Genomic DNA, 223,030 nt, shown 5'->3' with positions numbered 1-223,030 from the left:
CCCATACGCCGTGGCCGAGACGATGGCCACGCTGTTCAAATTTGGTTACCGGGCGCGATTCCGGGCGCGGTACGTAATCGTTGCTTGCCGACTGGTTACGATAGCCTTCCAGCGAGGACATGACTTCCAGCATATGCACGGCATAAGCTTCCCAGTCGGTCGCCATATGGAAGACGCCGCCGAGCTTCAGCTTGCTTTTCACCAGCTCAGCGAAAGGCGGCTGCACGATACGACGTTTATTATGACGCGCTTTATGCCACGGATCAGGGAAAAACAGTTGCACCATATTCAGCGAGTTATCCGGGATCATGGTATGTAGCACTTCCACTGCATCGTGACACATTACGCGCAGGTTTTGTACGCCTTCTTCTTCCGCAGAAGCCAGACAAGCGCCAACGCCCGGGGAGTGTACTTCAATGCCGAGGAAATTCTGTTCCGGTTTGGCTTTCGCCATCGCCACCAGCGAGGCGCCCATCCCGAAGCCAATTTCTAAGGTGACCGGCGCGTCACGGCCAAACAGGGCGGCGAAATCGAGCGGCGCATCGTTGAATTCAACGCCCATCACCGGCCAAATGTTATCCAGCGCATGCTGCTGCCCTTTCGTCAGGCGGCCCTGGCGACGGACGAAGCTACGAATACGGCGCAGCGGGCGACCGTTTTCATCGAATTCCGGAGAGATGACGTCGTTTTTCATAAAAGTTTGGTCTGCTTGTGAATGTGTTCGGAAAACGGGCATTATCCAAAGTTACCCGGCGGATGCAAGGGTTTACAGCCACTCGCCCTTATGCTGCAATCTGCCCCCCTGTAATCGCGATCCCGGAGCCGTAGCTTTGACTTTTCTCGCCACGCAATTTTCAGCCCAGGTTCTGGACTGGTACGACAAATACGGGCGTAAAACCCTGCCCTGGCAAATCGCCAAGACGCCCTACAAAGTATGGCTCTCCGAAGTGATGTTGCAACAAACCCAGGTGACCACGGTAATCCCCTATTTTGAACGCTTTATGGCGCGTTTCCCCACGGTGGTGGATCTCGCCAACGCGCCGCTGGATGAAGTGCTGCATCTGTGGACCGGTCTGGGCTACTATGCGCGGGCGCGCAACTTACATAAAGCCGCACAGCAAGTCGCCACACTGCACGGCGGGGAATTCCCCCGGACCTTTGACGAAGTGGCGGCGCTGCCCGGCGTCGGGCGCTCAACGGCGGGGGCGATTTTATCCCTTTCGCTCGGTCAGCATTATCCGATTCTCGACGGCAACGTGAAGCGCGTGCTCGCCCGCTGCTATGCTGTCAGCGGCTGGCCGGGGAAAAAAGAGGTGGAAAAACGGCTGTGGGACATCAGCGAAGAGGTCACCCCGGCAGAGGGCGTCGAGCGCTTCAACCAGGCGATGATGGATCTCGGGGCAATGGTTTGCACCCGCTCGAAGCCGAAGTGCGAGCTGTGTCCGCTGAGCAACGGCTGCGTGGCCTACGCGAACCATTCATGGGCGGAATATCCGGGCAAAAAACCGAAGCAGACCCTCCCGGAACGCACCGGCTACTTCCTGCTGATGCAGCACGGCGACGAGGTGTTTCTTTCCCAGCGTCCGCCGGTGGGTCTGTGGGGCGGGTTGTTCTGTTTTCCGCAGTTTGCAGACGAAGCGGAGCTACGCGAGTGGCTGGCGCAGCGCCAGATTAAGGCCGATAATCTGACGCAATTAACCGCTTTTCGCCACACTTTCAGCCATTTCCACCTGGATATTATTCCGATGTGGCTTACAGTGCACTCATCTGGCGCATGCATGGATGAAGGCAACGCACTCTGGTATAACTTAGCGCAGCCGCCGTCGGTCGGTCTGGCGGCCCCCGTGGAGCGCTTGTTGCAACAGCTAAAAGCCGGAGCGCCGGTATAAATTTTTCGGCTATCAAAGAGGATTAATTATGAGCAGAACCATTTTTTGTACCTTCCTGCAGCGTGAAGCGGACGGCCAGGATTTCCAGCTGTATCCGGGCGAGCTCGGAAAGCGTATTTACAACGAAATCTCCAAAGAAGCCTGGGCGCAGTGGCAGCACAAGCAGACCATGCTGATCAACGAGAAAAAGCTCAGCATGATGAACCCGGAGCACCGCAAACTGCTTGAGCAGGAGATGGTGCAGTTCCTGTTTGAAGGGAAAGACGTGCACATCGAAGGCTACACGCCGCCGGAAAAACAGTAAGGGCCCTGCGGCCTTTAAAAAAACAAACACAACACGCACGCCCGGAATGATGAAAAAATACTTAGCGCTCGCGCTGATTGCGCCGTTGCTCGTTTCGTGTTCCAGCTCCAATAAAAAAGGCGCCGAATACAACGAGGCCTGGGTCAAGGACACGAACGGATTCGATATTTTGATGGGCCAGTTCGCCCACAACATCGAGAACATTTGGGGGTACAACGAAGTCCTGCTCGCCGGGCCAAAGGACTACGTCAAGTACACCGACCAGTATCAAACCCGCAGCCACATCAACTTCGATGAAGGGACGATCACCGTCGAGACCATTGCCGGCACCGACCCTCGCGGACGACTGCGCCAGGCGATCATCAAAACCCTGTTGATGGGCGATGACCCCAACTCCATTGACCTCTATTCCGATGTCGATGACATCCAGATCTCCAAAGAGCCGTTCCTCTATGGCCAGGTGGTGGATAACACCGGGGCGTCGATTCGCTGGGAGTGGCGCGCCGCGCGCTTTGCCGACTATCTGCTGCAAACCCGTCTGAAGAGCCGCAACAACGGCCTGCGCGTGGTCTACAGCATCACCATTAACCTGGTGCCGAACCACCTCGACAAACGTGCGCATAAATACCTCGGCATGGTGCGTCAGGCCTCGCGTAAGTATGGGGTTGATGAGTCGCTGATCCTCGCGATTATGCAGACCGAATCCTCCTTTAACCCCTATGCGGTCAGCCATGCCGACGCCATGGGGCTGATGCAGGTGGTCCAGCACAGCGCCGGCAGAGACGTCTTCCGCTCCCAGGGTAAATCCGGCCTGCCAAGCCGCAGCTATCTGTTTGACCCGGCGAATAACATCGACACCGGTACCGCCTACCTGGCGATGCTGAACAATGTTTACCTCGCCGGCATCGATAACCCCACCTCGCGTCGCTACGCGGTGATCACTGCCTATAACGGCGGCGCCGGCAGCGTACTGCGGGTCTTCTCCAGCGATAAAGTGCAGGCGGCCAATATTATCAACAGCATGGCGCCAGGGGACGTCTACCAGACGCTGACCACCCGCCATCCGTCGGCGGAATCGCGCCGCTATCTGTACAAAGTTAATACGGCGCAGAAAAGCTACCGCCGTAAATAGCCCTCCTCCCGACTCCGGCCTCAGCCCCGCGCTGAGGCCGCGCTTATTCTCCGCCATACTCTGTAATATCTTTCGGTTTTCTGCGGCAGTTAACAGAAGCATTAAGCTAGTGAATGATAGAATCGCATCAAAATAACGGGATTAATGTTATTTTAAAAACATAACAAGCCCACATTCGTGAGGATAACTACATGAATCTTAAGCTGCAGCTCAAAATACTGTCGTTCCTGCAGTTCTGCCTTTGGGGGAGCTGGCTCACCACGCTTGGCTCGTACATGTTTGTCACGCTGAAGTTTGACGGCGCGGCAATCGGCGCAGTGTATAGCTCGCTCGGTATCGCCGCGGTGTTGATGCCGACGCTACTCGGCATCGTCGCCGATAAGTGGATCAGCGCCAAATGGGTATACGCCATCTGCCACCTGGTCGGCGCGTTAACGCTGTACCTCGCGGCGCAGGTCACCACGCCGGGCGAGATGTTCCTCGTGATCCTGCTTAACTCGCTGGCCTATATGCCGACGCTTGGCTTGATCAATACCATCTCCTACTACCGCCTGCAGTCGGCGGGGCTGGATATTGTCACCGATTTCCCGCCAATTCGTATCTGGGGCACCATCGGCTTTATCCTCGCCATGTGGGGCGTGAGCTTCTCCGGCTTTGAACTGAGCCATATGCAGCTGTACATTGGCGCGACGCTGTCGGTCCTGCTGACTCTGTTCACCCTGACGCTGCCGCATATTCCGGTCGCCAACGCCCAGCGCAATCAAAGCTGGACGGAGATGCTCGGCCTGAACGCTTTTGCGCTGTTTAAAAACAAGCGTATGGCTATCTTCTTTATCTTCTCGATGATGCTCGGCGCCGAGCTGCAAATCACTAACATGTTCGGTAACACCTTCCTGCACAGCTTCGATAAAGATCCGCTGTTTGCCGGCAGCTTTATCGTCGAGCACGCGTCAGTGCTGATGTCGATTTCGCAGATTTCCGAAACGCTGTTTATCCTGACCATCCCATTCTTCCTTAGCCGCTACGGCATTAAGAACGTGATGCTTATCAGTATTGTGGCGTGGATGCTGCGCTTCGGCCTGTTCGCCTTTGGCGACCCGACGCCGTTCGGCACTGTACTGCTGGTGCTGTCGATGATCGTCTACGGCTGCGCCTTCGACTTCTTTAACATCTCCGGTTCGGTGTTCGTTGAGAAAGAGGTGCGCCCGGAAATCCGCGCCAGCGCTCAGGGGATGTTCCTGATGATGACCAACGGCTTCGGCTGTATTCTCGGCGGGATGGTGAGCGGCAAAGTCGTCGAACACTTTACCGTCGAGGGGATCACTGACTGGCAGAGCGTGTGGCTGATTTTCGCCGGCTATTCGCTGGTGCTGGCCTTTGCCTTCGTGGCGCTGTTCAAATACAAACACGTCAGACAACCGACCGCCGCCCAGCAGAGCGTGTGATCGGCAAAAGTAAAACGCCCCGCCTGTTCGGCGGGGCGTTTTTTTATCCCTTCAGCACGTAGCCATACAGCCGCTTAATGCCGTCCGGATCCGTCTCGCTGTAAACCCCCTGCAGCTCCGGCGAGAAGCCAGGCAGCATATTGACTCCCTCCTCCAGCGCGAGGAAATAGCGCAGCACGGCGCCGCCCCAGACCTCGCCGGGCACCACGCACAGCACGCCCGGCGGATACGGCAGCGCCCCCTCCGCCGCGACGCGGCCTTCCGCCTCGCTCAGACGCACCAGCTCAACGTTGCCGCGAATAAACTCGTGGTTGGCATCCTGGGGATTCATCACCACCCTTGGGAAGCTCCGTTTACGGAACATCTCTTTTTGCAGGCTCTTCACGTCAAAGCTAACGTACAGATCGTGCATCTCCTGGCACAGCTCGCGCAGGGTATAGTCGCGATAACGCACCGGATATTTGTTATAGATGGTCGGCAACACATCGGCCAGCGGCGTATCCGCTTCAATATGCTGTTCAAACTGCCCGAGCATCGCTACCAGCTGCGCCATTTTTTCGGCACTTTCCGCCGGCGTCAGCAGGAACAGAATCGAGTTGAGATCGCACTTCTCCGGCACGATGCCGTTTTCACGCAGATAATGCGCCAGAATAGTCGCCGGAATGCCGAACTCACTGTACTCCCCACTCTCCGCGTCGATGCCCGGGGTGGTCAGCAGCAGCTTGCACGGGTCGACAAAATACTGGTCGTCCGCATAGCCCTCAAAACCATGCCAGCGCGCGCCCGGCTCGAAGCTGAAGAAGCGGCGCTCCCGGGCGATCGCCTCGGTCGGGTGATCCTGCCACGGGCGCCCCGCCACCATCGGCGGAATAAAGGGCTGGATCATCTTGCAGTTGGCGATGATCGCTTTGCGCGCCTCAATGCCCAGCGCCACACACTCGGCCCACAGGCGACGGCCGCTCTCACCTTCATGGATTTTAGCGTTGACGTCCAGTGCGGCGAACAGCGGATAGAACGGGCTGGTGGAAGCATGCAGCATAAAGGCGTTATTCAGCCGCTTGTGCGGACAGAAGCGCGCCTGGCCGCGCAGATGGTTATCCTTTTTATGGATCTGCGACGTCTGTGAGAAGCCGGCCTGCTGCTTGTGCACGGACTGGGTGACAAAAATACCCGGATCGTCGGGGGTCAGCTCCAGCAGCAGCGGCGAGCAGTCGGCCATCATTGGGATAAACTGCTCATAGCCCACCCACGCCGAGTCGAACAAGATGTAATCGCAGAGGTGGCCGATCTTATCCACCACCTGGCGGGCGTTATAGACCGTGCCGTCATAGGTTCCGAGCTGGATCACCGCCAGACGAAACGGGCGAGAGGCCGTGGCTTTCTCTGGCGACGCTTCGCGGATGAGATCCCGCAGGTAATGCTCATCAAAGCAGCGCTCGTCAATGCCGCCGATAAAGCCGAACGGATTGCGCGCAGCTTCCAGATAGACAGGCGTCGCTCCCGCCTGGATCAGCGCCCCGTGATGGTTTGACTTGTGGTTGTTGCGATCGAACAGCACCAGATCGCCGCGGGTCAATAGCGCGTTGGTCACGACTTTGTTGGCCGCCGAGGTGCCATTGAGGACGAAGTAGGTTTTATCCGCGTTGAACACCTTCGCAGCGAACTTCTGCGCGTGCTTGGCCGATCCTTCGTGGATCAGCAGATCGCCTAATTTCACATCGGCGTTGCACATGTCGGCGCGAAAGACATTTTCGCCAAAAAAGTCATAGAACTGACGGCCTGCAGGGTGCTTTTTGAAAAACGCCCCGTGCTGATGCCCCGGACAGGCAAAGGTGCTGTTATCCATCTCGACGTACTGGGTCAGGGTATTGAAAAACGGCGGCAGCAGACGCGCTTCATAATCACAGGCCGCCGCCTCCAGCTCCAGCCACTCCTGATCTTTACCGGCGATCACCGCCTGCCCCCCCTCCGGCTTGTCGACCGCCGTCTCACTCAGCAGGTAGACCGGCAGGTTAAATCCGCTACGCCTGAGGAGAGTAAGGATGCCGCTGCGACTGTCGGCCACGGAGATGACGACTGCCGCCACATCGGTAAAATCGGTACTGTCCAGCGCCACAACGCGACGGTGGGTGGACAAGCGGGTGACCAGCTCGCAGCTGGCGGCAATGTGCATGGATTTCATAAGCGCAAATGCCCGTATCGGGAGTGTAAAAATCTCAGACAAGGGAGACCTTGCCCAACGATGTGTCCGGGTCTGACGGATTCAGCTCCGACCGCCGGACATCAGTAAAAGCAGACGCGTCCGATCTTACTGTTGCCCTACAGTGAGCATACGTGTCCTTCACCGCATGGTGAACAGAGGGGTAAGCGTAGCAAGATGAGGCAGCCCGCGCATCTGGGCGCGGCGTCGCTGGCGAGATAATGGCTGTGTCGTCATCGGCGGCCTCATATCAGGGAGGAGAAAATTCGCGCAATCATGGCACCTTTCCCGAACAGGCGCAAGATGAAAACCGTATGCACTTATATCACGGATACACAAGCTTTCCCGGTAAGTTAACGCCATAATAATGCGGTTATCAGGGATTTTTAACAGGAGTCAGCGTGGTTACAGGACCTTTTATTAACGCCAGCGCGGTGCTGGTCGGCGGTGTGCTGGGCGCCTTACTCAGCCAACGGTTGCCGGAACGGATCCGCACCGCAATGACCTCTATTTTTGGCCTGGCGTCATTGGGCATCGGCATTTTACTGGTCATTAAGTGCGCCAATCTGCCGGTGATGGTGCTGTCGACCCTGGTGGGGACGCTGCTCGGCGAAATATGCAATATGGAAAAAGGCATCAATACGCTGGTCAGTAAACTCCAGCAGTTGATGTCAGCGAAAGGCAAGAAAAAGGCTTCGGCTCATGAGTCTTATATTCAGAGCTATGTGGCGATTATCGTCCTGTTCTGCGCCAGCGGCACCGGCGTCTTCGGCGCCATGCGCGAAGGGATGACCGGCGACGCCAGCATTCTGATTGCCAAAGCGTTTCTCGACTTTTTCACCGCCACCATCTTCGCCTGCACCCTGGGCATTGCCGTCGCCGCCATCAGCGTACCGATGCTGCTTATCCAGCTGACTCTTGCAGCCTGCGCGGCGATCATTATGCCGCTTACCACGCCGATGATGCTGGCGGATTTCAGCGCCGTCGGCGGCATGCTGCTGGTGGCCACCGGGCTGCGCATCTGCGGGATAAAAATGTTTGCCGTAGTGAATATGCTGCCTGCGCTGGTGCTGGCGATGCCAATTTCCGCGGCCTGGACGCTGTTTTTTGCCTGAAGACGCGTGCTTTTAGCGCAATGTGGTGATAGATTGTTCAGTCTGCTGTAAAACAGATAAATTTCGTTGACGAGGCGCGGCGATTACGGTTTAATGCGCCCCGTTGCCCGGATAGCTCAGTCGGTAGAGCAGGGGATTGAAAATCCCCGTGTCCTTGGTTCGATTCCGAGTCCGGGCACCACTATTTAAAGAACCCGCCCACAAGGCGGGTTTTTGCTTTTCTACGACCGGACTCTCCATCGAACTGCGTTCGATTATTCGCCGCACAGCGGCTCACCCCTTCGGGGCCAGCGCGACACGCGCGCTGTTCAACGCCTGCGGCGTTAGTCCGAGTCCGGGCACCAAATTCATAGCAACGGACCTCCACGGAGGTCCGTTTTTGCATTCCAAGCCCGCCAGAATCAACACTTTTATCTTCCCTTAACTCCACCCTACTTAATCAAATTCCACCCGCATCCAGTCCCTGGCGAGGGTACAATTTTGCTCGTTCATGCTAACGACTCGCGCTACTGGATACTCCGCTACCGGTTCCAGGAAAAGAGAGAACGCTCGATCGGGGGGGTTATCCTGAAGTCTCATTATCAGAAACAAGGGAAAAGCGCGATGCGGCGAGGAAGCTGATAGCGGAGGGAATTGATCCGTACAAACAGAAACGAATCAAAAAGTCTGTACCCGAAGCAGCTCAGATATTTGAACGCAAAGCCAGGCAGTGGCATAAGCGCAATAAAATATGGTCAGCCTTACATAGTGAGAAGATACTGAAAAATCTCGAGACTTATGTTTTCCCGTGTACCGGTTCACAGGATATTGCCACCCTCAGGCCTCCCGATTGATTTATCCCGTTAAAACAGCCGAAGCCAAAGAGATCTATGAGATTGCCGCCCGTCTTCAACAACGTATCACTGCAATTATGCGCTATGCAGCCCAGTCAGGCATTATCAGTTATAACCCTGCCGTGGATATGGCGGGCGCTTTAACGACGGTGAAATGCCAGCACCGTCCTGCCCTCGCCTTAAATCGCATTTCAGAGCTACTCGAACGACTGGATACCTACAGAGGACAACCTCTCACCCGACTGGCAACTAAGCTCACCCTGCTTATTTTCATCCGTTCAAGTGAACTTCGCTTCGCCAGGTGGTCCGAGATCGACTTCAGGAAAGCCATGTGAACCATTCCTCCCGAGCGGAAACCTATTGAAGGAGTTAAATACTCGCACCGTGGCTCAAAAATGCGGACAGAGCATCTGGTGCCACTCTCTGCTCAGGCGCTGGATATTCTGCAGCAGATCCACACCATCTGCGGAGAACATGAACTGATTTTCACCGGTGACCATAATCCCTGGAAACCCATGAGTGAAAATACGGTAAATAACGCATTACGGCTGATGGGCTACGACACAAAGGTCGATGTCTGTGGTCACGGTTTCCGGGCTTCTTCTGCTGTCACTGTGTGAGTGCTTATAGCCGATTCCCTGATGGACCGGCTACTGCACAACGGACACCGAGTTGAGCTCAGGGGCGAATCAATGCGTAAACTGGCGCAAACCGATCATATGGGTTAAAAATTAAAGTAAGAAATAACCAGCGTAGGAAGCGTGATCGAAATCGCCGGAGTCACTGACCGGAATCATCGGAATACGCATTTCTTCGATAATGTTTATAAATTAAAACTCTGGAAAATCCCATATAGCTGTTCACGGTTAACTGGCGGGGAGAACAGATATCCCTGGAAACTATTAACTCCAAGCGCTTTTAATAGATTAAATTTTTCGATGCTATCCACCCCCTCAGCAATACAGCAACTCTGCGTCAGCTGGCAATAGTAAACTAGGCTTTTGATCAGCGCCAGCACGTGCGAATCGCTATGCAATTCATTGATAATGCTCATATCCAGCTTGTAGCCACTAAAACGAGCTATTCTCACCGGGAACATTACGCTGCTATGTGAGAAGCAGTCGTCGAGAAAGATGCGACACCCTGTTGCTTAATGTTACTCATATTCTCCACCGCTTTTCCTTGTTGCTGTAAATCGATGGTTTCAGAATATTCCACTACCAAACATTCGACCCATAGTTTGTTCTGTAACTGTTGACAGGCGATACCCACCATGCGAGCAAGATTGAGTGATGCGCGATGCATGCAGGGATATTGACTGAAAAGTAAAACTCGCCCTGGTAGCGATTGATATTCTGTACCGCTTCCTGCAGGACAACGGAGGAAAGGAGTAGTCAGGCGTATTCGGAGTGGATATGCAATAGAAATTAATCCGACTTCAGTACAATATTATCTTTTCGCCAGCGCGATAATATCTCAAAACCCTGCACACGTAAGTTGTCATCAACAATTGGCTGAAAGACCGGAAATATCTGTCGGCTATGAATCGCATGGATAAACTCACGTTCACATGCAGTCAGCACGCTCATGCCCTGCCCCTCTACGAGTTTGTTTAGGCCACCATGAAATCGGCTCGCCATGTGTGGGTGATATTTCGCTATCTTGTTTAATCCTGACGATATTTGTCGGTAAAGCGTTTTCTGACTGACGTTACGGATCTGAGCCTGGCTGTTGATACTGAGACCACACAGCAGGGCGAAAATGGCATTAAGTTCAATTTTGCTTAAACCTGATGGTGGATTACCGCTTGCCAGCGCTTCAACAGAAGAAAGTTGTTGCAAGGTGGGGTAGCCGACCAGACCACCTTTCAGTAGATCCGCCAGAGCCCGGCACGGTAGATCAGAGGAGACCGCTTGTCCAGAAGCCAGCAGGCGGTGATCGCTTACCTGGTGAAGTAAAGTTTTCCACAGCCATGGAGTCGGGCTGCGGCTTAACAATACCACCGGCAAAGGACGTTTGGTATAGGCGAGGAGGCTAGCGGCTTTGCGCAGAGTGAACAGCAACCACAGTGGATCGTCAGGAATAAATATTATGATCTGCCCCACGTTGACTGTCGGTGGAATGGTTAGTGGGGTCTGATGGCAAGGATTCAGCCAGACCGGGGACTGGAGTGAGGTACCTATTAGTTGGGACAATCCTTTCGCTGCCATGGCGCATGGCGACAGAACGTAGTTTGTAATTTCTTGCATATGCGAAGATATAGGCTTTTTAATTGGTGACAAATATCCCCCTCAACGGCACGCCCATTTTTTTTACGTTCACGTTTACGTTTTTTTTTCGCGTTTTATATGGTCGGCGCTATTGCAGCTCAATAACTGGTTGTTGACGTGTTGCACTAGTACCGTGTTTATACCTTTGTGGTGATAGAATCATTCCCCTTCGGCCGGATACCTTAACGTCATTGCAGTTTGGATTAGATTTCGTACGAAAATGCGGGTTCAGGGAGAGGTCGGTCCGCAGTCATTTGGTTGCGAGATGCTACTTAGTGCCGTGTATGTGGTGGTGCCAAACCTGGGAGCAATTTAGCTTGATCCCGTTACGTACGACAGGCTGGCATGGTCGACGCGGCGTTGTTTTGCCCGACTCTAGGGGGATGTGTTGTATGAATGTAGGGAGGTGTGGGGGGCGTTCCGTTGATACCCCAGCCGGGGGGCCCCACCAACCTCAGCTGCGCGCTACCTGTCTAGCGTCTGAATGCGTGTGGCCTGACAACGGGCGGGCGGGGTACAAGGGACACTTGCCAGGGACACGGTTGCGCGGCCTAACTGGACTTCCCTCCATTCCCCCCCCGCAGACGCCATGCGAACATCAGCGGCTCAGCCCGGTTAGGGCCATGCGACGGTCAGGGTGGCAGAACCCGATCCGTTCCCTCTGTTCTTTTCTCCATTGCTACACAGCGACCACGTAATCACCTCCACGTTTGCACCAACAGCATAGTCTCCCAAAGTGACCGGTGTCCCAACAAAGTCAAGACTCCCCGACCCCGGCTGACAGCTCCCGACAGAGTAGTTACCCAGACGCGCATATACTTCAGCTACTTGTAAGTTTTCTGACGATTGGAGCGGGAGCGCTTGACTCCCCCCGGACTGGGATAGCAAAGACAGTGAGGTCGTGACACGGCCAGTGCCCGTCCCTCCGTCGTGGACGGAGCTACAGTTCGTGGTTAGTCGAGAGTGTTGCACGGATAGGGAGCTGTTACTCACGTCAGTGTCTGCCACAGTTCCGAACTTGACAGTTGGCGCGTCGAGGCCGACCGTGCAGCTGGTGGGCGGCCGGACGGTTATAGAGCCTGCGGGCACTACGACGGTTTTGGCAGGCAGAGGCCAGGTACTTGCCCCTAGCCTGGACAAGAGGAGGCCGGAATACGAATACGTGCCCGGTCGTGCCGCAGGCCCCGCGTGGATGAACCAGGACCCGGAGAACGTAGCAGTCGACGGCGATTTAATCTCATCAGCGCGCGCTTGTCGACCGCACCAAGTGTACCCGCTGTAGTTGGGATACGTGGGAGCGTAGGCGCCAGTTTCCGACCACGTGGCTAGCCGCTGTATCGACGTACTGGTGTCGTTGGGACCGGTTGCAGTGCCAGTAAGGCCTAGCACTACGTCCGGCGCGATCTGGACCCCGGTATACCCATCGGTCGTTTGTCCCATGGGAAAGGTGGTGGCAAGGGTGCAGAGCGAGTGGGCGGATGACCCGCCTGGCGAGATCACGAACCCGTAGCCGGCGGCATCCGAACCGGTTCCCGCGACCGCACCTGAGCCCATCTGGGTGTAGCTCCAGGTCCCGGACGTCCGCAGGGTTTCCCCGGGGTCGAGGGAGGCCGCGTGCGCAACCGGGGAGGCCATTAACACTGCCCAAATTTTCCACCGATTCCGGTAATCCGACACACGCCTGGCTTGTTTCGTTTTAGACCAGTGACGTGTCTGCTCATAAAGCCGACGGACCTTCTCCCGGTGGTTGGTCAGTGCGCTAGGGGCAATGCCGACCACACCCTTATCCGTGAGCCACGCGCCCAGCCAGTCAAAACCTCGGCTCACTTTGCCAATAAACGTCTTGTCCGGGTGTTTCTCAAACCCTAATGACGCAAGATATTTATTGAGTTGCTTCATCTGCTTACGTAACTGCCAGCGGCTGTAAGTTAAAATAACAAAATCGTCCATATAACGTCCATAATAGATTTTATGTTGATGAGCAAAATAATTATCCACAGCCCTGAGATGCAACGCCCCCATGAGCGGACTTAACGCGCAACCACGCGCGATACCCTTTTCGGGCGTGTAAAACTCACCGCCCTCTTCCACGCTGTAGTGAATATACTGAGTTAAAATAGTCAGATACGCCGGGCGCGTAATATGCTCTCTCAGCTGCAACAGCAAAGTCTCTTTATTGATAGCCCCGTAATACCCCTTAATGTCGGTGCGGCAAACCCAGCGGTAACCGTTTTCGGTCAGGCTCTGCGAGATCCGACGTACGGACGATCTACCACCGCCATGCCCCTTCACATGCTCACACTTCTCATGTACCGGGATGGATGGGGTGATGGACAGCGCCACCCACTTAAGGGCCAGCGCATCCTCCGCGGACCACATCACCTGACGGCGTGTCCCCACCACCAACATGGGGGACAGGTGGTGCTCTCCCGACTGCAGTTTTCTGAGAAACGCTTCCCGGCAGGCAGGCCAGCGCTGTCGCAAATGCCAGATATCCGCATTCGCTGGCGCCGTTTTGCGCGACTCACACAGCCAGGCCCAGGCATCGTCTAAACGTTGCGCATCACGCAGGTCGTCGTTATGCCACTTCGTGCGTTCATCGTGCTCCGCACTCAGCTCATTACACTGTGTGGGATTCATGTTCATCATTTCCCGCCCTGACAGGTATAGGTCACCTGACGGACCGGTTTATCCGGCGACGTCGATAAACCGGAGATGTCAAAACTGACACGGCACTGACGTGCTGCTGTCTCGCCCCACTTAACCAGTAACTCCCCCCGCTCCGGCAATCCGGTCAGATAAACCTGTCCGTCATCACCCACGATGCTGCTATTCACCTCTGCCATCCCCGCATTCAGTAACGTGGCAACTGCTCCAAACGGCACCACGCCATTGTCGAGTTTAAGCGTCATCAGCACCTGATAACCCACCCGGGTCGCAAAGTTTGCTTTGACGACAGCGCCTTTGGTCGGGTATACATTGAGGTTGGTCTGTGTGAGGTCGACATTTTCCGGTAAGGTGCTGGGGTCAACACCCACGCTGTTGCGGGTGTAATCCGTCAGGTAAGGCACTACCGCATATCCGCGCCAGTCGGTGACCGCCGTACCACCGTTGACACTCACGCCAGCCGCCCCCGGGGCACTCACCAGCGCCACCGAATCGCCCATGGCACGTGACAGCGTTATCCCGCCACTATGCACCATCACCCCGCCACTGGCGCTCATGTTGATAGCCTGCATATCGCTGCTGTAGCTGTATCCGCCGCTGATACTTCCCTTGCTTCCCTGGTAACCGGTATTTAAGTTGGTGTTACTGATCTGTCCCTGGTTACCCCAGCTTTGCGAAGCACTGTAGGACAGTTTCCCGTCCAGAGTGTTACCACTGAGCCCGGTCTGACTCAGGGTCCGCCCGGTGTTATCATGAGTGAGCGTCGTGGTGGCATACATTGATTGCAGGTTACGTGAATAGCCAAAGATGCTGAACGGCACACTGACGTTAAACGAAATCTGGCGATTTTCCGGCCAGTTACCGTTCGCATCCTTTGTCCGATCAATGTTGTAGTTGACACCGTAACTGACGCCTTTCAGGCTGTTGCTGTAACCCAGCGACATGCCGGTCAGCGTACGTTCGCCTCCCCAGTAGTCATCCCGGCTGGCCCGGAAATACATGGTTCCCCAGTCCCCGAGTTGCTGGCTGAGCTGCGTCTGGAAGCTGTTACGGCGGCGCTGCAGGGACCACGGGCTGACTCCCTCCTGCAACTGGTGTCCCTGACTGTTGAATTCACTGAAACTGTAATAATCCTCGGTTGAATACCGCAGCGCGGTTAAATCAACAGAGGTGCCCGTGGACAGCAGACTTTTGGAATAACGAACGCGATAAGACTGGCCTATCAAGGTGGATTCGTTATCAAACTTCGCCGATGAATTCGTGATATCAGCCGAGAGCGCACCGACGTATCCCAGGGATACCCCGGTACCGATGTTGAACGCTTGGTAGTCTTTTGCGGCGAGAATACCGCCGAACAGCGTGACATCACCGGGCAGTCCGTATACCACGGTCCCCAGCATAAAATCAGCCCGGCGGGAACCATCTGTCAGATTGCCGTCATACTGTCCCGCCGTCAGCTCATACTTCCAGCCACCGGGACGCAACATGACCGGCAGGGAAGAGTAGGGCACGATGAACTGGCGCTCGGTGCCGTCCGCTTCCGTGACTTTGACATCATAGTCCCCTGACAGGCCGGCCTGCTGGATATCATTGATGTAAAACGGCCCTGGCGCCACATAGGTCTCGTACACTACATTGCCGTTTTGACGCACAGTCACTCGGGCATTACTGTTCGCCACGCCGCTGATGGCCGGCGCATAGCCACGAAGCTGGCTCGGGAGCATCTGTTCATTAGAGCTGAGCTTCACCCCACGGAAAGGGATACCGTCAAAAACGTCACTACCGGTGCTACTCTCACCCATGAGTAAGTTCGAGCGCCAGCCCCGAATATCGCGGGCAAGGTAGGTATTCGAAAAGCGTGTCTGGGTGGTCGTCAGGGCATTATTACCGCCGTTATTCTCCACCCGGGTATGGGTCATGGTGCTGCGAAGACGCCACGGCCCCGTGTTTGCCCCGGCGCGCACGGTCGCAAAGAGGTTATTATTATGCGACGTCTGGTTCTGGCCGGAATTCGTGGTACGACCGGCGCTGAGGCTATAGTTCGCCATCAGGGCGGAAATCCCCTCCTCCCATTGCGACGGGTCAACCGCACCACGTACTTCAGGCTGCATTGCGGCCTGAGGTACGCTGATATCCAGACGCAGGCGCGCCAGATCCAGCATGGTGGTCGCCTGAGGGATAAGCGCGCCAATATTGTCTATCTCAGCCGTAGCAGGCAAATCTTTCAGGTCCGGCAGTTGCCTGACATTCACTCCAAACGTTTCCAGTTCAGATGGCGTGAGAACCGGCGCAATTTTGCCCTGCGTATTTTTCTGAAAATCCAGGGTGTACTGCCCTGCATTGCGCTGGTTAACAAATACCCATACCGTATATTTCCCCGGCTGAACTCCCCCGGCCTCAGAAAATGCGGAAAGGTCGACAGCCGTATTATCGCCGGAATTACCAAGAAATCCCGGATCAAAATAATCACCGGCCCAGGCTGGGTTAATACAAACCAATAAAAAACCTGCCACCGGGGAGTAACGGAAAAGCTTCCCGGAAGAAGGCTTCCCGAAATTAGAAATAAGATGCATGTCGCTTTTTTCCATTCACCAGAAAAGATTGTATTTATTAAAATACTTACCCAGACAGTACGCTGACCTGCTCTGGAGTATTCCGTCCTTCACCGTCAATAAGACTCCAGGTCACCTGCCCCCGCGCACCGGCTGATAATGGGTACCTCTGTTCCCCAAATGGCGGTATCATTTTTGAAAGCGCGTTTTTTTCGACCGGATATTTCCCGACAGACAGTGAACGAAAAGTGAGATAATATGGTGTCGGGTTTATCACTTTCAGTTCCCCACTCTGCGATATAAACCGTATTTCCCGCGCAAATTCGGACACATCATACTCAGGCATCCCCTCCGGGCGATAAAACAGCTTCAGATTATTTTGCATAGCCAGCGTCAATGACGCTGAATCCGTGTTTTTCTCCTGACCAGGTATGGTTTTCAGGCTCAGAATAAATACCGACTCACGATCCTTAGGCAGTGTATTACGCGTTAAACGGATACGGAGCGTCAGCGCATCTGATGCTTCCAGCCGCTGTAAGGGAGGCAATACAATAAATGGCCCCCCTCCACTCTGATTACCGGATACGTTATCCTGTTCATCAGCCTGCCATGGAATAACCCGCGACTGTAAAAGGAAAGGCTTTGCGGTATTATTGGTAACTGTAAATGTAATACCATTGTGGCTCTCACCCGGATATATCACGCGTGTGGATTGTAATTTAATACCGTCAGGGTTATTACCAGTCGACCCATATGATGGCGAGCTGATGATAAACATGGAAAAAAGCAATATCATTAGTCGATATTGACGCAAACAAAAAATACGCAGCATGAGGTTTATTATATTCCTTTTACGGCCGATTGATGTTCGATACTTTCACCACCGAAATCATTAATGGTTGTCCAGGAAACGGTCCTCACAGTCCCGTTGACGGGGTAATACTGTGTGGAGAATGGCGCAAGCATTGCCCCCGCCTCTGTCCCTTTCACATCCATGCTCTTACCGTCTACATTCAGTCGGGACAGGGTCACGTAATACGGCGTGGGATTGCTAATACCCAGTCCATGTTCCGTATTGCTGAAAGTCAGCTTTTTGGCCGCTTCACTCGCCGGCATTGACAGCCCGGAAGGCCGGTAAAACAGTTTAATCACCGACTGTATACCGACTGAAATACGGGCTGACACACCAGACTGTGTCCCTTCGGCGGCATCTGATGTCGAAGGAATAGCCAAAAAACTCAGATAAAAAACCGATTCACGATCCGCAGGTAATTGTGCTGCGCCATTACGGACTATCAGTACCGAATTTTGACTGTTTGGCTCCAGCCTGAATAAGGGAGGCGTCACCATAAAGGGTACAGCAGACTTCGGGTCCGTCTGAGTGTTTCTACCGTCAGGTGTCGCAAATACATCGGCTTTTATCAAATAAACCTGGCCGCTGTTATTCTTTATCGTCGCCTGTGTATCTTTTGCTCTGGCATCAAATATAACGCGTGTCTGACTGAGCTGCAGTCCCCCCTCAGCGGCACTCGCTACATTACAGACCAGCATTAAGCCTATAAACCCGGCAAACCACAGTATAAATCTGCCCGCAGCTTGTGCGAATACATTCATTTTTATCGCCAATTCATTCATAAATAAACTGAAGCGTCACGGTGGCGTTCATATTACCGCCCTTCAACGAAGGTCCGGCAGTACAGTTACCACAGGATAAACGTGCTTCAAAATTCAGTGTCTGACCATTAAGGGTATTAAGCTGCTGGTCCGCAGTACCGACAATTAGCTTATCCATATTAGCGATTGCGGCCATCTGGCCTTGCTGAACCAGTTTTACTCCATACCCCTGAGAATAATCACTGGCCGCATTATCATTGCGGAACAGCGGAATTCCGGACGTGAAGGTATTCCCTTTAATCTGGACTTTGGGTGTTAATCCCCAGCCACTACAGTCAGAAAACGTCATCGAAAATAACTGCGGGTCGATACCATCCCCCCCTGCCGCAATTACCGTGGAAGAGGACACAGGCGAAAATGTAATACTGGGCCGATCCACTGAAATCTGACAGGAGCCTCCAACCAGCGTGGCTGAAAAATTAACCGTCGTTGAGGAAGAGCCTGCATATACTGATGTGGTCAGTGCAAACAACATGCCTGACAACATAAAGCCGACCAGTTTTGTGGAACGGGTCCGTTCATTGTAATGCATCCTTTATACTCTCCAGATTCAGTCAAACGATACCGTAAACGTTAATGTCGATTTGACGGCGCCAGGGGTCACACTTTCACTTCCGGCCCTCACCAGGCCCAGCAGGAAGGGTTCGTTATGGGGCGTGCCTGCATTCCCGACGGGCGACAGAGCAAAACTGACGTTATTACTGACCGCCTGTGAGGGGTTATAAAACGATCCCAAATCTATATCTCCAGTGTCCTGGCGTACCATGAACCCTACACCTGTGGCCACCGAGCCCGGATCGCGGAAAATGGTACTGTCTGAATACGGTGTGCTGCCCGACACCGACATCTTTGGTGTTGTCGCCCCGCTGCATATCACGGTCGCCGTCAGAGGTAACATCGCCACGGTAGCGCCGGACTGAAAATCAACGGCTTTGTGGATACCAAACTGGAGTGATGACTGCGATAACTGGACATCACAGGTACCATCGCTGATTTGCGCGGTAAAATTCACCTCCGCCGTGTCAGCGGCCTGAATGCCCGATGATACCAACACGCAGGCGAGCGCCACGCCGGATAACGGCTTAGCGGACCGAACCATGAAACACCTCCGTACCGCCATAATCATTGATAGCCTTCCATTCAACCCGCCCCTGATGCGGCGCACGCGCATATAACTGAGCCCCAAAAGGCGCTATCATGGTGTTGCCTGCTACCGCACTGAGAGGAACCCTGACTCCGGCCACCTTAAGATCGGCGAGCGTAATGTAATACGGAGTTGGGTTGGTCACCCGAAGGCCCTGCCCGGTGGATGAAAACTGCAGCATACCCATAGCCTGCTGCTGCGGTAACGCCAGCCCTCCCGGGCGGTAAAACAGCTTAACTACCGTTGCCGTGGAAACCTGAAGTGACCCCCCTACCACGGATGACGGGGAAGCGCTCTGCTTTCCCCCCGCCGGCATGGCAACGCTGCGAAAATAAAAGAGGGATTCTCTGTCCTTCGCCAGCCCATCCGCACCCGGTTTTTTCACCACCAGAACCTGATTCGTACTGCCCGGCTCAAGGCGAAATAATGACGGCGTCGTAATGAACGGAGTCTGTACGTTGTTACCTTCGATATCCCGTGAGACCTGTGCCCTGACCAGATAAGGTGCGACCGATGAGACTGAACTTGTTACGCCGACGCTGCGCCCTCTGGCATCATCACTGCTCTGAAATATAATGCGCGAGCTGTCGATGGAAATTCCCGCGAAGGCGGAAGCCATTCCTGCAAATATCAGGAGTAAAACAAAAGTGACATGCTGGAAAGTTTTCATCGTTAATTAATAAAGGGAACGCGTTGCCACGTCCCCTATTCACCTTATGGTTAATTGACAATATAAGCCACAGTCACCGGTACGCTATAACTACCCGCTGCCGGCGTAGCGTCAGTGGTACCCATACCTACATTGAAAGAATAACTATTCGTGTCAGCAGAGGTCACATCCAAAGCCACATTCTGTGACTCAGCCACCTGCACATCGTTAGCATCCTTAATCATAAAGCCAACGGTATCACCCGTCGCGGCGGTAAACAGCTGCTTGCTCGGGTCGGAGCTTGCGCTCTGCCCCTGAATAATCAGCGCGCCAGTCTCATCAGCGCAGTTGGTTAATTCAACCGGCAGCGCAACAGAGCCCTGCTGAGTGTTAGGGGTAAAAGAACTTGCTTTGTAGACCCCCACATTCAGGGTCGCCAGGCCATTGTTAACGGAAACATCACAGGTAGTGTTGGTGATAATACCTTCCAGCGTCACATCAGCAGACGGTGCTGCATTAGCCATCATGCTGACACCAGAAAGGCTTGCAAAAACTGCAGCAGCGATAACACTTTTCTTAATAGACATTTTTCACTCTCACTTATTTATAAAAGACACGTACAGAACATTTCGCCGAAATATAATACTGCCCCTCCCCCTGGGCAAACAATGAGACAGGCAGAGTCCTTGTGAGCGATTAAGATTACATATGTAATCCACTCCACTCTCCTGTAACCGGAATGAAAACACTGTATACACCGGACTGACACGCAAAATGAATAACGGATGATGATGACCCGGTCTTCAAACAGACTGGTATCACGCAGATATAACGATGAGCGCTAATAAAAGCGATATTTTGACCAGCATTCAATTTACCTGCCAGACCAGGCGTTGTTGAAACCAGCATATTCACAGAGAGTATAATATATCCGAATACTATTATCCGGCGTATTTAGAATGCGCCTGTATTTCAGGTTCTTCGCTCTGGATTATTCACATGGAAAAGAAGACAAGGGATGGCGACTATCGACAGACAACAATGCAGAGTCAATCGTCGGACTACATTTTTACCGTCTGATAATCTGAAAAATGCCATCAATCAATTAAGAACTTTCGTGGGCACGGATAAAAATGGAGAATACACTGAGTTTATTACGTAGATGCCCCGTGCTTTTTTTTGAGTTATATCGCTTATATCTGCGATGAACAAACCTGGTATTAGCCAGCCTATAGAGGCGCGAACTCATTACGTAGTACAAGCTCCCCCGCAGGGGTCACCGGGGCGAGTATATCTACTCATTCTGGAATATGGAATAACCATGATACCTACGGAACATAAACAACTGCCATTGTCGATAACAGCAGGAGAAATATACCCACTCTCCCCCTAAGAACACCACCTGAGCCTTTGCATTATTATAGTTACGATTGTAATGAGATACACCAGAGAGGGGCGTCTGTTTCTCCGGAAGAGAGATACTTCGCACTCAGTCGCATTAAAAAATCCCAGAAAAACCAGCAGTGCCGGGAAACAGAAGTAGTCAAAATTGGCTTGCATTTGAACATGATTATGACATAGACACCATCACCTGGGATGACAGGGCGGAATAAACATACCGGTTTTATAACCTGGAAATCTTCCGCCGAAAGATATGACTTATGCATGTTGTAAGTCGTGACATTTAGTCAACATTGATCGAAAGCAGAGTTCGCATAGAATCGAAAAGTTGTCGATCGCGTTATATCGGAAGCAACGGTCGTTTTTTGGAAATAAGCAGGGATCTGCTTCCCATTGAGTACATCGCAACCGTGCTTTTTAGCCTGCACAAAGCCATACTCCCGGATGGCGTCAGCCCGGAGTCCTTCGAAAAGGCCTCACCGTGAGGTGAGAAACTATCTACCGGAGCGTGATCGCTCCAAATGGTGGGTTTTTGCTTTTCTGCATCCGGACTCTCCATCGAACTGCGTTAACCCGTGATTTCCCTGCTGCGTTTTTCTCCTGGCCAGCCCGCTGCTAGTTAACGACAAGCGCAGGCCTATTCTCCATAGAATCTTTTCGCAAACACATTTTCAGATATCAGATAACACACTGATTAAAATCGCCATTTTCCCGCTAAAAGCGGCTAAAAACGCCCTTTTCTGGAAATCGATCCGCCCAGGTGGCTGCCCTGCTTTCCCTCCAGATGGCCAAATAGCATCTTATATTCCATTTTGCGCTAAATGACAGAGAAATATTCTTTAAATAACCGTTTTCACAGTTCTAGTATGCAAAAATCTTAAACGAGTGGGTAAATGGTTATGTCACTGTTTCATTCCGTGAGCGACCTGATCGGTCATACTCCCCTGCTCCAGTTGCACAAACTGGATACCGGGCCCTGCAGTCTGTTTTTAAAACTGGAAAATCAGAACCCCGGCGGGTCAATTAAAGATCGGGTTGCGCTGTCGATGATTAATGAAGCCGAGCGCCAGGGAAAACTGGCGCCCGGGGGAACGATTATCGAAGCCACCGCCGGCAATACCGGCCTCGGTCTGGCGCTGATTGCGGCGCAGAAAAATTACCGCCTGATCCTGGTGGTGCCGGACAAAATGAGCCGCGAGAAAATCTTTCACCTTCGGGCGCTGGGCGCGACGGTGCTGCTCACCCGCTCCGACGTCAATAAAGGCCACCCGGCCTACTACCAGGATTATGCCCGCCGCCTTGCCGATGAAACGCCGGGCGCCTTTTATATCGACCAGTTTAATAACGACGCCAATCCGCTGGCCCATGCCACCTCCACTGCGCCGGAGCTTTATCAGCAGCTGGAGGGCGACATCGACGCCATCGTCGTCGGCGTCGGCTCCGGCGGCACGCTGGGTGGGCTTCAGGCCTGGTTTGCTGAGCACTCGCCGAAAACGGAATTTATTCTCGCCGATCCGGCGGGTTCGATCCTTGCCGATCAGGTCGATACCGGACGCTACGGCGAAACGGGATCCTGGCTGGTCGAAGGGATCGGCGAAGATTTTATCCCGCCGCTGGCCAGGCTGGAGGGGGTACATACCGCGTATCGCGTCAGCGACTGCGAAGCATTCCACACCGCGCGCCAGCTGCTGCAGGTCGAAGGAGTGCTGGCCGGCTCTTCCACCGGCACCCTGCTCAGCGCCGCGCTGCGCTACTGCCGGACGCAAAGCCGTCCGAAGCGGGTGGTGACCTTCGCCTGCGACAGCGGCAATAAATACCTGTCCAAAATGTTCAACGACGACTGGATGCGCCAGCAAGGACTGATCGCCCGCCCCGAACAGGGCGATCTCAGTGATTTTATCGCCCTGCGCCATGACGAAGGCGCTACCGTCACGGCCGCGCCGGACGACACCCTGGCCGCGGTCTTTACCCGCATGCGGCTGTATGACATCTCCCAACTGCCGGTACTGGAGGATGGCCGCGTGGTCGGCATCGTCGATGAGTGGGATTTGATCCGCCACGTACAGGGCGATCGCCAACGCTTCTCCCTGCCGGTCAGCGAAGCGATGAGTCGCCATGTTGAAACCCTCGATAAGCATGCGCCCGAGAGCGAACTGCAGGCCATTCTCGATCGCGGTCTGGTGGCGGTGATCGCTGACAACGCGCGTTTTCTTGGCCTGGTCACCCGCAGCGATGTATTGACCGCCTGGCGTAACCGAGTCGCACAATAAGGAATTTTTTATGTCATCTATCCACACCCTGAGTGTACATAGCGGAACCTTCACCGACAGCCACGGCGCAGTGATGCCGCCGATTTATGCCACCTCCACTTTTGCTCAGCCAGCGCCGGGGCAGCATACCGGTTATGAATATTCCCGCAGCGGGAATCCCACCCGTCACGCGCTGGAGACGGCGATCGCCGACCTGGAAAACGGCACGCGCGGCTACGCGTTCGCCTCCGGGCTGGCCGCCATCTCCGCCGTGCTGGAGCTGCTGGATAAGGACAGTCATCTGGTGGCGGTCGATGATGTGTATGGCGGCACTTACCGCCTGCTGGAAAACGTTCGCCGCCGTAGCGCTGGTCTGCAGGTGAGCTGGGTGAAACCCGACGACCTGGCGGGAATTGAAGCGGCGATCCGCCCCGATACGCGCATGATCTGGGTGGAAACGCCCACCAACCCGCTGCTGAAGCTCGCGGATCTCAGCGCCATCGCCGCCATCGCGCGCCGCCATAACCTGATCAGCGTCGCCGATAACACCTTTGCTTCGCCGGCGATCCATCGCCCGCTGGAGCATGGGTTTGATATTGTGGTGCACTCCGCGACCAAGTACCTCAACGGCCATTCCGATGTCGTCGCCGGCCTGGCGGTGGTTGGCGATAACTCCGAGCTCGCGGAAAAGCTTGGCTATCTGCAGAATGCGGTAGGCGGCGTGCTTGACCCGTTCAGCAGCTTCCTGTCGCTGCGCGGCATCCGTACCCTGGCGCTGCGGATGGAGCGCCACAGCGCGAACGCGCTGCAGCTCGCCGAATGGCTGGAACAGCAGCCGGAAGTGGAGCGAGTCTGGTTTCCCTGGCTGGCCTCGCACCCGCATCATCAGCTGGCGCGCCAGCAAATGGCCCTGCCCGGCGGCATGATTTCGGTGGTGGTGAAGGGCGATGAAGGTTACGCCGAGCACATCATCAGCAAGCTGCGCTGGTTTACGCTTGCGGAGAGCCTGGGCGGCGTGGAGAGTCTGGTGAGCCAGCCCTTCAGCATGACCCATGCCTCGATCCCGCTGGAGAAACGCCTGGCGAACGGTATCACACCGCAGCTGATCCGCCTGTCGGTGGGGATCGAAGATCCCAACGATCTGATTGCCGACTGGCAGCAGGCGCTGCGGGCGGAGTGATTATTCCGACGCGCGGGTCGTTGTCAGCGCGTCGGCCATTCCCTGCTGAAGGTGGGCGATAAACTGCGTCAGCTTCGGCAGGGGCCGACGATCCTGGCGCCAGAGCAGATGCACAGGCCGCGGCTGCGGAGTCCACGCCTCCAGCACGCGCACCAGGCTGCCGCTGGCCAGCGCATCGGCCAGCAGCACCTCCGGCTGCATCAGCAGCCCGGCCCCGGCGATCGCCGCCTGGCGCAGCGCGTAGCCATCGTTGCAGCGCAAAACCGCATCGCGTTTCCAGCGCACTTCTCCCTCTACGCCCGGCAGCCGCCACTCGTTGCGGGCGGTCCAGACCGTATGGGACAGGCAGAGATGATCGGCGAGATCTTCCGGCCTGCCGGGCGTTCCGTAACGCGCCAGATAAGCCGGCGCGGCGCAGATCACCATCCGATACGGCGCCAGGTAGCGAGCCACCAGATCCTCCTGATGGATCTCGCCGATACGGATCGCCAGATCGAACCCCTCATCCACCAGATCGACCATCCGGTTAGTCAGATCCAGTTCCACCCGGACCGCAGGCCAGGCCTGCAGGAAGGTGGCGGTCAGGGGCGCGATCACGCTGGCGCCGAACGAGGTGGGAGCGCTCACCCGCAGGGTGCCGGCCGGCGCCAGCCGCAGCCGCTCGACCGCGCTTTCGGCGATGGAGACCTGCTCCATCACCCGTTTCGCTTCGTCAAAATAGACTCGCCCGGCGTCGGTGAGGCTCTGGCGTCGGGTGTTACGCTCCAGCAGACGCGTCGCCAGCTGGCTTTCCAACTGGGCGATATATTTCCCAACCATCACCGCCGACAGCCCCAGGCGCGACGCCGCCCCGGTAAAGCTGCCGCACTCCACCACGGCAATAAACGTCTCCATCCCTCGTAATTTGTCCATATTGCTAACCTCTGGTTAGTAATGCTCTAACTTTTAGCCAGTTTATCCGAGATTACTTTTATTAAAAAATAGCCTCTCACCTCATCAGGAGTCTGCCATGAAAATTATCGTTATCGGTGCCAGCGGCACCATCGGTCGCGCGGTCAGCGAAGAACTGAGTCAGAGACATGAGGTTATCCGCGTCGGCCGCACCCGGGGAGATTATCAGGTGGATATCACCTCGCAGGAGAGCGTCGAGGCGCTATTTGCCCAAACGGGTGAAGTAGATGCCATCGTCTCCACCACCGGCAATCTGCACTTTGGGCCGTTAAGCACCATGACCGACAGCCAGTTCAACCTCGGTCTGCAGGACAAGATGCTGGGGCAAATTCGCCTGGCGCTGGTCGGCCAGCATTTTCTGCGCGACGGGGGGTCGATTACCCTGGTCAGCGGTATTGTCGCGCAGGAACCCATTGCTCAGGGGGTCAATGCCACGACGGTCAACGCCGGTCTGGAAGGCTTTGTCCGCGCCGCCGCCTGCGAACTGCCGCGCGGGATCCGCATCAATCTCATCAGCCCCACCGTGCTCAGCGAGTCGCTGGCGGCCTACGGCGACTTTTTCCCGGGCTTCCCCAGCGTTCCCGCCGCCGCCGTGGCGCAGGCCTATCGCCGCAGCATTGAAGGCGTTCAGACCGGCCGCATCTACCCGGTCGGCTACTAGCCTGTGCCGGCCCGCCGGGGCCGGCGCTTACATCAGGCCGTCGTTGCAGGTACACTGACGGCTGATTGTCTCCGGCCGAAAAACTGATGTTGAAAAAATTATCCTTAATTATCCCGCTACTGGCGCTTATCGCGCTGCTGGTCTGGTGGTTCACCCCGCATTACACCGAGGAAGATGAAGCTTACTACCGGGCGGTATTTTGCATAATCGATCATGACGACAGCCGCCAGTTCCTCCACGATATGCAGAATATCGTCGAGGGGGGAAATTCTGACTACGCGCTGCATAAAACCCATTACCTTCCGGCGCTGGGGCAGCGGATGCTGGATACCTGGCGCCAGCTCAGCCCGCAGGAACAGCAGGCGCTGCGTCAGGACAAGCAGCGCTGCGGCGAGATATTGCGCGAAAAACAACAGGGGAAATCATCCTGACGAGTTGGCAAAATTGCAGCATATCGCCAGCGTCGAATAAGATTGTGCTGTTGATGACCGGATCGCTGTCACAAAATATCCGGTCGTCGTCGCGTCACAGTACGACGTTTTTTCTGCGGCGGAATACGATAAAAAGTAGTTGATCTGGTACGAACTAACTCTTATTTTGCTTCACAGTTTTCAAAATGAGATAAAACTGATGCCTGTCATTATTGCCAGTAGTGTTAAAGAAGCCAAAGCGTTAATTAACGGTGGAAAATACAGGGAAATTATTCTTAACTTCGATATTGATGCCGATGACTTTTTCTCTCTCGCCAGCCATTCCGCCGGAACTAAAATCTCCATCGCCGACCGCAACGATCGCTCTCCGGTAGAATCAGCAAAATAATTAACCCGCGAGGGACGTCTATGTGGTTGTTTATTGGAACCTTTGCGCTGGCTTTTCTCGCAGCGCTGATGCTGGTCTGGCTCGATGACCGGATCGCCGAAACGGATTGACCCTGCGCTGGACGTTAACGTCATACAGGGCTGCGCGCCGCCGAAAAGCGGCGCACAGCAGAGACGTTACAGGGAGGCCGCCAGCCGCTCAACGGCCGTCAGCAATCCGGCTTCTGACACCGTGGAGTAAGAAAGACGCAGGGTACGGGTATCCGGCTTATCGTGATAGAACGCTTCACCCGGGACGTACACCACGCCGTTTTCCAGCGTTTTCTTCATCCATTCCATGGTATCGAACGGATAGCGGAAACGCGCCCACAGGAACATCCCCCCCTGCGGGCGGCTGAATTCCAGGTGCTCGCCAAGGCGGCTTTCCAGCGCATCGGCCAGCGCCACGCACTTCTTGCGGTAGTCTTCGCGAATCAACGCAATCTGGTTATCCAGCCGGTTCAGACTGAGGTATTCCGCAGTGATCACCTGCGACAGCATATTGGTATGCAGATCCGCCGCCTGCTTCACAATCACCGTCTGCTGCGCCAGCCAGTCCGGCATGACGATCCAGCCGATGCGCATCCCTGGCGCGAGGATTTTCGAAAAAGTCGAGGTGTAAACCACCTGATCTTCACAGCCCAGCTCGACAGCATGCTGATAGAGCGGGCGCCGAACGGCGTCAGTAAAGCTAATTTCGCCGTAGGGATCGTCTTCCAGAATGACGAAATCATATTTTTTCGCCAGCTCAACCAACCGGCGACGACGCGCCTCGCTCAGCGTTTTGCCGCCGGGATTGCCGAACGTCGGCACCAGGTAAACAGCTTTGACGCGGGTGGTCTCCAGCAGGTCGGCCAACTGCTCCACCAGCATCCCGTCATCGTCGGTGTCAACGCTGAGAATATTGGCCTGCGCCAGCTGAAATACCTGCAGCGCCGCCAGATAAGTGGGACGCTCAACGACGATAGTATCGCCCGGATCGAGCAGCGTACGGGCAACGATATCCAGCGATTGCTGCGAGCCGGAGGTGATATAGACCTGGGCGGCTGAACAGGCGACGCCACGGGAGTGGCAAATTTCACTCACCGCCTGGCGCAGCGGCGGGTAGCCTTCCGTCAGACCGTACTGGAATGCGTCATTAAAACGCTCGCTCATCACCTTCTGCACCGCCAGCTCCAGGCCTTCGGTATCAAACAGTTCCGGGGCCGGAATGCCGCCGCCAAGCGAAATCACGCCGGGCAGTTTACTGTGCTTGAGAAGTTCGCGGACGGCGGAGGGCTTGAGTTCACCCGCGCGGGCGGCGAGACGCCGATCGTGCATACTATTTTCCTTTTCTGTCTTGTTGTTGTGTTAATTATCTTGGCTTTGTTGCAGGTGCTCCCCGGCGGCGCTTACCATGCCGGGGCTATCCTTTTCAGTACGTTGTCACCCGGACAGGGGTATGCCGCTACCCGGGTTTCGTACGTCATGCTTTGTCTTTCAAAACGATTAACGGCTCGATATCGCTCTCTTTTTTCACCACCAGCGACGAATCGCCGCGCAGGCAGGTACCGCCGTAGTTACCGCCGACGGTAAATGTGCACACCTGAATGTACTTACCGTCCACTTTCGGCAGGCACCACAGCTGCTGGTAGATATTCTTGCGATCGACAAACTGGCCGCTGGTCTTATCCAGAAGTTCATCCTGAGGGCCGATCAGGTCGATATTGTTACCGCAGCGCCCGGAAATAGGCTTCACCGCATAGCCGGTTTTCGCCAGCTCGTCGTTAACCTCAAAATCGGTATCCAGCAGATAGCGATGATGCGGGAACAGCGACCACAGCACCGGCAGAATGGCTTTGTTGCCGGGGATCACCGTCCACAGGGGTTCGAATACCAATACTTCAGGACGCAGCAGGACGTCAATCAGCCGCACCTCATTCTGCGGATGTCCGGTACGAATCGGTACCGCCGCGTACTCCTCGGCGCTGACTTCGCGCACCTGCTCAATGGCGGTTTCCCATGCCCAGGTTTTCCAGACGCAGTTGACCAGCCGCCCGTCGGCGTCGATCAGCTGACCGGCAGCGTCCCAGCGCAGCTCATCAAGGCCAAAGAGAATTTTGCTCTCAAAACCGGCCTGGGTCAGCGAACGCTGAATAAACTGCGCGTGGTAGTTCTCTTCCAGATCCTTGTCCTGCATGATGTGGACGAAGGGCCGCGCCCGGCTGTGTTTCCACGCCCCCGCCAGCTCATCGAGCAGACCTTCCGCTGGATTGTGGCCGGTGCCGTAGTAGCCCTGCTTCAGCCACTGTTCGAGGATCAGCCCGCCTTCGGTATGGCAGGAAGCGGAATCAGCATTGTACTCGTACACCTTCAGCCCGCGCTCGTCCATGCAAAAATCCATGCGCCCGGTGATCATATGATGACGGCGGCGCTGCCACGAGAGGCGCAGACGAGGCCAGAGAATTTTCGGAATATCGAACAGCGCCAGCAGGTTGTCATCCTTCATCACCTTATCGGTGGCGTGCAGATACATCAGGTGCAGCTCGTTGGTGGCTTTGATCAGCTCCTGTTCGGCACTTTCGCTGATGGTGAAATACTGATAGGGATCCTGGTTGATGAAATGACCGTTGGCTGCCACGTAGGCTTTCTGCAGCGGGTCTTTCTCGTTCAGCCATTTACCGCGAAACTGGCCGTTGTTTGGCAGCCGCGCGCCTTTGATGGCCATCGCCTCGCCCGGCAGCACCGGCTGCGGCAGGCTGTGTTCGGTATCGGCGGTCTGGATCATCCAGCCTAAAATTTCGGTATCGGCAAAGGTATCTTTGATCGTGTACCGGCCGTCGTTGACCTCGAGGGTCAGCTCGCGGGTCCACTGCTGGCCCTGCGGCAGCGGCGAGTGAATCACGTTCTGCTCGGCGATACGCACCTTATTGCCGACAAGCTGGGTGATCACCGCCACATGGCCGGTGTGCTTAAACTCGCCCCCCTTCTGCCAGATCAGCAGCGAACCAGCGATAGGCGGACGGCGGGAGCCGTTGGCGAAGGCCTGCAGCGGCAGAATATTGTCATTGACCACTTCGCGCAGGAAACGCAGGGAGAAGATTTCATAAGCCATCCCCACATCGGTGAAGACAAAGCCATAGGTCAGGAACAGAAAGCGGCGCGCAAACTCCACGCACTGCCATTTATGCCCCATATACTCATTACCGATGTAGCTGCGAAACGTCGCGTCATCCGGGTAGTCCTGCGGATTTAAGCTACTGTAATTCGATGAATAAATCGCTACGCCACCGGGTGCATAGCCTAACAATGTCCCAAACGGGGCGTCACTGCTTGTCGATCCTTTGCTCATTTAGCCTGACCTCAAATTAATGCAGCCCGGGCAGTTGGCGAAACAAAACTCCCTCTTCTTATCCTGCCGCAGGCACTTACCAGACAGAGGTGTAACGATGATACCACTCATTCGTTTCGCTAATCGTGCCGTTAAGGAAAATAACCCTGCAGCCGGAAACAAAAGTGATATCGTTATCGGTGATATAACAAAAAAACAACGCAACATCAGGAGTCGACAATGAGCACACCCTCGCATCTGAATGCCCAACCGCTGGTCTGGGGACACGGCCCGCGGACGTTTGAGGTGTTCCTTGAGCCCACCTGCCCCTACTCTGTCCGCGCGTTTAATAAACTCGACGATCTGCTCGATGAGGTCGGCGCCGATAACGTGACCATCAAGATACGCCTGCAGTCGCAGCCGTGGCATCTGTTCTCCGGGGTTATCGTCCGCTGCATCCTCGCCGCGTCCACCCTGCCGCACGGCAGAGAGCAGGCGCATAAGGTGATGCAGGCCGTGGCCGACCATCGGGAAGAGTTTGAGTTTACCGATCACTGCAGCGGGCCGAATATGAACGCCACGCCGCAGCAAATCATTGAGCGCATTGAACGCTACAGTCACGTGCTGCTGGGGGCCGCCTTTGCCCGCCCGGAGCTGCAGGACGTGATCAAGTGGCACAGTAAATACGCCCGTCAGAACGGCATCCATGTCTCGCCGACCTTTATGGTCAACGGCCTGGTGCAGCCGGATCTGGGCAGCGGCGATGATGTCAGCGTGTGGGCCGCGCGGATTATGGCCTGAGGTCACCTGCTACACTTTTTGTACATCCACGAAAAAGGCAAACCAGCATGTCAGAGCAAAACTACCAGCCACCAAAAGTGTGGGAATGGAAGCAAAACAGCGGCGGCGCGTTCGCCAACATCAACCGTCCCGTTTCCGGCGCGACTCATGAACGCGTCCTGCCGGTAGGAACCCATCCGCTCCAGCTATACTCACTCGGTACACCCAACGGCCAGAAGGTGACGATCATGCTTGAAGAGCTGCTGGCGCTGGGCGTCAGCGGCGCGGAGTACGACGCCTGGCTGATACGCATTGGCGAAGGGGATCAGTTTTCCAGCGGCTTTGTCGAGATCAACCCGAACTCGAAGATCCCGGCCCTCAGCGACCATTCCACCACGCCGCCGACCCGGGTATTTGAGTCCGGCAACATTCTTCTCTATCTGGCGGAAAAATTTGGTTTCTTCCTGCCGAAAGATCCTGCCGGTCGCACCGAAACCCTCAACTGGCTGTTCTGGCTGCAGGGCGCGGCGCCGTTCCTCGGCGGCGGCTTCGGCCACTTCTATAACTATGCGCCAGTGAAGATCGAGTACGCGATCGACCGCTTTACGATGGAAGCCAAACGCCAGCTCGACGTACTGGACAAACAGCTCGCCCGCGGTCGCTATGTGGCCGGCGAGGAGTACACCATCGCCGATATGGCTGTCTGGCCGTGGTATGGCAACGTAGTGCTGGGCAATGTCTATAACGCGGCGGAGTTCCTCGACGCCGGGAGCTATAAAAACGTGCTGCGCTGGGCGCAGGATGTCGGCAACCGCCCGGCCGTCAAGCGCGGACGCATCGTCAACCGCACCAACGGCCCGCTCAATGAGCAGCTGCATGAGCGCCATGATGCCCGAGACTTTGACACCCAAACGGAAGATAAGCGCCAGGCGTAAGGTCTTCACCCTTTCCCGTGGACGGGAAAGGGTTCCCACCACAGGACGGTTCCGCCTGCGAAGCCGTCCTGTTTAGCTTTCCAGCCGATAGCCCGCCAGAAAATAGCGCATCGCCATACCCGACCCACCTTCTTTGAAGAAATCCATCACCATATCCCTGTCCAGGCCATAGCGACGGGTGAGGATCCCCGCTTCCCAGGCGCTGAGCTGGCGGTCGCCGGTTTTTTCAAACATGCGGTGCGAGTAGCCGAGCACAAACCCGCGTTTATAGTCGGCGCAAAAATTCGCCGCATGCGCGGCGGTGTCAGCATAGGATGCCTGTAGCCCCGCCATTAAGCCTTTGCCAAAATGATTTTCCATCGCGCCCTCCCAATCGTTATATAATAAATTATATAGCGTTTTTTTGAGCGAGCGGTAGCGCTATTTATGACGGTTGCGCTAGCGTAAATACTTCTCAAACCATGCCAGCGTGCGTTGCCAGGCCAGATCAGCCGCAGTCCGATCGTAGCGCGGCGTGGAATCATTATGAAAGCCGTGATTCACGCCCTGATAGAAATAGGCCTCGTAGACTTTATGGTGTTCCTGCAACGCCTGTTCATAGGCAGGCCAGCCTTCATTAATGCCGCTATCGAGGCCGGCATAGTGCAGCAGCAGCGGTGCTTTAATTTTATCAACCTCCTTCAGCGGCGGCTGGCGACCGTAAAACGGCACCGCGCAGGCCAGCTCCGGGATCGCCACCGCCGCCGCGTTGCTGACGCCGCCGCCGTAGCAAAAACCGGTGATACCGACCTTCCCCGTCGCCTGTGGATAGTTCGCCATAAACGCGACCGCCGCAAAAAAATCATTCATCAGCTTCACGGGATCGACTTTCTGCTGTAGGGCGCGGCCTTCATCATCATTCCCCGGATAGCCGCCGACGGCGCTCAGGCCATCCGGCGCCAGCGCGATATACCCCGCTTTCGCTACCCGCCGGGCTACATCTTCAATATAGGGGTTCAGGCCGCGGTTCTCATGCACCACCACCACAGCGGGCGCTTTGTCGGCTATTTTTGTCGGCGTCACCAGGTAAGCCCGCACTTCGCCGTGACCGTCAGGAGAGGGATAATGAATATACTCCGGGCGGATATCCGGGTCGGTGAACGGTACCTGCTCTGCCAGGGCATAGTCGGGCTTCAGCAGATTAAACAGCGCCAGCGCGGTCATCCCGCCGACAGTATATTTCCCCGCCAGCTGGAGAAACTCGCGTTTACTGATTTTGCCGTGGGCATAGTAGTCATAATATTCGAGCAACTGCTGCGGGAAATCTTTGGCCGTTAATCGCGTCATCACCCTGCCTCCGTTGTTAAGCGCTCTTTAAGCAAAGCAGAAGCCCGGACATACGCCAGCCCAGAAAAGCATTAAACGGGGAGAAACAGCCCAGCGGCTAACACCGCCGGGAGAGAAGGGATCAGTGTTTCACTTTGGTCAGACGATCAAGGTAGCCCATCACAAAGGCCGAAAGCACGAAGGTCAGGTGGATAATCACGTACCACATCAGCTTATTGTCCGGGACGTTTTTCGCATCCATAAACACCCGCAGCAGGTGAATAGAGGAGATCGCCACGATGGAGGCGGCAACCTTATTTTTCAGCGAAGTCGCGTCCATTTTGCCCAGCCAGCTGAGTTTTTCTTTACCCTCGTTAATATCCAGCTGCGAGACAAAATTTTCATACCCGGAGAACATCACCATCACCAGCAAACCGCCCACCAGGGTCATATCCACCAGCGACAGCAGGGTCAGAATCATATCCGACTCGCTGACGCTAAAAATATGCGGCAGTATGTGGAAGATCTCCTGAAAAAATTTGATGGTCAGCGCAATCAGACCGAGCGAGAGGCCAAAATAAACCGGCGCCAGCAGCCAGCGCGAGGCGTACATAGCATTTTCCAGAAAGCGTTCCATAAGATCCTGTCAGTTAACAAATAGAAGCGACATTATACCTCAGAGAGATAACGTGATGGCAACGCCAGGCCAACACATCGCCGGCAGACAACAAAAAAAGGCCTGCACGCGGCCAGCCTTTGCAGAAACGCAAGCGGGTTATTTGGCTTTGACGGTCTCTTCGCCCACCAGCCCGATCTTGAGATAGCCCGCCTGATGCAGGGTATCCATCACTTTCATCATCGTCTCGTAATCGACGGTTTTATCCGCGCGGAAGAAGACGGTGGTATCTTTTTTGCCGGCGGTCAGGCTATCCAGGGCGTTAATCATATTCGCTTCGGTAACCGGGTCGTTGCCGAGGAACATGCTCTTATCCGCCTTCACCGACAGGTAGATGGGTTTTTCCGGTCGCGGTTGCGGCTGGCTGGAGGAGGCCGGCAGATTGACCTTCACGTCGACCGTCGCCAGCGGCGCGGCCACCATAAAGATAATCAGCAGAACCAGCATGACGTCGATAAACGGCGTCACGTTGATCTCATGCATTTCGCCGTTATCGTCCAGGTTTTCATTAAGACGCATCGCCATAGCCGATCAACCTACCCGTAATTTCTGCGCGCTGCGCACCGGCTTCACGCCGCTGGCGCTGAGGTCCAGATCGCGGCTTTGCAGCAGGAGTACCTGAGCGGCGACGTCGCCGAGCGAGGCCTTGTAGCTGCCGATCATGCGGGCGAAGATGTTATAGATGACCACCGCCGGGATGGCGGCGAACAGGCCGATGGCCGTCGCCAGCAGCGCTTCTGCGATGCCCGGCGCTACCACCGCAAGATTGGTGGTCTGGGTCTGGGCGATGCCGATAAAGCTGTTCATGATGCCCCAGACGGTACCAAACAGACCCACAAACGGGGAAATGGCGCCGATGGTCGCCAGGTAGCCGTTACCGCGACCCATATGGCGACCGACCGCTGCAACGCGGCGCTCAAGGCGAAAACCGGTTCGTTCCTTGATGCCTTCATTGTCTTCGGCACCGGCAGAGAGTTCGAGTTCGTTCTGCGCTTCATTGATAAGCTGGGTGGTGAGGCTTTTCGCCTCAAAGGCGCTGGCGATATCGCTGGCCTGATCGAGAGAGCGGGCTTCCGCCAGCTGCTGCTGTTCACGTTTGAGGCGACGCTTGCTGGCGAGGATTTCCGCCCCTTTACCGAAGAAGATGGCCCATGTGACGACCGACGCCAGAATCAGGCCAATCATCACCACCTTAACGACAATATCGGCATGATGATACATACCCCAAACGGAGAGATCCGCCTGCATCAAATTATTACCCACGCTCTATCTCCACGACGATAATCACAAAATCTGCCCACAATAATATCAAAACGACATCGAATTGATAGTGGTTCTCATTAGTATTTACACTGTGCAGCAAATCACGTTTATTTTCCTTGCGCTTACGCAGTAAAAAAGCGGCTAACCGCGGGCCTGGTAAAATTTTCGCCTGTATCGGCGGTGCGCTGGTATAGAAAAGCAGATTCATGTTAGTTTAGACGTCCAGACGTATAAAAACAGGTTCGTCAACATGGCTGATAAACATCTTGATACCGCGCTGGTCAACGCCGGGCGGAGCAAAAAGTACACCCAGGGCTCAGTGAACAGCGTTATCCAGCGCGCGTCATCGCTGGTTTTCGACACCGTCGAGGCCAAAAAGCACGCCACCCGCAATCGGGCCAACGGCGAGCTGTTCTACGGTCGTCGCGGCACCCTGACCCATTTCTCGCTGCAGGAAGCGATGTGCGAGCTGGAAGGCGGCGCCGGCTGCGCCCTCTTCCCCTGCGGCGCCGCGGCGGTGGCTAACACTATCCTGGCGTTTGTCGAGCAAGGCGACCATGTGCTGATGACCAATACCGCCTATGAGCCAAGCCAGGACTTTTGTACCAAAATTCTCGCCAAACTCGGCGTCACCACCAGCTGGTTCGATCCCTTAATCGGCGCCGATATCGCCCGTCTGGTTCGCCCTGAGACCCGCGTGGTGTTCCTCGAATCGCCCGGCTCGATCACCATGGAAGTGCACGATGTGCCGGCGATAGTCGCCGCCGTGCGTCAGGTCGCCCCGGAAGCGATTATCATGATCGATAACACCTGGGCGGCGGGGATCCTGTTTAAAGCCCTGGATTTTGGCATTGATATTTCCATTCAGGCAGGCACCAAATACCTGATCGGCCATTCCGACGCCATGGTGGGCACCGCGGTGGCGAACGCGCGCTGCTGGCCGCAGCTGCGTGAAAATGCCTACCTGATGGGGCAAATGCTGGACGCCGATACTGCCTATATGACCAGCCGCGGCCTGCGCACCCTGGGCGTGCGCCTGCGTCAGCATCATGAAAGCAGCCTGCGCATCGCCGAGTGGCTGGCGCAGCACCCGCAGGTGGCGCGGGTAAACCACCCCGCCCTGCCCGGCAGTAAAGGTCATGAGTTCTGGAAACGTGATTTCACCGGCAGCAGCGGGCTATTCTCGTTTGTGCTCAGCAAGCGCCTCAATGATGCCGAACTGGCGGAGTATCTCGACAATTTCAGCCTGTTCAGTATGGCCTATTCGTGGGGCGGCTTTGAGTCGCTGATTCTCGCCAACCAGCCGGAGCAAATCGCCCATATTCGACCGGATGCTGAAGTCGACTTCAGCGGCACGCTGATCCGCCTGCACATTGGTCTCGAAAATGTTGACGATCTGCAGGCGGATTTAGCAGCGGGCTTCGCGCGTATCGTGTAAAGTGACAGTCAGTGGCAACAATAGCGGACGCTTTTTAGCAAAGCGGCCGCTTTTGTTGCGCCCGGGATCAAGGTGCTCGGGCCTCTTCAGGAGTACACTAGTCAACAATACGGTACCACTTAGGAAAGTCCATGGTTGTCATTCAAGAGATTGTCGCCGCGCTGTGGCAACATGATTTTGCCGCATTGGCGAACCCTCACGTTGTGGGCGTTGTATATCTGGTTATGTTCGCGACCCTGTTTCTGGAAAACGGGCTGCTGCCCGCCTCCTTTTTACCGGGAGACAGCCTGCTGCTGCTCGCCGGCGCGCTGATTGCTAAAGGCGTCATGGACTTTGTGCCCACTATCGCCATTCTGACCGCCGCCGCCAGCCTCGGCTGCTGGCTGAGCTATGTGCAAGGGCGCTGGCTGGGCAATACGCAAACGGTGAAAGGCTGGCTGGCGCATCTGCCGCATAAGTACCATCAGCGCGCCACCTGCATGTTTGACCGCCACGGCCTGCTGGCGCTGCTCGCGGGCCGTTTTCTGGCGTTTGTCCGCACCCTGCTGCCAACCATGGCCGGGATTTCTGGCCTGCCGAACCGCCGCTTCCAGTTCTTCAACTGGCTGAGCGCCCTGCTGTGGGTCTGTGTGGTGACGGGTCTTGGCTATGCGCTGAGCATGATCCCGTTTGTGAAGCGCCATGAAGATCAGGTGATGACCTGTCTGATGATCCTGCCGATTGCCCTGCTGCTGGCTGGCCTGCTCGGCACGCTGTTCGTGGTCATTAAAAAGAAATATTGCAGCGCCTGACGCTTATCTGCCGGGGGGCCTGCGCCCGCCCGGCCGCCCTTTCCCGGTATTACATCCCCTGCATCGTGCGAATACGCGCGGCGTCTTCTCCCGGCGTCAAACCGAAGTAGCGCTTAAACTCGCGGCTGAACTGCGAAGGGCTTTCATATCCCACGCGCATCGCCGCCGCGCTGGCCTTCATGCCGTCATGGATCATCAGCATTCGTGCTTTGTGCAAACGGTAGTTTTTCAGATACTGCAAAGGAGATGTGCTGGTCACCGCTTTAAAATTATGGTGAAACGCTGACACACTCATATTCGCTTCCGCCGCCAGCCGATCGACGCTGAGGTTTTCGGTGTACTGGCTTTCGATATGCTTGAGCACGCGGCTTATCAGGCTGAAGTGGGTCTGCCGGCTGACCAGCGCCAACAGCGCGCCGCCGCAGGGCCCCGTCAGCACATAATACAGAATTTCGCGGACGATTTGCTTGCCAAGGATCCGTGCGTCCAGCGGCCGCTCCATCACGTCAAGCAGCCGTTCGGCAGCGCACAGAATATCCTCCGAGAGTACCGCGGAGTTTATCCCGCTGGAGGCGACCGCGGGCTGAAACAGCGGATCTTCGCCAATATCCATCAGCAGCTCTTGCAGTTGCAGGATATCGACGTTCAGGCGCATCCCGGCGAGGGGCACCTCCGGGGTGGCAAAGGTTTCGCACTCGAAAGGTAGCGGCACGGTCAACAGTAAATATTCGTTTGTATCGTAGCGAAAAGTCCGCTCATTGATATAACCAATTTTATGGCCCGAAAAGAGAAAAACGATCCCCGGCTGATACATCACCGGCGTCCGGGGCCCCGGTTGCGTTCCGTACAGCAAACGGACGTCAGGCAGCAACGAACTTAACATTTCGTGCTTATCTTTCAGCAGGTTAATCTTCTCCGTTAATGTCCGACATATCTCTGCGTGTTGCATTGCCACCGTCTCTCCCGATGTTTCTTCACCTGTACATTGTGCGCAGGCCGCTACAAATTCTCCAGCCATATGGAGAAATAGGCAAGACATCGGCAGGAATGTGCATTGAGGGTCAACGGCGCCAGGACCACAATAACCTTCATCGGGCAGCGGTATCGTCCCTGTCGACGGTTTTACTCTTTGGAGGACTTAAGCAATGAATAATTTCGACCTGCATACCCCAACCCGCATTCTGTTTGGCAAAGGCGCGATTGAAAAGCTGCGTGAACAGATCCCGGCGGAAGCCCGCGTACTGATCACCTACGGCGGCGGCAGCGTCAAAAAAACAGGCGTCCTGGATCAGGTCCTCACCGCTCTGAATGGCCTGGATGTCCTTGAATTTGGCGGCATCGAGCCGAATCCGTCTTACGAAACCCTGATGAATGCGGTGAAACTCGCCCGGGAAGAGAAAGTGACCTTCCTGCTGGCGGTCGGCGGCGGTTCGGTGCTGGATGGCACCAAGTTTATCGCTGCAGCAGCCCACTACGACGCGGATATCGATCCGTGGGAAATTCTGGAAACCTATGGCAGCAAAATTGCCAGCGCCATTCCAATGGGCTCGGTACTGACTCTGCCGGCGACCGGTTCTGAATCCAACAAAGGCGCGGTCATATCGCGGAAAACCACCGGCGACAAACGCGCGTTTATGTCTTCGCACGTCCAGCCGCAGTTCGCGATCCTCGATCCGGTTTATACCTATACCCTGCCGCCGCGCCAGGTCGCGAACGGCGTGGTTGACGCCTTCGTCCATACCGTCGAGCAGTACGTGACCTACCCGGTTGACGGCAAAATCCAGGACCGCTTCGCCGAAGGCATTCTCCTGACCCTGATCGAGGATGGCCCGAAAGCCCTGCAGGAACCGGAGAACTATAACGTGCGCGCCAATATTATGTGGGCGGCGACGCAGGCGCTGAACGGCCTGATCGGCGCAGGCGTGCCACAGGACTGGGCGACGCATATGCTCGGCCACGAGCTGACGGCGATGCACGGCCTGGATCACGCCCAGACGCTGGCTATCGTGCTGCCGGCGCTGTGGAATGAGAAACGCGATGCCAAGCGCGAGAAGCTGCTGCAGTATGCCGAGCGCGTGTGGAATATTACCGAAGGCTCTGACGACCAACGTATCGATGCCGCCATCGCCGCAACGCGTCAGTTCTTCGAGCAGATGGGCGTGCCGACCCGCCTTTCCGATTACGGTCTCGACGGTAGCTCCATCCCGGCGCTGCTGGCGAAACTGGAAGAGCACGGCATGACTAAACTTGGCGAACATCAGGATATCACCCTGGACGTCAGCCGCCGTATTTACGAGGCTGCACGCTAAGCGCTCCCCGCCTGATTCACCTCTCCTTACGTTAAACAAACGCCGGGGAGAGGTGTTTTTACTACCGTTTTTAGCTATTTCGTCCAGACTTAATGCTACCCCTCGGCGGATCCTGCTTCGCCGAGTTCATTAACAGGAGGAAGGCATGACACATCCAACCGTTATAAAACTGCACGACGGCAACCTGATGCCGCAGCTGGGTCTCGGCGTGTGGAAAGCTGGCAACGAGGAAGTCGTCTCCGCCATTCATAAGGCGCTGGAAGTCGGTTATCGCTCTTTTGACACCGCCGCCGCGTACCAAAATGAGACCGGCGTCGGCAATGCGCTGCACAGCGCTGGCGTCAACCGCGATGAGCTCTTCATCACCACCAAGCTGTGGAACGACGATCAAAAACGGCCGCACGAGGCGCTGAAAGAGAGCCTCAGCAAACTGAAGCTGGACTATGTGGATCTCTATTTAATCCACTGGCCGGTACCGGCTATCGGCCATTACGTCGAGGCCTGGCAGGCGTTGATCGAGCTGCAGCAGCAGGGGCTGACCAAAAGCATTGGCGTGTGTAATTTCCAGGTACCGCATCTGCAGAAGCTGATTGATGAAACCGGCGTCGCCCCGGTGATCAATCAGATAGAACTCCATCCACTTATGCAGCAGCGTCAGCTGCACGCGTGGAACGCCACCCACAAGATCCAGACCGAATCCTGGAGCCCGCTGGCCCAGGGCGGCGAAGGCGTCTTCGATCAAAAAGTCATCCACCAGCTCGCCGATAAGTACGGCAAAACGCCGGCGCAAATCGTCATCCGCTGGCATCTTGATAGCGGTCTGGTGGTGATCCCGAAATCCGTCACGCCGTCGCGTATCGCGGAAAACTTTGACGTCTGGGACTTCCGTCTCGACAAAGATGAGCTGGGAGCGATCGCGAAGCTGGACCAGGGTAAACGTCTCGGTCCTGACCCGGATCAGTTCGGCGGATAATGCTCTCTCTTGCCATCGCCTTTAGCGCCTCAGCGTTAAAGGCGATCGCAGACCAGATGAATATCCTCTGGCTCCAGCGCAAACAGCGCCGGGTCGGGCTTATCCGCTAAGCGACATCCCTGAGCCAGATAAAAATCGACGGTGTTTTTGTTGGGGATCGACGAGATATAGAGGCCGGACGCCCCCATTTCTGGCAGCTGGTGCAGGGCATACTGAAACAGTCGCTGCCCCCAGCCCTGGCCGCGCTTTCCCGCCCCTACATAAAAGAATAATAGCTGGCGCAGCTCGCCATTCATGCCGCGAGGCAGCGTATCCAGCGCCGCTGCGGCAATCATCTGCTCATCGTCAAAAAAGGCGAAAAAAATACCGCCGCGATCGTAACAGGCCTCGTGAATCGGAGTATAAACCTGACGATCGTGAGGGTCCCAGCCACGCACGTCATAATATTCCCGATAAGCCCGCAGCTGACCGTTATCGAGACGGTAGAGCGTATCGATAATTTCGCTGCGGTCTATCTCCCAGAGCTGGTCCAGTTGTTGTCGCGACAGGATGACCGGCGTCATCACCTCTCTCCTTTTTTCACAGATGTTCCCGGCGAGCGATCCCGCCGGGCCAGCCGCTTAGCGTGATACGGCCTTCGGCTTAACGCGTTTTTTCGCGCCCGCAGCGGCAGGCGTCTGGCGCTGATGGGCGATCGGCGTGTGCTTGGTCAGCGCCGGACGAGTATGGCGGTTCTGGCGACGCGCTTCACGCATTTCGTCCAGGGTTGGCGCTGGCACCAGGCAGTCGCGACGGGAGCCAATCAGGTGCTTCTTGCCCATCGCCTCCAGCGCCTGACGGATCAGCGGCCAGTTTGCCGGATCGTGGTAGCGGAGCAGCGCTTTGTGCAGACGGCGCTGTTTATCGCCCTTCGGCACCACCACCTCTTCGCTCTTATAACCAATTTTACCCAGCGGGTTCTTGCCGGTGTAATACATGGTGGTCGAGTTCGCCAGCGGCGACGGATAGAAGTTCTGCACCTGGTCGAGGCGGAAGCGATGCTTCTTCAGCCACAGCGCCAGGTTCACCATATCTTCATCACGGGTCCCCGGATGAGCGGAGATAAAGTACGGGATCAGATACTGCTCTTTACCCGCCTGCTTCGAATAGGTGTCGAACAGCTCTTTAAAGCGGTCGTAGCTGCCCATTCCCGGCTTCATCATCTTCGACAGCGGTCCCTCTTCGGTATGCTCCGGGGCGATCTTCAGATAGCCGCCGACGTGGTGGGTCGCCAGCTCTTTGATATAGCGCGGATCTTCGACCGCGATGTCATAGCGTACCCCGGAGGCGATAAGGATCTTCTTGATGCCCTTCAGCTCGCGAGCGCGGCGATAAAGATTGATCGTCGGCTCATGGTTGGTATCCATGTGCGGGCAAATATCCGGATAGACGCAGGAGAGACGGCGGCAGGTCTGCTCAGCGCGCGGCGATTTACAGCGCAGCATATACATGTTGGCCGTTGGCCCGCCGAGATCGGAGATCACCCCGGTAAAGCCGGGCACGGTGTCGCGAATGGCTTCGATCTCATTAATGATCGAATCCTCAGAACGGCTCTGGATTATGCGTCCTTCGTGCTCGGTGATCGAGCAGAACGAACAGCCGCCGAAGCAGCCGCGCATGATGTTGATTGAGAAGCGGATCATCTCATACGCCGGAATACGCGCATCGCCATAGGAAGGATGCGGCACCCGCTTGTACGGCAGCGCGAAGACGCTGTCCATCTCTTCGGTGGAGAGCGGGATTGCCGGCGGGTTGATCCAGATGTAGCGCTCGCCGTGCTTTTGCATCAGCGCCCGGGCGCAGCCGGGGTTGGTTTCGTGGTGCAAAATGCGCGAGGCGTGAGCGTACAGGACCTTATCGCCTTTCACCTTCTCGAAGGAAGGCAGCAGCACATAGGTTTTTTCCCACGGTTTGGGCCGCGGCGGTTGCACAGTAATGCTTTTCGCTTCCTGTTTTTTCGGCGCGACCGGTTTGTTATCGGCGCACGGCAGATCTTCACCGTACGGATGCGGGATGGGGTCAATTTTACCGGGCGTATCCAGACGGGTGGAGTCCACGCCGCTCCAGCCCGGCAGCGCCTCTTTCACCATGATGGCGGTATTGCGCACATCGCGGATCTGGTCGATGGTTTCGCCCATCGCCAGGCGATGAGCCACTTCCACCAGCGGACGCTCGCCGTTGCCGAACATCAGCATATCGGCCTTGGAGTCCACCAGCACCGAGCGGCGCACGGTGTCGGACCAGTAATCATAGTGGGCGGTACGACGCAGGCTGGCTTCGATGCCGCCGAGGATCACCGGCACATCTTTCCACGCCTCTTTACAGCGCTGGGTGTAGACGAGGGTAGCGCGGTCCGGTCGTTTGCCCGCCACGTTACCCGCCGTATAGGCATCGTCATGACGTAGTTTACGGTCGGCGGTGTAACGGTTGATCATTGAGTCCATGTTACCGGCGGTCACGCCGAAGAACAGGTTCGGTTTTCCCAGACGCATAAAGTCGTCTTTGCTGTTCCAGTCCGGCTGGGAGATGATCCCTACCCGGAAACCCTGCGCTTCCAGCATGCGGCCGCAGATGGCCATCCCGAAGCTCGGGTGGTCGACATAGGCGTCGCCGGTGACCAGAATAATGTCGCAGCTATCCCAGCCAAGTTGATCCATCTCTTCACGCGACATCGGTAAAAAGGGCGCAGGGCCAAAACAGGCAGCCCAGTATTGCGGCCAGGAAAAAAGGTCACGATCCGGTTGGATCAGGGATATTGCGCTCATATTGCTTCCGGGGAAAATGATAAAAAAATAACCAAAAGGGCGTGGATTATAAGCCGGAATGATAGTGGAAATGAAGGAGGATTTTCTCAAACCCTGACCGTGCGCCGGCCAGGGTCAGAGAGATTACGGCGCGGGATTCACCAGCATCTGGCCGATCGAGCCGCGATCGGCAAGCTCCAGCGTCTGACTCAAATACTGGAACGGGAAGTGCGGCCACGATGGTTGAGCGTAATAGACCAGCAGCTCAACCTGCCCGTCGACCCACACGGTGTCCTTCCAGCCGCGATCTTCCGGGAAAGGAGACGAGCCGTTGACATTACGGATCTGGAACATCACCCCTTCAATATGGAACGACTGCGGGCGGTCGGCGCGCACCGTCCAGCGCTCCCAGGTCCCCTGCTGCGCCGTGATATCGATACGCTGCGGATCCCACAGCTGGCCGTTGATGCCCGGATCGTCGCCAAGGGTGATATCCCGGCTGCGGATCGGCGTACCGGAGAGCAGCTCGGTCGGCAGCAGGCGCACCGGCAGACTGTCGGTCACCAGCGGCAGCAGCCCGGTCGGACGCAGCGTCAGCACCAGCGTGGAGACCAGGATGCTTGACGGTTCAAAAAAACCGCGGATACGGTCGACGATGCTCGCCGCTTCGCCGCAGGTAATGGACACTTCATCGCCGTTAGTCATATCGACCAGAATTTCACGCCGCTCCCCCGGGGCCAGCGATAGCTGCTTGAGCGAAACCGGCGCCGGCAGGAATCCCTGATCGCCGGAAATCACATGCAGCAGTCGGCCATCGCTCATCTGCAGCTGATAGCGCCGGGAGTTGGAAGCGTTCAGCAGGCGCAGGCGCACCCAGCCGCGCGACACTTCAACATACGGGCTCTGCACGCCGTTAACCAGCAGCGTGTCGCCCACAAAGCCGCCGCTGCCCGGTTCGCTATATTCCGGCGTGCCGAAGTTATCCAGCCGTTTATCCTGAATAATCACCGGGAAGTCATCGACGCCATAGTGGTTAGGGATCGGCAGGTTCTTGCTGACCTCGTCTTCCACCAGCCACATGCCCGCCAGACCGTTGTAAACCTGTTTCGCCATCCGGTTCGGCGTGTTGGCCTGATACCACAGCGTCGCCGCGCTCTGGCGGATAGGCAGCACCGGCGCCCAGTCGGCGTTCGGCGACATCATGCGCGCCGCGCCGCCAATCAGCGGGCCAGGCACCTGCAGACCGCGGATGGTCATCGCCACGTTCTCCGTCAGGCGGTTGCTGTAGATAAGCTTGACGTCGTCTCCGTTCCAGACGCGGATCGTCGGCCCCATATAGCGGCCATTGATCCCCCAGACGGGGGCGCGGGTGCCGGGGGTAAACGACCAGTGGGAACGCTGCAGCGTCAGAAACAGCGGCTGGCCGCGACGAGATTCCAGCAGCGGCGGAACCGGCAGCGCAGGCTGCTGGCCGGCGGCATGGGCCTTCAGCGGCGCGGCGCCAGCGCACAGCGCTACGCCGGAAGCCTTAATAAACTGACGCCGACTGAGTGACATATTAACTCCATGACATACTGACAAATGAAAAAGGGAATTCGTTTCCCGCCAGCAATACGCGCGCGTTGGCGGCGTTTCCTGTCTTATTGCTTTCCAGCCGCTTCGCGCTCGGCCACTTCGTTGTCCAGATCAGCGATTTTGGCGGCCATCAGCTCGCGGCAATGCGTCGCCAGCGCGCGCACGTTGTCTTTACCAAACTGAGTGGTATCTACCGGCGGCAGCATTTCCACAATCACCAGACCGTTGTTCCAGCGATTGAGCTTTATTTTATTCGATGTATTCGAGACACACACCGGAATAATCGGCACCCCAGCGGCAATAGCCGCGTGAAAAGCCCCGGTTTTAAACGGCAGCAGGCCGCGGCCGCGGCTACGGGTCCCTTCCGGGAACATCCAGAACGAAATTTTACGCTTTTTAAAAGCGTTGACGACTTCGGCAATAGTGCCGTGCGCTTTGGTTCGGTTATTACGGTCAATCAGCAAATTGCCCGTCAGCCAGTACAGTTGGCCAAAGAACGGGATCCACAGCAGGCTCTTTTTACCTACGGTGACCGTCGGAGCCTGCACGATATTCGACGCCGTCACCATATCATAGTTGTTCTGGTGGTTAGCGATGTAGATCGCGTTACCATAGCTTTCCGCGTCGGCGGGTTTGCGTAGCTCTACCTTGAGGCCAAATACCGGAGATAAACGGCCAAACAGATGGCCGAAAGTGGCAACGTGTTTTGGATTACGTGGGCTGAACAAGCAGTACAGACAGCCAAGTACGCACACTACGATGCAATAAATGACCACGAAAATTACTCGAAAAATGAATAGCATAGCTACCTCTAAAACCCAAACCGCTTAGAATTATTCGCTGCTGGCAGAAGGCAGGCTCACAAGTTCTGCGCAGGCCGGGACCGTTCTTCCTGGGTCCCTGATGATGGACATTGTTAATCGCAACGCCTGAATAAACAACGATTTTGCGGCATTTTTTCGTCTCCTCCCGTCAAAGACGGGAGGAGACGCGCTTACTCTTCGCTATCGCCTGCCGCGGCACGACGCGGCGAGTCAATTTCCACGCGGTCAATTTTCTGCAGGCCGCGCATCAGCGAACCGCGGCGGCCGCGCTCGCCAGTGACTTTTTGCAGCTCTTCCGGACGCAGTTTGATCTTCCGTTTGCCGACGTGAATGGTCAGCGTACTCTGCGGCGGCAGAACAAACAGATGTGCCAGACCGTCCTGGCCGGCTGCGGCTTCCGCCGCCGGAATGCTGATAATTTTGTTGCCCTTGCCTTTCGACAGCTGCGGCAGATCGCTGACCGGGAACATCAGCATCCGCCCGGCGGCGGTGATGGCCAGCAGCATATCGGACTCATCCTCAATCACCAGCGGCGGCATCACGTGCGCGTTGTCAGGCAGGGTGATTAGCGCTTTACCGGCACGGTTGCGCGCCACCAGATCGTTGAAGGTACAGACGAAACCGTAGCCCGCGTCGGAAGCCATCAGCAGTTTCTGATCGTCGCTTTCCATTAGCATATGCTCCACGGTCGCGCCCGGCGGCAGGGTCAGTTTGCCGGTAAGCGGTTCACCCTGGCCACGCGCGGAAGGCAGAGTAATCGGATCGATGGCATAGCTGCGTCCGGTGGTATCGATAAACACCACCGGCTGGTTGCTCTTGCCCTTCGCCGAGGCTTTCCAGCTGTCGCCCGCCTTATAGCTCAAGCCCTGGGCGTCAATGTCGTGTCCTTTGGCGCTGCGCACCCAGCCCATCTGCGACAGAACGATAGTCACCGGCTCAGACGGCAGCATGTCATGTTCGCTCATCGCTTTCGCTTCTTCACGCTCGTGAAGCGGCGAGCGACGGTCGTCGCCGAAGGCATCGGCATCGGCCTGCAGCTCTTTTTTCAGCAGGTTGTTCATCTTACGTTCAGACGCCAGAATCGCCTGCAGCTGGTCGCGCTCTTTTTCCAGCTCGCTCTGCTCGCCGCGGATCTTCATCTCTTCCAGTTTGGCGAGGTGGCGCAGTTTTAATTCCAGAATCGCTTCCGCCTGGGTTTCGCTGATGCCAAAGCGCGACATCAGGGCCGGCTTCGGTTCATCTTCAGTGCGGATGATCTCAATCACTTCATCGATATTAAGAAACGCCACCAGCAAACCTTCGAGGATATGCAGGCGCTTCAGCACTTTCTCTAACCGATGGTTTAGACGGCGACGCACGGTATCGCGACGGAACACCAGCCACTCGCTGAGGATCTCCAGCAGGTTTTTCACCGCCGGGCGGCCGTCAAGGCCGATCATATTGAGGTTGATGCGGTAGCTCTTCTCCAGATCGGTGGTGGCGAACAGGTGGTTCATCACCTGTTCCATATCCACCCGGTTGGAGCGCGGGACAATCACCAGACGGGTCGGGTTTTCGTGGTCCGATTCGTCGCGCAGATCGTCAACCATCGGCAGCTTTTTATTGCGCATCTGCGCCGCAATCTGCTCCAGCACTTTGGCGCCGGAGACCTGATGCGGCAGCGCACTGATCACCACCGCGCCGTCCTCTTTACTCCACACCGCACGCATGCGCACTGAGCCGCGCCCGTTCTGGTAGATTTTGCGAATTTCCGCCCGCGAGGTGATGATCTCCGCCTCGGTCGGGAAATCCGGCCCCTGTACGATATCCAGCAGTTCGTCGAGGGTGGTTTTCGGCTGCTCAATCAGCGTAATCGCCGCTTTGGCCACTTCCCGCAGGTTGTGCGGAGGAATATCGGTCGCCATGCCTACCGCGATGCCGGTGGTGCCGTTCAGCAGGATGTTCGGCAGACGCGCTGGCAGCATTTTCGGCTCCTGCAGCGTGCCGTCAAAGTTTGGCACCCAGTCGACCGTCCCCTGCCCCAGCTCGCTGAGCAGCAGCTCGGCATACTTCGACAGGCGGGATTCGGTGTAACGCATGGCGGCGAAAGATTTGGGATCGTCCGGCGCCCCCCAGTTTCCCTGACCATCCACCAGCGGATAGCGGTAAGAGAACGGCTGCGCCATCAGCACCATCGCTTCATAGCAGGCGCTGTCGCCGTGCGGGTGATATTTACCCAACACGTCGCCGACGGTGCGGGCGGACTTTTTGAATTTCGCGCTGGCGTTCAGCCCCAGCTCGGACATCGCATAGACGATGCGACGCTGGACCGGTTTTAAGCCATCGCCAATAAACGGTAATGCCCTGTCCATGATCACGTACATGGAGTAGTTCAGGTAAGCATTTTCCGTAAATTCATGCAGCGCAAGGCGCTCTGCCATATCGCTCATTAATCGTGGATCCTCAATCTGGGTACCGACCGTTCGGACGGCAAAACTACCCGCGATAATACCCGATCTCACGCCCTGAGTCACAGGCCGTGAGATCGGCTGAGGATTCCGTCACGCTTAATCAGGCCAGCGGCAGATAAATATCGGTTTGCAGTTCATGCTCAGCCACCTCATGGACAAAATTGAGGTAACGGAAGTACACCGGAAAATCCCGTAACGTCTCGCCTGAAGCGGGTAACCAGTCGCGATAGAGAAACCAAACGCTGTTCGCCAGCGTGTCCAGCGAGCCGTGATGGCGCACGACGGCGCAGCGTCCGCCGGGGATTTCGCCGTTAATCACGCCAAAGGCGTTTTCACCAACCGGCCGATCGACCGTACCGCAGATATCAAAACGAAATGCCTCCTGCGGGGTGGTCTGCGGATCGTCCCAGGCGATCCCCCAGGTATCGCTGGTGGCGACGGGCGATAGTCCGCTCGTCTTACGCCAGGCGATAAAACGCGCGGCGGTGGCGTTGACAAGGTCCGGGCTACCGCGATGTTGCAGTACGGCTATCCGGGTGGAGGGGCACGAAATAATGTTGACGTCCATCGACGTTTGCTCCTGTAGCGTATGTTTCGGTACGCGTCGATGCCACTCGGCCCAGTCCGGTTGTTGACGGAATTGGGTCGGGCTTTGGTCAAACGCGGTACGGAAGGCACGACTGAACGACTCCGCATTCTGAAATCCGGCATCAAGGGCAATATCGATGACTTTATCGCGGGGGTTGAACGCCAGGCGCCAACAGGCGCGTCGCAGACGCAACCACTGAATATACCGGTACAATGGAATGCCGGTATAAGCGCTAAATTGCCGGTGAAAATGGTAAGGCGAACTGTGCGCTATCGCGCTCAGCGTCTCCAGCGACAGCGGCTCATCAAGATGGCGCGCAATGTACCTACAGACGCGCTGGAAGCGCCCGACATACGCCGGGCTGGCCTTAATATCGTTCATCGTCTCCTCCTCGCGACATACTCTGACAGAGCGAGGATCGCGATTCCTGACCGATCTTGCGCTTATCCGACGGAGACTTATGGCGCGATTTTACGGATCTGTTTAACGTCGATTTCTACCGAGTTCCAGTCCTTATCGACTTCCCCCTGAATTTCTACTGTGTCCTGCGGGCCGACGGTCACGCCGTTCCAGCGCTTGTGGTCGATATCGACATTGATCACCCCGGAAGCATCCTGGAATTTATACAGGTCATCAGAGATGCGCTCGACGATTTTACCGCGCAGGGTCACCCAGGTGTCATCACGCAGCGACTTGGCGTTCGCCACGGTGGTCACCGCGCCGCTCGGCCCGGTGAAGCCGCCAGCCTGGGTGGTAGTGGTAGTAGACGGTCCGGTGAATCCTCCCTGCCCGGCGGCCAGTACCGGCATGGAAACTAAAGCAATAATCGCGGTCATCGCAGCAATTTTTTTCATCTTATATTCTCCCTTTTGTGTTGGTATGGCTCCTATTACGCCCGACAAAACTTAACGACTTCTTAAGCGGAAAAAAGAAATTTTAATGCTGTACATCACCCGCTTCAACGCGGTTTACTGCGCAAAGAAACGGGATCGTCGGAGGGAAACATGCGCATATTACTGGTGGAAGATGACAAGCTTATCGGCGACGGCATCAAAGCCGGGCTGAGCAAAATGGGCTTTAGCATTGACTGGTTTACCGCCGGGCTGGAGGGCAAAAATGCCTTATACAGCGCCCCCTACGACGCCGCAATCCTTGACCTCACCCTACCCGGCATCGATGGCCTCGATATTCTGCGCGAATGGCGCGATAAAGGCCGCCATGAGCCGGTGCTGATCCTCACCGCCCGCGATGCCCTCAGCCAGCGGGTGGAGGGCCTGCGCCTGGGCGCCGATGACTACCTGTGCAAACCTTTCGCCCTGATTGAGGTGGCAGCGCGCCTCGAAGCGTTGATCCGCCGCGCGCACGGCCAGAGCAGCAGCGAACTGCGCCACGGCAAGGTGATCCTCGATCCGAACCGCTTAACCGCCAGCCTCGACGGCGAAAGCCTGGCGCTGAAGCCGAAGGAGTTCGCCCTGCTGGAACTGCTTATGCGCAACGCCGGGCGCGTATTGCCGCGTAAGCTTATCGAGGAAAAGCTCTACACCTGGGACGACGAGGTCTCCAGCAACGCCGTGGAAGTTCACGTCCATCATCTGCGCCGCAAGCTCGGCAGCGACTTTATCCGTACCGTCCACGGCATCGGCTATACCCTGGGTGACGCATGAAACGACTTGCCCGCCTGAGCCTGCGCCTGCGCCTGACGCTGCTGTTTGCCGTACTGACCACCGCCGCCTGGGGGATGGCCAGCGTTATCGCCTGGCAGCAGACCAGCAAAAAGTTGGATAAGCTGTTCGATACCCAGCAGCTGCTGTTCGCTCGCCGCCTGAGCGTCATGCATTTCGATGAACTGCGCGCCCCGCCCGCCTTGCTCGGGGAAAAGAAAAAGGTACGCCACGGGCACATCGATGACGACGCGCTGGCGTTCGCCATCTTCACCCGCGACGGCAAAATGGTGCTTAATGACGGCGAGAACGGAGAGGATATTCAGTGGAATTCGCAGCGCGAGGGATTCAGCGATGGCTATCTGCGTGACGACGATGACGAGTGGCGTTTCCTGTGGTTAACCACCGCCGACGGCCGCTACCGCATCGCCGTCGGCCAGGAGTGGGATTACCGGCGCGAAATGGCGATGGATATCGTGACCTCGCAGCTCACCCCGTGGATGGTTGCCCTGCCGCTGATGTTCGTGCTGCTCATCGTGCTGTTAAGCCGCGAGCTGGCGCCATTGAAAAATCTGGCGCGCACGCTGCGCCTGCGCGCGCCGGACTCGGCGGATTCGCTCAGCGTGGAGAAGATCCCCGCCGAAGTTCGCCCGCTGGTCGAAGCGCTGAATCAGCTGTTCCGACGCACTCACGACGCCATGCTGCGCGAGCGTCGGTTTACCTCTGATGCCGCCCATGAGTTACGCAGCCCGCTGGCGGCGCTGAAGGTGCAGACCGAAGTCGCCCAACTCTCCCTGGACGATCCCGAAGGGCGTGAGAAAGCGTTGGATCAGCTCCACCAGGGGATCGATCGCGCCACCCGACTGGTGGATCAGCTGCTGACGCTGTCGCGGCTGGACTCGCTCGCCCAACTGGATGATGTGCAGCAGGTCGCTATCGCCGATCTGCTGCAGTCGGCAGTGATGGAGATGTATCACCCGGCGCAGCAGTCCGGGATTGAGCTGCGCCTGCATCTTAATGCCAGCCATATCGTCCGCACCGGCCAGCCGCTGCTGCTCAGTCTGCTGGTGCGCAATCTGCTGGATAACGCGGTGCGCTATAGCCCGCGCGGCAGTCAGGTCGATATCACGCTCAACGCCCGCGAGTTCCGGGTACGCGATAACGGCCCAGGCATTAGCCCGCAGGCGCTCTCGCGCATTGGCGAGCGTTTTTATCGTCCGCCGGGGCAGGAGGCGCCGGGCAGCGGCCTGGGCTTGTCGATCGTCCGGCGCATCGCCTCGCTGCACGGCATGCAGGTTGATTTTGCCAACGCGCGCGACGGCGGCTTCGAGGCCCGCGTGTACTGGTAGCGAGATTATTGCTCATTTGGCAAAAGACTTTGCACATTTTGCTCATTTTACTGCCCCGCTTCGCGGGGTAAGATCGTCGGCAAATTTTCATATATGAGGGTAAAAAATGAGCAACATCCTGATTATCAATGGGGCGAAAAAGTTCGCGCACTCTAATGGTCAACTGAACGACACCCTGACCGAGGTCGCGGAGAGTTATCTGCGCGACGCCGGGCACGATGTTAAAAGCGTTCGCGCCGAAAGCGAGTACGACGTAAAAGAAGAAGTACAGAATTTCCTGTGGGCCGATGTGGTGATCTGGCAGATGCCGGGCTGGTGGATGGGCGCTCCGTGGACGGTGAAAAAATATATGGATGACGTCTTTACCGAAGGCCACGGCTCGCTGTACGCCAGCGATGGCCGTACCCGCTCCGACGCCAGCAAAAAATATGGCTCCGGCGGCCTGGTGCAGGGGAAAAAATATATGCTTTCTCTGACCTGGAACGCGCCGATGGAAGCCTTCACCGACAAAGACCAGTTCTTCCACGGCGTCGGCGTTGACGGCGTTTACCTGCCGTTCCATAAAGCCAATCAGTTCCTCGGCATGGAGGCATTGCCGACCTTTATCGCCAACGACGTGATTAAAATGCCTGATGTCCCACGGTATATCGCAGAATATCGCAAGCATCTGGCGGAAATTTTTGGTTAACTAGGGGTCTATGCTCTACATATTTCGAGTTATTGGAACCTGGAGTATGACAAGATCCACACAGAAGGAGTTGAGTTAACCATGTTAACAGTGATTGCAGAAATCCGTACCCGCCCGGGCCAGCACCACCGCCAGGCGGTTCTCGATCAGTTCGCGAAAATTATTCCGACCGTTTTGCAGGAGGCCGGCTGCCACGGCTATGCCCCGCTGGTGGATCATGCCGCCGGCGTCAGCTTCCAGACCACAGCGCCCGACTCTATCGTCATGGTCGAGCAGTGGGAAAGCGTCGCGCATCTTGAAGCACACCTGCAAACCCCGCACATGAAAGCCTGGTCGGAAGCGGTCAAAGGCGATGTGCTGGAGACCAGCATCCGTATTCTGCAGGCTGGCGTCTAAGCCCGCCGACGCTGAAACGGAATAAGAAAAGGGAGCCTGAGGCTCCCTTTTACGTCTGGCGCAGCGTACGGTCTTACACTTCCAGATCCGCCATATCGCCCTTCTCCTGCAGCCAGTTGCGACGATCTTCCGAACGCTTTTTGGCCAGCAGCATATCCATTATCGCCGTGGTCTGCTGCTCGTCCTCATCGCTTATCACCAGCTGCACCAGGCGGCGGGTATTCGGGTCAAGAGTGGTTTCGCGCAGCTGCATCGGGTTCATCTCGCCGAGCCCTTTAAAGCGCTGGACGTTTGGCTTGCCTTTCTTGCGCTTCAGCTGCTCCAGCACGCCGGTTTTTTCTTCTTCCGTTAGCGCGTAGTAAACCTCTTTGCCGAGGTCGATACGGTACAGCGGCGGCAGCGCCACGTAGACGTGCCCCTCTTTCACGAGGGTACGGAAATGTCTAACGAACAGCGCGCACAGCAGGGTGGCAATGTGCAGACCATCGGAGTCCGCATCCGCCAGAATACAAATTTTACCGTAGCGCAGCTGGCTTAAATCATCGCTGTCCGGGTCAATACCAATCGCCACCGAAATGTCGTGCACTTCTTGCGAAGCTAACACTTCATCGGAAGAGACTTCCCAGGTATTAAGGATCTTGCCCTTCAGCGGCATGATCGCCTGATATTCGCGATCGCGCGCCTGCTTGGCTGAGCCGCCCGCCGAATCCCCCTCGACAAGGAACAGCTCGGTACGGTTCAGATCCTGGGCGGTACAGTCCGCCAGCTTACCCGGCAGCGCCGGACCGCTGGTCAGCTTTTTGCGCACCACTTTTTTGGCCGCGCGCAGACGGCGCTGGGCGCTGGAGATGGCCATCTCCGCCAGCAGCTCCGCGGCCTGCACGTTCTGATTCAGCCACAGGCTGAAGGCGTCCTTCACCACGCCGGAGACGAACGCCGCGCACTGGCGCGACGACAGACGCTCTTTGGTTTGCCCGGCGAACTGCGGATCCTGCATCTTCACCGACAGCACGTACGCGCAGCGATCCCAGATATCTTCCGCTGACAGCTTCACGCCGCGCGGCAGGATATTACGGTACTCGCAGAACTCACGCATCGCGTCGAGCAGCCCCTGACGCAGACCGTTAACGTGCGTTCCGCCCTGCATGGTCGGGATCAGGTTCACGTAGCTCTCGGTCAGCAGCTCGCCGCCTTCCGGCAGCCACAGCAGCGCCCAGTCCACCGCCTCCGTCTCGCCGGAGAAGGCGCCGACGAATGGTTTTTCCGGCAGCAGCGGCAGGCCGTTCACCGCTTCGCTCAGGTAATCGTTCAGGCCATCGGCATAGCACCAGCTCTGCTCGCTGTTGTTCACCTGGTCGCGGAAAACAATTTCCACGCCCGGGCACAGCACCGCTTTCGCTTTTAACAGGTGGGTCAGACGTGAAACGGAAAAGCGCGGGCTGTCGAAGAAGCTTTCGTCCGGCCAGAAATGGACGCTGGTCCCGGTATTGCGTTTGCCGCAGGTGCCGGTGACGTGCAGGTCTTCCACTTTTTCACCATTTTCAAAGGCGATGCTGTAGACCTGACCGTCGCGACGCACGTTGACCTCCACGCGTTTTGACAGGGCGTTGACTACCGAGATCCCCACCCCGTGCAGGCCGCCGGAAAACTGATAGTTTTTATTGGAAAACTTACCGCCCGCATGCAGCCGGCAGAGGATCAGCTCAACCGCTGGCACGCCCTCTTCCGGGTGGATGTCGACCGGCATCCCACGACCATCGTCAATGACCTCCAGGGACTGGTCGGCATGAAGGATAACTTCCACGCGTTTGGCGTGGCCTGCCAGCGCTTCATCCACACTGTTATCAATAACTTCCTGACCAAGATGGTTAGGACGAGTGGTGTCGGTATACATGCCCGGACGGCGGCGCACCGGCTCTAGCCCGGTGAGTACCTCAATGGCATCAGCATTATATGAAGATTGCGTCATGGTGTGTATTCGTAGGTCGTTCAGGGCCGTTTAGCGCAGGCCGAGAAATTCGATAATCTGAGTGAAATGATCGTCAAAGCCGACAAATGCGTGATTACCGCCCTCCTCTACCGTCTGCCGGCAAGAGGCGTAGTAATGCACGGCCTGGCGGTAATCAAGCACTTCATCCCCGGTCTGCTGCAGCAGCCAGAGTAAATCCGGCGCTTCGAGCGGGTCGATTTGCATGACTTTGAGATCGTAAATATGGCGAGACTCTAGCACATATTGCTGCCCGGTGTATGGATTCTCATTGTGGCCGAGAAAATTGTTTAGTAGTTCAAACGGCCGCACCGCCGGGTTAACCACCACCGCCGGCAGCATAAAGCACTGCGAAAGCCAGGTCGCGTAGTAGCCGCCCAGCGACGACCCTACGACCCCCAGCGGCTCGCCGCCGTGCTCCAGCACGATGGACTCCAACAGCTCCGCCGTTTCCGCCGGGTAAGGCGGCAACTCCGGCACCACCATGGTGATCTCAGGATAGTGCTGCGCCAGCCAGGTCTTTAACGCCGTCGCCTTCGCCGAGCGCGGAGAGCTGTTAAAGCCATGCAGATAAAGGAGCGTCGCCATCAGTAGCCTTCTGAAGCAATATCCGGATGAAACGCGGCGCCTTCCAGGCGGCACACTTCGGTGGTCAGCGTCCCGTCAGGGTGAAGCTCCAGCCAGCGCCAGCCCGGTGACACCGTATCCAGAGTGAAATTGGCACAGTGCGGTTTAAACTGGACGCAGGTCGACGGCGTCGCCATCATGCGCCGGCCATTCCAGTCGAGATCCAGTTCCTGATGAATATGGCCGCACAAAAGATGCTTCACCCGCGGCCAGGCGCTCAACGCGCTGTCCAGCGCGCCGGCATTGCGCAGACTATGCTGATCCAGCCAGCTGCAGCCGGCCGGCAGCGGATGATGGTGCAGCAGGAGTAAGGTATAGCGCTCCGGCGCCTCCGCCAGCTTATGTTCGAGCCACTCCAGCTGGAAGTCGCTCAGCTCGCCATGGGGAACGCCAAACACCTGGCTGTCGAGCAGCAGGATCTGCCAGCGATCGCCGAGAAACACGCGCTTGGCAGGGGAAATGCCCGCCTCCTGCAGGGTGCTGTACATCGCCGGCTGGAAATCATGGTTGCCCGGTAGCCAGACGCAGGGTGCAGCAAAACTCGCGATGCCCTCAGCAAAATGCTGATAGGCCGCGGAGGAGTGGTCCTGCGCCAGATCGCCTGTTGCGACAATCAGATCGCATGGACGCTGTGAGGCATGAATGGCCGACAGTACGGCCTGATAGCTATCCCAGGTATTGATGCCTAACAACGTTTCATGCTTTTCAGCAAACAGGTGAGTATCAGTAATTTGTAATATCCTGACTCTGGCCTCACCAGCCAGAGGTAGGTTTAACAGGCTTTCCAAATGGTGTCCTTAGGTTTAACGACGCTAACAAACCGGAATCGCCATCGCTCCATGTGCTAAACAGTAACGCAGCCAGTCGGCCAAAAACTGGTTAATTTGATGCTTTTCGTCGCGTTGATGCAACTTTTTATTAGGATAATCATATCGCGCTTTGAAGCGAAAGATCTGCTGACTCGAACACACTTCGGCCACCATGGCGTCATGGTAGAGGCGGACGGTCATCGATGGCAGGCTCCAGTAGCTCACTGCAGGCAGAGTCTGCTCTATTGCCACCAGAGTAGTGTAGCGGGTCGATTCAACTATCGTTAACCGATACTGCGCGCTTCCCACCTGATAGCTTACCTTCTCACCCGCTGCATCCGTTCGCGGCAACAGGCGGCGCAACTGCGCGAAGTTGGTCTCGCACAGGCGCATCATCTCAGGGAAGTCAGGTGTATAACGCTTCATTTTGTCCACTCATTTCGTAAATTGTGATAATGCAATTGCAGCCATTGCAAGGCGATGACAGAGGCTGCGTTGTCGATTTTCCCCTCTTCTACCCACTGGTAAGCCTGCTCCCGACTCACCACATGCACCCGAATATCCTCGTTTTCCTCGGCCAGGCCGTGAATGCCTTTTGCCGTCGATGCATCAACTTCTCCCACCAGGATCGATAACCGTTCGCTGGTGCCGCCGGGACTGGCCAGATAGCTTAATATTGGTTTCGTCCGCCCAACTTCAAGCCCGGCCTCCTCCAGCGCTTCCCGACGGGCAACATCTTCCACCGTTTCACCCGCTTCAATCATGCCGGCGACCATCTCCAGCAGCCACGGGCTCTCGCTGGTATCATAGGCGGCGATACGGATTTGTTCGACCAGCACCACTTCGTCGCGCACCGGGTCAAAGGGTAGCAAGACGGCGGCGTGCCCGCGCTCAAAAATTTCACGGGTGATTTCGCCACTCATGCCGCCGTTAAACAGGCGGTGGCGAAAACGGTATAAATCGAGCGAAAAAAAACCACGATATAGCGTTTCGCGTGCAATAATTTCTACATCATTTTTGGAGAAGGTAATTCCCTGCTGCGTGGGTTTGCTCATTGTCATGTCCTGCGAATCTGAAATTAGGGATTTCCAAACCGTTTGGCTACCGTTTTACGGTCCGTATGTTAGATTGGTGCAAATTACCGCCGGATGGCACGTAACGCCAACTTTTTACGGCGGCAGAATCGATACAATCAGCGGAATTTTTCTTAGAATTAGACCAGCGCTAAATGCTTCACAACAAGGAATGCAAATGAAGAAATTGCTCCCCATTCTTATCGGCCTGAGCCTGACCGGGTTCAGCGCCATGAGCCAGGCGGAAAACCTGCTTCAGGTTTACCAGCAGGCACGCATCAGCAACCCCGATCTGCGTAAATCGGCAGCCGATCGTGACGCCGCGTTCGAAAAGATCAACGAAGCGCGCAGTCCATTACTGCCTCAGCTTGGGCTGGGAGCGGATTATACCTATAACAATGGCTATCGCGACAGCAACGGCATCAATTCAAACGTCACCAGCGGCTCGCTGCAGTTAACGCAGGTTCTGTTTGATATGTCGAAATGGCGCGCCCTGACGCTGCAGGAAAAAACGGCAGGGATTCAGGATGTCACGTATCAGACCGATCAGCAAACACTGATTCTGAATACCGCGACGGCCTATTTTAAAGTGCTGGCCGCCATCGACACGCTTTCCTATACCGAAGCGCAGAAACAGGCTATTTACCGCCAGTTGGATCAAACCACGCAGCGCTTTAACGTAGGCCTGGTGGCGATCACCGACGTACAGAACGCCCGTTCACAATACGATGCCGTGCTGGCGAACGAAGTCACCGCGCGTAACGATCTCGACAACGCCGTCGAAGAACTGCGTCAGGTCACCGGTAACTACTATCCGGAGCTGGCCTCCCTGAACGTGAATGGCTTCAAAACCAACAAGCCGCAGGCGGTCAACGCCCTGCTGAAGGAAGCGGAGAACCGCAACCTGTCGCTGCTGCAGGCGCGTCTGAACCAGGACCTGGCTCGCGAGCAGATTCGCCAGGCGCAGGACGGCCATTTGCCGACGCTCAGCCTATCCGCGTCGAGTGGGATATCGAATACTAGCTACAGTGGTTCAAAAACCCATAATAATCCTCAGCAATACCAGGATAACGATGCCGGGCAGAACCAAATCGGCCTGAACTTCTCTCTGCCACTGTACCAGGGCGGCGCGGTGACCTCGCAGGTCAAGCAGGCGCAATACAACTTCGTTGGCGCCAGCGAGCAGCTGGAAAGCGCCCACCGCAGCGTCGTGCAGACTGTGCGTTCATCGTTTAACAACGTGAACGCCTCCATCAGCAGCATCAACGCCTACAAACAGGCGGTGGTCTCTGCGCAAAGCTCCCTGGATGCCATGGAAGCTGGCTACTCGGTGGGTACGCGTACTATCGTTGACGTCCTCGACGCCACCACTACGCTGTATAACGCTAAGCAGCAGCTCTCGAATGCGCGCTACAACTACCTGATCAACGAGCTGAACATTAAGTCGGCGTTAGGTACCCTGAACGAGCAGGATCTGGTCGCCCTGAACAACACGCTGGGTAAACCCATCTCCACCTCCGCAGATAGCGTCGCGCCGGAAAATCCGCAACAGGATGCCACCGCTGATGGCTACGGCAACACTACCGCGGCGGTGAAGCCGGCGTCCGCACGGACCAACCAGAGCAGCGGCAGCAATCCGTTCCGTCAGTAATTCTCATACTGTGATGCGCATCGCCTGTCCGTCGGACAGGCGATGCGTTAAACGTAAGGCAACGTAAAGATCCCCCGCTTAGCGCCCCTCTTCGCTTCATTTTCCACCACTCATCCTCTATCCTGAGCGTTAACACACGCCATACCACTGGGTCCTGGAAGACAAATATGAAACGGACAAAAAATATTAATCATTCGTCGTTCCGCAAAAGCTGGAGCGCACGCCATCTGACGCCGGTCGCGCTGGCCGTCACCGCGGTCTTTATGCTCGCCGGTTGTGAAAAAAGCGACGAAACGGTGTCGCTGTACCAGAACGCCGATGACTGCTCCGCCGCCAACCCGGGCAAAGCAGCCGAATGCACCACGGCCTACACCAACGCGGTAAAAGAGGCAGAGCGCACTGCGCCGAAGTATGCCACCCGCGAAGACTGCGTCGCCGAGTTTGGCGAAGGCCAGTGCCAGCAGACGCCAGCCCAGGCGGGCGTCGCCCCGGAAAACCAGGCGCAGGCGCAAAGCAGCGGCAGCTTCTGGATGCCGCTGATGGCCGGCTACATGATGGGCCGCCTGATGGGCGGCGGCATGGCGCAACAGCAGCCGCTGTTCAGCTCGAAAAATCCGGCCAGCCCGGCCTACGGTCAGTACACTGACGCCAGCGGCAAGAGCTATGGCGCCGCCCAGCCGGGCCGCACCATGAATGTGCCGAAAACCGCGATGGCGCCGAAGCCAGCCACCACCACCACCGTCACCCGCGGCGGCTTTGGCGAGTCGGTAGCGAAACAGTCGACCATGCAGCGTAGCGCCGCAGGCTCAACGTCCTCTTCTCGCTCAATGGGCGGCTAAGCAACATGGAAAGAGTCAGTATTACCGAGCGCCCGGACTGGCGCGAGAAAGCGACCGAGTACGGTTTCAACTTCCATACCATGTACGGCGAGCCCTACTGGAGCGAAGAGGCGTATTACAAGCTGACCCTCGCGCAGGTGGAAAAGCTGGAAGCGGTCACCGCTGAGCTACATCAGATGTGCCTCCAGGTGGTGGAAAAAGTGATCGCCAGCGATGAGCTGATGACCAAATTCCGCATCCCTAAACACACCTGGGGTTTTGTGCGCCAGTCGTGGAAAACCAACCAGCCGTCGCTCTACTCACGTCTCGACCTGGCCTGGGATGGCGTCGGCGAACCGAAGCTGTTGGAGAACAATGCCGACACCCCGACCTCGCTGTATGAAGCGGCCTTCTTCCAGTGGATCTGGCTGGAAGATCAGCTCAACGCCGGCAAGCTGCCGGCGGGCAGCGACCAGTTCAACAGTTTGCAGGAAAAGCTGATCGATCGCTTCGGCGAGCTGCGCGAGCAGTTTGGCTTTCAGCTGCTGCATATGGCCTGCTGCCGCGATACCGTTGAAGATCGCGGTACCGTGCAGTATCTGCAGGACTGCGCCGCTGAAGCGGGGCTGGCGACGGAATTCCTCTACGTTGAAGATATCGGCCTGGGCGAAAAAGGCCAGTTTACCGATCTGCAGGATCAGGTGATTGGCAATCTGTTCAAGCTCTATCCGTGGGAGTTTATGCTGCGGGAGATGTTCTCCACCAAGCTGGAAGACGCTGGCGTCCGCTGGCTGGAGCCGGCGTGGAAAAGCATTATCTCCAACAAGGCGCTGCTGCCGATGCTGTGGGAGATGTTCCCCAATCACCCTAATCTGCTGGCGGCCTACTTCAGCGAAGATGCTCACCCGGAGATGGAGAAGTACGTCATTAAGCCAATCTTCTCCCGCGAAGGCGCTAACGTGTCGATCGTTGAAAATGGCAAAGTGGTGGAGGCAGTAGAAGGCCCTTACGGGGAAGAAGGCACCATCGTGCAGGCGTTTTACCCGCTGCCGAAGTTTGGCGATAGCTATACGCTGATTGGCAGCTGGCTCATCAACGACCAGCCTGCAGGGATCGGTATTCGCGAAGACCGGGCGCTGATCACCCAGGATCTGTCGCGCTTCTATCCGCACATTTTCGTCGAATAATGCCGCGCTCCGGCGACGGTAAATGCCGCCGGAGCGCGCTATCATCAGGCGCCAACCAACACCGACAGCATGCTCAGCGAGCCCATCTCGATGCCATCGACCGGGATCGTCATCGCCTCAACGCCATCCCACGTCCCCAGGACATACAGCAGCGGCAGGAAATGCTCCGCCGTCGGGTTGGAGAGCGAGCCCCCTTCGTGTGCCAGGTAGTTAACCAGCGGGTGCTGCTCGTCCAGCCCCTGCCATTGCAGATTCGCCTTCACGTAGTTATTGAAGGACTCTGCCCAAGGGTACGGCGTGTTCTCGCCATGCCAGCGGGCGGTGCGCAGGTTATGCACCACGTTGCCGCTGGCCACCAGCATAATGCCTTCATCACGCAGCGAGGCCAGCTTCCGCCCCATTTCGAGATGCCAGGCCGGCGGTTTGGTGCTGTCGATGCTCAACTGAACCATCGGGATATCCGCCTGCGGATACATTTTAATCAGCACGCCCCACGAGCCATGGTCAAATCCCCAGGCTTCTGTATCGAGGGTGACCGGCACCGGCGAGAGCAGCTCCACCAGCCGTTGCGCCAGCGCCGGAGAGCCCGGCGCCGGATAATGCGTGTCATACAGCGCATGCGGAAAACCGCCGAAGTCATGAATGGTCTTCGGCGCCTCCATCGCCGTTACGCCCGTACCGCGCGTAAACCAGTGCGCAGAGACCACCACGATCGCTTTCGGACGCGGCAGGGTTTCGCCCAGTTGAGCCCAGGCGCGGGTATAACGGTTGTCTTCCAGCACGTTCATTGGGCTGCCATGGCCGAGAAACAACGCGGGCATTCGGGTACGGGACATGATGATATCCTTAGGGTGTCAATGTGATGTGCTCACATTACGCGCTTTTGCGCCAGGATAAACTCAGATAACCATGATGATGATCGTCAGAAAATTTGAATGTAATTCGCGGTAAAGGGACGTGTCCCGTACGCGCATCCTCAGGCAATATACTCGTATGTAATTATTTTCACAGGGAGAGAAGCGATGTCATCACCCTTAATATTGACGCTGTTAGCCGGTAGCGCAACCTTCATTGGTGCCATATTCGGCGTGATTGGCCAGAAACCCTCTAACCGCCTGCTTGGCTTCTCCCTCGGCTTTGCCGCCGGGATTATGCTATTGATTTCGTTGATGGAAATGCTGCCTGCCGCGCTGGCCGCCGAGGGCATGTCGCCGCTGCTCGGCTACGGAATGTTTGTTGTCGGCCTGCTGGGTTACTTTGGTCTTGACCGCCTGCTGCCGCACGCCCACCCGCAGGATCTGATGACTCCCGCCATGCCGCGCCCGCGCAACTTACGCCGCACCGCTATTCTTCTGACGCTGGGGATCAGCCTGCATAACTTTCCGGAAGGGATCGCCACCTATGTCACGGCCAGCAACAACCTCGAGCTTGGCATGGGCGTCGCCCTTGCCGTCGCCCTGCACAATATTCCGGAAGGACTGGCGGTTGCCGGACCGGTGTATGCCGCCACCGGCTCGCGCAGCAAAGCGGTGCTCTGGGCCGGGCTTTCCGGCATGGCGGAAATTTTGGGCGGCGTGCTGGCGTGGTTGATTCTGGGGAGCCTGGTCTCGCCGCTGGTGATGGGCGCGATCATGGCTGCCGTCGCCGGGATTATGGTGGCGCTGTCGGTCGATGAACTGATGCCGCTGGCGAAAGAGATCGATCCGCAAAGCAATCCAAGCTACGGCGTCCTGTGCGGGATGTCGGTCATGGGGCTGAGCCTGGTGGTACTCCAGACGATGGGCATCGGTTAAAGCGCAGAAACAACACAGCCCACTAACAAGTGGGCTGTGCTCGGGCATAGCGAACCGCTATTTAGCTGGCTTTACGCTCATGTTCGCGACGATAGGCCACCAGATCTTCAATCGTGACTACCGCCATATTGTGCTGCTGAGCGAACTTGATGCACTCCGGCGCGCGGGCCATGGTGCCATCGTCATTGGTCAGCTCGCACAGCACGCCTGCCGGTTTAAAGCCAGCCAGGGTCACGAGGTCGATAGTGGCTTCGGTGTGGCCGCCGCGGGTCAGTACGCCGCCCGGCTGCGCACGCAGCGGGAAGACGTGACCTGGACGGTTGAGATCGGAAGGTTTCGCGCCGTCGGCGATGGCCGCGCGGACGGTGGTCACGCGGTCGGCAGCGGAGACGCCGGTGGTCACACCTTCGGCCGCTTCGATGGTCACGGTGAAGCCAGTGCCGTAGGCGCTGGTGTTGTTCTCTACCATCATCGGCAGATCCAGCTGTTTGCGGCGTTCTTCGGTCAGGCACAGGCACACAATGCCGCTGCCGTGACGAATGGTCAGCGCCATCTGCTCAACGGTCATGGTTTCGGCGGCGAAGATCATATCGCCTTCGTTTTCACGGTCTTCATCATCAAGCACCATCACGCCGCGGCCTTCGCGCAGGGCGTCCAAAGCGTGTTCCACACGTTCAAAAGCGGTACCAAAAGAAGAAAGGAGCGTCTGATTCATGGTAAAAAAACCTCATTAAAATTATGGTTACCAGAATCAGGGCAGTCTTAGGAGCGCCGGTTTAGCGGCAAAAGTCAACGCGAGCGGGCCTGGGCCCGACTGTGCCGTTACTCTCTCCCATCCGGACTTTAACCGTCGGCCCCGGAATTACACCGGATCTGCTGACCTTCCCGTAGTCACGGGAAGCGCTCGCGGGCTTTCAACGCCATGGTTGATTTACCGCCGGTGGGGAATTTCGCCCCGCCCTGAGAATAAGCGAGATAACTATAACGCTATTGACTATCCTCGGCAATGCATAAGCTTCAAACATTTCTGGTTTATAGGCGGCCTGGTTCGCACTACAATGATCAATCATCCGACCCGAGCAGGAAACCACCATGATTGACCCGAAAAAAATTGAACAAATCGCCCGCCAGGTCCATGAGTCGATGCCAAAAGGACTTCGCGATCTGGGTGAGGATGTTGAGAAGAAAATCCGCCAGGCGCTGCAGTCGCAGCTGACCCGTCTGGATCTGGTTAGCCGCGAAGAGTTTGACGTGCAGACTCAGGTGCTGCTGCGGACCCGGGAAAAACTGGCGCTGCTGGAGCAGCGCCTGAATGACCTCGAAAACCGCCCGGCGACGACGCCGGGCAGCGAAGAGCAGCAGTAAAAAACGGGCCCCTGGGGGCCCGTTTTGCGTTTGGCTTAATGGGCGGCTTCCGCCTGACTACTCACCTGGCGACAGTACAGTTCATAGCGCTGGCAAAACCATTCACGATGTTCTTCATCCATATTGCCGACAATGGCCTGAAGATCAACTGGCTGGCCCTGGGCGTGCATTCTGGCGAAACTCCGCGCCAAAAAATCAAAATTCTTCATTGAATACATATCGTTATGGTTCATGCGCATACTCCTTCAGCGGTGGATGTTCTGATCAGTCATATGCCTTTTACTCACTTCAGTATTTACGCTTACCTTAACGCGATTTGTACGAAAAATGCGCTTAACATGATTATTTATTGCGCTAAATCATTTTCCACATGATTAAATAAAAACGGCCCGCGATACGTCTATCGCAGGCCGTGATGTTTCACCACACAGGCGGGTGAATATCGAAAAAGTTATTTTTCGCTATCTTTTTGTATTTTCTTAATAATATTGGTAGTCGAGCAGCCATCTTCAAAGTTGAGCACCAACACTTCGCCACCGTTCGCCCAGACCTCTTCGCTGCCGGCGATCTGCTCCGGTTTGTAGTCGCCGCCTTTGACCAGCAGATCCGGCAGGATGCCAGCGATCAGGCGCTGCGGAGTATCTTCTTCGAAGGAGACCACCCAGTCGACGGCTTCCAGCGCCCCCAGCACGATCATCCGCTGTTCCAGCGGGTTCACCGGGCGGGTTTCGCCTTTCAGACGTTTGGTGGAGGCATCGCTGTTGACCGCCACGATCAGACGGTCGCCCAGCTTGCGCGCATTCGCCAGATAGGAGACATGACCGGCATGCAGAATGTCGAAGACGCCGTTGGTCATCACCACTTTCTCGCCGCGCTTGCGCGCCGCCGCAACCGCCTGTTTGAGCTCCTCTTCGCTCATCACGCCAAAGCCGGTCTCAGCCCGGCCGCGGACCGCGTTTTCCAGCTCGACAGGGGAAACGGTGGATGTACCCAGCTTACCGACCACCACGCCCGCCGCGGCGTTAGCGAAATAGCAGGCCTCTTCCAGGGTGTTGCCGGACGCCAGGGTCGCCGCCAGCACGCCAATCACCGTGTCGCCGGCGCCGGTCACGTCGTACACTTCCTGGGCCTGGGTCGGCATATGCAGCGGCGGACGCCCCGGCTGCAGCAGCGTCATCCCCTGCTCAGAGCGCGTCACCAGCAGCGCCGACAGTTCGAATTCGGCGATGAGCTTCATGCCGCGCTCAACGATCTGCGCTTCATCCTGGCACTTGCCCACCACCGCTTCAAACTCAGAGAGGTTCGGGGTGAGCAACGTCGCGCCGCGATAGCGTTCGAAATCGGTGCCTTTCGGATCGATCAGCACCGGCACGCCCGCTTCGCGTGCGAGTCGGATCATGGTCTGGACGCTGGTCAGCGCCCCTTTGGCATAGTCCGAAAGGACCAGCGCGCCAATAGAGCCCAGCGCCTGCTGAATGCGCTCGTGCATCGGCTGCGGATCGACGCCGGAGAAGCCCTCTTCAAAGTCGAGGCGGATCAGCTGTTGATTGCGCGACAGCACCCGCAGCTTGGTGATAGTCGGGTGAGTCGGGACGGAGACGAAGTCGCACTTCACATTGACGTTGGCCAGCGCCTGGCTCAGCGCGCGGGCGGCGTCATCAATCCCGGTCAATCCCACCAGGCGCGAGGTTGCCCCCAGCGAGGCGATGTTCATCGCTACGTTTGCCGCGCCGCCAGGACGTTCTTCGATATTTTCCACCTTCACCACCGGCACCGGGGCTTCCGGGGAAATACGACTGGTGGGGCCGTACCAGTAGCGGTCCAGCATCACATCACCCACCACCAACACTCCTGCACGTTCAAACTCCGGCAGCGTTACTTTCATGACTCTCTCCTGCGAGACGCAAACTTTGCGCGCGATAATAGCACACCCGATTTTATAGTTAAGCCATCAGCCATTTCTGCCAGCTGGCGCTGACCTGCTCGCGCTCCCGGCTGAAGGCCTCTGGCGCCACGTGTCCCGGCAGCTCCTGCAGGGCCAGGTGATGGAGCGCGTCACGCAAGGTGGTGTACGCGTGCGTTAAGGCGCGCGCTTCCTCCTCGTCCATGATGTCGTTCTGCGCCAGCAGCTCGAGAATACGCACATTATCAGACCAGCGGGTCAGCTTCGGCTTGTCGCTGGCATAGCGTAGGACCAGATACTGGGTAATAAATTCAATATCCGTGATCCCGCCGGCATCGGCTTTGATATCAAAACGATTGGGATGCTTGTTGCCGAGGTGGGCGCGCATCTTCTCGCGCATCTCGCGAACCTCGGTCTGCAGGGTTGCGCCCTCCCGCGGGGTGGTCAGGATATCGCGACGAATGGCGTCAAAGCGCGCCTGCAACGCCGGGTCGCCATAGACCACGCGGGCGCGCACCAGCGCCTGATGCTCCCACGTCCAGGCCTCGTTCTGCTGATAGTCGGCAAACGCGTCAGCGGTGGTAACCAGCATCCCCGCCGCGCCGGAAGGGCGCAGCCGGGCGTCCACTTCGTAGAGAATACCGGACGAGGTGCGGGTGCTGAACAGATGCATGATCCGCTGGGCCAGCCGCAGGTAGAACTGACGGCCGTCAATCTCCCGCTCGCCGTCGGTCATCACCTCCGCCGGACAGTCATGGAGGAACACCAGGTCGAGATCGGAGCTGTAGCCCAGCTCCCAACCGCCGAGCTTACCGTAGCCGACGACGGCGAAGCCGCGCCCCTGGCGATCGTGCAGATGGGTCGGCAGGCCGTAGCGAGCCACCATCTGCCCCCATGCCTGCTGCACCACCGCGTCGAGGATCGCTTCGGCAAGCCAGGTTAAATGATCGCTGACCTTCATCACCGGCAGGGTGCCGGCGATATCCGCCGCCGCGATATGTAGCTGCTGCGCCTGCTTGAACTGGCGCAACGCCTCCAGCTGCTGCTCTTCATCCTCTTCCGGCACCCGCAGCAGATACTGACGCAGCTCGTCGCGATAGGCATCGGTCGCCGTCGGCTGATAGAGGGTGTTGGGATCCAGCAGCTCATCCAGCAGCAGCGGGTGGCGCGCCAGCTGGCTGGCGACCATCGGCGATGCCGCGCAGAGCGTAATCAGGTGTTTCAGCGCGCCGGGGAATTCGCTCAGCAGTTCAAGATAGGTGGTGCGGGTGACGATCCCGGTCAACAGCGGCGTGATCCGCGCCAGAGGCAGCGGCGCATCGGCGCGCGAGCAGATTTCGCTCAGCAGATGCGGCATCAGCTGATCCAGCACCTGGCGGCCGCGCGGGCCGATGGTGCGCCGATCCAGCTCTTTGCGGAAATCGGCAATCAGCGCCAGCACGCTGCGGCGGTCGGCGTCGTTTAAATGCGCCAGCGCCGGACTGGCGTCATCTTCTTCCAGCGCATCCTGCCACAGCTCGCGCCAGTACTCGGCCAGCTGCTCATCTGGCGACTGAGCCTCGTCATCGCCGATCAGTTCATTAAACACCCGCCGTACGTTGGCCATATGGTTCGCCAGCTGCGCGCTCAGCGTCTCCCAGTCATCGGTATGCATCCCCCACGCCAGTCTGGCGCGGTTCAGTTCATCCTGCGGCAGGGTCTGGGTCTGTTCATCGTTGATACTTTGCAGCAGGTTTTCCAGCCGGCGCAGGAACAGATAGGCCGCGCGCAGCAGCGTCGCGTCGCCTTCCGGCAGCAGATGCAGCTCATCAATCGCCGCCAGTGTCGGCAATAGCGCGCGCTGCTGCAGCGCAGGTTCGCGACCGCCGCGGATCAGCTGAAAGACCTGAACGATAAATTCAATTTCACGAATGCCGCCGGCGCCGAGCTTGATGTTGTCTTTCAGCCCGCGACGCCGCACTTCACGGGCGATCATGCCTTTCATGTTACGCAGCGACTGGATCACGCTGAAGTCGATATAGCGGCGGAAGACGAAGGGGCGAAGCATCGCGCGCAGTTCGCTGGCGTAGGCGCCGTCGTTATCGCCCATGATCCGCGCTTTCACCATCGCGTAGCGTTCCCAGTCCCGCCCCTGCTCCTGGTAATAATCTTCCAGCGCCGCAAAGCTGAGCACCAGCGGCCCGCTGTCGCCAAACGGCCGCAGGCGCATGTCCACCCGATAAACAAAGCCGTCCTGCGTCGGCTGGTCGAGCGCCTTGATAAGCCGCTGCCCCAGGCGGGTAAAGAACTGGGCGTTATCCAGCTCGCGGCGGCCGCCGCGGGTGGCGCCATGCTCCGGCCAGGCAAAGATCAGATCGATATCGGAAGAGAAGTTCAGCTCGCCGCCGCCCAGCTTTCCCATCCCGAGGATCAGCAGCGGCTGCGGCTGACCCTCGGCGTTGCATGGCGTTCCCCACTCTTTACAGCAGGCGGCGTACAGCCAGTCGCGGGCGGCGACAATCAGGGTCTCCGCCAGGACGCTCAGCTGCTGCAGCGTCTCTTCTTCGCGCACCAGCGACAAGGCCTGCGCCCAGGCGATGCGGACCATCATCTGGCGGCGGAAGAGACGCAGCTCTCGCATCAACCCCGCTTCGTCAGTGACGGCCTGCAGGCGCTCCTGCAGCCAGGCTTCGTAATGCCGCCACTCTTCCGCCGCCGGCGCGGAGTCCGCAAGCTCATTCAGCCAGCCCGGCTGAGCGATCACACTCTGTTCGACAAAATCGCTGAACGCCATCACCGACCTGGCCTCTGGGCTCAGTTCGGCAACGGGAAAATCCGCTGGCAGACGGTCAGCGACCGTCTGCCAGTGCTGCTGTAACTGCGGAGAAAGCGGCATCATAAGGGCTCCCTGGCCTGTAATTATCGTTTTCCACTATGCAGCCAGAACGGCTCGGCAGCCAGCGCCTGGCGACGGAAATATTCAAACACGCTGCGGTCGTCATGCTCTATCGCACGCTGAAGTTCCTGCCAGTTCTCCAGCCAGGGCGCGACGGCGTCGCCATAGGCGCCCGCCAGCAGCTGGACGCTGTCGATGTCGCGGGACAGCTTCGGCAACTGGTCAGCGGCATCTTCTACCGCCAGATGCTGCACGGCGCTGCGCAGCTCGGCCGCCACCCGCGAGAGGTGAATATCGGCAAACCGTTTGAACGAGCCGGCTATTTTTTTCTCTCCCGCCTCGTTGATGAACGGACGCCACCCGCGCTGGACCAGCCATTCGGTCAGGGCCAGTTTGGCGCCAACGACCTCGGTGCGGAATAACGCTTCGTCGGCGGTGTCCGCAGCCAGCAGAACGGCGTCGGCGTCGTTCAGCAACGCGCGGAGGTGGGTGGTCGCCTTACGCGGCACGATGCCGCCGAACAGCACGAGGGCATGGCGCACGCGGGCTATCGCCAGCAGAATTTCCGCTTTGGCTTTTGCGTTGCCGCGCAGCCAGATCTCGTCGTGATACAGCCAATGCGCCAGGGCGCTCTCCAGCGCCGCCTCCAGCCCCTGCTCCACGCTGGCCTTCGCTGCCACCGGCAGCACCGCCAGCCGGGTCACCGGACGCTCATTGTTACCTTGCGCCAGATGATACCCGCGCGCGGCTTTGCTCAGGCTCCCCTGACGCAGGACGCCGCTCTCCAGCAAACGATGCGCGAGGCGCAGCAGATCGGCGGTCTCCCCGGCGAGCAGCTCCAGCTCCAGTTCGCAGATCGGCTCCTGATGTTCGCCCGCCTTGACTTCGCCGCGATCGAGGGCAATCTCAATCTCACTCTTTCCTTCCTGGATCACCCAGCGTTCACGGGCAAAATCGGTGCTGAACAGCGGCTGGACGTGCTCCGCCAGCGCGGCCGGAAGTTCCCCTTGCGGCCAGACCTCCGCCGGCAGGCGCTCAAGCGCCAGCTCCGGTTTATCCAGTGGAATATTATATTCCGGGCGCTGGTGCAGGCCGCCGACCACCCGACCGGCGATTTTCAGCGTCATCTCATAACGCCCCTGATCGCCGCGGATGCGCAGCCCCATATCGTGACGACGCAGCCAGTTATCGGCGGTTTCGTAATAAATGTTCAGCAACTGGCCCGCGGGCGTATGTTTCGCCTCGAGCGCATTGAGCTGCTCGCGCAGCGTCTCTACCCCATCCTGAGCGACGATAAACTTGAGTTCGATTTCTTGAGCCATGACTGAATTCTTCCGCTTCTGTGCTGCGCCGACAAATTGCGGCGAACTTACGACGATATTTTTTGTCAGTAGATAGTATTTTGCGGCGAATCGCCATGCAACGCGCTTTTTGCCGGGCCACCTCCTGGATGATTCCGATTGTGGCGGAAAACTTTGCGTCGCTCTGGCGATGCCTCTACTATCGTTCCACTTTTTATGACCAAACGATGACCTGATGCCAAAATTACGCCTGATTACTTTTACTTTGCTCGCGCTTAGCGCCGCCACGGCGGTTCACGCAGAAGAAAAGCGCTACGTTTCCGATGAGCTGAACACCTGGGTTCGCAGCGGCCCGGGCGATAATTATCGTCTGGTCGGCACCATCAACGCCGGGGAAGAAGTGTCGGTACTGCAAACGAACGACAGCACCAGTTACGCGCAAATTCGCGACAGCAACGGCCGTACCGCCTGGATCCCGCTGAAAGAGCTGAGCAACGAGCCCAGCCTGCGCACCCGCGTCCCGGATCTGGAAAACCAGGTCAAAACGCTGACCGATAAGCTGAATAACATCGATGCCACCTGGAACCAGCGCACGGCGGATATGCAGAAGAAAGTCGCCGGCAGCGACAGCGTGATTAACGCGCTGAAGGACGAGAACCAAAAGTTGAAAAACGAGCTGGTTGTCGCGCAGAAGAAGGTGAATGCGGCAAATCTGCAGCTTGATGATAAACAGCGCACCATTATCATGCAGTGGTTTATGTACGGCGGCGGTGTGCTGGGCGTCGGTCTGCTGCTCGGTCTGGTGCTGCCGCATCTGGTGCCAAGCCGCAAACGTAAAGACCGGTGGATGAACTAATTCGTCTTCTCTGCCAGACTTACGTATCATCTTGCGAAAAACGGATACGGGAGAATCAGGCGTGAAGAGTTATCTGGTCGGTGGCGCGGTGCGTGACGCGCTGTTAGGGCTGCCGGTCAAAGACCGAGACTGGGTGGTGGTGGGCGCCACCCCGCAACAGATGCTAGACGCGGGCTATCAACAGGTAGGCCGCGATTTTCCCGTGTTCCTCCATCCGCAAAGCCGGGAAGAGTATGCCCTGGCCCGCACCGAGCGCAAATCCGGCGCGGGCTATACCGGTTTTACCTGCTATGCCGCCCCGGACGTCACCCTCGAAGCCGATCTGCTGCGCCGCGACCTGACGGTCAACGCCCTCGCCCAGGATGCCGACGGCGCAATTATCGACCCCTACGGCGGACAGAACGATCTCCGTCAGCGCCTGCTGCGCCATGTCTCTCCCGCGTTTAGTGAAGATCCGCTGCGCGTGCTGCGCGTCGCGCGTTTTGCCGCCCGCTACGCCCACCTCGGTTTTCGCATTGCCGAAGAGACCCAGGCCCTGATGGCCGCGATGGTTGAGGCCGGCGAGCTGGCGCATTTAACGCCGGAGCGGGTGTGGAAAGAGACGGAAAGCGCATTAACTACTCGCAACCCGCAGGTCTTTTTCCAGACGCTGCGCGACTGTCAGGCCCTCAAGGTGCTGTTCCCGGAGATTGACGCCCTGTACGGCGTGCCGGCCCCGGCGAAATGGCATCCGGAAATCGACACCGGCCTGCACACCCTGATGACCGTCACGATGGCCGCGATGCTGTCGCCGGATGTCGACGTACGTTTCGCCACCCTGTGCCATGACCTCGGCAAAGGGCTGACGCCGAAGGCGCTCTGGCCGCGTCACCACGGCCATGGTCCGGCGGGAGTCAAGCTGGTGGAGCAGCTCTGCGCGCGTCTGCGGGTGCCGAACGATATCCGCGATCTCGCGAAACTGGTGGCGGAGTACCATGACCTAATCCACACCCTGCCAATTCTGCAGCCGAAAACCCTCGTCAAACTCTTCGACAGCATTGACGCGTGGCGCAAACCGCAGCGCGTGCAGCAGATCGCGCTCACCAGCGAAGCCGACGTCCGCGGACGCACCGGTTTCGAGGCCAGCGATTACCCGCAGGGGCGCCTGCTGCTGGAGGCCTGGGAAGTGGCGCAGTCGGTCTCCACTAAAGAGGTCGTGGCGGCGGGCTTTAAAGGGGCGGAAATTCGCGAGGAGCTGACGCGGCGGAGAATTGCGGCGGTAGCGCAGTGGAAGGAACAGCGTTGCCCCCAGCCGCAAGGCTGAGGGCGCAGGCCTTAGAAGAAGACCACGTACACCGCTGCCGCGACGATAAAGCGGTAGATAGCGAACGGAATGAACGAGATCCGTTTGATCAGCTGCAGGAAGGTTTTAATCGCAATCAGCGCCACGATAAACGCCATCACGAAGCCGACGGCGAACATCGGGACATCGCCCATGTTCAGGAAGCCGATGCTCTTGTAGACGTCCAGCACGGTGGCGCCCATCATCATCGGTACCGCCAGCAGGAAAGAGAACTCCGAGGCCGCATAGCGGCTGACGCCCATCAGCATGCCGCCGGAGATAGTCGCCCCCGAGCGGGAGAAACCTGGCCACAGCGCCAGGCACTGAAAGCAGCCGATGACGAACGCCTGACGGTAGGTCATATCGTCAATCCCGACCGCGCGCGGCTGTTTCGGCTTCAGCACTTCCGCTGCAATCAGCAATACGCCGCCGACAATCAGGGCGTACATCACGTTCACCGGGTTAAACAAGGATTTAATGGTGTCATGGAAAATCAGCCCCATCACCACCGCGGGGATCATGCCGAGAAGGATATGGATAAGCGACAAACGGCCGCTGCCCTGGCCTTCATGCGCCGGCGGTTTCCCGAAATGGATGCCGATCAGACCGAACAGGCGACGCCAGAACATCACCACCACGGCGAGTATCGAACCTAACTGAATCACCACTTCAAAGGTATTTGCGGTATCACCTTCAAACCCCAGCAGGTGACCAACAATAATCATATGACCGGTACTGGAAACAGGTAAAAACTCTGTCAAACCCTCAACCACACCCAATATTGCCGCCACCAGCAGCGAGTGTATATCGCTCATCCAATTAAACCCTTTAAAAAAGTAAAATGAAAAAAACCAGAAACACGGTATCGTTCAACAGGCATAACCCGGCTGCCAGAGCGCGCGTAATCCGCAGCGTACAGGAAGTACACACGGATTCGTCCACCGTTCTGGAAGGACATCGCCAGTAAAATTGCCTGATGACCGGATGCTATGACCGGTATAAACGCAATTTGTTTAACAAGTATGACCTGAAAAGTTTTGTTTCAGATTAAGGCCACGTTCAATAATCACCCCGACGTTTGCCGCGCGAGCCACGGCGCCAGGTTTGCTGACTTTTATGCGCACCCATGGCGACTGGAATGTTTCCAGCAGCAGGTCGGCCACCTCTTCCGCCACCCGCTCCACTAACGCAAATTTCCCCCCCTCCACATGCGCGATCACGCGCTCGCTGATATCAGCATAGCTGAGGCAATCGCTGACATCATCGCTGGCGGCCGCCTTGCGGTTATCCCATGCAATTTCGATATCGAACACCAGCTTCTGCTCAATGGTTTGTTCCCAGTCATAAACACCAATGGTGGTGATTACCGAAAGTTGCTCTATAAATACAATATCCATCACGCCCTGCCTGCTTTTTAGCTAAACCGGATACCACTTCCGGCGAATTATGCGTATTATCCACAGATGCAGAGAATACAACGACATTTTCAAAACGGAACAGCGTTATGAGTGCAATCGCGCCTGGACTGGTACTCCTCGCCTACCTCTGCGGCTCCATTTCCAGCGCCATTCTGGTATGTCGCCTTGCTGGCCTGCCCGACCCACGCGACAGCGGCTCAGGCAACCCCGGGGCCACTAACGTACTACGAATTGGCGGAAAAGGGGCGGCCGTAGCGGTACTTATTTTTGATGTGCTGAAGGGCATGCTCCCGGTGTGGGGCGCCTGGGCGCTGGGCCTTACGCCGTTCTGGCTGGGGTTAGTGGCGATTGCCGCCTGCGTGGGCCATATCTGGCCAGTCTTCTTTCATTTCCGCGGCGGTAAAGGCGTCGCCACGGCCTTCGGCGCTATCGCCCCCATCGGGCTCGATCTCACCGGGGTGATGGCCGGGACCTGGCTGCTGACCATCCTGCTCAGCGGTTACTCTTCCCTGGGCGCTATCGTCAGCGCGCTGATCGCCCCGTTCTACGTCTGGTGGTTCAAACCGCAGTACACCTTTCCGGTGTCGATGCTCTCCTGCCTGATCCTCCTGCGCCATCACGACAACATTCAGCGTCTGTGGCGTCGCCAGGAGAGCAAAATCTGGACCCGCGTGAAGAAGAAAAAAACGCCAGAGCAGAAGTAATCTCCCCTCCCGGCTCCGCCAGCCGGGGAACTCCCCTGCGCTAATCGCGCCTTTCACCCGCCCTTTTACGCTTCCTCGCCATCAAAGGCGATCATCGCCACATCCTCCTTTTGTAACAATACGTTAGCAGCATGGAAAGGCAAAAGTTGCGCTGGCGGCTGGCGGCGCGGCGCAACCCGATCCGCCGCCTTTTCCGCCGCGCCCAGGCTGCGGATCAGGATATTGACGGCAAAGATTATCCGGGTAAATAATCCGGAGCGGTTATGCCGCTTTCCCCTCGCGCCCGTCGCGACGCTCCGGGTTACGGATGACATAAGCGTTTCGTATGACCGGGATAAACTCCCGCCGATCAATACTCATTGCTGCTGTTTTATCTTGATTTTGCAGGGGCGCAACATTGCACGGCACCGTGTTACCACCACTCAAAAAAGGCTGGCAGGCCACGCTGGATCTCCGCTTTCAGCAGGCCGGCGGCAAGACCGTTCTCGCCAGCGCCCAACACGTCGGCCCGCTGACCGTCCAGCGCCCGTTTTACCCGGAAGAAGAGACCTGTCACCTCTATCTGCTTCACCCGCCCGGCGGCATCGTCGGCGGTGATGAGCTGACAATTAGCGCGCACCTTGCCCCCGGCTGCCATACGCTGATAACCATGCCTGGCGCCAGCAAGTTTTACCGCAGCAGCGGCGCGCAAGCGCTAGTTCGCCAGCAGTTGACCCTTGCCCCGCAGGCGACCCTGGAGTGGCTCCCGCAGGATGCCATCTTCTTTCCCGGGGCCAATGCCCGGCTGTTCACTACCTTTCATCTTTGCGCCTCCAGCAGGCTGCTGGCCTGGGATCTGCTCTGCCTTGGCCGCCCGGTGATTGGCGAAACCTTCAGCCACGGCACCCTCAGCAACCGGCTGGAGGTATGGGTGGACGATGAGCCGCTGCTGGTCGAGCGCCTGCAGCTGCAGGAGGGAGAGCTCTCCAGCGTCGCCGAACGTCCCTGGGTCGGCACTTTGCTGTGCTATCCGGCTACCGATGCCCTGCTCGACGGGGTGCGCGACGCGCTGGCGCCGCTCGGTCTCTACGCCGGCGCCAGCCTGACCGACCGCCTGCTGACGGTGCGTTTCCTCAGTGACGATAATCTGATTTGCCAGCGGGTGATGCGCGACGTATGGCAGTTTCTGCGCCCTCATCTCACCGGTAAATCTCCCGTACTTCCCCGAATCTGGCTGACTTAAGAGAACGTTATGGAACTGACCCCCCGAGAAAAAGACAAGCTGTTGCTGTTTACCGCCGCGCTGGTGGCGGAGCGTCGCCTGGCCCGCGGCCTGAAGCTCAACTATCCGGAGTCCGTGGCCCTGATCAGCGCCTTTATTATGGAAGGCGCTCGGGACGGCAAAAGCGTGGCCTCGCTGATGGAGGAAGGCCGTCACGTCCTGACCCGCGAGCAGGTGATGGAGGGCGTCCCGGAAATGATCCCGGATATCCAGGTCGAAGCCACCTTCCCGGACGGCTCGAAGCTGGTCACCGTTCACAACCCGATTATCTGAGGTAGCGCCATGATCCCCGGTGAATATCACGTTAAGCCCGGTCAGATAGCCCTGAATACCGGCCGGGCAACCTGTCGCGTGGTCGTTGAGAACCACGGCGATCGGCCGATTCAGGTCGGTTCGCACTACCATTTCGCCGAGGTTAACCCGGCGCTGAAGTTCGACCGTCAGCAGGCCGCCGGCTATCGCCTGAATATCCCGGCGGGCACGGCGGTACGCTTTGAACCCGGCCAGAAACGCGAGGTCGAGCTGGTGGCCTTCGCCGGTCACCGCGCCGTCTTCGGCTTCCGCGGCGAGGTCATGGGCCCTCTGGAGGTAAACGATGAGTAATATTTCACGCCAGGCCTATGCCGATATGTTCGGCCCCACCGTCGGCGACAAGGTGCGCCTGGCGGATACCGAGCTGTGGATCGAGGTGGAGGACGATTTGACCACCTACGGGGAAGAGGTCAAATTCGGCGGCGGAAAAGTGATCCGCGACGGCATGGGCCAGGGGCAGATGCTGGCCGCCGACTGTGTCGACCTGGTGCTCACCAACGCGTTGATCGTCGATCACTGGGGGATCGTTAAGGCCGATATCGGCGTGAAGGACGGCCGGATCTTCGCCATCGGCAAAGCCGGTAACCCCGACATCCAGCCCAACGTCACCATCCCCATCGGTGCCGCGACGGAAGTGATTGCCGCCGAAGGAAAAATTGTCACCGCCGGCGGGATCGATACCCATATTCACTGGATCTGTCCGCAGCAGGCGGAAGAGGCGCTGGTCTCCGGCGTGACCACCATGGTCGGCGGCGGCACCGGCCCGGCCGCGGGCACCCATGCCACCACCTGCACCCCGGGCCCGTGGTATATCTCACGCATGCTGCAGGCGGCCGACAGCCTGCCGGTCAATATCGGCCTGCTGGGCAAGGGCAACGTTTCTCAGCCGGATGCCCTGCGCGAGCAGGTGGCGGCGGGCGTTATTGGCCTGAAGATCCATGAGGACTGGGGCGCCACCCCGGCGGCGATCGATTGTGCGTTAACCGTCGCCGATGAAATGGACATCCAGGTCGCCCTGCACAGCGACACCCTGAATGAATCCGGTTTTGTGGAAGACACCCTCGCCGCCATCGGCGGGCGCACCATCCACACCTTCCATACCGAAGGGGCCGGCGGCGGCCATGCGCCGGACATCATCACCGCCTGCGCCCACCCGAACATTTTGCCGTCGTCCACCAACCCAACGCTGCCCTACACCCTCAACACCATCGATGAACATCTCGATATGCTGATGGTCTGCCACCATCTGGACCCGGACATCGCCGAGGACGTGGCCTTTGCCGAGTCGCGCATTCGCCGGGAAACCATCGCTGCGGAAGACGTGCTGCACGATCTCGGCGCCTTCTCGCTCACCTCCTCCGATTCGCAGGCCATGGGCCGCGTCGGGGAAGTGATTCTCCGCACCTGGCAGGTGGCGCATCGCATGAAGGTGCAGCGCGGAGCGCTGGCGGAGGAGACCGGGAATAACGACAACTTCCGCGTGAAGCGCTACATCGCCAAATACACCATCAACCCGGCGCTGACCCACGGCATCGCACACGAAGTCGGATCCATTGAGGTGGGTAAGCTGGCTGACCTCGTGGTCTGGTCACCAGCCTTCTTCGGCGTGAAACCGGCCACCGTGATCAAAGGCGGCATGATCGCCATCGCGCCGATGGGCGATATCAATGCCTCTATTCCGACCCCGCAGCCGGTGCACTACCGCCCGATGTTTGGCGCGCTGGGCAGCGCCCGCCATCACTGCCGCCTCACCTTCCTGTCGCAGGCGGCGGCAGCCAATGGCGTTGCCGAGCGGCTGAACCTGCGCAGCGCGATCGCCGTGGTGAAAGGCTGCCGTACGGTGCAGAAAGCCGACATGGTGCACAACAGTCTGCAGCCTAACATCACCGTCGACGCCCAGACCTATGAGGTGCGGGTGGATGGCGAACTTATCACCAGCGAGCCGGCAGACGTTCTGCCGATGGCGCAACGATATTTTCTGTTTTAAGGAGAGCGGATGCTTTATTTAACTCAACGTCTGGAGATCCCCGCCGCCGTGACCGCCAGCGTTACGCTGCCGATTGATGTTCGCGTCAAAAGCCGGGTTAAGGTCACCCTCAACGATGGCCGGGAAGCCGGCCTGCTGCTGCCCCGCGGCCTGCTGCTGCGCGGCGGCGATGTGCTCAGCAACGAAGAAGGCACCGAGTTTGTGCAGGTGATTGCCGCTGATGAAGGGGTGTCGGTAGTGCGCTGCGACGATCCGTTTATGCTGGCGAAGGCCTGCTACCACCTCGGCAACCGTCACGTGCCGCTGCAGATCATGCCGGGCGAGCTGCGCTACCATCACGATCACGTGCTGGACGATATGCTGCGCCAGTTCGGCCTGACGGTGACCTTTGGCCAGCTGCCGTTCGAGCCGGAAGCCGGCGCTTACGCCAGCGAGAGCCACGGTCATCATCATGCTCATCATGACCACCACGCTCACAGCCACTAGCATGTCGACAGCGGAACAACGCCTGCGGCTGATGCAGCTGGCCAGCAGCAACCTGCCGGTAGGGGGTTACAGCTGGTCCCAGGGGCTGGAGTGGGCTGTGGAAGCCGGCTGGGTGCTGGACGTCGCGGCCTTCGAGCGCTGGCAGCGACGCCAGATGACGGAAGGCTTTTTTACCGTTGACCTGCCGCTGTTCGCCCGCCTGTACCGCGCCTGCGAACAAAGCGATATCGCTGCGGCCCAGCGCTGGACCGCCTATCTGCTGGCCTGCCGGGAAACTCGTGAACTGCGGGAGGAAGAGCGCAACCGCGGCGCGGCGTTTGCCCGTCTGCTGAGCGACTGGCAGCCGGACTGTCCGCCGCCGTGGCGCTCCCTGTGCCAGCAAAGTCAGCTCGCCGGGATGGCCTGGCTCGGCGTGCGCTGGCGTATCGCCCTGCCCGAGATGGCCCTCAGCCTGGGCTATAGCTGGATTGAGAGCGCCGTGATGGCCGGCGTCAAGCTGGTCCCCTTCGGCCAGCAGGCCGCCCAGCAGCTGATTTTACGTCTTTGTGACCACTACGCGGCCGAGATGCCCCGCGCGCTGGCCGCGCCGGACGGCGATATCGGATCGGCCACCCCGCTCGCCGCTATCGCCTCTGCCCGGCATGAAACCCAATACTCTCGATTATTCCGTTCCTAGGAGAAGCCATGAACTCTTATAAACACCCGCTGCGCGTCGGCGTCGGCGGCCCGGTCGGCTCCGGTAAAACCGCTCTGCTGGAAGCACTGTGTAAAGCGATGCGCGATACCTGGCAGCTGGCGGTGGTCACTAACGACATCTATACCAAAGAAGATCAGCGCATCCTCACCGAAGCGGGCGCGCTGGCGCCTGAACGCATCGTCGGTGTGGAAACCGGCGGCTGCCCGCATACGGCGATCCGCGAAGATGCCTCAATGAACCTCGCCGCCGTGGAAGCGCTGAGTGAAAAGTTCGGTAACCTCGACCTTATCTTCGTGGAAAGCGGCGGCGATAACCTGAGCGCCACCTTCAGCCCGGAGCTGGCGGATCTGACCATCTACGTCATCGATGTGGCCGAAGGGGAGAAGATCCCGCGCAAAGGCGGACCGGGGATCACCAAATCCGATTTCCTGGTGATCAATAAAACCGACCTTGCCCCCTATGTGGGCGCGTCGCTGGAGGTGATGGCGAGCGATACCCAGCGTATGCGCGGCGATCGCCCATGGACCTTCACCAATCTGAAGCAGGGCGACGGCCTGAGCACCATTATCGCCTTCCTCGAAGACAAAGGCATGCTTGGCAAATAGGCCTGTTGCACCAGCCGGGCGCAAGCGCGTCCGGATGGTGCAGCCTCTGCTCTCTCTTTATATCATCCTGCCTCCACCTCCGCGCCACGCCTGCCCTGCAATATGGCATAAGGTTTGCTAATTCAAGTCATGCCTAACCATTAAGGAATGACTATGTCATCACTGGATCTTAACCCTGAATTACCCGCGACAACGCGGACTTCCGGTACCCGGGAAACCTTAGAAGATTACACCTTACGTTACGCCCCGCTGAGCTTTCGCCGCTGGGGTCCGGGCGTCGTCGCGGTCACCGCGCTGGGCGGCATCGCCTATCTGGCCGACTTTTCCATCGGCGCCAGCATCGGTATGGCCTGGGGCACCAGCAACGCCATCTATTCGATCCTGGTGGCGGCGCTGGTGATCTTCCTCACCGGCATTCCGCTGGCGATCACCGCCGCGCGCTACAACATTGACCTTGACCTGATCACCCGCAGCGCCGGCTTCGGCTATTTCGGCTCGGTGATCACCAGCATTATTTTTGCCGGCTTCACCTTTATCTTCTTCGCCCTCGAAGGCTCGATCATGGCCCAGGGCCTGCTGGTGGGCCTCGGGATCCCGCTGTGGATGGGATATCTGATCGCCACCCTGATGGTGCTCCCGCTGGTGGTCTATGGCATGAAAGCCCTGACCCGCCTGCAGGTGTGGACCACGCCACTGTGGCTGGTGCTGATGGTGGTGCCGGTGGTGTGGCTGATTGTCAAAGATCCGCAGCTGGTGGACGGCTTCCTGCATTTCGCCGGTAAAAACAGCGCGTCGACGGTGGATATTACCGCCATCATGCTCGGCGCCGGGGTATGCCTGTCGCTGATCATGCAGATTGGCGAGCAAATTGATTACCTGCGCTTTATGCCGCCTAAGACCGCGGAGAATCGTAAAAGCTGGTGGCTGGCGGTCTTTTCCGCCGGCCCGGGCTGGGTGGTGTTAGGGGCGATCAAACAGATCATCGGCGCCTTCCTCGGCTTCTATCTGTTGACCCGTTTCCCGGCGGTGCACAATACCGAACCGGTGCAGCAGTTCGTCAGCGTCTTCGATAACCTGGTGCCCGGCTGGCTGGCCCTGACGCTGGCGGTGGTGCTGGTGGTGATCTCGCAGATCAAAATTAACGTCACCAATGCCTACTCCGGCTCGCTGGCGTGGACCAGCGCCTGGACCCGCACCACCAAACGCTATCCGGGACGGATTATTTTTGTGGTGGTCAACCTGGCGATTGCCCTGGCGCTGATGGAGGGCGATATGTTCAGCGCCCTGTCGTGGATCCTCGGCTTTTACTCCAACTTCGCCATCGCCTGGGTCGTGGTGGTGGCGACCGACATCACCTTTAATAAAGGCTTGCTCAAGCTGGCGCCGGCGCAGCCGGAGTATCGTCGCGGCATGATCTACAACGTTAACCCGGTGGGCGTGGTCTCCTTTGGTCTGGCCGCCGGGCTGTCGATCTGCGCCTTCTTCGGTCTGCTGGGGGCGACGCTGGCGCCGTTCTCGCCGCTGATTGCGCTGGTCGTTGCCTTTGTCATGACCCCGCTGATGGGGCTCCTTACCCGCGGGCGCTACTATATTAAGCAGGTGGATGACGGCATCGCCGAGCCGCGCTATGACGCGGCGGGGAACGCCTCCACCACCGTGTATCAATGCGTTAGCTGTGAGGAAGAGTACGAGCGCCCGGACGTGATGCACTCGCACAAGCATCAGGGAGCCATCTGCTCGCTGTGTAAAAGTATGGAGTAGTCAGGAAGGCAGGCCGACGTGACGTCGGCCTGTTTCAGGATGCGTTAGGCGGCAGGCAGCTCGGCCAGCGGCCAGCGCGGGCGAACCGTCACGCCGAGCTCGGCTTTGGCGCCGGTTTGCAGACGCACCATGCCGGCGTAGGCGATCATCGCGCCGTTGTCAGTACAGAACTCAGGGCGAGCGTAGAACACCTCGCCGCCGCGTTTTTGCATCATCTCCGCCAGCTTCGCCCGCAGGGTACGGTTGGCGCTCACGCCTCCCGCCATCACCAGACGCTTAAAGCCGGTTTGCTCCAGCGCGCGGCGACATTTAATCATCAGCGTATCGACGACCGCATCCTCAAACGCCCGGGCGATGTCGGCGCGGGTTTGCTCATCGTCGCCGTTGCTGCGAATGGTGTTGGCGGCGAAGGTCTTCAGGCCGGAGAAGCTGAAGTCCAGCCCCGGACGGTCGGTCATCGGCCGCGGGAAGACAAAGCGGCCTTCGGTGCCCTGGGACGCCATTTTCGACAGCATCGGCCCGCCGGGATAATCCAGTCCCAGCAGCTTCGCCGTCTTATCAAAGGCTTCGCCCGCCGCATCGTCAATCGACTCGCCCAGCAGTTCATACTGACCAATACCGGTGACGCTAATCAACTGGGTGTGGCCGCCGGAAACCAGCAGCGCGACGAACGGGAACGCCGGCGGATTATCTTCCAGCATCGGCGCCAGCAGATGCCCTTCCATATGGTGTACCGGGATCGCCGGCACGTTCCAGGCGAAGGCCAGCGCCCGGCCAACGGTCGCCCCGACCAGCAGCGCGCCGACCAGGCCTGGACCCGCCGTATAGGCGACGGCGTCGATATCTTTCGCCGTCAGACCGGCTTCTTTCAGCGCCGCCTGGATCAGCGGCACCGTTTTGCGCACGTGGTCGCGCGATGCCAGCTCCGGCACCACGCCGCCGTAATCCGCATGCAGTTTCACCTGACTATACAATTGGTTGGCTAACAGACCTTGCTGGTCGTCATAAATCGCGATGCCGGTTTCATCGCAGGATGTTTCAATGCCCAGTACACGCATGAGTTGTTTTACCTCGCTTCAATACCGCGCAGTGTAGGTCCAATGACCGGCGATGTAAAACTTTGCTCACCCCTGGTGCTCTCTTCGTGTATACTCCTCACCCTTATAAAAGTCCCTTTCAAAAAAGGCGCCGGTGCTTTACAAAGCAGCAGTAGTTGCAGTAAAATTCCGCACCATTTTGAAATAAGCTGGCATTGCGGCCAGCGGCAAACCGAATTAATCAAAGGTGAGAGGCACATGCCGGTAATTAAAGTACGTGAAAACGAGCCGTTCGACGTAGCTCTGCGTCGCTTCAAGCGTTCCTGCGAAAAAGCAGGTGTTCTGGCGGAAGTTCGTCGTCGTGAGTTCTATGAAAAACCGACTACCGAACGTAAGCGCGCTAAAGCTTCTGCAGTGAAACGTCACGCGAAGAAACTGGCTCGCGAAAACGCACGCCGTACTCGTCTGTACTAATCTGTTGAGAGCGACGCTCTCAATTCAGACCGAGTTGTAGTTGTAAGGCCGTGCTTCCGAAAGGAATGCGCGGCTTATTTTCGTTTATAGTCATCAGAAATAACGGGGCTTATGGCTGGACGAATTCCACGTGTATTTATTAGCGATCTGCTTGCCAGAACCGACATCGTCGATCTGATCGATGCGCGGGTAAAGCTGAAAAAGCAGGGCAAAAATTTTCACGCGTGCTGTCCGTTCCATAACGAAAAAACCCCCTCTTTCACCGTCAACGGTGAAAAACAGTTTTACCACTGCTTCGGCTGCGGGGCGCATGGCAATGCTATCGACTTCCTGATGAACTACGACAAGCTCGAGTTCGTGGAAACGGTCGAAGAGCTGGCCGCCATGCACAACCTCGAGGTGCCTTATGAAGCAGGCAACGGACCCAGCCAGATAGAGCGCCATCAACGGCAGAACCTCTACCAGTTACTGGATGGTCTGAATGCGTTTTATCAACAGTCTCTGATGCAGCCCGCCGCCGATCCTGCGCGCCAGTACCTGGCGAAACGGGGGTTAAGCAGCGAGGTGATTACGCGCTTTGCCATCGGCTATGCTCCCCCAGGTTGGGATAACGTTTTAAAACGGTTTGGCGGCAATCAGGAAAACCGCCAGTCGCTTATTGATGCCGGCATGCTGGTCACCAACGATCAGGGACGCAGTTACGACCGCTTCCGCGAACGGGTGATGTTCCCCATCCGCGATAAGCGAGGCCGGGTGATTGGGTTTGGCGGACGGGTGCTGGGCGATGCCCTGCCGAAGTATCTGAACTCCCCGGAAACCGACATATTCCATAAAGGCCGCCAGCTGTATGGCCTGTATGAAGCGCAGCAGGATAACCCCGAACCACCGCGTTTGCTGGTTGTCGAAGGGTATATGGACGTCGTGGCGCTGGCGCAGTACGACATTAATTATGCCGTGGCCTCGCTGGGTACCTCGACCACGGCCGACCATATCCAGCTGCTGTTCCGGGTGACGAATAACGTCATCTGCTGCTACGACGGCGACCGGGCCGGCCGCGATGCCGCCTGGCGCGCGCTGGAGACGGCGCTGCCGTACATGACCGATGGTCGCCAGCTACGCTTTATGTTTCTGCCTGACGGCGAAGACCCGGATACGCTGGTGCGTAAAGAGGGCAAAGCGGCGTTCGAGGCGCGGATGGAGCAGGCTCAGCCGCTCTCCACGTTCTTGTTTAACAGCCTGCTGCCGCAGGTCGATCTGAGTACTCCGGACGGGCGCGCGCAGCTGAGCACGCTGGCGCTGCCGCTGATAACCCAGGTCCCGGGCGAAACGCTGCGCATCTATTTGCGTCAGGAGTTGGGCAATAAGCTGGGCATTTTAGATGACGCGCAGCTTGAACGATTAATGCCAAAACAGGCGGAAAATGGCGCGCCGCGTCCCGCACCGCAGCTAAAACGCACGACCATGCGTATACTGATAGGACTGCTGGTGCAAAACCCGGATCTGGCGCCGTTAGTCCCGCCGCTGGAGGGACTGGACTCGCGCAAAATGCCGGGACTGAGCCTGTTCAGCGAACTGGTGAAGAGCTGTCTGGCGCAGCCTGGTCTGACAACCGGGCAACTTTTAGAGCAATATCGCGGCACAAAAGAGGCGGCAACCCTTGAAAAACTGTCGATGTGGGACGATATAGCAGATAAAGACATCGCTGAACAAACCTTCACCGACTCGCTCAACCATATGTTTGATTCACTGCTGGAACTGCGACAGGAAGAGTTGATAGCTCGCGATCGCACACACGGTTTAAGCAGTGAAGAACGCCGGGAGCTCTGGACCATCAGCCAGGAGCTGGCGAAAAAATAAATGACAGACAATATCCTTCACGTTGTATCAAAGCAGTAAGAAAACGCAGAACAACGTGAAGGAAAAGTATTTAACGGCTTAAGTGCCGAGTATCGATCGGGAAGCCCCCGACAGCCGCGCAGAGGCGCAGCGGCAATAATATAAGTACGCCCTCGCTTTAAATGTCGACAGCCCGTCTGCCGACACCAATCAAACGAATTAAGTGTGGATACCGTCTTATGGAGCAAAACCCGCAGTCACAGCTGAAGCTTCTTGTCCAACGTGGTAAGGAGCAAGGCTATCTGACCTATGCCGAGGTCAATGACCATCTGCCGGAAGATATCGTCGATTCCGATCAGATCGAAGACATCATCCAAATGATCAACGACATGGGTATTCAGGTGATGGAAGAAGCACCGGATGCCGATGATCTGATGCTTGCCGAAAACACCGCGGATGAAGATGCTGCCGAAGCCGCCGCGCAGGTGCTCTCCAGCGTGGAATCCGAAATCGGGCGCACGACCGACCCGGTGCGTATGTACATGCGTGAAATGGGTACCGTAGAGCTGCTGACCCGTGAAGGCGAAATTGACATCGCCAAACGCATCGAAGACGGCATCAATCAGGTGCAGTGCTCCGTTGCCGAATATCCGGAAGCGATCACCTACCTGCTTGAGCAGTACGACCGCGTTGAAGCGGAAGAAGCCCGTCTGTCCGATCTGATCACCGGTTTCGTCGATCCGAACGCCGAAGAAGATATGGCGCCAACCGCCACCCACGTTGGCTCCGAGCTGTCTCAGGAAGAGATGGATGACGACGAAGACGAAGACGAAGATGAAGACGCCGACGACAACAGCGATGACGACAACAGCATCGACCCAGAGCTGGCCCGTGAGAAATTCGCCGAGCTGCGTACCCAGTACGAGCTGACGCGCGACACCATCAAAGCCAAAGGTCGTAGCCATGCCGCCGCCCAGGAAGAGATCCTGAAGCTGTCTGAAGTCTTCAAGCAGTTCCGCCTGGTGCCGAAGCAGTTCGATTACCTGGTCAACAGCATGCGCAGCATGATGGATCGCGTTCGTACTCAGGAACGTATCATCATGAAGCTGTGCGTTGAGCAGTGCAAAATGCCGAAGAAAAACTTCATCACCCTGTTCACCGGCAACGAAACCAGCGAAACCTGGTTCAACGCCGCGGTGGCAATGAACAAGCCGTGGTCTGAGAAGCTGCTGGAAGTGAAAGAAGATGTGCAGCGCGGCCTGCAGAAGCTGCAGCAGATTGAAGAAGAGACCGGCCTGACCATCGAGCAGGTTAAAGATATCAACCGTCGCATGTCCATCGGCGAAGCGAAAGCCCGTCGTGCGAAGAAAGAGATGGTTGAAGCGAACCTGCGTCTGGTTATCTCTATCGCCAAGAAATACACCAACCGCGGTCTGCAGTTCCTCGACCTGATTCAGGAAGGCAACATCGGTCTGATGAAAGCGGTCGATAAGTTCGAATACCGTCGCGGCTACAAGTTCTCGACCTACGCCACCTGGTGGATCCGTCAGGCCATCACCCGCTCTATCGCGGATCAGGCGCGCACCATCCGTATTCCGGTGCATATGATTGAGACAATTAACAAGCTCAACCGTATCTCCCGTCAGATGCTGCAGGAGATGGGCCGTGAACCGACCCCGGAAGAGCTGGCTGAGCGTATGCTGATGCCGGAAGACAAAATCCGTAAAGTGCTGAAGATCGCCAAAGAGCCTATCTCCATGGAAACGCCGATCGGCGACGATGAAGATTCGCATCTGGGGGATTTCATCGAGGATACCACCCTCGAGCTGCCGCTGGATTCTGCGACCACCGAGAGCCTGCGCGCGGCAACGCATGACGTGCTGGCCGGCCTCACCGCTCGTGAAGCGAAAGTGCTGCGTATGCGTTTCGGTATCGACATGAACACCGACCACACGCTGGAAGAAGTGGGTAAACAGTTCGACGTTACCCGCGAACGTATCCGTCAGATCGAAGCGAAGGCGCTGCGTAAACTGCGCCACCCGAGCCGTTCTGAAGTGCTGCGTAGCTTCCTCGACGATTAATCGTCGCGGGGCATCGTCTACAGCCTGTTAAAAAGCTCCCTGCGGGGAGCTTTTTTTATGGCGTTCAGGTGGCCATCCCGGGAAAGTCGCCTCTCTCCGCTACTGGCCGCGGGTTGCCAGGGCATCGTCCAGTTCACGATAGGCCGCCACCAGCTTATCGAGCGTCGCCCGGTTTAAGCCGCTGGGATTAGGCAGCACCCACACCTGGGTCGTCCCGATGGTCATGGCCTGTTTCCCCCACTTCGCGCCGCGCTGGTTAAAGGCCAGCTCGAAGGCCTGCTTGCCGAGCACCGCCAGCGCCTGCGGCTGATACTCTTCAATTTTCCGCACCAGCTCACGGCCGCCGCTGCGCAGCTCCTGCAAGGCGACCTCGCTGGCCTGCACCGTCGGACGCTCTACCAGCATGGTGATGCCGCAGCGCGTATCCAGCAGCTGCAGCTCCTCTTCCGGCCTGAGCTGCCGATCGGTGAACCCGGCCTGATGGATGACCTTCCAGAAGCGATTGCCAGGATGGGCAAAATGAAAGCCGGTATGGGCGGAGGACTTCCCCGGGTTGATACCGCAAAAGACAACGCGCAGGCCCGGCGCAAGGATATCGCTAATCATGTTTTCTCCGGCTGTATGGCTAAAACATGATTATAAAGGATTGAAAATGCATTGTTTATAAAAACAGCAGCTGCGCGCTTTACGCTGGATTGCAATCGCCAGTTACTTTATAATCCCTCGCCACGGCCCCTTAGCTCAGTGGTTAGAGCAGGCGACTCATAATCGCTTGGTCGTTGGTTCAAACCCAACAGGGGCCACCAAATTTTAGATTTAAAATCATATAATTAAGCCACTCGAAAGAGTGGCTTTTTTGTTCCTGAATTTAAAATGGCACCACAAACCGCTGAGCAGCGCGCATGGCTTAGCGTGTTGTCGCTATCCCATTAAGAGGATAAAAAGTCCGTTATAACGCAGGGAAAATTTGCGCTTACGCTAAAACAGATAGCATTCTGCCTTAGCAAAATATTGCTCAGTGCATCTCGGGCAGCCCATAACCGCCGCACTCCTGTTGACTTCTGTCTAACTACGCAACGTAGTCTTGAAATATCTTTCATTCCTGCAATGCTGGAATTCATACTACTCACGATAAATGTAACAACACAGGTCAATTTCCGAAAAATAACCATAGCCTGCGCCAGCTGATCGAAATCAACGCGTTCCTCCCCCCGCTCTTATATATAACCCGCTGACTTACAAAAAGGATGAAATGATGAAAATACGGGATATATCAATCAGTACCTGTCTGGCACTGTTATTAATGGGTTGCGTAGCTAAACCACCCATGACGACGGAAAATGAAAGAGGCCGCCGCGTTTGCTTTTAATGTCGATGCTTCGCAGGTGACAATTTCCGATGCGAGGCAGCAGGATGTGAAAACCAACTTTGTGGCCACCATCGGCAAAACCAGCCATCGCTGCTATGTGACGAAGGCCGCCGAGCCGAAGCTTTACGGGCTGATCCCGCTGGGCGGCGGTAGCACCGTCTCGAATGCCATCTGCGCCGGCGCCAACCCGACGCTAGCGAGCAAAACCTGCGACGCCCTGTCGCAAAAAGCAGGCCGCTGCTGAGCCTTTGCGCAGAAGAAGGCCGCTAACTGCGCATTTAGTCACTTTTTCTGCGGTTTTACCGCGGTCGCTTAGTTCAGTGACCGCACCTGCTGATAAGAATTGAGCCGTTCCCGCAGCGAGGTGAGCCAGACATCCGGCTCCTGACGGCAGATTTCGGTGAGGATCGGCGTCAGCACCAGCTCGGCTTCATGGAAGTCGGTCCACTCCGGCGGCTCCAGTGAAAAAGGATCGTTCATCAGCCAAATCACCATCGGCGTCCAGGCGCGCGGATCCAGTTGCAGATAATCCTGACAGCGCATCATATCTCGGGTCCGCGCCTCATCGGGGACGACATCCTTTCCCACCGCGGCGCTACTCATTGCCAGTACTGTTATTCCTGCCAGCAGATGTTTCCAAACCCATTTTCGCCAGAAGGCGCGTTTTTCTTTCGCCATTGTTATTATTTTACCTGCCAGTTGTCGCCGGACGATATTCCCGAGAACTCACCTTAATAAGAGCAGATTAATCGTTTGCATTTTTTTTAACAGCAGACCGCGCTGAAGCAAGTGAACGCCCGTTCCTACAGCTGTCATCCAGCTATGCAAATATATTCGTCTGGCTCAGCTCCACAATATTTCCCTGGCCCAAAACGATTTGTGTTACAATTACGCCTTATAACGGCATCGATAAAAATAACCCCCGCCGCACCTGCACCAGGCATCGCCCTTCTTTTTTCATATCAGGATTTACGCCCCCATGAATGCGATAATCATTGACGATCATCCATTGGCACGTATCGCCATTCGCAACCTTCTCGACAGCAACGGTATTACCGTCGCGGCAGAGCTCGACAGCGGCGCTCATGCCGTGCAGACCGCGGAAAGCATGCAGCCTGACCTGCTCATCGTCGACGTCGATATTCCGGAGCTCAGCGGTATCGAGGTGCTGGAGCAGCTGCGCAAACGCCGCTACCAGGGAACAATCATCATCATTTCCGCTAAGAATGAACTGTTCTACGGCAAACGCAGCGCCGACTGCGGAGCAAATGGTTTTGTGAGTAAAAAAGAGGGAATGAATAATATCCTCGCCGCAATCGAGGCAGCCAATAATGGCTACAGCTATTTCCCCTTTTCACTGGAACGCTTCTGCACCCACGGCATCACCGATCAGGACCGGCTGGATACGCTGTCAACGCAGGAGATGAAGGTGTTCCGCTATATTCTCAGCGGCGTCGACTACACCACCATCGGCAGCAAAATGAATATCAGCAATAAAACGGTAAGTACCTATAAGGTCCGTCTGATGGATAAATTAGGCTGCAGCACCCTGCTTGAGCTATATGACTTTGCGCAACGCAATAAAATAGGGTGATGGCATGGCGGTTCGTCTTATTTTATCCGTCGTTGTCGGGCTGGCGCTGAGCCTCTCGCCTGCCGCGTATGCCATGAAACAACTGGAGCTGAAGAGTCATTCTCATATCGCGGCGATCGATATCCCGCTTAGCGGTAAGGAGAAAGCATGGCTGGCGGCGCAGCCTACGCTGACCGTCGGGACCTGGCTTCCCGAGAGGACGCCCATCGTCTACGACGGCGACGAGAAAAGTTATCAGGGCATTAACGCCGACTATCTGGCGCTGATGGCGCACAGCCTCGGACTGAAGGTGATTATCCGCCAGTATGACACCGAGCAGCAGGCGCTCACCGCCCTGGCCGACCGCCAGGTGGATACCCTGCTCACTCAGGTGGCGCACCGGGATGCGCTCGCCCCGGGCCTGGATCAATCCGCGCCGCTGCTTAAAACCTGGCCGACGCTGGTCACCTCGCTGAAATCCCCTCTGCCGCCGCTGACCACTGACCGCCGCGTCACGCTGGCCTGCACCCGCGATTGCGCTTTTTTCGATATTATTCAGCAGGCGTTTCCCAACGCCAAAATCACCCTTTATGATAGCGACTATCAGGCTCTCGCCTCGGTGGTCAGCGGCGAGAATCAGTATTTTATCGGCAACAACATCACCACTGGCCACTGCATCTCGAAATATTTCTCGCAATCGCTGGTTATCGCGCACTATTTTCGTCAGCAGGAGCAACACAACCGCTTTGTCACCCGTGACGATCGGCCAGAGCTGCATCAACTCTTCGACCGTTTTATCCATGCCGTCGACAGCGACACCGCGATGCGGATCATGCAAAACTGGCTCAACCGTGGCGATCTGTCGTTTCTCAATACCCCGCTTACCTTTAGCCCCGAAGAGCAGCGCTGGCTGCAGAAGCATCGTCGCGTCCGCCTGCTGGTGAACCCCTATTTTCCGCCATTTACCCTGGTGGATAACGAGGATGAACTGCGCGGCATCATGGCCGATATGCTGAATATTGTCTCACTCCAGACCGGCCTGCAGTTTGACCCCATTCTGGTGCGCAACCGTCAGGCTCTGGCAAAGCGCATGGAAAAAGAGGACTGGGCGATCATGCCCGCCGCCACCCTGACCCCACAGCCGCAGGCCTACGTCACCCTCAGCGATCCGCTCATTAACGTGGCCTTTGTGCTGGTCGCCCGCGGCAGCGCCCCCGACCAGCATCTGCTGACGCGCTCGGCACGGATCGCCCTGCCGGTCGGGCCTATCGCCGCCCATGATCTGAAAGCGCGTTTTCCGCTGATTAACTGGGTGGAAACGGATAACGTTGGCGTCGCCATGAAGATGGTAGAGGAAGGCGAAGTGGATGCCGCCGTAGCCTCGGAGCTTTCCGCCCGCTATATGATCGACCACTACTATCCACAGGGTCTGCACTACACCCGCATTGATGGACTCCCCGTCGCGGCCATTCGGCTGGCCATCCCGCGCGATGAACCGGTGCTGGCCGCCATTCTTAACAAAGCGCTGCAGGTTATTCCGCCACGGGATATTCTGCAGATGACCGAGAAGTGGTCGAAAATCTCCAGTCAGCAAATAGAGAACTGGAGCCAGTACAGCCGCCAGTTTTACCAGCTGATCGCCTTTGCGCTGGTGCTGATCGCCATCAGCCTCGGCTGGGGACTCTCCCTGTGTCGGGAAGTGCGCAAACGTAAAGACTCCCAGCAGCGGCTCGAGGAGGAGCTGGCGCAGAAGGAGGCCCTCTCCTGTGCGCTGGAGCGCGAAAAAGACAAAGCGATTCAGGCGACAAAAGCCAAGAGCCGCTTTCTGGCCAGCATGAGCCACGAGCTGCGCACGCCGGTGAGCGCCATCGTCGGCTTTCTGGAGCTGCTGGCGAAACCTGAGCTGAACGTCGGCCAGCGTAAAGAGGCGATCGAGCTGGCGGGGTCGACGGCGCAAACCCTGCTGGGACTTATCGGCAATATTCTTGATATCGACAAGATTGAATCGGGAAAATACCAGGTTACCCCGCAGTGGAGCGATGTCGCACAGTTAGTGTCGCAGCAGTGTCATACCTTCGACGCGCTGGCGCAGCAAAAGGGCATCGATCTGCACTACCATAACGCGCTGCAGGAAGGGACCATGCTGTGGGTCGACCCGCAGGCGCTACGGCAAATCCTCAATAATCTCATCGGCAATGCGCTGAAGTTTACCGTCGAAGGCGCAATTCAGGTCTCCTGCCGGCTGACGCCGGCGAATGAGACACAGGGAGAGCTGGCCCTCATGGTTAGCGACAGCGGCTGCGGGATCAGTGAAGCAGAGCAGGCCACCCTCTTCCACCGCTATGCCCAGGCGCGCCAGGGACGCCAGCAGACCGGCTCCGGACTGGGGCTGGTCATTTGCAAAGAGCTGGTTGCGCTGATGCAGGGTCGCCTGGAGATGGTCAGCCGTCCGGGCGTGGGGACCACTTTCACCATCACGCTGCCGGTCAAGGCGAGCCGCTGCGCGATCCACGCGCCGCAGGCGTCGCCCGCCAGACCGCAGGCTCTACCCGGGCTGGCGATACTGATAGCGGACGATCACCCCACCAACCGGCTACTGCTCAAGCGCCAGCTCAGCACTATCGGCTATAGCGTCGATGAAGCCTGCGACGGTGAAGAGGCAGAGAATAAGCTCGCCAGCAAACATTACGATCTGCTGATAACAGACCTCAATATGCCGAAGAAAGATGGCCTGGCGCTGGCGGCCTCGCTACGCCGTCGCTATCCGGGCCTGGTAATTTGGGGCGTGACTGCCAGCGCGCTGCCGCAGTCGCGGGAGGCGTGTCTGGCCAGCGGCATGAATATGTGTCTGTTTAAGCCGGTGTCGGTCCAGACGCTGAGTCATGAGCTCAGCCGTTTAGCGGTGGGCCGCGCATCACCTCACGCTACCCGGCACCTGAAGCTCAGCGTGCTGAGCGAGAATACGGGGGGAGACCAGGCGCTGATGAATGAGATGCTGGAGACGTTCCGCGATGCGTCGGCCGCGGATTTACAGGCTGCCGGACAGGCAATCGCCCGGCATGAGCCGCAGATTTTTCTGCGGGCGCTGCACCGTCTGCACGGTTCAGCACAAATTCTGGGGATTACTGCGCTACAACAACTGTGCGTCCCTTTTGAGGCAAAGCGGCCTGATTCGCTGACGCCGGCAAGCTGTCTGGAGGTGGTACAGCGCATCACCGGCGTCATGCGCGAGATCGATGGCGAAATCGACGCCCTGATCGGCCGCTAGCCGTTCCGCTCGGGCAGTCCGCCTGCCCGAGCGTTAAGGGGACATCCTTGTCAGTTTTTTCCTCTGCGCTCTCTCAGGGTGGAACAAGTATCAGTTGCCTGCCACCAGCATCTCGCTATCCACCACAATGCCCTCTTCAGCGCCCTTCAGCACCAGATTCGCTTCGTAATATTTACCGGCTTTCAGCAGTTCTTGCGCCTGCGCTACCGCCTTACGGGTCTGGTTAAGCGGCATCAGATACTGGTTCTCAATCACGCCAATACCGGCCAGGCGCAGGGTATCGATAGCTCCTTTCTGATCGCCTTTCGCCAGCTTTTCGTTGGCGGATTGGATAGCGCTCTCTTTTTCCGGCGTGGCCACATAGTCTTCAGACAGGGCGATAGAGGCGTTAATGATCACATAGCGATCGGCGATCATTTTGGCTTTAGCATCAGTTTTCACAAACTTCGCCCAGCTGGCATCATCGGCGGCCAGCAGCGCGGCGGCGTCGTCTGTCAGTTTTTTGGCGCTATCCGGCTGGCCATGGAACAGCGCCAGACGGGCGAACTGGATGTCGCGCATCGCATTCGCGCCCTGCACCGCCACCTGCAGCACATCGGCGGCTTCTTTCTGTACCTGCGTCGTGGCTGCCGCGGCTGGCGCTGCCGTCGCGCTATCTGTTGCCCATACCGGAGAGGTACTCATCATGGTTGCCAGCAGGCTCGCCAGAATGACTTTTTTCATCGTTGACTCCTGATTAAAATCGGTAAGCATCACCAAACGCAGCCAGCTTAAAAAATATCGTGGGCATTGAGAATCAGAGCCCGGAAGTAATATTGCGGGCCTGGTCTGACAGCTGTCAGACCAGGCGTATAAAGTGGCCTCGGCGCTCTTATTTACGCCTGCCGATCGCGCGGCCTACTATTTTCCTCAGACCTTTCTTTTGGCCCGCTGAATAAACCCTCACGCTTTTTATTCAGCGTCAGGCCGCCAACCGGGATCTGCGGAGCAATTATGTTTATGTTTAGCCATTACACCTTAAATGCGTTTAGCCCACGCGTCTTCATTCGATATAAACGGCATGCCTGCCTGATGGCGGTATTGCTGTTTATCTGCGGAGCCTGTTGTCTGGCCTGGCCGTTGGTCGCCGGCTGGTATCTCGCCACAGTAACCGGCATGTTATTGATGATCTGCGGCTTCTATTCGCTGTACAGCCTGATTGTCTTCCGCCAGCAGCACTGGAAATCACGCCTGGTGGCGCTGATCTTCGCCATCGCCTGGATCGTGCTCGGCCTGAGCTTTGTGGTCAATCCTCTCAACGGTATGAGCAGTCTGGCCATTTTATTTGGCTTTTTATTTGTTCTCGGCGGTATTTCCCGCATCGTTAACGGATGTCAAACCCGCAAACAAAGCGGCGCTGGCTGGAATATTTTTATCGGCCTGTTGGATTTACTTATCGCTTGCCTGTGGCTGGCCATGAACCCGCAGCAAAGCTGGTTATTTATTACCGCCTTTATCGGCGTTGAAATGATATTTAGCGCCATCGGCTTGTTGGTCCTGCGCAATAAAATGAAGCACGCTCAGGCTTAAGCCCTATTTTGACACTGGAGAAGAAAATGAATTTACCTAAAGCACTCGTATTGACCGTGGCGGCTACCACATTCTGTCTGATGACCAGCCCGGCGTTCGCGGTTGAGGAAACCACGCCGCAGAATATGACCTGTCAGGAATTTATGGATATGAACCCAAAAAGCATGACCCCGGTGGCCTTCTGGGTAGTGAATCGCAACACCGACTTTAGCGGCGGCGACTATGTTGACTGGCATGAAGTCGAGACCGTTTCGGTACCGAAAATGCTGCAGGAGTGCCACAAGAACCCCGCCGCTAAACTTGGCGATCTCAGCGCGGTCATCAAAAAATAATCCCCCCCCCCGGCATCAGGCCGGGGAAACCCGCCGCGCTGCGGCGGGTCCCGCTTTACTCATCGATACCGCATTCGCACGGCAGATGGCGGCCGATAAGCTTGCGATACAAAAACGCCCCGATAATCGCCCCCACCACCGGCGCCAGCAGCGGCACCAGAAAGTAAGGGATCGCCAGCCCACCGGTAAAGGCGATCGAGCCCCACCCGGCCAGACTGGTAAACAGTTTTGGGCCGAAGTCGCGCGCCGGATTCAGCGCAAAGCCGGTTAGCGGCCCCATCGACGCGCCGATCACGGCGATCAGCAAGCCAATCAGCAACGGCGCCAGCGGCCCGCGCGGAATTCCGTTGCCGTCGTCGGTCAGGGCCATGATCATCGCCATCAGGATTGCCGTGATGGTGGTCTCCACGGCAAACGCTTGTATAAAAGTGATATGTGGATGCGGGTACGTGGAAAAGACCCCGGCCAGGTTAAGACTGGCGGCAGTGCCGCGCACGATATGCTGACTCTGTTCAAGATCGAGAAACAGCTGGCGATAGAGCCCATACACCAGCGCGGCGGCGCAGAAGGCCCCGGCCGTCTGGGCAACAATAAACGGCAGCACCTTGCGGCGTTCAAAACAGGCGAACAGCCACAGGGCAATGGTCACCGCCGGATTAAGGTGCGCGCCGGAGACACCGGCCGTCAGGTAGATGGCCATGGCGACGCCAAGGCCCCAGATAATACTGATCTCCCACTGACCAAAGCTGGCCCCGGCGACCCGCAGCGCAGCGACGCAGCCCGCGCCGAAGAAAATGAGCAATCCGGTGCCAAGAAACTCGGCCACGCACTGCCCGGTTAAGGTAGAAGTCTGGTTCATTATCGGCATCCTGAAATAGCACGTTAAAGAGAGAGGCTGGCGCGAGCGCCCGTTTAATTCGCCTGACCGGCCAGTAGCAGCCCGGTGGCGACCGCATTGCGCGGCCCTTCTGTTCCCCGAATATTGCCCTGCCCGGCGACCACGCCATAGTGCGACAAGGCTTCCGTGATAAGCTGCGGGATCTCAAAGTCCAGCGATGAGCCGCCCACCAGCACCACAAAGGCGATATCGCGAATGGAACCGCCGGGTGAGACCTGGCGCAGCGCGCGCAGGCAGTTGGTGACAAACACTTTCTCTTTCGCCTGCCGGCGCACGAGACGAATTTTTTCCAGCGGGCTGGCGTTATCGATCGGCACCAGTTCGCCCTCCTTGATGTACACCACTTTGGCGAACACCGCCGGGCTGAGGGCTTCCCGAAAGAACTCCACCGCGCCATTCTCGTGACGAATACTGAACAGGCTTTCCACTTTGGCCAGCGGGTACTTTTTTATCGCTTCCGCCAGCGAAAGATCCTCGAGGCCCAGCTCGGTTTTAATCAACAGGCTGACCATATTCCCCGCCCCGGCGAGATGGACCGCCGTTATCTGCCCCTCCGCGTTGACGATCGCCGCATCCGTCGAGCCGGCGCCGAGATCGAGGATCGCCAGCGGCGCCGCACAGCCGGGAGTGGTTAACGCCCCGGCGATGGCCATGTTGGCCTCCACGCCGCCCACCACCACCTCGGTCTGCAGTCGGGCGCTCAGTTCGCGGGCGATAACCTGCATTTGCAGACGATCCGCTTTCACCATCGCCGCCATCCCGACGGCATTTTCCATGGCGCACTCACCGGCCATCCCGCCCTGCACCTTGCGCGGAATAAACGTATCCACCGCCAGCAGATCCTGGATGTATATCGCGCTCATCTCATGGCCGGTCAGGGACGCCATTACCTTGCGCACCCGCTCAAGCATGCCGCCGGCGTGAGTGCCCGGTTCGCCGCGGATGTCGCGTACCGGAGCGCAGGCGCTCATCGCCTGCATGATGGCTTCCGCGCCCTCGGCGACATCGGCCTCTCCGCGGCGCTTTTCGCCGCTAATGTAGAGGTTGCCCGCCGGGATCACCCGCGACTGCACATCCCCCTGCGGGGTCTTGAGCACCACCGCTGAACGGTTGCCAATCAGGGCGCGGGCGATGGGGACGATGGCCTGGGTCTCTTCCGGGCTTAGCCCGAAGAAGGTGGCGATCCCGTAGGGATTCGACAGGATCCGCACCACCTGGCCCGGCGCGGCCACTTCCACCGCCGCCATCACCCCCTCGGGGACCTGCTCCAGCAGCGTCACTTCATCTACCACCGGCAGGGTTTTACGCAGGCGGTTGTTCACCAGCACGCCGTCGTCCTTTTTGAGGATCGCCGCCACCACGTTGATCCCCCGGTCGAGCGCCTCATTGAGCCACCACACGGCGTCAAGGAAATCGACGGCGTCGTCAATCAGTACGATCCACCCCTCGGCATACTGCGCCGCCGGCAGCGTCGCCAGCCGCCCGAGGGCGATAGTCGTCCCCACGCCAACGCCCACCCCGCCCGGCGTCTGCGGGTTATGACCGATCATGGTCGATTCGGTGATAATGGTCTCGGTGATGGTCTCCATCGCCACATCGCCAATCACCGGCGCGGCTTCGTTAAGATAGATGCGAGAGACATCGCTCATCGACCACGGTGTTTTCGCCAGGGCCTGCTCCAGCGCGGCGAGGGTCCCGGCGATATTGTCCCGCGTCCCTTTCATGCCCGTCGTCGCGACGATCCCGCTGGCAACAAACGCCCTCGCCTGCGGGTCGTCGGACGCCAGCGCCACCTCGGTGGTGGCGTTGCCGATATCAATCCCGGCTATTAACGGCATGCTGACCTCCGCTTAGCTTCCTTTACGCAGCTTATGCCGCTGCTGATACACTTCCGCCGACTCCCGGACAAAGGCGGCATTCACTGTCGCATGCCAGGTGTGCTCCAGCTCGTCGGCGATCGCCAGCAGCTCCGCCTGCGAGGAGCGGAAGGGGCGCAGCGCGTTATAGATAGCCAGAATGCGCTCGTCAGGAATGGCGATAAGCTCCGCCGCGCGGCGGAAATTGCGCGCCACCGCATGGCGCTGCATCTGCTCGGCAATCTGCGCCTGGTACTCAAGGGTCTGGCGGGAGATCCGCACATCCTGCGGGCCCACCTCGCCAGAGAGCACCTTCTCGAGGGTAATATCGGTCAATGGTTTACCGGTAGGCGTCAGGATATGCTCCGGGCAGCGGGTGGCTAACGGATAATCCTGCACGCGCATGGTTTTCTCGCTCATGGTCACTCCCTTACTAAGTCGACGTGCAGGGTGACGGGCTCGGCGTCCTGCACCACATGCTTGGTCTCTTTGATATGAAATAGCGCGGCTTTGGCCATAAATTTCGGCCGCACCATCTGGTCGTTCACCACCGGCACCGGCGAAGGTGACTCTTTGCGCGCATAGCGCGCGGCGTTTTTGCCAATCTGCCGGTAGGTCTCCAGCGTCAGCAGCGGCGCCTGGGAGAACAGCTCCAGGTTGCTGAGCGGCAGCAGATCGCGCTGATGGATGACCGTGGTCCCCTTCGACTGGATACCGATGCCGATCCCCGAGCCGCTCAGGTTGGCCGCATCCCAGGCCATAAAGGAGACGTCGGACGTGCGCAGAATGCGCACCACCCGGGCGTGAAGCCCCTCTTCTTCCACCCCGGCAATCAGCTCTTTGAGGATCGCGCCATGGGGCATATCGATCAGAGTGTGATGCTGGTGTTTATCGAAGGCAGGGCCGACGCCGATCACCACTTCATCGGCGCGTTCATCGGCAGAAGCTACCCCGCCCTCGCGGGTTTTCAGGGTAAAAGAGGGCTGAATTTGGGTTGTCTGTTGCACAGGAATACCGCCTTATTCAATGGTGTCAGGCTGAACCACGCCCGGAATATTTTTGATCTCCGCCCAGCGTTCGGCAGAGATGCGATAGCCGGTGCCCGGCCCCTGATAGTCATTGATGTCGTTGACCGCGCTCACCACCTCGAACTGTCGATCGAGAATGGCCGAGGTCTGCAGGTAATCGCCGGTGACCCGCTGGCGCAGCATATTGAGAATATTGCTGGCGATATCCTCAAAGCCGCTGCGGCTCAGCGCGCCGACAATATCGAGGCCGGTGATGTTGCGCTTCATCATCTCTTCCACCGCACTCAGATCCTCCACCACGTTACGCGGCGGCATCTCGTTGCTGCCGTGCGCGTAGGTGGCGGCCTCCACCTCCTCGTCGGCGATTGGCGGCAGCCCCAGCTCGCGGAAAACCGCCTGGATCGCCCGCGCCGCTTTCTGGCGAATGGCAATGGTTTCCGCCTCGGTCACCGGACGCAGGCCGCCGTCAACCATCAGGTCACGCTGCAGGATGTTGTAATCATCAAAATCTTCCGCATCGAAGTTCGAGCCGGCGAACATGTTGTCGTAGTTCGGCACCGCGCTGTAGCCGGAGAAAATAAAGTCGGTGCCCGGCAGCATCTGCATCAGGGTGCGCGCGGTGCGGCGAATATCCGAGTGGGAGAAAGTCTGGTCGTTGGCGGACGCCACTTCGAGGTCGAGCATAGAGGCGATCAGGTTTTCCGCCAGCACCGCCCGAATGCCCGACGGCACAGCGCCGGTCATGCCGATACAGCTCACCGCGCCGTTTTGCAGTCCCTGAACCCCGGCGCCTTTGGTAATGAAGATGCAGCGCGATTCGAGGTAGAGCATCGACTTGCTCTCCGAATAGCCCATCAGCGCTTCGGATCCGGTGCCGGAGGTGTAGCGCATTTTCAACCCGCGGGAGGCGTAGGCCGAGGCGAGGAACGCCTTTGACCACGGCGTATCATCGCCGTCGGTAAATACCGCTTCAGTGCCGTAGACCGACACCGTCTCGGCGTAGCTGGTTAAGCCACGCATGCCCAGCTCCAGCTCGGTGGCCTCTTCCACCGAGCACTGCGTCAACACGCCGGGGCGGCCGCACTGCGAACCGACCAACAGCGCCAGGGCGTTAAACGGCGCGTAGCGCGCGATACCGACCGTGGTCTCCTGTTCTGAGAAGCCGCGGATCCCGGCCTCGGCGGCGTCAGCGGCAATCTGCACCGGATTATCTTTGAGATTGGTGACGTGGCACTGGTTGGAGGGGGTCCGGCGGGCACGCATCTTCTGCAGCGCCATCATCATCTCCACCACGTTCATCTGCGCCATCACCTCGACCGCTTTGGCCGGCGTGATGGCGGTAGTGATGGCAATGATCTCCTCCCGGCTGACGTGAATATCCACCAGCATACGGGCTATTTCCACCGCCTCCAGGCGCATTGCCTGCTCTGTGCGCTCAACGTTGATCGCGTAATCGGCGATAAACCGGTCGATCATGTCAAACTGGTCCCGGCGTTTGCCGTCCAGTTCGACGATCAGACCGTTGTCCACTTTTACTGAAGAGACCGGGTCAAAGGGGCTGTCCATGGCGATCAGCCCCTCTTCAGGCCACTCGCCAATCAGCCCGTCCTGATTGACGGGGCGCTGGGCCAGTACTGCAAATCGTTTTGATCTTTTCATTGTTCATCGGCTCAAAAGGTGAAATCCGCAGACGGTAGCGAATACGCCGGGCCAGCGTCGTTGCCGCCCGGCCATTACCGGCAATAGCGGAACTTTAAATGAGCCAGTGGTGAAAAAAATAAATTTAATTTCGTTTCAATTTGGCACACGAAATCTACCGACAGTTTCACTATGAAACTTTACTCCGGCGGCAAAAATAAAAAATGTGATCGCCCGCAATGATATAAATCAATTAATAAAAAACGCCCTTAATTACGTTTTGCCGACGCTATTTTAACCCTATTGACTAAATCATGGCGGGCGACAAAATAACGCTGACAAAAATAAAGCAAGCCAACCGAATGGTAATAGTTTTTTACTATCGCCCCCTACTGACTATTCGCGCCAGCGTTATCCTGGTGCGGGAGAGAATGATGAACAAGAGCCAACAAGTTCAGACAATCACCCTGGCTGCCGCCCAGCAAATGGCGGCGGCGGTGCAAAAAAAAGCCACTGAGATCAAGGTGGCGGTAGTGTTTTCCGTGGTTGACCACGGAGGCAACACGCTGCTTATTCAGCGGATGGACGAGGCCTTCGTCTCCAGCTGCGATATTTCCCTGAATAAAGCCTGGAGCGCCTGCAGCCTGAAGCAAGGTACCCATGAAATTACGTCAGCGGTCCAGCCAGGACAATCTCTGTACGGTCTGCAGCTAACCAACCAACAGCGAATTATTATTTTTGGCGGCGGCCTGCCAGTTATTTTTAATGAGCAGGTAATTGGCGCCGTCGGCGTTAGCGGCGGTACGGTCGAGCAGGATCAATTATTAGCCCAGTGCGCCCTGGATTGTTTTTCCGCATTATAACCTGAAGCGAGAAGGTATATTATGAGCTATCGTATGTTTGATTATCTGGTGCCAAACGTTAACTTTTTTGGCCCCAACGCCATTTCCGTAGTCGGCGAACGCTGCCAGCTGCTGGGGGGGAAAAAAGCCCTGCTGGTCACCGACAAAGGCCTGCGGGCAATTAAAGATGGCGCGGTGGACAAAACCCTGCATTATCTGCGGGAGGCCGGGATCGAGGTGGCGATCTTTGACGGCGTCGAGCCGAACCCGAAAGACACCAACGTGCGCGACGGCCTCGCCGTGTTTCGCCGCGAACAGTGCGACATCATCGTCACCGTGGGCGGCGGCAGCCCGCACGATTGCGGCAAAGGCATCGGCATCGCCGCCACCCATGAGGGCGATCTGTACCAGTATGCCGGAATCGAGACCCTGACCAACCCGCTGCCGCCTATCGTCGCGGTCAATACCACCGCCGGCACCGCCAGCGAGGTCACCCGCCACTGCGTCCTGACCAACACCGAAACCAAAGTGAAGTTTGTGATCGTCAGCTGGCGCAACCTGCCGTCGGTCTCTATCAACGATCCACTGCTGATGATCGGTAAACCGGCCGCCCTGACCGCGGCGACCGGGATGGATGCCCTGACCCACGCCGTAGAGGCCTATATCTCCAAAGACGCTAACCCGGTGACGGACGCCGCCGCCATGCAGGCGATCCGCCTCATCGCCCGCAACCTGCGCCAGGCCGTGGCCCTCGGCAGCAATCTGCAGGCGCGGGAAAACATGGCCTATGCTTCTCTGCTGGCCGGGATGGCTTTCAATAACGCCAACCTCGGCTACGTGCACGCCATGGCGCACCAGCTGGGCGGCCTGTACGACATGCCGCACGGCGTGGCCAACGCTGTCCTGCTGCCGCATGTGGCGCGCTACAACCTGATCGCCAACCCGGAGAAATTCGCCGATATCGCTGAACTGATGGGCGAAAATATCACCGGACTGTCCACTCTCGACGCGGCGGAAAAAGCCATCGCCGCTATCACGCGTCTGTCGATGGATATCGGTATTCCGCAGCATCTGCGCGATCTGGGGGTAAAAGAGGCCGACTTCCCCTACATGGCGGAGATGGCTCTGAAAGACGGCAATGCGTTCTCGAACCCGCGTAAAGGCAACGAGCAGGAGATTGCCGCGATTTTCCGCCAGGCATTCTGAGTGTTAACGAGGGGGCCGTCATGTCGCTTTCACCGCCAGGCGTACGCCTGTTTTACGATCCGCGCGGGCACCATGCCGGCGCCATCAATGAGCTGTGCTGGGGGCTGGAGGAGCAGGGGGTCCCCTGCCAGACCATAACCTATGACGGAGGCGGTGACGCCGCTGCGCTGGGCGCCCTGGCGGCCAGAAGCTCGCCCCTGCGGGTGGGTATCGGGCTCAGCGCGTCCGGCGAGATAGCCCTCACTCATGCCCAGCTGCCGGCGGACGCGCCGCTGGCTACCGGACACGTCACCGATAGCGACGATCATCTGCGTACGCTCGGCGCCAACGCCGGGCAGCTGGTTAAAGTCCTGCCGTTAAGTGAGAGAAACTGAATGTATCGTATCTATACCCGCACCGGGGATAAAGGCACCACCGCCCTGTACGGCGGCAGCCGCATCGAGAAAGACCATATTCGCGTCGAGGCTTACGGCACCGTCGATGAACTGATATCCCAGCTGGGCGTCTGCTACGCCACGACCCGCGACGCCGGGCTGCGGGAAAGCCTGCACCATATTCAGCAGACGCTGTTCGTGCTGGGGGCTGAACTGGCCAGCGATGCGCGGGGCCTGACCCGCCTGAGCCAGACGATCGGCGAAGAGGAGATCACCGCCCTGGAGCGGCTTATCGACCGCAATATGGCCGAGAGCGGCCCGTTAAAACAGTTCGTGATCCCGGGGAGGAATCTCGCCTCTGCCCAGCTGCACGTGGCGCGCACCCAGTCCCGTCGGCTCGAACGCCTGCTGACGGCCATGGACCGCGCGCATCCGCTGCGCGACGCGCTCAAACGCTACAGCAATCGCCTGTCGGATGCCCTGTTCTCCATGGCGCGTATCGAGGAGACTAGGCCTGATGCTTGCGCTTGAACTGGCTGGCGTCAATATCGTACTGCTTCATTTTGCGCCACAGGGTGGTGCGGCCGATATTGAGCAGCTGCGACATCTCCTGCACCCGCCCGCTGGTCACCCGGGCGGCGTGAATAATAGCTTCCTTTTCGATGGCGCTAAAGGTCAGGCTGGCCGGCAGCAGCGATGACGCGCTATCCCCGCCCGGCCGCTCGGAAAAGAGATATTCCGGCAGATTACTCAGGCGAATGTGGCCGTTGTCGCTGCTGATGGCGATATTCTCAATGACGCTGTTGAGCTCAAAATCATTCCCCGGCCACGAGTAGGCCACCAGCTGCGCCAGCGCGTCATCGTCCACTTTCAGTCGCGAAGAGAAACGCTTCTCCAGGCTCTTCAACCGGTTATGCACCAGCGACGGAATACTGTTGCGTCGGGCGCGCAGCGGCGGGATGACGATCTCAAAGGAGTGCAGCGCATAGTACAGCTGGCGGCTAAAGCGGTTCTGTTCCACCAGATTGGCCAGATCGACGGTGGTGGTGGCAATCACCTTCACATCCACCGGGATCAGGCGCCGGGCGTCGAGGCGGGTGAGCACGCCCTGCTTAATGACCTGCAGCAGGGCCGACTGCAGCTCCGGCGCCAGATACTCGATCTTTTCCAGAAACAGGGTGCCGCCGTTGGCCAGCTCAAGGCGGCTCAGGCGACCATTTTCATCGTCGGTAGGGGCGCTGCCCATAAAGTCCTGGCCCAGCACGCTGTCGGCATATAGCTGGCAGTTGACGGCGATGTAGGGGCCGCCCGCCCGTTCGCTTTCATTGTGAATAGCCTGGCTCAGCAGCTCTTTCCCAACCCCCTCTTCACCGCACAGCAGCACCGGGAAGCCGCCGCGCGCCGCCTGGCGGCCAAAGTGGATCAGGCGTCGGGTTTCCGGATCGTCGGCAGACATCTGCTCAAAGGTGTGGCTCACTTTACCGAGCTGGCTGGTCATCAGCTGCCGCATCTGCTCCACCGGATGCAGCAGCAGAATAAAACTGTTGCCTTGCGCCTCGACAATCGGTTTTAAGGTGATCACCGCGTCGACAAACTGATGCTGACTTTCAAAGGTGACTTCGACGTGATTCAGGCCGCGGGCGTGTTTGATGGCGCGGCGCAGCAGCGCCGGGAGGGTCACCAGATCGGCGATATTTTTCCCCTGGCTGGCCTGAGCATCAAGATGCAACAGTCTCGCCGCCTGAACATTGAGAAACTGCAGCACGCCCTGTTCGTTCCACGCCATCACCCCATCGTCCATGCTCTCCAGCAGGCCGTACATCTGATTGAGGTGACGGTTGGATTCCGCCAGCAGGCTGTCGGTAAGCAGGGAGTTACCCACCTCGCGGGCGATGGCCAGCGTCAGGGAGAGGTCGGCGCTGGACTGGTGCTCGACCAGACAGCAAAGCGAGATAGAGCCGAACAGCCGCCCGTGGTTATCAAACACCGGCGTCGAGCAAAAACTCCATGGCTGTAGCGCCTGCTTAAAATGCCGATCGCCGGCGGTGTTGATCGGCTGGCCCTGCATCGCGGCCAGCGACAGCGCGCAGGTGCCGATAATGCTCTCCGCGCAGTAGCTGCCGTCGCGAAATCCCAGGGCAGCCAGCTGGGCCAGGGTTTGCGGCTCGCCGCAACGGCTGAGGATGCAGGCAGACTCATCAAGAATAAACAGCGCGCAGGGGCGACCGTCCATAAACTCCCAGGCGTCTTCCAGCGCCGCCTGACCGATGGTCAGCAGCGCGGTTTTACGCCGACAGATCGAGTCGAAGGTCAGGCCCTGGGCCTGGTGCGGCGTTTGCCAGGTTTCGCGCTGCATAAACTTGCTGCAGCGGTGCCATGACTGGGCGATGACGGAAGAGACCGCCTTCCCGGTATCCTGAGTCTGAACAGTCATATCCTTTTCCGCGTTGTACCATAGAGAACCCCTCCGGCAGCGACTGCCGGAGGGGAGAAAGAAAAACCGCTGACCTGGGCCAGCGGTTTAGCCACCGCGAATTAACGCGCCAGCCACTGCTGGCCTAACAGATCGGCGGTGAGGATAGCGGCATGGACGCTCTCCGGGGTCACCGCAAACGGCATATTGTGGATGGTTTCCCCTTCCGCGCAGGTGGCTTTCGCCACCGCGGCGATTTTCTCGTCGATCCCCTCTTTGACGCCCATCTGCGCGAGCGTCACCGGCAGGCCGACGCGCTGGCAGAAGCCCAGCACCGTTTCAATCTCGTCCATCGGGCTGTTCTGCAGCACCAGCTGCGCCAGGGTACCGAAGGCCACTTTCTCACCGTGATACAGATGGTGGCACTCTTCAAGAATGGTGAAACCGTTGTGGATTGCGTGGGCGGCGGCCAGGCCACTGCTTTCAAAGCCAATGCCGCTGAGATAAGTGTTCGCCTCGATGATGCGCTCCAGCGCTTCGGTCACTACCCCGGCCTGCGCCGCCAGACGGGCCTTTTCGCCCTCCGCCAGCAGCGTATCATAGCACAGGCGGGCGAGGCTCAACGCCGCCTCGGTGGACTGTCCTCCGGCCATGCTGGTGGCGCGCGCATCGTAGCAAGCTTTGGCCTCGAACCAGGTGGAGAGCGCATCGCCCATGCCGGAGACCAGCAGGCGTACCGGCGCTTTGGCGATAATCGCCGTGTCCATCACCACCATATCCGGGTTTTTCGGATAGATCAGATACTCTTCAAACTCGCCCGCTTCGGTGTAGATCACCGACAGCGCGCTGGTCGGCGCATCGGTCGAGGCGATGGTCGGGATCACCACCACCGGCAGCTTCTGGTAGTAACCGATCGCCTTCGCGGTATCGAGGGTTTTACCACCGCCGATCCCGACCACGCCGCGGCAGCCCTGTTTTTGCAAAATCGCCATCAGACGGTTGATTTCCGCATGGCTGCATTCGCCGTTAAACCGTTCCGCATGGCAGCGAATATCGTGGCTCTGCAGGCCATTCACCACTTTCTCTCCCGCCAGCTTCATTACGAAATCGTCGGCGATGACGAAGAAGCTCTCCGCCAGGTTTTTGGCATATTGACCGAACAGAACAGCAGCATCAGGACCCTGAAGATATTTGGCTGGAGATTGAATAACTTTTAGCATTCCTTTCACCCTCAAATAAGTGCGCATGTAAACATGATGAGCCCTGGCGTTATCCGCGCCGGCCAGTGAAGCGCGGCCTGAACGGAGCGTACCGGAGCAGTGCGATCACTGTAGGGCCGGCAGGGAACAAAAAAATCTTTCGCCTTTTTGTTCTGATATGAAACACAGGTTAATTTTTTACGTTCCATATTGGAACAAAAAACCCTAGTCTCTGTCAGGATTGCGATCCCGATCCGCTCCTTTGCCGCATAATGCCCTTACAATCCTCCGTGTTTGACCGCCTTTTCTCCCGCAGTCGGCAGAAAATCAGCAAAAAATTTTTTCCCACCCGCTTCGCCGGCTATCCTGACCGCCGCTTATGGCAGAAGAAAAAAAGCGCGCCAGCTCGCATTTTCACCATATCCTCAGCAAAAACGTTCCATAAAGAAACAAAATCAGGAAGCAATGTTTCGTAATGAAACCCGATCGTCGGGGCATTCTTTTTTTCGTCCGCTCAGCCAGAATCATCATATCGCCAGGCACGCTCCACCGTCAGACGATACCCCTACGCGATGACCGCCTCCGCCAGCAGAGAGGCGGCATCGAACCTTCTCCAACGGAGCACTGAATAATGAAAAAGCTGATTAACCGTGTTGAAGATGTACTGAATGAACAATTACAGGGGCTGGCTAAAGCCCATCCGCAGCTGACCCTGCATCAGGACCCGCTGTATGTGACCCGCACCGACGCGCCGGTGGCTGGCAAGGTGGCCCTGCTCTCCGGCGGCGGCAGCGGACATGAACCGATGCACTGCGGCTATATCGGCCAGGGCATGCTCTCCGGCGCCTGTCCGGGGGAAATCTTCACCTCGCCGACGCCGGACAAAATGTTTGAATGCGCGATGCAAATTGACGGCGGCGAAGGCGTCTTGCTAATTATCAAAAACTATACCGGCGACATCCTGAATTTTGAGACCGCCACCGAGCTGCTGCATGAGAGCGGCATTAAAGTCACCACCGTGGTGGTCGACGACGACGTGGCGGTGAAAGACAGCCTCTATACCGCCGGTCGTCGCGGCGTCGCCAACACCGTACTGATCGAAAAATTGGTCGGCGCCGCCGCCGAGCGCGGCGACTCGCTGGAAGCCTGCGCTGAACTGGGCCGCCGCCTGAACAATCTCGGCCACTCGATTGGTATCGCCCTTGGCGCCTGCACCGTACCGGCTGCCGGGCAGCCCTCCTTTACGCTGAAAGATGACGAGATGGAGTTCGGCGTCGGCATTCACGGCGAGCCGGGCATCGACCGCCGCCGCTTCAGCTCGCTGGACCAAACCGTCGATGAGATGTTCGATACCCTGCTGGAAAACGGCGCTTACAGCCGCACGCTGCGCCAGTGGGATACCGTCAAGGGCGCGTGGCAGGAAGTGCAGCAGAGCAAAACCGCGTTGCAAAACGGCGACCGGGTTATCGCGCTGGTTAATAACCTCGGCGCCACTCCGCTTTCCGAACTGTATGGCGTGTATAACCGCCTCGCCCAGCGCTGCGAAGCGTCCGGCATCATCATCGAACGCAACCTCATCGGCAGCTACTGTACTTCGCTGGATATGGCGGGCTTCTCCATCACTCTGCTGAAAGTGGATGACGAGACGCTGACGCTATGGGACGCCCCGGTTCACACCCCGGCGCTGAACTGGGGAAACTAAGGAGCACGACATGTCACTGAACAGAACGCAAATCGTCGACTGGCTGTACCGCTGCGGCGATATTTTCACCAAAGAGAGCGATTTTCTCACCGGCCTCGATAAAGAGATTGGCGACGCCGACCACGGTCTCAATATGCACCGCGGTTTCAGTAAAGTGGTCGAAAAGCTGCCGTCGATTGCCGATAAAGATATTGGCTTTATCCTCAAAAACACCGGCATGACGCTGCTCTCCAACGTCGGCGGCGCCAGCGGCCCGCTGTTCGGCACCTTCTTCATTCGCGCCGCGCAGGTGACCCAGGCCCACCAGAGCCTGACGCTCGACGAGCTGTACCTGATGATCCGCGAAGGTGCGGACGGTGTCGTCAATCGCGGCAAAGCGGAGCCAGGGGATAAAACCATGTGCGACGTCTGGCTGCCGGTGGTGGACTCCCTGCGCCAGTCCAGCGAGCAGCACCTGTCGATCGCCGCCGCGATGGATGCCGCCTGCGAAGTGGCCGAGCGTGCGGCCCACGCCACCATCACTATGCAGGCGCGTAAAGGCCGCGCCAGCTATCTCGGCGAGCGCAGCATCGGACATCAGGATCCCGGCGCGACCTCGGTGCTGTTTATGGTTCAGATGCTGGCCGCCGCCGCCAAAGAGTAAGGAAATCGCGATGGTAAACCTGGTTATTGTTTCTCATAGCGCCCGGCTGGGCGAAGGTGTCGGAGAACTGGCCCGGCAGATGTTAATCAACGATGGCTGCAAACTGGCGATCGCCGCCGGGATCGACGATCCCGACAGCCCGATCGGCACCGATCCGCTTAAAGTCATGGAGGCGATCGAATCCGTGGCCGATACCGATCACGTGCTGGTGATGATGGATATCGGCAGCGCGTTGCTCAGCGCCGAAACCGCCCTCGATCTGCTCGATCCGGCGATTGCCGCGAAGGTGCGACTGTGCGCCGCGCCGCTGGTGGAAGGGACGCTGGCGGCCACCGTCAGCGCTGCCTCCGGCGCCGGGATCGACAAGGTGATCGCCGACGCCATGAGCGCCCTGGAGGCCAAGCGGGTTCAGCTGGGTTTACCTTCGCCAACTTCTGACGCCGCGCCGGCGCCGATGCTTGCCGACGACGGCGACACAAAATCGGTGTCAGTCATTATTAACAATCACAACGGCCTGCACGTGCGTCCGGCGTCGAAGCTGGTCGCCGCGCTGGCGGGCTTTAACGCCGATCTGCTGCTGGAGAAAAACGGGAAGTGCGTCAAACCGGACAGCCTCAACCAAATCGCGCTATTGCAGGTCCGCCGCAACGATAAGCTGCGCCTGCTGGCCCGCGGTCCGGATGCCGACGCGGCGCTGGCGGCGTTTCAGGCGCTGGCCGCCGATAACTTCGGTGAATCGCCTGCGGCGCAACCGGCAGCGGCTCCGGCAACGCCCGAGCGCGTCGAAGGCGCTGCCCTGCGCTATCCGCTGGCCCTGATCCAGCCGCTCCGCCCGGCTGCCGCCGATGCCGCCCGCGAGCAGCAGCGCCTGCGCCAGGCCATTGACCAGACGCTGGCGGATCTTATCGCCCTGACCGAGCTGGCGGAAAATAAATTTCACGCCGATATCGCGGCGATCTTCGCCGGGCACCACACCCTGCTCGACGATGACGATCTGTTTGATGCCGCCAACGATCGTCTGCTCACCGAACAATGCACGGCGGAATGGGCATGGCATCAGGTGTTGATGGAGCTCAGCCAGCAGTATCGCCAGCTGGATGACCCCTACCTGCAGGCGCGCTATATCGATATCGAAGATATTTTGCAGCGCACCCTGCGCCATCTGCAGGGCGTTCAGGAGAGAGTGCCGACGCCCGGCGAGCCAACAATTATTATTGCCGACAACATTTATCCCTCAACCGTCTTACAGCTGGATGCCAGCTTCGTTAAAGGCCTGTGCCTGCGCGATGGCAGCGAACAGGCTCACGGCGCGATTATCGCCCGCGCGGCGGGGATCGCCTGGCTGAGCCAGCAGGGCGAGGCGCTGAACAGCGTGCAGCCCGGCGAGACTATCGTGCTCGATATGCGCCACCAGCGCCTTATCCGTGACTAAAATTCACGTTGACCGTTACCGCTCCGGGGGCCTGCCTCCGGAGGGTGAGTTTTCGCTTACTCTTCAGGAACCACTATGTCTCAATTCTTTTTTAACCAGCGCGCCAGCCTCGTCAACGATGTGATTGAGGGTACCATTATCGCCAGCCCGTGGAATAACCTCGCCCGTCTGGAGAGCGACCCGGCGATCCGGGTGGTGGTCCGTCGCGATCTGAATAAAAACAACGTGGCGGTGATCTCCGGCGGCGGCGCCGGCCATGAACCGGCGCACGTCGGCTTTATTGGTAAAGGCATGCTGACCGCCGCGGTCTGCGGCGATCTGTTCGCCTCGCCGAGCGTCGACGCGGTGCTCACCGCCATTCAGGCAGTGACCGGCGAGGCGGGCTGCCTGCTGATCGTCAAAAACTACACCGGCGATCGGCTTAACTTCGGTCTGGCGGCGGAGAAAGCGCGCCGACTCGGCTACAACGTGGAGATGCTGATCGTCGGCGACGATATTTCGCTGCCGGATAACAAACAGCCGCGCGGCATCGCCGGGACCATTCTGGTGCATAAAGTGGCGGGCTATTTCGCCGAGCGCGGCTTCAACCTCGCCACCGTCCTGCGTGAAGCGCAATACGCCGCCAGCCATACCGCCAGCATCGGGGTGGCGCTGGCCAGCTGCCACCTGCCGCAGGAAGCCGACAGCGCGCCGCGCCATCAGGCCGGTCACGCCGAGCTGGGAATGGGCATCCACGGTGAGCCGGGCGCCTCGACGATCGCCACGCAAAACAGTGCGGAGATCGTTAACCTGATGGTGGAAAAACTGACCGCCGCCCTACCGGAAACCGGCCGCCTGGCGGTGATGCTCAATAACCTCGGCGGCGTGTCGGTGGCTGAGATGGCGATCCTGACCCGCGAGCTGGCCAACACCCCGCTGCAGGCGCGCATTGACTGGTTAATAGGCCCGGCCTCGCTGGTGACGGCGCTGGATATGAAAGGCTTCTCGCTGACCGCCATCGTGCTGGAGGAGAGTATTGAGAAAGCGCTGCTGTCGGATGTGGAAACCGCCAGCTGGCAGAAGCCGGTGCAGCCGCGGACTATCAACGTCGTGCCGTCCACCCTCGACAGCGCCCGGGTGGATTTTACGCCCTCGGCCAACCCACAGGTGGGCGATTACGTGGCGCAGGTGACCGGCGCCCTCATCGATCTTGAAGAACATCTCAACGCGCTGGATGCCAAAGTAGGCGACGGCGATACCGGCTCCACCTTCGCCGCCGGGGCGCGCGAGATTGCCGAGCGGCTCGAGCGTCAGCAGCTGCCGCTGAACGATCTGCCAACGCTCTTCGCGCTGATCGGCGAACGCCTGACGGTGGTGATGGGCGGCTCCAGCGGGGTATTGATGTCTATCTTCTTCACCGCTGCCGGGCAGAAGCTGGGGCAAGGCGCCAGCGTGGCCGAGGCGCTGAACGCCGGTCTGGGGCAGATGAAATTTTACGGCGGCGCCGATGAGGGCGACCGGACAATGATTGATGCTCTACAGCCGGCGCTGGCGGCGCTGCTGGCCGAACCGGATAATCTGCAGGCCGCTTTCGCCGCGGCGCAGGCCGGCGCGGATCGCACCTGCCAGTCGAGCAAAGCCGGCGCCGGACGCGCCTCCTATCTCAACAGCGAGAGCCTGCTCGGCAATATGGACCCCGGCGCCCACGCGGTGGCAATGGTGTTTAAGGCGCTGGCGGAACGCTAAGCCTTCCCCGGTGGCGCTGCGCTTACCGGGGCGACGTAACACCGCCGAATAGCAGGTCGGGTAAGGCGTAAGCCGCCACCCGACAAAAAACGGCACCGCCGGTAGCCCGGATAGGGCGCGACGCGCCGCTATCCGGGTTTTACCACGATGGTTTTTTACTTGCTGTGCCAGTACGCCTGGGAACGCACCAGCTGCTGATCGATGCTCTCGTCTTCAAAGCGCGCCAGCAGCGATTTCACCACCGCGCCTTCGCCGGTCAGCCAGATAAAATAATCCTCCGCCGGCACCTTCACCTGCGCCAGACGCTCGGCGACGAAGGCCGGATTGTGGCCCACCACCCACTCGATGTTAAAGCCGTCGAGATCCGCCAGATAATCTTTATACGACGCATCGGCGATAGTAACGATGGCCGTCACCTGCGGCCTCGCCGGCAGCTGGCGTAATCCCAGCAGACGACGGCGCAGCGCCGGCATGCCGGACTCATCGCAAACATACAGCTGCCAGGCATAATCTTCCGGCACCACCAGCGAGCCGCGCGGGCCGCCGATCACCAGCTTATCGCCCACTTTTGCTTCCAGCGCCCAACGGCTGGCGATACCGCCATCGTGGATATAGAAATCGTAAGCCAGCTCGTGACGTTCGGCATCGTACAGCGGCGTATAGTCGCGGGTGGCAGGCCGCACGCCTTCCCCCCAGTCAATCCCCTCCTCGGTCACCTGCGGCGGGGTAAATGCCGCGCCCGGCTCGGGGAAAAAAAGCTTGGTATGGTCGTCAAAGCCGTGAGAGGCGAAGCCTTCCAGCGCCTCGCCTCCCAGCACGATACGCTGGAACGCCGCGCCTGCGCGCTCCACGCGCAGCACCGTCAGCTCACGGAAACGCAGCTCATTGCGGACACGCTGCGGGTACTTGTCTGCTTTGGTTTTTGTCATCATCGATTGCCTTCGTGAACGGTAAATAGATATATCTAAACTTGATGCAAATGATAATGATTGCCAACTAAAAAGAATGCAAGTCTTTTTTTGATATAGTCAAAACAAACCGCATCAAAATCCACAGCCAGAAAAAAATCACATATATATCAACAACTTAAAAAATAAATAGCAACCAGCATTGCGAACATTCATTTTTTAGATATAAATTAGATATATCAAAAACAGCAGGAGGTAACCATGCGACATCATCATGAAGAAGGGCGTGGGCCACGCGGGCGCCACGGTGATCCCAGCGAACACGGCGACCATGGCCGCCGCGGCGGCGGACGTCGCCAGCGTTTCTTTGGCCACGGCGAACTGCGGCTGATCATTCTGGATATCCTCAGCCGCAGCGCCAGCCATGGCTATGAGCTGATCAAAGAGATCGAAACGCTTACCCAGGGGAACTACAGCCCCAGCCCGGGGGTGATCTATCCGACGCTGGATCTGCTCCAGGACCAGGGCCTTATCAGCGTGGAAGACGACAACGGACGCAAGAAAATCCTTATCAGCGAGGAAGGAAAACAGCTGCACGCCGAGAACCAGGAGCACCTGGCCCATATCCAGGAGCGCCTGCAGGCGCGGATGGTCGGCTGCGAGCTGCGCCGCGATCCGCAGATGAAGCGCGCGCTGGAAAACTTCAAAGCGGTCCTCGACCTGAAAGTGAACCAGCAGGCCAGCAGTGCCGCCCAGCTCAAGCAGATCATCGGCATTATTGACCGGGCGGCGATGGAGATCTCTCAGCTCGACTAAGCCTCTTTTTCCACCACCGGCTGCCCCGCGCTGGGGCAGCCCGCACCACGGCGGATCGCCCCGTCTATTGCCGCCAGGCAGAAAATCTCGTCAGCTCAGGAATAAAACGTGCCAATAGTGGCGCAATGAGATTAAATTTTACACAATTCGTCTTTTGCTTTGCATTTATCCCGATTTTCACCGCTTCTGCCGAACTGGCGTAATCCCTGCAATACTTAATCCAGTATCGTGTGATACGTCCGCCCCAGGAGCACATTTTGAACAGGTTACCTTCCAGCGCATCGGCTCTGGCCTGCAGCGCACACGCACTGAATCTCATTGAAAAGCGCACGCTTGATCATGAGGAAATGAAAGCACTTAACCAGGAGGTGAGAGAATACTTTAAAGAGCATGTGAATCCGGGGTTTTTAGAGTATCGAAAATCGGTCACAGCCGGCGGGGATTACGGAGCCGTAGAGTGGCAAGCGGGAGGGTTAAATACGCTTGTCGACACCCAGGGACAGGAGTTTATCGACTGCCTTGGTGGGTTTGGCATCTTCAATGTAGGGCACCGTAATCCAGTTGTGGTATCCGCCGTCGAGAATCAACTCGCGAAACAACCGCTTCACAGTCAGGAGCTGCTGGACCCGCTACGCGCGATGCTGGCGAAAACCCTGGCAGCCTTAACCCCCGGGAAACTAAAGTACAGTTTCTTCTGCAACAGCGGTACCGAATCGGTAGAGGCGGCCATCAAGCTGGCGAAAGCCTATCAGTCGCCGCGCGGTAAATTTACCTTCATCGCCACCAGCGGCGCCTTCCACGGTAAATCGCTGGGCGCGCTGTCGGCCACCGCCAAGTCGACCTTCCGCAAGCCGTTTATGCCGCTGCTGCCGGGCTTCCGCCACGTGCCGTTCGGCGATATCAACGCCATGCGCACCATGCTGAGCGAGTGCAAGAAAACCGGCGACGACGTCGCGGCGGTGATCCTCGAGCCGATTCAGGGCGAAGGGGGCGTGATCCTCCCGCCAACGGGGTATTTGCCGGCGGTGCGTAAACTGTGCGACGAGTTTGGCGCGTTGCTGATCCTCGACGAAGTGCAGACCGGCATGGGCCGCACCGGCAAGATGTTCGCCTGTGAGCATGAGAACGTCCAGCCGGACATTCTGTGTCTGGCGAAAGCGCTCGGCGGCGGTGTGATGCCGATCGGCGCGACGGTGGCGACGGAAGAGGTCTTCTCGGTGCTCTTCGATAACCCGTTCCTGCACACCACCACCTTCGGCGGCAACCCGTTGGCCTGTGCGGCGGCGCTGGCGACGATCAACGTGCTGCTGACGCAAAACCTGCCGGCACAGGCGGCACAGAAAGGCGATATGCTGCTGGACGGTTTCCGCCTGCTGGCGCAGGAGTATCCGGACCTGGTGAATGAAGTGCGCGGGAAAGGCATGCTGATGGCTATCGAGTTTGTTGATAACGAGATTGGCTACGACTTTGCCAGCGAGATGTTCAGACAGCGGGTGCTGGTCGCCGGGACGTTAAACAACGCCAAGACGATCCGCATTGAACCGCCGCTGACCCTCACCCTTGAGCAGTGCGAACAGGTGCTGAAGGCGGCGCGCAAGGCGCTGGCGGCCCTGCGCGTTTCGGTCGAAGAAGCGTAATAAAGTGTCCTTCACCCTCTCCCTCTGAGAGGGTGAAGGATAACCCTCACACCTGCGGTAACAGGCCGATAAAGCTGCGCTTCTGCCGCGGCTGCGACATCATCTCCTCCAGCTTTTCGACGCAGGCTAAATAGTGCGGCGTCTTCTTATGCGCCAGCACCGCCTCATCGTCTTTATAGGCTTCGTAGATAAAAAAGCGGGTTTTCACCTCGGGATCCTGCAGGACATCAAAGCGCAGGTTGCCTGGCTCCCGCAGCGCGCCCTCGTGGTTGGCGCGAAACACCTCGAGAAACTCATCCACCCGCTCGGGTTTAATATTGATCTCCACCAGCGTGACGTTCATTTCAGCTCTCCCTGTTTCTCTTCCTGCCAGAACTGATACGCTTCGCGCGCGTTCAGATTCTCATGCACCACCTTTTTCACCGCCTTCAGCATCGCGCGCGGGGCGCTGGACTGGAAGATATTGCGCCCCATATCCACCCCGGAAGCCCCCTGGTCGATCGCCCGCCAGCACATCTCCAGCGCCTCATGCTCCGGCAGTTTTTTACCGCCGGCGATAACGATCGGCACCGGACAGCTGGCGGTCACTTTTTCAAAGCCTTCCTCAACGAAATAGGTCTTCACAAACTGCGCCCCCATTTCGGCGGCAATCCGGCTGGCCAGCGAGAAGTAGCGCGCATCGCGGGTCATCTCTTTGCCGACGCCGGTAACCGCCAGGACCGGCATACCGTAGCGATTGCCGGCGTCCACCAGTTTGATGATGTTATTGATCGACTGATGTTCGTATTCGCTGCCGATATAGACCTGCGCCGCCACCGCGCATACGTTGAGCCGCAGCGCGTCTTCCATCGCCACCGCCACGCATTCGTTAGAGAGTTCGCTCAAAATCGAATTGCCGCCGGAGGCGCGGAGCACCACCGGCTTATTGGTGGCCGCCGGTACCTGGCTGCGCAGTACGCCGCGGGTGCACATCAGCACGTCGGTGTCGGCAAACAGCGGCGCAATCGACAGGTCGATACGCTCCAGCCCGGTGGTTGGCCCCTGGAAGTAACCGTGATCGAAGGCCAGCATCACCGTGCGGTTGCTGTGCGGATTAAAAATGCGCGCCAGCCGCGACTGCATGCCCCAGTCCAGCGAGCCGCAGCCTTTCAGGGTATACAGCGTATTCTGCTGCGGGCGGTCAATACCGAAGTCCTTCCCCTCTTTGATATCGTCTAAATCTGCCATCTCATCCTCCGTCAGAAGTCGTAGTTGTTGATGTTCTCTTTGCTGAACACCACGCGCTCCGGCAGCAGCACGATACCGTTGCCCTTCGCCTCATACTGGTAGCCCTGCACGCTATTCGGTTCGACCTTCAGCGAGCCGATATCTTTCACCTCAACGCTGTCACCCACGTTAAGATCGCCCTTTTTCAGCAATCGATCGGCGACGTTAACCGCAATTTTGCCCTGCTGAACCACATCCCACAGGCCGAACGCTTTCACCGTGCCGCGCTCAACGTACGGACGCATCACGTTCGGCGTACTAAAGCCGACAATCGCCACGCCCTGACGCTTGAGGTTCTCTGCCGCCTGCGCCGCCGCCGGCAGCGCATTGGCATCCGGCGCGATAATGGCATCGAGATCCGGATAGGCTTTTAAGATCCCCTCGGCGGTTTGTAGCGATTTGGTGGCATCGTTATAGCCGAACTGAGTGGTGACGATTTGCCACTGCGGATGCTCTTTTTCGATTTTGGCTTTGGCTTCCTTCACCCACTGGTTCTGGTCGGTCACCGTCGGGCTGGAGTAGAAAAACGCTACCTTGGCAGTAGGCTTCGTCACCTGCTTTTCCGCCATCTCGACCAGCAGGCCGCCGAGCTGCTGCGGCGTGCCCTGATTGATATAGATGCTGCGGCACTCCGGCCTGGTATCGGAATCCCAGGTCAGGACTTTCACCCCGCGCTGCATCGCCCGCTTCAGCGCCGGACACAGGCCGTCCGGCGAGACAGCGGAAACGATAATCGCGTTGTAGCCCTGGTTGACGAAGTTGTTGATAAGCTGCACCTGGCCGGAGACGCTGGGCTCGGTTGGGCCGTCATAGGTGACATCCACGCCCAGCGCTTTCCCCGCCTCTTTCGCGCCGTTGCCGCCGCTGGTAAAGAAGCCGACGCCGACCAGCTTAGGAATAAAGGCGATGCGGTCCGCCGCCTGCGCGGTAACCACGCTCATCGCCAGCGCCAGCACGATCAGTTTTAATTTCATTTTATGCTCCGATTGTTTTATGCGAGAAAAGACGCCGCCAGGTCGCGCGCACCCATTCACGGTGCAGGCTCAGCGAACGCCCCATCACCACCACAACCAACAGCGCCCCTGACAGCGCGCTCGACACCTGGTTGGGGATGCCGACCATCTGTAAACCCTGTTGCAGATACCCCACCAGCAATGCCGCCAGCGCGGTACCCAGTATCGATCCCGAGCCGCCGTAAATATTGGCCCCGCCGAGCACCGCCGCGGTCAGCGCCGGCATCAGCAGGTCGCGGCCTAAATCCGAACGTGCCGAGCCGAAGTAGGAAACCATCACCAGCGCCGCGACCGCCGAGGCAACGCCAACCAGGCCATACAGCACGTACGGGATGCCGTTCACCGACAGCGCGGCATAGCGCGCGGCGCGCGGGTTTTGCCCGAGTAAAAAGAGGTGGCGGCCAAAGCGCCCGCGATGGGTCAGCAACCAGAAGAAAAAGGTGATAATCGCGAACAGCACCAGCGGCAGCGGCAGTCCGGCGAGGGTTAAATTGGCGAAGGCGGTGAAGCTATCGGGAAAACCGCCAATCCCCTCGTAACCGGTCGCGCCGGCCATCCCGGAAAGCAGCAGCGCGCCGCCGCCGTACAGATACAGCGTACCAAGCGTGATCACCAGCGGGCTGATGCCGGTGTAGTGGATCAGCGCGGCGTTGAATAACCCGCACAGCAGTCCCAAGAGCAACGTCAGCGATACCGCGAGCCACAGCGGCCAGCCCGCCTGGGTCATCACCCCGAGGGCGATGGCGCACAGGCCGATGGTCGAGCCCAGCGAAATATCGATCCCGCCGCTGATGATCACCAGCGTCAGCGGCAGCGCGACGATGCCGATGCAGATAAAGTCGCTGGTGCTAAAGAGCAGCATATTGAGATCCAGCATGCGCGGATTCAGCGCGCCGAACAGCAGGATCTCCACGATCAGCAACGCCAGCAGCGCGCTTTCCCAGTTAAGCTTCAGCTTCATTTAAGCCACCTCTTTGCTTTTGCGTTCAGGAAAGCGGGCAACCTGTTTCCCCCCTTTGTTACCGGGCTGGAAACGGCTGTACTTCAGCGCCCGCTGATGGCGGGCCAGCGCCTGACGCAGACGGCCATCGAGCACCAGCACCCCGAGCAGCACCAGGCCGGCGATAAAGTCGTTCCACCAGGCGGGAAGGCGGAACAGTACCAGTACGGTGTCAATTTGGGTGAGGAAAAAGGCGCCGAGAAACGCGCCAAGCAGCGTGCCGGTACCGCCGAGCAGCGAGATCCCGCCCAGCACGCAGGCGGCGATGGCTTTCATCTCCAGGCCGCTGCCGGTCTGATTAGGCACAAAACCAATCTGCGCGGCGAAGACGATCCCGGCGCAGGCCGCCAGCATACCGTTGAGGGTAAAGGCCAGCATCCGCGTGCGGTTGACCGCCACGCCCAGCTGGCGCGCGGCGGCGAGGTTATCGCCAACGGCGTAAAAATCACGACCAAAGGCGGTGCGCGACAGCAGCCAGCCGCCCGCCAGCAGCAGCGCCAGCACCAGCCAGCCCAGCGGCGACACGCCGATAAACGCGGGCTCCGAGAGCGATTTCAGGCTGTCGGGCAAGCCTTCGATCCATTTCCCGCCGGTCCACAGCAACATTACCCCGCGATACAACCCCAGCGTACCGAGCGTCGCGACGATCGCCGGGATGCGCAGCCCCACGACCAGCAGGCCGTTAAAAGCTCCGGCCAGCGCGCCAATCGCCAGCGCGAAGGCGATGGCCGTCGCCAACCCGTAGCCGTTGTTCAGCGCCACGCCGACGGCGATGGCGCATAGCCCAACGGTGGAGCCTACCGACACGTCAATATTGCGGGTCAGCATCACCAGGGTCGCGCCCAGTGCCAGCAGGCAGAGGATTTGCGAGCTGGAGAAAATCATCGCCAGGGTCTGCAGGCTGAAATAGGCCGGATTGAGCGCCACCAGCACAACAAAGAGCGCCACGATGGCAAAGAAGGCGCTCAGTTCGCGATTCTTGAGTAACGTTTTCATGCCTGCCCTCCAAAGGCCAGGGTCATCATGCGATCGACGGTGACCGCCTGCCGCGCCAGCTCGCCGCTGTAGCGGCCCTGATGCATCACCAGCACCCGGTCGGCCAGGCCGATGAACTCATCCAGATCGGAGGAGATCATCAGCACTGCCACATTTTGCGCGGCGACGCTTTTCAGCAGCTGATAGATATCGGCGCGGGCGGAGACATCCACGCCGCGCGTCGGCTCATCGACAATTAGCAGCAGCGGGTTGGCCTCCAGACAGCGCGCCAGCAGCACCTTCTGCTGGTTACCGCCAGAGAGAGTGCGCACCGGCTGATCGCCATCGGCCAGCTTGATCCCCAGCGCCCGGTGATAGCGCTCAACCACCGCCGCCTCCCGTTTCCCCTGCTGCCACCACGACGGCTGATTGAACATCACCGTGTTCCAGCGCACCGGCGCATCAAGAAACAGCCCCGAGACCTGGCGGTCTTCCGGCAGATAGACCAGCCCGCTGGCCAGCCGGGCGCGGGTGCTGTCATTGCTAATCTCGCGATTCTCCAGCCAGATCCGCCCGGCGCGCGGTGGACGCAGGCCGTATAAGGTTTCGGCAAATTCGGTGCGCCCGGATCCCACCAGCCCGGCGAGGCCGACGATCTCCCCGGCGCGGATCTCCAGATTGAGATCGATAAAGCCTTCTCCGGTAAGCTCCTCCACCCGCAGCACGGGAAAATCCTGCGCCTGGGTGCGGCGGTTGCCCGGCAGCGCCAGCCACAGCTTTTGCGTGTCGCTCAGCGTATGGTCGCGGCTGGCCGGCGTCATAGCGCTAATCAGTTGCTCATCGCGGTAAGTTGCGGTCTCGCCGCTCAGCACTACCGCCCCGTCGCGCATCACCGAAATATGACTGGCAAGCTGGCGGATTTCGGGCAGTTTGTGCGAGATAAACACGATCCCCACGTCCAGCGCCTGTAACGCGCGGATCTGGCTAAACAACCTCTCCGTTTCGCCCGGGGTTAAAGAGGCGGTGGGTTCATCAAGGATCAGGATCCGCGCTTCGCGCATCAGGCCGCGCAGGATCTCGACCATCTGTTGATCGGCTACCTCGAGCGTGCTGGCGCTGGCATCGAGGTTGATCTGGCAGTTCAGCTGCTGCAGTTTTTCCTGCAGTCGCGCGGCGGTATCCGCCCGCTTCGGCAAACGAAAGAGAATGTTCTCGCGCACGCTGAGGTTGGGAAACAGCATCGGCTCCTGCGGCACCAGATAGATGCCCAGCTGGTGGGCCAGCGCCGGGCTGAGGCGCGCAAACGCGCGGTCGCCGATCGTCAGCTCACCGCTATCCGGGGTTTCGACGCCGGCGATGATCTTCATCAGCGTCGATTTACCCGCGCCATTGCCTCCCATCAGGGCATGCACCTGGCCCGCGCATAGCGTAAAGTCGATGCCCTTCAGCACGGCAACGCCGGAGAACTGTTTGCGGATCTGGCGAGCTTCAAGCAGTGGCTTCATCGTCGCGCCTCGTTTGAACAAATGATTTTTAAATTTAATAATGTTCAAAAGCGTAGACGGTGAACTATATTTACAACCGTGCGAAGATCACAGTTTGGCGCTTTAGATCCTCAGGAAAAAATGGGCCAGCGATGAAAGATCCGTTTTGCCAGTCGGCTCACACTTTCCGACCGCGCAATAGCGAACATATGATCTAAATTTTTATAAGAGTTCAATTTATGAGCGAAAAACGCATTACGGAAGAGAACCGCTACGCCGGGCTGGCGTTAGCCGAGGAAGAGCTGGTGGCGCGGGTGGCGTGGTGCTACTACCACGACGGCCTGACGCAAAATGACATCGGCGAGCGTTTGGGGCTGCCGCGGCTGAAGATTTCTCGCCTGCTGGAGAAAGGCCGCCAGTCCGGGGTGATCCGCGTGCAGATCAACTCGCGCTATGAGGGCTGTCTGGCACTGGAAAGTGAACTCCAGCAGCGCTTTGGCCTCAAGATTGCCCGCGTGCTGCCGGCGCTCAACACCCCGCCGATGAATACCCGGCTGGGGATCGGCGCGGCGCAGTCGCTGATGGGCATTCTGCAGCCGGGACAGCTGCTGGCGGTCGGCTTCGGCGAAGCCACCATGAGCTGCCTGCAGCATCTCAGCGGCTTTATCGGCTCGCAGCAGGTGCGGCTGGTGACCCTCTCCGGCGGCGTCGGCCCGTATATGACCGGCATCGGCCAGCTTGATGCCGCCTGCAGCGTCAGCATTATCCCGGCGCCGCTGCGGGTCTCTTCTGCGGAGGTCGCCGAGATCCTGCGCCGCGAGTCGAGCGTGCGCGACGTGATCCTCGCGGCGACGGCGGCGGACGCGGCGGTGGTTGGCATCGGCGCCATCGATCAGCGGCGCGACGCCACCATTTTACGCTCCGGCTATATCAGCGAGGGCGAACAGCTGATGTACGCCCGCAAAGGCGCGGTCGGCGACATTTTAGGTTATTTCCTGCAGGCCGACGGCAGGCCGGTAGAAGGACTGGAGATCCATCGGGAACTGCTCGGCGTGACCCTTGATGAGCTAGCGCAGCTGCCGACCATCGTTGGCGTCGCCGGGGGAGAAGAAAAAGCGCAGGCGATTTATGCCGCTCTGACTGGAAAGCGCATTAATGGCCTGGTAACGGAAGAGACAACAGCACGCGCGGTGCTTACCCTGGCCTCCTGACGGCCTGGCGCCGCGCGACAACAGCGAGGCGCATGTCATGAGTTACCTGTTAGCGTTAGATGCCGGGACCGGCAGCATTCGGGCGGTTATTTTCGATCTTAATGGCCGCCAGCTGGCGGTAGGCCAGGCCGAATGGAAACACCTGAGCGTTGATAACGTCCCCGGCTCGATGGAGTTCGACCTTACCACCAACTGGCAGCTGGCCTGCCAGTGCATTCGCCAGGCGCTCGACGCCGCCCGGCTCTCTGCCGCCGATATTCAGTCCGTCGCCTGCTGTTCGATGCGCGAAGGCATCGTTCTCTATGACCGCAACGGCGAGGCCATCTGGGCCTGCGCCAACGTCGATGCCCGCGCCAGCCGCGAAGTGGCGGAGCTTAAGGAGATCCACGACTATCGCTTCGAATCCGAGGTATACGAGGTCTCGGGACAAACCCTGGCGCTCAGCGCCATGCCGCGCCTGCTGTGGCTGGCGCACCACCGCCCCGATATCTACCGCAAAGCGGCAACCATCACCATGATCAGCGACTGGCTGGCGGCGAAGCTTTCCGGCGAGCTGGCGGTCGACCCGTCAAACGCCGGCACCACCGGCATGCTCGATCTGTTCAGCCGCGACTGGCGTCCGGCGCTGCTGGATATGGCCGGGCTGCGCGCCGATATGCTGTCGCCGGTCAAAGAGACCGGTACCCTGCTGGGCGCCGTCACCGAAGCGGCGGCGCAGCAGAGCGGCCTGCGCGCCGGGACGCCGGTGGTGATGGGCGGCGGCGACGTCCAGCTCGGCTGCCTGGGCCTTGGGGTGGTGCGCGCCGGGCAAACCGCGGTACTCGGCGGCACTTTCTGGCAGCAGGTGGTCAACCTGCCGCAGGTGCGCACCGATCCGCAGATGAATATTCGTGTTAATCCTCATGTCATTCCCGGCATGGCGCAGGCGGAATCGATCAGCTTCTTTACCGGCCTGACCATGCGCTGGTTTCGCGACGCCTTCTGCGCTGAAGAAAAACTAATTGCCGAGCGGCTCGGCGTCGATGCCTATTCGCTGCTGGAGGAGATGGCCAGCCGCGTCCCCGCCGGTTCCCACGGCGTGATGCCTATTTTTTCCGACGCTATGCACTTTAAGCAGTGGTACCACGCCGCGCCGTCGTTTATTAACCTCTCCATCGATCCGGAGAAGTGCAATAAAGCGACCCTGTTCCGCGCGCTGGAAGAGAACGCGGCGATTGTCTCCGCCTGCAACCTCGCGCAGATCTCGCAGTTCTCCGGAGTGACATTCGACAGCCTGGTGTTTGCCGGCGGCGGCTCTAAAGGCGCGCTGTGGAGCCAGATCCTCAGCGACGTCACCGGCCTGCCGGTGCGGGTGCCGGTGGTCCGCGAAGCCACCGCGCTGGGCTGCGCCATCGCCGCCGGAACCGGCGCCGGGCTGTATGACGATATGGCCAGCACCGGAGAGCGGTTAGTGAGCTGGCACCGCGAGTTCACCCCAAATCCGCAGCATCGCGAGCTGTATCAGGAGATGATGAGCAAGTGGCAGACGGTGTACGCCGATCAGCTTGGCCTTGTCGATAGCGGACTGACAACGTCGATGTGGCAGGCGCCGGGTCTGGAACGCCGCCAGCGCGTTGCGTCTTCCCCCTCACCCTAACTACCGGTGCCGCTCCGCCTTTCCCCCCTCTCCCTTTGGGAGAGGGCCGGGGTGTGGGGCAACGCTTCGCCGTTCTTTGAATCCCATCACAATCACCGCACTCCCCTTTTCCCTTTTTCTCCACGATGGCTAAATTAGTAACTCATCCGACCACATAACAATAATTTTACATTGGAAGCCACTATGAGCCGCTATCCGTCGCTTTTCGCCCCGCTTGAGCTGGGCTTCACAACGCTCAAAAACCGCGTGTTGATGGGCTCGATGCACACCGGGCTGGAAGAGCTGCCGGACGGCGCGCAGCGGCTGGCGGCCTTTTACGCCGAACGCGCCCGTCACGGCGTGGCGCTGATCGTCACCGGCGGCATCGCTCCGGCGCCCTCTGGGGTCACCATGGCCGGCGGCGCGGTACTCAACGATGCCAGCCATCTGGCGCACCATCGTCATATTACCGACGCGGTACATCAGGAAGGCGGCAAGATCGCCCTGCAGATCCTGCACACAGGGCGCTACAGCTACCAGCCCGCGCTGGTGGCCCCTTCGGCGCTACAGGCGCCGATCAACCGTTTTACCCCCCATGAACTGAGCCACGATGAGATCCTGACGCTGATCGATGATTTTGCCCACTGCGCCCAGCTGGCGCGCGAAGCGGGCTATGACGGCGTCGAGGTGATGGGCTCTGAGGGCTATCTGATTAACGAATTTCTCGCCGCGCGCACCAACCAGCGCGACGACCAATGGGGCGGCGATTATGCCAGGCGCATGCGTTTCGCCGTAGAGGTGGTTAAGGCGGTGCGCCAGCGCGCCGGCCACGATTTCATTATCATTTACCGTCTGTCGATGCTCGATCTGGTCAACGACGGCAGCACGCTGGCGGAAGTCACTGAACTGGCCAAAGCGATTGAAGCGGCGGGAGCGACCATCATCAACACCGGGATTGGCTGGCACGAAGCGCGCATTCCGACCATCGCCACGCCGGTACCGCGCGGAGCTTTCAGCTGGGTCACCCGCAAGCTGAAGGGCGCGGTGTCGATCCCGTTGATCACCACCAACCGCATTAACGATCCGCAGGTCGCGGAGGATATTCTCGCCCGCGGCGATGCCGATATGGTATCGATGGCCCGCCCGTTCCTTGCCGACGCCGAATTTATATCAAAAGCGCAGGACGATCGCGCCGATCAGATCAACACCTGCATCGGCTGCAATCAGGCGTGTCTCGATCGGATCTTCGTCGGCAAAGTCACCTCCTGTCTGGTCAACCCGCGCGCGTGTCATGAAACCCTGATGCCGGTCCTGCCGGCCAACGCGCCTAAACGGCTGGCGGTGGTCGGCGCCGGGCCTGCCGGTCTGGCCTTCGCCGTAAACGCTGCCGCCCGCGGTCATCACGTCACGTTGTTTGATGCGCTCCCGGAGATCGGCGGTCAGTTTAATATCGCCAAACAGATCCCCGGCAAAGAGGAGTTTCACGAGACGCTGCGTTACTACCGCACCATGCTCGATCATCTTCATGGTGTCGATCTACGCCTGAACACCCGCGTCACGACAGACGATCTGCTGGCGTTCGATGAGACGATCCTCGCCACCGGTATCGCCCCGCGCCTGCCGGCGATCGACGGGATCGATCATCCAAAAGTGCTGAGCTATCTTGATGTCTTGCGCGATAAAGCACCGGTTGGCGCGAAGGTGGCGATTATCGGCTGCGGCGGTATCGGCTTCGACACCGCGATGTTTTTAAGCCAGTCGGGCGTGGCCACCAGCCAGGATATCGGCGAGTTCTGCCGCGAATGGGGTATCGATACCAGCCTGCAAACGGCGGGAGGGCTGAGTGCTGAAGGCCCGCAACTGAGTAAAAGCCCGCGACAGATTGTGATGCTGCAGCGCAAAGCCAGCAAACCGGGCGAAGGGCTCGGCAAAACCACCGGCTGGATCCACCGCGCGACGCTGCTGGCGCGCGGGGTGAAAATGATCCCGGCGGTCAGCTATGAAAAGATCGATGATGAAGGGTTACATGTCACTATCGGCGGCGAGCGCCAACTGCTGGCGGTCGATCAGGTGGTGATCTGCGCCGGTCAGGAGCCGCGCCGCGAGCTGGCGGATCCGCTGCGCGCGGCGGGGAAAACGGTGCATCTCATCGGCGGTTGCGACGTGGCGGCGGAGCTGGATGCGCGTCGGGCGATTGCCCAGGGCACTAAACTGGCGCTGGCGATTTAGCCCTGTCCCGGGGGCGGCGCGATGCGCCTTCCCCGGGCTACCACGATAATCCCGCACGCTAGCCCGGCTAAGGCGACAGCCGCGAGCAGGGGGAAACCGCGACAAGAATCAGCGCTGCTTACGCACCTTGGTTGCTTTCAAAATGACAAACTTATTGTTCGTCGCAATCGTCGTGCAATTACCAAACGCGCGCTTCAGCTTACGGAAGTAATCGAGGTGGCGGTTGCCGACGACGTACAGCTCGCCGCCGTATTTCAGGCTGCGGCGGGCATCGTTAAACATCTGCCAGGCGATATGGTCGGTAATAGCGTGTTGCTGATGGAACGGCGGATTACACAGGATCGCCGTAAAGCGGTCGGGCTCAATGCCGGAGAGCGAGTTGTTGACCATGAATTCACAGCGTGCGATATCGTCCGGCAGATTGCGCTCGACGTTCAACCGGCTGGAAGCCACCGCCATGTGCGACTCATCGGTGAACATCACGCTGGCGTTTGGATTTTGCGCCAGCGCCTGCAGGCCAATCACCCCATTGCCGCAGCCGAGATCGGCGATCTCGCCTTCTAGATCAGACGGTAAATGCTGCAGGAAGAAACGCGCGCCGATATCCAGCCCGCTGCGGGCAAAAACGTTGGCGTGGTTATGGATGGTCCACGGCGTGCCGTCCAGCTTCCAGCTGTAGGTTTGCGGCGCATCGGCAAGCTCAGGAGCGGTGAAAACGCAGTGGATCAAACGCGCTTTTTTCCACGCCAGCGAGGTGGTGGTGGTGCCGAGGATTTTTTCAAACAGCGCCAGCGTCGAGTTGTGCACATCACGGGCTTTCGCCGCGGCGATGATGCGGGTTTCCGGCGTAACTACTTCGCGCAGGGCGCGCAGCTGCTGTTCCAGCAGCGCCAGCTGTTTTGGCACCTTAATCAGCACCAGCGCCGGCGCGGCCGGTAGCGGGCTCAGGCTATCCTGAAAGCGCACGCTCTGTTCATCGATACCGTTCATCCGCAGGTTGTGGCGGGTCGCCAGCTCGGAAATAAAGGAGTCGTTGATACTGACCGGGTTGCGCTCCGCCAGCGCGCAGGCGAGCGCGCCGAAGCCGTCGTTGAAGATGAGCGTCAGGCCGTCGACGTCATTCACCTGTTGCAGCAGATATTCATCCGCCGCTTCCCATGCCTGAAGCGCTTCTTCTTCAGCGTTAGGTGGGAACCGCTTTAATGTGAATAACTCACCGTTTAACTCTGCCTGGCTCATCGCCTCTCCGCCTCCGGAATAGTAAAACCCGCGAGTTTATACGCAAATCCTGTCCAGTTGAAGAGAGATCGCTGATCATCGCCGCTCAGCGTAGATCGCCCTCGTCATCGGCTCGCAGCAGCGTTATCGACGCGCGAGCGCCGGGCATCAGCTGCTGCAGATAACCTACCAGCCGCTCTCCCGCCTCATGCAGGGCCGACAACGGCATCGCCGGCAGGCTTTCGAGAATAAACCACATCGTCTGCGCGCCGCTGTCCAGCCGGGTGCGCACGCCCTGTCGCCAGTTCCAGCGTCGGCAGGTTACGCCTATATCATCCCGCCAGATGACTTCGCCCGGCTCCGGATATTCCACTACCGGCTCTGCCGATTTTAGCGTATCGAATGGCTCATCGCCGCGGGCAATGGCCAGCCGCGGTTCGCCACGGTAGGCGGCCAGATTTTCCCCACCGACCGGGACGGCATAGCGAATGCTGATCGCGTTGTAGATATCCACCACCGGATCGATGGCCGGCAGGCTCCCCTCTTTCAGCACCCGCTTGCGCAGCGCCTGCGCCGAACAGGGGGTACGTTTCGCCTTCGCGCCGAAGGCGCTGAACGCTTCATCCCATGCCGCCAGGTGCGCTTGCGCCCAGGGCACATCATCCTGCTGCACCGCCAGGCAGGCCTCGGCCAGCGCCTGCTCCGCGACGGCGGGATCGGCCACCGGCGCGCTCTCCACCACAATACTTAATGCCCGAAAGCCCGGCGCCAGGCGGCTGACCGCAGATTCGATTGACGGCGTTACGCTACGCATTCGATAATCCTGTAATGACCAATTTGTTTCATCATAGTGACCAATGAACGTAAAAGTCAATATAACGACCGATTCAGGATCTGATGTCGACCAGGTAAGTCGCGCCGTCGCCACGCGGCTGAAGGCCTACCGTAAAGCGAAAAAAATGTCGCTGGACGAGCTGTCGCGCCGGGCCAGCATCAGCAAAGGTATGCTGGTCGAGATGGAAAAAGAGGCCGCCAATCCCAGCATTGCGATCCTCTGCAAACTCGCCGCCGCGCTGGGCGTCTCGGTGGCGGATATTGTCAATGTGGCAAGCGAACCCGCGTTGCATATTATTCCCGCCGAGCAGATCCCCACCCTCTGGCAAGGCCCGCTGGGGGGCAGCGCCAGGCTCCTCGCCGGCACCGCCGGGCCGAATATGATTGAGCTGTGGCGCTGGGAGATGCAGCCCGGCGAAGCCTTTGCCTCGCCCGGCCACCCGGCAACAACCTTCGAGCTGCTGCACGTGGAAGCCGGCGCGCTGACGCTGACGCTTGGCGAGACCTGCCGCACGGTGGCGGCCGGGGAATCGGCGGTGGCCCGCACCGAAATAGAGCACGGTTACCGCAATGAGGGTACCGCGCCGCTGGTCTTTACCATGACCGTGGCTGAACTGCCCTCCTGACAGACATAATGATAAGACGATGACAAAACTCATTTATTTACAGGGCTATCCTGAATCGCTGCTGGCGCAGGTGACCACGTTAATCGAGCAAGGCCGCCTCGGCGAGGTGCTGCAAAAGCGCTATCCGCAAGGGCACGACGTTAACAGCGATAAAGCGCTGTATCAGTACACCCAGGACTTGAAAAACCGCTTTCTGCGCGGCGCGGCGCCGATCAACAAAGTGATGTATGACAGTAAGATCCACGTGCTGAACAATGCGCTCGGCCTGCATACCGCCATTTCCCGCGTGCAGGGCGGTAAGCTGAAAGCTAAAGCGGAAATTCGCGTGGCGACGGTATTTCGCGACGCGCCGGAAGCCTTTCTGCGGATGATCGTGGTTCATGAACTGGCGCATCTGAAAGAGAAGGATCACAACAAGGCTTTTTATCAGCTGTGCTGCCATATGGAGCCGCAGTACCACCAGCTGGAGTTCGACACCCGCCTGTGGCTGACGCACCTTTCGTTAAATCGTTCTGCGTAGTGACGCACTGGTTTTGTCATGACGGCATGATAGAGTGGCGGCAGGTTCCCTTTAACGGAGTTCGTCAACGTTTATGATACGTTTCGCAGTTGTTGGCACAAACTGGATCACCAAGCAGTTTGTCGATGCCGCCCATGAAACCGGCAAATATAAACTTACCGCCATCTACTCCCGCAGCCTCGAACAGGCGCAAGCCTTCGCCAAAGACTATCCGGTCGAGCATCTGTTTACCTCGCTCGATGAACTGGCACAGAGCCCTGACGTTGACGCGGTCTATATTGCCAGCCCGAACTCGCTGCACTTTCCGCAGACCCGGCTGTTCCTAAGCCATAAGAAGCACGTCATTTGCGAAAAGCCGCTGGCGTCGAACCTACAGGAAGTCGAGGCGGCGATAGCGCTGGCGAAAGAAAATAACGTGGTGCTGTTTGAAGCCTTTAAAACCGCCAGTCTGCCTAACTTTCTCCTACTGAAAGAAACGCTCGCTAAAGTGGGCAAACTACGCAAAGCCTTCATCAACTACTGTCAGTACTCCTCGCGCTATCAGCGCTACCTTGACGGCGAAAACCCCAACACCTTTAACCCGGCGTTCTCTAACGGTTCGATTATGGATATCGGCTTCTATTGCCTGGCGTCCGCTGTGGCGCTGTGGGGCGAGCCGCAGGCCGTTCTTGCCACCGCCAGCCTGCTGGACAGCGGCGTAGACGCCCAGGGCACCGTGGTGCTGAGCTATGGCGACTTCGACGTGACGCTGCATCACTCCAAAGTTAGCGATTCCGCGATCCCCAGTGAAATTCAGGGCGAAGACGGCGCGTTAGTGATCGAAAAAATCTCCGAATGTCAGAAGCTGGCGTTTGTGCCGCGCGGCGGTAAAGCCCAGGACCTGACGCAGCCCCAGCACATTAATACCATGCTGTATGAGGCGGAGACCTTTGCGCGCCTGGTGGAGACACAGGATGTGGATCACCCGGGCCTGGCGGTGAGCCGGATCACCGCCAAACTGTCCAGCGAAATTCGTCGCCAGACCGGGGTGATCTTCCCGGCCGATACGCAGCCGCTGGCGTAAAAGAGTGTAAAGGCCCGACCGGCCGCCATTGACGAAAACCGCCCTGTGACATATTTTGTTACGTGCAAAGGGGAGTAACTTCCTTGCCGGTTGATCGTCATTACGATGCGTGCAATACCGCATCCGGTCGCCGGGCAATAACCAAAGCCCATCGCGATGTACTTTGGTTGTTGTAAGTGAGACCTTGCCGGAAGGCGAGGTCTATGCATAAAAGCGCAGCGGCTGCCGTCTTCCGACGTCAGCCGTTTTGTTTTTATGTAAGGAATATCAAATGAATACTGTCGGCACGCCGTTGCTATGGGGTGGATTCGCTGTCGTTGTCGCGATCATGTTGGCAATCGACCTGCTGCTTCAGGGACGACGCGGTTCGCATAGCATGACCATGAAGCAGGCCGCTGGCTGGTCAATCCTCTGGGTCACGCTTTCTCTGCTGTTCAACGCCGCCTTCTGGTGGTATCTGGTGCAAACCCAGGGCCGGGCCGTCGCCGATCCGCAGGCCTTAGCCTTCCTCACCGGTTATCTGATTGAAAAAGCGCTGGCGGTCGATAACGTCTTCGTCTGGTTGATGCTGTTCAGCTATTTCGCCGTACCGCCTGCTCTGCAGCGCCGGGTGTTGGTGTATGGCGTACTGGGCGCGATCGTTCTGCGTACCATTATGATCTTCGCCGGCAGCTGGCTGATTTCGCAGTTCGACTGGCTGCTGTACGTCTTTGGCGCCTTCCTGCTGTTTACCGGCGTGAAGATGGCGCTGGCGAAAGAGGACGACTCCGGCATCGGCGATAAGCCGCTGGTGCGCTGGATCCGCAGCCATCTGCGGATGACCGATAAAATCGAGAGCGAGCGCTTCTTCACCCGTAAAAACGGGGTGCTGTTCGCCACCCCGCTGCTGCTGGTGCTGATTCTGGTGGAACTGAGCGACGTGATTTTCGCCGTCGACAGTATCCCGGCAATCTTCGCGGTCACCACCGATCCGTTTATCGTGCTGACCTCGAACCTGTTCGCCATCCTCGGCCTGCGCGCCATGTACTTCCTGCTGGCGGGGGTCGCTGAGCGCTTCTCGATGCTCAAATACGGTCTGTCGGTGATCCTGGTGTTTATTGGCGTGAAGATGCTGATCGTCGACTTCTACCATATCCCGGTTGCCATCTCGCTGGGCGTGGTGGGCGGCATCCTGGCCGTCACGCTGCTGATTAACGCCTGGGTCAACAGGCAGCACGACAAGCAGCGCAAACTGCCAGAGTAATCTGCTACCGCGCCGTCGGCCCTCGCTGGCGGCGCGGTAATCAGCTATAGCAGACGTTCTCGTAACGAGAATACCTGCTCATGTCACAATTATGTTGCTACGCAGTTAAAAAATAAGATCCATATTAAAATCACAGTATTTTACGCTTCCCGCCAGTCTTTCTTTCCGTATACTCGACTATGCAAACATCTACTTACATCCTGACATAAACGTAAAAAATAATACGTGGCTGGGATGGCTTGCTACATCACTGGAAGGAATGAATTATGACAACACGCACTCCCTCATCAGGGTGGCTCTCCCGCCTGGCGCAAGGCAGCCTGGTGAAACAAATTTTAATCGGCCTGGTGCTTGGCGTACTGTTGGCGCTGGTCTCTAAGCCTGCGGCTATCGCCGTCGGTCTGCTGGGGACCCTGTTCGTCGGCGCGTTAAAAGCGGTAGCGCCGGTGCTGGTATTGATGCTTGTCATGGCCTCGATCGCCAACCATCAGCACGGACAAAAAACCAGTATACGCCCCATTCTGTTTCTCTATCTGCTGGGCACCTTTAGCGCGGCGCTGACCGCGGTGTTGTTCAGTTTTCTCTTTCCCTCGACCCTGCACTTAACCACCGCCGCCGACAGCATCACGCCGCCGTCGGGGATTGTTGAGGTGCTGCGCGGCCTGCTGATGAGCATGGTGTCCAACCCGATCGACGCTCTGCTGAACGCCAACTATATCGGCATTCTGGTGTGGGCGGTGGGGCTTGGTTTCGCCCTGCGTCATGGTAACGACACCACCAAAAACCTGATCAACGACGTCTCCCACGCGGTGACCTTTATCGTTAAAGTGGTGATCCGCTTTGCGCCGCTGGGGATCTTCGGCCTGGTATCTTCCACCCTGGCGACCACCGGTTTCGAGACCCTGTGGGGCTATGCCCAGCTGCTGCTGGTGCTGGTGGGCTGTATGCTGCTGGTAGCGCTGGTGATTAACCCGCTGCTGGTGTTCTGGAAGATCCGCCGCAACCCCTATCCGCTGGTGCTCACCTGCCTGCGCGAAAGCGGCGTTTACGCGTTCTTCACCCGCAGCTCCGCCGCCAACATTCCAGTGAATATGGCGCTGTGCGAGAAGCTGAATCTGGATCGCGATACCTATTCGGTCTCTATTCCACTGGGGGCGACCATCAATATGGCAGGCGCGGCAATCACCATCACCGTGCTGACGCTGGCGGCGGTGCATACGCTGAATATTCCGGTGGATCTGCCGACGGCGCTGCTGCTGAGCGTGGTCGCTTCGCTGTGCGCCTGCGGCGCCTCCGGCGTGGCGGGCGGCTCGCTGCTGCTGATCCCGCTGGCCTGTAATATGTTTGGGATCCCGAACGATGTGGCGATGCAAGTGGTTGCCGTTGGCTTTATTATCGGCGTGCTGCAGGACTCCTGCGAAACCGCGCTGAACTCCTCCACCGACGCCCTGTTTACCGCCGCGGCCTGCATGGCGGAAGACGACCAGCTGGCGAAAAACGCCCTGCGCGGATAACGCTTTTCCCCTCCGCTATCGGGCGGAGGGGCTCTCTTCCTGTACTGCGTTTTCAACCTTAAACGGATCGATACCGCGCTTTTGCATCCGGCGGAAGCGAATGATGTTCAGCCCGTTGACGATCAGGAAACTGCCTTCTATCAGCGTCCCGCCAATGGAACCCAACCACAGATTATGCGTGACCCAGCAGGCGGTGGAGCACCACATCACGCAGCGGACGGTTAGCCCTTTGCAGCGAAACAGCGCCCAGGTGCTGGCGACGGTGCCAATGATCGGCAGCAGCTCCATGGCATGCTGCAGTTTACCTAGGCCGAGAATCAACGTCAGGAGGATAAAGACTGTCATCACCCACAGACTACGGGTGCGTAAGGAAATGACCGTGCGAAGCGCATTGAGCCCGGCGCTCATTCCAGCCGGCCCGGCGCCCATCAGGAAAAAATGAACGCCGATAATAGCGCTATAGACCGCCAGCTGTAGCCTGAAACGGCGTTCATCGCGGTTGATAAAGGTGGTAATGCCGATAAGAAAGGCGATGACGCCGACCCCCTGGGCCAGCCAATACGCGGTCATGTAAGCTCCCTGACTGAAAAAAACAAACGGCGCTTCACTGGCTGAAACGCCGCTGTTACGAGCCCGATGGCGCTACGCTATCAGGCCGATACACAAACCAAGCCTCTGGGCGCCAACGCAAATACGCCTTTACAGGGTAACACCGCTTTTAAAGATGGCCAGCTCGCGGAAGTCATTCTGCTCATTACAGGTCGGTTTACCGTTGGCGAAGGCTACAATGGCATCCACAAACTCTTCCAGCAGCTGCGGCATCGTTTTGCCGTGGAGCAGCTGCCCGGCATCAAAGTCGATCCAGTGCTTTTTCTTCGCCGCCAGCTCGCTGTTGGTGGCGATCTTCACCGTTGGCACAAAGCCGCCGTACGGCGTGCCGCGACCGGTGCTGAACAGCACCATATGGCAGCCGGCGCCGGCCAGCGCGCTGGTGGCGACCGCGTCGTTGCCCGGCGCGCTCAGTAAATTCAGACCATGAACCTTCAGGCGCTCGCCGTAGCGCAGAACATCCACCACCTGGCTGGAGCCCGCTTTCTGAGTACAGCCCAGCGACTTATCTTCGAGGGTAGTGATCCCTCCGGCCTTATTACCCGGCGAGGGGTTTTCGTAAATAGGCTGGTCGTGAGCAATAAAGTACTGCTTAAAGTCATTGACCATGGTCACCAGCTTGTCGAAGGTCGCTTCGTCGCGGCAGTGGCTCATCAGCAACTGTTCAGCGCCGAACATCTCCGGCACTTCGGTCAGCACGGTAGTGCCGCCGTTGGCGATCACATAGTCTGAGAAGCGGCCCAGCATCGGATTAGCGGTAATGCCCGACAGGCCGTCCGATCCCCCGCACTCGAGGCCAAACTTCAGCTCGCTGAGCTTGCCCGGCTGGCGTTTATCCTGACGCATCACTTCATACAGCTGATGCAGATGCTCAACCCCCGCCTCCACTTCATCGTCCTGATGCTGGCAAACCATAAAGTGCACGCGCTGCGGGTCAAACTCGCCCAGCGTCTCGCGAAAGGCCTCCACCTGGTTGTTTTCACAGCCAAGGCCAACCACCAGCACCGCCCCGGCGTTCGGGTGACGAACCATATTTTGCAGCATGGTGCGAGTGTTGATGTGATCGTCCCCAAGCTGCGAGCAGCCATAGGTGTGGCTGAAGAGATGTACCCCATCGATATCCTCAGCGCCATACGTCTCTTTCAGGAAACGGTTCTGCATTTGTCTGGCCATCGCGTTGACGCAGCCGACGGTCGGCAGGATCCACAGCTCATTGCGCACGCCGACGTCACCGTTGGCGCGACGATAAATCTGTACTTCGCGATCCGCAGGCTGTGGCGGTTGGGCAACCAGGTCCGGTTGATAGCGATACGCGTCAAGGTCGCTGAGATTGGTGCGCGTATTGTGCGCATGAACATGCTCGCCCGGCGCGATATCCGCCAGCGCATGGCCAATCGGCAACCCGTACTTAACGACGTTTTCCCCTTTCGCGATAGCGCGCAGTGCAAACTTGTGGCCGCGAACGATATCCTGGCCGAGGGTGACCGAGTCATTATCAATCGTCACCACGCTACCGGCAGCGATATCCGTCAGCGCGACCGCGACGTTATCCTGCGAATGGATTTTGATGTATTGCATATCAACCGACCTCTGGCCTTAGTTCAGTTCAATGGCGAAATAGTCACGCGCATTGTTAAAGCAAATGTTTTTCACCATCTCGCCCAGCAGCGCGATATCCGCAGGCGCTTCGCCGGCAGCCACCCAACGGCCGATCATCTGGCACAGAATGCGGCGGAAGTATTCGTGGCGCGTGTAGGAGAGGAAGCTGCGACTGTCGGTCAACATCCCGACGAAGCGGCTCAGCAGCCCGAGCTGCGCCAGCTGGGTCATCTGCCGCTCCATACCGTCTTTCTGATCGTTGAACCACCAGCCGGAGCCGAACTGCATCTTGCCTGGCATGCCTTCACCCTGGAAGTTACCGATCATGGTGCCCAGCACTTCGTTATCACGCGGGTTCAGGCAGTAGAGAATCGTTTTCGGCAGCAGGTTTTCTTCGTTCTGCTTGCTCAGCAGCTTAGACAGCTCTTCCGCCATCGGACGATCGTTGATCGAGTCGAAGCCGACGTCTGGCCCTAACAGTTTGAACTGACGGAGGTTGTTGTTACGCAGCGCGCCAATGTGGTACTGCTGGACCCAGCCGCGACGGGCATACTCTGCGCCGAGGAATACCAGCACCGCGGTTTTGAACTGCGCCACTTCGTGTTCGCTAAGGGTCTCGCCAGCCAGGCGGCGCGCCAGAATGTCATCCAGCTCGGCGTCGGTCGCTTCGGCAAACAGCACCACGTCCAGCGCATGATCGGAGACTTTGCAGCCGTGTGCGGCAAAATGATCCAGACGTTTGGTCAGGGCGCTTTGCAGGTCAGCGAAGCGGCGAATATCGGTATCGGATACCTCGACCAGCTTAGCCATATAATCATTGAAGGTCGCCAACTCGATGTTGAACGCTTTATCCGGGCGCCAGCTCGGCAGCACTTTGATGTCAAAGGAGTTGTCTTTGGCGACAGCCGCGTGGTGCTCAAGAGAATCAATCGGATCGTCGGTGGTACCGACCATCTTCACATTCATCTGCTTCATGATTCCGCGGGCGGAGAAGGCATCCTGAGCCAGCAAATCATTACACTGGTCCCAGATCTCATCGGCGGTGGATGGCGACAACAGCTTACCTGTAATACCAAAAGGTCGACGGAGCTCTAAATGGGTCCAGTGGTATAACGGGTTGCCAATAGTGTGCGGAACCGTGGCCGCCCAGGCGTCAAATTTCTCGCGATCGGACGCATCACCGGTACACAGACGCTCCGGCACGCCGTTAGTGCGCATTGCGCGCCATTTATAGTGATCGCCTTTCAGCCAGATGTCATACAGGTTTTTAAAGCGATAGTTTTCGGCAACCTGCTGCGGCGGAAGGTGGCAGTGGTAGTCGAAAATCGGCTGATCTTTGGCGTAATCATGGTACAGACGGCGGGCAAACTCGGTATCAAGTAGAAAATCTTCAGTCATAAACGATGTCATTCGCGTGTCCTCTTCGCTCCAGTGCGGGAGCCTTTCAGATGATTGACTACAATGCTGACAAAGTTATCACACCAATTTCTACAGACCGAACTGTTTTTCGTGAGTTAGATCAATAAACGTCGATAAAAAAATGACCGCCCTGGAGCAAAACACCTCGCCAGAGCGCGCCATCTCTGGCTTTCCAGGCAAGGGATAAAGACCACACTAACTTTCCCACTTTTGTGACAGCTCTCAACTTTTAAAGTTGTATGACAAGTTATCTTTCTGCCGTCGCAACATATAAACCGACGGAATGCATTACCGGTGCTTATGGCATCGGCTTATACGGAATGGATACCGACTTTCAACATAACAACTGATGGTAAGGTTCAGGCCAGAGGGGACTACCCTCCTGAATCCTCCGTTTCGCTTTCCCGGCCGCTTATTGCGCTCGGTAAAGGCCGCACCTGATGCGGAAAGATAACAGACGATGAGGTTTACATGCGTAAAATTAAAGGGTTACGTTGGTACATGATCGCGCTGGTGACGCTGGGCACCGTGCTGGGCTACCTGACCCGTAACACCGTAGCGGCGGCCGCGCCGACGCTGATGGAAGAGTTACACATTTCGACCCAACAGTACTCCTATATCATTGCAGCCTATTCCGCTGCCTATACCGTTATGCAGCCCGTCGCGGGGTATGTCCTTGATATTCTGGGGACCAAAATTGGCTATGCCTTCTTCGCCATCGCCTGGGCGGTATTCTGCGGCTCAACGGCTCTGGCCGGCAGCTGGGGTGGACTGGCGCTGGCCCGTGGCGCAGTCGGCGCAGCGGAGGCCGCAATGATCCCCGCCGGCCTGAAGGCCAGCTCAGAGTGGTTCCCGGCAAAAGAGCGCTCTATCGCGGTGGGCTACTTCAACGTGGGTTCCTCTATTGGCGCCATGATCGCGCCGCCGTTGGTGGTGTGGGCGATTGTCATGCACAGCTGGCAGATGGCGTTCATCATCTCCGGGGTATTGAGCTTCGCCTGGGCTATCGCCTGGCTTATCTTCTACAAACACCCGCGCGACCAGAAAAAATTATCTGACGAAGAACGTGACTACATCATTGGCGGTCAGGAGTCTCAGCATCAGACCAATAACGCGAAGAAAATGTCGCCGTGGCAAATCCTGCGCAACCGTCAGTTCTGGGGTATCGCCCTGCCGCGCTTCCTCGCCGAGCCGGCCTGGGGGACCTTTAACGCCTGGATCCCGCTGTTCATGTTCAAAGTTTACGGTTTTAACCTGAAAGAGATCGCCATGTTCGCCTGGATGCCGATGCTGTTCGCCGACCTCGGCTGTATCGTCGGCGGATATCTGCCGCCGCTGTTCCAGCGCTGGTTTGGCGTCAACCTGATCGTGTCGCGTAAAATGGTGGTCACCATGGGCGCCCTGCTGATGATTGGCCCGGGGATGATCGGCCTGTTCACCAGCCCGTACGTGGCGATTGCCCTGCTGTGCATCGGCGGGTTCGCTCACCAGGCGCTGTCCGGGGCGCTGATTACCCTCTCTTCCGACGTCTTTGGCCGTAACGAAGTCGCTACCGCTAACGGTCTGACCGGGATGGCCGCCTGGCTGGCGAGCACCATGTTCGCCCTGGTCGTCGGCGCGCTGGCGGATACCATCGGCTTTAGCCCGCTGTTTGCGGTACTGGCCGTCTTTGACCTGCTGGGCGCGCTGGTTATCTGGACGGTGCTGAAAAACAAACCGGCTGACGATGACTCGACGCCGCTTAGCAGCCGCAAACCGGTCACGCAGAGTTAGATCGAATGGCAAGGTAATCGCCGATCAAGCCGCCTTCTCAGGCGGCTTTTTCATGCCTGCCAGTGGTGGAAAGCGCGTAAAAGTGGTATAACAAATCGAATATTGTCGCCATCTTCCGGGAGCGAATATGGAAATCATTGAACCACGCCGTCTATATCAGCAGCTTGCCGCTGAGCTGAAGACGCGCATCGAACAAGGTGTCTACCTTGTAGGGGATAAGCTGCCCGCCGAGCGCTTCATCGCCGATGAAAAAAACGTCAGCCGCACCGTGGTTCGTGAAGCCATTATCATGCTGGAAGTGGAAGGGTATGTCGAAGTCCGCAAAGGGTCGGGTATCCACGTTATCTCCAACCATCCGAAATACCAGCAGGTGGCCGATGAAAGCCTTGAGTTCGCCAACTATGGCCCCTTTGAACTGCTGCAGGCGCGGCAGCTAATTGAAAGCAATATTGCCGAATTCGCGGCGACTCAGGTGACCAAACAGGACATCATGAAGCTGATGGAGATTCAGGAGAAAGCGCGTAACGAGAAATGTTTCCGCGACTCCGAGTGGGACCTGCAGTTTCACGTCCAGGTGGCGCTGGCGACGCAGAACAGCGCGCTGGCGGCGATCGTGGAAAAGATGTGGACCCAGCGCGTGCATAACCCCTACTGGAAAAAGCTGCATGAGCATATCGACCTGCGTACGGTCGATAACTGGTGCGACGACCACGATCAAATCCTGAAAGCTCTGCTGCGAAAAGATCCCAACGCCGCCAAGCTGGCGATGTGGCAGCATCTGGAAAATACCAAGCAAATGTTGTTCAACGAAACCAGCGATGACTTTGAATTTAATGCCGATCGCTACTTATTTGCCGAAAACCCAGTCGTTCATCTCGATACCGCAGTCAACGGCGCGAAATAAGGCCTTATCCCTCCGGCGCGCCCCCCTGCGCGCCTGTCTGACAGTGAGGCTGGAGTAAGCAAGTCATATATAGTGTCAGCCTGTGTAAATCCTCTCGCCTCCCATCTCCGCAATCAGCAAAATCAACGAGCAACACGTTGCAATTTCTCTGACGGAAAGTCAGGTGATTTGTTACAATTAGATGCATTTTGTCGTTCTGGGGGTAGGTATTTACTTACTTCAGTCTTATACAGGGAAGCGTTCAGAGCGCCTAAGCAGCGACCATAATCTCATAAAAATCTTGTCGCCCTATATGCCGCGCGCTCAGACGTGCCGTTAACCGATGTACCAGGAATCGTGAATGGAACTATTTACCCAGTTATTGAATGCCTTGTGGGCTCAGGATTACGAAACGCTCGCGAATCCCTCCATGATAGGCATGCTGTATTTTGTCTTGTTTATGATTTTGTTCCTTGAGAACGGGTTATTGCCTGCCGCGTTTTTACCGGGGGATAGTCTGCTCGTGCTCGTGGGCGTGCTGATCGCCAAAGGGGCGATGGGTTTTCCGGAAACCTTGCTGCTGCTCACCGCCGCCGCCAGCCTCGGCTGCTGGCTAAGCTATATTCAGGGGCGTTGGCTGGGTAATACGCGGATCGTGCAAAACTGGCTGTCACACCTGCCTTCGCACTATCACCAGCGTGCGCATCACTTGTTTCATAAGCATGGGCTCTCCGCGCTGCTGATCGGCCGCTTTATCGCCTTCGTACGCACGCTGCTGCCCACCATCGCCGGGCTTTCCGGCCTTAATAACGCCCGTTTTCAGTTTTTCAACTGGATGAGCGGCCTGCTGTGGGTGCTCATCCTGACCTCGCTTGGCTATCTGCTGGGTAAAACCCCGGTATTCCTCAAGTATGAAGATCAGCTGATGTCCTGCCTGATGCTCCTGCCGGTTGCCCTGTTGGTCTTCGGACTGATCGGCTCGCTGGTGGTACTGTGGAAGAAAAAATACAGAAGCCGGGGCTAATGATGGTCATGAAACGCCCTTCCCTGCGCCAGTTCAGCTGGCTGCTGGGTGGTTCTCTTCTGCTCGGCGCCCTGTTCTGGCTTTGGCTGGCGGTGCAGCAGCAGGAGGCCACGCTGGCGATACGCCCGGTTGGCCAGGGTATCGGAATGCCGGACGGTTTCTCCGTCTGGCATCATCTCGATGCCAACGGCATCCGCTTTAAAAGCATCACGCCACAGAAGGATGGTCTGCTGATTAAGTTCGATTCTACCGCCCAGGGCGCGGCGGCAAAAGAAGTTCTCGGCCGCGCTCTGCCACATGGTTATATTATTGCCCTTCTGGAGGACGATAACTCGCCCACCGCCTGGCTATCCCGCCTGCGCGACGCGCCGCATCGCCTCGGGTAAGCTGCCGCCAGACTGCGTTATTAACCCAGTCTGGTGGTTTCCCGCATTTGTTACTATGCTTAAACCTGCGGGAATCAACGCATTCACGTTCACCAACGGGAACGGGTATATCCTCCGGGTATCCCCTCAGACAATGGAAGGTACTATCCATGAAACACCGCATCGCTCTGCTTCTGGTCCTGACTTCACTTAGCGCCAGCGCCCTAGCCGCCTCTCCCTGCCAGGAAAAAGAGCAGGATATTCAACGAGAGATCAGCTACGCCGAAAAGCATCATAATCAAAGTCGCATTGATGGGCTAAATACCGCGCTACGTCAGGTTCGGGAAAACTGTAGCGACAGTAAACTCAAAGCCGATCATAAGCAAAAAATTGCCAAACAGCGGGAAGAGATCGCTGAACGTCAGCGCGATCTGCAGGAAGCCCGGAAGAAAGGCGATGCGGACAAAATTAACAAACGCCAGCATAAACTCAATGAAGCGCAACAGGAGTTAAAAACGCTGGAGTCTCGGGATTACTAATCACCATTAACTTTCGCAACACGGACCACGCTACAGGAGAACGACATGGCTAAAGAGAATGTGACTGACGACCTTCGTGCAGAACTGAAAACGCTGGCGGATACCCTGGAGGAAGTACTAAATTCCTCGGCGGACAAGTCGAAAGAAGAGATGGGTAAACTGCGCAGTAAAGCCGAGAGCGCGCTGAAAGAGAGCCGCGCTCGTTTGGGTGAAACCAGCGAAGCGATTCTTCGTCAAACTCGTGAGACCGCCGCGCGAGCGGATGATTATGTTCGCGAAAATCCGTGGACTGGGGTAGGAATTGGCGCCGCCGTCGGGCTGGTGCTGGGTGTCCTGCTGTCGCGTCGCTGATTATGGCGAATACTCAACACACGCAGGGACCGGGTCAGCGCGTTTTCTCCATTGGTCAGCGCATCGTCACGCTGCTGGTCGAAATGGTGGAAACGCGGCTGCGTCTGGTCGTCGTGGAGCTGGAGGAGGAGAAAGCCAACCTCTTCCAGCTGCTGATCATGACTGGACTGACGCTGCTGTTTGCCGCGTTTGGCCTCATGAGTCTGCTGGTGCTGGTTATCTGGGCCGTTGACGCTCAGTACCGCCTGCACGTGATGATCGCCACCACCGTTGTGCTGCTCCTTGCCGCCGCGATCGTGGGTATCCTAACCCTACGTAAGGCGCGCCGATCCACGCTGCTGCGTCTAACGCGTAAAGAGCTGGAGAACGACCGTGCCCTTCTGGAGGAGGATAAATCGTGAATGGCCGACAGGAGCGTGAACGGCACAAGGCGCAGCTGCTGCGCCAGATCCAGCAGCAACGGCTGGAGCTCAGCGCCTGCCGCCGTCACTGGCACGAGGCGACTGCGCCCCTCGACCGCGGCTGGCATACGCTGCTGAGTTTACGTTCGTGGCTGATGGTTGGCAGCGGTCTGATGGCCGTATGGTCCGTACGACATCCGCATTTTTTAATGCGCTGGACCAAACGCGGACTCGGACTGTGGAGCACCTGGCGCCTGGTGCGCGGGATCCTGCGCCAGTCGGCAGTTCGCTAGCGGCCCTGAGCGTGGGCGCTTTCCCTGGCGCCCACGCTCTGCCATTTCCTTGTCCGTTACCACACCCTATTCGCAGCAACATGCGCCTTTTCCGTAGCGCGCCCTTCTCTACGACGCTCTTTACCTCACGCCATACCAGGACCGGTGGTGGCCCATCGCGTTCGGTACACTTTCGCCTCCGCGTACTGATTGCTCAGAAACTTTGAAATAGATCTACAGTTTTCCTTGCTAACAATTCCCTCTCCGCCTCGCTACTATCCTCTCCATCGACAGCAACACCGCGTAACTACGCGGGATTGCACTAAAAAACAAAACCGCCGCCCTTTGGGTTTTCTGGAGTAACAAATGAAAAAATTAGAAGATGTTGGTGTATTGGTAGCGCGTATTCTGATGCCGATTCTGTTTATCACTGCAGGATGGGGCAAAATCACCGGTTATGCGGGAACCCAGCAGTATATGGAAGCCATGGGCGTCCCGGGCGCGCTGCTGCCGCTGACCATCCTCCTTGAGTTCGGCGGCGGTCTGGCGATTCTGTTCGGTTTCCTGACCCGGACCACCGCGCTGTTCACTGCGGGCTTTACGCTGCTGACCGCGTTCCTGTTCCATAGCAACTTTGCGGAAGGCGTGAACTCGCTGATGTTCATGAAGAACCTGACCATTGCGGGCGGTTACCTGCTGCTGGCCATTACCGGACCGGGCGCCTTCAGTATTGACCGTGTACTGAATAAGAAATGGTAAGCGCACTATACTGAATGAATGAAAAAAGCGAGGAGACCACTCCTCGCTTTTGCTATCTGTAGTCTGAAGGAGGAGCAAAGATGGGACAATTAGTCGACGGCGTCTGGCAGGATACCTGGTATGACACAAAATCCACCGGTGGGCGTTTTAAACGTTCCGTTTCCGCCTTCCGTAACTGGCTGACCGCCGACGGCGCGGCTGGCCCCAGCGGTGAAGGCGGTTTTGCAGCGGAAAAGGATCGCTATCATTTGTATGTTTCTCTCGCCTGCCCGTGGGCGCATCGCACGTTAATTATGCGTAAATTAAAAGGTCTGGAGCCTTTTCTCCCCGTATCCGTGGTCAATCCGCTGATGCTGGAAAACGGCTGGACCTTTGACGATAGCTTCCCGGAAGCCACCGGCGATACCCTCTACCAGCATGACTTTCTCTATCAGCTGTATCTGCACGCCGACCCGCACTACACCGGACGCGTGACCGTGCCGGTGCTGTGGGATAAAAAACAGCAGACCATCGTCAGCAATGAGTCGGCAGAAATCATCCGCATGTTCAATACCGCCTTCGATGGCCTTGGCGCCCGGGCCGGGGATTACTACCCGCCAGCGCTGCGGGAACAAATCGATGAGCTGAACGGCTGGATCTATGACAACGTCAACAACGGCGTGTATAAAGCCGGCTTTGCCACCAGCCAGCAAGCTTACGACGAAGCGGTGGATGCGGTCTTTACCTCGCTGGAGCGGCTGGAGCAGATCCTCGGCCAGCATCGCTATCTGACGGGCAATCAGCTAACGGAAGCCGACATTCGCCTGTGGACAACGCTGGTACGCTTCGACCCGGTATATGTGACCCATTTTAAATGCGATAAACGGCGCATCAGCGATTACCTCAATCTGTATGGTTTCCTGCGCGACATCTACCAGATGCCGGGTATCGCCGAGACGGTGAGTTTTCCGCATATCCGTCACCACTATTACCGCAGCCATAAAACCATTAACCCTACCGGTATTATTTCCATTGGGCCGCAGCAGGATCTCAACGAACCGCACGGTCGCGATCAGCGCTTCCGTTGATCTGTCGGGCGCCAGTGATGGCGCCCAATAATTCAGAAAACAGATATTTACCCACCATTCATTCACGTCTATTCTTATTGCGATCGCTTAAAAAACAAGTGATTGACGGTTAATTGAGGCGTAGAAATGGACTGGTATCTCAAGGTATTAAAAAACTATATAGGATTTGGCGGCCGTGCGCGGCGCAAAGAGTACTGGATGTTTATTCTGGTCAACCTCATCCTGACCGGCGTATTGAGCATCATCGATAAAATGCTGGGCTGGCAGCGGGCTGGCGGCGAAGGCATTCTGACCACTATCTATGGCGTACTGGTCTTTTTACCGTGGTGGGCGGTGCAATTTCGCCGTCTGCATGACACCGATCGTTCGGCCTGGTGGCTATTGCTGCTGTTGATCCCGGTCATCGGCTGGCTGGTGATCCTGATCTTTAACTGCCAGCGCGGCACCGAAGGCAATAATCGCTTCGGGCCCGATCCGAAACCCTTTTCCTACTAATCTTCCTGCTCCTCCCGCTAGCGGGAGGAGCGTCTTCATCACTATCTGCCGGCAAACAGCTTGGGGATCTCACGCAGACACCAGGACTTCGCTTCGCCCATACTGTCCCGTCGCCAGGCCATGATAATGTCAATTTCATTGGTGTATTCCGGGCTGACGACCCGCAGGCGACCTTCGGCAATATCCTTCTCCACCAGCGGATAGGGCATAGTCGCCACGCCCAGTCCGGCCAGTAGCGCCTGACGTTTATCTTCTATCGTACTCACCGTTAAACGCGGCTGTTTATCCAGCAGTTGAACGGTGAGAACGGGCCGCTCGCGCGCGGTATCCGCCACCGCGACGCCGCGGTATTTCACGCGAGTAACCTCAGAGAGCGGCTCCGGCTCCTGATGGATCGGGTGATCCGGCGCCGCGACGTACACACTGAGCACCGAATAGAGTTTGCGCGAGTTAATCTCCGAAGAGGAACGAAAATGCATATCCGGTGCGACAACGATATCCGCCCGCCCCTGCTCCAGCCGCTCCCAGGCGCCGGCCAGCACCTCAGTGATAATCGACAGCTGGGTGTTTGATTTAGTCGCCAGTTTCTCAATCAGCGGAAACAGATCCGGAGTGGGCACCAGCGCTTCGGTAACGATCGTCAGGTGGGTTTCCCAACCACGCGACAGGGCTTCAGCATCGGTGGTGAGTTTATCCGCCGCTTCAAGCAGCACGCGCCCGCGCTCCAGCAGCATTCTTCCAACGTTAGTGAACTTCGTGCGATGACCTGAGCGGTCAAACAGCACCACGTCCAGTTCCTCCTCCAGTTTTTGCATGGTGTAGCTCAGGGCGGAAGGCACGCGTCCCAGCTCATCAGCCGCGGCAGCGAAGCTTCCGCGCCGGTCGATCGCATCCATCACGCGTAACGCTTCCAGCGTTAATGCTCTCTCTTTGGCCATCGCTTTCTCATTCAGGAAATTTGAACATACCGGGCAGAATATCTGGCTAACAATACAGCGTCCATACCTTTACCATTGATTTAGTGTAAAGAGAGGTCAAGAACATGATTACTACCCGAACAGCCAAACAATGCGGACAAGCAGACTTCGGCTGGCTGCAGGCCCGCTACACCTTCTCCTTTGGCCACTACTTCGACCCGAAATTACTGGGCTTCGCATCCTTGCGCGTCCTCAACCAGGAAGTGCTGGCGCCCGGCGCTTCCTTCCAGGCCAGAACGTACCCAAAAGTCGATATCCTGAACCTGATTCTGGAAGGCGAAGCGGAGTATCGCGACAGCGACGGCAACCACGTGCAGGCCAAAGCCGGTGAAGCGCTGCTGATCGCCACCCAGCCTGGCGTGAGCTATAGCGAGCATAATCTGAGTAAAGAGCAGTCGTTAACGCGAATGCAACTTTGGCTTGATGCCTGCCCGCAGCGGGAAAACCCGCTGCAGCAGAAAATCAATGTCGCAGACGCGACGCTGCAGCTGCTGGCCTCTCCGGAGGGCGGGGATAACAGCCTCCAGCTTCGCCAACAGGCCTGGGTCTACCATATCGCGCTTGAGAAAGGTGAGCAGATCAACGTGCAATTACATGGTCCACGCGCCTACCTGCAGTCGATTCACGGCTCCGTCCATGCCGTCGCACAGGAACAGCAAAAGCAGGCTCTCACCTGCGGTGACGGCGCATTTATTCGTGACGAAGCTAACATTACCCTCGTCGCCGATACGCCGCTGCGCGCTTTGCTGATAGATTTACCGGTGTAACAACGGAAGTGATGGAGTCTGTCAGTGAGTAAGAAGAAAAACAGAAAAAAGGCGTCACCAACGCCGTTAGCCCCGGTGCAACCGCAAGTCGCCGGGGCCGCCAGCTTTGGTTATGATGAGATGCTTAGCGAACTGGAAGCCATTGTTGCCGAAGCGGAGATCCGCCTGCGGGATGAAGAAAGTCTCGCCTGAAACGGCAAAATGGCTGGGTTGATTTTCATTAATGGCCTGAAGAAGATATCGGCCCCGCGAGGGGCCGATGGCATTATTCACTCAGCGCGTCGGCAAGATCTTTTTTCACCTGCGTGCGCTGCTCCGGCGTCAGTACCTTATTCACCTCAAAATAGTACTTCACGCGGTAATAACGCACCTGCTGATCAATCTTGCTGAAGGCCGCCAGCTGATCGTTGACCGCTTTTTCATCCCATTTACCGGAATCAATCACGTTTATCAGAGCCCCGTCTTTAATTTCCTGTTGGGAAATCTGCTGGACATTACTCTCCAACTGCTGATGCAGGCTTTTAATTTTCGCAACCTGATCGTTGGTAAGTTTTAAGTGCTGAACAATAGGATCCTGCGCCGGTGCTGGCGCCGCCTTAACGTCTGCGGCCTGAGCAGTGATAGAGAAACCGGTGGTCAACAGCGTGGCAAAGGCAATACGGGTTATCAATTTCATTTTTTTTCCTGAAGTAAAGGTGGCAGAAATAGCGGATTATTATTTTACAGGGCGCAGTGAATAAATGTAAAAAATGATAGCCAAACATTATATATATCCACAGCACTAATATACTTCACTAAAACATATAAAATATGAATACCGTGTTAACTTATATAGTTGACGCCCTAACATCACCAGGTTTTATTTTAATTTCAACAGCAGGCAAAATATTTGACAGTGGTGACTTTTCCTTTAATTTAATTAGCGCATATTACGTTATCCAGCGCATCAAGGATATCATTTAAAAATAGATAAGGAGATTGAGATGTTATTACGTTTTCGCGTATTACCGCTGGTTTTTGTCATCTCGCTGTTAAGCGGCTGCGGCCTGGCTTCTAAAGCCTTTTATTCCGCGGGAGACAAATTATTTCAACCCGGAGATGACGCCGTCGCTTCGATGCAGACGTATTCAGTGGCTCAGTTCCTGCAGCCGTTTACTCTCAATCCGGCGAAGGCCAGCAGCGATTATCTGGGTAAATGGGTCAAGGTACGCGGGGTGATTGTCGACATTCGTCGGAAGAGCGGTATCGCCGGCAGCTACTATTTTATCGTGACCATGCGAGATGAACAGAATAAAACGGATAAACGTCTTACCTTTAATTTTGGCTCGCATAACAGCGCAGACGTAGAGGCTTTAAGCAACGGCAGCGTCGCTACGATCGTCGGCCAGGTTCATCAGGTGCAAGATTCCACGATCCCGACGCTACAGAATCCTAAGGTGGTTAAATAACGGTAGCTGACCGATAAGCCGCGTTCTTTTGGGCGTCGTGGACAGTTATTCATCCTGTCCCCGCTTATTCGAATAGCAAAAACCCCGCCGAAGCGGGGTTTTGATATAAAAAGGTGAAACTGACCGATAAGCCGCGTTCTTTTGGTATAGCGTCGTGGACAGTCATTCATCCTTTCTCCGCTATTCGAATAGCAAAAACCCCGCCGGAGCGGGGTTTTGACATAAAAAGGTGAAACTGACCGATAAGCCGCGTTCTTTTGGTATAGCGTCGTGGACAGTCATTCATCCTTTCTCCGCTATTCGAATAGCAAAAACCCCGCCGGAGCGGGGTTTTGACATAAAAAGGTGAAACTGACCGATAAGCCGGGTTCTGTCGTGGACAGTCATTCATCTAGGCCAGCAATCGCTCACTGGCTCAAGCAGCCTACCCGGGTTCAGTACGGGCCGTACCTTATGAACCCCTATTTGGCCTTGCTCCGGGTGGAGTTTACCGTGCCGCGGACTGTTACCAGCCGCGCGGTGCGCTCTTACCGCACCCTTTCACCCTTACCTGATCCCGCTTGCGCGGGCCATCGGCGGTTTGCTCTCTGTTGCACTGGTCGTGGGCTGTGACACCCCCCAGGCGTTACCTGGCACCTTGCCCTATGGAGCCCGGACTTTCCTCCCCTCCGCCCGTCTCCCCCCGAAGGAGGACGACGACGAAGCGGCGACTGTCTGGTCAGCTTCGGCGCGCAGTATAGAGGGTTTACCGCCCGTTGTCATCCCTCAGTGGTCATCCCAACCTGCAGGGTGGCAGCAATATTACGCGACGCGCGGTAAATATTATCAAACGCCCCGCGAAATGCCTCTTCCAGCGTCGAAACGGAAGTTAACACGCTGAATACGGCATCGATACCGTGCTGGTGAACCACGCCGACATCGTGAGTCAGGCTGCCAGCAATACCGATCACCGGCTTACGGTATTTCTTCGCCACCCGGGCCACCCCCACCGGCACCTTACCGTGAACAGACTGGCTATCGAGCCGCCCTTCCCCGGTGACCACCAGTGAGCAGTCATGGATCTGCTCTTCCAGCTTCAGCGCCTCGGTAACGATCTCAATCCCGCTGCGCAGCTCCGCATTGAGAAAGGCCATCAGCGCCGCGCCCATGCCGCCGGCCGCTCCCGCGCCGGGGATCGACTTCACGTCCACCTGCAGCGACGCCTTAATGACGTCGGCATAATGCGCCAGATTACGATCCAGCTCGACGATCATCGCCTCGGTCGCCCCTTTCTGTGGGCCAAAGATCCGCGACGCCCCACGCTCGCCCACCAGCGGATTGGTAACATCGCAGGCCACATGGATCATCCTGTCACGTAAGCGCGGATCGATGGCGGAAAGATCGATCCGGCTCAGACGGCTCAAACTGCCCCCGCCATGGCCGATCTCTTGTCCCTCGGCGTCACAGAGGCGGGCGCCTAGCGCCTGCATCATACCCGCCCCACCGTCGTTGGTCGCACTACCGCCGATGCCGATAATGATCCGTTCCGCACCATGCTCCAGCGCCTGTAATATTAGCTCCCCGGTACCCCGTGAAGTGGTGATGAGCGGGTTACGTTTGTCGGGCGGAACGAGCCCCAGACCGCTGGCTGCCGCCATCTCAATAAACGCGGTGACGCCGTCGCCGGACATGCCCCAGCAGGCCTTCACTCTCTCACCCAGCGGACCCGTTACCCATGCGAAATGTTCCTTTCCCTGGGTGGCGGCAATCATGGCTTCCACCGTTCCCTCGCCGCCGTCGGCGACGGGCAGGGAAACATACTGTGCATCAGGGAAAATTTCCCGAAATCCTTTTTCTATCGCCTGAGCTACCTCGCTGGCAGACAGGCTTTCTTTGTAAGAGTCTGGGGCAATGACGATTTTCATAATTTTGTAGCCTGACAGCGCCGCGCAAGGCAAGCATAACAGGGCGCGCAGGGCGCCCTTCTTGTTAGCGAGTGACTTCCACTTTCGCCAGTTTTTCGTAATAGCACGCCAGCGCGCTATGGTCTGCAGTGCCGAGACCGTCCGCGCGCAGCGCCTGCATCATCTCCATCACCGCCGCCGTCAGCGGCAGTTGGGCGCCCACGCCGTGTGAGGTATCCAACGCATTGGCCAGATCTTTAATATGCAGGTCGATACGGAAACCCGGTTTGAAGTTACGGTCCATCACCATCGGGGCTTTGGCATCCAGCACGGTACTGCCCGCCAGACCGCCGCGAATAGCCTGATAAACCAGATCCGGATTGACGCCGGCTTTAGTCGCCAGGGTCAGCGCTTCAGACATCGCCGCGATGTTCAGCGCGACAATCACCTGGTTAGCCAGTTTGGTGACGTTGCCCGCGCCAATATCGCCGGTATGCACTACGGAGCCGGCCATCGCTTTCATCAGATCGTAGTATTTATCGAAGATCGCTTTATCGCCGCCGACCATGACCGACAGCGTGCCGTCGATGGCTTTCGGTTCGCCGCCGCTCACCGGCGCATCCAGCATATCAATACCTTTGGCTTTCAGCGCTTCGCTGATTTCCCGACTCGCCAGCGGCGCAATGGAGCTCATATCGATCACCACAGTGCCCGGTTTCGCCCCTTCAATAATGCCGTTTTCACCCAGCGCCACCTCTTTAACATGCGGAGAGTTCGGCAGCATGGTGATGATCACCTCGCACTGTTCGGCAATCGCTTTCGGCGTCGTCGCGGTCTCAGCGCCAGCGGCGATCACGTCGGCAATCGCTTCCGGGTTACGGTCAGACACCACCAGCGAGTAACCTGCTTTCAGCAAATTTTTGCTCATCGGTTTGCCCATAATGCCAAGACCGATAAAACCTACTTTGATTGTCATAATGTTCTCTCTCTTCATCCTGGTGATTATTTTTTAAACGCGTCGGCAAGTTTCTGGGTTGCAGAACGGAAGACGCCCAGATCGCTGCCAACGGCGACGAAGGTCGCGCCCCATTCCAGATAGCGGCGCGCATCGGCTTCCACTGGCGCCAGAATGCCGCTTGGCTTACCGTGCTTCTTCGCGCTGGCGAAGATATGTTGGATAGCGCGCTGCACCTCAGGATGGGAGGCATTGCCCAAATGGCCTAAGGCGGCGGCCAGGTCGCTCGGGCCGACAAACACACCGTCCACGCCCTCGGTCGCGGCAATCGCCTCGACGTTGTCCACTCCGGTCTGGCTCTCAATCTGCACCAGAATGGAAATGTTCTTGTTGGACTGGGCGAAGTAGTCCGGCACGGTGCCAAACATATTGCCGCGGTGGGAAACGGAGACCCCGCGGATCCCTTCCGGCGGATAACGGGTCGAAGCCACCGCCTGCGCCGCCTGTTCAGCCGTCTCGACAAACGGCACCAGGAAGTTATAGAAGCCGATGTCCAGCATGCGCTTGATGATGATGGGTTCATTGGTCGGCACACGGACTACCTGCGCGCTGGAGCTACCTTTCAGGGCCATCAGCTGCGGAATGAGCGTGGTGACGTCGTTTGGCGCGTGTTCCGCGTCCAGCACCAGCCAGTCGAACCCCGCCAGACCCAGCACCTCGGTGCTAATCGGGTTAGCCAAAGCGCACCAGCAGCCAATCTGCACCTGATGCGCCGCCAGCGCGGCCTTAAATTTGTTCGGAAAAATTGCGTTATCCATGATTTTTACCTTGCGTTAATCGTTGCTTACTTCTGCAATTCCATACGTTTGATATCGCCAACCACAAACAGGTAGCAGACCATCATCATCAGCGCGGAGCCGCCAACAAAAATCAGTGCGCCATTAAATGAGTGCAGTTCGCTCACGATGTAGCCAATAACCAGCGGCGTGGCGATCGAGGCCACATTGCCAAAGACGTTGAATACCCCGCCGCACAGGCCAACAATCTCCTTCGGCGCGACATCCGAGATGACCGGCCAGCCCAGCGCGCCAAAGCCTTTGCCAAAGAACGCCAGCGCCATCAGCGTAATGACCAGCGGCGTGCTGGCCGTGTAGTTACACAGGATGATGGACGACGCCAGCAGCATTCCCAGCACAATGGGCAGCTTACGCGCAAAAGTCAGCGTGCAGCCGCGGCCAATCAGATAATCCGAAAACAGCCCGCCCAGTACGCCGCCAGCAAAGCCAAACAGCGCCGGAATCGAAGCCACAAACCCCACTTTCAGAATCGACATTCCCTTGTCCTGCACGAGGTAGATCGGAAACCACGTCAGGAAGAACCATGTAATGGTATTCAGGAAATACTGACCGAAAAATACGCCTAACATCATTCGGTTAGTCAGCAACTGGCGGATATAGTCCATCTTCGGCCCGGCCGCCGGGGTGGCCTCTTTTTTATGGTCCATATCGACCACTGCGCCGCCTTCTGAGATATATTTCAGCTCCGCGGCCGACATTCGCGGATGATCGGTGGGGTTATGCACAAACTTCACCCAGATGATGGTGAGCACAAACCCTATTATCCCCATCACGGTAAAGACATGTTCCCAGCCCAGCGCGAAGGTCAGCCAGCCGAGCAGCGGCGAGAACAGAGCCAGCGAGAAGTACTGAGCGGCATTAAAGATAGCTGAAGCCGTACCCCGCTCTTTGGCCGGAAACCAGGCCGCCACAATGCGGGCGTTGGCGGGAAACGAGGGCGCTTCGGAAAAGCCCAGCATAAAACGCATAAAGAACATGGAGACCCCGGCCCAGGCGAGCGGGAACACATCAATAAAGCCTTGCAGGAAGGTAAACAGTGACCAGAAAAACAGACTGTATGAATAAACCTTTTTCGAGCCAAATTTATCCAGCAGCCAGCCGCCAGGGATCTGCATCAGCAGATAAGCCCAGCCGAAGGCGGAAAAAATGTATCCCATCGACACCGCGCTGAGCCCCAGCTCTTTCGCGACTTCAGTACCGGCGATAGACAAGGTCGCGCGGTCGCCATAGTTCACTGCCGTCACCACAAATATCATCAACAGAATTAAATAGCGGGTCGGTATTCCTTTTTTTTCATCTAATGTAGAATCCAAAATCATTTAGACATTCCTCGGGCACAGAATACCTTTTATAATTGTTTTAAGTGGTTTCTGATTTATTTAAAAGACGATATTGAAACTGTCTATTCGCATATCGATCACCTCAAAAACATGACTCAGTATAATCAGCACGCCCCCGCCAGACACTATGCATACCCACAATATAAAGTTATTATTTAAAGCCATAATTGTGCTTATGCCATAAGTCATGGGCGCTAATCCACACTTCTTACGATTGCCTGTCCTGCAGAGGTTAGCGTCATAAAAAGGAGTGATGCCGATCACATTTTAAAATCAACTCAGCTGACATCCTTTATTCCATCATACTGATATGTAGCAAATGAATTAGCGTTTTATTTTATTATTAGCACCTGTTTGGAGATGACTGGACAATGGCTGACATTGCAATTCGACAACAATCGCCGACCGCGTTTTATATTAAAGTTGACCCGACAGATAATGTGGCGATTATTGTCAACGATCGCGGCTTAACCGCCGGAACGCGTTTCCCGGACGGCCTGACGCTCGTCGAGCATATCCCGCAGGGTCACAAAGTTGCCCTGGTGGATATCCCCGCCCATGGTGAAATCATCCGCTACGGCGAAGTCATTGGCTATGCCGTACGCGATATCCCGCAGGGAAGCTGGATTGACGAGTCGCTGGTGGAGCTGCCCACCGCCCCGCCGCTGAATACCCTGCCGCTGGCCACTAAAGTGCCTGAACCGCTACCGCCGCTGGAAGGTTACACCTTCGAAGGCTACCGCAATGCTGACGGCAGCGTGGGTACCAAGAATCTGCTGGGTATTACCACCAGCGTGCACTGCGTCGCTGGCGTGGTCGATTACGTGGTGAAAATCATTGAACGCGACCTGCTGCCAAACTATCCCAACGTCGATGGCGTGGTGGGCCTGAATCATCTCTACGGCTGCGGCGTGGCGATTAATGCGCCGGCGGCGGTAGTGCCGATTCGCACCATTCATAATATCGCCCTCAACCCAAACTTCGGCGGCGAGGTGATGGTCATTGGCCTCGGCTGTGAGAAGCTGCAGCCGGAACGCCTGCTGCAGGGCACGGAAGACGTCAAAAGTATCCCGGTGGACAGCGCCAGCATCGTCAGCCTGCAGGATGAAAAGCATGTTGGTTTTAAATCGATGGTCGATGACATTCTGCAGGTCGCCGAGCGCCACCTGGCGAAACTGAACCAGCGCCAGCGGGAAACCTGCCCGGCCTCTGAGCTGGTGGTCGGGATGCAGTGCGGCGGCAGCGACGCCTTTTCAGGCGTGACCGCCAACCCGGCGGTAGGTTACGCGTCCGACCTGCTGGTGCGCTGCGGGGCGACGGTGATGTTCTCGGAAGTGACCGAAGTACGCGACGCCATTCATCTGTTGACCCCGCGGGCGATTAACGAAGAGGTCGGTAAACGTCTGCTGGAAGAGATGGCCTGGTACGATAACTATCTTGATATGGGCAAAACCGACCGCAGCGCTAACCCCTCCCCCGGCAACAAGAAAGGCGGTCTGGCCAACGTGGTGGAAAAAGCGCTGGGGTCGATTGCCAAATCAGGGAAAAGCGCCATCGTTGAGGTGCTCTCTCCGGGGCAGCGTCCGACCAAACGCGGCCTCATTTACGCCGCAACCCCCGCCAGCGATTTTGTCTGCGGCACCCAGCAGGTAGCCTCTGGCATCACGGTGCAGGTATTCACCACCGGTCGCGGTACGCCGTACGGGCTGATGGCGGTACCGGTGATAAAAATGGCGACCCGTACCGAGCTGGCCAACCGCTGGTATGACTTAATGGACATTAACGCCGGGACCATCGCCACTGGCGAAGAGACGATTGAGGATGTCGGGCGGAAGCTGTTCGAATTTATTCTCGACGTCGCCAGCGGACGCAAAAAAACCTTCTCCGATCAATGGGGCCTGCACAACCAGCTGGCGGTATTTAACCCGGCGCCGGTAACCTGATCGAGAGCGTAAGGATTTAACCACTTTTAGCCCGGATCTATCCGGGCTTGTTGGTTAGGGATGCTGGGCGGCAAGAAAAGCGCTGATCTCCGCCTGCGTCGAGGTGCCTTCCATGGGGCCGCGTTGGCTAATCGCCAGCGAGCCGCTGGCGTTTGCCCATCTCAGCGCCTCCCGGGGCGTGGCGCCATTGAGGAACAGACTAACAAAAGTGGCGCCAAAGCAATCCCCGGCACCTGTCGGATCCACCACCGGCACGCTGAAGCCGGCGACATGGTGCGTCTCGTTGGCGCTAAAGTAGCTTGCGCCACGCGGCCCGCGTTTAATCACCACATGCTTCACGCCGCGTTTCAGTAGCTTATCAACCAGGACCTGCTCATTGCGTTCCGGATTGAGACCAAAGTAATCCAGCTCGCCATCGCTCGGCAGGAAGATATCGGTGTAGTCGAGGATATATTCAAAGGCCTGCGACATCTCCGGGATGTTCAGCATCTCTTTGCGAATATTTGGGTCGAACGATACTGTGCCGCTGCGGCCTTTAATGTTTTCAATCGCTTTACGCATCGCATCGATAATACGGAACGAGAATAGCGATGACCCCATAATATGAAAATGCTGACACTGATTTAGCAACGCTTCGTCAATGTGGTCGGCAGTCAGCAGACCGCAGGCGCTGTTAGGCATATTAAAAATAAAATCGCGCTGCGCCTGGCTACGATAGCTGACGAAGGCGCTACCGGTAGTCGCTTTCTGCAGCATAGCGATGCCGTTGACGTTGACGCCGTCTTTCTCCAGCCGCGCAATATTCATCTCGCCAAATGCGTCGTTGCCCACACAGCTAAACAACACGGAGCCGAAACCCAGCTTTGCCACCTGATCGGCAAATATTGCCGGCGCCCCGCTGGGATAGGGCCCCCAAAATTCACCGGGACGGGAAAACCCCTGATTCTCTTCCTTGGCGAGAAACTCCACCAGCAGCTCGCCGATGGTGCAAATGGTTACGTTCATCACCGCTCCTGGTTTGTCTTATGCAAAGCCGTGTTGAGCCATGTCAGGCATTCATTGTTGGTATAGCTGTTGGTCAAACCCGCGGCGAGGAAGCAGGCATGGTACTCTGCCGCGACGACCTGAGGGGTCACGACGCTGCTGATCTGCTGTAATTCACCCACAGCATAACGTTTCTCGCCATAGACCGGCCGGGAAGCGACAATCGCAATGACTCGTTTACTCTGGGCCACCGCTTCGCTTAACAAATGTGCCGTAACCTCGTTACGCACGCTTAGCGTGCCGTCTTCAGCAATGTGGTCCACCGCTATCAGCGCACGTGAAGGGCGGTAATGACCCAACGCCTTCAGCGCCAGTTCGCCCTCCACAATCCGCCCCTGACCGGACAACACCCCGCCAAGCAGAACGGTTTCCCCATTTAAAAACTCCTGCGCCAGCGCGACGTGGCCCAGATCATTTAATAGCAGGCAAAGCTCTTCTCTGTTGGCCAGAAAGGGGATCACTTTACGCAAAATGGAACCCTGGCCTAGAAACAGCGTTTCGCCATTTTCTATCTGCGCCGCCACCTGGCGAGCCATTTCCGTCTCCAGCGCTTTATCTCTGACGGCAGGCGCTTCTCGGGTCATCGCAACCGGCGCGCCAGCCTGGGCGGTATAAATCGCCCCGCCAAAAGAGCGTTTCAAGTAGCCCTGCTGCTCGAGGTAGTTGAGATCGTTACGGATTGTCACCCCGGAAACAGCCAGCATTTCTGCCAGATCGTCGACTTTGATCTCGCCGTTCTTACGAACGATCTCTGCGATGTCCAAGCGCCTTTTCAGCAGGCTGGTTGACGGTTTTGCCACGGTTTATGCCTTATTATTTTCTCCTGGAATAACTTTCATTTTTAAATTTCCCTGGTGCAATGTCAAACCGCGGCTGTATACCCACTCCGCCATAAATAAAATAATCAATAATAATCATATTGTTACAAAAGCACACCTTCCCGGCGAAAACTTTAAAAAAGAAACATTAAAAATATTATTAACTTTCATTTTAAAAATCAATTCATCATTGTGTGCGGTTGATCACACCTAAAAGCCGAGACGATCGTTACATTACTTTCAAATTGAAGGTTATTAGAGACAAATAACTTACAACTTGAAAGTAGAGGACTAAAATGTACATCATTTCCAGTAAAAACATGCTGTTGAAAGCTCAACGACAGGGTTATGCCGTGCCGGCTTTCAATATCCATAACCTCGAAACCATGCAGGTCGTCGTTGAAACGGCAGCTGAGCTACGCTCCCCCCTGATCCTTGCCGGCACGCCCGGTACCTATAGCTATGCCGGCACCGGCAACGTGGTAGCGATCGCCAGCGATCTGGCGAAAAAGTGGGATCTCCCGCTCGCTCTGCACCTCGATCATCATGAGGATCTGGCTGATATCACGCGCAAAGTCCAGGCAGGGATCCGCTCGGTCATGATCGATGGCTCTCACTCGCCGTTCGAAGAGAACGTGGCGCTGGTAAAAAGCGTGGTGGAGTTGAGCCACCGCTATGATGCCAGCGTAGAAGCCGAGCTGGGCCGTCTGGGCGGGGTAGAAGACGATCTGGTGGTCGATGCTAAAGATGCGCTCTATACCAACCCCGAACAGGCCCGCGAATTTGTCGCTCGTACCGGTATTGATTCGCTGGCCGTTGCCATCGGTACCGCGCATGGCCTTTACACCGCCGAACCGAAGCTTGATTTTGAGCGCCTGGCGGCTATTCGCGACCGCGTTGACGTTCCGCTGGTCCTGCATGGCGCTTCCGGCCTGCCGGATAGTGATATTCGCCGCGCCATTTCTCTGGGCGTCTGCAAAGTCAACGTCGCCACCGAACTAAAAATTGCTTTCTCGGATGCGCTGAAAGCCTACTTCCTGGAAAATCCGGGCGCCAACGATCCTCGCCACTATATGAAACCGGCGAAAGCGGCAATGAAAGAGGTCGTTCGCAAAGTGATTCACGTTTGTGGCTGCGAAGGACAACTGTAATCAGCGGATCGAAGGAGCCTTGTCGTGATCCACACCCTGACACTGAATACCGCGATTGATATGAATATCTTTTGCGATCCGCTCCAGCCGGCGGCAGTCAACCGCACCCGGCAGACGGAATATTGCCCGAATGGTAAAGGGGTTAACGTCTCGCTGGTATTACATCATTACCAGCAGCCAACCCATGTCATGGGCATATTCGGCGGTTTTACCGGCCGCTATATCGTTGAGGAACTACGCAAACAGCATATTAACGTCACGCCGGCATGGGTCGCTGAACCCACCCGTATTAATATTTTTATTAACGACGGCAGCGATGAATACAAACTGGTAAATCCCGGCGCGCGGATTGACGATGAAGGAAAAGAACAAATTCTTCATCATTTACAGTGCGTCGCGCCTGGTGATTATTTAGTTATCAGCGGCAGTCTGCCACCGGGAATAGAGAGCCGGTTTTATAGCGAGATTCTGGTGCTGTGTCAGCAAAAAGGGTGTGAAGTCATCTTAGATATCAGCCACCCGGTGCTGCGCCAGCTGTTGGAGTGGCGTCCGCTATTGATTAAGCCCAATGACGACGAGCTGAAAGAGATCTTTGGTCTGGATGTCAGCAGCCCCCGGCGGGTACGCGAAGCAATGCAAACGCTCCACCAGCTCGGGGCTCGCAATGTTCTGCTGACCCTTGGCGCGCAAGGGCTCTATTTTTCGAACGGCGCGCAACTGTGGTTCTGCTCGGCACCGAAAATCGAACTGGTCAGCTCGGCCTGCGCCGGCGATGCCGCGCTGGGTGCATTCCTCAGCCATTGGCTTAACACAGACGATATTCCCCAGGCCCTGGCGCTGGCCAGCGCCACCGGCGCTGATGTGGCCGCCTCCGCCGGGCTGGGTAAATTAAACCGTACGCAAGAATTATTACAACAACTTCAGATCGTCCAATTATAAAGGTCCGATTATGAAAAAAATTATTGCCGTGACCGGCTGCCCTACAGGTATTGCTCATACATTTATGGCTGAAGAGGCCTTAAAAACCGCAGCGAAAAAATTAAATGTTGAAATAAAAGTCGAAACCAATGGCGCTTCCGGCGTAGAAAACGCCATTACGCCGGAAGACCTGAAGGATATTTATGGCGTGATTATCGCTGCCGATAAAGATGTTAATGCCGAACGTTTTAATGGTTTACCGGTTATTGAGGTGCCGGTTAAAGAAGCCATTCACCATCCGGCGGAATTAATTAATAAAGTCGTTAACGGTCAGGCGCCGCGTCGTCAGGGATTCTCCGCGGCAACGGATCCAGACGAGAAATATGAGCGAGAATCGTTCGGCCGACAGATTTACAAACATCTGATGAGCGGCGTTTCCAACATGCTACCGTTCGTTGTCGCCGGCGGGATCTTAATCGCTGTTTCTTTCTTATGGGGTATCTACTCCGCCGACCCGAATTCACCGCAGTATAACGTGATTGCCGCCACGCTGATGAAAGTCGGTCAGCAGGCGTTCTCGATCATGGTGCCGGTGTTTACCGCCTACATTGCCTGGTCGATATCTGGCCGCCCTGGCATGGTTGCCGGTTTTGTCGGCGGTCTGCTGGCGAACGCCACAGGCGCCGGATTCCTCGGTGGGATCATCGCCGGTTTTGCCGCCGGGTATTTTATGCTGCTGATCCGTCATCTGCTCGACGGTCTGCCGCGCCAGTACGAAGGGCTGAAGTCGATCTTTATTATGCCGCTGATAGGCGTCCTGGTGATCGGCGTGATGATGGTCCTGCTCGGCCAGCCGGTGGCAGCGATCAACAATGGCATGATGAACTGGCTCAGCTCTTTACAGGAAGCCAACCCGATCCTGCTGGGGATCGTGGTAGGCTCAATGTGCTCCTTCGACTTCGGCGGGCCGGTCAACAAAGCGGCCTATGTCACCGGTACGTTGCTGCTGGGTCAAGGTAACTACTTTTTTATGGCCGGTGTATCTGCCGCCTGCATCACGCCGCCGCTGGTCATCGCTCTGGCGACCACGTTCTTTCCGAAAGGCTTTAGCGAGGAGGAACGCGCCGCCGGGATGGTCAACTATATCCTCGGCTGTACGCACATTACCGAAGGTGCGATTCCCTTTGCCGCCAAGGATCCGCTGCGGGTGATCCCGATGATGATGATCGCCTCCTCAATTTCTGCGGTACTCAGCTACAGCCTGCATATTCAGGTTCCGGCACCGCACGGCGGCTTCTTAATCCTGCCGCTGGTCAGTAAACCGTTGATGTGGGTGCTGTGCATTCTCGCCGGTTCCGCCTGCGGGGCACTTATGCTGGGATGCTGGCGGCTGTGGCAAAAACGCACTAACAAAGCGACAGCTCTTGCTGGCGCCATGAAATAAGGAGCAAGCTATGCAACTAACTTCTGCCGATATTTGTTTCGATCGTCAGGTCAAAACAAAAGACGAGGCGCTACAGCGTGTCGTTGCAGCCCTAACCCATGCCGGACATACGCGGGCAGACTATCTACAAGGCATGCGCGAGCGCGAGGGGCAAATCAGCACCTATCTGGGCAACGGCATTGCCATTCCCCACGGTACGCCGCACAGTCGCGACGCAGTGCTTAAAACGGGCGTTAAGGTGCTGGCTTGTCCGCAGGGGGTTGACTGGGGTGAGGAGCAAACCGCCTATCTGATTGTCGGTATCGCGGCTCAGGACAATGAGCATCTCGATATTTTGCGCCAGCTCACCCATGCTCTGGGCGATGATCGAGTACCTGAGGCGCTGACGCGCGCTGATACCCCCCAGGCGGTGCTGGAAATTCTCGCCGGCGACATTCCTCTGCCAGCAGGCGAAGAACCACAACCCGCGCCGCAATTTGACGAAGAGGCCACCTTTACCCTGCGTAATCCGCACGGGCTACATGCCCGTCCCAGCGCGGTGCTGGTGAAAGCCGTCAAGCAGTGGCGATCGCAAATCCGGGTCGAAAACCTTGATACGCGCTCCGCCATTGTTGATGCCAAGAATCTGATGCGCGTCGTATCGCTGGGCGCCAAACAGGGTCATCGTCTGCACTTTATGGCCAGCGGCAACGATGCGCAGCAGGCGTTAAAAGCCATTGGTGACGCTTTTAACGCCGGTCTCGGCGAAATTGCCGCCCAGCCGCAGCAGGTCTCCCAGGAAGCCGTCAAAACGAAACGCAGCTGGCTATCCCGAATATTTAGTTAATTTTCAATTAATTAAAAACGCCCTGTCTTCCTGGTCAGGGCGTTTTTGTCTCGAAAGACGTTACCTTTCACTGCGTTACAACACTATTTATCGATGCAGATCACAAATCAAAATAAAGCCATTTGCGACCAAAACAAAACATAACGAATATATTCGAAAGAAAACGGAGGTTGTAAATGAAAGACATTATCACTCGCCATAAGTCAGGCGAACATATCGGCATCTGTTCAGTATGTTCGGCGCATCCGCTGGTTATCGAAGCGGCGTTACGTTTCGACCTGTCGACCAACAATAAGGTGCTGATCGAAGCGACGTCCAACCAGGTGAATCAGTTTGGTGGCTACACCGGCATGCAGCCGGCCGATTTCCGCGACTTCGTCTACAACATCGCGCGTACCGTCGGTTTTCCGGCGGAGCGCATTATTCTTGGCGGCGACCATCTTGGACCGAACTGCTGGCAAGACGAACCGGCCGCCGTGGCGATGGAAAAATCAATCGACCTGATCAAAGCCTACGTCGCCGCCGGCTTTAGTAAAATCCATCTCGATGCATCAATGTCCTGTGCTGACGATCCGGTGCCGCTGGATCCTGGTGTGGTTGCTGAGCGCGCCGCTCGCCTGTGTCAGGCTGCCGAAGAGACCGCCAGCGATGAGCAAAAGCGCCACCTGACCTACGTCATCGGGACCGAAGTTCCGGTTCCCGGCGGCGAGGCCAGCACCATCGGCAGCGTACATGTCACCCGGGCGCAGGATGCCGCCGCGACGCTCGAAACCCATGAAGCCGCCTTCCGTAAGCTGGGGCTCGACGCCGCGCTGGAGCGAGTTATCGCCATCGTCGTGCAGCCCGGCGTGGAGTTCGACCATACGCAAATCATTCATTACCAGCCGCAGGAAGCGAAAGCGCTCTCCGCCTGGATCGAAAGCACCCCGATGGTCTACGAAGCGCACTCTACCGACTACCAAACCCGCCAGGCTTATCGTGCGCTGGTCCGCGACCACTTCGCCATTCTGAAAGTCGGCCCGGCGCTCACCTTTGCCCTGCGTGAAGCCATCTTTGCCCTCGCCCAAATGGAAAATGAGCTGATCGCCCCGGAGTCTCGCAGTCGCGTGATGGAGGTGATCGACGAAGTGATGCTTAACGAACCCGGCTACTGGAAAAAATACTATCGCCCCACCTGGAGCCAGGCGATGGTCGATATCCACTTCAGCCTTTCCGATCGTATCCGTTATTACTGGCCGCATCCGCGTATTCGCCAAAGCGTTGAGAAACTTATCGCTAATCTGACCGACGCTAAGCTACCGCTGGGGCTTATCAGCCAGTATATGCCGGTGCAGTTTGAACGACTGTCGCTGAATGAACTGAACGCCGAGCCGCACGCGCTGATCCTCGACAAAATCCAGGATGTCCTGCGTGCCTATCGCTACGGCTGTTCTTCTGAAACCGCGTGAAGTTAAGAGGATATATGAGTCAACTGTTTGTTCGTACCGGCATTCATTTCAGTTCCAGTCAGCAGGCACTGGAACACATTGGCGCAGAGATGCTGGCGCGAGGCGTCGTACATGACAGCTATCCCGCCGCCCTGCTCGAACGCGAAGCGACTTTTCCCACCGGCATCGCCCTGGAGAAGCATGCTGTCGCTATCCCGCACTGCGAAGCGATCCACGCGAAATCACCGGCCATTTACCTGATACGTCCGGACATGCCGGTCTCTTTTCAGCGCGCTGACGACGACGGCGAAATCGACGTTTCGCTCATCATCGCGCTGATTGTTGAAAACCCGGCGGCACAGCTGAAGCTGCTGCGCCGGTTATTTAGTGAGCTACAAAATCCGCACACGCTGGAGGCACTGCTCGCCGCTTCCGACGATCGGCTGCCGGTGCGGTTCCAGCAATTAATCCTTGAGCCCGAGCTTAGCGCCGTGGCTTCATAAGATACTGATAATAAAAGGGGTACCCTATGAAACGTAAAGTTATCGTCGCCTGCGGCGGTGCCGTCGCCACCTCCACGATGGCGGCAGAAGAGATTAAAGAGCTGTGTGCAGACCACAATATTGAACTGGATTTGGTGCAGTGCCGGGTCAATGAAATCGAAACCTACATGGACGGGGCGGACCTGATCTGCACCACCGCGCGCGTGGAGCGGACCTTCGGCGACATTCCGGTGGTGCACGGCATGCCATTCGTCTCGGGCGTCGGCATTGAAGCCTTACAACAGAAAATCCTCGGCATCCTCGCGGAGTAAACGCCATGTTTAGCGAAATCATGCGTTATATCCTCGATCTCGGTCCGACGGTGATGCTGCCGATCGTGATCATTATCTTCTCCAAATTACTGGGGATGAAGCTTGGGGATTGTTTTAAATCCGGTCTACATATCGGGATCGGGTTTGTCGGCATCGGGCTGGTCATTGGCCTGATGCTCGACTCCATCGGCCCGGCGGCAAAGGCGATGGCGGAGCATTTCCAGATTAATCTTCACGTGATAGACATCGGTTGGCCGGGTTCATCACCGATGACCTGGGCGTCGCAAATCGCCCTGGTGGCGATCCCGGTGGCCATCGCGGTCAATATCGTGATGCTGGTTACCCGTATGACCCGCGTGGTGAATGTTGATATCTGGAACATCTGGCATATGACCTTTACCGGCGCAATGCTGCATATCGCGACCGGGTCGTACTGGATAGGTATTCTCGGCGTGGTGGTGCATGCTGCTTTTGTGTATAAGTTGGGCGATTGGTTTGCCAAAGATACCCGCGATTTCTTCGGCCTCGAGGGTATTGCGATCCCGCACGGCAGTTCGGCGTATTTAGGGCCGGTTGCCGTCCTCGTGGATACCATCATCGACAAGATCCCCGGTCTTAACCGTATTCACTTTAGCGCCGATGACATTCAGAAACGCTTCGGCCCCTTCGGTGAACCGGTTACCGTTGGCTTCGTCATGGGGCTGGTGATTGGCGCGCTGGCGGGTTACGACCTGAAGGGCATTCTTCAGCTGGCGGTGAAAACCGCAGCGGTGATGCTGCTGATGCCCCGGGTGATCAAACCGATTATGGATGGCCTCACCCCGATAGCCAAACAGGCGCGTAAACGTCTGCAGGCTAAATTCGGCGGCCAGGAATTCCTGATTGGTCTCGATCCGGCGCTGCTGCTCGGTCATACCTCGGTAGTCTCGGCCAGCCTGATTTTCATCCCGCTGACCATTCTTATCGCCGTCGTGGTCCCTGGCAACCAGGTTCTGCCATTTGGTGACCTGGCCACCATCGGCTTCTTCGTAGCGATGGCAGTGGCTGTACATCAGGGCAATCTGTTCCGCACGTTGATTTCCGGGGTCATCATTATGGGAATCACCCTGTGGATCGCCACCCAGACCATTGGCCTGCACACCCAGCTGGCGGCAAACGCCGGGGCCCTGAAAGCCGGCGGCATGGTGGCCTCAATGGACCAGGGTGGTTCGCCGATTACCTGGCTGCTGATCCAGCTCTTTACCTGGCAAAATGTGGTTGGCTTCGCGGTCATCGGCATCATCTATCTGGCCGGCGTTCTACTGACCTGGCGTCGCGCTCGCGGCTTCATCGCCGCGGAAAAAGCAGAAAAAAGCGCTGCCCCGCAACAAAGTACAGGCATGTCTTGATCTAAAAGGGGAGCGTTCGCTCCCCTGAATCTTATAGCTGGAGAATGTTATGAAATCAGTGGTAATCCATGCTGAGGGGAACGTCTGCGTTGAAGAACGCCCTATCCCCACGCTGCAAACGGAAAACGATGTCCTGGTCAAAGTGGTCAGTTCCGGGTTATGCGGCTCCGATATCCCGCGCATTTTCGCCAAAGGGGCGCATTACTACCCTATTACGCTGGGGCACGAATTCAGCGGTTATGTGGAATCCTACGGCGCGGCGGTAACCGACCTGCAGCCCGGCGATGCCGTCGCCTGCGTGCCGCTGCTGCCTTGCTTCCAGTGCCCGCAATGCCAGCGCGAGTATTTCTCTTTATGTAAACAGTATCAGTTCGTCGGCTCACGCAGCGAAGGCGGCAACGCCGAATATGTGGTGGTAAAGCGCGCCAACCTGTTCCGCCTGCCGGACCAGATGCCAATTGATGATGGCGCGTTTATCGAACCGATAACCGTTGGCCTGCACGCTTTTCATCTGGCGCAGGGCTGTGAAGGTAAAAACGTGATTATTATCGGCGCCGGCACCATCGGCCTGCTGGCGCTACAGTGCGCCCGCGAACTGGGCGCCAACAGCGTCACGGCGATCGATATCAATCCGCAGAAGCTGGAGCTGGCCAAAACCCTCGGCGCAACCCATGTGTTCAACAGTCGCGAGATGAGCGGCCAGGCGATTCAGCAGGCGCTGGAATCCATTCAGCTCGACCAGTTAGTCCTCGAGACCGCCGGTACGCCGCAGACCGTCGCGCTGGCGATTGAGGCCGCCGGTCCGCGGGCGCAGCTGGCGTTGGTTGGCACGCTTCATCACGATTTAACCCTCCCGGCAGCCACCTTCGGGCAGATTCTGCGTAAGGAGTTGAATATTGTGGGTAGCTGGATGAACTACTCTGGCCCGTGGCCGGGAGAAGAGTGGCAAACGGCCACCCGTCTGCTGACTGAAAAACGCCTGCAGCTGGCGCCGCTGATCGCCCATCGTGGCGACGCAGAAAGCTTCGCTCGTGCAGTGCAGGCGCTCAACGGCGCGCCAATGCAAGGCAAAATCCTGCTCAAACTCTCTTGACCGCCCGAGCCAGCCATCAGCGCTGGCTCATCCAACCTTTCGAAAATTATCGTTCACCTTTCGTTACCCTTCGATTACACTGAGATGAGTTAATTATCAGGCAAATCAAGATGAACTCATTTGAACGAAGGAACAAAATTGTCGATATGGTGAATACGCAGGGTAGCGTATTGGTTCTAGACCTTTCGAATCTCTTTGGCATCTCTGAGGTAACGATCCGCGCCGATCTCCGCTTACTGGAAGAAAAAGGACTGTTAACCCGTTTTCACGGCGGCGCCGCCCGTGCGGGTAGCGACCTGACCGACGCCGAGAATCAGGAAGTGGTGCTTGAAGACCGCTATCAGCTTGCCAGCGATCCCAAAAAGCGCATCGCCCATGCCGCGGCAGCGATGATCCGTGAAGGTATGACGGTGATCCTCGATAGCGGTAGCACCACTCTTCTTATCGCCGAAGCATTAGTACGGATGACCAATATCACCGTCATCACCAACAGCCTGCCCGCCGCGTTTACTCTGGCAGAAAATAAAGATATCACCCTGGTGGTGTGCGGCGGTACCGTGCGGCACAAAACGCATTCGATGCACGGCACGATTGCCGAACGTTCGCTGCAAGGTATTTGCGCCGATTTGATGTTTGTCGGCGCCGACGGTATCGACGCCACCAATGGCATCACCACCTTTAACGAAGGCTACTCCATCAGCAGCGTGATGGCCGCCGCCGCGCATCAGGTGATCGCCGTGCTCGACGCCAGCAAATTCAATCGCCGGGGCTTTAACCAGGTACTGCCGATGGAAAAGATAGACTGCGTGATCACCGACGACGGCATTAGTGAAAATGACCGTGCAGCGTTAAGCAGCAAAAAGGTGGAACTGAAGATAGTGTAATTGCACGCTGAGTGGAACATCATGGCGGCTGGTTCTACTTAACCAGCCAGCTTCCACCTTTTTTAGCGCCTATGCGAATCAATCTCCCTTTCGCCTGTAGCCCTTGCAGATGACGCTCAACCGTACGTGCTGATATCCCCAAGATCTCCGCCAGCGCTCTCGCCGTTAATTCCGGCTTTTCGGTTAGCAAACGCAAAATTGCGTTTTCCGGTGGGGCTAATTTGACGTCGATTTCTTCCGACATTTCTTCCGACATTTCTTCCGACACGATGAATGAAGTTTCCAGACCTTCTTTCAGCGCCGCCAGGATATTTTGCAACATCCAGGTCACGAATAGCGTGCAATCACTGGTTTTATCACAAGCACCTAAAATGTCGTAATAACGTTCTTGCTGATGGTGGATCAGCGTTTCAACCGGCAGCCAGGCCAATTCCTGACGCCACTGGCTTAGAATCAACGTCTGCCATAAACGCCCCATCCGACCATTGCCATCAGCGAAAGGGTGAATGAACTCAAACTCGTAGTGAAAAACTGAACTGGCAATTAAAGGATGTAGCTCGGTGTGTTCCAGCCAACTGAGTAAATCAGCGATCAATCTTGGGACCTGGGCAGCAGGCGGAGCCATATGTATCACCTGCGTACCGCGATAAATGCCGACGTTTCCGCCACGTAAAGCGCCTGGACGATCAACCAGCCCGGTCATCAGCGTTTTATGCGCCGTCAGAAGATCGCTAATGTTTGCCGCATGCCATCCGGGCATTAATTCATAAGCACGAATGGCATTTCTCACTTCCTGAATATCCTTAGCCGGCGCCAGAACCCGTTTGCCTTCCAGCAGCGCCGTTACCTGTTCCATGCTCAGGCTATTATGTTCAATCGCGAGTGACGCCTGAATAGTACGAATGCGGTTTTCTTTACGCAGCAACGGCGATGCTTGTCCACGTTTCGCCGACCAATGCCCAAGCAATTCCCCAATCTCAACGACAAGGTTGAGGACCGAGGGTGTGATGCTAAACGGCGGTTGGTAACGGCTCATCGTTTACTCCCCCTGCTGCTCCAGGGCGTACTTATACAACGCGTTTTTCTTCACGCCGTGGATTTCCGCGGCCAGCGCGGCGGCTTTCTTCAGCGGCAGCTCCGCCTGCAGCAGCGCCAGAGTACGCAGCGCGGCCGCCGGCAGCGCCTCTTCCTGAGCCTTGAAACCTTCGACGATCAGCACCATCTCGCCTTTGCGACGGTTTTCATCTTCCTTCACCCACGCCACCAGCTCACCAATCGGCGCGCCATGGATCGACTCCCAGGTTTTGGTCAGCTCACGAGCCAGCACCACATAGCGGGATTCTCCCAGTACCGCGCAGATATCCTCCAGACTCTCCACCAGACGGTGGGTCGACTCATAGAAAATAAGGGTGCGCGGCTCTTCTTCCAGCGCTTTCAGGGTATCGCGGCGGCCTTTCGATTTCGCCGGCAGGAAGCCTTCATAACAGAAACGGTCGGAAGGCAGGCCGGCGGCGCTCAGGGCGGCGATAGCCGCACAGGGGCCCGGCAGCGGCACCACGCGAATATTCGCTTCGCGGCAGGTGCGCACCAGATGGTAACCAGGATCGTTAATCAGCGGCGTGCCGGCATCGGAAACCAGCGCGATGTTTTGCCCTTCTTTCAGTTTGGCAAGCAGGGTTTCCGCCTTTTGCTGCTCATTATGGTCGTGAAGCGCAAACAAACGGGCGTTTATCGCAAAATGTTGCAGCAGCAAACCGGTATGACGGGTATCTTCCGCTGCAATTAAATCAACGGCTTGCAGCACTTCCAGTGCACGCTGCGTGATATCAGACAGATTTCCTATCGGAGTGGGCACAATATAGAGCTGCCCCTGAGAATTATCCGCTGATTCGTGTTGTTTCATTGTCTCGTCCGTATTGCCGATTTAATATTGAGCATTGAGCCAAAAAAATATCACTGGACACTTATGGTACCGTCAACATTTCTTCGTTCTAAGCCCGCGCGCTGCCTGCCCGTATTGCTGGCGACTCTTATTTTTGCTGGCTGCGGCACCCACACGCAGGATCAAAGCGCGGCGTTTATGCAGGGTACGTCGCAGGCCAACTCCAGTTTCTACTTACAGCAGATGCAGCAAAGCACGAATGATAGCAAGACCAACTGGCAATTACTCGCCATTCGTGCACTACTGCAGGAAGGGAAGAAGCAGCAGGCTATCGACCTGTTTAACCAGCTGCCGGCGAACCTGAACAGCACTCAGGCCCGTGAACAGTCGCTGCTGGCGGTGGAAGTGAAGCTGGCGCAGAACGATTATCAGGCCGCCCGTAATCTGCTGGCTAAGATCGATCCGACAAGCCTTGAGCAGCCTCAACAGGCGCGCTACTGGCAGGCGCAAATCGATGCCAGCCAGGGCAAACCATCGCTGACCCTGCTGCGCGCCTTAATCGCCCAGCAGCCGCTGCTGAGTGACGCCAAACAGCGTCAGAAAAATATTGATGCGACCTGGCAAGCACTCACCTCGATGCCCCAGGACCAGGCCAATGCGCTGGTGATCAACGCCGATGAAAATATCCTCCAGGGCTGGCTGGATCTGCAGCGGATGTGGTTTGACAACCGCAACGATCCGACGCTACTGAAAGCGGGCGTTAAAGACTGGCAGACGCGCTATCCGCAAAACCCGGGCGCTAAAATGCTGCCGACGGCGCTTGTGAATATGCAAAACTATAAGCCTGCGTCCATCAACAAGATTGCGCTTTTTCTGCCGCTGAACGGTCAGGCGTCGATCTTCGGCCGCACAATCCAGCAGGGCTTTGAAGCCGCCAAAAACGGCGCGCCGTCGGTGACGGGCAGCGCGGTTCCCGCCCAGGTCGCCCAGGCGGCGAATGTCTCCGGTAATGATGATGTGGTGAGTCCGTCGCAGGCAGAAATCAGCGATCTTACCGCCACCGGAAGCCGCGCGGATCCGGTTCAGGCCCCGACGCAGGACCAGGCAGCGCCTGCTGCGGAACCGGCAGCCCAGGCGCCGGCAACATCCACCACGCCGCAGACTACCGCTTCCCCGGCCACCCAGCCGGTTACCGCGCCGGCCGCACAGCCGCAGCCCGTGGTCGCAACCGCCGCCAACCCTTCTGCGGAACTGAAAATTTACGACACCACCAGCCAGCCGATAAGCCAGCTGCTCGCCCAGGCGCAGCAGGATGGCGCCACCCTGGTGGTTGGGCCGTTGCTGAAAGAAAACGTTGAAGAGGTTATCAAGAGCAACACGCCGCTCAATGTGCTGGCCCTCAACCAGCCGGAAAAAGTCGAAAGCCGCGCTAACCTCTGCTATTTCGCGCTTTCTCCGGAAGACGAAGCGCGTGACGCCGCCCGACATATCCACCAACAGGGGAAACAGACCCCGCTGCTGCTGGTTCCGCGCGGCGCGCTGGGCGATCGTGTAGTTAGCGCTTTTGCCGACGAGTGGCTGAAGCTGGGCGGCGCCAGCGTCCTGCAGCAGCGTTTTGGATCCACGGCCGAGCTGCGCGCCGGCGTGAACGGCGGCGGGGGCATTGCGCTGAGCGGCACCCCGGTCTCCACCCTGCCATCAGCGCAGAACAGCATCCTCGGCAGTGCGGATGAGATGCCGGTAAGCAGCGGCGGCAGCGTCGATGCGGCCTATATCCTCGCCACCCCGGAACAGATTGCCTATATCAAACCGATGATCGCCATGCGCAACGGCAGCCAGAGCAATGTCACCCTGTACGCCAGCTCGCGCAGCGCCCAGGGCACCGCGGGGCCGGATTTCCGTCTGGAGATGGAAGGCTTGCAGTATAGTGAGATCCCAATGCTGGCCGGCAGCAATCCGTCGCTAATGCAGCAGGCGCTGTCCGCGGTGCGTAATGACTACTCGCTGGCGCGTCTGTATGCCATGGGCGCTGACGCCTGGTCACTGGCAAATCACTTCACGCAAATGCGCCAGACGCCTGGCTTCGAGCTGAACGGCAATACCGGCGATCTGACGGCCAACCAGGATTGCGTGATTAACAGGAAACTGTCATGGCTCAAGTACCAGCAGGGAAAAATCGTTCCGGCCAGCTAAGCAAACAGACCGGCGATGCCTGGGAAAACCAGGCGCGCCGCTGGCTGGAAGGCCAGGGCCTGCGTTTTATCGCCGCCAATGCCCGCGAGCGTGGCGGCGAAATTGACCTTATCATGCGCGACGGCACGGTCACCGTTTTTATCGAAGTGCGCTACCGCCGTAGCGCCCGGTACGGTGATGCGGCGGCCAGCGTCACTCCGCAAAAACAACAACGACTGCTTAAAGCCGCCCGTTTGTGGCTCTGCCGACAGAATGGGAGCTTTGAGACTGTGGATTGCCGTTTCGATGTGGTAGCCTTCACCGGAAACGACATCCAATGGCTAAAAAACGCCTTTGGCGAATAGCGTAATACCAGAAGTAAGGGATCCCGTGCTCGACAGAATCAAAGCCTGCTTTACCGAAAGCATTCAAACCCAAATTGCCGCAGCGGAAGCACTCCCGGACGCCATCTCCCGGGCGGCGATGACGCTCGTCCAGTCCCTGCTTAACGGCAACAAAATCCTCTGTTGTGGTAATGGCACCTCCGCCGCCAACGCACAGCATTTTGCTGCCAGCATGATTAATCGCTTTGAAACGGAACGCCCTGGTTTACCTGCCATTGCACTAAATACCGATAATGTGGTCTTAACCGCCATCGCTAACGATCGCTTGCATGACGAGATCTACGCCAAGCAGGTGCGCGCCCTGGGACACGCCGGCGATGTGCTGCTGGCGATCTCTACGCGCGGAAACAGTCGGGACATCGTCAAGGCGGTGGAAGCCGCCGTGACCCGCGACATGACCATCGTCGCGTTAACCGGCTATGACGGCGGTGAGCTGGCGGGCCTGTTAGGTCAACAGGATGTCGAAATCCGCATCCCCTCCCATCGCAGCGCGCGTATCCAGGAGATGCACATGCTGACCGTCAACTGTCTGTGCGATTTGATAGATAACACTCTTTTTCCACACCAGGACGATTAAGGAGAACACATGAAGGCTCTCTCGCCCCTCGCCATCCTGCTTTCTGCACTACTGCTGCAGGGCTGCGTTGCCGCCGCGGTAGTCGGAACGGCAGCAGTCGGCACCAAAGCCGCAACGGACCCGCGTACGGTGGGAACCCAGGTCGATGACAGTACCCTGGAACTGCGCGTCAATAGCGCCTTGTCGAAAGATGAACAGATTAAGAAACAGGCCCGTATCAACGTCACCGCTTATCAGGGCAAAGTTCTGCTGACCGGCCAGTCGCCGACGCCGGACCTCTCCGCGCGCGCCAAGCAAATCGCCATGGGCGTGGAAGGGACCACGGAAGTGTTTAATGAAGTGCGCCAGGGCCAGCCGATTGGTTTAGGCACCGCCTCGTCTGATACCTGGATTACCACCAAGGTGCGTTCGCAGCTCCTGAGCACCGATCAGGTCAAATCCTCGAACGTGAAAGTAACCACGGAAAACAGCGAAGTCTTCCTGATGGGGCTGGTGACCGACCGCGAAGGCCGGGCGGCGGCGGATATTGCCAGCCGGGTAAGCGGCGTATCCCGGGTGACCACCGCCTTTACCTACATTAAATAAAGCTGCAGTTTCCCGGCTGGCGCTGCGCTTAGCCGGGCTACCGCCCCCTGTCCGTTGTGTGCCGGGTAAGGCGTAGCCGCCACCCGGCATCCAATCCCGCTATGCGTACGTTTACGGCAAACTACACCAGCGCCAGCGCACCGACAATCGCCCCGCACAGCGCCACCAGTCCGCCCGTCAGCCACAGCGCTTTGGCCGGGAAGGCTTTACGCAGCATAATCAGCGACGGCACGCTCACTGCCGGCAGTGTGATGAGCAGCGCCAGCGCGGGCGCCGTCCCCATACCCGCCAGCATCATTGTCTGCACAATCGGAATTTCCGCCGCGGTAGGGATCACAAACAGGCAGCCGGCGATCGCCATCGCGATAACCCAGAACAACGTATTATCCACCACGCCATCGGCGTGCGGGAACAGCCAGACGCGCGCCGCTCCCAGCACCAGCACCGCGAGGATATAAACCGGGATCGTGTTCCAGAACAGCGTCCACAGCGCCTGCAGCCAGCGGCTAAAGAAGCCGCCCTGAGTCGCTTCCGACGGTGCAGCAGGCACCGCTACCGGCTGCGTCGCCGCCTCTTTCACCCATTTCTGCACCAGCGTCGCCACAGTTAATACTGTCGCCAGGCCCGCCACCAGGCGAACCAGCGCAAACTGCCAGCCCAGAACAAAGCCCATAAACACCAGCGTCGCCGGGTTGAGCAGCGGGTTCCCCATCCAGAACGCCAGCGCCCCGCCCATCGACACCTGCTGTTTGCGCATCCCGGCCGCGACCGGCGCGGCGCAGCAGGTGCACATCATGCCGGGCAGCGAGAAAATCGCTCCCAGCAGCGTGCCCTGAAACCGCGATTGTCCCAGGGTGCGTAGCAGCCAGTCGCGCGGAATGAGTACCTGAATCAACGACCCGAGCAGCACGCCGAGCACCGCCGCTTTCCAGACGGCAAGGAAGTAAACCATCGCATAGTCCCACGCCGCCATCAGCGGGTTAGCGTCGGCCTGGGCGAGAATAGATTTACCGATACTGTGGGTTTCCGCAGCGGTGAAGGCTTTCCCGTAGTACGGCTGCCATTTGACGTACCACAGACCAACAATCACGACGAGAAAGAAAAGCGCGGGTTTCCACCATTGAAATGGTGACGCCGCCTGAGATGAAGACTGACCAGCCATAGCATTCCCCAGCAAGAAATGTGGATATGAATTGAAGCCGTGAATACTACGCCGGAAGCCTGCGTTTGCAAACCGCTATTCAGCCTGCCGCGCGGCGCGCTCCCGTAGTTCCGATGATGACAGAATTCGCACCCCTTCGTGGGTGGGCGACAGCGCCTCCGCCAGCAGGGCGATCGCCACATCGCGGGCCGCAATGGATTTCCAGTTCCCCGGCAAGAGCCGGAACAATGGTGCGAGGAAGGTCTCATTGGCCCGCTTTTTTTCCCGCTTGCCTGACAGCATCGACGGCCTGGCGATGGTCAGCCGCGGCCAGTCTTGCTCAATCAGCGCCGCCTCCATTTCTCCCTTCACCCGATTGTAGAAAAACGGCGAGTGGGCGTTGGCGCCCATCGCGCTAACCACCAGCATATGTTGCGCACCCAGTCGTTTGCCGGTCAGCGCGGTATCAACCACCAGCGTGTAGTCAGCATGGACGAAGGCCTCTTTGCTCCCGGCCTCCCGGCGCGTCGTTCCCAGGCAACAGAAGACGATATCCACCGGGTCAACCACCTGCGCCAGGGCATCGGTCAGCTGGGGATCGTGAGGATTAAAGACACCTTCCGCTGGTGCCAGCGGGCGACGCGTCGGCGCGGCGATGGTGCTTATACGGGGCTCATTCTGCAGCAGCCGGAGTAAGTGACCGCCAACTAACCCGGTCGCGCCGGTTAATAATACCTGACTCATTGGTTCTCCTTTACAGAATTCTCCGCCTTGCACTTTCGGGCTCATGTTCCAGGCTTAATACCTTACAAGGTAAGTATCCACCATCATCATGGAATTACCTCATTGACCATCCAGACAGTGGAGGAAGCATGAGTAAAAAGATAGCCGTCCTCATTACCGACGACTTTGAAGATTCTGAATTTACCTCTCCCGCCGAAGCCTTTAAGCTCGCCGGGCATCAGGTCATCACGATCGAAAAGCAGGCTGGCAAAACGGTGAAGGGTAAGCAGGGAGAAGCCGAGGTCACCATCGACAGAGCCATCGATGACGTCACACCGGGTGAATTTGATGCCTTATTGCTGCCCGGGGGCTACTCTCCCGACCAGCTGCGTGGTGATGAACGCTTCGTCACTTTTACCCGCGATTTTGTCAACGGCGGTAAGCCGGTGTTTGCCATCTGCCACGGCCCGCAGCTGCTGATCAGCGCCGATGTGATCCGCGGACGTAAGCTCACGGCGGTGAAACCGATTGTGGTGGATGTGAAAAACGCCGGGGGCGAGTTTTACGACCAGGAGGTGGTGGTCGATAACGAACAGCTGGTCACCAGCAGAACGCCGGACGATCTGCCGGCCTTCAATCGCGAAGCGCTACGCCTGCTCGGCGCCGGCATCACGCCGCCAGTGTAATTTTTTCCCGAAACCCAGCGTGTTGTCGGTAAATTTGATTTCGTCCGGACGAATCTCCCATACCGGCGCCGACAGCATGCGGGCCACCGGGAAGCGCTTGACGTAGCGCTGGCGCATTCGCGCCTCTTCGTCACCGCTCAGACGACGGATCTCGCCTTTGAACTGCACGCCGCGGATCAGGGCCACCGTTTTTGGCTGGCCGTTAACCGTGCCGGCCACCTTCGCCCTCTGTCCGGTCATCTGGCCATGGCGGGTGTGCTCCTCGCTGAGCAGATAAAAGGCCACGGTATCCGGGTCATAGACGTAAAAGGCATTCGCGCACCACAGCTCGTCTTCACGGGAGACGCACCAGGTGACGACGTGCTGTTTACTCAGCCAGCGACCAATGGCGGCAAGCGTATCCATCTTTCTTCTCCATTATGCTATGGTGCACACACCTTACCATAGTGACTTTGTGACCGTGTGCTGGTTTCTGTATCTCATTCGAACCGCGGATAATCGCCTTTATACCGGCATCACCACCGACGTGCCACGCCGCTTTCGCCAGCATCAGGCGGGAAAAGGCGCAAAGGCGTTGCGCGGCAAAGGCGACCTGCAGCTGGCCTTTAGCCACGAAGTTGGTGAACACTCACTTGCATTGCGACTGGAATATCGCGTCAAGCAGCTAACGAAGCGCGAAAAAGAGCGCCTCGTTGCCGGAGAGGATGCCTTCGAAACCCTGCTGGCAAGGCTTAAAGACGATTAAAGTGCTCGCTGTATTCGACCTGGCCATGGACGCCGTCGAGGGCGTCATCCGCCAGACGGTGAACCTGGAACGCCTCGGCGCTGTCCGGCCAGCGGCAGCGGAGATCGAAGCGCGCGGCCGGTTCAAAGCCGAAGCGACGGTATAAATCCGGGTCGCCCAGCGTCACCACCGCGGCGTAGCCAAACTCATTCAGCGAGTCCAGCCCTTCGTAAACCAGCTGCCGGCCAATGCCCTGTCTGCGGTAGCGTTCATCTACCGCCAGCGGCGCCAGGCCGACCCACTGCAGCTCTTCACCTTCCACCGCCACCGGGCTGAAGGCAACGTAGCCGATCACCTGGCCTTCATCATCCGTCGCCACTACCCCCAGCGTGATCAGTCCATCTTCACGCAGATCGTGCACCAGCTGCGCTTCGGCATCGCGGCCGAAGGTACGACGCAGCAGCGCGTCGATTCCCGGTGCATCAATCCCAATCTCCACTCGAATCAGCATGCCTCACCTACCGATGTCTGTTCAGGTTTCTGCGGGCTCTTCAGTCCAGCTTCGACAAAATCCGCCAGTTGCAGCAACATCACGCGCAGCGCTTTTGGCATCTGCTCGAGCTCAATGGCGTCCATCAAATTTTTTACATACAGCCCCAGCTCCGTATCGCCTTCAATGACCAGACGACGCTGGAAGAATAGCGTATCCGGATCCTGCTTGCGCGCGGCGATCATTAACAGATCGCTGGCGTCGGCGCTGAAGCTGACGTCGGCGTCGGCCTGCTGGCTGACCACCAGTCGACCATCGACTACCGAGGTATACCACAGCAGACCGATGTCACGCACATGAATACTTAACCAACGCCCCTCAAGAAACTCCAGCTCCCCCTCCGCCAGCGCCTGGCGAAACTGCCAGCTCAGCACTTGCTCCAGCACCTGGCGCTTGAGGGCAAAAGGCGCCAGCTTAACCGGCACGCTCATTAAAGACGGGCCAAAGTGGACCAGCCGGGAACGCAGTTTATCCAACACAAGCTTTACTCCATGAATGCAATAGTTCCGCTATTGTGCCATATCACATAAACAACATAGCGGCGTAAATCAACAAAAACGCGATGACGGCCGCCAGTTATTGGCGCCGCCAATACACTTTTAACTGCCTCAAATCAAAAATTGTCACCAGAAGGTTAACTAAAATCCCTGCTCGTTAACCATTCAGCGTCCCTGACGGGCCGCATTTTTCAGGAAAAATTATGGAGCTGCTCTGCCCAGCCGGTAACCTTCCGGCGCTTAAGGCGGCCATCGAAAACGGCGCCGATGCCGTCTATATCGGGCTGAAAGATGACACCAACGCCCGCCACTTTGCCGGCCTTAATTTCACCGAAAAGAAACTGCAGGAAGCCGTCAGCTTTGTGCATCAGCACCGTCGTAAGCTGCATATCGCCATCAATACCTTCGCTCATCCCGACGGCTACGCCCGCTGGCAGCGAGCAGTGGATATGGCTGCTCAGCTGGGCGCCGATGCGCTCATTCTGGCCGATATCGCCATGCTGGAGTACGCTGCGGAGCGTTACCCACACATTGAGCGTCACGTTTCGGTGCAGGCTTCCGCCACCAATGAAGAGGCCATTCGCTTCTATCATCGCAACTTCGACGTCGCGCGCGTCGTACTGCCGCGCGTGTTGTCTATTCATCAGGTGAAACAGTTGGCCCGCGCCACGCCGGTGCCGCTGGAAGTCTTCGCCTTCGGCAGCCTGTGCATCATGGCGGAAGGCCGCTGCTATCTCTCTTCCTACCTGACCGGCGAATCGCCCAACACCGTCGGCGCCTGTTCGCCTGCCCGCTTCGTACGCTGGCAGCAAACGCCGCAGGGGCTGGAATCGCGTCTCAATGAAGTGCTGATTGACCGTTATCAGGATGGCGAAAATGCCGGTTATCCGACGCTGTGCAAAGGCCGCTACCTGGTTGATGGCGAGCGCTATCACGCGCTGGAGGAGCCCACCAGCCTCAACACCCTGGAACTGTTGCCGGAATTGATGGCCGCCAATATCGCCTCGGTGAAAATCGAAGGCCGTCAGCGCAGCCCGGCTTACGTGACCCAGGTGGCGAAAGTCTGGCGCCAGGCGATCGATCGCTGCAAAGCCGATCCGCAGAATTTCGTACCGCAGTCCGCCTGGATGGAGACCCTGGGCGCCATGTCCGAGGGGACACAAACTACCCTTGGCGCTTATCACCGTAAATGGCAGTGAGAAACATGAAATATTCATTAGGGCCGGTGCTGTACTACTGGCCAAAAGAGACGCTGGAAGATTTTTACCAGCAGGCGGCAAACTGCAGCGCCGACACCATTTATCTCGGCGAAGCGGTATGCAGCAAACGCCGCGCCACCAAAGTTGGCGACTGGATCGAAATGGCGAAAACGCTGGCCGCTAGCGGCAAGCAGGTGGTGCTCTCCACTCTCGCGCTGGTGCAGGCCTCTTCTGAACTGGGCGAGCTGAAGCGCTATGTCGATAACGGCGAATTTCTGATTGAGGCCAGTGATTTGGGCGTGGTAAATCTCTGCGCCGAACGCAAGCTACCGTTCGTCGCCGGGCATGCGCTGAACTGCTACAACGCCGTTACCCTGCGCCTGCTGCGGAAACAGGGCATGGTGCGCTGGTGCATGCCGGTGGAACTCTCCCGCGACTGGCTGGCTAATTTACTGACCCAGTGCGAAGAGCTGGGTATCCGCAACCAGTTTGAAGTCGAAGTGCTGAGCTACGGCCATCTGCCGCTGGCTTATTCCGCGCGCTGCTTTACCGCCCGCTCGGAAGACCGGCCAAAGGACGAGTGCGAAACCTGCTGCATCAAGTACCCAACCGGGCGCAGCATGCTGTCGCAGGAGAACCAGCAGGTGTTCGTGCTCAATGGTATTCAGACCATGAGCGGCTACGTCTATAACCTGGGCAATGAGCTGACCTCCATGCACGGCCTGGTGGATATGGTGCGCCTGTCGCCGATGGGCAACGAGACCTTCGCCATGCTCGAGGCCTTCCGCGCCAACGAAAACGGCGCTGCGCCGCTGGATCTCACCAGCAATAGCGATTGCAACGGCTACTGGAAACGATTGCCAGGACTGGTGCTTCAGGCCTGATAAACCGCTCACTTTGTTAACAACAGTGCTCAGATTTTAATGCATTATTAAAGATGCAGCTTTTCTGGCTGGCGCGTCCAGGATGCGCCAGGCTGGAAGAAGACCTTCAATCTGATGACGATGCTGTAGCAAAGTGAGCCTTTATGACTGACAAATCTGTTCCATTCTCGGTGCTCGATCTGGCGCCGATCCCGCAAGGATCTTCTGCCAAAGAAGCCTTTACCCACTCTCTGGATCTCGCCCGGCTGGCCGAATCGCGCGGCTATCATCGCTACTGGCTGGCGGAGCACCATAATATGGTCGGCATTGCCAGCGCAGCGACCTCGGTGCTGATTGGCTATCTCGCCGCCAACACCACCACCCTGCATCTCGGGTCCGGCGGCGTGATGCTGCCTAACCACTCTCCACTGGTGATAGCTGAGCAGTTCGGCACCCTGAACACCCTTTACCCCGGGCGGATCGACCTCGGCCTTGGCCGCGCGCCGGGCAGCGATCAGCCGACCATGCGCGCCCTGCGTCGCCATATGAGCGGCGATGTCGATAATTTCCCGCGCGATGTAGCGGAACTGGTGGACTGGTTTGACGCCCGCGATCCGAACCCGCACGTGCGCCCGGTTCCCGGCTACGGGGAGCGCATTCCAGTATGGCTGCTGGGCTCAAGCCTCTATAGCGCGCAACTGGCGGCGCAGCTCGGCCTGCCGTTTGCCTTCGCCTCGCACTTCGCGCCGGATATGTTGTTCCAGGCCCTACATCTGTATCGCAGCAATTTCAAACCTTCGGCGCGGCTGGAAAAACCGTACGCGATGGTGTGTATCAATATCATCGCCGCCGACAGCAACCGCGATGCGGAGTTTCTCTTCACCTCCATGCAGCAGGCGTTTGTGAAGCTGCGTCGCGGCGAGACCGGGCAGTTGCCGCCGCCGGTGGAAAATATGCATCAGCTGTGGTCAGCGTCCGAGCAGTATGGTGTGCAGCAGGCACTGAGCATGTCGCTGGTCGGCGATAAAACTAAAGTCCGCCATGGGCTAGAGTCGATTCTGCGTGAAACCGAGGCGGACGAAATCATGGTCAATGGCCAGATCTTCGACCACCAGGCGCGTCTGCATTCTTTCGATTTAGCGATGCAGGTGAAAGAGGAGCTGTTGGGGTAACACACACGTCAGCCCGGTGGACGTCGCGCCACCGGGCAATAGCTTTACTGATAAACCGGCAGCAGATTGACGCTCGACAGGATATGTACAACCGCATTGCCGAGGCCAAAGAGCAGGATCAGCACAATCATTGGCGTTCCGCCCCAAACGCGGAACTGTGGGCTGCCGAAGCGTTTGCGTGAGGCGTGAGCCAGCAGCGCCGGTACAATCGCCGCCCAGATCGTCGCCGCCAGGCCAGCATAGCCGATGGCGTAGAGGAAACCATCGGGTTTGACCAGTCCGCCAATCATCGGCGGGATAAAGGTCAGCAGCGCGGTTTTAAAGCGTCCCATCGCGCTATCGTCAAAGCCAAACAGATCCGCCAGGTAGTCGAACAGCCCCAGCGTCACGCCGAGGAACGAACTGGCGACAGCAAAGTTCGAGAACACCACCAGCAGCAGATCCAGACTCCGGCTATTCAGCACGCCGCTCAACGCCTGCACCAGCACATCAATGTTGCCGCCCTTCTGCGCAATGTCGATAAACTGCGGACGAGGGATGTTACCCATCGTCACCAGCAGCCAAACGACATACAGACCCAGCGCCAGCAGCGTACCGTAGGTTAAGCAGCGGATGATGGTGCGCGGATCTTTTCCGTAGTATTTCATCAGGCTCGGCACGTTGCCGTGATAGCCAAACGAGGCCAGGCAGAACGGGAGCGTCATCAGCAGGTATGGCGCATAGGAGGCATTCTTCTCCGCAACGTTAAATAGCGTCGTCGGCTCGACGTGCCCGAGCAGGCTACCGAAGGTCAGGAAGAAGGTGATCACCTTAGCGCCCAGTACGATAGCCGTCATGCGGCTCACCGCTTTGGTGCTCATCCAGACGATAAACGCCACCAGCAGCGCAAAGCCGAAGCCCGCCGCGCGCGCCGGCACCTTCAGCGACAGTTCACTGAAGGTGTGGTGGAGGATCGAACCGCTCGCCGAAATATAGGCGTAGGTCAGGATATAGAGCACAAAGGCGATTGATACACCGTTCACCAGGTTCCAGCCCTTGCCGAGCAGGTCTTTGGTAATGGTGTCGAAGCTGGAGCCGATGCGGTAGTTAAGATTGGCCTCGAGGATCATCAAACCGGAGTGCAGCATGCAGAACCAGGTGAAGACCAGCGCCGCCAGCGACCAGAAAAACCACGCGCCGGACATCACCACCGGCAGCGAGAACATGCCCGCGCCGATAATCGTGCCGCCGATAATCACCACGCCGCCAAACAGAGACGGACGGGTTGCCGTAGTGGTTAGTGTCGCCATTTACCGAATTCTCCAGTCGAAAATACTTCGCTCACGTTGAGCATGACGCACTGTACCAGTACACGAGTACAAAGGGAATAAAAAAAGCCCCAATCATGACGATCGGGGCTGTATTATTTAGTTTACGCTAGCGGGCGGCGTTGATTACGCATCGCCACCGAAGCGGCGGCGACCGGCTGAGTCATCGCGGCGCGGCGCGGATGCATCGTCACGACGCGGCGCACGGCCTTCACGACGTTCGCCGCTGAAACGACGTCCTTCACCACGACCGCCTTCACGACGTTCGCCACCGAAGCCACGGCCGCCTTCACGACGCTCGCCGCCGAAGCCACGGCCGCCTTCGCGACGCTCACCGCCGCCACGACGTTCGGTGCGCGGCTGCGCATCGCCCAGCAGCTGCATGTTCATCGGCTTGTTCAGGATACGGGTACGAGTAAAGTGCTGCAGCACTTCGCCCGGCATCCCTTTCGGCAGCTCAATGGTGGAGTGAGAAGCGAACAGCTTGATGTTACCGATGTAACGGCTGCTGATATCGCCTTCATTGGCGATCGCGCCAACGATATGACGCACTTCAACGCCGTCATCGCGACCCACTTCAATGCGATACAGCTCCATGTCACCCACGTCACGACGCTCACGCTTCGGACGATCTTCGCGATCGCCGCGCGGGCCGCGATCATTTCGGTCGCCACGACGGTCGAAACGATCGTCACGATCGCGGAATTCACGACGTGGACGCATCGGCGCGTCCGGCGGAACGATCAGCGAACGTTCGCCCTGAGCCATCTTCAGCAGCGCAGCAGCCAGCGTTTCCACGTCCAGCTCTTCACCTTCCGCCGTCGGCTGGATTTTCGCCAGCAGTGCACGGTACTGATCCAGATCGCTGCTTTCCAGCTGCTGCTGAACTTTCGCGGCGAATTTTTCCAGACGACGCTTGCTCAGCAGCTCCGCGTTAGGCAGTTCCACTTCAGGAATGGTCAGCTTCATGGTGCGTTCGATGTTGCGCAGCAGACGACGCTCGCGGTTCTCAACGAACAGCAGCGCGCGGCCAGCACGACCGGCACGACCAGTACGGCCGATACGGTGAACGTAGGATTCAGAATCCATTGGGATGTCGTAGTTCACCACCAGGCTGATACGCTCAACGTCCAGGCCACGGGCCGCAACGTCAGTCGCAATCAGGATATCCAGACGACCATCTTTCAGGCGTTCCAGAGTCTGCTCACGCAGCGCCTGGTTCATGTCGCCGTTCAGCGCCGCGCTGTTGTAGCCATTACGCTCCAGCGCTTCAGCTACTTCCAGGGTCGCGTTTTTGGTACGGACGAAGATAATCGCCGCATCAAAGTCTTCCGCTTCCAGGAAACGCACCAGCGCTTCGTTTTTACGCATGCCGTAGGCAGTCCAGTAGCTCTGGCTGATATCCGGGCGAGTCGTCACGCTGGACTGAATGCGCACTTCCTGCGGCTCTTTCATAAAGCGACGGGTAATGCGACGGATAGCTTCCGGCATGGTGGCGGAGAACAGCGCGGTCTGATGCCCTTCCGGGATCTGCGCCATAATGGTTTCTACGTCTTCGATAAAGCCCATGCGCAGCATTTCATCTGCTTCATCCAGTACCAGGCCGCTCAGTTTGGAGAGGTCCAGGGTGCCGCGCTTCAGGTGGTCCAGCAGACGACCCGGGGTACCGACGACGATCTGCGGACCCTGACGCAGGGCGCGCAGCTGCACGTCATAACGCTGGCCGCCGTACAGGGCAACCACGTTCACGCCGCGCATATGTTTAGAGAATTCCGTCATTGCTTCAGCAACCTGTACCGCCAGCTCGCGGGTCGGCGCCAGCACCAGAATCTGCGGTGCTCTCAGCTCAGGATCGATGTTGTTCAGCAGCGGTAAAGAGAATGCTGCGGTTTTACCGCTACCGGTCTGGGCCATACCCAGAACGTCGCGGCCGTCCAGCAGATGCGGAATGCACTCAGCCTGGATCGGAGATGGTTTTTCGTAACCCAGATCGGTGAGCGCTTCAAGGATAGGAGCCTTCAGGCCCAGATCTGCAAAAGTGGTTTCGAATTCAGCCATGTAGTACGTGTGCCTCAAAATTAATGGCGGCCAGTCTACATAACTCATCGTGAAAATTTACGGTAATTTTCATTGAAAAGTGTGAACCGGCTCAAAGTAGGTGTATTAACGAACAACAACGCCCTCACCCGCGAAGGTGATGGCAAGCAAAAAACTATGGGCTGATGTGTTCGTCAGCTATTGCTGGTCCGATTCTGCCAGGTCATCTTGCTCCTGGCCCAAGAGCGATAATTCCAACAATGCGTATCGGTGCTCAACGTAGTTGTGTACGTTGTTGGCGACCGCCAGTTTGAACAGTGCCGTAGCGCTGTCCTTGTCCCCCAGACTTAGGTAGTACTTACCTAAATAGAAGTTGGTTTCACTGAGATGCTCAGCGAGCGAGGTGTTATCCGTTGCGTCTGCCTTCAGACGAGTCATCAGCTCTTTTTCGCTAATGTCGCCAAGGTAGAACTCGACAATGTTCCATCCCCATTGCTCTTTATCCGACTTGTTTAAGCGCTCTCTGAGTGCTTCAAGCGCCCGCTTCTCGTCGAGTTTACGCTCGGCGATATAAAGCCACAGGCTACGGAAAGGATCATTGGGATCGTCTTGATAAAACGCCAGCAGATCATCTTGCGCTAACTTAGCCCGGCCGCCGTAATACAGGGCGATACCGCGGTTCAAGTGCGCGTAGTTGTAAGTTGGATCAAGCTCAAGTACAGAATCAAACGCTTCATAGGCAGCATCAAAATTGCCTGCCTGCGTTAAGTAAATGCCTAAGTAATTGAATACTTCCGGCATATCGGGTCGGATTGCCAGCGCTTGTGAAAAATCATTTCGCGCTAGTGCCCTCAGACCGAGACTATCATACAACACTCCGCGCTCATATAAAAGCTGTGCGCGTTCGTCATCGGATAAAGCCCGACTGGCAAGAATTTGTTCCATGCGTGCCAGAATCACTTCTTGCTGTAAAGTCGGTTGCAATGGTACTGCGAGGACGGCGTCCTTACGCCAGGCGGTGCTACTGCATCCTGCCAGCGTGAGAGCTGTCGCCACGAAACACCAGCGCAAAAAAGGCTTCATTTCCCACTCCCGAAGACAACGATTGGATGAACGTCCTGTTCCCCGGCTGCAAACGAGGCGTCCTGCCCGTAAAACGCCCTCCGCAAAAACGGAGGGCTAACGGCAACCTTACTCGCCCTGCTCGGCAGCCGGAGCTTCCGGCGCTGCGGCAGACGGAGTCTGTTCAGTTGCTTCTTTAATGCTCAGACGGACACGGCCCTGGCGGTCAACTTCCAGAACCTTAACCGGTACTTCCTGACCCATCTGCAGGTAGTCAGTCACTTTCTCAACGCGCTTGTCAGCGATCTGCGAGATGTGAACCAGACCTTCTTTACCGCCGCCGATGGCAACGAATGCGCCAAAGTCAACGATACGGGTCACTTTACCATTGTAGATGCGGCCAACTTCGATCTCAGCGGTGATCTCTTCGATACGACGGATAGCATGCTGCGCTTTGTCGCCGTCGGTCGCTGCGATCTTCACGGTACCGTCATCTTCGATCTCGATGGTGGTGCCGGTCTCTTCGGTCAGGGCACGGATAACAGAACCGCCTTTACCGATAACGTCTTTGATCTTGTCCGGGTTGATCTTGATGGTGTGGATACGCGGTGCGAATTCAGAGATATCGCCGCGCGGCGCGTTAATCGCCTGCTCCATCACGCCCAGGATGTGCAGACGCGCACCTTTAGCCTGGTTCAATGCAACCTGCATGATTTCTTTGGTGATACCTTCAATTTTGATATCCATCTGCAGCGCAGAGATACCGTCGCGGGAACCCGCAACTTTGAAGTCCATATCGCCGAGGTGGTCTTCGTCACCGAGGATGTCAGACAGCACGACGAAGTTGTCGCCTTCTTTCACCAGACCCATTGCGATACCCGCCACAGCGGCTTTTACCGGCACGCCCGCGTCCATCAGCGCCAGAGAGGCGCCGCAGACGGAAGCCATGGAAGAGGAACCGTTAGATTCGGTGATTTCCGATACCACGCGCACGGTGTACGGGAATTCTTCAATAGTCGGCATCACGGCCAGTACGCCGCGCTTCGCCAGACGACCGTGACCGATTTCACGACGCTTCGGAGACCCCACCATGCCAGTTTCGCCTACGGAGTACGGAGGGAAGTTGTAGTGGAACAGGAAGGAGTCGGTGCGCTCGCCCATCAGTTCGTCGATGTTCTGCGCATCGCGTGCGGTACCCAGAGTCGCGGTAACCAGCGCCTGCGTTTCACCACGGGTGAACAGCGCGGAACCGTGAGTACGCGGCAGAACGCCGGTACGAACGTCCAGACCACGGATCATATCTTTTTCACGGCCATCGATACGCGGCTCGCCGGCCAGTACGCGGCTACGAACCACGTTTTTCTCGATGGCGTGCAGGATTTCACCCAGCTCGTTAGCGTCCAGGGTTTCATCTTCAGCAACCAGCGTGGCGATGGTTTCAGATTTGATCACGTCAACCTGAGCGTAACGCTCTTGTTTGTCGGTGATACGGTAAGCATCGCTCAGACGGGATTCAGCCAGCGCAGCCACGCGCGCGTTCAGCGCTTCGTTGACCGCTTCCGGCTGCCAGTCCCAACGCGGTTTACCGGCTTCTTTCACCAGGTCGTTGATGTTCTGAATAACAATCTGCTGCTGCTCGTGGCCGAAGACCACCGCGCCCAGCATCTGGTCTTCGCTCAGCAGTTCCGCTTCGGATTCCACCATCAGCACGGCCGCTTCGGTACCGGCAACCACCAGGTCCAGTTTGCTGGACTTCAGTTCTTCCTGGGTTGGGTTCAGTACGTACTGGTCGTTGATGTAACCCACGCGCGCAGCGCCGATTGGGCCATTGAACGGAATACCAGACAGCGACAGCGCAGCGGAAGCACCGATCATCGCGACGATGTCTGGGTTAACCTGCGGGTTAACGGAAACGACGGTGGCGATAACCTGAACTTCGTTAACGAAGCCTTCCGGGAACAGCGGGCGAACCGGGCGGTCAATCAGACGCGCGATCAGGGTTTCGCCTTCGCTTGGACGGCCTTCACGACGGAAGAAACCACCCGGGATTTTACCGGCAGCGTAGGTACGCTCCTGGTAGTTAACGGTCAGCGGGAAAAAGTCCTGGCCTGGCTTCGCTTTTTTCTGACCCACAACGGTAACGAATACCGCAGTGTCATCCATGCTAACCATCACAGCGGCCGTTGCCTGGCGCGCCATCATGCCGGTTTCCAGGGTCACGGTATGCTGGCCGTACTGGAATTTACGAACGATCGGATTAAGCAAAATTCTATCCTTTTTATCTATAAATCACGCCATATCCACGACATAGCGTCTATTGACCCGATCTTCTGCATCCTCGCGACTAATGACAACCTTTACCCGCCCCTGCGGATGAAGCCTCTCATTAGCCGCGCGAACCTCTGCATGAAGATCATTACTAGCAACAATACATGAGTTTTGAATGAATTGCTGCCGCCCGGTCGAAAAAAGGGGCCGTCAGGCCCCTTTTTCTGAAACTCGCAGAATTAGCGACGCAGACCCAGACGCTCAATCAGCGCAGAGTAACGGGCAACATCTTTACGTTTCAGGTAGTCGAGCAGTTTACGACGCTGAGAAACCATGCGCAGCAGACCACGACGGCTGTGGTGATCTTTTTTGTGCTCTGCAAAGTGGCCCTGCAGGTGGTTGATCTGTGCGGTCAGCAGTGCAACCTGAACTTCGGTAGAACCGCTGTCGTTTTCGCCACGACCAAACTCAGAAACGATTTTTGCTTTAGCTTCAACGCTTAGAGACATTTTATAACTCCAAAAATTAAAAGAAAGAAAGGGTGCCGATCTCTAATTCAGCGACCCCTGATGCAACGCCCGAAAATGTTAAAACACGTTAGCGGACGTTAAGCGGCGATATTCTACTCGTAGCAGGCTTTTATCGCAAGAAAAGCGCTTACGCCGGGTATTCCACCACCAGACGACGCGGGGCCACGCGGCCTTCATCGTCAATTTCGCCCATGCCGAGAAACTTGCCGGACTCGCTCTCCATCACTCGCACCAGCCCGTTAAGCGGCGCGCCTGACTGACGTACCGGGTTGCCGTTCTTAAAGTAGACTGCGGAGGTTTCTGGAATATTAACCAGCGGGTAATCCGAGGCCGGGCTGTCCATCGGCATCAGCAGCGGATCAAGCAACTGAGCGGCAGGAATATCCTGCGCCGCCGCCTCATCGACCAGCGCCTGCAGCTGCTCGAGGGTCACCATCCGCTCGACCGGGTATTTGCTTACCGCCAGGCGACGCAGGAAAATCACGTGCGCGCCGCAGCCGAGCTTCTCACCTAAATCATCGATAATCGTCCGGATGTAGGTGCCTTTCGAGCAGTGGATCTCCAGCTCCAGCTCATCGCCTTCGCGGCGAATAAACAGCAGCTCATAGACGGTTATCGGCCGGGCTTCCCGCGGAACTTCAATACCCTGGCGAGCATATTCGTATAGCTTCTTGCCCTGATATTTCAGCGCCGAATACATCGACGGCACCTGCTGCGTCTCGCCGCGGAAGCTGTCCAGCGCCGCCGCCAGCTGTTCGTCGCTAAAGGTCAGCGGGCGCTCTTCCACCACCTGACCGTCGGCATCGGAGGTATCCGTGCGCTGGCCAAGTTTGGCGATCACGCGGTAACGCTTATCGGAGTCCAGCAGATACTGGGAAAACTTGGTCGCTTCGCCAAGGCAGATCGGCAGCATACCGGTCGCCAGCGGATCCAGCGCGCCGGTATGCCCGGCGCGGTTGGCGTTATAAATACGTTTTACTTTTTGCAGCACATCGTTACTGGAGGCGCCCTGAGGCTTGTCCAGCAACAATACGCCATGCACGTCGCGGCCGCGACGACGAGGACGACTCATCAGTCCTCCTTGCTGTCGTCCGGGTTCACACGACGCTCATCGTCGTGTTTCACCACGCTGGTGACCAGGTTGGACATACGCATCCCTTCCACCAGTGAGTTGTCGTAGAAGAAAGTCAGTTCCGGTACGATGCGCAGACGCATCGCTTTCCCCAGCAGAGAGCGGATAAAGCCAGAAGCTTCCTGCAGCGCTTTGATGCCCGCTTTCACCGCGGCTTCATCTTTGTCGTTAAGGAAGGTGACATACACCTTGGCATAGGCCAGGTCACGGGACATTTCCACACCGGAAACGGTGGTCATCATGCCCAGACGCGGATCTTTAATTTCACGCTGCAGGATGATGGCAATCTCTTTTTGCATCTCCTGGGCCACACGCTGCGGGCGACCAAATTCTTTCGCCATAATAAGTTCTCCAGAATAAAGACAAAAAAGGGGCCAAAAGCCCCTTTTTAAAATGATTGCCGGGTGGCGCTTCGCTTCCCCGGCTGCTTAGCCATCAAATGATTAATCGATGCTACGCTGGATTTCGATGATTTCGAACACTTCGATCATATCGCCAACGCGAACGTCGTTGTAGTTCTTCACACCGATACCACATTCCATGCCGTTACGGACTTCGTTAACGTCATCTTTGAAGCGGCGCAGGGATTCCAGCTCGCCTTCATAGATAACCACGTTGTCACGCAGAACGCGGATTGGGTTGTGACGTTTGATCGTCCCTTCGGTAACCATACAGCCCGCGATGGCGCCGAATTTCGGCGATTTGAAGACATCACGCACTTCAGCCAGACCGATGATCTGCTGTTTCAGTTCCGGAGACAGCATGCCGCTCATCGCCGCTTTCACTTCGTCGATCAGGTTATAGATGACGGAGTAGTAACGCAGATCCAGGCTTTCCGCTTCGATAACTTTACGCGCAGAGGCATCGGCACGAACGTTGAAGCCAACCAGAATCGCGTTGGATGCTGCTGCCAGGGTAGCGTCGGTTTCGGTGATACCACCTACGCCGGAACCGATGATCTTCACTTTCACTTCGTCGGTAGACAGTTTCAGTAAGGAATCGGAAATCGCTTCGACAGAACCCTGTACGTCCGCTTTCAGTACGATGTTCACTTCGTGAACTTCGCCTTCGGTCATGTTAGCGAACATGTTTTCCAGTTTAGATTTCTGCTGACGCGCCAGCTTAACTTCACGGAATTTGCCCTGACGATACAGCGCCACTTCACGCGCTTTTTTCTCGTCACGCACTACGGTCACTTCATCACCGGCAGCCGGCACACCGGACAGGCCGAGGATTTCCACCGGAATGGACGGACCCGCTTCCAGCACTTCGCGACCCAGTTCGTCACGCATCGCGCGCACACGGCCATATTCGAAGCCGCACAGAACAATGTCGCCCTTGTGCAGAGTACCTTCGCGAACCAGAACGGTAGCTACCGGACCACGACCTTTATCAAGGAAGGATTCGATGACCGCGCCGCTCGCCATACCGTTGCGGACCGCTTTCAGCTCAAGAACTTCAGCCTGCAGCAGGATCGCGTCCAGCAGGTCGTCGATGCCGGTACCCGCTTTCGCGGAAACGTGGACGAACTGGCTCTCGCCGCCCCACTCTTCCGGCAGGATGCCGTACTGGGACAGTTCGTTCTTCACGCGATCCGGATCGGCTTCTGGCTTATCGATCTTGTTCACCGCCACTACCACCGGTACCTGCGCCGCTTTAGCGTGCTGGATAGCTTCGATAGTCTGCGGCATCACGCCGTCGTCTGCCGCCACCACCAGAACCACGATATCCGTCGCCTGCGCGCCACGAGCACGCATGGAGGTAAACGCGGCGTGGCCCGGGGTATCCAGGAAGGTGATCATGCCGTTGTCGGTTTCGACGTGGTAAGCACCGATGTGCTGGGTAATACCACCCGCTTCGCCGGAGGCAACCTTGGTAGAACGAATGTAGTCCAGCAGCGAGGTTTTACCGTGGTCAACGTGACCCATAATGGTCACGACCGGTGCGCGCGGTTCAGCCGCCGCGCCGGTGTCACGGTCGCTCATTACGGCTTCTTCCAGTTCGTTTTCACGACGCAGGATAACTTTGTGGCCCATCTCTTCGGCAACCAGCTGTGCGGTTTCCTGGTCGATGACCTGGTTGATGGTCGCCATGGCGCCCAGCTTCATCATCGCTTTGATGACCTGAGAACCTTTCACCGCCATCTTGTTAGCCAGTTCGCCAACGGTGATGGTTTCGCCGATTACGACGTCACGGTTAACGGCCTGCGCTGGCTTCTGGAAGCCCTGCTGCAGAGCGGAACCTTTACGGTGCTTACCGCCTTTACCGCCGCGAACGGCCGCGCGGGCTTCTTCACGATCAGCTTTCGATTCAGCGTGTTTGTTGCCTTTCTTCGCCGGACGAGCCGCTTTGCTGCTACGGCTACGGCCGCGACCGCCTTCGACTTCACGATCGTTATCATCTTCAGCCTGACGAGCATGCTGTGATGTGGTGACGTGATAGTCGCTGCTATCTTCCGGGCTGTCTGAGGTTTCAGACCAATTTTTTTCGTTTTCTTCAGCCATACGGCGTGCTTCTTCCGCTACACGGCGCGCTTCTTCTTCAAGTTTGCGGCGTGCTTCTTCTTCCGATTTGCGCTTCAATTCCGCGGCTTCGTTCTCGCGACGGATCTTTTCAGCCTGGGCGGTTTTGGTCATTTCGTCGGTATGTTGATTGCTCACTTTGTCTTTTTCCGCAGCTTCACGTTTCGCTTTATCAGCGACTTCACGTTTAGCTTGTTCTGCGGCCTCACGTTCAGCTTTTAATTGCGCCTCGCGTTTCGCTGCTTCTTCAGCTTCACGACGGGCCTGCTCTTCCGCTTCACGCTGCGCCTGCTCTTCCGCGGCCAGGCGTTCAGCCTCTTGCGGATCGCGTTTCACAAAGGTGCGTTTCTTGCGGACTTCGATTTGTACCGATTTACTCTTTCCACCGGTACCTGGAATATTCAACGTACTGCGCGTCTTACGCTGTAACGTCAGCTTGTCTGGCGCCGAGCCGTGTTCACGGTTCAGGTGCGTCAACAAAGTTTGTTTCTCTTGCGAGGTCACAGAATCATCAGCCGATTTGCGGATGCCTGCGTCAGCAAATTGCTGTATCAGGCGATCCACAGAGGTCTGAATCTCTGAGGCCAGCGCTTTAATAGTCACATCTGTCATGCTGTTCCTTCCTGCTACAGTTTATTACGCTTCGTCGCCGAACCAACAAATGTTGCGAGCGGCCATGATGAGCTCGCCAGCTTTCTCGTCGGTCATCCCTTCGATATCAGCCAGGTCATCAACGCCCTGCTCGGCGAGATCTTCCAGCGTACAAACACCACGGGCAGCCAGTTTGAATGCCAGGGCACGATCCAGACCTTCGAGATTCAACAGATCATCGGCAGGTTTGTTATCTCCCAGGCTTTCTTCCTGAGCCAGCGCCAGCGTAGTCAGTGCGTTTTTCGCACGCTCACGAAGTGCTTCAACGGTGGCTTCATCCAGACCGTCGATTTCCAGCAGTTCTTTCATCGGCACATAGGCCAGCTCTTCCAGCGAGGAGAAGCCTTCTTCAACCAGCACTGTCGCGAAATCTTCATCAATATCAAGATATTTGGTGAAGGTATCGATAGCGGCATGCGCTTCCGCCTGGTGCTTAGCCTGCAGATCGTCAACGGTCATGACGTTGAGTTCCCAGCCGCTGAGCTGTGAAGCCAGGCGGACGTTCTGACCGTTACGGCCGATCGCCTGCGCCAGGTTGCCCGCTTCTACCGCGATATCCATGGTGTGTTTATCTTCATCCACCACGATGGACGCGACGTCTGCCGGCGCCATAGCGTTAATCACGAACTGCGCCGGGTTATCATCCCACAGGACGATATCGATGCGTTCACCACCCAGCTCAGTCGACACGGCCTGCACACGCGCACCGCGCATACCGACGCAAGCGCCAACCGGGTCGATGCGCTTGTCGTTGGTTTTCACCGCGATTTTGGCACGAGAGCCCGGATCGCGAGCCGCCGCTTTGATCTCCAGCACTTCTTCACCGATTTCCGGCACTTCGATGCGGAACAGTTCGATCAGCATCTCAGGTTTGGAACGGGTGACGAACAGCTGGGCGCCACGCGCTTCCGGACGGACAGCGTACAGTACGCCGCGAATGCGGTCGCCCGGACGGAAGTTTTCACGCGGCAGCATATCTTCACGCAGGATCACGGCTTCAGCGTTGTTACCCAGATCCAGTGTGATATTGTCGCGGTTCACTTTTTTCACCACGCCGGTGATGATCTCACCTTCGTGCTCGCGGAACTGATCGACCACCATCGCGCGCTCGGCTTCGCGGACTTTCTGCACGATAACCTGCTTAGCGGTCTGGGTGGTGATACGGTCGAAGGTAACAGATTCGATCTGATCTTCGACATAGTCGCCGACGTTCATGCTTTCATCTTCGAAACGCGCTGCTTCCAGCGTGATCTCGCGCGTCGGCTGGGTGACTTCTTCTACAACCAGCCAACGACGGAAGGTATCGAAATCGCCGCTCTTGCGGTCGATTTCAACGCGAACGTCGATCTCTTGTTCGTATTTTTTCTTGGTGGCCGTTGCCAGCGCGCTTTCCAGCGCTTCGAAAATTTTCTCACGCGGCAGCGCTTTTTCGTTGGAAACGGCTTCAACAACAGCCAAAATTTCTTTGTTCATCGGGGCCTTTCACCTCAATCCAGACTGTTAAAAGTGGGGAACCAGGTTCGCCTTCTGGATGTTACTCAGCGCGAACACTTCATCTTTGCCTTCGACGGTTACCGTGATCATCTCACCGTCTACCGCTTTGATAATGCCCTGCCATTTGCGGCGGTTCTGAACCGCCATGCGCAGCACCAGCGCAACTTCTTCGCCGGTGAAACGTTGATAGTGTTCGGCGGTGAACATCGGACGGTCAAGACCAGGCGAAGAGACTTCCAGGTTGTAAGCGACAGTGATCGGGTCTTCGACATCCATGACGGCGCTTACCTGGTGGCTCACATCAGCACAATCATCAACGTTGATGCCATCTTCACTATCAATATAGATGCGCAGTGTGGATGTGCGACCGCGAATAAATTCGATGCCGACCAGCTCAAAGCCAAGCGCTTCAACCGGCGCAGTGAGCATCTCTGTCAATTTTTGCTCTAATGTGGACAAACCCACCCCCAAGACATAAAAAAAGGGCGTATAGCCCAGTTATTCTGAAGTCAGATAACAAAAAACCCCGATAAATCGGGGCTTTAGATAACTGAACCCTGAGATCGCCATGGCGATCTGGAACACCTTCCGCAAGAATTCTTTCAAATTCGGCTACGAAGGACACCTAGTCCTCACAGTATATTTGAAAAAGTACTTAATGGGAAAGAGGTTGCGGGGGCCGGATTTGAACCGACGACCTTCGGGTTATGAGCCCGACGAGCTACCAGGCTGCTCCACCCCGCGCCTGAAACGTGGCATATTTTACTCTTTATGAGCAAAAGACGCAAATACTGCTGGGATTTGGTACCGAAGACGGGACATAAAATCGAGATGAATTGTAACGGCGATTAGTATATTTTGTCAACATGCTTTTTAGCGCCCCCGATTGCCGTTTGTGCTGGTATTTCAGGCTTTTTTAGCAAAAAGATGATGAAGCACTTCCTGTCGCCAGTAAAAGATGGTTAAATGAATACTCACAATTAATGCATAAAAATGCAGTTAAGGTTGTTGGGTCGAACTCACCACAGTCTATCGAGCAGGGTTTTATTTTATGACGACGATTCTCAAGCATCTCCCGGTTGGTCAACGTATTGGTATCGCTTTCTCTGGTGGACTGGATACCAGCGCCGCGCTGTTATGGATGCGCAAAAAAGGCGCCGTGCCTTATGCATATACCGCTAACCTGGGTCAACCGGACGAAGACGACTACGATGCTATCCCGCGCCGCGCGAAAGAGTACGGCGCTGAAGGCGCCCGTCTGATCGACTGCCGCAAACAGCTGGTCGCAGAAGGGATCGCCGCGATTCAGTGTGGCGCTTTCCATAACACCACCGGTGGGTTGACCTACTTCAACACCACGCCGCTAGGCCGCGCGGTCACCGGCACCATGCTGGTGGCGGCGATGAAAGAAGACGGCGTTAACATTTGGGGCGATGGCAGCACCTATAAAGGCAACGATATCGAACGTTTCTATCGTTACGGCCTGCTGACCAACGCTGAACTGCAGATTTACAAACCGTGGCTGGACAGCGACTTTATCAATGAGCTCGGCGGTCGTCACGAAATGTCCGAATTTATGATCGCCTGCGGCTTTGATTACAAGATGTCGGTCGAGAAAGCCTACTCCACCGACTCCAATATGCTCGGCGCGACCCATGAAGCGAAAGATCTCGAATTCCTGAACTCCAGCGTCAAGATCGTCAACCCGATTATGGGCGTGAAGTTCTGGGACGAAAACGTGAAGATCCCTGCGGAAGAGGTCACCGTACGCTTTGAGCAGGGCCATCCGGTGGCGCTGAATGGTAAAACCTTTGCCGATGACGTCGAGATGATGCTGGAAGCCAACCGCATCGGCGGTCGTCACTGCCTGGGCATGAGCGACCAGATTGAAAACCGGATTATCGAAGCGAAAAGCCGCGGCATTTATGAAGCTCCGGGGATGGCGCTCCTGCATATTGCCTACGAGCGTTTGCTGACCGGTATCCATAACGAAGATACGATTGAGCAATATCACGCCCACGGTCGCCAGTTGGGCCGCCTGCTGTATCAGGGCCGCTGGTTTGATTCCCAGGCGCTGATGCTGCGTGATTCGCTGCAGCGCTGGGTCGCCAGCCAGATCACCGGCGAAGTCACCCTCGAACTGCGTCGCGGTAACGACTACTCGATCCTTAATACGGTATCAGACAACCTGACCTATAAAGCGGAGCGTCTGACCATGGAAAAAGGCGATTCCATGTTTACTGCCGAAGACCGTATCGGCCAGCTGACCATGCGTAATCTGGACATCACCGATACCCGCGAGAAGCTGTTCGGCTATGCCCAGTCTGGCCTGCTGAGCGCCTCCTCGGCAACCGGTTTACCGCAGGTTGAAAATCTGGAAAACAAAGGCAAATAATCGCCTGACAATGTTGCTTTCCGCCGGCGGCTCACCGCCGGCTTTTTATTTTGAATGACCCACCAACGTAAAAAAAATGCCATGACGCATTTTTTCCTTATCGCCAGACCAGCAAAACTGTTGACTATAATAGCCTCAATTGATTAATTCATATCTGGTGATACACATCATGAATATTAAACCGCCGATCAGGCCGCAAAAGACCATTGACCGACTGATCGATGTACTTGAGCCACACGCGACCCCCGTTAACGCGATCGCCAGAAAAAGACTGACATGGGAATATAAAGGCAAAACCCAGCTCTTTATTTTTAAAAAAGGCGAGCTGTCGATTATTCGTAATTCCGACAGGCTACTGATGGTGACCGTCTATGAGCCGCATCTTTTCGGCGTGGCGGAAATGCTGCAGCCCAGCCGCAGCCACAGCCTGCGAGCCGAGGTATCATGCGAACTGCTACGGATCGACTATGACCTGGCTTCGGCGCTTTTTCGTCAGCATAACCTGTGGGAAGAGGTGACCAGCCTGTTGGCTTATCATACCTCGTATATGGTGTATCGTGACGATCTGGTCCTGCAGCAGCGTACCTATTCGGTCATCCGTAACCATTTGCTGGAGATGATGCTATTAAGCGAAGAGACCCGACAGCGAGTATCTATTCTTGAGTATATTCAGGACAGGACCCTTCTGTCGCGTAGCAGTATTCTCAATGTATTGTCAGCAATAAAGAAAGGCGGTTATATTGCCTTTGCCCGCGGCGGTTATTTACAAAATATCGTCTCACTTCCTGAAAAATTCTGACCCGCACTCCTCCTATCATTTATTGTTATTTGCTGCAGCGGGGAAGATGTTTAAATTTAAACCAATAACCGTTACCGCTAAAAGAACAAAAATTTTATGCTAAGCGCCTGGGTTTCCCGGAAGACAATCTATTCCTGAGTTCGCCAGCAGACGACCACAAACGGCGTTAACCGCCGGGCCTGCACCGGCTCAGGATATGCCAGCGGAAATCGGCCAGACGTGTGCGGCGGTAGCGAGAGTTGCCTCCTCGCCTGCCGCGACCATAACAATGAGATGCACGAACCCGTTAATTATGCCCGAACGCCCATATCGGGCTTTTTTTTATCTGAAGGAATTTAATAATGAAGTCTATTGCTGCAAAAATGGTTGCCGTAACGATCGCTTTGGGAGCCAGCAGCGCTGCTTGCGCAGCCGTTAACCTGCATGGAGAAGCTGGCGCCGAGTTTACCAATCTGTCCGCCAGCTTTGGTGCCGGGGAACCGGGTATGACGTTCAGTTCTCAGTGGGCCCATAGCGACAACGACGGAGATAGTGTAGGACTGGGAATGGGTTATAACTTTAACCTTGGCCCTTTTCTGATGACCCTGGGCGGTAAGGCGGTCTATCTGAATCCAAAAGATGGTGATGAAGGTTACGCCATCGCTGCCGGTGGTGGCGCTGAACTCCCCCTTGGTCAGTATTTCACGCTTTTCGGCGAGGGCTATTACTCACCGGACTCAATGTCCAGCGGCGTTGAGGATTATGTGGAGGCCAATGCCGGGGTACGCCTTAACGTGCTCCCGTCTCTGAATATCGAAGCTGGCTATCGCTATATTGATATGGCAGGGAAAGATGGCAATCGCGATAACACGCTGGCCGACGGCGCTTACGCCGGGGTTAACTTCCGCTTTTAACTCTTCACAGGGATTGCCGGTCAGCAGTCCCTGCTTCATTCTCAGCTGGTCAGCGGCACGCTTTTCAGTACGCGGTTGATCTCTTGTAGGCCCGCAACATTATTCTCTTTGCGGTAAACCTCATTCATGGACGCCATCTGCTCCAGGCGGGTCAGGGCGCCATACACTTTATACGCCTCGCTGTGTCTGTCGAACACATCGCGGCGCTCCACGTCCTGCAGATAATGACTTTTCAACGAATGGTTAAGGCGACTAATCAGTGCCGTATTGTCCTGGAAATAGCGCCTCACCGCCTGGGCATGATTCGCTGTAGTCCCAGACTCACTGGGCGATACCGGTACGGTTAGCGCATTAATCGTCTCCACCGTTTGGGAGGGCGATGTTGAACTGCACCCAGCTAAACCGAGTACGCCGGCGACGATAAGCAACCCGATCTTGTTCATTGTGTCACTTCACCTCTGTTAATTTGACGAGGCGACTTTAACGACAGTAAAAGGAGGCAACCAGCGAAGAGATGTTTATAAATAAATGTCCAGCGGGGACAAAAACAAAAAAAGACGCTTTTCAGCGTCTTTTTTCTGGAATATTGGTACCGAGGATGGGACTCGAACCCACAAGCCCGTTAGGGCACTACCACCTCAAGGTAGCGTGTCTACCAATTCCACCACCTCGGTACAGAATACTTAGTGCGGGATATCGCTGGTCGGCTGAGCCGGCGCAGTTGGCTGAGTTTGCTCCGTTTTCGGCGCGCTCAGATTATCCCACTCACTTCCTTTACTGGTCTTGTTGCTGTTGATATTACCCAGCGCCAGACTGATGATGAAGAACAGCGCAGCCAGGATGCCGGTCATACGGGTCATAAAGTTGCCAGAACCGCTGGACCCAAACAGTGTGCCGGAAGCGCCTGCACCGAAGGAGGCTCCCATATCAGCGCCTTTACCTTGCTGCAGCATAACCAGACCTACAAGGCCAATCGCTACAATAAGGAAAACAACCAAAAGAGCTTCGTACATAATCAACCTGTTCCTTGCGGATTCGCCGCATACCAAGTGCTTCGACCAATAAAGCGGGACGTTTTAACGTTTCCCACTGAAGCGGGTGTGAATACTAACCAAAGCGAATGACCTTCGCAAGGGCAATTTCGACACATTGTATCAACTGCAGAAAAAAACAGCAAAAAGCCAATTTTCGATCATAAAAAAGGCGGCAAGCGCCGCCTTTTTAACCACTTAGCCGGCAAAGCTAAACGCTTTTTACCGCCTCAGCGATGCGGTGCGCAAACTCGTGCACCTGATCTTCATGCTCGCCTTCCACCATCACGCGGATCAGCGGCTCCGTACCCGATTTACGCAGCAGGACACGGCCGCGTTTTCCTAACGCCGCCTCCACTTCCGCGGTCACCGCTTTGACGTGCTCATTCTCCAGCGGGTTACCGCTGCCCTCGGTAAAGCGGACATTCACCAGCAGCTGAGGGAACATTTTCATCCCGCTGCACAGGTCATGCAGGCTCATGTGGTTGCGGACCATCGCCGCGACCACCTGCAGGCTGGCAACAATGCCATCGCCGGTGGTGGTTTTATCCAGCAGGATCACATGGCCGGAGTTTTCCGCACCGATGCGCCAGCCTTTTTCCTGGAGCATCTCCAGTACATAGCGGTCACCGACCTTCGCGCGGGCAAACGGGATGCCTAACTGCTTGAGCGCCAGCTCCAGCCCCATATTACTCATCAGCGTGCCGACGGCGCCGCCGCGCAGCTGCCCCTGACGCAATCCTTCCCGGGCTATGATATAGAGGATCTGGTCGCCATCGACTTTATTGCCTTCGTGGTCAACCATAATCACCCGATCGCCATCGCCGTCGTAGGCAATACCCAGATCGGCTTTTTCCGCCAGCACGCGCGCCTGCAGCGCCCGCACGTCAGTGGCGCCGACCTCTTCGTTGATGTTGAGACCGTCTGGCTCGCAGCCCATCGCGATAACCTGGGCTCCCAGCTCGCGGAAGACATTAGGGGCGATGTGATAGGTCGCGCCGTGCGCGCAATCCACCACCACTTTCAGCGTGCCCAGGCTCAGTTCGTTGGGAAAGGTACCCTTACAAAATTCAATGTAGCGCCCCGCCGCATCAACGATACGGCTGGCTTTGCCCAGCTCAGCCGAATCCACGCAGGTGAGCTCTTTCTCCATTTCGGCTTCAATCGCCTCTTCGACATCATCCGGCAGCTTGGTGCCCTCAATGGAGAAGAATTTAATGCCATTGTCGTAGAAAGGGTTATGTGAAGCAGAGATAACAATCCCCGCCTCGGCGCGGAAGGCGCGCGTCAGGTAGGCGATGGCCGGTGTCGGCATAGGCCCGGTGAACGACGCAGAGAGCCCCGCTGCCGCCAGTCCAGCTTCCAGCGCCGATTCCAGCATATAGCCCGAAATACGGGTATCCTTGCCGATGATAATTTTACGCGAACCGTGACGCGCTAACACTTTGCCCGCCGCCCAGCCCAGCTTGAGCACAAACTCCGGAGTGATCGGCGCATCGCCGACGCGGCCACGAATACCATCGGTGCCAAAATACTTGCGGTTACTCATAACGTTTTTTTCCCTTAGCGGCGAGGGTGGCTTCCACCACGCGCAGCGCTTCTACCGTTTCTTTGACATCATGGACGCGGATAATCTGCGCGCCCTGCATTGCTGCAATGACGGCACAGGCCAGGCTGCCGTTCAGCCGCTCCGACGGCCCGACGTTCAGCAACTGACCTACCATCGACTTACGTGACATACCGACCAGCAGCGGCAGACCAAAGTGATGAAACTCCCCAAGCCTGGCCAACAGTTGGTAATTGTGGGAGAGATTTTTACCGAAACCGAATCCCGGGTCGAGCAGCAATTTTTCTTTTGCGATCCCCGCCTGTTCGCAGCGCACAATGTGCTCATTAAAAAAACGCTCAACATCGGCGAAGACGTCCTCATACTTCGGCGCCTCCTGCATGGTTTTTGGTTGTCCCTGCATATGCATCAGACACACCGGTAGTCCAGTTTCCGCGGCGGCCTGCAGCGCGCCGGGCTCGGTCAGCGAACGAATATCGTTGATGATATGCGCCCCGGCCCTGGCCGATTGGCGAATAACCTCCGCCTTGGAGGTATCCACTGAGATCCATACCTCAAAGCGCTGGGCAATGGCTTCAACCACCGGTATCACCCGCGCAAGCTCCTCTTCCACACTAACCTCAGCCGCCCCTGGCCGCGTCGATTCACCGCCGATATCAATGATGGTCGCGCCGGCGTTGATCATCAGATTGGCATGCTTCACCGCCTCAATCAGCGAATTATGGGCGCCGCCATCGGAGAAGGAGTCAGGCGTCACATTTAGAATACCCATCACGTGGGGGTGAGAGAGATCGAGGGTTGAGCCCTGGGCTACAAGTTTCATCACAAAATCCCTGAGACTGAAGAGGTTAAAAAAGAAAAACCCCGGAGCGGACGCCCGGGGTTTTAAGGTTAAACAAGCATCAACAGCGGTAGCTTACTTGTCGCCCAGCTGCTCTGACATGGTGTTGCCCGGGTTCGGCGTACGCGGTTCATCAACCGGACGCGGCGCACGAGGCGTGCCATTGTTGTCAGAGTTGTTAGAAGAACCAGGTTCTTCCCAACCCGCTGGCGGACGAACTTCGCGACGAGCCATCAGGTCGTCAATCTGCGGCGCATCGATGGTCTCATACTTCATGAGCGCATCTTTCATCGCGTGCAGAATGTCCATGTTGTCGTTCAGCAGCTGGCGAGCACGACCGTAGTTACGCTCAATCAGCGATTTCACTTCCTGGTCGATGATACGCGCGGTTTCATCGGACATATGCTTCGCTTTCGCGACGCTACGGCCGAGGAAGACTTCACCCTCTTCTTCCGCATACAGCAGCGGACCGAGTTTGTCGGAGAAGCCCCACTGGGTCACCATGTTACGCGCCAGGTTCGTCGCCACTTTAATATCGTTGGACGCACCGGTAGAAACATGTTCCGGACCGTAGATAATCTCTTCCGCCAGACGACCGCCGTACAGGGTGGAGATCTGGCTTTCCAGTTTCTGACGGCTGGCGCTGATTGCATCGCCTTCCGGCAGGAAGAAGGTCACACCCAGCGCACGACCGCGCGGGATAATCGTCACTTTGTGCACCGGATCGTGCTCCGGCACCAGGCGACCAATAATCGCGTGGCCCGCTTCATGATAAGCAGTAGACTCTTTCTGCGCTTCCGTCATCACCATGGAGCGACGTTCCGCACCCATCATGATTTTGTCTTTCGCTTTCTCGAACTCAACCATCGACACAACGCGTTTGTTGCCGCGGGCAGCAAACAGCGCCGCTTCGTTGACCAGGTTGGCCAGATCCGCACCGGAGAAGCCCGGGGTACCGCGCGCAATGATTGCCGCATCGATATCCGGCGCCAGCGGAACGCGACGCATATGCACTTTCAGGATCTGCTCACGACCGCGAACATCCGGCAGGCCAACCACCACCTGGCGGTCAAAACGGCCCGGACGCAACAGCGCGGGGTCAAGAACGTCCGGACGGTTAGTCGCCGCGATAACGATGATACCTTCGTTACCTTCGAAGCCGTCCATCTCAACCAGCATCTGGTTCAGGGTCTGCTCACGTTCATCGTGACCACCGCCCAGGCCTGCGCCACGCTGGCGGCCGACGGCGTCGATTTCATCGATGAAGATGATGCAAGGCGCGGCTTTCTTAGCCTGTTCGAACATGTCACGCACACGAGAAGCGCCCACACCGACGAACATTTCGACGAAGTCAGAACCGGAAATGGTAAAGAACGGAACCTTCGCTTCACCAGCGATCGCTTTCGCCAGCAGCGTTTTACCGGTACCCGGAGGGCCGACCATCAGGACGCCTTTCGGGATTTTACCGCCCAGTTTCTGGAAACGGCTCGGCTCACGCAGGTATTCTACCAGCTCGCCGACTTCCTCTTTCGCTTCGTCACACCCGGCAACGTCTGCAAAAGTGGTTTTGATCTGGTCTTCCGTCAACATACGGGCTTTGCTTTTGCCGAAGGACATCGCGCCCTTCCCGCCGCCGCCCTGCATTTGCCGCATAAAGAAGATCCAGACGCCGATCAGCAGCAGCATTGGGAACCAGGAGATGAAGATGGAAGCCAGCAGGCTCGGCTCTTCTGGTGGTTCGCCAACAACTTTGACGTTTTTAGTCAACAGGTTATCGAGCAGCTTCGGATCGTTAACCGGAATGTAAGTCGTGTAACGGTTACTATCTTTCTTGGTAACGTTGATCTCACGTCCGTTGATACGCGCTTCGCGAACCTGGTCCTGATTGACCTCTTGCAGGAAGGTAGAATAATCCACCTTGCGGCCATTCGACTCGCTGGGCCCAAAGCTCTGGAATACTGACATCAGCACAACGGCAATGACCAGCCAGAGTATTAGGTTTTTCGCCATGTCACTCAAGGGATTAACCTCTTATTACAACTGTGTTAAAAACAGCGTCAGGATACTCTATATCCAGTTTCTTTCAAACTTTCGTTTGAAATCTGCCGGTTATGGTTTACGCCCGGTCGCTACAATATACACTTCACGCGAACGAGCGCGGGAAGAGTCCGGCTTACGAACTTTGACCTTCGTAAACAGGGAGCGAATTTCTCGAAGATACTCATCGAAGCCTTCGCCCTGGAACACCTTCACTACAAAACTACCACCTGGCGCTAATACATCACGAGACATTTCAAGCGCCAGTTCTACCAGATACATAGCCCGGGGAATATCCACCGCCGGTGTTCCGCACATATTCGGCGCCATATCGGACATGACAACTTGGACTTTACTGTCGCCCACTCGCTCAAGTAACGCTTTCAGGACTAATTCATCACGAAAATCGCCCTGAAGGAAGTCCACACCAACGATTGGATCCATTGGTAAAAGATCGCAAGCGATGATGCGGCCGCTGTTGCCGATCTGCGTGACCGCATACTGCGACCAGCCACCGGGAGCAGCACCGAGGTCGACTACCGTCATCCCCGGCTTAAAAATTTTGTCACTTTGCTGTATTTCATCAAGTTTAAACCAGGCACGGGAACGTAACCCCTTTTTCTGTGCCTGTTGAACATATTTATCGCTAAAGTGTTCCTGAAGCCAGCGGCTTGAGCTGGCAGAACGCTTTTTACCTGTCATTTAACATTCCCGTTCGGGTTCATCGTACTTTACTGCGTAAAAATCGACGCGGTAGTTTGGCGATATATGGGAGATGGCGGTAGAATGACCCGTTTTCAATCCCAACGTAAGCAAAAAAATACGATGAATCTGAGTACTAAACAAAAACAGCACCTGAAAGGTCTGGCACATCCGCTCAAGCCGGTAGTTATGCTTGGCAACAATGGTTTGACCGAAGGGGTACTGGCCGAGATCGAACAAGCGTTAGGGCACCATGAACTCATCAAGGTGAAGATCGCCTCAGAAGATCGCGAAACAAAAGCCTTGATCGTGGAAGCCATCGTACGCGAAACCGGCGCCTGTAACGTACAGGTCATCGGTAAAACGCTGGTTCTGTACCGCCCAACGCCAGAGCGTAAAATCTCGCTGCCACGCTAAGAATATCCTGAATCTCGACACAACTTTGTGTAAAACGAGGGATTTCTGCGGCCAGGCGAGCAAAATGCCATGCTCCTGACGTTGATAAAAGGCCGCTATGCGGCCTTTTTCCTTTCTTTACAATCTATAAACATCGTAGCGGGAAATACGCCTTACAGGTATTCAACCTTGGTAATTTCGTATTCCACTTCCCCACCCGGGGTACGGATAGTCACGACGTCATCCTGCTCTTTGCCGATCAGACCGCGGGCGATCGGCGAGTTCACGGAGATCAGATTCTGCTTAAAATCAGCTTCGTCATCGCCCACGATGCGGTAGGTCTGTTCCTCGTCGGTATCGAGGTTCAGCACGCTGACGGTAGAACCAAAAATCACCCGGCCGTTGTTCGGCATTTTGGTGATATCGATAACCTGCGCGTTAGACAGCTTCGCTTCGATATCCTTGATACGCCCTTCGCAGAAACCCTGCTGCTCACGCGCGGCGTGATACTCGGCATTCTCTTTCAGATCGCCGTGTTCACGGGCCTCAGCAATAGCGGCAATGATTTCAGGACGACGCACAGACTTCAGATAATCCAGTTCTTCGCGCAGTTTTTCAGCGCCACGTAAGGTCATCGGAATCGCTTGCATTAGTTATACCTCTTTATCATTCCTTCAGGGAACGGATAGCTCCGCTCCGCCACCTGTCCTGCCCACGGGCAGGACACGAGCAAAAAGAAACCGACCCGGGAAACACTCCCCAGGTCAGCAGCAATTTTTCATTTGATGGGTATTTTACCCCGAAGTTCATTATGGGTCATCGTTTACTTTACTGGGCGTTGCACCGTAGTATGACGGCCTGGCTTCAGGTTGTTAGCGCGAGATTATGCGATTTCCCAGATTTATCATCGGATTGACCGCCGGTATAGCGCTTAGCGCTCAGGCGGCGAATATTGACGAGTACATCAACCAGCTTCCCGCCGGTGCGAACCTTGCCTTTATGGCGCAAAAGGTCGGCGCATCGACGCCGGAAATCGACTATCACAGCCAGCAAATGGCGCTCCCGGCCAGTACGCAAAAGGTCATCACCGCGCTGGCGGCGCTGCTGCAACTGGGGCCCGATTTTCGCTTTACCACCACGCTGGAAACCAAAGGTTCCCTTGACGGCGGCGTGCTGAAAGGCGACCTGATTGCGCGCTTCGGCGGCGATCCGACGCTTAAACGGCAGGATATTCGCAATATGGTGGCGACGCTGAAAAAAGCCGGCGTGCAGCGTATCGAAGGCAATGTGCTCATCGATACCTCGGTCTTCGCCAGCCATGACAAAGCGCCCGGCTGGCCGTGGAACGACCTGACGCAGTGCTTCAGCGCCCCGCCGGCGGCGGCGATTGTCGACCGTAACTGCTTCTCTGTCTCGCTGTATAGCGCGCAGAAACCGGGCGATGTCGCCTTCATTCGCGTTGCATCCTATTATCCGGTCACCATGTTCAGCCAGGTGCGAACGCTGGCGCGTGGCTCATCGGAAGCGCAGTATTGCGAGCTCGACGTGGTGCCGGGCGATCTCAATCGCTATACTCTCACCGGCTGCCTGCCGCAGCGTAGCGAGCCGCTGCCTCTGGCCTTCGCCATTCAGGATGGCGCCAGCTATGCCGGAGCGATCCTCAAAGCCGAGCTGGCCCAGGCGGGGATCACCTACAGCGGCACGCTGCTGCGCCAGACGCTGGCCAATGAGCCCGGCACCGTGCTGGCAACCAGCCAGTCGGCTCCGCTGCACGATCTGCTGCGGATCATGCTGAAGAAGTCAGACAACATGATTGCCGACACCGTCTTTCGCACCATCGGCCACGCCCGGTTCGGCGTACCTGGCACCTGGCGGGCGGGCTCCGATGCCGTACGGCAGATCCTGCGTCAACAGGCTGGGGTCGATCTCGGCAACACTATCATCGCCGACGGCTCTGGCCTGTCGCGCCACAACCTGATCGCCCCGGCGACCATGATGCAGGTGCTGCAGTATATCGCCCAGCACGATACCGAGCTCAACTTCATCTCCATGCTGCCGCTGGCGGGCCATGACGGATCGCTGCAGTATCGCGCCGGTCTTCATCAGGCGGGCGTCGATGGTAAAGTTTCGGCGAAAACCGGGTCGCTCCAGGGGGTTTATAACCTCGCAGGCTTCATCACTACCGCCAGCGGACAAAAGGTGGCCTTCGTGCAATATCTCTCCGGCTACGCCGTGGAGCCAGCTGCTCAGCGCAATCGCCGCATCCCACTGGTCCGCTTTGAAAGCCGCTTGTATAAAGATTTGTACCAGAACAATTAAAACAAAAGGGCCGCATCAGATGCGGCCCTTTTTGATCCAGAGAAGTCAGGATTAGCGTTTGTAGATGAATTCGACGCCTTCTTCGTCGTCCTCATCCCAGTCGTCATCCCAGTCTTCGTCATCTTCTGCTTCGGCTTCGGCCTCTTCAAGCTGCTGACGGTGATAGTCGTCCCACATAAACTCGACTTTCTCCGGCTTCTGCTCTTCTTCCGCCTGCACGATCGGGTTTTCGATGATGAAGGTCATCACGTCCCAGCATAGCTCTTTCACGCCCTGCTGGCTGGCCGCGGAGATCAGGTAGAATTTCTCTTCCCAACCCAGCGCTTCGGCAATCGCTTTGGCTTTGGCTTCGGCTTCGGCCTTGTCCATCAGGTCAATCTTGTTGAAAACTAACCAGCGTGGTTTGGAGGCTAGCTTCTCACTGTATTTCTCCAGCTCGCCGATGATGATGCGCGCATTCTCAACCGGATCGGAGCCGTCGATCGGATCGATATCGATGAGGTGCAGCAGTACGCGGCAGCGCTCGAGGTGCTTGAGGAAGCGGATACCGAGGCCTGCCCCTTCCGCTGCGCCTTCAATCAGCCCCGGGATATCGGCAACTACGAAGCTCTTTTCATTGTCCATACGCACCACGCCCAGGCTTGGCACCAGGGTGGTAAACGGATAGTCAGCCACTTTCGGCTTGGCGGCGGAGACCGCACGGATGAAGGTGGATTTGCCGGCGTTCGGCATGCCCAGCATCCCGACATCGGCCAACAGCATCAGCTCCAGCTGCAGGTCGCGTTTATCACCCGGGGTACCCATGGTTTTCTGACGCGGCGTACGGTTAACGGATGATTTGAAACGGGTGTTGCCCAAACCGTGCCAGCCGCCTTTCGCCACCATCAGACGCTGACCGTGTTTGGTCATATCGCCCATGGTCTCGCCGGTGCCCTGATCGATAACCCGGGTGCCGACCGGCACTTTTACCGTCACGTCTTTACCGCGCTTACCGGTACAGTCGCGGCTTTGACCATTCTGCCCACGTTCGGCGCGGAACGATTTTTCAAAACGGTAGTCGATCAGGGTATTCAGGTTCTCGTCCGCTTCCAGCCAGACATCGCCGCCATCGCCGCCATCGCCGCCGTCCGGACCGCCTTTCGGAATATACTTTTCGCGGCGGAAGCTTACGCAACCATTGCCGCCGTCACCTGCTACGACCAGGATCGTTGCTTCATCTACAAACTTCATTTTACTCTCCGTAAATCATTCGCCTGAGCGGGGCAGCGGTACTACCGCCTCTCGCTTACGCCAACGTCCCCAAAGACGATGACCGATGGCGGAATACATCGCGCCCGCAACCACGACAAACGCACCGAGATAACCAATCAGGTTTAACATCGGTCTGGCGAAAACATCGGGCCAGGCCATTGATAATAAATCAGAAAACAGTAGCGTAAACAGTGGCGTCAAGGTGATTAACGCGCTGACCTGCGCCGCCTGCCAGCGCGCCATGGCTTCCGCCAGCGCCCCGTAGCCGACCAGGGTATTCAGCCCGCAAAAAATCAGGCATGCCAGTTGCCAGCTGCTTAACCGGGAAATCACTCCGGGCTCAGCAAGCGGCAGTAATGCAATCGTACACAAAGTGTACAGCAAAAATAGTATCTGCTGTGATGCCAGACGGCGCAATAACACCTTTTGCGCGACGCCGTAGCTTACCCACACCGTAGCGGCAGCAACGCCGAAAATTACCCCCCACGTGTAGTCCGTCAGGCGGGTAAAGATTTCAATCAGACTGGTATTGAAGAACATCACCAGCCCGCTGAGCAGCATCAACGCGCCCACCACCTGGGTGCCGCGCATGCGCTCTTTCAGAATTACGACACTAGCCACCATCATCCCCACCGGCGATAGCTGGCCGATGACCTGAGAAGCCGTGGGGCTGAGGTATTGCAGGGAAGAACTAAACAGGATGAAGTTACCGAACAGACCGCCGGTGGCAATCGCTAATAACACCAGCCAGCGCGGCTTGCGAAAAATTCGCATCGGCGGCAGTTTGCCTTTGATCGCGAGGATCGCGCCAAGCCCAATGCTGGCCATCAGGAAGCGATAAAAGACCACCGTAGGCGGCGCCATCACCTCGAGAACCTGTTTCATTGCAATCGGCAACGCTCCCCAACACATTGCGGTGGTAAGCGCCAGAATAATGCCAATCCCAGCCTGCTGCTTCATGCCTGTTTCCCTGCAAAAATTTTCCGGTAGACGAATGTAAAAAGCCCCGCAACGTGTTGCGGGGCTTTCATCCGTTACCGGGACGCGAAAAACTTATTCAGCAACGATGCTGATGAATTTACGGTTTTTCGGGCCTTTAACTTCGAACTTGACTTTACCGTCAGTCAAAGCGAACAGAGTGTGGTCACGGCCGCAACCAACGTTGGTACCAGCGTGGAATTTAGTACCACGTTGACGAACGATGATGCTACCTGCCAGAACTGCTTCACCGCCGAAACGTTTTACGCCCAGACGTTTAGCTTCTGAATCGCGACCGTTACGAGTCGAGCCGCCAGCCTTTTTATGTGCCATTTAAATCTACTCCTCAGGTCTTAGGCGCTGATGCCAGTGATTTTCACATCAGTGAACCACTGACGATGGCCCTGCTGCTTACGATAGTGTTTACGACGACGAAACTTAACGATTTTAACTTTCTCGCCACGACCGTGAGCAACAACTTCAGCTTTGATTACGCCGCCCTCAACGAAAGGAACGCCGATCTTGATTTCTTCACCGTTTGCGATCATCAGCACTTCAGCGAATTCAACAGCTTCGCCAGTTGCGATGTCCAGCTTTTCCAGGCGAACGGTCTGACCTTCGCTTACTCGGTGTTGTTTACCACCACTTTGGAAAACCGCGTACATATAAAACTCCGCTTCCGCGCACCTCTTTATGTGATTCAGAGTGCGCTATAAATATTCACAATAGGGCGCGAATATTACGCAAAACGCGAGCCTTTGACAAGAGCGATTAGCGATCAATGCAGAAAAAAAACACAACTTTCACGACAACGTTTATCTACGGCAATTTTTCAGTACAATCATATCTTCTTTTAATTCTGTCTTAATCCTTCTGTGATCCCACCTGGATTCATGGTAACAGGACATTTGGCCCGGCTTTTGCGATGAATTTAGAAAAAATCAATGAGTTAACCGCGCAAGATATGGCGGGTGTCAATGCGACGATTCTTGAGCAACTCAACTCCGATGTTCAGCTTATCAATCAGTTAGGCTATTACATCGTCAGCGGCGGCGGCAAACGCATTCGCCCGATGATTGCTGTGCTCGCCGCACGCGCGGTGGGCTATCAGGGGAGCGCGCATGTCACCATTGCCGCGCTGATTGAATTTATTCATACCGCCACCCTGCTGCATGACGACGTCGTCGATGAGTCTGATATGCGTCGCGGCAAAGCCACGGCCAATGCGGCGTTTGGCAATGCCGCCAGCGTGCTGGTCGGCGATTTTATCTATACCCGCGCCTTTCAGATGATGACCCAGCTGGGCTCGCTGAAGATCCTTGAGGTCATGTCGGAAGCGGTGAACGTCATTGCCGAAGGAGAAGTGCTGCAGCTGATGAACGTCAATGACCCGGATATCACCGAAGAGAACTACATGCGCGTTATCTACAGCAAGACGGCGCGCCTGTTTGAAGCAGCCTCGCAGTGTGCGGGACTGCTGGCCGACTGCACTGCGGAAGAAGAGCGCGCGTTGCAGGATTATGGCCGCTATCTCGGCACCGCTTTCCAGCTAATCGACGATTTACTCGATTATAGCTCTGACGGCGAGCGGCTCGGTAAAAACGTCGGTGACGACCTGAACGAAGGTAAACCCACGCTACCGCTGCTGCACGCCATGCACCATGGCACACCCGATCAATCAGCGATGATCCGCGGTGCGATCGAGCAAGGCAACGGCCGCCATCTACTGGATGCTGTGCTGGAAACGATGGCGACCTGCGGTTCGCTGGAATGGACGCAGAAGCGTGCCGAAGAAGAAGCTGACAAAGCCATTGCCGCGCTGCAGATCCTCCCGGACACGCCCTGGCGCGAAGCCTTGATTGGGCTGGCGCATATTGCAGTCCAGCGCGATCATTAATCCCCCCTCCTTTCCCGCGCGACGCGCGGGAAAGTTCCAGTAAAATGTCATTTCTCTCCCTAAACTTCCGAATATCTTGATAGATTCTGAATATTCCGGCGCTTTAACAGAACTTGTTAGAACCCTACATAGTACGCGGGTATAGTGTCTCTATCGCCCATGTGGGACGATCTGGACCTTTAACACCAGGAGAATTTATGGATAAGTTCATCGACTGGCATCCCGCAGATATTGTTGCGGGATTACGTAAACGGGGAACATCGCTGGCGGCAGAGTCGCGACGGCACGGACTAAGTTCTTCAACGCTGGCGAACGCCCTGACCCGCCCCTGGCCGAAAGGCGAATTGATTATCGCCACAGCGCTGGAAACGCAGCCGTGGGTCATCTGGCCGTCACGCTACCACGACCCGGTGACTCATGAGTTTATCGACAGAACGCAGATGATGCGTCAGAAGAAGATCGACAAGTGATGTGATTGCTCGACAGCGCCCCGGAACAACGTCCCGGGGCGCTGTCAGGACGCGGTTACTCGCCCTTCACGCGTTGAATATTGGCGCCCAAGGCCTGCAGTTTATCTTCGATACGCTCATAGCCGCGATCGATATGATAGATGCGATCGACGATGGTGGTCCCTTCAGCGATACAGCCGGCCAGCACCAGGCTCGCCGACGCGCGCAAATCGGTCGCCATCACCTGCGCGCCAGAAAGCTGCTTCACGCCGTGACAGATAGCGGTATTGCTCTCGATCTCCGCGTGCGCGCCCATACGGATCAGCTCCGGAATGTGCATGAAGCGGTTTTCAAAGATCGTTTCGGTGATCACGCCGGTCCCTTCCGCTACCAGGTTAAGCAGCGTGAACTGGGCCTGCATATCGGTCGGGAAGCCCGGGTGCGGCGCGGTACGCACGTTGACCGCTTTCGGACGGTTGCCGTGCATATCGAGGCTGATCCAGTCTTCGCCCGTTTCGATGTCAGCCCCGGCGTCGCGCAGCTTCGCCAGTACGGCATCCAGGGTATCCGGCTGCGCGTTACGGCAGAGGATCTTGCCGCCGGAAATCGCCGCGGCCACCAGGAAAGTCCCGGTTTCAATACGGTCAGGCAGCACACGGTAGACGCCGCCGCCCAGGCGCTGCACGCCTTCGATGGTAATGCGATCGCTACCCTGGCCTGTGATTTTTGCGCCCAGCGCGTTCAGGAAGTTGGCGGTATCGACAATCTCCGGCTCGCGAGCGGCGTTTTCAATAATCGTCGTTCCCTCCGCAAGCGTCGCTGCGCTCATGATGGTTACGGTGGCGCCGACGCTCACCTTATCCATCACAATATGCGCGCCTTTCAGGCGACCGCTGACCGAGGCTTTGACATAACCTTCTTCCAGTTTGATCTCGGCGCCCAGCTGCTCCAGACCGCTAATATGCAGATCGACCGGACGCGCGCCGATAGCGCAGCCGCCAGGCAGAGAAACTTGCCCCTGACCGAAACGTGCCACCAACGGGCCCAGCGCCCAGATAGAGGCGCGCATGGTTTTCACCAGATCGTACGGAGCACAGAATACATCGACCGGGCCGGCGTCAATCCATACCGAACCATTGCGCTCGACCTTCGCGCCCAGCTGGCTCAGCAGCTTCATGGTGGTATCGATGTCTTTCAGCTTAGGTACGTTTTGGATCTCTACCGGCTCTTCGGCAAGCAGCGCGGAAAAGAGGATTGGCAGGGCGGCGTTTTTTGCCCCGGAGATGGTGACTTCACCCTGAAGGCGAGTCGGCCCCTGAACACGGAATTTATCCATTGATTCTGTTCTCTATTAAAAATTCACATACGCTGCAGGGGATCCCCCACAGCTTAGAAGCCATTGAGTTTGCGGTCTCGCGCCCACTCCTGCGGAGTAAAGGCCTTGATCGACAGCGCATGGATGCGGTTGTCGGCAATATATTCCATCAGCGGCGCGTAGACGCTCTGCTGCTTTTTCACCCGACTCATGCCATCGAACATCTCACCCACAGCAATAACCTGAAAGTGGCTGCCATCGCCAGAGACGTGGACTTCCTGGAGGGGGAGTGCGTTCATCAGCACGGTCTGAATTTCATGATTTTCCATGGGCTCAAATTTATCTGATAGTGAAAACAGCCCAACATCTTAGAGGAAAGTGGCGCGGTCTTAAACAAGCAAAAAGCCCCGGCGAAAAGATTGCCAGGGCTTTCGGAATAGCTTCAGTGCTAAGGCACTGAAAAGATTATCAGATCAGATCGGCAGGCAGGTTGTAAAGACCGATCAGCGTTTGCAGGTTTTCGCTCTTGCCGACCAGCTGCGCTTCCCGGCCCTGACGGCGAATCAGCGCCATAAAATGCACTAACAGCGCCAGGCCCGCGGTGTCCACGCGCGTGGTCTGACTGAGATCGATGATCGCCGTTCCCGCCGTCGCCTGGGCGCGCGCCTCCCAGAGCGGGACCAGCAGATCCTGATCCAGCTCCCCGTGCAGCGCCAGCGTCTCGCCCTCGCGAGTCCAGCTCAGCTGCCCGCTCATTATTTTTTCTGTTCCAGGGTGATCGGCTGCGCAGAGATCGCTTTCAGCTGCGCGGTCAGGCCATCAACGCCCTTGGTGCGCAGCAGATCGCTCCACTCATTCTGTTTGGTGGTGATCATGCTCACCCCTTCCGCGATCATATCGTAGGCCTGCCAGTTGCCGGTCTGGGTATTTTTACGCCACTGGAAGTCAAGACGTACCGGCGGACGACCGTTCGGGTCGATGATAGTGACGCGGATCGGAACGATGGTTGCGCTGCCCAGCGGCTGCTCCGGAGCAATCTGGTAAGTCTGCCCATGGTACATCGCCAGCGCCTGACCGTAGGCCTGCTTCAGGTATTCACGGAAGGCGGCAAAATAGGCCTCACGCTGCGCAGGGGTCGCTTCTTTGTAATAGCGGCCCAGCACCAGCGCGCCGGCATATTTCACCTGTACATACGGCAATAACTCCTGGTCGACGATGTCGCGCAGATAGTTAGGATTAGCTTTAATCTTCGGCTGTTCATTCTTCAGGCGATCGAAGGTTTTCTGCGCCGCTTCATTCATCAGCTTATACGGATTGGACTGATCTGCAGCCTGGACGGCGGTCAGCGGGGCAATCACCAGCATGGCGACCATGAGTAAGCGTTTAAACATATCGTATTTCTCCTGAAATTAATGCGTCGTGCCGGCTGCCGGCGTCGCGTCAGTATGACCTTCTGCCTCGGCCTTATCATTGCCAGAATTCTGATTGTCGCCGCCCTTACTGTTATAAAGGAACTGACCAATCAGATCTTCCAGCACCATGGCGGACTTGGTGTCCTGGATAGTGCCGCCGTCTTTAAGGATAGTCGTCCCGAGGTCCGGGTCTTCAAAACCGACGTTCAGCGCCAGGTACTGCTCGCCCAGCAGGCCAGAGGTGCGGATCGCCAACGAACTGGTATCCGGGATATGGTTGTAGCGCTCATCGATATCGAGCTCCACGCGTGGCAGATAGGTTTTCGGATCGAGCGTAATGTCCGCTACCCGCCCCACTACCACGCCGCCGATGCGCACCGGCGAGCGCGCCTTCAGGCCGCCGATGTTATCGAAAGTCGCATAAAGGCGATAAGTCGGCTCGGTGCGTAGCGAGGTGACGTTCGCCGCCTTCAGGCAGACAAACAGCGCCGCCAGCAGCGCCACCAGTAAGAACACCCCTACCCAGATTTCAGTTTTTTTCGTTTGCATGAACTCAATTCCCAAACATCAGCGCAGTCAGCACAAAATCCAGCCCCAGAACCGCCAGCGACGCATGCACCACGGTACGCGTTGTCGCCCGGCTAATCCCGGCGGAAGTGGGGATAGCGTCATAACCATTAAATAACGCAATCCAGGTTACCGTAATAGCGAACACCAGACTCTTAATCAGGCAGTTCACCAGATCCATTCGCCAGTCGACGGCATTTTGCATCGCGGTCCAGAAAAAACCACCGTCAATGCCTTTCCAGCTCACACCCACCAGCGCACCGCCCCAGATCCCTACCGCGACGAAGATAATCGTCAGCAGCGGCAGCGAAATGACACCGGCCCAGAAGCGTGGGGAAATGACGCGACGCAGCGGATCCACCGCCATCATCTCCATACTGGAGAGCTGTTCCGTGGCCCGCATCAGGCCAATCTCGGCGGTCAGCGCCGACCCGGCGCGGCCGGCAAACAGCAGCGCGGCGACCACCGGCCCCAGCTCACGCAGCAGCGACAGCGCCACCAGCATGCCAAGACTGGTCTCTGCGCTGTAGGTGGTTAACACCAGATACCCCTGCAGCCCGAGCACCATACCGATAAACAAGCCCGATACAATGATAATCAGCATCGACAGGACGCCGACGTTATAGAGTTGACGAACCAGCAGCGGCGCGTGCTTGCGAAACTCTGGTTTGCCGACAACGGCGTTGAAAAGCATTAATCCGGCGCGTCCAAACGTCGCGGTGGTTTTAATACCGCGATGACCTAGCGCGGCCAGCGCATTAAACAGCATGAGTCGCTCAACTCCCTATGCCTAATAAATCATGGTGATAGTCGCCAGCAGGATAACGGAACGGCACCGGACCGTCGGCAATACCATCAATGAACTGACGAACCCGAGGATCGGTATTCTCCCGTAGCGACTGGGCGCTACCGTGGGCGACAATCTTTTTATCCGCCACGATATACGCGTAGTCCGCGATGCTAAGCACCTCGGGCACATCGTGCGAAACCACGATGCAAGTGACACCCAGCGTGCTGTTGAGTTCAGAAATCAGCTTCACCAGCACGCCCATAGTGATGGGATCCTGCCCGACGAACGGTTCGTCGAACATAATCAGATCCGGCTCCAGGGCAATGGCTCTCGCCAGGGCGGCGCGGCGCGCCATCCCACCGGAAAGCTCAGAAGGCATTAACTTCGCCGCACCGCGTAGCCCCACCGCTTCCAGCTTCATCATCACCGTCGTATGCAGCAGCGCAGGCGGCAAATGCGTATGTTCGCGCAGCGGATAGGCAACGTTGTCAAAGACATTGAGATCGGTGAACAGCGCGCCGGACTGGAACAGCATGCTCATCCGCTTACGCACCGTATAAAGACGCGAACGCGTCATCTGCGGCACGTTCTCGCCATCAAACAGGATCTCTCCCCTGTCCGGCGGGATCTGGCCGCCGATCAGGCGTAACAGGGTAGTCTTGCCGATCCCCGAAGGTCCCATGATCGCAGTAATTTTACCGCGCGGCACCGACAGCGAGATGTCGTCGAAGATCACACGATCGCCGCGTGAAAAGCGGATACCGCGCACTTCAACTAAATTCGCCTGAGTTTGGCTCATAAAATCATCCTTACTAAACACCTGACGGGCAAGCATGGCCCTTTCTTGCGCCACAATCACAACATTTTTACAGAATCTTACCTGCACAGGTTAGCGAAAGCTGGCATTTGTTTTACTTTTGGCACACATAAAGTCAAAATTAAGAATTCGTTACGCTGCGTAGGGATAACCCAGCGAGGCGACGATTATACCTGAAGAAAGGACTTTAGATGCTCTTAGCGACGGCTCTGTTAATTATTGGTTTATTGCTGGTTGTCTACAGTGCCGATCGTCTGGTCTATGCCGCCTCCATCCTGTGTCGTATGTTGGGGATCCCGCCGCTGATCATCGGCATGACAGTGGTCAGTATCGGCACCAGCCTGCCTGAGATCATGGTCGCCACCGCGGCCTCGCTGCACGGGCAGACCGATCTGGCGGTCGGCACCGCGCTCGGATCTAATATCACCAATATCTTATTGATCCTCGGTCTCGCCGCCTTACTCAGGCCATTTACCGTGCATTCTGATATTCTGCGCCGCGAATTACCGCTAATGTTGCTGGTCAGCGTGCTGGCGGGACTGGTGCTCTACGATGGACAACTGACCCGTCTCGACGGGCTATTTTTACTGGCGTTAGCGCTTCTGTGGCTGCTGTTCACCATCAAAATCGCTCGCCTGGCGGAGCGCCAGGGAAGCGATAGCCTGACCCGCGAACAGCTGGCGGAGCTGCCACGCGAAGGGTCGCTGCCGGTCGCCCTGCTCTGGTTAGGGGTAGCGATGATCGTCATGCCGATGGCGACCCGCATGGTGGTGGATAACAGTACAGTGCTGGCAAACTATTTCGCCATCAGCGAACTGACCGTCGGCCTGACGGTGGTGGCGATAGGCACCAGCCTGCCGGAGCTGGCCACCGCCATCGCCGGGGCGCGGAAAGGGGAAGATGATATTGCCATCGGCAATATCATCGGCGCCAATATCCTTAATATCGCACTGGTGCTGGGTTTACCGGCGCTGATCGCGCCGGGGAGCTTTGCGACCGAAGCCTTCACTCGCGATTATGGCGTGATGCTGCTGGTCAGCCTGATCTTCGCAGTGCTGTGCTGGCGCCGTCAGCAGCAGCCGGGACGACTGGTTGGCGCGCTGCTGGTCGGCGGCTTTGTGGTTTGGTTGGCGATGCTGTTTTGGACAGCACCGCTCTTCGTTGAATGATTCGGGATAACATCATGTCGCAAATAGATTTGCCCACGGATTTTGACTTTCAACAGGCAGGCCGTCAGGTGCTGGAAATTGAACGTGAAGGTCTGGCCCAGCTCGATCAATACATAAATGAAGACTTTACCCATGCCTGCGAAACGATTTTCCGCTGCGGCGGGAAAGTCGTGGTGATGGGGATGGGCAAATCCGGCCACATCGGCCGCAAAATGGCGGCAACCTTCGCCAGTACCGGCACCTCGGCATTTTTTGTCCACCCCGGCGAAGCGGCGCACGGTGATTTAGGTATGGTCACGCCGCAGGATGTGGTAATTGCGCTGTCGAACTCCGGCGAATCGAATGAAATCCTCGCGCTGATCCCGGTCCTCAAGCGCCAGCAGGTGAAGCTTATCTGTATCACCAGCCGGCCGGAGAGCAGCATGGCGCGCGCGGCGGATATCCATCTGTGCGTGAAAGTGCCGAAGGAGGCCTGCCCGTTAGGACTGGCGCCCACGTCGAGCACCACCGCCGCGCTGGTGATGGGTGATGCCCTCGCCGTCGCCCTGCTGGAAGCCCGCGGCTTTACCGCTGAGGATTTCGCCCTGTCGCATCCGGGCGGCGCACTCGGCCGTAAGCTGTTGCTGCGGGTCAATGATATTATGCATACCGGTGATGAAATCCCGCACGTCGGCCTGCAGGCGACCCTGCGCGATGCGCTGCTGGAAATCACGCGTAAAAATTTAGGCATGACCGCTATCTGCGATGACGATATGAACATCATCGGTATCTTTACCGACGGTGACCTGCGCCGGGTCTTCGATACCGGCGTTGATATGCGCGATGCCAGCATTGCCGACGTCATGACCCGGGGAGGTATCCGCATCCGCCCCGGCACTCTGGCGGTGGATGCGCTAAACCTGATGCAATCCCGTCATATCACCTGCGTGCTGGTTGCCGATGGCGACCATCTGCTGGGTGTGGTACATATGCACGATCTGCTGCGCGCGGGCGTAGTGTAAGTAAGGAAAAAATAATGAATAATGCTGATGCTCAGTTAGCGACCTGCTACGGGCCGGTAAGCCAGGCGTTTGTCGATCGCGCGGCGAAGATCCGTCTACTGATCCTTGATGTCGACGGTGTATTATCCGACGGGCTTATATATATGGGTAATCACGGCGAGGAGCTGAAAGCGTTTAACGTCCGCGATGGCTATGGTATCCGCTGCGCGCTGACCTCGGGTATTGAAGTGGCGATTATTACCGGGCGAAAAGCTAAACTGGTAGAAGATCGCTGTCAGACGCTGGGCATTACGCATTTGTACCAGGGGCAGTCGGACAAGCTGCTGGCGTTCCGCGATCTGACGGACAAACTGCACGTGCGGCCGGAAGAAGTCGCCTACATCGGCGACGATCTTATTGACTGGCCGGTGATGGCCGAAGTGGGCCTTAGCGTCGCCGTCGCCGATGCGCATCCGCTGCTGCTACCGCGGGCGAATTATGTCACGCGAATTAACGGCGGACGCGGCGCGGTACGCGAAGTCTGCGATTTGTTACTATTGGCGCAGGGCAAGTTGGATGAGGCCAAAGGGCAATCAATATGAGTAAAACCAGACGTTGGGTTATCATTTTACTGTCGCTGCTCGCGCTGATCCTTATCGGCCTGAATCTGGCGAATACGGACGACACGGCCCAGCCGGAGGTCAATCCTAACGACCCTACGTATAAAAGCGAACATACCGACACCGTGGTATACAGTCCGGAAGGCGCCCTGAGCTATCGGCTGATTGCCGAGCACGTGGAATATTTTTCCGATCAGGAGGTCTCCTGGTTTACCAAACCGGTGATGACCACCTTTGATACTAACAAGGTGCCTACCTGGTCGGTCAGAGCAGACAAAGCGAAGCTGACGAATGACCGGATGCTCTATCTTTACGGGCACGTTGAGGTGAATGCGCTCGCGCCAGATTCTCAACTGCGCAAAATTACGACGGATAACGCCCAGATAAATCTGGTAACGCAGGACGTTACCTCCGATGACATGGTGACGTTATACGGCACCACATTTAATTCCAGCGGCCTGAAAATGCGTGGAAACCTTCGCAGCAAAAATGCCGAGCTGATTGAAAAGGTGAGAACCTCTTATGAAATTCAGAACAAACAAACTCAGCCTTAAGATTGCGCTCGCCGGCGCGTTACTGGCCGCCAGCCTGCCGGCCCTCGCCAAGACGGGCGATACCGATCAGCCGATCCATATCGAATCCGATCAGCAGTCGCTGGACATGCAGGGCAATGTCGTCACCTTCACCGGTAACGTGGTCGTGACCCAGGGGACGATCAAGATTAACGCTGATAAAGTGGTGGTCACCCGTCCGGGCAACGAGAAAGGCAAAGAGGTGATCGAAGGTTTCGGTAACCCGGCTACTTTCTATCAGATGCAGGATAACGGCAAGCCGGTAAAAGGCCGGGCGTCGAAAATGCGCTACGAGCTGCAGAACGATTACGTCGTGCTGACGGGCAACGCTTATCTGGAACAGCTCGACAGCAACATCAAGGGCGACAAGATCACCTATCTGGTGAAAGAGCAAAAAATGCAGGCCTTCAGCGACAAAGGTCGACGCGTCACCACCGTTCTGGTGCCGTCCGAGCTGCAGGACAAAAGCGGCAACCAGCAAAAGAAGAGTAACTAATCCGTTATGGCAACCTTAACTGCGAAGAATCTCGCTAAAGCGTACAAAGGCCGCCGCGTGGTGGAAGATGTCAGTCTCACCGTTAACTCGGGCGAGATTGTCGGCTTGCTCGGCCCGAACGGCGCCGGTAAAACGACCACCTTCTACATGGTGGTCGGGATTGTGCCCCGCGACGCAGGCAATATCATCATCGATGACGAAGACATCAGCCTGCTGCCGCTGCACGCGCGCGCGCGACGGGGCATCGGCTACCTGCCGCAGGAAGCGTCGATTTTCCGTCGCCTCAGCGTCTATGACAACCTGATGGCGGTCCTGCAGATCCGTGACGATCTATCCAGCGAACAACGGGAAGATCGCGCTAAAGAGCTGATGGAAGAGTTTCATATTGAGCACCTGCGCGACAGCCTCGGTCAGGCGCTCTCCGGTGGTGAACGCCGCCGCGTCGAAATCGCCCGCGCGCTGGCGGCGAATCCGAAATTTATTCTTCTGGATGAACCCTTTGCCGGCGTGGATCCGATCTCCGTTATCGATATTAAACGCATCATTGAGCACCTGCGCGACAGCGGTCTCGGCGTTCTGATTACCGACCATAACGTCCGTGAGACCCTCGCGGTCTGCGAACGCGCGTATATTGTCAGTCAGGGACACCTTATCGCTCATGGTACACCGCAGCAGATCCTCGAAGATGAGCAGGTTAAGCGCGTGTATCTTGGGGAAGACTTCAGACTCTGATAGGGTAGAGGTTACAGACGTTTTAGCCGGAGATATTTACCCTGAACATGAAGCAAGGTTTGCAATTAAGGCTTAGCCAACAGCTTGCCATGACGCCGCAGCTGCAGCAGGCGATTCGTTTGCTGCAGTTGTCCACGTTAGAACTCCAGCAAGAGCTCCAGCAAGCGCTGGAAAGTAACCCGTTGCTTGAGCAAACCGATCTTCACGACGAGGTAGAGGCAAAAGAGGTGGAGGACCGCGAGTCCCTCGATACCGTCGATGCGCTTGAGCAAAAAGAGATGCCCGACGAACTGCCTCTCGATGCCAGCTGGGATGAAATCTATACCGCTGGCACGCCGTCGGGTAACGGCGTCGACTATCAGGACGACGAGCTTCCCGTCTATCAAGGCGAGACCACCCAGACGCTGCAGGACTATCTGATGTGGCAGGTTGAGCTGACGCCTTTCACCGACACCGACCGCGCTATTGCCACCTCTATCGTCGACGCCGTCGACGATACGGGCTACCTCACGATTCAGATTGAAGATATTGTCGACAGCATCGGCGATGACGAGATCGGCCTGGAGGAGGTGGAAGCGGTCCTCAAGCGAATCCAGCGTTTTGATCCGGTTGGCGTCGCAGCGAAAGATCTGCGCGACTGCCTGCTGATCCAGCTGTCGCAATTTGCTAAAGAGACGCCGTGGCTGGAAGAGGCCCGGCTGATTATCAGCGACCATCTTGATCTGCTGGCCAACCATGATTTCCGCACTCTAATGCGAGTCACCCGCCTGAAAGAAGAGGTGCTTAAAGAGGCGGTCAATCTGATCCAGTCCCTGGATCCTCGCCCTGGCCAGTCCATTCAGACCAGCGAACCGGAATATGTCATCCCGGATGTGCTGGTGCGCAAGGTGAGCGGCCGCTGGACCGTCGAGCTCAACGCCGACAGCATTCCACGGTTGAAAATAAATCAGCAGTATGCGGCAATGGGCAACAGCGCCCGCAATGACGCCGACGGCCAGTTCATTCGCAGCAATCTGCAGGAAGCCCGCTGGCTGATTAAAAGTCTGGAAAGCCGCAACGATACCCTGCTGCGCGTCAGCCGCTGCATCGTAGAGCAGCAGCAGGCTTTTTTCGAACAGGGTGAAGAGTATATGAAGCCGATGGTGCTGGCCGATATCGCCCAGGCCGTCGAGATGCATGAATCGACAATTTCCCGTGTCACCACGCAAAAATATCTGCACAGTCCGCGCGGTATTTTTGAACTGAAGTATTTCTTCTCCAGCCATGTGAATACCGAAGGCGGAGGCGAAGCCTCGTCGACGGCGATTCGCGCGCTGGTGAAGAAGCTCATCGCCGCGGAAAACCCCGCGAAGCCGTTGAGCGACAGTAAGCTCACCTCCATGCTGTCCGAGCAGGGTATTATGGTGGCGCGCCGCACTGTCGCGAAGTACAGAGAGTCTTTATCCATCCCGCCGTCAAACCAGCGTAAACAACTGGTCTGACATAACCGATAAGGAAGACACTATGCAGCTCAACATTACAGGACACAACGTCGAAATTACGCCTGCGATGCGCGAATTCGTTACGGCGAAGTTCAGCAAGCTGGAGCAATTTTTCGACCGGATCAATCAGGTCTATATTGTGTTAAAAGTAGAGAAAGTGACGCAAATTGCGGACGCGAATCTGCATGTCAACGGTGGCGAAATCCATGCCAGTGCGGAAGGGCAGGATATGTATGCGGCTGTCGATGGTCTTATCGACAAGCTGGCAAGACAGTTAACGAAGCACAAAGATAAACTAAAACAACACTAATTGTCCGGGCCCCCTTGCGCCCGCCGCTGGATATCATCGGCGACGGGCGCGGGGGCGCTCAGGTGAAATTATGATGAACAACGATTCGGCTCTACAACTGAGCAACGTCCTGAACCAGGAATGTACCCGTAGCCAGGTGCACTGCCAGAGCAAGAAGCGTGCTCTGGAAATCATCAGCGAACTGGCCGCCAAACAGTTAAGTTTGCCGCCGCAGGTGGTGTTCGAAGCGATCCTCACCCGCGAAAAAATGGGCAGTACCGGGATCGGCAATGGTATTGCCATTCCCCACGGAAAACTGGAAGAGGATACGCTGCGTGCTGTCGGCGTTTTTGTCCAGCTGGAAACCCCCATCGCCTTCGACGCGATCGACAATCAACCTGTCGACCTGCTGTTCGCGCTGCTGGTGCCGGCCGACCAGACAAAAACTCACCTGCATACGCTCTCCCTGGTGGCCAAACGGCTGGCGGACAAAGCGATTTGTCGTCGCCTGCGCGCGGCGCAGAGCGATGAAGAGTTGTATGAGATCATCACCGAAGCAGGAAGCAGCGATGACGCATAACGGCAGTCGCACCTTATCCTTTATCGTACTGAGGAGAAACGGTACATGGTACTGATGATCGTCAGCGGCCGCTCGGGCTCGGGGAAATCCGTCGCTCTGCGAGCGCTGGAAGATATGGGCTTTTACTGCGTGGATAACCTGCCGGTCGTGCTGCTGCCCGACCTGGCGCGGTCGCTGGCTGACCGTAATATCTCCGCGGCCGTCAGCATCGA

226 protein-coding genes, 4 tRNA genes, 1 other RNA gene, 3 pseudogenes and 1 riboswitch (2 of these 235 cut by a window edge) are annotated in these 223,030 nt (G+C 57.3%); of the genes and pseudogenes, 120 read left to right on the top strand and 114 right to left on the bottom strand.

Annotated features, from left to right (window positions below; translation table 11 throughout):
* Positions 1–694: the 5' portion of a tRNA (guanosine(46)-N7)-methyltransferase TrmB gene (gene trmB, locus AB1E37_RS03660; RefSeq protein ID WP_002916627.1), read on the bottom strand. The gene continues 26 nt to the left of window position 1, outside the view; 694 of the gene's 720 nt are visible here — the first part of the coding sequence; it begins with the start codon at positions 692–694; its stop codon lies off the left edge, out of view.
* Between the two features lie 136 nt (positions 695–830).
* On the opposite strand from trmB, the gene mutY reads away from it, so the two are divergent.
* From mutY to AB1E37_RS03640, 4 genes are all read left to right on the top strand, one after another.
* The gene (mutY, locus tag AB1E37_RS03655; protein WP_004144785.1) at positions 831–1,889 is read left to right on the top strand and encodes an A/G-specific adenine glycosylase; all 1,059 of its coding nucleotides are present in this window, start codon (positions 831–833) and stop codon (positions 1,887–1,889) included.
* Between the two features lie 28 nt (positions 1,890–1,917).
* Positions 1,918–2,193 (top strand): oxidative damage protection protein, encoded by a 276-nt coding sequence (locus AB1E37_RS03650; protein ID WP_004105744.1) that lies wholly within the window; start codon positions 1,918–1,920, stop codon positions 2,191–2,193.
* A gap of 49 nt (positions 2,194–2,242) precedes the next feature.
* Complete coding sequence (gene mltC, locus AB1E37_RS03645; RefSeq protein ID WP_004900580.1) at positions 2,243–3,325, top strand: membrane-bound lytic murein transglycosylase MltC; 1,083 nt, start codon at positions 2,243–2,245, stop codon at positions 3,323–3,325.
* 191 nt (positions 3,326–3,516) lie between these two features.
* The gene (locus AB1E37_RS03640) at positions 3,517–4,770 is read left to right on the top strand and encodes a nucleoside permease (RefSeq protein ID WP_004144787.1); all 1,254 of its coding nucleotides are present in this window, start codon (positions 3,517–3,519) and stop codon (positions 4,768–4,770) included.
* Positions 4,771–4,813: 43 nt separating this feature from the next.
* On the opposite strand, the gene AB1E37_RS03635 is transcribed toward AB1E37_RS03640, so the two are convergent.
* A complete protein-coding gene (locus AB1E37_RS03635; protein WP_218231988.1) occupies positions 4,814–6,952 on the bottom strand; it encodes an ornithine decarboxylase in 2,139 nt (712 codons plus the stop codon).
* A 419-nt stretch (positions 6,953–7,371) separates the two neighbouring features.
* Between AB1E37_RS03635 and AB1E37_RS03630 the strand changes: the two genes are divergently transcribed.
* The 4 genes and pseudogenes from AB1E37_RS03630 to AB1E37_RS03615 all read left to right on the top strand — a co-directional run bounded on the left by AB1E37_RS03630 (position 7,372) and on the right by AB1E37_RS03615 (position 9,646).
* Positions 7,372–8,085 carry a DUF554 domain-containing protein gene (locus tag AB1E37_RS03630; protein WP_002916694.1) on the top strand — a complete coding sequence of 238 codons (714 nt, stop codon included), beginning with the start codon at positions 7,372–7,374 and terminating at the stop codon, positions 8,083–8,085.
* A 105-nt stretch (positions 8,086–8,190) separates the two neighbouring features.
* Positions 8,191–8,266: transfer RNA gene (locus AB1E37_RS03625), tRNA-Phe, on the top strand.
* Positions 8,267–8,565: 299 nt separating this feature from the next.
* Positions 8,566–9,529, top strand: a pseudogene (locus AB1E37_RS03620) (tyrosine-type recombinase/integrase); the annotation flags it as partial.
* Between the two features lie 30 nt (positions 9,530–9,559).
* The gene (locus tag AB1E37_RS03615) at positions 9,560–9,646 is read left to right on the top strand and encodes a transposase (RefSeq protein WP_071591901.1); all 87 of its coding nucleotides are present in this window, start codon (positions 9,560–9,562) and stop codon (positions 9,644–9,646) included.
* A 95-nt stretch (positions 9,647–9,741) separates the two neighbouring features.
* On the opposite strand, the gene AB1E37_RS03610 is transcribed toward AB1E37_RS03615, so the two are convergent.
* From AB1E37_RS03610 to AB1E37_RS03565, 10 genes are all read right to left on the bottom strand, one after another.
* Entirely contained in the window at positions 9,742–10,017 is a 276-nt protein-coding gene (locus AB1E37_RS03610) for an EAL domain-containing protein (RefSeq protein ID WP_023287993.1), read from the bottom strand.
* A 328-nt stretch (positions 10,018–10,345) separates the two neighbouring features.
* Positions 10,346–11,200: a hypothetical protein gene (locus AB1E37_RS03605; protein ID WP_171773964.1), complete on the bottom strand. Its 855-nt coding sequence runs from the start codon at positions 11,198–11,200 to the stop codon at positions 10,346–10,348.
* Positions 11,201–11,803: 603 nt separating this feature from the next.
* Positions 11,804–13,837: a reverse transcriptase domain-containing protein gene (locus tag AB1E37_RS03600; protein WP_023287995.1), complete on the bottom strand. Its 2,034-nt coding sequence runs from the start codon at positions 13,835–13,837 to the stop codon at positions 11,804–11,806.
* Positions 13,834–16,428 (bottom strand): fimbria/pilus outer membrane usher protein, encoded by a 2,595-nt coding sequence (locus AB1E37_RS03595; protein WP_004185628.1) that lies wholly within the window; start codon positions 16,426–16,428, stop codon positions 13,834–13,836. Before AB1E37_RS03595 ends, AB1E37_RS03600 begins: the two co-directional genes overlap by 4 nt.
* Positions 16,429–16,474: 46 nt before the next feature.
* On the bottom strand, positions 16,475–17,239 hold the full coding sequence (locus AB1E37_RS03590; RefSeq protein ID WP_023287996.1) for a molecular chaperone: 765 nt from the start codon (positions 17,237–17,239) through the stop codon (positions 16,475–16,477).
* A gap of 8 nt (positions 17,240–17,247) precedes the next feature.
* Positions 17,248–18,042, bottom strand: coding sequence for a molecular chaperone (locus AB1E37_RS03585; protein ID WP_023158634.1), 795 nt, complete (start codon positions 18,040–18,042; stop codon positions 17,248–17,250).
* Complete coding sequence (locus AB1E37_RS03580) at positions 18,035–18,613, bottom strand: fimbrial protein (RefSeq protein WP_004211544.1); 579 nt, start codon at positions 18,611–18,613, stop codon at positions 18,035–18,037. Before AB1E37_RS03580 ends, AB1E37_RS03585 begins: the two co-directional genes overlap by 8 nt.
* 18 nt (positions 18,614–18,631) lie before the next feature.
* Complete coding sequence (locus AB1E37_RS03575; protein ID WP_004185634.1) at positions 18,632–19,180, bottom strand: fimbrial protein; 549 nt, start codon at positions 19,178–19,180, stop codon at positions 18,632–18,634.
* Positions 19,164–19,895, bottom strand: coding sequence for a molecular chaperone (locus AB1E37_RS03570; RefSeq protein WP_032448118.1), 732 nt, complete (start codon positions 19,893–19,895; stop codon positions 19,164–19,166). The genes AB1E37_RS03575 and AB1E37_RS03570 overlap by 17 nt, the downstream gene beginning before the upstream one ends.
* Positions 19,896–19,945: 50 nt before the next feature.
* Positions 19,946–20,461, bottom strand: a complete 516-nt coding sequence (locus tag AB1E37_RS03565; protein ID WP_004181301.1) for a fimbrial protein — start codon at positions 20,459–20,461, stop codon at positions 19,946–19,948.
* 1,707 nt (positions 20,462–22,168) lie between these two features.
* Between AB1E37_RS03565 and AB1E37_RS03560 the strand changes: the two genes are divergently transcribed.
* Positions 22,169–23,545, top strand: a complete 1,377-nt coding sequence (locus AB1E37_RS03560) for a pyridoxal-phosphate dependent enzyme (protein WP_020802395.1) — start codon at positions 22,169–22,171, stop codon at positions 23,543–23,545.
* A gap of 10 nt (positions 23,546–23,555) precedes the next feature.
* Positions 23,556–24,704 carry a PLP-dependent aspartate aminotransferase family protein gene (locus AB1E37_RS03555; protein WP_284302610.1) on the top strand — a complete coding sequence of 383 codons (1,149 nt, stop codon included), beginning with the start codon at positions 23,556–23,558 and terminating at the stop codon, positions 24,702–24,704.
* On the opposite strand, the gene AB1E37_RS03550 is transcribed toward AB1E37_RS03555, so the two are convergent.
* Positions 24,705–25,616 (bottom strand): LysR family transcriptional regulator, encoded by a 912-nt coding sequence (locus tag AB1E37_RS03550; protein ID WP_023342207.1) that lies wholly within the window; start codon positions 25,614–25,616, stop codon positions 24,705–24,707.
* A 97-nt stretch (positions 25,617–25,713) separates the two neighbouring features.
* On the opposite strand from AB1E37_RS03550, the gene AB1E37_RS03545 reads away from it, so the two are divergent.
* The 3 genes from AB1E37_RS03545 to AB1E37_RS03535 all read left to right on the top strand — a co-directional run bounded on the left by AB1E37_RS03545 (position 25,714) and on the right by AB1E37_RS03535 (position 27,135).
* Positions 25,714–26,316, top strand: coding sequence for a short chain dehydrogenase (locus AB1E37_RS03545; protein WP_032448122.1), 603 nt, complete (start codon positions 25,714–25,716; stop codon positions 26,314–26,316).
* An 86-nt stretch (positions 26,317–26,402) separates the two neighbouring features.
* Complete coding sequence (locus AB1E37_RS03540; protein ID WP_004185642.1) at positions 26,403–26,747, top strand: hypothetical protein; 345 nt, start codon at positions 26,403–26,405, stop codon at positions 26,745–26,747.
* 199 nt (positions 26,748–26,946) lie between these two features.
* A complete protein-coding gene (locus AB1E37_RS03535) occupies positions 26,947–27,135 on the top strand; it encodes a hypothetical protein (protein ID WP_002916738.1) in 189 nt (62 codons plus the stop codon).
* Between the two features lie 176 nt (positions 27,136–27,311).
* Here the strand turns inward: AB1E37_RS03535 and AB1E37_RS03530 are convergent, their stop codons facing one another.
* The 3 genes from AB1E37_RS03530 to AB1E37_RS03520 form a co-directional block, all read right to left on the bottom strand.
* A complete protein-coding gene (locus AB1E37_RS03530) occupies positions 27,312–28,493 on the bottom strand; it encodes a PLP-dependent aminotransferase family protein (protein ID WP_004149825.1) in 1,182 nt (393 codons plus the stop codon).
* 145 nt (positions 28,494–28,638) lie between these two features.
* Positions 28,639–30,504, bottom strand: coding sequence for a bifunctional glutathionylspermidine amidase/synthase (gene gss / locus AB1E37_RS03525; protein WP_002916740.1), 1,866 nt, complete (start codon positions 30,502–30,504; stop codon positions 28,639–28,641).
* Positions 30,505–30,580: 76 nt separating this feature from the next.
* Complete coding sequence (locus tag AB1E37_RS03520) at positions 30,581–30,703, bottom strand: hypothetical protein (protein ID WP_004217169.1); 123 nt, start codon at positions 30,701–30,703, stop codon at positions 30,581–30,583.
* Between the two features lie 20 nt (positions 30,704–30,723).
* On the opposite strand from AB1E37_RS03520, the gene AB1E37_RS03515 reads away from it, so the two are divergent.
* Positions 30,724–31,284: a thioredoxin domain-containing protein gene (locus AB1E37_RS03515; RefSeq protein ID WP_004150918.1), complete on the top strand. Its 561-nt coding sequence runs from the start codon at positions 30,724–30,726 to the stop codon at positions 31,282–31,284.
* Positions 31,285–31,331: 47 nt separating this feature from the next.
* A complete protein-coding gene (gene yghU / locus AB1E37_RS03510) occupies positions 31,332–32,198 on the top strand; it encodes a glutathione-dependent disulfide-bond oxidoreductase (RefSeq protein WP_002916742.1) in 867 nt (288 codons plus the stop codon).
* A 72-nt stretch (positions 32,199–32,270) separates the two neighbouring features.
* On the opposite strand, the gene AB1E37_RS03505 is transcribed toward yghU, so the two are convergent.
* The 6 genes from AB1E37_RS03505 to AB1E37_RS03480 form a co-directional block, all read right to left on the bottom strand.
* The gene (locus AB1E37_RS03505; protein WP_002916743.1) at positions 32,271–32,558 is read right to left on the bottom strand and encodes a DUF2623 domain-containing protein; all 288 of its coding nucleotides are present in this window, start codon (positions 32,556–32,558) and stop codon (positions 32,271–32,273) included.
* A gap of 78 nt (positions 32,559–32,636) precedes the next feature.
* On the bottom strand, positions 32,637–33,524 hold the full coding sequence (gene yghX / locus AB1E37_RS03500; protein ID WP_032448126.1) for a YghX family hydrolase: 888 nt from the start codon (positions 33,522–33,524) through the stop codon (positions 32,637–32,639).
* Between the two features lie 121 nt (positions 33,525–33,645).
* Entirely contained in the window at positions 33,646–34,140 is a 495-nt protein-coding gene (locus AB1E37_RS03495; protein WP_004105804.1) for a TIGR00645 family protein, read from the bottom strand.
* Positions 34,141–34,278: 138 nt separating this feature from the next.
* Positions 34,279–34,704, bottom strand: a complete 426-nt coding sequence (exbD, locus tag AB1E37_RS03490; protein ID WP_002916785.1) for a TonB system transport protein ExbD — start codon at positions 34,702–34,704, stop codon at positions 34,279–34,281.
* A gap of 6 nt (positions 34,705–34,710) precedes the next feature.
* Positions 34,711–35,442 carry a tol-pal system-associated acyl-CoA thioesterase gene (gene exbB / locus AB1E37_RS03485; RefSeq protein ID WP_004174395.1) on the bottom strand — a complete coding sequence of 244 codons (732 nt, stop codon included), beginning with the start codon at positions 35,440–35,442 and terminating at the stop codon, positions 34,711–34,713.
* Positions 35,435–35,650 carry a hypothetical protein gene (locus tag AB1E37_RS03480; RefSeq protein ID WP_014599264.1) on the bottom strand — a complete coding sequence of 72 codons (216 nt, stop codon included), beginning with the start codon at positions 35,648–35,650 and terminating at the stop codon, positions 35,435–35,437. Before AB1E37_RS03480 ends, exbB begins: the two co-directional genes overlap by 8 nt.
* Before the next feature lie 42 nt (positions 35,651–35,692).
* Between AB1E37_RS03480 and metC the strand changes: the two genes are divergently transcribed.
* Together metC and yghB are read left to right on the top strand one after the other, a co-directional pair.
* Positions 35,693–36,880: a cystathionine beta-lyase gene (metC, locus tag AB1E37_RS03475; protein WP_004149836.1), complete on the top strand. Its 1,188-nt coding sequence runs from the start codon at positions 35,693–35,695 to the stop codon at positions 36,878–36,880.
* 131 nt (positions 36,881–37,011) lie between these two features.
* Positions 37,012–37,671 (top strand): DedA family general envelope maintenance protein YghB, encoded by a 660-nt coding sequence (yghB, locus tag AB1E37_RS03470; RefSeq protein WP_002916791.1) that lies wholly within the window; start codon positions 37,012–37,014, stop codon positions 37,669–37,671.
* 49 nt (positions 37,672–37,720) lie between these two features.
* Here the strand turns inward: yghB and AB1E37_RS03465 are convergent, their stop codons facing one another.
* Positions 37,721–38,620 (bottom strand): AraC family transcriptional regulator, encoded by a 900-nt coding sequence (locus AB1E37_RS03465; protein ID WP_004144552.1) that lies wholly within the window; start codon positions 38,618–38,620, stop codon positions 37,721–37,723.
* Between the two features lie 196 nt (positions 38,621–38,816).
* On the opposite strand from AB1E37_RS03465, the gene yqhD reads away from it, so the two are divergent.
* Positions 38,817–39,980 carry an alcohol dehydrogenase gene (gene yqhD, locus AB1E37_RS03460; RefSeq protein WP_004144551.1) on the top strand — a complete coding sequence of 388 codons (1,164 nt, stop codon included), beginning with the start codon at positions 38,817–38,819 and terminating at the stop codon, positions 39,978–39,980.
* Positions 39,981–40,125: 145 nt separating this feature from the next.
* A complete protein-coding gene (gene dkgA / locus AB1E37_RS03455) occupies positions 40,126–40,953 on the top strand; it encodes a 2,5-didehydrogluconate reductase DkgA (RefSeq protein WP_002916796.1) in 828 nt (275 codons plus the stop codon).
* A 35-nt stretch (positions 40,954–40,988) separates the two neighbouring features.
* Here dkgA and AB1E37_RS03450 read toward each other — a convergent pair whose 3' ends face one another.
* The 7 genes and pseudogenes from AB1E37_RS03450 to AB1E37_RS03420 form a co-directional block, all read right to left on the bottom strand.
* Positions 40,989–41,516 (bottom strand): GNAT family N-acetyltransferase, encoded by a 528-nt coding sequence (locus AB1E37_RS03450; protein WP_004900644.1) that lies wholly within the window; start codon positions 41,514–41,516, stop codon positions 40,989–40,991.
* Positions 41,516–43,847: pseudogene (locus AB1E37_RS03445) on the bottom strand (YgiQ family radical SAM protein). Before AB1E37_RS03445 ends, AB1E37_RS03450 begins: the two are co-directional and overlap by 1 nt.
* 33 nt (positions 43,848–43,880) lie before the next feature.
* Positions 43,881–45,293: a cell division protein FtsP gene (ftsP, locus tag AB1E37_RS03440; RefSeq protein WP_004144547.1), complete on the bottom strand. Its 1,413-nt coding sequence runs from the start codon at positions 45,291–45,293 to the stop codon at positions 43,881–43,883.
* An 83-nt stretch (positions 45,294–45,376) separates the two neighbouring features.
* Positions 45,377–46,114, bottom strand: a complete 738-nt coding sequence (gene plsC / locus AB1E37_RS03435; RefSeq protein WP_002916826.1) for a 1-acylglycerol-3-phosphate O-acyltransferase — start codon at positions 46,112–46,114, stop codon at positions 45,377–45,379.
* Between the two features lie 191 nt (positions 46,115–46,305).
* Positions 46,306–48,564 (bottom strand): DNA topoisomerase IV subunit A, encoded by a 2,259-nt coding sequence (gene parC / locus AB1E37_RS03430; protein ID WP_004181324.1) that lies wholly within the window; start codon positions 48,562–48,564, stop codon positions 46,306–46,308.
* Between the two features lie 121 nt (positions 48,565–48,685).
* A complete protein-coding gene (locus AB1E37_RS03425) occupies positions 48,686–49,555 on the bottom strand; it encodes a GyrI-like domain-containing protein (protein WP_002916831.1) in 870 nt (289 codons plus the stop codon).
* 77 nt (positions 49,556–49,632) lie between these two features.
* On the bottom strand, positions 49,633–50,028 hold the full coding sequence (locus tag AB1E37_RS03420) for a YgiW/YdeI family stress tolerance OB fold protein (RefSeq protein ID WP_002916833.1): 396 nt from the start codon (positions 50,026–50,028) through the stop codon (positions 49,633–49,635).
* A 150-nt stretch (positions 50,029–50,178) separates the two neighbouring features.
* Between AB1E37_RS03420 and qseB the strand changes: the two genes are divergently transcribed.
* From qseB to AB1E37_RS03400, 4 genes are all read left to right on the top strand, one after another.
* The gene (gene qseB / locus AB1E37_RS03415) at positions 50,179–50,838 is read left to right on the top strand and encodes a quorum sensing response regulator transcription factor QseB (RefSeq protein ID WP_002916836.1); all 660 of its coding nucleotides are present in this window, start codon (positions 50,179–50,181) and stop codon (positions 50,836–50,838) included.
* Positions 50,835–52,184 (top strand): quorum sensing histidine kinase QseC, encoded by a 1,350-nt coding sequence (gene qseC / locus AB1E37_RS03410; protein WP_004149844.1) that lies wholly within the window; start codon positions 50,835–50,837, stop codon positions 52,182–52,184. Before qseB ends, qseC begins: the two co-directional genes overlap by 4 nt.
* A gap of 106 nt (positions 52,185–52,290) precedes the next feature.
* Positions 52,291–52,872, top strand: a complete 582-nt coding sequence (locus tag AB1E37_RS03405; protein ID WP_002916840.1) for an NAD(P)H-dependent oxidoreductase — start codon at positions 52,291–52,293, stop codon at positions 52,870–52,872.
* 81 nt (positions 52,873–52,953) lie between these two features.
* Positions 52,954–53,268: a putative quinol monooxygenase gene (locus AB1E37_RS03400; RefSeq protein WP_002916842.1), complete on the top strand. Its 315-nt coding sequence runs from the start codon at positions 52,954–52,956 to the stop codon at positions 53,266–53,268.
* Between the two features lie 73 nt (positions 53,269–53,341).
* On the opposite strand, the gene parE is transcribed toward AB1E37_RS03400, so the two are convergent.
* The 5 genes from parE to nudF are packed head-to-tail and all read right to left on the bottom strand — an operon-like array spanning position 53,342 to position 57,746.
* The gene (parE, locus tag AB1E37_RS03395; protein WP_002916844.1) at positions 53,342–55,237 is read right to left on the bottom strand and encodes a DNA topoisomerase IV subunit B; all 1,896 of its coding nucleotides are present in this window, start codon (positions 55,235–55,237) and stop codon (positions 53,342–53,344) included.
* A gap of 30 nt (positions 55,238–55,267) precedes the next feature.
* On the bottom strand, positions 55,268–55,843 hold the full coding sequence (gene yqiA, locus AB1E37_RS03390) for an esterase YqiA (RefSeq protein WP_002916845.1): 576 nt from the start codon (positions 55,841–55,843) through the stop codon (positions 55,268–55,270).
* Positions 55,843–56,670 carry a 3',5'-cyclic-AMP phosphodiesterase gene (gene cpdA / locus AB1E37_RS03385; protein WP_002916846.1) on the bottom strand — a complete coding sequence of 276 codons (828 nt, stop codon included), beginning with the start codon at positions 56,668–56,670 and terminating at the stop codon, positions 55,843–55,845. Before cpdA ends, yqiA begins: the two co-directional genes overlap by 1 nt.
* A 24-nt stretch (positions 56,671–56,694) precedes the next feature.
* Positions 56,695–57,117 carry a DUF1249 family protein gene (locus AB1E37_RS03380; protein WP_002916847.1) on the bottom strand — a complete coding sequence of 141 codons (423 nt, stop codon included), beginning with the start codon at positions 57,115–57,117 and terminating at the stop codon, positions 56,695–56,697.
* The gene (gene nudF / locus AB1E37_RS03375) at positions 57,114–57,746 is read right to left on the bottom strand and encodes an ADP-ribose diphosphatase (protein WP_002916848.1); all 633 of its coding nucleotides are present in this window, start codon (positions 57,744–57,746) and stop codon (positions 57,114–57,116) included. Before nudF ends, AB1E37_RS03380 begins: the two co-directional genes overlap by 4 nt.
* Positions 57,747–57,942: 196 nt before the next feature.
* On the opposite strand from nudF, the gene tolC reads away from it, so the two are divergent.
* From tolC to AB1E37_RS03360, 3 genes are all read left to right on the top strand, one after another.
* Positions 57,943–59,415 carry an outer membrane channel protein TolC gene (gene tolC, locus AB1E37_RS03370; RefSeq protein WP_032433534.1) on the top strand — a complete coding sequence of 491 codons (1,473 nt, stop codon included), beginning with the start codon at positions 57,943–57,945 and terminating at the stop codon, positions 59,413–59,415.
* A 167-nt stretch (positions 59,416–59,582) separates the two neighbouring features.
* Positions 59,583–60,254, top strand: coding sequence for a DUF1190 family protein (locus tag AB1E37_RS03365; protein ID WP_002916849.1), 672 nt, complete (start codon positions 59,583–59,585; stop codon positions 60,252–60,254).
* 5 nt (positions 60,255–60,259) lie between these two features.
* Positions 60,260–61,420 (top strand): glutathionylspermidine synthase family protein, encoded by a 1,161-nt coding sequence (locus AB1E37_RS03360; RefSeq protein ID WP_004900674.1) that lies wholly within the window; start codon positions 60,260–60,262, stop codon positions 61,418–61,420.
* 44 nt (positions 61,421–61,464) lie between these two features.
* Here the strand turns inward: AB1E37_RS03360 and ygiD are convergent, their stop codons facing one another.
* Entirely contained in the window at positions 61,465–62,256 is a 792-nt protein-coding gene (gene ygiD / locus AB1E37_RS03355) for a 4,5-DOPA dioxygenase extradiol (RefSeq protein ID WP_367777017.1), read from the bottom strand.
* A 186-nt stretch (positions 62,257–62,442) separates the two neighbouring features.
* On the opposite strand from ygiD, the gene zupT reads away from it, so the two are divergent.
* A complete protein-coding gene (zupT, locus tag AB1E37_RS03350; RefSeq protein ID WP_002916852.1) occupies positions 62,443–63,213 on the top strand; it encodes a zinc transporter ZupT in 771 nt (256 codons plus the stop codon).
* A 61-nt stretch (positions 63,214–63,274) separates the two neighbouring features.
* Here the strand turns inward: zupT and ribB are convergent, their stop codons facing one another.
* Positions 63,275–63,928: a 3,4-dihydroxy-2-butanone-4-phosphate synthase gene (ribB, locus tag AB1E37_RS03345; protein ID WP_004185664.1), complete on the bottom strand. Its 654-nt coding sequence runs from the start codon at positions 63,926–63,928 to the stop codon at positions 63,275–63,277.
* A 105-nt stretch (positions 63,929–64,033) separates the two neighbouring features.
* Positions 64,034–64,185: riboswitch (FMN riboswitch) on the bottom strand.
* A 120-nt stretch (positions 64,186–64,305) separates the two neighbouring features.
* Between ribB and AB1E37_RS03340 the strand changes: the two genes are divergently transcribed.
* The gene (locus AB1E37_RS03340; RefSeq protein WP_004174355.1) at positions 64,306–64,578 is read left to right on the top strand and encodes an accessory factor UbiK family protein; all 273 of its coding nucleotides are present in this window, start codon (positions 64,306–64,308) and stop codon (positions 64,576–64,578) included.
* A gap of 35 nt (positions 64,579–64,613) precedes the next feature.
* On the opposite strand, the gene glgS is transcribed toward AB1E37_RS03340, so the two are convergent.
* Positions 64,614–64,811, bottom strand: coding sequence for a cell surface composition regulator GlgS (glgS, locus tag AB1E37_RS03335; protein ID WP_002916857.1), 198 nt, complete (start codon positions 64,809–64,811; stop codon positions 64,614–64,616).
* Between glgS and AB1E37_RS03330 the strand changes: the two genes are divergently transcribed.
* The gene (locus AB1E37_RS03330) at positions 64,803–64,952 is read left to right on the top strand and encodes a hypothetical protein (RefSeq protein ID WP_004144536.1); all 150 of its coding nucleotides are present in this window, start codon (positions 64,803–64,805) and stop codon (positions 64,950–64,952) included. The two genes, glgS and AB1E37_RS03330, sit on opposite strands and share 9 nt — an antisense overlap.
* 77 nt (positions 64,953–65,029) lie before the next feature.
* Here the strand turns inward: AB1E37_RS03330 and hldE are convergent, their stop codons facing one another.
* Genes hldE through AB1E37_RS03315 form a run of 3 tightly spaced genes read right to left on the bottom strand, consistent with a single transcriptional unit; the run spans position 65,030 to position 70,678 of the window.
* Positions 65,030–66,463 (bottom strand): bifunctional D-glycero-beta-D-manno-heptose-7-phosphate kinase/D-glycero-beta-D-manno-heptose 1-phosphate adenylyltransferase HldE, encoded by a 1,434-nt coding sequence (gene hldE, locus AB1E37_RS03325; RefSeq protein ID WP_004174353.1) that lies wholly within the window; start codon positions 66,461–66,463, stop codon positions 65,030–65,032.
* A 58-nt stretch (positions 66,464–66,521) separates the two neighbouring features.
* The gene (gene glnE, locus AB1E37_RS03320) at positions 66,522–69,359 is read right to left on the bottom strand and encodes a bifunctional [glutamate--ammonia ligase]-adenylyl-L-tyrosine phosphorylase/[glutamate--ammonia-ligase] adenylyltransferase (protein ID WP_004900683.1); all 2,838 of its coding nucleotides are present in this window, start codon (positions 69,357–69,359) and stop codon (positions 66,522–66,524) included.
* 20 nt (positions 69,360–69,379) lie between these two features.
* The gene (locus AB1E37_RS03315; RefSeq protein ID WP_004900687.1) at positions 69,380–70,678 is read right to left on the bottom strand and encodes an inorganic triphosphatase; all 1,299 of its coding nucleotides are present in this window, start codon (positions 70,676–70,678) and stop codon (positions 69,380–69,382) included.
* 214 nt (positions 70,679–70,892) lie between these two features.
* Here AB1E37_RS03315 and AB1E37_RS03310 point away from each other — a divergent pair, with 214 nt between their 5' ends.
* Together AB1E37_RS03310 and AB1E37_RS03305 are read left to right on the top strand one after the other, a co-directional pair.
* Entirely contained in the window at positions 70,893–71,513 is a 621-nt protein-coding gene (locus tag AB1E37_RS03310; RefSeq protein ID WP_002916862.1) for a TIGR04211 family SH3 domain-containing protein, read from the top strand.
* A gap of 61 nt (positions 71,514–71,574) precedes the next feature.
* On the top strand, positions 71,575–72,816 hold the full coding sequence (locus AB1E37_RS03305; RefSeq protein ID WP_002916864.1) for a multifunctional CCA addition/repair protein: 1,242 nt from the start codon (positions 71,575–71,577) through the stop codon (positions 72,814–72,816).
* Between the two features lie 11 nt (positions 72,817–72,827).
* Here the strand turns inward: AB1E37_RS03305 and bacA are convergent, their stop codons facing one another.
* Positions 72,828–73,649, bottom strand: coding sequence for an undecaprenyl-diphosphate phosphatase (gene bacA, locus AB1E37_RS03300; protein WP_004144532.1), 822 nt, complete (start codon positions 73,647–73,649; stop codon positions 72,828–72,830).
* A 198-nt stretch (positions 73,650–73,847) separates the two neighbouring features.
* Positions 73,848–74,231 carry a bifunctional dihydroneopterin aldolase/7,8-dihydroneopterin epimerase gene (gene folB / locus AB1E37_RS03295; RefSeq protein WP_004150923.1) on the bottom strand — a complete coding sequence of 128 codons (384 nt, stop codon included), beginning with the start codon at positions 74,229–74,231 and terminating at the stop codon, positions 73,848–73,850.
* Positions 74,232–74,338: 107 nt separating this feature from the next.
* Between folB and plsY the strand changes: the two genes are divergently transcribed.
* On the top strand, positions 74,339–74,956 hold the full coding sequence (plsY, locus tag AB1E37_RS03290) for a glycerol-3-phosphate 1-O-acyltransferase PlsY (protein WP_004144530.1): 618 nt from the start codon (positions 74,339–74,341) through the stop codon (positions 74,954–74,956).
* Between the two features lie 131 nt (positions 74,957–75,087).
* The gene (locus AB1E37_RS03285) at positions 75,088–75,207 is read left to right on the top strand and encodes a hypothetical protein (protein ID WP_021440736.1); all 120 of its coding nucleotides are present in this window, start codon (positions 75,088–75,090) and stop codon (positions 75,205–75,207) included.
* A 10-nt stretch (positions 75,208–75,217) separates the two neighbouring features.
* Here AB1E37_RS03285 and AB1E37_RS03280 read toward each other — a convergent pair whose 3' ends face one another.
* Positions 75,218–75,364: a short-chain dehydrogenase gene (locus AB1E37_RS03280; RefSeq protein ID WP_004144529.1), complete on the bottom strand. Its 147-nt coding sequence runs from the start codon at positions 75,362–75,364 to the stop codon at positions 75,218–75,220.
* Between AB1E37_RS03280 and AB1E37_RS03275 the strand changes: the two genes are divergently transcribed.
* From AB1E37_RS03275 to AB1E37_RS03240, 8 genes are all read left to right on the top strand, one after another.
* Positions 75,354–76,178 carry an urease accessory protein UreD gene (locus AB1E37_RS03275; RefSeq protein ID WP_004174349.1) on the top strand — a complete coding sequence of 275 codons (825 nt, stop codon included), beginning with the start codon at positions 75,354–75,356 and terminating at the stop codon, positions 76,176–76,178. The genes AB1E37_RS03280 and AB1E37_RS03275 overlap by 11 nt on opposite strands.
* A 9-nt stretch (positions 76,179–76,187) precedes the next feature.
* The gene (locus AB1E37_RS03270) at positions 76,188–76,490 is read left to right on the top strand and encodes an urease subunit gamma (protein WP_002916871.1); all 303 of its coding nucleotides are present in this window, start codon (positions 76,188–76,190) and stop codon (positions 76,488–76,490) included.
* 9 nt (positions 76,491–76,499) lie between these two features.
* Positions 76,500–76,820 carry an urease subunit beta gene (locus AB1E37_RS03265; RefSeq protein ID WP_002916872.1) on the top strand — a complete coding sequence of 107 codons (321 nt, stop codon included), beginning with the start codon at positions 76,500–76,502 and terminating at the stop codon, positions 76,818–76,820.
* Complete coding sequence (gene ureC / locus AB1E37_RS03260) at positions 76,813–78,516, top strand: urease subunit alpha (RefSeq protein ID WP_004900700.1); 1,704 nt, start codon at positions 76,813–76,815, stop codon at positions 78,514–78,516. The genes AB1E37_RS03265 and ureC overlap by 8 nt, the downstream gene beginning before the upstream one ends.
* Before the next feature lie 9 nt (positions 78,517–78,525).
* On the top strand, positions 78,526–79,002 hold the full coding sequence (ureE, locus tag AB1E37_RS03255; RefSeq protein WP_004181345.1) for an urease accessory protein UreE: 477 nt from the start codon (positions 78,526–78,528) through the stop codon (positions 79,000–79,002).
* A gap of 1 nt (position 79,003) precedes the next feature.
* Positions 79,004–79,678 carry an urease accessory protein UreF gene (locus tag AB1E37_RS03250; RefSeq protein WP_004900702.1) on the top strand — a complete coding sequence of 225 codons (675 nt, stop codon included), beginning with the start codon at positions 79,004–79,006 and terminating at the stop codon, positions 79,676–79,678.
* 8 nt (positions 79,679–79,686) lie between these two features.
* Entirely contained in the window at positions 79,687–80,304 is a 618-nt protein-coding gene (gene ureG / locus AB1E37_RS03245) for an urease accessory protein UreG (protein ID WP_002916877.1), read from the top strand.
* A gap of 153 nt (positions 80,305–80,457) precedes the next feature.
* Complete coding sequence (locus AB1E37_RS03240) at positions 80,458–82,065, top strand: cytosine permease (protein ID WP_019725289.1); 1,608 nt, start codon at positions 80,458–80,460, stop codon at positions 82,063–82,065.
* Positions 82,066–82,109: 44 nt separating this feature from the next.
* On the opposite strand, the gene tsaD is transcribed toward AB1E37_RS03240, so the two are convergent.
* Positions 82,110–83,123 (bottom strand): tRNA (adenosine(37)-N6)-threonylcarbamoyltransferase complex transferase subunit TsaD, encoded by a 1,014-nt coding sequence (gene tsaD / locus AB1E37_RS03235; protein ID WP_004900709.1) that lies wholly within the window; start codon positions 83,121–83,123, stop codon positions 82,110–82,112.
* 237 nt (positions 83,124–83,360) lie between these two features.
* Here tsaD and rpsU point away from each other — a divergent pair, with 237 nt between their 5' ends.
* The 3 genes from rpsU to rpoD all read left to right on the top strand — a co-directional run bounded on the left by rpsU (position 83,361) and on the right by rpoD (position 87,493).
* Positions 83,361–83,576: a 30S ribosomal protein S21 gene (rpsU, locus tag AB1E37_RS03230; protein WP_001144069.1), complete on the top strand. Its 216-nt coding sequence runs from the start codon at positions 83,361–83,363 to the stop codon at positions 83,574–83,576.
* Between the two features lie 111 nt (positions 83,577–83,687).
* A complete protein-coding gene (gene dnaG / locus AB1E37_RS03225; RefSeq protein WP_004149864.1) occupies positions 83,688–85,433 on the top strand; it encodes a DNA primase in 1,746 nt (581 codons plus the stop codon).
* 218 nt (positions 85,434–85,651) lie between these two features.
* A complete protein-coding gene (gene rpoD, locus AB1E37_RS03220) occupies positions 85,652–87,493 on the top strand; it encodes an RNA polymerase sigma factor RpoD (RefSeq protein ID WP_004174339.1) in 1,842 nt (613 codons plus the stop codon).
* A gap of 99 nt (positions 87,494–87,592) precedes the next feature.
* Here the strand turns inward: rpoD and mug are convergent, their stop codons facing one another.
* A complete protein-coding gene (mug, locus tag AB1E37_RS03215; protein ID WP_002917636.1) occupies positions 87,593–88,099 on the bottom strand; it encodes a G/U mismatch-specific DNA glycosylase in 507 nt (168 codons plus the stop codon).
* A gap of 124 nt (positions 88,100–88,223) precedes the next feature.
* Here mug and AB1E37_RS03210 point away from each other — a divergent pair.
* Together AB1E37_RS03210 and AB1E37_RS03205 are read left to right on the top strand one after the other, a co-directional pair.
* A tRNA-Ile gene (locus AB1E37_RS03210) sits at positions 88,224–88,299 on the top strand.
* 534 nt (positions 88,300–88,833) lie between these two features.
* On the top strand, positions 88,834–89,106 hold the full coding sequence (locus AB1E37_RS03205; protein WP_020802055.1) for a hypothetical protein: 273 nt from the start codon (positions 88,834–88,836) through the stop codon (positions 89,104–89,106).
* Positions 89,107–89,174: 68 nt separating this feature from the next.
* On the opposite strand, the gene AB1E37_RS03200 is transcribed toward AB1E37_RS03205, so the two are convergent.
* Positions 89,175–89,540, bottom strand: a complete 366-nt coding sequence (locus AB1E37_RS03200; protein ID WP_004900718.1) for an HdeA/HdeB family chaperone — start codon at positions 89,538–89,540, stop codon at positions 89,175–89,177.
* A 301-nt stretch (positions 89,541–89,841) separates the two neighbouring features.
* Between AB1E37_RS03200 and evgA the strand changes: the two genes are divergently transcribed.
* Positions 89,842–90,456 carry an acid-sensing system DNA-binding response regulator EvgA gene (evgA, locus tag AB1E37_RS03195; RefSeq protein WP_004900721.1) on the top strand — a complete coding sequence of 205 codons (615 nt, stop codon included), beginning with the start codon at positions 89,842–89,844 and terminating at the stop codon, positions 90,454–90,456.
* Positions 90,457–90,460: 4 nt separating this feature from the next.
* Complete coding sequence (locus tag AB1E37_RS03190; RefSeq protein ID WP_032448127.1) at positions 90,461–93,703, top strand: transporter substrate-binding domain-containing protein; 3,243 nt, start codon at positions 90,461–90,463, stop codon at positions 93,701–93,703.
* A 90-nt stretch (positions 93,704–93,793) separates the two neighbouring features.
* Here the strand turns inward: AB1E37_RS03190 and AB1E37_RS03185 are convergent, their stop codons facing one another.
* Entirely contained in the window at positions 93,794–94,456 is a 663-nt protein-coding gene (locus AB1E37_RS03185; RefSeq protein ID WP_004144810.1) for a YfdX family protein, read from the bottom strand.
* Positions 94,457–94,696: 240 nt separating this feature from the next.
* Here AB1E37_RS03185 and AB1E37_RS03180 point away from each other — a divergent pair, with 240 nt between their 5' ends.
* Complete coding sequence (locus tag AB1E37_RS03180) at positions 94,697–95,272, top strand: HdeD family acid-resistance protein (protein ID WP_002917651.1); 576 nt, start codon at positions 94,697–94,699, stop codon at positions 95,270–95,272.
* Positions 95,273–95,298: 26 nt separating this feature from the next.
* Positions 95,299–95,604: an acid-activated periplasmic chaperone HdeB gene (gene hdeB, locus AB1E37_RS03175; RefSeq protein WP_002917655.1), complete on the top strand. Its 306-nt coding sequence runs from the start codon at positions 95,299–95,301 to the stop codon at positions 95,602–95,604.
* A 55-nt stretch (positions 95,605–95,659) separates the two neighbouring features.
* Here the strand turns inward: hdeB and AB1E37_RS03170 are convergent, their stop codons facing one another.
* The 5 genes from AB1E37_RS03170 to AB1E37_RS03150 are packed head-to-tail and all read right to left on the bottom strand — an operon-like array spanning position 95,660 to position 101,045.
* Complete coding sequence (locus AB1E37_RS03170; RefSeq protein WP_002917658.1) at positions 95,660–96,463, bottom strand: MIP/aquaporin family protein; 804 nt, start codon at positions 96,461–96,463, stop codon at positions 95,660–95,662.
* Positions 96,464–96,516: 53 nt separating this feature from the next.
* Positions 96,517–98,340, bottom strand: coding sequence for a diol dehydratase reactivase subunit alpha (locus AB1E37_RS03165; protein WP_002917661.1), 1,824 nt, complete (start codon positions 98,338–98,340; stop codon positions 96,517–96,519).
* A gap of 12 nt (positions 98,341–98,352) precedes the next feature.
* A complete protein-coding gene (locus tag AB1E37_RS03160) occupies positions 98,353–98,778 on the bottom strand; it encodes a glycerol dehydratase small subunit DhaB3 (protein WP_002917670.1) in 426 nt (141 codons plus the stop codon).
* A gap of 2 nt (positions 98,779–98,780) precedes the next feature.
* The gene (locus tag AB1E37_RS03155; protein WP_002917672.1) at positions 98,781–99,365 is read right to left on the bottom strand and encodes a propanediol/glycerol family dehydratase medium subunit; all 585 of its coding nucleotides are present in this window, start codon (positions 99,363–99,365) and stop codon (positions 98,781–98,783) included.
* 12 nt (positions 99,366–99,377) lie between these two features.
* Positions 99,378–101,045 (bottom strand): propanediol/glycerol family dehydratase large subunit, encoded by a 1,668-nt coding sequence (locus AB1E37_RS03150; protein WP_002917676.1) that lies wholly within the window; start codon positions 101,043–101,045, stop codon positions 99,378–99,380.
* 413 nt (positions 101,046–101,458) lie between these two features.
* Here AB1E37_RS03150 and AB1E37_RS03145 point away from each other — a divergent pair, with 413 nt between their 5' ends.
* The 4 genes from AB1E37_RS03145 to AB1E37_RS03130 are packed head-to-tail and all read left to right on the top strand — an operon-like array spanning position 101,459 to position 103,977.
* Positions 101,459–101,887 (top strand): heme-binding protein, encoded by a 429-nt coding sequence (locus tag AB1E37_RS03145; protein ID WP_032448167.1) that lies wholly within the window; start codon positions 101,459–101,461, stop codon positions 101,885–101,887.
* Between the two features lie 21 nt (positions 101,888–101,908).
* Entirely contained in the window at positions 101,909–103,072 is a 1,164-nt protein-coding gene (dhaT, locus tag AB1E37_RS03140) for a 1,3-propanediol dehydrogenase (RefSeq protein WP_004150927.1), read from the top strand.
* A 20-nt stretch (positions 103,073–103,092) separates the two neighbouring features.
* Positions 103,093–103,446, top strand: a complete 354-nt coding sequence (locus AB1E37_RS03135; protein ID WP_002917678.1) for a glycerol dehydratase reactivase beta/small subunit family protein — start codon at positions 103,093–103,095, stop codon at positions 103,444–103,446.
* Positions 103,447–103,977: a cob(I)yrinic acid a,c-diamide adenosyltransferase gene (locus tag AB1E37_RS03130; protein WP_002917679.1), complete on the top strand. Its 531-nt coding sequence runs from the start codon at positions 103,447–103,449 to the stop codon at positions 103,975–103,977. It begins immediately after the preceding gene.
* Here AB1E37_RS03130 and dhaR read toward each other — a convergent pair.
* Positions 103,955–105,880, bottom strand: coding sequence for a dihydroxyacetone kinase operon transcriptional regulator DhaR (dhaR, locus tag AB1E37_RS03125; protein ID WP_002917680.1), 1,926 nt, complete (start codon positions 105,878–105,880; stop codon positions 103,955–103,957). The two genes, AB1E37_RS03130 and dhaR, sit on opposite strands and share 23 nt — an antisense overlap.
* Positions 105,881–105,981: 101 nt before the next feature.
* The gene (locus tag AB1E37_RS03120; protein ID WP_002917681.1) at positions 105,982–107,079 is read right to left on the bottom strand and encodes a glycerol dehydrogenase; all 1,098 of its coding nucleotides are present in this window, start codon (positions 107,077–107,079) and stop codon (positions 105,982–105,984) included.
* Between the two features lie 269 nt (positions 107,080–107,348).
* Between AB1E37_RS03120 and AB1E37_RS03115 the strand changes: the two genes are divergently transcribed.
* The 5 genes from AB1E37_RS03115 to AB1E37_RS03095 all read left to right on the top strand — a co-directional run bounded on the left by AB1E37_RS03115 (position 107,349) and on the right by AB1E37_RS03095 (position 112,560).
* Complete coding sequence (locus AB1E37_RS03115; RefSeq protein WP_020324489.1) at positions 107,349–107,534, top strand: hypothetical protein; 186 nt, start codon at positions 107,349–107,351, stop codon at positions 107,532–107,534.
* A gap of 155 nt (positions 107,535–107,689) precedes the next feature.
* Complete coding sequence (gene dhaK / locus AB1E37_RS03110; protein WP_002917682.1) at positions 107,690–108,760, top strand: dihydroxyacetone kinase subunit DhaK; 1,071 nt, start codon at positions 107,690–107,692, stop codon at positions 108,758–108,760.
* Positions 108,761–108,770: 10 nt separating this feature from the next.
* Positions 108,771–109,403, top strand: a complete 633-nt coding sequence (gene dhaL, locus AB1E37_RS03105) for a dihydroxyacetone kinase subunit DhaL (protein ID WP_002917683.1) — start codon at positions 108,771–108,773, stop codon at positions 109,401–109,403.
* A gap of 10 nt (positions 109,404–109,413) precedes the next feature.
* On the top strand, positions 109,414–110,835 hold the full coding sequence (dhaM, locus tag AB1E37_RS03100) for a dihydroxyacetone kinase phosphoryl donor subunit DhaM (RefSeq protein ID WP_004174229.1): 1,422 nt from the start codon (positions 109,414–109,416) through the stop codon (positions 110,833–110,835).
* Between the two features lie 75 nt (positions 110,836–110,910).
* The gene (locus tag AB1E37_RS03095) at positions 110,911–112,560 is read left to right on the top strand and encodes a glycerone kinase (RefSeq protein ID WP_004174228.1); all 1,650 of its coding nucleotides are present in this window, start codon (positions 110,911–110,913) and stop codon (positions 112,558–112,560) included.
* Positions 112,561–112,715: 155 nt separating this feature from the next.
* Here AB1E37_RS03095 and AB1E37_RS03090 read toward each other — a convergent pair whose 3' ends face one another.
* Complete coding sequence (locus tag AB1E37_RS03090; RefSeq protein WP_004144829.1) at positions 112,716–113,492, bottom strand: siderophore-interacting protein; 777 nt, start codon at positions 113,490–113,492, stop codon at positions 112,716–112,718.
* 237 nt (positions 113,493–113,729) lie between these two features.
* Here AB1E37_RS03090 and AB1E37_RS03085 point away from each other — a divergent pair, with 237 nt between their 5' ends.
* Positions 113,730–114,284, top strand: a complete 555-nt coding sequence (locus AB1E37_RS03085; RefSeq protein WP_002917718.1) for a PadR family transcriptional regulator — start codon at positions 113,730–113,732, stop codon at positions 114,282–114,284.
* Between the two features lie 257 nt (positions 114,285–114,541).
* Positions 114,542–115,921 (top strand): putrescine aminotransferase, encoded by a 1,380-nt coding sequence (gene ygjG / locus AB1E37_RS03080; protein WP_004174227.1) that lies wholly within the window; start codon positions 114,542–114,544, stop codon positions 115,919–115,921.
* A 46-nt stretch (positions 115,922–115,967) separates the two neighbouring features.
* On the opposite strand, the gene lsrG is transcribed toward ygjG, so the two are convergent.
* Genes lsrG through lsrA form a run of 6 tightly spaced genes read right to left on the bottom strand, consistent with a single transcriptional unit; the run spans position 115,968 to position 121,680 of the window.
* On the bottom strand, positions 115,968–116,264 hold the full coding sequence (gene lsrG, locus AB1E37_RS03075; RefSeq protein WP_004181386.1) for a (4S)-4-hydroxy-5-phosphonooxypentane-2,3-dione isomerase: 297 nt from the start codon (positions 116,262–116,264) through the stop codon (positions 115,968–115,970).
* Complete coding sequence (gene lsrF, locus AB1E37_RS03070; protein WP_002917724.1) at positions 116,261–117,148, bottom strand: 3-hydroxy-5-phosphonooxypentane-2,4-dione thiolase; 888 nt, start codon at positions 117,146–117,148, stop codon at positions 116,261–116,263. The genes lsrG and lsrF overlap by 4 nt, the downstream gene beginning before the upstream one ends.
* A gap of 11 nt (positions 117,149–117,159) precedes the next feature.
* Positions 117,160–118,161 carry an autoinducer 2 ABC transporter substrate-binding protein LsrB gene (gene lsrB / locus AB1E37_RS03065; RefSeq protein ID WP_002917725.1) on the bottom strand — a complete coding sequence of 334 codons (1,002 nt, stop codon included), beginning with the start codon at positions 118,159–118,161 and terminating at the stop codon, positions 117,160–117,162.
* Position 118,162: 1 nt separating this feature from the next.
* Complete coding sequence (lsrD, locus tag AB1E37_RS03060) at positions 118,163–119,161, bottom strand: autoinducer 2 ABC transporter permease LsrD (protein WP_002917727.1); 999 nt, start codon at positions 119,159–119,161, stop codon at positions 118,163–118,165.
* Entirely contained in the window at positions 119,162–120,196 is a 1,035-nt protein-coding gene (gene lsrC, locus AB1E37_RS03055) for an autoinducer 2 ABC transporter permease LsrC (RefSeq protein WP_004181392.1), read from the bottom strand.
* Positions 120,193–121,680, bottom strand: a complete 1,488-nt coding sequence (gene lsrA, locus AB1E37_RS03050; RefSeq protein ID WP_004900802.1) for an autoinducer 2 ABC transporter ATP-binding protein LsrA — start codon at positions 121,678–121,680, stop codon at positions 120,193–120,195. The genes lsrC and lsrA overlap by 4 nt, the downstream gene beginning before the upstream one ends.
* A gap of 218 nt (positions 121,681–121,898) precedes the next feature.
* Here lsrA and lsrR point away from each other — a divergent pair, with 218 nt between their 5' ends.
* The 3 genes from lsrR to AB1E37_RS03035 all read left to right on the top strand — a co-directional run bounded on the left by lsrR (position 121,899) and on the right by AB1E37_RS03035 (position 126,714).
* On the top strand, positions 121,899–122,870 hold the full coding sequence (lsrR, locus tag AB1E37_RS03045; protein WP_004900805.1) for a transcriptional regulator LsrR: 972 nt from the start codon (positions 121,899–121,901) through the stop codon (positions 122,868–122,870).
* Between the two features lie 37 nt (positions 122,871–122,907).
* Positions 122,908–124,506 carry an autoinducer-2 kinase gene (lsrK, locus tag AB1E37_RS03040; protein WP_004149900.1) on the top strand — a complete coding sequence of 533 codons (1,599 nt, stop codon included), beginning with the start codon at positions 122,908–122,910 and terminating at the stop codon, positions 124,504–124,506.
* Positions 124,507–124,689: 183 nt separating this feature from the next.
* On the top strand, positions 124,690–126,714 hold the full coding sequence (locus AB1E37_RS03035) for an NADPH-dependent 2,4-dienoyl-CoA reductase (RefSeq protein WP_023313675.1): 2,025 nt from the start codon (positions 124,690–124,692) through the stop codon (positions 126,712–126,714).
* A 108-nt stretch (positions 126,715–126,822) separates the two neighbouring features.
* On the opposite strand, the gene rlmG is transcribed toward AB1E37_RS03035, so the two are convergent.
* The gene (rlmG, locus tag AB1E37_RS03030) at positions 126,823–127,953 is read right to left on the bottom strand and encodes a 23S rRNA (guanine(1835)-N(2))-methyltransferase RlmG (RefSeq protein ID WP_004900811.1); all 1,131 of its coding nucleotides are present in this window, start codon (positions 127,951–127,953) and stop codon (positions 126,823–126,825) included.
* An 85-nt stretch (positions 127,954–128,038) separates the two neighbouring features.
* Positions 128,039–128,746 carry a B3/4 domain-containing protein gene (locus AB1E37_RS03025; protein ID WP_002917889.1) on the bottom strand — a complete coding sequence of 236 codons (708 nt, stop codon included), beginning with the start codon at positions 128,744–128,746 and terminating at the stop codon, positions 128,039–128,041.
* A 43-nt stretch (positions 128,747–128,789) separates the two neighbouring features.
* Here AB1E37_RS03025 and AB1E37_RS03020 point away from each other — a divergent pair, with 43 nt between their 5' ends.
* The 5 genes from AB1E37_RS03020 (at position 128,790) to sstT (ending at position 133,732) form a co-directional block, all read left to right on the top strand.
* Positions 128,790–129,392 (top strand): XRE family transcriptional regulator, encoded by a 603-nt coding sequence (locus tag AB1E37_RS03020; RefSeq protein WP_004144842.1) that lies wholly within the window; start codon positions 128,790–128,792, stop codon positions 129,390–129,392.
* Positions 129,393–129,411: 19 nt separating this feature from the next.
* The gene (locus AB1E37_RS03015; protein ID WP_004144843.1) at positions 129,412–129,912 is read left to right on the top strand and encodes a M48 family metallopeptidase; all 501 of its coding nucleotides are present in this window, start codon (positions 129,412–129,414) and stop codon (positions 129,910–129,912) included.
* Positions 129,913–129,985: 73 nt separating this feature from the next.
* Positions 129,986–130,975 carry a Gfo/Idh/MocA family protein gene (locus AB1E37_RS03010; protein WP_004181399.1) on the top strand — a complete coding sequence of 330 codons (990 nt, stop codon included), beginning with the start codon at positions 129,986–129,988 and terminating at the stop codon, positions 130,973–130,975.
* Between the two features lie 271 nt (positions 130,976–131,246).
* A complete protein-coding gene (locus tag AB1E37_RS03005; RefSeq protein ID WP_004144845.1) occupies positions 131,247–132,218 on the top strand; it encodes a TerC family protein in 972 nt (323 codons plus the stop codon).
* A 266-nt stretch (positions 132,219–132,484) separates the two neighbouring features.
* On the top strand, positions 132,485–133,732 hold the full coding sequence (gene sstT / locus AB1E37_RS03000) for a serine/threonine transporter SstT (RefSeq protein WP_002917895.1): 1,248 nt from the start codon (positions 132,485–132,487) through the stop codon (positions 133,730–133,732).
* A gap of 15 nt (positions 133,733–133,747) precedes the next feature.
* Here sstT and AB1E37_RS02995 read toward each other — a convergent pair whose 3' ends face one another.
* The 3 genes from AB1E37_RS02995 to uxaC all read right to left on the bottom strand — a co-directional run bounded on the left by AB1E37_RS02995 (position 133,748) and on the right by uxaC (position 137,350).
* Entirely contained in the window at positions 133,748–134,302 is a 555-nt protein-coding gene (locus tag AB1E37_RS02995; RefSeq protein ID WP_002917897.1) for a YgjV family protein, read from the bottom strand.
* A 129-nt stretch (positions 134,303–134,431) separates the two neighbouring features.
* Positions 134,432–135,919: a UxaA family hydrolase gene (locus AB1E37_RS02990; protein WP_002917898.1), complete on the bottom strand. Its 1,488-nt coding sequence runs from the start codon at positions 135,917–135,919 to the stop codon at positions 134,432–134,434.
* A gap of 18 nt (positions 135,920–135,937) precedes the next feature.
* Positions 135,938–137,350, bottom strand: coding sequence for a glucuronate isomerase (gene uxaC / locus AB1E37_RS02985; protein WP_032448131.1), 1,413 nt, complete (start codon positions 137,348–137,350; stop codon positions 135,938–135,940).
* 480 nt (positions 137,351–137,830) lie between these two features.
* On the opposite strand from uxaC, the gene AB1E37_RS02980 reads away from it, so the two are divergent.
* From AB1E37_RS02980 to AB1E37_RS02930, 11 genes are all read left to right on the top strand, one after another.
* A complete protein-coding gene (locus tag AB1E37_RS02980) occupies positions 137,831–139,132 on the top strand; it encodes an MFS transporter (RefSeq protein ID WP_002917905.1) in 1,302 nt (433 codons plus the stop codon).
* 127 nt (positions 139,133–139,259) lie between these two features.
* Positions 139,260–140,036, top strand: coding sequence for a transcriptional regulator ExuR (gene exuR / locus AB1E37_RS02975; protein WP_002917907.1), 777 nt, complete (start codon positions 139,260–139,262; stop codon positions 140,034–140,036).
* Positions 140,037–140,376: 340 nt separating this feature from the next.
* Positions 140,377–141,039: a DedA family general envelope maintenance protein YqjA gene (gene yqjA, locus AB1E37_RS02970; protein WP_002917909.1), complete on the top strand. Its 663-nt coding sequence runs from the start codon at positions 140,377–140,379 to the stop codon at positions 141,037–141,039.
* Between the two features lie 8 nt (positions 141,040–141,047).
* Positions 141,048–141,425, top strand: coding sequence for an EnvZ/OmpR regulon moderator MzrA (gene mzrA / locus AB1E37_RS02965; protein ID WP_004218213.1), 378 nt, complete (start codon positions 141,048–141,050; stop codon positions 141,423–141,425).
* A gap of 149 nt (positions 141,426–141,574) precedes the next feature.
* Complete coding sequence (locus AB1E37_RS02960) at positions 141,575–141,943, top strand: DUF1090 domain-containing protein (protein ID WP_002917914.1); 369 nt, start codon at positions 141,575–141,577, stop codon at positions 141,941–141,943.
* 45 nt (positions 141,944–141,988) lie between these two features.
* The gene (locus AB1E37_RS02955) at positions 141,989–142,294 is read left to right on the top strand and encodes a YqjD family protein (RefSeq protein WP_002917916.1); all 306 of its coding nucleotides are present in this window, start codon (positions 141,989–141,991) and stop codon (positions 142,292–142,294) included.
* 2 nt (positions 142,295–142,296) lie between these two features.
* Positions 142,297–142,695 (top strand): phage holin family protein, encoded by a 399-nt coding sequence (locus tag AB1E37_RS02950; protein ID WP_002917917.1) that lies wholly within the window; start codon positions 142,297–142,299, stop codon positions 142,693–142,695.
* Positions 142,692–142,988 carry a YqjK-like family protein gene (locus tag AB1E37_RS02945; protein ID WP_004181402.1) on the top strand — a complete coding sequence of 99 codons (297 nt, stop codon included), beginning with the start codon at positions 142,692–142,694 and terminating at the stop codon, positions 142,986–142,988. Before AB1E37_RS02950 ends, AB1E37_RS02945 begins: the two co-directional genes overlap by 4 nt.
* A 345-nt stretch (positions 142,989–143,333) precedes the next feature.
* Positions 143,334–143,726: a DoxX family protein gene (locus AB1E37_RS02940; protein WP_002917920.1), complete on the top strand. Its 393-nt coding sequence runs from the start codon at positions 143,334–143,336 to the stop codon at positions 143,724–143,726.
* An 80-nt stretch (positions 143,727–143,806) separates the two neighbouring features.
* A complete protein-coding gene (locus AB1E37_RS02935; RefSeq protein WP_002917922.1) occupies positions 143,807–144,793 on the top strand; it encodes a glutathione S-transferase family protein in 987 nt (328 codons plus the stop codon).
* 126 nt (positions 144,794–144,919) lie between these two features.
* Entirely contained in the window at positions 144,920–145,288 is a 369-nt protein-coding gene (locus AB1E37_RS02930; RefSeq protein ID WP_002917923.1) for a DUF805 domain-containing protein, read from the top strand.
* Positions 145,289–145,329: 41 nt separating this feature from the next.
* Here the strand turns inward: AB1E37_RS02930 and AB1E37_RS02925 are convergent, their stop codons facing one another.
* Entirely contained in the window at positions 145,330–146,226 is an 897-nt protein-coding gene (locus AB1E37_RS02925) for a LysR family transcriptional regulator (protein ID WP_004144865.1), read from the bottom strand.
* 104 nt (positions 146,227–146,330) lie between these two features.
* Between AB1E37_RS02925 and AB1E37_RS02920 the strand changes: the two genes are divergently transcribed.
* Together AB1E37_RS02920 and AB1E37_RS02915 are read left to right on the top strand one after the other, a co-directional pair.
* The gene (locus AB1E37_RS02920) at positions 146,331–147,032 is read left to right on the top strand and encodes a pirin family protein (protein WP_002917925.1); all 702 of its coding nucleotides are present in this window, start codon (positions 146,331–146,333) and stop codon (positions 147,030–147,032) included.
* Between the two features lie 24 nt (positions 147,033–147,056).
* Positions 147,057–147,224: a hypothetical protein gene (locus AB1E37_RS02915; RefSeq protein ID WP_002917926.1), complete on the top strand. Its 168-nt coding sequence runs from the start codon at positions 147,057–147,059 to the stop codon at positions 147,222–147,224.
* Between the two features lie 73 nt (positions 147,225–147,297).
* Here AB1E37_RS02915 and AB1E37_RS02910 read toward each other — a convergent pair whose 3' ends face one another.
* Positions 147,298–147,708 carry a Spy/CpxP family protein refolding chaperone gene (locus AB1E37_RS02910; RefSeq protein ID WP_004149907.1) on the bottom strand — a complete coding sequence of 137 codons (411 nt, stop codon included), beginning with the start codon at positions 147,706–147,708 and terminating at the stop codon, positions 147,298–147,300.
* 307 nt (positions 147,709–148,015) lie between these two features.
* On the opposite strand from AB1E37_RS02910, the gene AB1E37_RS02905 reads away from it, so the two are divergent.
* The gene (locus AB1E37_RS02905) at positions 148,016–148,480 is read left to right on the top strand and encodes an OB-fold putative lipoprotein (RefSeq protein ID WP_004150939.1); all 465 of its coding nucleotides are present in this window, start codon (positions 148,016–148,018) and stop codon (positions 148,478–148,480) included.
* 343 nt (positions 148,481–148,823) lie between these two features.
* Here AB1E37_RS02905 and rnpB read toward each other — a convergent pair.
* The 5 genes from rnpB to AB1E37_RS02880 all read right to left on the bottom strand — a co-directional run bounded on the left by rnpB (position 148,824) and on the right by AB1E37_RS02880 (position 153,494).
* Positions 148,824–149,206, bottom strand: an RNA gene (gene rnpB / locus AB1E37_RS02900) — RNase P RNA component class A.
* A 32-nt stretch (positions 149,207–149,238) separates the two neighbouring features.
* Positions 149,239–150,384, bottom strand: coding sequence for a glycerate 2-kinase (garK, locus tag AB1E37_RS02895; RefSeq protein ID WP_004900844.1), 1,146 nt, complete (start codon positions 150,382–150,384; stop codon positions 149,239–149,241).
* A gap of 64 nt (positions 150,385–150,448) precedes the next feature.
* Positions 150,449–151,339: a 2-hydroxy-3-oxopropionate reductase gene (garR, locus tag AB1E37_RS02890; protein ID WP_002917952.1), complete on the bottom strand. Its 891-nt coding sequence runs from the start codon at positions 151,337–151,339 to the stop codon at positions 150,449–150,451.
* 26 nt (positions 151,340–151,365) lie between these two features.
* A complete protein-coding gene (gene garL / locus AB1E37_RS02885; RefSeq protein ID WP_004144873.1) occupies positions 151,366–152,136 on the bottom strand; it encodes a 2-dehydro-3-deoxyglucarate aldolase in 771 nt (256 codons plus the stop codon).
* A gap of 26 nt (positions 152,137–152,162) precedes the next feature.
* The gene (locus AB1E37_RS02880) at positions 152,163–153,494 is read right to left on the bottom strand and encodes an MFS transporter (RefSeq protein WP_004149911.1); all 1,332 of its coding nucleotides are present in this window, start codon (positions 153,492–153,494) and stop codon (positions 152,163–152,165) included.
* A gap of 392 nt (positions 153,495–153,886) precedes the next feature.
* On the opposite strand from AB1E37_RS02880, the gene garD reads away from it, so the two are divergent.
* Positions 153,887–155,458, top strand: a complete 1,572-nt coding sequence (garD, locus tag AB1E37_RS02875) for a galactarate dehydratase (protein ID WP_002917960.1) — start codon at positions 153,887–153,889, stop codon at positions 155,456–155,458.
* A gap of 54 nt (positions 155,459–155,512) precedes the next feature.
* On the opposite strand, the gene AB1E37_RS02870 is transcribed toward garD, so the two are convergent.
* Positions 155,513–156,463 (bottom strand): sugar kinase, encoded by a 951-nt coding sequence (locus AB1E37_RS02870; RefSeq protein ID WP_002917963.1) that lies wholly within the window; start codon positions 156,461–156,463, stop codon positions 155,513–155,515.
* Complete coding sequence (locus AB1E37_RS02865; RefSeq protein WP_004218217.1) at positions 156,463–157,266, bottom strand: DeoR/GlpR family DNA-binding transcription regulator; 804 nt, start codon at positions 157,264–157,266, stop codon at positions 156,463–156,465. Before AB1E37_RS02865 ends, AB1E37_RS02870 begins: the two co-directional genes overlap by 1 nt.
* Before the next feature lie 350 nt (positions 157,267–157,616).
* On the opposite strand from AB1E37_RS02865, the gene AB1E37_RS02860 reads away from it, so the two are divergent.
* From AB1E37_RS02860 to AB1E37_RS02815, 10 genes are all read left to right on the top strand, one after another.
* Positions 157,617–158,471: a tagatose bisphosphate family class II aldolase gene (locus AB1E37_RS02860; RefSeq protein WP_050485662.1), complete on the top strand. Its 855-nt coding sequence runs from the start codon at positions 157,617–157,619 to the stop codon at positions 158,469–158,471.
* Positions 158,472–158,495: 24 nt separating this feature from the next.
* Positions 158,496–159,410, top strand: a complete 915-nt coding sequence (pfkB, locus tag AB1E37_RS02855; protein ID WP_002917970.1) for a 1-phosphofructokinase — start codon at positions 158,496–158,498, stop codon at positions 159,408–159,410.
* Between the two features lie 10 nt (positions 159,411–159,420).
* Positions 159,421–160,833: a PTS fructose transporter subunit IIC gene (locus AB1E37_RS02850; protein WP_117116847.1), complete on the top strand. Its 1,413-nt coding sequence runs from the start codon at positions 159,421–159,423 to the stop codon at positions 160,831–160,833.
* A gap of 10 nt (positions 160,834–160,843) precedes the next feature.
* Entirely contained in the window at positions 160,844–161,659 is an 816-nt protein-coding gene (locus tag AB1E37_RS02845) for an HPr family phosphocarrier protein (RefSeq protein ID WP_002918068.1), read from the top strand.
* 176 nt (positions 161,660–161,835) lie between these two features.
* Entirely contained in the window at positions 161,836–163,107 is a 1,272-nt protein-coding gene (gene gatZ, locus AB1E37_RS02840; protein ID WP_002918071.1) for a tagatose-bisphosphate aldolase subunit GatZ, read from the top strand.
* A 14-nt stretch (positions 163,108–163,121) separates the two neighbouring features.
* Positions 163,122–163,589 carry a PTS galactitol transporter subunit IIA gene (gatA, locus tag AB1E37_RS02835; RefSeq protein ID WP_002918116.1) on the top strand — a complete coding sequence of 156 codons (468 nt, stop codon included), beginning with the start codon at positions 163,122–163,124 and terminating at the stop codon, positions 163,587–163,589.
* A gap of 26 nt (positions 163,590–163,615) precedes the next feature.
* Positions 163,616–163,900 (top strand): PTS galactitol transporter subunit IIB, encoded by a 285-nt coding sequence (gene gatB, locus AB1E37_RS02830; RefSeq protein ID WP_002918119.1) that lies wholly within the window; start codon positions 163,616–163,618, stop codon positions 163,898–163,900.
* A gap of 5 nt (positions 163,901–163,905) precedes the next feature.
* Positions 163,906–165,288, top strand: a complete 1,383-nt coding sequence (locus tag AB1E37_RS02825) for a galactitol-specific PTS transporter subunit IIC (protein ID WP_002918121.1) — start codon at positions 163,906–163,908, stop codon at positions 165,286–165,288.
* 49 nt (positions 165,289–165,337) lie between these two features.
* Positions 165,338–166,381: a galactitol-1-phosphate 5-dehydrogenase gene (gene gatD, locus AB1E37_RS02820; RefSeq protein WP_032448135.1), complete on the top strand. Its 1,044-nt coding sequence runs from the start codon at positions 165,338–165,340 to the stop codon at positions 166,379–166,381.
* 110 nt (positions 166,382–166,491) lie between these two features.
* Entirely contained in the window at positions 166,492–167,265 is a 774-nt protein-coding gene (locus AB1E37_RS02815) for a DeoR/GlpR family DNA-binding transcription regulator (RefSeq protein ID WP_002918124.1), read from the top strand.
* A 34-nt stretch (positions 167,266–167,299) separates the two neighbouring features.
* On the opposite strand, the gene AB1E37_RS02810 is transcribed toward AB1E37_RS02815, so the two are convergent.
* Complete coding sequence (locus AB1E37_RS02810) at positions 167,300–168,190, bottom strand: Fic family protein (RefSeq protein WP_004150941.1); 891 nt, start codon at positions 168,188–168,190, stop codon at positions 167,300–167,302.
* A 114-nt stretch (positions 168,191–168,304) separates the two neighbouring features.
* Positions 168,305–169,168 (bottom strand): 16S rRNA (cytidine(1402)-2'-O)-methyltransferase, encoded by an 864-nt coding sequence (rsmI, locus tag AB1E37_RS02805; RefSeq protein ID WP_004144878.1) that lies wholly within the window; start codon positions 169,166–169,168, stop codon positions 168,305–168,307.
* 63 nt (positions 169,169–169,231) lie between these two features.
* Here rsmI and AB1E37_RS02800 point away from each other — a divergent pair, with 63 nt between their 5' ends.
* From AB1E37_RS02800 to dolP, 4 genes are read left to right on the top strand one after another with little or no spacing between them, the layout of a single operon-like run.
* Entirely contained in the window at positions 169,232–171,340 is a 2,109-nt protein-coding gene (locus AB1E37_RS02800) for a penicillin-binding protein activator (protein WP_032448137.1), read from the top strand.
* Positions 171,298–171,684, top strand: coding sequence for a YraN family protein (locus AB1E37_RS02795; protein WP_002918206.1), 387 nt, complete (start codon positions 171,298–171,300; stop codon positions 171,682–171,684). Before AB1E37_RS02800 ends, AB1E37_RS02795 begins: the two co-directional genes overlap by 43 nt.
* 25 nt (positions 171,685–171,709) lie before the next feature.
* Positions 171,710–172,300 (top strand): DnaA initiator-associating protein DiaA, encoded by a 591-nt coding sequence (gene diaA / locus AB1E37_RS02790; RefSeq protein ID WP_002918211.1) that lies wholly within the window; start codon positions 171,710–171,712, stop codon positions 172,298–172,300.
* A gap of 9 nt (positions 172,301–172,309) precedes the next feature.
* Complete coding sequence (gene dolP, locus AB1E37_RS02785; protein WP_002918214.1) at positions 172,310–172,885, top strand: division/outer membrane stress-associated lipid-binding lipoprotein; 576 nt, start codon at positions 172,310–172,312, stop codon at positions 172,883–172,885.
* 121 nt (positions 172,886–173,006) lie between these two features.
* On the opposite strand, the gene AB1E37_RS02780 is transcribed toward dolP, so the two are convergent.
* Both AB1E37_RS02780 and AB1E37_RS02775 read right to left on the bottom strand, forming a co-directional pair.
* A complete protein-coding gene (locus AB1E37_RS02780) occupies positions 173,007–174,047 on the bottom strand; it encodes a permease (protein WP_004889624.1) in 1,041 nt (346 codons plus the stop codon).
* A 75-nt stretch (positions 174,048–174,122) separates the two neighbouring features.
* Positions 174,123–174,770 (bottom strand): NAD(P)H-binding protein, encoded by a 648-nt coding sequence (locus tag AB1E37_RS02775; RefSeq protein ID WP_023288018.1) that lies wholly within the window; start codon positions 174,768–174,770, stop codon positions 174,123–174,125.
* A 128-nt stretch (positions 174,771–174,898) separates the two neighbouring features.
* Between AB1E37_RS02775 and AB1E37_RS02770 the strand changes: the two genes are divergently transcribed.
* On the top strand, positions 174,899–175,435 hold the full coding sequence (locus AB1E37_RS02770) for a type 1 glutamine amidotransferase domain-containing protein (protein ID WP_016947465.1): 537 nt from the start codon (positions 174,899–174,901) through the stop codon (positions 175,433–175,435).
* On the opposite strand, the gene AB1E37_RS02765 is transcribed toward AB1E37_RS02770, so the two are convergent.
* Complete coding sequence (locus AB1E37_RS02765) at positions 175,397–175,840, bottom strand: YhbP family protein (RefSeq protein ID WP_002918223.1); 444 nt, start codon at positions 175,838–175,840, stop codon at positions 175,397–175,399. The two genes, AB1E37_RS02770 and AB1E37_RS02765, sit on opposite strands and share 39 nt — an antisense overlap.
* Before the next feature lie 49 nt (positions 175,841–175,889).
* Between AB1E37_RS02765 and AB1E37_RS02760 the strand changes: the two genes are divergently transcribed.
* Positions 175,890–176,180, top strand: a complete 291-nt coding sequence (locus AB1E37_RS02760) for a GIY-YIG nuclease family protein (protein ID WP_002918226.1) — start codon at positions 175,890–175,892, stop codon at positions 176,178–176,180.
* Here AB1E37_RS02760 and AB1E37_RS02755 read toward each other — a convergent pair.
* Together AB1E37_RS02755 and AB1E37_RS02750 are read right to left on the bottom strand one after the other, a co-directional pair.
* Complete coding sequence (locus tag AB1E37_RS02755; RefSeq protein WP_032448139.1) at positions 176,167–176,670, bottom strand: GNAT family N-acetyltransferase; 504 nt, start codon at positions 176,668–176,670, stop codon at positions 176,167–176,169. The genes AB1E37_RS02760 and AB1E37_RS02755 overlap by 14 nt on opposite strands.
* Positions 176,664–177,188, bottom strand: coding sequence for an SCP2 domain-containing protein (locus AB1E37_RS02750; RefSeq protein ID WP_002918231.1), 525 nt, complete (start codon positions 177,186–177,188; stop codon positions 176,664–176,666). Before AB1E37_RS02750 ends, AB1E37_RS02755 begins: the two co-directional genes overlap by 7 nt.
* A 221-nt stretch (positions 177,189–177,409) precedes the next feature.
* Between AB1E37_RS02750 and AB1E37_RS02745 the strand changes: the two genes are divergently transcribed.
* The 3 genes from AB1E37_RS02745 (at position 177,410) to AB1E37_RS02735 (ending at position 180,440) form a co-directional block, all read left to right on the top strand.
* Positions 177,410–178,405 carry a peptidase U32 family protein gene (locus tag AB1E37_RS02745; protein WP_002918232.1) on the top strand — a complete coding sequence of 332 codons (996 nt, stop codon included), beginning with the start codon at positions 177,410–177,412 and terminating at the stop codon, positions 178,403–178,405.
* A 5-nt stretch (positions 178,406–178,410) separates the two neighbouring features.
* Entirely contained in the window at positions 178,411–179,289 is an 879-nt protein-coding gene (locus tag AB1E37_RS02740) for a U32 family peptidase (RefSeq protein ID WP_002918233.1), read from the top strand.
* A gap of 143 nt (positions 179,290–179,432) precedes the next feature.
* Positions 179,433–180,440, top strand: a complete 1,008-nt coding sequence (locus AB1E37_RS02735; protein WP_002918234.1) for an LLM class flavin-dependent oxidoreductase — start codon at positions 179,433–179,435, stop codon at positions 180,438–180,440.
* 44 nt (positions 180,441–180,484) lie between these two features.
* Here AB1E37_RS02735 and mtr read toward each other — a convergent pair whose 3' ends face one another.
* The 12 genes and pseudogenes from mtr to AB1E37_RS02675 all read right to left on the bottom strand — a co-directional run bounded on the left by mtr (position 180,485) and on the right by AB1E37_RS02675 (position 194,187).
* Complete coding sequence (gene mtr / locus AB1E37_RS02730; protein ID WP_002918235.1) at positions 180,485–181,729, bottom strand: tryptophan permease; 1,245 nt, start codon at positions 181,727–181,729, stop codon at positions 180,485–180,487.
* Positions 181,730–181,873: 144 nt separating this feature from the next.
* Entirely contained in the window at positions 181,874–183,805 is a 1,932-nt protein-coding gene (gene deaD, locus AB1E37_RS02725; RefSeq protein WP_004150943.1) for an ATP-dependent RNA helicase DeaD, read from the bottom strand.
* Positions 183,798–183,878, bottom strand: a complete 81-nt coding sequence (yrbN, locus tag AB1E37_RS02720; protein ID WP_085903200.1) for a protein YrbN — start codon at positions 183,876–183,878, stop codon at positions 183,798–183,800. Before yrbN ends, deaD begins: the two co-directional genes overlap by 8 nt.
* Before the next feature lie 104 nt (positions 183,879–183,982).
* Positions 183,983–184,867, bottom strand: a complete 885-nt coding sequence (nlpI, locus tag AB1E37_RS02715) for a lipoprotein NlpI (protein ID WP_002918241.1) — start codon at positions 184,865–184,867, stop codon at positions 183,983–183,985.
* Positions 184,864–187,111, bottom strand: a pseudogene (gene pnp, locus AB1E37_RS02710) (polyribonucleotide nucleotidyltransferase). The gene nlpI and the pseudogene pnp overlap by 4 nt, the downstream one beginning before the upstream one ends.
* Positions 187,112–187,353: 242 nt before the next feature.
* Positions 187,354–187,623, bottom strand: a complete 270-nt coding sequence (rpsO, locus tag AB1E37_RS02705) for a 30S ribosomal protein S15 (RefSeq protein WP_002918244.1) — start codon at positions 187,621–187,623, stop codon at positions 187,354–187,356.
* Between the two features lie 148 nt (positions 187,624–187,771).
* Positions 187,772–188,716: a tRNA pseudouridine(55) synthase TruB gene (gene truB / locus AB1E37_RS02700; protein WP_004144892.1), complete on the bottom strand. Its 945-nt coding sequence runs from the start codon at positions 188,714–188,716 to the stop codon at positions 187,772–187,774.
* Entirely contained in the window at positions 188,716–189,117 is a 402-nt protein-coding gene (gene rbfA / locus AB1E37_RS02695) for a 30S ribosome-binding factor RbfA (protein WP_002918248.1), read from the bottom strand. The genes truB and rbfA overlap by 1 nt, the downstream gene beginning before the upstream one ends.
* A 102-nt stretch (positions 189,118–189,219) precedes the next feature.
* A complete protein-coding gene (infB, locus tag AB1E37_RS02690; RefSeq protein WP_002918250.1) occupies positions 189,220–191,910 on the bottom strand; it encodes a translation initiation factor IF-2 in 2,691 nt (896 codons plus the stop codon).
* 24 nt (positions 191,911–191,934) lie between these two features.
* Entirely contained in the window at positions 191,935–193,422 is a 1,488-nt protein-coding gene (gene nusA, locus AB1E37_RS02685; protein WP_002918252.1) for a transcription termination factor NusA, read from the bottom strand.
* 27 nt (positions 193,423–193,449) lie between these two features.
* Entirely contained in the window at positions 193,450–193,902 is a 453-nt protein-coding gene (rimP, locus tag AB1E37_RS02680; protein WP_002918364.1) for a ribosome maturation factor RimP, read from the bottom strand.
* A 211-nt stretch (positions 193,903–194,113) separates the two neighbouring features.
* Positions 194,114–194,187 (bottom strand) — tRNA-Met (locus tag AB1E37_RS02675).
* Positions 194,188–194,494: 307 nt separating this feature from the next.
* Between AB1E37_RS02675 and argG the strand changes: the two genes are divergently transcribed.
* From argG to AB1E37_RS02660, 3 genes are all read left to right on the top strand, one after another.
* A complete protein-coding gene (gene argG / locus AB1E37_RS02670; protein WP_032448144.1) occupies positions 194,495–195,838 on the top strand; it encodes an argininosuccinate synthase in 1,344 nt (447 codons plus the stop codon).
* A gap of 169 nt (positions 195,839–196,007) precedes the next feature.
* Complete coding sequence (locus AB1E37_RS02665; protein ID WP_032448146.1) at positions 196,008–196,637, top strand: winged helix-turn-helix transcriptional regulator; 630 nt, start codon at positions 196,008–196,010, stop codon at positions 196,635–196,637.
* Positions 196,638–196,978: 341 nt separating this feature from the next.
* The gene (locus tag AB1E37_RS02660) at positions 196,979–197,530 is read left to right on the top strand and encodes a YfaZ family outer membrane protein (RefSeq protein WP_002918367.1); all 552 of its coding nucleotides are present in this window, start codon (positions 196,979–196,981) and stop codon (positions 197,528–197,530) included.
* A 41-nt stretch (positions 197,531–197,571) separates the two neighbouring features.
* Here AB1E37_RS02660 and AB1E37_RS02655 read toward each other — a convergent pair whose 3' ends face one another.
* The 7 genes from AB1E37_RS02655 to rlmE all read right to left on the bottom strand — a co-directional run bounded on the left by AB1E37_RS02655 (position 197,572) and on the right by rlmE (position 203,708).
* Complete coding sequence (locus AB1E37_RS02655) at positions 197,572–197,820, bottom strand: hypothetical protein (RefSeq protein ID WP_014906872.1); 249 nt, start codon at positions 197,818–197,820, stop codon at positions 197,572–197,574.
* Between the two features lie 297 nt (positions 197,821–198,117).
* Positions 198,118–198,204 (bottom strand) — tRNA-Leu (locus AB1E37_RS02650).
* Positions 198,205–198,213: 9 nt separating this feature from the next.
* Positions 198,214–198,543: a preprotein translocase subunit SecG gene (secG, locus tag AB1E37_RS02645; protein WP_002918369.1), complete on the bottom strand. Its 330-nt coding sequence runs from the start codon at positions 198,541–198,543 to the stop codon at positions 198,214–198,216.
* 229 nt (positions 198,544–198,772) lie between these two features.
* A complete protein-coding gene (gene glmM / locus AB1E37_RS02640; RefSeq protein WP_002918370.1) occupies positions 198,773–200,110 on the bottom strand; it encodes a phosphoglucosamine mutase in 1,338 nt (445 codons plus the stop codon).
* Entirely contained in the window at positions 200,103–200,951 is an 849-nt protein-coding gene (gene folP, locus AB1E37_RS02635; RefSeq protein ID WP_002918371.1) for a dihydropteroate synthase, read from the bottom strand. Before folP ends, glmM begins: the two co-directional genes overlap by 8 nt.
* Positions 200,952–201,044: 93 nt before the next feature.
* The gene (ftsH, locus tag AB1E37_RS02630) at positions 201,045–202,979 is read right to left on the bottom strand and encodes an ATP-dependent zinc metalloprotease FtsH (protein ID WP_002918372.1); all 1,935 of its coding nucleotides are present in this window, start codon (positions 202,977–202,979) and stop codon (positions 201,045–201,047) included.
* Between the two features lie 99 nt (positions 202,980–203,078).
* Positions 203,079–203,708, bottom strand: a complete 630-nt coding sequence (gene rlmE, locus AB1E37_RS02625; RefSeq protein ID WP_002918373.1) for a 23S rRNA (uridine(2552)-2'-O)-methyltransferase RlmE — start codon at positions 203,706–203,708, stop codon at positions 203,079–203,081.
* 123 nt (positions 203,709–203,831) lie between these two features.
* Here rlmE and yhbY point away from each other — a divergent pair, with 123 nt between their 5' ends.
* Complete coding sequence (gene yhbY, locus AB1E37_RS02620; RefSeq protein WP_002918374.1) at positions 203,832–204,125, top strand: ribosome assembly RNA-binding protein YhbY; 294 nt, start codon at positions 203,832–203,834, stop codon at positions 204,123–204,125.
* 152 nt (positions 204,126–204,277) lie between these two features.
* Here yhbY and greA read toward each other — a convergent pair whose 3' ends face one another.
* A complete protein-coding gene (gene greA, locus AB1E37_RS02615; RefSeq protein WP_002918375.1) occupies positions 204,278–204,754 on the bottom strand; it encodes a transcription elongation factor GreA in 477 nt (158 codons plus the stop codon).
* A gap of 235 nt (positions 204,755–204,989) precedes the next feature.
* On the opposite strand from greA, the gene dacB reads away from it, so the two are divergent.
* Positions 204,990–206,423 carry a serine-type D-Ala-D-Ala carboxypeptidase gene (dacB, locus tag AB1E37_RS02610; protein ID WP_032448148.1) on the top strand — a complete coding sequence of 478 codons (1,434 nt, stop codon included), beginning with the start codon at positions 204,990–204,992 and terminating at the stop codon, positions 206,421–206,423.
* 51 nt (positions 206,424–206,474) lie between these two features.
* On the opposite strand, the gene cgtA is transcribed toward dacB, so the two are convergent.
* From cgtA to rplU, 4 genes are all read right to left on the bottom strand, one after another.
* Positions 206,475–207,653 carry an Obg family GTPase CgtA gene (gene cgtA, locus AB1E37_RS02605; RefSeq protein WP_002918377.1) on the bottom strand — a complete coding sequence of 393 codons (1,179 nt, stop codon included), beginning with the start codon at positions 207,651–207,653 and terminating at the stop codon, positions 206,475–206,477.
* 15 nt (positions 207,654–207,668) lie between these two features.
* Positions 207,669–208,634 (bottom strand): DMT family transporter, encoded by a 966-nt coding sequence (locus AB1E37_RS02600; RefSeq protein ID WP_004149938.1) that lies wholly within the window; start codon positions 208,632–208,634, stop codon positions 207,669–207,671.
* 93 nt (positions 208,635–208,727) lie between these two features.
* On the bottom strand, positions 208,728–208,985 hold the full coding sequence (gene rpmA, locus AB1E37_RS02595; RefSeq protein WP_002434222.1) for a 50S ribosomal protein L27: 258 nt from the start codon (positions 208,983–208,985) through the stop codon (positions 208,728–208,730).
* Positions 208,986–209,005: 20 nt separating this feature from the next.
* On the bottom strand, positions 209,006–209,317 hold the full coding sequence (gene rplU / locus AB1E37_RS02590) for a 50S ribosomal protein L21 (RefSeq protein WP_002918379.1): 312 nt from the start codon (positions 209,315–209,317) through the stop codon (positions 209,006–209,008).
* Positions 209,318–209,577: 260 nt separating this feature from the next.
* On the opposite strand from rplU, the gene ispB reads away from it, so the two are divergent.
* Complete coding sequence (gene ispB / locus AB1E37_RS02585) at positions 209,578–210,549, top strand: octaprenyl diphosphate synthase (protein ID WP_004144907.1); 972 nt, start codon at positions 209,578–209,580, stop codon at positions 210,547–210,549.
* A gap of 197 nt (positions 210,550–210,746) precedes the next feature.
* On the top strand, positions 210,747–211,019 hold the full coding sequence (sfsB, locus tag AB1E37_RS02580) for a DNA-binding transcriptional regulator SfsB (RefSeq protein ID WP_002918381.1): 273 nt from the start codon (positions 210,747–210,749) through the stop codon (positions 211,017–211,019).
* Positions 211,020–211,074: 55 nt separating this feature from the next.
* Here sfsB and murA read toward each other — a convergent pair whose 3' ends face one another.
* The 7 genes from murA to mlaF all read right to left on the bottom strand — a co-directional run bounded on the left by murA (position 211,075) and on the right by mlaF (position 215,881).
* Positions 211,075–212,334, bottom strand: a complete 1,260-nt coding sequence (murA, locus tag AB1E37_RS02575; RefSeq protein ID WP_002918382.1) for a UDP-N-acetylglucosamine 1-carboxyvinyltransferase — start codon at positions 212,332–212,334, stop codon at positions 211,075–211,077.
* Between the two features lie 53 nt (positions 212,335–212,387).
* Positions 212,388–212,642 carry a BolA family iron metabolism protein IbaG gene (ibaG, locus tag AB1E37_RS02570; protein WP_004144910.1) on the bottom strand — a complete coding sequence of 85 codons (255 nt, stop codon included), beginning with the start codon at positions 212,640–212,642 and terminating at the stop codon, positions 212,388–212,390.
* 139 nt (positions 212,643–212,781) lie between these two features.
* Positions 212,782–213,069, bottom strand: coding sequence for a lipid asymmetry maintenance protein MlaB (gene mlaB, locus AB1E37_RS02565; RefSeq protein WP_004185850.1), 288 nt, complete (start codon positions 213,067–213,069; stop codon positions 212,782–212,784).
* Entirely contained in the window at positions 213,069–213,704 is a 636-nt protein-coding gene (mlaC, locus tag AB1E37_RS02560) for a phospholipid-binding protein MlaC (RefSeq protein ID WP_002918386.1), read from the bottom strand. The genes mlaB and mlaC overlap by 1 nt, the downstream gene beginning before the upstream one ends.
* Before the next feature lie 18 nt (positions 213,705–213,722).
* Entirely contained in the window at positions 213,723–214,274 is a 552-nt protein-coding gene (mlaD, locus tag AB1E37_RS02555) for an outer membrane lipid asymmetry maintenance protein MlaD (RefSeq protein ID WP_002918387.1), read from the bottom strand.
* A 4-nt stretch (positions 214,275–214,278) separates the two neighbouring features.
* On the bottom strand, positions 214,279–215,061 hold the full coding sequence (gene mlaE / locus AB1E37_RS02550; RefSeq protein WP_004150949.1) for a lipid asymmetry maintenance ABC transporter permease subunit MlaE: 783 nt from the start codon (positions 215,059–215,061) through the stop codon (positions 214,279–214,281).
* A gap of 7 nt (positions 215,062–215,068) precedes the next feature.
* The gene (mlaF, locus tag AB1E37_RS02545; protein WP_004150950.1) at positions 215,069–215,881 is read right to left on the bottom strand and encodes a phospholipid ABC transporter ATP-binding protein MlaF; all 813 of its coding nucleotides are present in this window, start codon (positions 215,879–215,881) and stop codon (positions 215,069–215,071) included.
* A 209-nt stretch (positions 215,882–216,090) separates the two neighbouring features.
* Between mlaF and AB1E37_RS02540 the strand changes: the two genes are divergently transcribed.
* From AB1E37_RS02540 to rapZ, 10 genes are all read left to right on the top strand, one after another.
* A complete protein-coding gene (locus AB1E37_RS02540; RefSeq protein WP_002918397.1) occupies positions 216,091–217,068 on the top strand; it encodes a calcium/sodium antiporter in 978 nt (325 codons plus the stop codon).
* Positions 217,069–217,082: 14 nt separating this feature from the next.
* Complete coding sequence (kdsD, locus tag AB1E37_RS02535) at positions 217,083–218,069, top strand: arabinose-5-phosphate isomerase KdsD (protein ID WP_002918399.1); 987 nt, start codon at positions 217,083–217,085, stop codon at positions 218,067–218,069.
* A 14-nt stretch (positions 218,070–218,083) separates the two neighbouring features.
* Entirely contained in the window at positions 218,084–218,650 is a 567-nt protein-coding gene (kdsC, locus tag AB1E37_RS02530) for a 3-deoxy-manno-octulosonate-8-phosphatase KdsC (protein ID WP_002918405.1), read from the top strand.
* Positions 218,647–219,222, top strand: coding sequence for an LPS export ABC transporter periplasmic protein LptC (gene lptC / locus AB1E37_RS02525; RefSeq protein ID WP_002918413.1), 576 nt, complete (start codon positions 218,647–218,649; stop codon positions 219,220–219,222). Before kdsC ends, lptC begins: the two co-directional genes overlap by 4 nt.
* On the top strand, positions 219,191–219,736 hold the full coding sequence (gene lptA / locus AB1E37_RS02520) for a lipopolysaccharide ABC transporter substrate-binding protein LptA (protein WP_002918415.1): 546 nt from the start codon (positions 219,191–219,193) through the stop codon (positions 219,734–219,736). Before lptC ends, lptA begins: the two co-directional genes overlap by 32 nt.
* 6 nt (positions 219,737–219,742) lie before the next feature.
* Positions 219,743–220,468 carry an LPS export ABC transporter ATP-binding protein gene (lptB, locus tag AB1E37_RS02515; protein WP_004206203.1) on the top strand — a complete coding sequence of 242 codons (726 nt, stop codon included), beginning with the start codon at positions 219,743–219,745 and terminating at the stop codon, positions 220,466–220,468.
* Positions 220,469–220,515: 47 nt separating this feature from the next.
* Positions 220,516–221,949: an RNA polymerase factor sigma-54 gene (gene rpoN, locus AB1E37_RS02510; RefSeq protein ID WP_002918420.1), complete on the top strand. Its 1,434-nt coding sequence runs from the start codon at positions 220,516–220,518 to the stop codon at positions 221,947–221,949.
* A gap of 22 nt (positions 221,950–221,971) precedes the next feature.
* Positions 221,972–222,259, top strand: a complete 288-nt coding sequence (gene hpf / locus AB1E37_RS02505; RefSeq protein ID WP_002918423.1) for a ribosome hibernation promoting factor — start codon at positions 221,972–221,974, stop codon at positions 222,257–222,259.
* A 70-nt stretch (positions 222,260–222,329) separates the two neighbouring features.
* Positions 222,330–222,818 (top strand): PTS IIA-like nitrogen regulatory protein PtsN, encoded by a 489-nt coding sequence (ptsN, locus tag AB1E37_RS02500; protein WP_004144926.1) that lies wholly within the window; start codon positions 222,330–222,332, stop codon positions 222,816–222,818.
* A 45-nt stretch (positions 222,819–222,863) separates the two neighbouring features.
* Positions 222,864–223,030: the beginning of an RNase adapter RapZ gene (rapZ, locus tag AB1E37_RS02495; protein ID WP_002918428.1), read on the top strand. It continues 688 nt past the right edge of the window; the window shows 167 of its 855 coding nt (coding positions 1–167); the start codon lies at positions 222,864–222,866; its stop codon lies beyond the right edge, outside the window.

This window comes from Klebsiella sp. Shm-1 (genome assembly GCF_040804525.1).
Taxonomy (GTDB): domain Bacteria; phylum Pseudomonadota; class Gammaproteobacteria; order Enterobacterales; family Enterobacteriaceae; genus Klebsiella; species Klebsiella pneumoniae.
The sequence above is the reverse complement of the archived record's forward strand: the minus strand, read 5'-3'. Positions and strand labels throughout refer to the sequence as shown.

What these genes read in the sequence shown, in the direction of transcription:
- AB1E37_RS03650 (WP_004105744.1), top strand. Translation starts at nt 1,918, where the DNA reads ATGAGCAGAACCATTTTTTGTACCTTCCTGCAGCGTGAAGCGGACGGC.
- mltC (WP_004900580.1), top strand. Translation starts at nt 2,243, where the DNA reads ATGAAAAAATACTTAGCGCTCGCGCTGATTGCGCCGTTGCTCGTTTCG.
- AB1E37_RS03640 (WP_004144787.1), top strand. Translation starts at nt 3,517, where the DNA reads ATGAATCTTAAGCTGCAGCTCAAAATACTGTCGTTCCTGCAGTTCTGC.
- AB1E37_RS03635 (WP_218231988.1), bottom strand. Translation starts at nt 6,952, where the DNA reads ATGAAATCCATGCACATTGCCGCCAGCTGCGAGCTGGTCACCCGCTTG.
- AB1E37_RS03615 (WP_071591901.1), top strand. Translation starts at nt 9,560, where the DNA reads ATGGACCGGCTACTGCACAACGGACACCGAGTTGAGCTCAGGGGCGAA.
- AB1E37_RS03610 (WP_023287993.1), bottom strand. Translation starts at nt 10,017, where the DNA reads ATGTTCCCGGTGAGAATAGCTCGTTTTAGTGGCTACAAGCTGGATATG.
- AB1E37_RS03600 (WP_023287995.1), bottom strand. Translation starts at nt 13,837, where the DNA reads ATGATGAACATGAATCCCACACAGTGTAATGAGCTGAGTGCGGAGCAC.
- AB1E37_RS03595 (WP_004185628.1), bottom strand. Translation starts at nt 16,428, where the DNA reads ATGCATCTTATTTCTAATTTCGGGAAGCCTTCTTCCGGGAAGCTTTTC.
- AB1E37_RS03590 (WP_023287996.1), bottom strand. Translation starts at nt 17,239, where the DNA reads ATGCTGCGTATTTTTTGTTTGCGTCAATATCGACTAATGATATTGCTT.
- AB1E37_RS03585 (WP_023158634.1), bottom strand. Translation starts at nt 18,042, where the DNA reads ATGAATGAATTGGCGATAAAAATGAATGTATTCGCACAAGCTGCGGGC.
- AB1E37_RS03580 (WP_004211544.1), bottom strand. Translation starts at nt 18,613, where the DNA reads ATGCATTACAATGAACGGACCCGTTCCACAAAACTGGTCGGCTTTATG.
- AB1E37_RS03575 (WP_004185634.1), bottom strand. Translation starts at nt 19,180, where the DNA reads ATGGTTCGGTCCGCTAAGCCGTTATCCGGCGTGGCGCTCGCCTGCGTG.
- AB1E37_RS03570 (WP_032448118.1), bottom strand. Translation starts at nt 19,895, where the DNA reads ATGAAAACTTTCCAGCATGTCACTTTTGTTTTACTCCTGATATTTGCA.
- AB1E37_RS03565 (WP_004181301.1), bottom strand. Translation starts at nt 20,461, where the DNA reads ATGTCTATTAAGAAAAGTGTTATCGCTGCTGCAGTTTTTGCAAGCCTT.
- AB1E37_RS03560 (WP_020802395.1), top strand. Translation starts at nt 22,169, where the DNA reads ATGGTTATGTCACTGTTTCATTCCGTGAGCGACCTGATCGGTCATACT.
- AB1E37_RS03555 (WP_284302610.1), top strand. Translation starts at nt 23,556, where the DNA reads ATGTCATCTATCCACACCCTGAGTGTACATAGCGGAACCTTCACCGAC.
- AB1E37_RS03550 (WP_023342207.1), bottom strand. Translation starts at nt 25,616, where the DNA reads ATGGACAAATTACGAGGGATGGAGACGTTTATTGCCGTGGTGGAGTGC.
- AB1E37_RS03545 (WP_032448122.1), top strand. Translation starts at nt 25,714, where the DNA reads ATGAAAATTATCGTTATCGGTGCCAGCGGCACCATCGGTCGCGCGGTC.
- AB1E37_RS03540 (WP_004185642.1), top strand. Translation starts at nt 26,403, where the DNA reads ATGTTGAAAAAATTATCCTTAATTATCCCGCTACTGGCGCTTATCGCG.
- AB1E37_RS03535 (WP_002916738.1), top strand. Translation starts at nt 26,947, where the DNA reads ATGCCTGTCATTATTGCCAGTAGTGTTAAAGAAGCCAAAGCGTTAATT.
- AB1E37_RS03530 (WP_004149825.1), bottom strand. Translation starts at nt 28,493, where the DNA reads ATGCACGATCGGCGTCTCGCCGCCCGCGCGGGTGAACTCAAGCCCTCC.
- gss (WP_002916740.1), bottom strand. Translation starts at nt 30,504, where the DNA reads ATGAGCAAAGGATCGACAAGCAGTGACGCCCCGTTTGGGACATTGTTA.
- AB1E37_RS03515 (WP_004150918.1), top strand. Translation starts at nt 30,724, where the DNA reads ATGAGCACACCCTCGCATCTGAATGCCCAACCGCTGGTCTGGGGACAC.
- yghU (WP_002916742.1), top strand. Translation starts at nt 31,332, where the DNA reads ATGTCAGAGCAAAACTACCAGCCACCAAAAGTGTGGGAATGGAAGCAA.
- AB1E37_RS03505 (WP_002916743.1), bottom strand. Translation starts at nt 32,558, where the DNA reads ATGGAAAATCATTTTGGCAAAGGCTTAATGGCGGGGCTACAGGCATCC.
- yghX (WP_032448126.1), bottom strand. Translation starts at nt 33,524, where the DNA reads ATGACGCGATTAACGGCCAAAGATTTCCCGCAGCAGTTGCTCGAATAT.
- AB1E37_RS03495 (WP_004105804.1), bottom strand. Translation starts at nt 34,140, where the DNA reads ATGGAACGCTTTCTGGAAAATGCTATGTACGCCTCGCGCTGGCTGCTG.
- exbD (WP_002916785.1), bottom strand. Translation starts at nt 34,704, where the DNA reads ATGGCGATGCGTCTTAATGAAAACCTGGACGATAACGGCGAAATGCAT.
- AB1E37_RS03480 (WP_014599264.1), bottom strand. Translation starts at nt 35,650, where the DNA reads ATGAATCTGCTTTTCTATACCAGCGCACCGCCGATACAGGCGAAAATT.
- metC (WP_004149836.1), top strand. Translation starts at nt 35,693, where the DNA reads ATGGCTGATAAACATCTTGATACCGCGCTGGTCAACGCCGGGCGGAGC.
- yghB (WP_002916791.1), top strand. Translation starts at nt 37,012, where the DNA reads ATGGTTGTCATTCAAGAGATTGTCGCCGCGCTGTGGCAACATGATTTT.
- AB1E37_RS03465 (WP_004144552.1), bottom strand. Translation starts at nt 38,620, where the DNA reads ATGCAACACGCAGAGATATGTCGGACATTAACGGAGAAGATTAACCTG.
- yqhD (WP_004144551.1), top strand. Translation starts at nt 38,817, where the DNA reads ATGAATAATTTCGACCTGCATACCCCAACCCGCATTCTGTTTGGCAAA.
- dkgA (WP_002916796.1), top strand. Translation starts at nt 40,126, where the DNA reads ATGACACATCCAACCGTTATAAAACTGCACGACGGCAACCTGATGCCG.
- AB1E37_RS03450 (WP_004900644.1), bottom strand. Translation starts at nt 41,516, where the DNA reads ATGACGCCGGTCATCCTGTCGCGACAACAACTGGACCAGCTCTGGGAG.
- ftsP (WP_004144547.1), bottom strand. Translation starts at nt 45,293, where the DNA reads ATGTCACTCAGTCGGCGTCAGTTTATTAAGGCTTCCGGCGTAGCGCTG.
- plsC (WP_002916826.1), bottom strand. Translation starts at nt 46,114, where the DNA reads ATGCTATTCATTTTTCGAGTAATTTTCGTGGTCATTTATTGCATCGTA.
- parC (WP_004181324.1), bottom strand. Translation starts at nt 48,564, where the DNA reads ATGAGCGATATGGCAGAGCGCCTTGCGCTGCATGAATTTACGGAAAAT.
- AB1E37_RS03425 (WP_002916831.1), bottom strand. Translation starts at nt 49,555, where the DNA reads ATGAACGATATTAAGGCCAGCCCGGCGTATGTCGGGCGCTTCCAGCGC.
- AB1E37_RS03420 (WP_002916833.1), bottom strand. Translation starts at nt 50,028, where the DNA reads ATGAAAAAAATTGCTGCGATGACCGCGATTATTGCTTTAGTTTCCATG.
- qseB (WP_002916836.1), top strand. Translation starts at nt 50,179, where the DNA reads ATGCGCATATTACTGGTGGAAGATGACAAGCTTATCGGCGACGGCATC.
- qseC (WP_004149844.1), top strand. Translation starts at nt 50,835, where the DNA reads ATGAAACGACTTGCCCGCCTGAGCCTGCGCCTGCGCCTGACGCTGCTG.
- AB1E37_RS03405 (WP_002916840.1), top strand. Translation starts at nt 52,291, where the DNA reads ATGAGCAACATCCTGATTATCAATGGGGCGAAAAAGTTCGCGCACTCT.
- AB1E37_RS03400 (WP_002916842.1), top strand. Translation starts at nt 52,954, where the DNA reads ATGTTAACAGTGATTGCAGAAATCCGTACCCGCCCGGGCCAGCACCAC.
- parE (WP_002916844.1), bottom strand. Translation starts at nt 55,237, where the DNA reads ATGACGCAATCTTCATATAATGCTGATGCCATTGAGGTACTCACCGGG.
- yqiA (WP_002916845.1), bottom strand. Translation starts at nt 55,843, where the DNA reads ATGGCGACGCTCCTTTATCTGCATGGCTTTAACAGCTCTCCGCGCTCG.
- AB1E37_RS03380 (WP_002916847.1), bottom strand. Translation starts at nt 57,117, where the DNA reads ATGAAGCGTTATACACCTGACTTCCCTGAGATGATGCGCCTGTGCGAG.
- nudF (WP_002916848.1), bottom strand. Translation starts at nt 57,746, where the DNA reads ATGAGCAAACCCACGCAGCAGGGAATTACCTTCTCCAAAAATGATGTA.
- tolC (WP_032433534.1), top strand. Translation starts at nt 57,943, where the DNA reads ATGAAGAAATTGCTCCCCATTCTTATCGGCCTGAGCCTGACCGGGTTC.
- AB1E37_RS03365 (WP_002916849.1), top strand. Translation starts at nt 59,583, where the DNA reads ATGAAACGGACAAAAAATATTAATCATTCGTCGTTCCGCAAAAGCTGG.
- AB1E37_RS03360 (WP_004900674.1), top strand. Translation starts at nt 60,260, where the DNA reads ATGGAAAGAGTCAGTATTACCGAGCGCCCGGACTGGCGCGAGAAAGCG.
- ygiD (WP_367777017.1), bottom strand. Translation starts at nt 62,256, where the DNA reads ATGTCCCGTACCCGAATGCCCGCGTTGTTTCTCGGCCATGGCAGCCCA.
- zupT (WP_002916852.1), top strand. Translation starts at nt 62,443, where the DNA reads ATGTCATCACCCTTAATATTGACGCTGTTAGCCGGTAGCGCAACCTTC.
- ribB (WP_004185664.1), bottom strand. Translation starts at nt 63,928, where the DNA reads ATGAATCAGACGCTCCTTTCTTCTTTTGGTACCGCTTTTGAACGTGTG.
- AB1E37_RS03340 (WP_004174355.1), top strand. Translation starts at nt 64,306, where the DNA reads ATGATTGACCCGAAAAAAATTGAACAAATCGCCCGCCAGGTCCATGAG.
- AB1E37_RS03330 (WP_004144536.1), top strand. Translation starts at nt 64,803, where the DNA reads ATGGTTCATGCGCATACTCCTTCAGCGGTGGATGTTCTGATCAGTCAT.
- glgS (WP_002916857.1), bottom strand. Translation starts at nt 64,811, where the DNA reads ATGAACCATAACGATATGTATTCAATGAAGAATTTTGATTTTTTGGCG.
- hldE (WP_004174353.1), bottom strand. Translation starts at nt 66,463, where the DNA reads ATGAAAGTAACGCTGCCGGAGTTTGAACGTGCAGGAGTGTTGGTGGTG.
- glnE (WP_004900683.1), bottom strand. Translation starts at nt 69,359, where the DNA reads ATGATGCCGCTTTCTCCGCAGTTACAGCAGCACTGGCAGACGGTCGCT.
- AB1E37_RS03315 (WP_004900687.1), bottom strand. Translation starts at nt 70,678, where the DNA reads ATGGCTCAAGAAATCGAACTCAAGTTTATCGTCGCTCAGGATGGGGTA.
- AB1E37_RS03310 (WP_002916862.1), top strand. Translation starts at nt 70,893, where the DNA reads ATGCCAAAATTACGCCTGATTACTTTTACTTTGCTCGCGCTTAGCGCC.
- bacA (WP_004144532.1), bottom strand. Translation starts at nt 73,649, where the DNA reads ATGAGCGATATACACTCGCTGCTGGTGGCGGCAATATTGGGTGTGGTT.
- folB (WP_004150923.1), bottom strand. Translation starts at nt 74,231, where the DNA reads ATGGATATTGTATTTATAGAGCAACTTTCGGTAATCACCACCATTGGT.
- plsY (WP_004144530.1), top strand. Translation starts at nt 74,339, where the DNA reads ATGAGTGCAATCGCGCCTGGACTGGTACTCCTCGCCTACCTCTGCGGC.
- AB1E37_RS03285 (WP_021440736.1), top strand. Translation starts at nt 75,088, where the DNA reads ATGGAAAGGCAAAAGTTGCGCTGGCGGCTGGCGGCGCGGCGCAACCCG.
- AB1E37_RS03270 (WP_002916871.1), top strand. Translation starts at nt 76,188, where the DNA reads ATGGAACTGACCCCCCGAGAAAAAGACAAGCTGTTGCTGTTTACCGCC.
- AB1E37_RS03265 (WP_002916872.1), top strand. Translation starts at nt 76,500, where the DNA reads ATGATCCCCGGTGAATATCACGTTAAGCCCGGTCAGATAGCCCTGAAT.
- ureC (WP_004900700.1), top strand. Translation starts at nt 76,813, where the DNA reads ATGAGTAATATTTCACGCCAGGCCTATGCCGATATGTTCGGCCCCACC.
- ureE (WP_004181345.1), top strand. Translation starts at nt 78,526, where the DNA reads ATGCTTTATTTAACTCAACGTCTGGAGATCCCCGCCGCCGTGACCGCC.
- AB1E37_RS03250 (WP_004900702.1), top strand. Translation starts at nt 79,004, where the DNA reads ATGTCGACAGCGGAACAACGCCTGCGGCTGATGCAGCTGGCCAGCAGC.
- ureG (WP_002916877.1), top strand. Translation starts at nt 79,687, where the DNA reads ATGAACTCTTATAAACACCCGCTGCGCGTCGGCGTCGGCGGCCCGGTC.
- AB1E37_RS03240 (WP_019725289.1), top strand. Translation starts at nt 80,458, where the DNA reads ATGTCATCACTGGATCTTAACCCTGAATTACCCGCGACAACGCGGACT.
- tsaD (WP_004900709.1), bottom strand. Translation starts at nt 83,123, where the DNA reads ATGCGTGTACTGGGCATTGAAACATCCTGCGATGAAACCGGCATCGCG.
- rpsU (WP_001144069.1), top strand. Translation starts at nt 83,361, where the DNA reads ATGCCGGTAATTAAAGTACGTGAAAACGAGCCGTTCGACGTAGCTCTG.
- dnaG (WP_004149864.1), top strand. Translation starts at nt 83,688, where the DNA reads ATGGCTGGACGAATTCCACGTGTATTTATTAGCGATCTGCTTGCCAGA.
- rpoD (WP_004174339.1), top strand. Translation starts at nt 85,652, where the DNA reads ATGGAGCAAAACCCGCAGTCACAGCTGAAGCTTCTTGTCCAACGTGGT.
- mug (WP_002917636.1), bottom strand. Translation starts at nt 88,099, where the DNA reads ATGATTAGCGATATCCTTGCGCCGGGCCTGCGCGTTGTCTTTTGCGGT.
- AB1E37_RS03205 (WP_020802055.1), top strand. Translation starts at nt 88,834, where the DNA reads ATGAAAGAGGCCGCCGCGTTTGCTTTTAATGTCGATGCTTCGCAGGTG.
- AB1E37_RS03200 (WP_004900718.1), bottom strand. Translation starts at nt 89,540, where the DNA reads ATGGCGAAAGAAAAACGCGCCTTCTGGCGAAAATGGGTTTGGAAACAT.
- evgA (WP_004900721.1), top strand. Translation starts at nt 89,842, where the DNA reads ATGAATGCGATAATCATTGACGATCATCCATTGGCACGTATCGCCATT.
- AB1E37_RS03190 (WP_032448127.1), top strand. Translation starts at nt 90,461, where the DNA reads ATGGCGGTTCGTCTTATTTTATCCGTCGTTGTCGGGCTGGCGCTGAGC.
- AB1E37_RS03185 (WP_004144810.1), bottom strand. Translation starts at nt 94,456, where the DNA reads ATGCTTACCGATTTTAATCAGGAGTCAACGATGAAAAAAGTCATTCTG.
- AB1E37_RS03180 (WP_002917651.1), top strand. Translation starts at nt 94,697, where the DNA reads ATGTTTATGTTTAGCCATTACACCTTAAATGCGTTTAGCCCACGCGTC.
- hdeB (WP_002917655.1), top strand. Translation starts at nt 95,299, where the DNA reads ATGAATTTACCTAAAGCACTCGTATTGACCGTGGCGGCTACCACATTC.
- AB1E37_RS03170 (WP_002917658.1), bottom strand. Translation starts at nt 96,463, where the DNA reads ATGAACCAGACTTCTACCTTAACCGGGCAGTGCGTGGCCGAGTTTCTT.
- AB1E37_RS03165 (WP_002917661.1), bottom strand. Translation starts at nt 98,340, where the DNA reads ATGCCGTTAATAGCCGGGATTGATATCGGCAACGCCACCACCGAGGTG.
- AB1E37_RS03160 (WP_002917670.1), bottom strand. Translation starts at nt 98,778, where the DNA reads ATGAGCGAGAAAACCATGCGCGTGCAGGATTATCCGTTAGCCACCCGC.
- AB1E37_RS03150 (WP_002917676.1), bottom strand. Translation starts at nt 101,045, where the DNA reads ATGAAAAGATCAAAACGATTTGCAGTACTGGCCCAGCGCCCCGTCAAT.
- AB1E37_RS03145 (WP_032448167.1), top strand. Translation starts at nt 101,459, where the DNA reads ATGAACAAGAGCCAACAAGTTCAGACAATCACCCTGGCTGCCGCCCAG.
- dhaT (WP_004150927.1), top strand. Translation starts at nt 101,909, where the DNA reads ATGAGCTATCGTATGTTTGATTATCTGGTGCCAAACGTTAACTTTTTT.
- AB1E37_RS03135 (WP_002917678.1), top strand. Translation starts at nt 103,093, where the DNA reads ATGTCGCTTTCACCGCCAGGCGTACGCCTGTTTTACGATCCGCGCGGG.
- AB1E37_RS03130 (WP_002917679.1), top strand. Translation starts at nt 103,447, where the DNA reads ATGTATCGTATCTATACCCGCACCGGGGATAAAGGCACCACCGCCCTG.
- dhaR (WP_002917680.1), bottom strand. Translation starts at nt 105,880, where the DNA reads ATGACTGTTCAGACTCAGGATACCGGGAAGGCGGTCTCTTCCGTCATC.
- AB1E37_RS03120 (WP_002917681.1), bottom strand. Translation starts at nt 107,079, where the DNA reads ATGCTAAAAGTTATTCAATCTCCAGCCAAATATCTTCAGGGTCCTGAT.
- dhaK (WP_002917682.1), top strand. Translation starts at nt 107,690, where the DNA reads ATGAAAAAGCTGATTAACCGTGTTGAAGATGTACTGAATGAACAATTA.
- dhaL (WP_002917683.1), top strand. Translation starts at nt 108,771, where the DNA reads ATGTCACTGAACAGAACGCAAATCGTCGACTGGCTGTACCGCTGCGGC.
- dhaM (WP_004174229.1), top strand. Translation starts at nt 109,414, where the DNA reads ATGGTAAACCTGGTTATTGTTTCTCATAGCGCCCGGCTGGGCGAAGGT.
- AB1E37_RS03095 (WP_004174228.1), top strand. Translation starts at nt 110,911, where the DNA reads ATGTCTCAATTCTTTTTTAACCAGCGCGCCAGCCTCGTCAACGATGTG.
- AB1E37_RS03090 (WP_004144829.1), bottom strand. Translation starts at nt 113,492, where the DNA reads ATGATGACAAAAACCAAAGCAGACAAGTACCCGCAGCGTGTCCGCAAT.
- AB1E37_RS03085 (WP_002917718.1), top strand. Translation starts at nt 113,730, where the DNA reads ATGCGACATCATCATGAAGAAGGGCGTGGGCCACGCGGGCGCCACGGT.
- lsrG (WP_004181386.1), bottom strand. Translation starts at nt 116,264, where the DNA reads ATGAACGTCACGCTGGTGGAGATCAATATTAAACCCGAGCGGGTGGAT.
- lsrF (WP_002917724.1), bottom strand. Translation starts at nt 117,148, where the DNA reads ATGGCAGATTTAGACGATATCAAAGAGGGGAAGGACTTCGGTATTGAC.
- lsrB (WP_002917725.1), bottom strand. Translation starts at nt 118,161, where the DNA reads ATGAAATTAAAACTGATCGTGCTGGCGCTGGCGATGAGCGTGGTTACC.
- lsrD (WP_002917727.1), bottom strand. Translation starts at nt 119,161, where the DNA reads ATGAAGCTGAAGCTTAACTGGGAAAGCGCGCTGCTGGCGTTGCTGATC.
- lsrC (WP_004181392.1), bottom strand. Translation starts at nt 120,196, where the DNA reads ATGAAAACGTTACTCAAGAATCGCGAACTGAGCGCCTTCTTTGCCATC.
- lsrA (WP_004900802.1), bottom strand. Translation starts at nt 121,680, where the DNA reads ATGAAGCCACTGCTTGAAGCTCGCCAGATCCGCAAACAGTTCTCCGGC.
- lsrR (WP_004900805.1), top strand. Translation starts at nt 121,899, where the DNA reads ATGAGCGAAAAACGCATTACGGAAGAGAACCGCTACGCCGGGCTGGCG.
- lsrK (WP_004149900.1), top strand. Translation starts at nt 122,908, where the DNA reads ATGAGTTACCTGTTAGCGTTAGATGCCGGGACCGGCAGCATTCGGGCG.
- AB1E37_RS03035 (WP_023313675.1), top strand. Translation starts at nt 124,690, where the DNA reads ATGAGCCGCTATCCGTCGCTTTTCGCCCCGCTTGAGCTGGGCTTCACA.
- rlmG (WP_004900811.1), bottom strand. Translation starts at nt 127,953, where the DNA reads ATGAGCCAGGCAGAGTTAAACGGTGAGTTATTCACATTAAAGCGGTTC.
- AB1E37_RS03025 (WP_002917889.1), bottom strand. Translation starts at nt 128,746, where the DNA reads ATGCGTAGCGTAACGCCGTCAATCGAATCTGCGGTCAGCCGCCTGGCG.
- AB1E37_RS03020 (WP_004144842.1), top strand. Translation starts at nt 128,790, where the DNA reads ATGAACGTAAAAGTCAATATAACGACCGATTCAGGATCTGATGTCGAC.
- AB1E37_RS03015 (WP_004144843.1), top strand. Translation starts at nt 129,412, where the DNA reads ATGACAAAACTCATTTATTTACAGGGCTATCCTGAATCGCTGCTGGCG.
- AB1E37_RS03010 (WP_004181399.1), top strand. Translation starts at nt 129,986, where the DNA reads ATGATACGTTTCGCAGTTGTTGGCACAAACTGGATCACCAAGCAGTTT.
- AB1E37_RS03005 (WP_004144845.1), top strand. Translation starts at nt 131,247, where the DNA reads ATGAATACTGTCGGCACGCCGTTGCTATGGGGTGGATTCGCTGTCGTT.
- sstT (WP_002917895.1), top strand. Translation starts at nt 132,485, where the DNA reads ATGACAACACGCACTCCCTCATCAGGGTGGCTCTCCCGCCTGGCGCAA.
- AB1E37_RS02995 (WP_002917897.1), bottom strand. Translation starts at nt 134,302, where the DNA reads ATGACCGCGTATTGGCTGGCCCAGGGGGTCGGCGTCATCGCCTTTCTT.
- AB1E37_RS02990 (WP_002917898.1), bottom strand. Translation starts at nt 135,919, where the DNA reads ATGCAATACATCAAAATCCATTCGCAGGATAACGTCGCGGTCGCGCTG.
- uxaC (WP_032448131.1), bottom strand. Translation starts at nt 137,350, where the DNA reads ATGACATCGTTTATGACTGAAGATTTTCTACTTGATACCGAGTTTGCC.
- AB1E37_RS02980 (WP_002917905.1), top strand. Translation starts at nt 137,831, where the DNA reads ATGCGTAAAATTAAAGGGTTACGTTGGTACATGATCGCGCTGGTGACG.
- exuR (WP_002917907.1), top strand. Translation starts at nt 139,260, where the DNA reads ATGGAAATCATTGAACCACGCCGTCTATATCAGCAGCTTGCCGCTGAG.
- yqjA (WP_002917909.1), top strand. Translation starts at nt 140,377, where the DNA reads ATGGAACTATTTACCCAGTTATTGAATGCCTTGTGGGCTCAGGATTAC.
- mzrA (WP_004218213.1), top strand. Translation starts at nt 141,048, where the DNA reads ATGAAACGCCCTTCCCTGCGCCAGTTCAGCTGGCTGCTGGGTGGTTCT.
- AB1E37_RS02960 (WP_002917914.1), top strand. Translation starts at nt 141,575, where the DNA reads ATGAAACACCGCATCGCTCTGCTTCTGGTCCTGACTTCACTTAGCGCC.
- AB1E37_RS02955 (WP_002917916.1), top strand. Translation starts at nt 141,989, where the DNA reads ATGGCTAAAGAGAATGTGACTGACGACCTTCGTGCAGAACTGAAAACG.
- AB1E37_RS02950 (WP_002917917.1), top strand. Translation starts at nt 142,297, where the DNA reads ATGGCGAATACTCAACACACGCAGGGACCGGGTCAGCGCGTTTTCTCC.
- AB1E37_RS02940 (WP_002917920.1), top strand. Translation starts at nt 143,334, where the DNA reads ATGAAAAAATTAGAAGATGTTGGTGTATTGGTAGCGCGTATTCTGATG.
- AB1E37_RS02935 (WP_002917922.1), top strand. Translation starts at nt 143,807, where the DNA reads ATGGGACAATTAGTCGACGGCGTCTGGCAGGATACCTGGTATGACACA.
- AB1E37_RS02930 (WP_002917923.1), top strand. Translation starts at nt 144,920, where the DNA reads ATGGACTGGTATCTCAAGGTATTAAAAAACTATATAGGATTTGGCGGC.
- AB1E37_RS02925 (WP_004144865.1), bottom strand. Translation starts at nt 146,226, where the DNA reads ATGGCCAAAGAGAGAGCATTAACGCTGGAAGCGTTACGCGTGATGGAT.
- AB1E37_RS02920 (WP_002917925.1), top strand. Translation starts at nt 146,331, where the DNA reads ATGATTACTACCCGAACAGCCAAACAATGCGGACAAGCAGACTTCGGC.
- AB1E37_RS02910 (WP_004149907.1), bottom strand. Translation starts at nt 147,708, where the DNA reads ATGAAATTGATAACCCGTATTGCCTTTGCCACGCTGTTGACCACCGGT.
- AB1E37_RS02905 (WP_004150939.1), top strand. Translation starts at nt 148,016, where the DNA reads ATGTTATTACGTTTTCGCGTATTACCGCTGGTTTTTGTCATCTCGCTG.
- garK (WP_004900844.1), bottom strand. Translation starts at nt 150,384, where the DNA reads ATGAAAATCGTCATTGCCCCAGACTCTTACAAAGAAAGCCTGTCTGCC.
- garR (WP_002917952.1), bottom strand. Translation starts at nt 151,339, where the DNA reads ATGACAATCAAAGTAGGTTTTATCGGTCTTGGCATTATGGGCAAACCG.
- garL (WP_004144873.1), bottom strand. Translation starts at nt 152,136, where the DNA reads ATGGATAACGCAATTTTTCCGAACAAATTTAAGGCCGCGCTGGCGGCG.
- AB1E37_RS02880 (WP_004149911.1), bottom strand. Translation starts at nt 153,494, where the DNA reads ATGATTTTGGATTCTACATTAGATGAAAAAAAAGGAATACCGACCCGC.
- garD (WP_002917960.1), top strand. Translation starts at nt 153,887, where the DNA reads ATGGCTGACATTGCAATTCGACAACAATCGCCGACCGCGTTTTATATT.
- AB1E37_RS02870 (WP_002917963.1), bottom strand. Translation starts at nt 156,463, where the DNA reads ATGAACGTAACCATTTGCACCATCGGCGAGCTGCTGGTGGAGTTTCTC.
- AB1E37_RS02860 (WP_050485662.1), top strand. Translation starts at nt 157,617, where the DNA reads ATGTACATCATTTCCAGTAAAAACATGCTGTTGAAAGCTCAACGACAG.
- AB1E37_RS02850 (WP_117116847.1), top strand. Translation starts at nt 159,421, where the DNA reads ATGAAAAAAATTATTGCCGTGACCGGCTGCCCTACAGGTATTGCTCAT.
- AB1E37_RS02845 (WP_002918068.1), top strand. Translation starts at nt 160,844, where the DNA reads ATGCAACTAACTTCTGCCGATATTTGTTTCGATCGTCAGGTCAAAACA.
- gatZ (WP_002918071.1), top strand. Translation starts at nt 161,836, where the DNA reads ATGAAAGACATTATCACTCGCCATAAGTCAGGCGAACATATCGGCATC.
- gatA (WP_002918116.1), top strand. Translation starts at nt 163,122, where the DNA reads ATGAGTCAACTGTTTGTTCGTACCGGCATTCATTTCAGTTCCAGTCAG.
- gatB (WP_002918119.1), top strand. Translation starts at nt 163,616, where the DNA reads ATGAAACGTAAAGTTATCGTCGCCTGCGGCGGTGCCGTCGCCACCTCC.
- AB1E37_RS02825 (WP_002918121.1), top strand. Translation starts at nt 163,906, where the DNA reads ATGTTTAGCGAAATCATGCGTTATATCCTCGATCTCGGTCCGACGGTG.
- gatD (WP_032448135.1), top strand. Translation starts at nt 165,338, where the DNA reads ATGAAATCAGTGGTAATCCATGCTGAGGGGAACGTCTGCGTTGAAGAA.
- AB1E37_RS02815 (WP_002918124.1), top strand. Translation starts at nt 166,492, where the DNA reads ATGAACTCATTTGAACGAAGGAACAAAATTGTCGATATGGTGAATACG.
- rsmI (WP_004144878.1), bottom strand. Translation starts at nt 169,168, where the DNA reads ATGAAACAACACGAATCAGCGGATAATTCTCAGGGGCAGCTCTATATT.
- AB1E37_RS02800 (WP_032448137.1), top strand. Translation starts at nt 169,232, where the DNA reads ATGGTACCGTCAACATTTCTTCGTTCTAAGCCCGCGCGCTGCCTGCCC.
- AB1E37_RS02795 (WP_002918206.1), top strand. Translation starts at nt 171,298, where the DNA reads ATGGCTCAAGTACCAGCAGGGAAAAATCGTTCCGGCCAGCTAAGCAAA.
- dolP (WP_002918214.1), top strand. Translation starts at nt 172,310, where the DNA reads ATGAAGGCTCTCTCGCCCCTCGCCATCCTGCTTTCTGCACTACTGCTG.
- AB1E37_RS02780 (WP_004889624.1), bottom strand. Translation starts at nt 174,047, where the DNA reads ATGGCTGGTCAGTCTTCATCTCAGGCGGCGTCACCATTTCAATGGTGG.
- AB1E37_RS02775 (WP_023288018.1), bottom strand. Translation starts at nt 174,770, where the DNA reads ATGAGTCAGGTATTATTAACCGGCGCGACCGGGTTAGTTGGCGGTCAC.
- AB1E37_RS02770 (WP_016947465.1), top strand. Translation starts at nt 174,899, where the DNA reads ATGAGTAAAAAGATAGCCGTCCTCATTACCGACGACTTTGAAGATTCT.
- AB1E37_RS02765 (WP_002918223.1), bottom strand. Translation starts at nt 175,840, where the DNA reads ATGGATACGCTTGCCGCCATTGGTCGCTGGCTGAGTAAACAGCACGTC.
- AB1E37_RS02755 (WP_032448139.1), bottom strand. Translation starts at nt 176,670, where the DNA reads ATGCTGATTCGAGTGGAGATTGGGATTGATGCACCGGGAATCGACGCG.
- AB1E37_RS02745 (WP_002918232.1), top strand. Translation starts at nt 177,410, where the DNA reads ATGGAGCTGCTCTGCCCAGCCGGTAACCTTCCGGCGCTTAAGGCGGCC.
- AB1E37_RS02740 (WP_002918233.1), top strand. Translation starts at nt 178,411, where the DNA reads ATGAAATATTCATTAGGGCCGGTGCTGTACTACTGGCCAAAAGAGACG.
- AB1E37_RS02735 (WP_002918234.1), top strand. Translation starts at nt 179,433, where the DNA reads ATGACTGACAAATCTGTTCCATTCTCGGTGCTCGATCTGGCGCCGATC.
- mtr (WP_002918235.1), bottom strand. Translation starts at nt 181,729, where the DNA reads ATGGCGACACTAACCACTACGGCAACCCGTCCGTCTCTGTTTGGCGGC.
- deaD (WP_004150943.1), bottom strand. Translation starts at nt 183,805, where the DNA reads ATGGCTGAATTCGAAACCACTTTTGCAGATCTGGGCCTGAAGGCTCCT.
- yrbN (WP_085903200.1), bottom strand. Translation starts at nt 183,878, where the DNA reads ATGAAAATTACCGTAAATTTTCACGATGAGTTATGTAGACTGGCCGCC.
- nlpI (WP_002918241.1), bottom strand. Translation starts at nt 184,867, where the DNA reads ATGAAGCCTTTTTTGCGCTGGTGTTTCGTGGCGACAGCTCTCACGCTG.
- rpsO (WP_002918244.1), bottom strand. Translation starts at nt 187,623, where the DNA reads ATGTCTCTAAGCGTTGAAGCTAAAGCAAAAATCGTTTCTGAGTTTGGT.
- truB (WP_004144892.1), bottom strand. Translation starts at nt 188,716, where the DNA reads ATGAGTCGTCCTCGTCGTCGCGGCCGCGACGTGCATGGCGTATTGTTG.
- rbfA (WP_002918248.1), bottom strand. Translation starts at nt 189,117, where the DNA reads ATGGCGAAAGAATTTGGTCGCCCGCAGCGTGTGGCCCAGGAGATGCAA.
- infB (WP_002918250.1), bottom strand. Translation starts at nt 191,910, where the DNA reads ATGACAGATGTGACTATTAAAGCGCTGGCCTCAGAGATTCAGACCTCT.
- nusA (WP_002918252.1), bottom strand. Translation starts at nt 193,422, where the DNA reads ATGAACAAAGAAATTTTGGCTGTTGTTGAAGCCGTTTCCAACGAAAAA.
- argG (WP_032448144.1), top strand. Translation starts at nt 194,495, where the DNA reads ATGACGACGATTCTCAAGCATCTCCCGGTTGGTCAACGTATTGGTATC.
- AB1E37_RS02665 (WP_032448146.1), top strand. Translation starts at nt 196,008, where the DNA reads ATGAATATTAAACCGCCGATCAGGCCGCAAAAGACCATTGACCGACTG.
- AB1E37_RS02660 (WP_002918367.1), top strand. Translation starts at nt 196,979, where the DNA reads ATGAAGTCTATTGCTGCAAAAATGGTTGCCGTAACGATCGCTTTGGGA.
- secG (WP_002918369.1), bottom strand. Translation starts at nt 198,543, where the DNA reads ATGTACGAAGCTCTTTTGGTTGTTTTCCTTATTGTAGCGATTGGCCTT.
- glmM (WP_002918370.1), bottom strand. Translation starts at nt 200,110, where the DNA reads ATGAGTAACCGCAAGTATTTTGGCACCGATGGTATTCGTGGCCGCGTC.
- folP (WP_002918371.1), bottom strand. Translation starts at nt 200,951, where the DNA reads ATGAAACTTGTAGCCCAGGGCTCAACCCTCGATCTCTCTCACCCCCAC.
- ftsH (WP_002918372.1), bottom strand. Translation starts at nt 202,979, where the DNA reads ATGGCGAAAAACCTAATACTCTGGCTGGTCATTGCCGTTGTGCTGATG.
- rlmE (WP_002918373.1), bottom strand. Translation starts at nt 203,708, where the DNA reads ATGACAGGTAAAAAGCGTTCTGCCAGCTCAAGCCGCTGGCTTCAGGAA.
- yhbY (WP_002918374.1), top strand. Translation starts at nt 203,832, where the DNA reads ATGAATCTGAGTACTAAACAAAAACAGCACCTGAAAGGTCTGGCACAT.
- greA (WP_002918375.1), bottom strand. Translation starts at nt 204,754, where the DNA reads ATGCAAGCGATTCCGATGACCTTACGTGGCGCTGAAAAACTGCGCGAA.
- dacB (WP_032448148.1), top strand. Translation starts at nt 204,990, where the DNA reads ATGCGATTTCCCAGATTTATCATCGGATTGACCGCCGGTATAGCGCTT.
- cgtA (WP_002918377.1), bottom strand. Translation starts at nt 207,653, where the DNA reads ATGAAGTTTGTAGATGAAGCAACGATCCTGGTCGTAGCAGGTGACGGC.
- AB1E37_RS02600 (WP_004149938.1), bottom strand. Translation starts at nt 208,634, where the DNA reads ATGAAGCAGCAGGCTGGGATTGGCATTATTCTGGCGCTTACCACCGCA.
- rpmA (WP_002434222.1), bottom strand. Translation starts at nt 208,985, where the DNA reads ATGGCACATAAAAAGGCTGGCGGCTCGACTCGTAACGGTCGCGATTCA.
- rplU (WP_002918379.1), bottom strand. Translation starts at nt 209,317, where the DNA reads ATGTACGCGGTTTTCCAAAGTGGTGGTAAACAACACCGAGTAAGCGAA.
- ispB (WP_004144907.1), top strand. Translation starts at nt 209,578, where the DNA reads ATGAATTTAGAAAAAATCAATGAGTTAACCGCGCAAGATATGGCGGGT.
- sfsB (WP_002918381.1), top strand. Translation starts at nt 210,747, where the DNA reads ATGGATAAGTTCATCGACTGGCATCCCGCAGATATTGTTGCGGGATTA.
- murA (WP_002918382.1), bottom strand. Translation starts at nt 212,334, where the DNA reads ATGGATAAATTCCGTGTTCAGGGGCCGACTCGCCTTCAGGGTGAAGTC.
- ibaG (WP_004144910.1), bottom strand. Translation starts at nt 212,642, where the DNA reads ATGGAAAATCATGAAATTCAGACCGTGCTGATGAACGCACTCCCCCTC.
- mlaB (WP_004185850.1), bottom strand. Translation starts at nt 213,069, where the DNA reads ATGAGCGGGCAGCTGAGCTGGACTCGCGAGGGCGAGACGCTGGCGCTG.
- mlaC (WP_002918386.1), bottom strand. Translation starts at nt 213,704, where the DNA reads ATGTTTAAACGCTTACTCATGGTCGCCATGCTGGTGATTGCCCCGCTG.
- mlaD (WP_002918387.1), bottom strand. Translation starts at nt 214,274, where the DNA reads ATGCAAACGAAAAAAACTGAAATCTGGGTAGGGGTGTTCTTACTGGTG.
- mlaE (WP_004150949.1), bottom strand. Translation starts at nt 215,061, where the DNA reads ATGCTGTTTAATGCGCTGGCCGCGCTAGGTCATCGCGGTATTAAAACC.
- mlaF (WP_004150950.1), bottom strand. Translation starts at nt 215,881, where the DNA reads ATGAGCCAAACTCAGGCGAATTTAGTTGAAGTGCGCGGTATCCGCTTT.
- AB1E37_RS02540 (WP_002918397.1), top strand. Translation starts at nt 216,091, where the DNA reads ATGCTCTTAGCGACGGCTCTGTTAATTATTGGTTTATTGCTGGTTGTC.
- kdsD (WP_002918399.1), top strand. Translation starts at nt 217,083, where the DNA reads ATGTCGCAAATAGATTTGCCCACGGATTTTGACTTTCAACAGGCAGGC.
- kdsC (WP_002918405.1), top strand. Translation starts at nt 218,084, where the DNA reads ATGAATAATGCTGATGCTCAGTTAGCGACCTGCTACGGGCCGGTAAGC.
- lptC (WP_002918413.1), top strand. Translation starts at nt 218,647, where the DNA reads ATGAGTAAAACCAGACGTTGGGTTATCATTTTACTGTCGCTGCTCGCG.
- lptA (WP_002918415.1), top strand. Translation starts at nt 219,191, where the DNA reads ATGAAATTCAGAACAAACAAACTCAGCCTTAAGATTGCGCTCGCCGGC.
- lptB (WP_004206203.1), top strand. Translation starts at nt 219,743, where the DNA reads ATGGCAACCTTAACTGCGAAGAATCTCGCTAAAGCGTACAAAGGCCGC.
- rpoN (WP_002918420.1), top strand. Translation starts at nt 220,516, where the DNA reads ATGAAGCAAGGTTTGCAATTAAGGCTTAGCCAACAGCTTGCCATGACG.
- hpf (WP_002918423.1), top strand. Translation starts at nt 221,972, where the DNA reads ATGCAGCTCAACATTACAGGACACAACGTCGAAATTACGCCTGCGATG.
- ptsN (WP_004144926.1), top strand. Translation starts at nt 222,330, where the DNA reads ATGATGAACAACGATTCGGCTCTACAACTGAGCAACGTCCTGAACCAG.